The organism is Leisingera sp. (assembly GCF_982940295.1).
This window is the reverse complement of sequence record NZ_CEYXRG010000001.1, coordinates 55,809-277,186: the sequence shown is the minus strand read 5'-3', so window position 1 is coordinate 277,186 and position 221,378 is coordinate 55,809. Positions and strand designations below refer to the sequence as shown.

214 protein-coding genes and 4 tRNA genes (2 of these 218 cut by a window edge) are annotated in these 221,378 nt (G+C 62.9%); 107 read left to right on the top strand and 111 right to left on the bottom strand.

The genetic code is table 11. The annotated features are described in order from the left end of the window. A protein-coding gene (locus AC4HIX_RS01350) for an NAD(P)H-hydrate dehydratase (protein ID WP_490397570.1) crosses the window boundary here: on the top strand, positions 1–368 show its 3' portion. It extends 1,069 nt beyond the left edge of the window; the window shows 368 of its 1,437 coding nt (coding positions 1,070–1,437); the start codon falls outside the window, past its left edge; its stop codon occupies positions 366–368. Positions 369–374: 6 nt separating this feature from the next. Here the strand turns inward: AC4HIX_RS01350 and AC4HIX_RS01345 are convergent, their stop codons facing one another. Beyond that, positions 375–902, bottom strand: coding sequence for a Hint domain-containing protein (locus AC4HIX_RS01345; RefSeq protein ID WP_490397569.1), 528 nt, complete (start codon positions 900–902; stop codon positions 375–377). 220 nt (positions 903–1,122) lie between these two features. Here AC4HIX_RS01345 and AC4HIX_RS01340 point away from each other — a divergent pair. From AC4HIX_RS01340 to tig, 4 genes are all read left to right on the top strand, one after another. Then, positions 1,123–1,207: transfer RNA gene (locus tag AC4HIX_RS01340), tRNA-Leu, on the top strand. Between the two features lie 175 nt (positions 1,208–1,382). Then, positions 1,383–2,498 (top strand): porin, encoded by a 1,116-nt coding sequence (locus AC4HIX_RS01335; RefSeq protein WP_490397568.1) that lies wholly within the window; start codon positions 1,383–1,385, stop codon positions 2,496–2,498. A gap of 364 nt (positions 2,499–2,862) precedes the next feature. Further along, on the top strand, positions 2,863–3,981 hold the full coding sequence (locus AC4HIX_RS01330; RefSeq protein ID WP_490397567.1) for a porin: 1,119 nt from the start codon (positions 2,863–2,865) through the stop codon (positions 3,979–3,981). A 196-nt stretch (positions 3,982–4,177) separates the two neighbouring features. After that, positions 4,178–5,509, top strand: a complete 1,332-nt coding sequence (gene tig / locus AC4HIX_RS01325) for a trigger factor (protein ID WP_490397566.1) — start codon at positions 4,178–4,180, stop codon at positions 5,507–5,509. 66 nt (positions 5,510–5,575) lie between these two features. Here the strand turns inward: tig and AC4HIX_RS01320 are convergent, their stop codons facing one another. The 7 genes from AC4HIX_RS01320 to rpsF form a co-directional block, all read right to left on the bottom strand. After that, complete coding sequence (locus AC4HIX_RS01320; protein WP_490397565.1) at positions 5,576–6,259, bottom strand: HTTM domain-containing protein; 684 nt, start codon at positions 6,257–6,259, stop codon at positions 5,576–5,578. After that, the gene (locus tag AC4HIX_RS01315; protein ID WP_490397564.1) at positions 6,256–6,720 is read right to left on the bottom strand and encodes a hypothetical protein; all 465 of its coding nucleotides are present in this window, start codon (positions 6,718–6,720) and stop codon (positions 6,256–6,258) included. The genes AC4HIX_RS01320 and AC4HIX_RS01315 overlap by 4 nt, the downstream gene beginning before the upstream one ends. 162 nt (positions 6,721–6,882) lie before the next feature. Next, entirely contained in the window at positions 6,883–7,353 is a 471-nt protein-coding gene (locus AC4HIX_RS01310) for a transglycosylase SLT domain-containing protein (RefSeq protein WP_475051759.1), read from the bottom strand. 505 nt (positions 7,354–7,858) lie between these two features. Then, positions 7,859–8,050, bottom strand: coding sequence for a hypothetical protein (locus AC4HIX_RS01305; RefSeq protein WP_475051761.1), 192 nt, complete (start codon positions 8,048–8,050; stop codon positions 7,859–7,861). Between the two features lie 176 nt (positions 8,051–8,226). Further along, positions 8,227–8,841, bottom strand: a complete 615-nt coding sequence (rplI, locus tag AC4HIX_RS01300) for a 50S ribosomal protein L9 (RefSeq protein WP_475051762.1) — start codon at positions 8,839–8,841, stop codon at positions 8,227–8,229. A 12-nt stretch (positions 8,842–8,853) separates the two neighbouring features. Next, positions 8,854–9,081: a 30S ribosomal protein S18 gene (gene rpsR, locus AC4HIX_RS01295; protein ID WP_005982441.1), complete on the bottom strand. Its 228-nt coding sequence runs from the start codon at positions 9,079–9,081 to the stop codon at positions 8,854–8,856. A 28-nt stretch (positions 9,082–9,109) separates the two neighbouring features. Further along, a complete protein-coding gene (rpsF, locus tag AC4HIX_RS01290) occupies positions 9,110–9,463 on the bottom strand; it encodes a 30S ribosomal protein S6 (RefSeq protein ID WP_027237802.1) in 354 nt (117 codons plus the stop codon). Between the two features lie 306 nt (positions 9,464–9,769). Between rpsF and AC4HIX_RS01285 the strand changes: the two genes are divergently transcribed. The 3 genes from AC4HIX_RS01285 (at position 9,770) to AC4HIX_RS01275 (ending at position 11,549) form a co-directional block, all read left to right on the top strand. Further along, complete coding sequence (locus AC4HIX_RS01285; RefSeq protein WP_490397563.1) at positions 9,770–10,303, top strand: hypothetical protein; 534 nt, start codon at positions 9,770–9,772, stop codon at positions 10,301–10,303. Positions 10,304–10,458: 155 nt separating this feature from the next. Then, complete coding sequence (locus tag AC4HIX_RS01280) at positions 10,459–11,037, top strand: YceI family protein (protein ID WP_490397562.1); 579 nt, start codon at positions 10,459–10,461, stop codon at positions 11,035–11,037. A 173-nt stretch (positions 11,038–11,210) separates the two neighbouring features. Next, entirely contained in the window at positions 11,211–11,549 is a 339-nt protein-coding gene (locus tag AC4HIX_RS01275; protein WP_490397561.1) for a hypothetical protein, read from the top strand. Positions 11,550–11,746: 197 nt separating this feature from the next. Here AC4HIX_RS01275 and AC4HIX_RS01270 read toward each other — a convergent pair whose 3' ends face one another. Continuing rightward, positions 11,747–12,988 carry a cytochrome b/b6 domain-containing protein gene (locus tag AC4HIX_RS01270; RefSeq protein WP_490397560.1) on the bottom strand — a complete coding sequence of 414 codons (1,242 nt, stop codon included), beginning with the start codon at positions 12,986–12,988 and terminating at the stop codon, positions 11,747–11,749. Positions 12,989–13,166: 178 nt separating this feature from the next. Between AC4HIX_RS01270 and fabD the strand changes: the two genes are divergently transcribed. The 4 genes from fabD (at position 13,167) to AC4HIX_RS01250 (ending at position 16,542) form a co-directional block, all read left to right on the top strand. Beyond that, positions 13,167–14,099: an ACP S-malonyltransferase gene (gene fabD, locus AC4HIX_RS01265; RefSeq protein WP_490397559.1), complete on the top strand. Its 933-nt coding sequence runs from the start codon at positions 13,167–13,169 to the stop codon at positions 14,097–14,099. A 56-nt stretch (positions 14,100–14,155) separates the two neighbouring features. Continuing rightward, positions 14,156–14,893: a 3-oxoacyl-ACP reductase FabG gene (gene fabG, locus AC4HIX_RS01260; protein WP_490397558.1), complete on the top strand. Its 738-nt coding sequence runs from the start codon at positions 14,156–14,158 to the stop codon at positions 14,891–14,893. A gap of 417 nt (positions 14,894–15,310) precedes the next feature. Then, positions 15,311–15,544 carry an acyl carrier protein gene (locus AC4HIX_RS01255; RefSeq protein ID WP_005982462.1) on the top strand — a complete coding sequence of 78 codons (234 nt, stop codon included), beginning with the start codon at positions 15,311–15,313 and terminating at the stop codon, positions 15,542–15,544. Between the two features lie 254 nt (positions 15,545–15,798). Continuing rightward, the gene (locus AC4HIX_RS01250) at positions 15,799–16,542 is read left to right on the top strand and encodes a 1-(5-phosphoribosyl)-5-[(5-phosphoribosylamino)methylideneamino]imidazole-4-carboxamide isomerase (protein WP_490397557.1); all 744 of its coding nucleotides are present in this window, start codon (positions 15,799–15,801) and stop codon (positions 16,540–16,542) included. A 109-nt stretch (positions 16,543–16,651) separates the two neighbouring features. On the opposite strand, the gene AC4HIX_RS01245 is transcribed toward AC4HIX_RS01250, so the two are convergent. Beyond that, complete coding sequence (locus tag AC4HIX_RS01245) at positions 16,652–17,434, bottom strand: PilZ domain-containing protein (RefSeq protein WP_490397556.1); 783 nt, start codon at positions 17,432–17,434, stop codon at positions 16,652–16,654. A 363-nt stretch (positions 17,435–17,797) separates the two neighbouring features. Continuing rightward, the gene (locus AC4HIX_RS01240; protein WP_490397555.1) at positions 17,798–18,685 is read right to left on the bottom strand and encodes a PilZ domain-containing protein; all 888 of its coding nucleotides are present in this window, start codon (positions 18,683–18,685) and stop codon (positions 17,798–17,800) included. Positions 18,686–19,169: 484 nt separating this feature from the next. Here AC4HIX_RS01240 and fabF point away from each other — a divergent pair, with 484 nt between their 5' ends. The 22 genes from fabF (at position 19,170) to AC4HIX_RS01130 (ending at position 38,660) form a co-directional block, all read left to right on the top strand. Next, a complete protein-coding gene (gene fabF, locus AC4HIX_RS01235) occupies positions 19,170–20,435 on the top strand; it encodes a beta-ketoacyl-ACP synthase II (RefSeq protein ID WP_475051784.1) in 1,266 nt (421 codons plus the stop codon). Continuing rightward, entirely contained in the window at positions 20,435–21,592 is a 1,158-nt protein-coding gene (gene mltG, locus AC4HIX_RS01230; RefSeq protein WP_490397554.1) for an endolytic transglycosylase MltG, read from the top strand. Before fabF ends, mltG begins: the two co-directional genes overlap by 1 nt. Before the next feature lie 364 nt (positions 21,593–21,956). After that, positions 21,957–23,039, top strand: a complete 1,083-nt coding sequence (gene rsgA, locus AC4HIX_RS01225; protein WP_490397553.1) for a ribosome small subunit-dependent GTPase A — start codon at positions 21,957–21,959, stop codon at positions 23,037–23,039. Positions 23,040–23,043: 4 nt separating this feature from the next. Continuing rightward, entirely contained in the window at positions 23,044–23,820 is a 777-nt protein-coding gene (locus AC4HIX_RS01220; RefSeq protein WP_490397552.1) for a VOC family protein, read from the top strand. Positions 23,821–24,061: 241 nt separating this feature from the next. Beyond that, complete coding sequence (locus AC4HIX_RS01215; RefSeq protein WP_490397551.1) at positions 24,062–24,430, top strand: recombinase; 369 nt, start codon at positions 24,062–24,064, stop codon at positions 24,428–24,430. After that, entirely contained in the window at positions 24,423–25,709 is a 1,287-nt protein-coding gene (locus tag AC4HIX_RS01210) for a DNA-packaging protein (RefSeq protein ID WP_490397550.1), read from the top strand. Before AC4HIX_RS01215 ends, AC4HIX_RS01210 begins: the two co-directional genes overlap by 8 nt. 282 nt (positions 25,710–25,991) lie before the next feature. Next, positions 25,992–27,221, top strand: a complete 1,230-nt coding sequence (locus tag AC4HIX_RS01205) for a phage portal protein (RefSeq protein WP_490397549.1) — start codon at positions 25,992–25,994, stop codon at positions 27,219–27,221. Continuing rightward, complete coding sequence (locus AC4HIX_RS01200) at positions 27,214–27,438, top strand: GTA head formation protein, RCAP_rcc01685 family (RefSeq protein ID WP_475051796.1); 225 nt, start codon at positions 27,214–27,216, stop codon at positions 27,436–27,438. Before AC4HIX_RS01205 ends, AC4HIX_RS01200 begins: the two co-directional genes overlap by 8 nt. A 26-nt stretch (positions 27,439–27,464) precedes the next feature. Continuing rightward, positions 27,465–28,034: an HK97 family phage prohead protease gene (locus AC4HIX_RS01195; RefSeq protein ID WP_490397548.1), complete on the top strand. Its 570-nt coding sequence runs from the start codon at positions 27,465–27,467 to the stop codon at positions 28,032–28,034. Next, on the top strand, positions 28,031–29,212 hold the full coding sequence (locus AC4HIX_RS01190) for a phage major capsid protein (RefSeq protein ID WP_490397547.1): 1,182 nt from the start codon (positions 28,031–28,033) through the stop codon (positions 29,210–29,212). Before AC4HIX_RS01195 ends, AC4HIX_RS01190 begins: the two co-directional genes overlap by 4 nt. Before the next feature lie 179 nt (positions 29,213–29,391). After that, a complete protein-coding gene (locus AC4HIX_RS01185; protein WP_490397546.1) occupies positions 29,392–29,991 on the top strand; it encodes a head-tail connector protein in 600 nt (199 codons plus the stop codon). Then, positions 29,988–30,320: a head-tail adaptor protein gene (locus AC4HIX_RS01180; RefSeq protein WP_490397545.1), complete on the top strand. Its 333-nt coding sequence runs from the start codon at positions 29,988–29,990 to the stop codon at positions 30,318–30,320. The genes AC4HIX_RS01185 and AC4HIX_RS01180 overlap by 4 nt, the downstream gene beginning before the upstream one ends. Then, positions 30,317–30,724, top strand: a complete 408-nt coding sequence (locus AC4HIX_RS01175) for a DUF3168 domain-containing protein (protein WP_490397544.1) — start codon at positions 30,317–30,319, stop codon at positions 30,722–30,724. The genes AC4HIX_RS01180 and AC4HIX_RS01175 overlap by 4 nt, the downstream gene beginning before the upstream one ends. Positions 30,725–30,770: 46 nt before the next feature. After that, positions 30,771–31,184, top strand: coding sequence for a phage major tail protein, TP901-1 family (locus AC4HIX_RS01170; protein ID WP_490397543.1), 414 nt, complete (start codon positions 30,771–30,773; stop codon positions 31,182–31,184). 2 nt (positions 31,185–31,186) lie between these two features. Beyond that, on the top strand, positions 31,187–31,507 hold the full coding sequence (locus AC4HIX_RS01165) for a gene transfer agent family protein (RefSeq protein WP_490397667.1): 321 nt from the start codon (positions 31,187–31,189) through the stop codon (positions 31,505–31,507). Further along, positions 31,504–31,719 (top strand): rcc01693 family protein, encoded by a 216-nt coding sequence (locus AC4HIX_RS01160; protein WP_490397542.1) that lies wholly within the window; start codon positions 31,504–31,506, stop codon positions 31,717–31,719. The genes AC4HIX_RS01165 and AC4HIX_RS01160 overlap by 4 nt, the downstream gene beginning before the upstream one ends. Continuing rightward, complete coding sequence (locus AC4HIX_RS01155; RefSeq protein WP_490397541.1) at positions 31,712–32,371, top strand: phage tail tape measure protein; 660 nt, start codon at positions 31,712–31,714, stop codon at positions 32,369–32,371. The genes AC4HIX_RS01160 and AC4HIX_RS01155 overlap by 8 nt, the downstream gene beginning before the upstream one ends. 17 nt (positions 32,372–32,388) lie before the next feature. Further along, positions 32,389–33,021: a phage distal tail protein, Rcc01695 family gene (locus tag AC4HIX_RS01150; RefSeq protein WP_490397540.1), complete on the top strand. Its 633-nt coding sequence runs from the start codon at positions 32,389–32,391 to the stop codon at positions 33,019–33,021. Continuing rightward, positions 33,018–33,905 (top strand): DUF2163 domain-containing protein, encoded by an 888-nt coding sequence (locus tag AC4HIX_RS01145; protein WP_490397539.1) that lies wholly within the window; start codon positions 33,018–33,020, stop codon positions 33,903–33,905. The genes AC4HIX_RS01150 and AC4HIX_RS01145 overlap by 4 nt, the downstream gene beginning before the upstream one ends. Next, a complete protein-coding gene (locus AC4HIX_RS01140; protein WP_490397538.1) occupies positions 33,902–34,441 on the top strand; it encodes an NlpC/P60 family protein in 540 nt (179 codons plus the stop codon). Before AC4HIX_RS01145 ends, AC4HIX_RS01140 begins: the two co-directional genes overlap by 4 nt. Further along, the gene (locus tag AC4HIX_RS01135; protein WP_490397537.1) at positions 34,441–38,355 is read left to right on the top strand and encodes a baseplate multidomain protein megatron; all 3,915 of its coding nucleotides are present in this window, start codon (positions 34,441–34,443) and stop codon (positions 38,353–38,355) included. Before AC4HIX_RS01140 ends, AC4HIX_RS01135 begins: the two co-directional genes overlap by 1 nt. Then, complete coding sequence (locus tag AC4HIX_RS01130; RefSeq protein WP_490397536.1) at positions 38,352–38,660, top strand: DUF7742 family protein; 309 nt, start codon at positions 38,352–38,354, stop codon at positions 38,658–38,660. Before AC4HIX_RS01135 ends, AC4HIX_RS01130 begins: the two co-directional genes overlap by 4 nt. 366 nt (positions 38,661–39,026) lie before the next feature. Here AC4HIX_RS01130 and AC4HIX_RS01125 read toward each other — a convergent pair whose 3' ends face one another. After that, entirely contained in the window at positions 39,027–39,341 is a 315-nt protein-coding gene (locus AC4HIX_RS01125; RefSeq protein ID WP_490397535.1) for a TraR/DksA family transcriptional regulator, read from the bottom strand. Positions 39,342–39,448: 107 nt separating this feature from the next. On the opposite strand from AC4HIX_RS01125, the gene cysE reads away from it, so the two are divergent. Next, entirely contained in the window at positions 39,449–40,270 is an 822-nt protein-coding gene (gene cysE, locus AC4HIX_RS01120) for a serine O-acetyltransferase (protein WP_475051826.1), read from the top strand. A 297-nt stretch (positions 40,271–40,567) separates the two neighbouring features. Then, positions 40,568–41,632 (top strand): PLP-dependent cysteine synthase family protein, encoded by a 1,065-nt coding sequence (locus tag AC4HIX_RS01115; protein ID WP_490397534.1) that lies wholly within the window; start codon positions 40,568–40,570, stop codon positions 41,630–41,632. A 168-nt stretch (positions 41,633–41,800) separates the two neighbouring features. Here AC4HIX_RS01115 and AC4HIX_RS01110 read toward each other — a convergent pair whose 3' ends face one another. The 7 genes from AC4HIX_RS01110 to AC4HIX_RS01080 form a co-directional block, all read right to left on the bottom strand. Next, entirely contained in the window at positions 41,801–43,120 is a 1,320-nt protein-coding gene (locus AC4HIX_RS01110) for a pyruvate dehydrogenase complex dihydrolipoamide acetyltransferase (protein WP_490397533.1), read from the bottom strand. Position 43,121: 1 nt separating this feature from the next. Then, on the bottom strand, positions 43,122–43,382 hold the full coding sequence (locus AC4HIX_RS01105) for a hypothetical protein (protein WP_475051831.1): 261 nt from the start codon (positions 43,380–43,382) through the stop codon (positions 43,122–43,124). An 8-nt stretch (positions 43,383–43,390) separates the two neighbouring features. After that, on the bottom strand, positions 43,391–44,764 hold the full coding sequence (locus tag AC4HIX_RS01100; RefSeq protein ID WP_490397532.1) for a pyruvate dehydrogenase complex E1 component subunit beta: 1,374 nt from the start codon (positions 44,762–44,764) through the stop codon (positions 43,391–43,393). 16 nt (positions 44,765–44,780) lie between these two features. Then, the gene (gene pdhA / locus AC4HIX_RS01095; protein WP_475051836.1) at positions 44,781–45,794 is read right to left on the bottom strand and encodes a pyruvate dehydrogenase (acetyl-transferring) E1 component subunit alpha; all 1,014 of its coding nucleotides are present in this window, start codon (positions 45,792–45,794) and stop codon (positions 44,781–44,783) included. 299 nt (positions 45,795–46,093) lie between these two features. After that, complete coding sequence (locus AC4HIX_RS01090; RefSeq protein WP_475051837.1) at positions 46,094–46,393, bottom strand: FtsB family cell division protein; 300 nt, start codon at positions 46,391–46,393, stop codon at positions 46,094–46,096. A 163-nt stretch (positions 46,394–46,556) separates the two neighbouring features. Further along, positions 46,557–47,198: a hypothetical protein gene (locus AC4HIX_RS01085; protein WP_490397531.1), complete on the bottom strand. Its 642-nt coding sequence runs from the start codon at positions 47,196–47,198 to the stop codon at positions 46,557–46,559. A 168-nt stretch (positions 47,199–47,366) separates the two neighbouring features. Next, the gene (locus AC4HIX_RS01080; protein WP_490397530.1) at positions 47,367–48,560 is read right to left on the bottom strand and encodes a phosphoglycerate kinase; all 1,194 of its coding nucleotides are present in this window, start codon (positions 48,558–48,560) and stop codon (positions 47,367–47,369) included. 139 nt (positions 48,561–48,699) lie between these two features. Here AC4HIX_RS01080 and AC4HIX_RS01075 point away from each other — a divergent pair, with 139 nt between their 5' ends. From AC4HIX_RS01075 to AC4HIX_RS01065, 3 genes are all read left to right on the top strand, one after another. Next, positions 48,700–49,206 carry a peptidylprolyl isomerase gene (locus tag AC4HIX_RS01075; protein WP_475043031.1) on the top strand — a complete coding sequence of 169 codons (507 nt, stop codon included), beginning with the start codon at positions 48,700–48,702 and terminating at the stop codon, positions 49,204–49,206. Next, on the top strand, positions 49,199–49,747 hold the full coding sequence (locus tag AC4HIX_RS01070) for a peptidylprolyl isomerase (protein WP_490397529.1): 549 nt from the start codon (positions 49,199–49,201) through the stop codon (positions 49,745–49,747). Before AC4HIX_RS01075 ends, AC4HIX_RS01070 begins: the two co-directional genes overlap by 8 nt. A gap of 164 nt (positions 49,748–49,911) precedes the next feature. After that, on the top strand, positions 49,912–50,874 hold the full coding sequence (locus AC4HIX_RS01065; RefSeq protein WP_490397528.1) for a DUF3179 domain-containing protein: 963 nt from the start codon (positions 49,912–49,914) through the stop codon (positions 50,872–50,874). Positions 50,875–50,925: 51 nt separating this feature from the next. Here the strand turns inward: AC4HIX_RS01065 and AC4HIX_RS01060 are convergent, their stop codons facing one another. From AC4HIX_RS01060 to AC4HIX_RS01035, 6 genes are all read right to left on the bottom strand, one after another. Then, entirely contained in the window at positions 50,926–52,296 is a 1,371-nt protein-coding gene (locus AC4HIX_RS01060; RefSeq protein ID WP_490397527.1) for a calcium-binding protein, read from the bottom strand. A 245-nt stretch (positions 52,297–52,541) separates the two neighbouring features. Continuing rightward, entirely contained in the window at positions 52,542–53,090 is a 549-nt protein-coding gene (locus AC4HIX_RS01055) for a bactofilin family protein (RefSeq protein ID WP_490397526.1), read from the bottom strand. Beyond that, positions 53,080–54,411, bottom strand: a complete 1,332-nt coding sequence (locus tag AC4HIX_RS01050; RefSeq protein WP_475051855.1) for a DUF5930 domain-containing protein — start codon at positions 54,409–54,411, stop codon at positions 53,080–53,082. The genes AC4HIX_RS01055 and AC4HIX_RS01050 overlap by 11 nt, the downstream gene beginning before the upstream one ends. Before the next feature lie 238 nt (positions 54,412–54,649). Beyond that, the gene (locus AC4HIX_RS01045; protein ID WP_475051857.1) at positions 54,650–55,186 is read right to left on the bottom strand and encodes a ribosome modulation factor; all 537 of its coding nucleotides are present in this window, start codon (positions 55,184–55,186) and stop codon (positions 54,650–54,652) included. A gap of 90 nt (positions 55,187–55,276) precedes the next feature. Continuing rightward, positions 55,277–56,119 (bottom strand): ferritin-like domain-containing protein, encoded by an 843-nt coding sequence (locus AC4HIX_RS01040; RefSeq protein WP_490397525.1) that lies wholly within the window; start codon positions 56,117–56,119, stop codon positions 55,277–55,279. Positions 56,120–56,377: 258 nt separating this feature from the next. Next, positions 56,378–56,839, bottom strand: a complete 462-nt coding sequence (locus AC4HIX_RS01035; protein ID WP_490397524.1) for a peroxiredoxin — start codon at positions 56,837–56,839, stop codon at positions 56,378–56,380. 49 nt (positions 56,840–56,888) lie between these two features. Here AC4HIX_RS01035 and AC4HIX_RS01030 point away from each other — a divergent pair, with 49 nt between their 5' ends. From AC4HIX_RS01030 to AC4HIX_RS01010, 5 genes are all read left to right on the top strand, one after another. Then, positions 56,889–60,356, top strand: coding sequence for a YhdP family protein (locus AC4HIX_RS01030; RefSeq protein ID WP_490397523.1), 3,468 nt, complete (start codon positions 56,889–56,891; stop codon positions 60,354–60,356). A 60-nt stretch (positions 60,357–60,416) separates the two neighbouring features. Beyond that, positions 60,417–61,502 (top strand): tRNA preQ1(34) S-adenosylmethionine ribosyltransferase-isomerase QueA, encoded by a 1,086-nt coding sequence (gene queA, locus AC4HIX_RS01025; RefSeq protein ID WP_490397522.1) that lies wholly within the window; start codon positions 60,417–60,419, stop codon positions 61,500–61,502. 167 nt (positions 61,503–61,669) lie between these two features. After that, positions 61,670–62,944, top strand: coding sequence for an MFS transporter (locus tag AC4HIX_RS01020; RefSeq protein ID WP_490397521.1), 1,275 nt, complete (start codon positions 61,670–61,672; stop codon positions 62,942–62,944). 138 nt (positions 62,945–63,082) lie between these two features. Then, entirely contained in the window at positions 63,083–63,661 is a 579-nt protein-coding gene (locus AC4HIX_RS01015) for a DUF924 family protein (protein ID WP_490397520.1), read from the top strand. A 139-nt stretch (positions 63,662–63,800) separates the two neighbouring features. Then, entirely contained in the window at positions 63,801–64,256 is a 456-nt protein-coding gene (locus tag AC4HIX_RS01010) for a GFA family protein (protein ID WP_490397519.1), read from the top strand. A gap of 7 nt (positions 64,257–64,263) precedes the next feature. Here AC4HIX_RS01010 and AC4HIX_RS01005 read toward each other — a convergent pair whose 3' ends face one another. After that, positions 64,264–64,698, bottom strand: a complete 435-nt coding sequence (locus AC4HIX_RS01005) for a hypothetical protein (protein ID WP_490397518.1) — start codon at positions 64,696–64,698, stop codon at positions 64,264–64,266. A 194-nt stretch (positions 64,699–64,892) separates the two neighbouring features. Here AC4HIX_RS01005 and lpdA point away from each other — a divergent pair, with 194 nt between their 5' ends. The 3 genes from lpdA to uvrA all read left to right on the top strand — a co-directional run bounded on the left by lpdA (position 64,893) and on the right by uvrA (position 70,677). After that, positions 64,893–66,287, top strand: coding sequence for a dihydrolipoyl dehydrogenase (gene lpdA, locus AC4HIX_RS01000; RefSeq protein WP_490397517.1), 1,395 nt, complete (start codon positions 64,893–64,895; stop codon positions 66,285–66,287). Positions 66,288–66,391: 104 nt separating this feature from the next. Further along, positions 66,392–67,561: an MFS transporter gene (locus AC4HIX_RS00995; RefSeq protein ID WP_490397516.1), complete on the top strand. Its 1,170-nt coding sequence runs from the start codon at positions 66,392–66,394 to the stop codon at positions 67,559–67,561. A gap of 257 nt (positions 67,562–67,818) precedes the next feature. After that, positions 67,819–70,677 (top strand): excinuclease ABC subunit UvrA, encoded by a 2,859-nt coding sequence (uvrA, locus tag AC4HIX_RS00990; protein WP_490397515.1) that lies wholly within the window; start codon positions 67,819–67,821, stop codon positions 70,675–70,677. 115 nt (positions 70,678–70,792) lie between these two features. Here the strand turns inward: uvrA and AC4HIX_RS00985 are convergent, their stop codons facing one another. Then, a complete protein-coding gene (locus tag AC4HIX_RS00985) occupies positions 70,793–71,227 on the bottom strand; it encodes an excinuclease ABC subunit A (RefSeq protein WP_490397514.1) in 435 nt (144 codons plus the stop codon). Between the two features lie 122 nt (positions 71,228–71,349). Between AC4HIX_RS00985 and AC4HIX_RS00980 the strand changes: the two genes are divergently transcribed. Continuing rightward, a complete protein-coding gene (locus tag AC4HIX_RS00980) occupies positions 71,350–72,138 on the top strand; it encodes a helix-turn-helix domain-containing protein (protein ID WP_490397513.1) in 789 nt (262 codons plus the stop codon). Here AC4HIX_RS00980 and AC4HIX_RS00975 read toward each other — a convergent pair. From AC4HIX_RS00975 to AC4HIX_RS00955, 5 genes are all read right to left on the bottom strand, one after another. Continuing rightward, complete coding sequence (locus AC4HIX_RS00975) at positions 72,135–72,482, bottom strand: excinuclease ABC subunit A (RefSeq protein ID WP_490397512.1); 348 nt, start codon at positions 72,480–72,482, stop codon at positions 72,135–72,137. The genes AC4HIX_RS00980 and AC4HIX_RS00975 overlap by 4 nt on opposite strands. Positions 72,483–72,580: 98 nt before the next feature. Continuing rightward, complete coding sequence (locus AC4HIX_RS00970) at positions 72,581–74,155, bottom strand: choice-of-anchor L domain-containing protein (protein ID WP_490397511.1); 1,575 nt, start codon at positions 74,153–74,155, stop codon at positions 72,581–72,583. 218 nt (positions 74,156–74,373) lie between these two features. Next, entirely contained in the window at positions 74,374–75,249 is an 876-nt protein-coding gene (gene mmsB / locus AC4HIX_RS00965; RefSeq protein WP_490397510.1) for a 3-hydroxyisobutyrate dehydrogenase, read from the bottom strand. Then, a complete protein-coding gene (locus AC4HIX_RS00960) occupies positions 75,246–76,292 on the bottom strand; it encodes an enoyl-CoA hydratase/isomerase family protein (RefSeq protein ID WP_490397509.1) in 1,047 nt (348 codons plus the stop codon). Before AC4HIX_RS00960 ends, mmsB begins: the two co-directional genes overlap by 4 nt. Before the next feature lie 51 nt (positions 76,293–76,343). Then, on the bottom strand, positions 76,344–77,483 hold the full coding sequence (locus AC4HIX_RS00955) for an acyl-CoA dehydrogenase family protein (RefSeq protein ID WP_490397508.1): 1,140 nt from the start codon (positions 77,481–77,483) through the stop codon (positions 76,344–76,346). Positions 77,484–77,704: 221 nt separating this feature from the next. Between AC4HIX_RS00955 and AC4HIX_RS00950 the strand changes: the two genes are divergently transcribed. Then, positions 77,705–79,543: an O-linked N-acetylglucosamine transferase, SPINDLY family protein gene (locus AC4HIX_RS00950; RefSeq protein WP_490397507.1), complete on the top strand. Its 1,839-nt coding sequence runs from the start codon at positions 77,705–77,707 to the stop codon at positions 79,541–79,543. Positions 79,544–79,626: 83 nt separating this feature from the next. Here the strand turns inward: AC4HIX_RS00950 and AC4HIX_RS00945 are convergent, their stop codons facing one another. From AC4HIX_RS00945 to AC4HIX_RS00935, 3 genes are all read right to left on the bottom strand, one after another. After that, entirely contained in the window at positions 79,627–80,229 is a 603-nt protein-coding gene (locus AC4HIX_RS00945) for a L,D-transpeptidase (RefSeq protein ID WP_475051898.1), read from the bottom strand. A 147-nt stretch (positions 80,230–80,376) separates the two neighbouring features. Further along, a complete protein-coding gene (locus AC4HIX_RS00940) occupies positions 80,377–81,411 on the bottom strand; it encodes a fatty acid desaturase (protein WP_490397506.1) in 1,035 nt (344 codons plus the stop codon). A gap of 203 nt (positions 81,412–81,614) precedes the next feature. Next, the gene (locus AC4HIX_RS00935; protein ID WP_490397505.1) at positions 81,615–83,114 is read right to left on the bottom strand and encodes a CoA-acylating methylmalonate-semialdehyde dehydrogenase; all 1,500 of its coding nucleotides are present in this window, start codon (positions 83,112–83,114) and stop codon (positions 81,615–81,617) included. 136 nt (positions 83,115–83,250) lie between these two features. Here AC4HIX_RS00935 and AC4HIX_RS00930 point away from each other — a divergent pair, with 136 nt between their 5' ends. The 3 genes from AC4HIX_RS00930 to coaD all read left to right on the top strand — a co-directional run bounded on the left by AC4HIX_RS00930 (position 83,251) and on the right by coaD (position 85,233). Then, positions 83,251–84,147: a LysR family transcriptional regulator gene (locus AC4HIX_RS00930; protein ID WP_490397504.1), complete on the top strand. Its 897-nt coding sequence runs from the start codon at positions 83,251–83,253 to the stop codon at positions 84,145–84,147. A gap of 55 nt (positions 84,148–84,202) precedes the next feature. After that, positions 84,203–84,637, top strand: a complete 435-nt coding sequence (locus tag AC4HIX_RS00925) for a CBS domain-containing protein (protein WP_490397503.1) — start codon at positions 84,203–84,205, stop codon at positions 84,635–84,637. A 95-nt stretch (positions 84,638–84,732) separates the two neighbouring features. After that, positions 84,733–85,233: a pantetheine-phosphate adenylyltransferase gene (gene coaD, locus AC4HIX_RS00920; RefSeq protein ID WP_475051909.1), complete on the top strand. Its 501-nt coding sequence runs from the start codon at positions 84,733–84,735 to the stop codon at positions 85,231–85,233. Positions 85,234–85,550: 317 nt separating this feature from the next. Here the strand turns inward: coaD and AC4HIX_RS00915 are convergent, their stop codons facing one another. Together AC4HIX_RS00915 and gap are read right to left on the bottom strand one after the other, a co-directional pair. Next, the gene (locus AC4HIX_RS00915; RefSeq protein ID WP_490397502.1) at positions 85,551–85,694 is read right to left on the bottom strand and encodes a hypothetical protein; all 144 of its coding nucleotides are present in this window, start codon (positions 85,692–85,694) and stop codon (positions 85,551–85,553) included. A 75-nt stretch (positions 85,695–85,769) separates the two neighbouring features. Then, a complete protein-coding gene (gene gap, locus AC4HIX_RS00910; protein WP_490397501.1) occupies positions 85,770–86,771 on the bottom strand; it encodes a type I glyceraldehyde-3-phosphate dehydrogenase in 1,002 nt (333 codons plus the stop codon). Between the two features lie 245 nt (positions 86,772–87,016). Between gap and AC4HIX_RS00905 the strand changes: the two genes are divergently transcribed. Together AC4HIX_RS00905 and AC4HIX_RS00900 are read left to right on the top strand one after the other, a co-directional pair. After that, a complete protein-coding gene (locus AC4HIX_RS00905) occupies positions 87,017–87,988 on the top strand; it encodes a DUF808 domain-containing protein (RefSeq protein WP_490397500.1) in 972 nt (323 codons plus the stop codon). A gap of 131 nt (positions 87,989–88,119) precedes the next feature. Continuing rightward, positions 88,120–88,650, top strand: coding sequence for a hypothetical protein (locus AC4HIX_RS00900; protein ID WP_490397499.1), 531 nt, complete (start codon positions 88,120–88,122; stop codon positions 88,648–88,650). A 174-nt stretch (positions 88,651–88,824) separates the two neighbouring features. Here the strand turns inward: AC4HIX_RS00900 and tkt are convergent, their stop codons facing one another. Beyond that, positions 88,825–90,846, bottom strand: coding sequence for a transketolase (gene tkt, locus AC4HIX_RS00895; RefSeq protein WP_490397498.1), 2,022 nt, complete (start codon positions 90,844–90,846; stop codon positions 88,825–88,827). A 243-nt stretch (positions 90,847–91,089) separates the two neighbouring features. On the opposite strand from tkt, the gene AC4HIX_RS00890 reads away from it, so the two are divergent. Together AC4HIX_RS00890 and AC4HIX_RS00885 are read left to right on the top strand one after the other, a co-directional pair. Then, the gene (locus AC4HIX_RS00890) at positions 91,090–91,926 is read left to right on the top strand and encodes a coiled-coil domain-containing protein (protein WP_490397497.1); all 837 of its coding nucleotides are present in this window, start codon (positions 91,090–91,092) and stop codon (positions 91,924–91,926) included. Then, positions 91,926–92,321 (top strand): cell division protein ZapA, encoded by a 396-nt coding sequence (locus AC4HIX_RS00885; protein WP_475051922.1) that lies wholly within the window; start codon positions 91,926–91,928, stop codon positions 92,319–92,321. Before AC4HIX_RS00890 ends, AC4HIX_RS00885 begins: the two co-directional genes overlap by 1 nt. An 83-nt stretch (positions 92,322–92,404) precedes the next feature. On the opposite strand, the gene grxD is transcribed toward AC4HIX_RS00885, so the two are convergent. From grxD to AC4HIX_RS00855, 6 genes are all read right to left on the bottom strand, one after another. Then, positions 92,405–92,767 (bottom strand): Grx4 family monothiol glutaredoxin, encoded by a 363-nt coding sequence (gene grxD, locus AC4HIX_RS00880; protein WP_490397496.1) that lies wholly within the window; start codon positions 92,765–92,767, stop codon positions 92,405–92,407. Positions 92,768–92,874: 107 nt separating this feature from the next. Continuing rightward, a complete protein-coding gene (locus AC4HIX_RS00875) occupies positions 92,875–93,108 on the bottom strand; it encodes a hypothetical protein (RefSeq protein WP_490397495.1) in 234 nt (77 codons plus the stop codon). A gap of 5 nt (positions 93,109–93,113) precedes the next feature. Then, entirely contained in the window at positions 93,114–93,350 is a 237-nt protein-coding gene (locus AC4HIX_RS00870) for a BolA family protein (RefSeq protein WP_027237713.1), read from the bottom strand. A 65-nt stretch (positions 93,351–93,415) separates the two neighbouring features. After that, positions 93,416–93,934: a hypothetical protein gene (locus tag AC4HIX_RS00865; protein ID WP_490397494.1), complete on the bottom strand. Its 519-nt coding sequence runs from the start codon at positions 93,932–93,934 to the stop codon at positions 93,416–93,418. An 89-nt stretch (positions 93,935–94,023) separates the two neighbouring features. Next, positions 94,024–96,189 (bottom strand): phosphoribosylformylglycinamidine synthase subunit PurL, encoded by a 2,166-nt coding sequence (gene purL, locus AC4HIX_RS00860; RefSeq protein ID WP_490397493.1) that lies wholly within the window; start codon positions 96,187–96,189, stop codon positions 94,024–94,026. 642 nt (positions 96,190–96,831) lie between these two features. Continuing rightward, positions 96,832–97,737: a LysR family transcriptional regulator gene (locus AC4HIX_RS00855; RefSeq protein WP_475051932.1), complete on the bottom strand. Its 906-nt coding sequence runs from the start codon at positions 97,735–97,737 to the stop codon at positions 96,832–96,834. A 169-nt stretch (positions 97,738–97,906) separates the two neighbouring features. Here AC4HIX_RS00855 and AC4HIX_RS00850 point away from each other — a divergent pair, with 169 nt between their 5' ends. From AC4HIX_RS00850 to AC4HIX_RS00805, 10 genes are all read left to right on the top strand, one after another. Beyond that, the gene (locus AC4HIX_RS00850) at positions 97,907–101,326 is read left to right on the top strand and encodes an indolepyruvate ferredoxin oxidoreductase family protein (RefSeq protein WP_490397492.1); all 3,420 of its coding nucleotides are present in this window, start codon (positions 97,907–97,909) and stop codon (positions 101,324–101,326) included. Positions 101,327–101,591: 265 nt separating this feature from the next. Then, positions 101,592–102,470, top strand: a complete 879-nt coding sequence (locus AC4HIX_RS00845) for a lysophospholipid acyltransferase family protein (protein WP_490397491.1) — start codon at positions 101,592–101,594, stop codon at positions 102,468–102,470. 9 nt (positions 102,471–102,479) lie between these two features. Further along, the gene (locus tag AC4HIX_RS00840; RefSeq protein ID WP_475051936.1) at positions 102,480–103,289 is read left to right on the top strand and encodes a glutamate racemase; all 810 of its coding nucleotides are present in this window, start codon (positions 102,480–102,482) and stop codon (positions 103,287–103,289) included. 114 nt (positions 103,290–103,403) lie between these two features. Then, a complete protein-coding gene (gene argC / locus AC4HIX_RS00835) occupies positions 103,404–104,432 on the top strand; it encodes an N-acetyl-gamma-glutamyl-phosphate reductase (protein ID WP_490397490.1) in 1,029 nt (342 codons plus the stop codon). Between the two features lie 39 nt (positions 104,433–104,471). Next, positions 104,472–104,915, top strand: a complete 444-nt coding sequence (ccmE, locus tag AC4HIX_RS00830) for a cytochrome c maturation protein CcmE (protein WP_475051941.1) — start codon at positions 104,472–104,474, stop codon at positions 104,913–104,915. Between the two features lie 172 nt (positions 104,916–105,087). Further along, positions 105,088–105,699 carry a holin-associated N-acetylmuramidase gene (locus AC4HIX_RS00825; protein WP_490397489.1) on the top strand — a complete coding sequence of 204 codons (612 nt, stop codon included), beginning with the start codon at positions 105,088–105,090 and terminating at the stop codon, positions 105,697–105,699. Further along, complete coding sequence (locus tag AC4HIX_RS00820) at positions 105,690–106,265, top strand: holin family protein (protein WP_490397488.1); 576 nt, start codon at positions 105,690–105,692, stop codon at positions 106,263–106,265. Before AC4HIX_RS00825 ends, AC4HIX_RS00820 begins: the two co-directional genes overlap by 10 nt. A 78-nt stretch (positions 106,266–106,343) precedes the next feature. Next, entirely contained in the window at positions 106,344–108,308 is a 1,965-nt protein-coding gene (locus AC4HIX_RS00815; RefSeq protein ID WP_490397487.1) for a heme lyase CcmF/NrfE family subunit, read from the top strand. Positions 108,309–108,313: 5 nt separating this feature from the next. Further along, the gene (locus tag AC4HIX_RS00810; RefSeq protein ID WP_490397666.1) at positions 108,314–108,787 is read left to right on the top strand and encodes a cytochrome c-type biogenesis protein; all 474 of its coding nucleotides are present in this window, start codon (positions 108,314–108,316) and stop codon (positions 108,785–108,787) included. Between the two features lie 102 nt (positions 108,788–108,889). Next, positions 108,890–109,666: an enoyl-CoA hydratase-related protein gene (locus AC4HIX_RS00805; RefSeq protein ID WP_490397486.1), complete on the top strand. Its 777-nt coding sequence runs from the start codon at positions 108,890–108,892 to the stop codon at positions 109,664–109,666. Between the two features lie 28 nt (positions 109,667–109,694). On the opposite strand, the gene AC4HIX_RS00800 is transcribed toward AC4HIX_RS00805, so the two are convergent. From AC4HIX_RS00800 to gltX, 3 genes are all read right to left on the bottom strand, one after another. Further along, a complete protein-coding gene (locus AC4HIX_RS00800) occupies positions 109,695–110,516 on the bottom strand; it encodes a calcium-binding protein (protein ID WP_490397485.1) in 822 nt (273 codons plus the stop codon). A gap of 358 nt (positions 110,517–110,874) precedes the next feature. After that, entirely contained in the window at positions 110,875–112,170 is a 1,296-nt protein-coding gene (locus tag AC4HIX_RS00795; protein WP_027237699.1) for a citrate synthase, read from the bottom strand. A 126-nt stretch (positions 112,171–112,296) separates the two neighbouring features. Beyond that, entirely contained in the window at positions 112,297–113,697 is a 1,401-nt protein-coding gene (gene gltX, locus AC4HIX_RS00790; protein WP_490397484.1) for a glutamate--tRNA ligase, read from the bottom strand. 79 nt (positions 113,698–113,776) lie between these two features. Here gltX and AC4HIX_RS00785 point away from each other — a divergent pair, with 79 nt between their 5' ends. After that, entirely contained in the window at positions 113,777–115,849 is a 2,073-nt protein-coding gene (locus AC4HIX_RS00785) for a ComEC/Rec2 family competence protein (protein WP_490397483.1), read from the top strand. Here AC4HIX_RS00785 and lexA read toward each other — a convergent pair. The 7 genes from lexA to AC4HIX_RS00750 form a co-directional block, all read right to left on the bottom strand. Beyond that, positions 115,843–116,550: a transcriptional repressor LexA gene (lexA, locus tag AC4HIX_RS00780; RefSeq protein ID WP_490397482.1), complete on the bottom strand. Its 708-nt coding sequence runs from the start codon at positions 116,548–116,550 to the stop codon at positions 115,843–115,845. The two genes, AC4HIX_RS00785 and lexA, sit on opposite strands and share 7 nt — an antisense overlap. Before the next feature lie 153 nt (positions 116,551–116,703). Then, positions 116,704–117,876 carry a molybdopterin molybdotransferase MoeA gene (locus AC4HIX_RS00775; RefSeq protein WP_490397481.1) on the bottom strand — a complete coding sequence of 391 codons (1,173 nt, stop codon included), beginning with the start codon at positions 117,874–117,876 and terminating at the stop codon, positions 116,704–116,706. After that, on the bottom strand, positions 117,877–118,347 hold the full coding sequence (moaC, locus tag AC4HIX_RS00770) for a cyclic pyranopterin monophosphate synthase MoaC (protein WP_490397480.1): 471 nt from the start codon (positions 118,345–118,347) through the stop codon (positions 117,877–117,879). Between the two features lie 12 nt (positions 118,348–118,359). Continuing rightward, complete coding sequence (gene trpC / locus AC4HIX_RS00765) at positions 118,360–119,172, bottom strand: indole-3-glycerol phosphate synthase TrpC (RefSeq protein WP_490397479.1); 813 nt, start codon at positions 119,170–119,172, stop codon at positions 118,360–118,362. Positions 119,173–119,186: 14 nt separating this feature from the next. Continuing rightward, a complete protein-coding gene (locus AC4HIX_RS00760) occupies positions 119,187–119,840 on the bottom strand; it encodes a uracil-DNA glycosylase (protein ID WP_490397478.1) in 654 nt (217 codons plus the stop codon). Continuing rightward, entirely contained in the window at positions 119,837–120,856 is a 1,020-nt protein-coding gene (trpD, locus tag AC4HIX_RS00755) for an anthranilate phosphoribosyltransferase (RefSeq protein WP_490397477.1), read from the bottom strand. The genes AC4HIX_RS00760 and trpD overlap by 4 nt, the downstream gene beginning before the upstream one ends. Continuing rightward, the gene (locus AC4HIX_RS00750) at positions 120,853–121,434 is read right to left on the bottom strand and encodes an anthranilate synthase component II (protein ID WP_490397476.1); all 582 of its coding nucleotides are present in this window, start codon (positions 121,432–121,434) and stop codon (positions 120,853–120,855) included. The genes trpD and AC4HIX_RS00750 overlap by 4 nt, the downstream gene beginning before the upstream one ends. Positions 121,435–121,625: 191 nt before the next feature. Here AC4HIX_RS00750 and AC4HIX_RS00745 point away from each other — a divergent pair, with 191 nt between their 5' ends. Continuing rightward, positions 121,626–123,200, top strand: coding sequence for a divergent polysaccharide deacetylase family protein (locus AC4HIX_RS00745; protein WP_490397475.1), 1,575 nt, complete (start codon positions 121,626–121,628; stop codon positions 123,198–123,200). Positions 123,201–123,280: 80 nt separating this feature from the next. On the opposite strand, the gene trpE is transcribed toward AC4HIX_RS00745, so the two are convergent. From trpE to fabI, 5 genes are all read right to left on the bottom strand, one after another. Next, a complete protein-coding gene (gene trpE / locus AC4HIX_RS00740) occupies positions 123,281–124,792 on the bottom strand; it encodes an anthranilate synthase component I (RefSeq protein WP_490397474.1) in 1,512 nt (503 codons plus the stop codon). Between the two features lie 15 nt (positions 124,793–124,807). Continuing rightward, positions 124,808–126,649, bottom strand: coding sequence for a peptidyl-prolyl cis-trans isomerase (locus AC4HIX_RS00735; RefSeq protein ID WP_490397473.1), 1,842 nt, complete (start codon positions 126,647–126,649; stop codon positions 124,808–124,810). 118 nt (positions 126,650–126,767) lie between these two features. Further along, complete coding sequence (locus AC4HIX_RS00730; RefSeq protein ID WP_490397472.1) at positions 126,768–127,943, bottom strand: aminotransferase; 1,176 nt, start codon at positions 127,941–127,943, stop codon at positions 126,768–126,770. 149 nt (positions 127,944–128,092) lie between these two features. Further along, entirely contained in the window at positions 128,093–128,596 is a 504-nt protein-coding gene (gene gpt, locus AC4HIX_RS00725; RefSeq protein ID WP_490397471.1) for a xanthine phosphoribosyltransferase, read from the bottom strand. Positions 128,597–128,667: 71 nt separating this feature from the next. Further along, positions 128,668–129,471 (bottom strand): enoyl-ACP reductase FabI, encoded by an 804-nt coding sequence (gene fabI / locus AC4HIX_RS00720; RefSeq protein WP_421055384.1) that lies wholly within the window; start codon positions 129,469–129,471, stop codon positions 128,668–128,670. 134 nt (positions 129,472–129,605) lie between these two features. On the opposite strand from fabI, the gene pdxH reads away from it, so the two are divergent. The 5 genes from pdxH to AC4HIX_RS00695 all read left to right on the top strand — a co-directional run bounded on the left by pdxH (position 129,606) and on the right by AC4HIX_RS00695 (position 135,854). Continuing rightward, on the top strand, positions 129,606–130,211 hold the full coding sequence (gene pdxH, locus AC4HIX_RS00715; protein WP_475051979.1) for a pyridoxamine 5'-phosphate oxidase: 606 nt from the start codon (positions 129,606–129,608) through the stop codon (positions 130,209–130,211). A 133-nt stretch (positions 130,212–130,344) separates the two neighbouring features. Next, the gene (locus tag AC4HIX_RS00710) at positions 130,345–130,884 is read left to right on the top strand and encodes a cold-shock protein (RefSeq protein WP_475051980.1); all 540 of its coding nucleotides are present in this window, start codon (positions 130,345–130,347) and stop codon (positions 130,882–130,884) included. Between the two features lie 4 nt (positions 130,885–130,888). Continuing rightward, a complete protein-coding gene (locus AC4HIX_RS00705) occupies positions 130,889–131,365 on the top strand; it encodes a DUF192 domain-containing protein (protein ID WP_490397470.1) in 477 nt (158 codons plus the stop codon). A gap of 43 nt (positions 131,366–131,408) precedes the next feature. Continuing rightward, positions 131,409–131,485 (top strand) — tRNA-Pro (locus AC4HIX_RS00700). A 724-nt stretch (positions 131,486–132,209) separates the two neighbouring features. Then, positions 132,210–135,854: a vitamin B12-dependent ribonucleotide reductase gene (locus tag AC4HIX_RS00695; protein ID WP_490397469.1), complete on the top strand. Its 3,645-nt coding sequence runs from the start codon at positions 132,210–132,212 to the stop codon at positions 135,852–135,854. A 331-nt stretch (positions 135,855–136,185) separates the two neighbouring features. Here AC4HIX_RS00695 and AC4HIX_RS00690 read toward each other — a convergent pair whose 3' ends face one another. Both AC4HIX_RS00690 and AC4HIX_RS00685 read right to left on the bottom strand, forming a co-directional pair. Further along, positions 136,186–137,049, bottom strand: coding sequence for an acyl-CoA thioesterase (locus AC4HIX_RS00690; RefSeq protein ID WP_490397468.1), 864 nt, complete (start codon positions 137,047–137,049; stop codon positions 136,186–136,188). 68 nt (positions 137,050–137,117) lie between these two features. Next, a complete protein-coding gene (locus AC4HIX_RS00685) occupies positions 137,118–138,329 on the bottom strand; it encodes a serine hydrolase domain-containing protein (RefSeq protein ID WP_490397467.1) in 1,212 nt (403 codons plus the stop codon). Positions 138,330–138,603: 274 nt separating this feature from the next. Between AC4HIX_RS00685 and aroQ the strand changes: the two genes are divergently transcribed. Continuing rightward, on the top strand, positions 138,604–139,053 hold the full coding sequence (aroQ, locus tag AC4HIX_RS00680; protein ID WP_490397466.1) for a type II 3-dehydroquinate dehydratase: 450 nt from the start codon (positions 138,604–138,606) through the stop codon (positions 139,051–139,053). Beyond that, entirely contained in the window at positions 139,050–139,805 is a 756-nt protein-coding gene (locus AC4HIX_RS00675; RefSeq protein WP_490397465.1) for an autoinducer binding domain-containing protein, read from the top strand. Before aroQ ends, AC4HIX_RS00675 begins: the two co-directional genes overlap by 4 nt. 500 nt (positions 139,806–140,305) lie before the next feature. On the opposite strand, the gene tsf is transcribed toward AC4HIX_RS00675, so the two are convergent. The 5 genes from tsf to AC4HIX_RS00650 form a co-directional block, all read right to left on the bottom strand. Next, positions 140,306–141,181 (bottom strand): translation elongation factor Ts, encoded by an 876-nt coding sequence (gene tsf, locus AC4HIX_RS00670; RefSeq protein WP_490397464.1) that lies wholly within the window; start codon positions 141,179–141,181, stop codon positions 140,306–140,308. A 79-nt stretch (positions 141,182–141,260) separates the two neighbouring features. Continuing rightward, positions 141,261–142,034 (bottom strand): 30S ribosomal protein S2, encoded by a 774-nt coding sequence (gene rpsB, locus AC4HIX_RS00665; protein WP_475052000.1) that lies wholly within the window; start codon positions 142,032–142,034, stop codon positions 141,261–141,263. 191 nt (positions 142,035–142,225) lie between these two features. Next, positions 142,226–143,056, bottom strand: a complete 831-nt coding sequence (gene olsA / locus AC4HIX_RS00660) for a lyso-ornithine lipid O-acyltransferase (protein ID WP_490397463.1) — start codon at positions 143,054–143,056, stop codon at positions 142,226–142,228. After that, a complete protein-coding gene (gene olsB, locus AC4HIX_RS00655) occupies positions 143,053–143,814 on the bottom strand; it encodes an L-ornithine N(alpha)-acyltransferase (RefSeq protein ID WP_490397462.1) in 762 nt (253 codons plus the stop codon). The genes olsA and olsB overlap by 4 nt, the downstream gene beginning before the upstream one ends. A gap of 105 nt (positions 143,815–143,919) precedes the next feature. After that, entirely contained in the window at positions 143,920–144,102 is a 183-nt protein-coding gene (locus AC4HIX_RS00650) for a DUF3553 domain-containing protein (RefSeq protein ID WP_475052007.1), read from the bottom strand. A 34-nt stretch (positions 144,103–144,136) separates the two neighbouring features. Between AC4HIX_RS00650 and AC4HIX_RS00645 the strand changes: the two genes are divergently transcribed. Beyond that, the gene (locus AC4HIX_RS00645) at positions 144,137–144,733 is read left to right on the top strand and encodes a histidine phosphotransferase family protein (protein ID WP_490397461.1); all 597 of its coding nucleotides are present in this window, start codon (positions 144,137–144,139) and stop codon (positions 144,731–144,733) included. Positions 144,734–144,795: 62 nt separating this feature from the next. Here AC4HIX_RS00645 and AC4HIX_RS00640 read toward each other — a convergent pair whose 3' ends face one another. From AC4HIX_RS00640 to AC4HIX_RS00610, 7 genes are all read right to left on the bottom strand, one after another. Continuing rightward, a complete protein-coding gene (locus tag AC4HIX_RS00640) occupies positions 144,796–146,061 on the bottom strand; it encodes a glutamate-5-semialdehyde dehydrogenase (RefSeq protein ID WP_490397460.1) in 1,266 nt (421 codons plus the stop codon). A 75-nt stretch (positions 146,062–146,136) separates the two neighbouring features. Then, entirely contained in the window at positions 146,137–147,243 is a 1,107-nt protein-coding gene (proB, locus tag AC4HIX_RS00635) for a glutamate 5-kinase (RefSeq protein ID WP_490397459.1), read from the bottom strand. Further along, the gene (obgE, locus tag AC4HIX_RS00630) at positions 147,231–148,265 is read right to left on the bottom strand and encodes a GTPase ObgE (protein ID WP_490397458.1); all 1,035 of its coding nucleotides are present in this window, start codon (positions 148,263–148,265) and stop codon (positions 147,231–147,233) included. The genes proB and obgE overlap by 13 nt, the downstream gene beginning before the upstream one ends. 121 nt (positions 148,266–148,386) lie before the next feature. Beyond that, positions 148,387–148,923: a GNAT family N-acetyltransferase gene (locus AC4HIX_RS00625; RefSeq protein WP_490397457.1), complete on the bottom strand. Its 537-nt coding sequence runs from the start codon at positions 148,921–148,923 to the stop codon at positions 148,387–148,389. Between the two features lie 283 nt (positions 148,924–149,206). Then, the gene (gene rpmA / locus AC4HIX_RS00620) at positions 149,207–149,476 is read right to left on the bottom strand and encodes a 50S ribosomal protein L27 (protein WP_222475790.1); all 270 of its coding nucleotides are present in this window, start codon (positions 149,474–149,476) and stop codon (positions 149,207–149,209) included. Between the two features lie 11 nt (positions 149,477–149,487). Continuing rightward, positions 149,488–150,042, bottom strand: coding sequence for a 50S ribosomal protein L21 (gene rplU, locus AC4HIX_RS00615; RefSeq protein ID WP_475052022.1), 555 nt, complete (start codon positions 150,040–150,042; stop codon positions 149,488–149,490). 201 nt (positions 150,043–150,243) lie between these two features. Continuing rightward, positions 150,244–151,095, bottom strand: a complete 852-nt coding sequence (locus tag AC4HIX_RS00610; protein WP_490397456.1) for a DUF2059 domain-containing protein — start codon at positions 151,093–151,095, stop codon at positions 150,244–150,246. A gap of 119 nt (positions 151,096–151,214) precedes the next feature. Between AC4HIX_RS00610 and AC4HIX_RS00605 the strand changes: the two genes are divergently transcribed. Next, positions 151,215–151,304: transfer RNA gene (locus tag AC4HIX_RS00605), tRNA-Ser, on the top strand. A 205-nt stretch (positions 151,305–151,509) separates the two neighbouring features. On the opposite strand, the gene AC4HIX_RS00600 is transcribed toward AC4HIX_RS00605, so the two are convergent. Genes AC4HIX_RS00600 through AC4HIX_RS00590 form a run of 3 tightly spaced genes read right to left on the bottom strand, consistent with a single transcriptional unit; the run spans position 151,510 to position 153,831 of the window. Then, the gene (locus AC4HIX_RS00600) at positions 151,510–152,571 is read right to left on the bottom strand and encodes a methyltetrahydrofolate cobalamin methyltransferase (RefSeq protein ID WP_490397455.1); all 1,062 of its coding nucleotides are present in this window, start codon (positions 152,569–152,571) and stop codon (positions 151,510–151,512) included. 9 nt (positions 152,572–152,580) lie between these two features. Beyond that, positions 152,581–153,507 (bottom strand): methylenetetrahydrofolate reductase, encoded by a 927-nt coding sequence (locus AC4HIX_RS00595; RefSeq protein ID WP_490397454.1) that lies wholly within the window; start codon positions 153,505–153,507, stop codon positions 152,581–152,583. Positions 153,508–153,534: 27 nt separating this feature from the next. Further along, positions 153,535–153,831 (bottom strand): virulence factor, encoded by a 297-nt coding sequence (locus AC4HIX_RS00590; RefSeq protein ID WP_019297813.1) that lies wholly within the window; start codon positions 153,829–153,831, stop codon positions 153,535–153,537. A gap of 284 nt (positions 153,832–154,115) precedes the next feature. Between AC4HIX_RS00590 and AC4HIX_RS00585 the strand changes: the two genes are divergently transcribed. Together AC4HIX_RS00585 and AC4HIX_RS00580 are read left to right on the top strand one after the other, a co-directional pair. Beyond that, positions 154,116–155,228 (top strand): Ppx/GppA phosphatase family protein, encoded by a 1,113-nt coding sequence (locus tag AC4HIX_RS00585; RefSeq protein ID WP_475052031.1) that lies wholly within the window; start codon positions 154,116–154,118, stop codon positions 155,226–155,228. 77 nt (positions 155,229–155,305) lie between these two features. After that, positions 155,306–156,022 carry an RlmE family RNA methyltransferase gene (locus AC4HIX_RS00580; RefSeq protein ID WP_490397453.1) on the top strand — a complete coding sequence of 239 codons (717 nt, stop codon included), beginning with the start codon at positions 155,306–155,308 and terminating at the stop codon, positions 156,020–156,022. 6 nt (positions 156,023–156,028) lie between these two features. Here the strand turns inward: AC4HIX_RS00580 and AC4HIX_RS00575 are convergent, their stop codons facing one another. Both AC4HIX_RS00575 and AC4HIX_RS00570 read right to left on the bottom strand, forming a co-directional pair. Beyond that, on the bottom strand, positions 156,029–156,217 hold the full coding sequence (locus tag AC4HIX_RS00575) for a hypothetical protein (RefSeq protein ID WP_490397452.1): 189 nt from the start codon (positions 156,215–156,217) through the stop codon (positions 156,029–156,031). Between the two features lie 129 nt (positions 156,218–156,346). After that, a complete protein-coding gene (locus AC4HIX_RS00570; protein ID WP_475052034.1) occupies positions 156,347–157,213 on the bottom strand; it encodes a YihY/virulence factor BrkB family protein in 867 nt (288 codons plus the stop codon). Positions 157,214–157,358: 145 nt separating this feature from the next. Between AC4HIX_RS00570 and cls the strand changes: the two genes are divergently transcribed. After that, entirely contained in the window at positions 157,359–158,774 is a 1,416-nt protein-coding gene (gene cls / locus AC4HIX_RS00565) for a cardiolipin synthase (RefSeq protein ID WP_490397665.1), read from the top strand. On the opposite strand, the gene AC4HIX_RS00560 is transcribed toward cls, so the two are convergent. Then, complete coding sequence (locus AC4HIX_RS00560) at positions 158,771–159,220, bottom strand: ion channel (RefSeq protein WP_475052038.1); 450 nt, start codon at positions 159,218–159,220, stop codon at positions 158,771–158,773. The two genes, cls and AC4HIX_RS00560, sit on opposite strands and share 4 nt — an antisense overlap. A 193-nt stretch (positions 159,221–159,413) precedes the next feature. Here AC4HIX_RS00560 and AC4HIX_RS00555 point away from each other — a divergent pair, with 193 nt between their 5' ends. The 3 genes from AC4HIX_RS00555 to AC4HIX_RS00545 are packed head-to-tail and all read left to right on the top strand — an operon-like array spanning position 159,414 to position 163,523. Continuing rightward, positions 159,414–160,070, top strand: a complete 657-nt coding sequence (locus tag AC4HIX_RS00555; RefSeq protein WP_490397451.1) for an ABC transporter ATP-binding protein — start codon at positions 159,414–159,416, stop codon at positions 160,068–160,070. Further along, the gene (locus tag AC4HIX_RS00550; RefSeq protein WP_490397450.1) at positions 160,067–162,484 is read left to right on the top strand and encodes an FtsX-like permease family protein; all 2,418 of its coding nucleotides are present in this window, start codon (positions 160,067–160,069) and stop codon (positions 162,482–162,484) included. The genes AC4HIX_RS00555 and AC4HIX_RS00550 overlap by 4 nt, the downstream gene beginning before the upstream one ends. Next, positions 162,474–163,523 carry a lipocalin-like domain-containing protein gene (locus AC4HIX_RS00545; RefSeq protein ID WP_490397449.1) on the top strand — a complete coding sequence of 350 codons (1,050 nt, stop codon included), beginning with the start codon at positions 162,474–162,476 and terminating at the stop codon, positions 163,521–163,523. Before AC4HIX_RS00550 ends, AC4HIX_RS00545 begins: the two co-directional genes overlap by 11 nt. A gap of 27 nt (positions 163,524–163,550) precedes the next feature. Here the strand turns inward: AC4HIX_RS00545 and AC4HIX_RS00540 are convergent, their stop codons facing one another. From AC4HIX_RS00540 to AC4HIX_RS00530, 3 genes are all read right to left on the bottom strand, one after another. Continuing rightward, positions 163,551–163,982, bottom strand: a complete 432-nt coding sequence (locus AC4HIX_RS00540) for a universal stress protein (RefSeq protein ID WP_490397448.1) — start codon at positions 163,980–163,982, stop codon at positions 163,551–163,553. Next, positions 163,979–166,588: a TRAP transporter permease gene (locus AC4HIX_RS00535; protein ID WP_490397447.1), complete on the bottom strand. Its 2,610-nt coding sequence runs from the start codon at positions 166,586–166,588 to the stop codon at positions 163,979–163,981. Before AC4HIX_RS00535 ends, AC4HIX_RS00540 begins: the two co-directional genes overlap by 4 nt. A 109-nt stretch (positions 166,589–166,697) precedes the next feature. Then, positions 166,698–167,663, bottom strand: coding sequence for a TAXI family TRAP transporter solute-binding subunit (locus AC4HIX_RS00530; RefSeq protein WP_490397446.1), 966 nt, complete (start codon positions 167,661–167,663; stop codon positions 166,698–166,700). Between the two features lie 505 nt (positions 167,664–168,168). On the opposite strand from AC4HIX_RS00530, the gene AC4HIX_RS00525 reads away from it, so the two are divergent. Further along, positions 168,169–168,381, top strand: a complete 213-nt coding sequence (locus tag AC4HIX_RS00525; protein ID WP_490397445.1) for a hypothetical protein — start codon at positions 168,169–168,171, stop codon at positions 168,379–168,381. 68 nt (positions 168,382–168,449) lie between these two features. Here AC4HIX_RS00525 and AC4HIX_RS00520 read toward each other — a convergent pair whose 3' ends face one another. After that, positions 168,450–171,575, bottom strand: a complete 3,126-nt coding sequence (locus tag AC4HIX_RS00520; protein ID WP_490397444.1) for an efflux RND transporter permease subunit — start codon at positions 171,573–171,575, stop codon at positions 168,450–168,452. Between the two features lie 3 nt (positions 171,576–171,578). Continuing rightward, positions 171,579–172,727 (bottom strand): efflux RND transporter periplasmic adaptor subunit, encoded by a 1,149-nt coding sequence (locus tag AC4HIX_RS00515; protein WP_490397443.1) that lies wholly within the window; start codon positions 172,725–172,727, stop codon positions 171,579–171,581. A gap of 361 nt (positions 172,728–173,088) precedes the next feature. Here AC4HIX_RS00515 and ypfJ point away from each other — a divergent pair, with 361 nt between their 5' ends. The 3 genes from ypfJ to AC4HIX_RS00500 all read left to right on the top strand — a co-directional run bounded on the left by ypfJ (position 173,089) and on the right by AC4HIX_RS00500 (position 175,855). Further along, entirely contained in the window at positions 173,089–173,934 is an 846-nt protein-coding gene (gene ypfJ, locus AC4HIX_RS00510) for a KPN_02809 family neutral zinc metallopeptidase (protein ID WP_490397442.1), read from the top strand. 134 nt (positions 173,935–174,068) lie between these two features. After that, entirely contained in the window at positions 174,069–175,175 is a 1,107-nt protein-coding gene (mtnA, locus tag AC4HIX_RS00505; RefSeq protein ID WP_490397441.1) for an S-methyl-5-thioribose-1-phosphate isomerase, read from the top strand. Positions 175,176–175,189: 14 nt separating this feature from the next. After that, entirely contained in the window at positions 175,190–175,855 is a 666-nt protein-coding gene (locus AC4HIX_RS00500) for a class II aldolase/adducin family protein (protein ID WP_490397440.1), read from the top strand. Between the two features lie 116 nt (positions 175,856–175,971). Here the strand turns inward: AC4HIX_RS00500 and AC4HIX_RS00495 are convergent. Further along, positions 175,972–176,057, bottom strand: a tRNA-Leu gene (locus AC4HIX_RS00495). A 164-nt stretch (positions 176,058–176,221) separates the two neighbouring features. Here AC4HIX_RS00495 and AC4HIX_RS00490 point away from each other — a divergent pair. Then, entirely contained in the window at positions 176,222–176,800 is a 579-nt protein-coding gene (locus AC4HIX_RS00490) for a YqaA family protein (RefSeq protein ID WP_475053138.1), read from the top strand. A 2-nt stretch (positions 176,801–176,802) separates the two neighbouring features. Beyond that, a complete protein-coding gene (locus tag AC4HIX_RS00485) occupies positions 176,803–177,270 on the top strand; it encodes a disulfide bond formation protein B (protein ID WP_490397439.1) in 468 nt (155 codons plus the stop codon). A 58-nt stretch (positions 177,271–177,328) separates the two neighbouring features. On the opposite strand, the gene AC4HIX_RS00480 is transcribed toward AC4HIX_RS00485, so the two are convergent. After that, positions 177,329–177,754 (bottom strand): Lrp/AsnC family transcriptional regulator, encoded by a 426-nt coding sequence (locus tag AC4HIX_RS00480; protein WP_490397438.1) that lies wholly within the window; start codon positions 177,752–177,754, stop codon positions 177,329–177,331. Between the two features lie 112 nt (positions 177,755–177,866). Here AC4HIX_RS00480 and rocF point away from each other — a divergent pair, with 112 nt between their 5' ends. Genes rocF through ocd form a run of 3 tightly spaced genes read left to right on the top strand, consistent with a single transcriptional unit; the run spans position 177,867 to position 180,762 of the window. Then, positions 177,867–178,793, top strand: coding sequence for an arginase (rocF, locus tag AC4HIX_RS00475; protein ID WP_490397437.1), 927 nt, complete (start codon positions 177,867–177,869; stop codon positions 178,791–178,793). Beyond that, the gene (gene ctlX, locus AC4HIX_RS00470) at positions 178,790–179,719 is read left to right on the top strand and encodes a citrulline utilization hydrolase CtlX (RefSeq protein WP_490397436.1); all 930 of its coding nucleotides are present in this window, start codon (positions 178,790–178,792) and stop codon (positions 179,717–179,719) included. The genes rocF and ctlX overlap by 4 nt, the downstream gene beginning before the upstream one ends. Next, positions 179,716–180,762 (top strand): ornithine cyclodeaminase, encoded by a 1,047-nt coding sequence (gene ocd / locus AC4HIX_RS00465; protein ID WP_490397435.1) that lies wholly within the window; start codon positions 179,716–179,718, stop codon positions 180,760–180,762. Before ctlX ends, ocd begins: the two co-directional genes overlap by 4 nt. A 197-nt stretch (positions 180,763–180,959) precedes the next feature. Here ocd and AC4HIX_RS00460 read toward each other — a convergent pair whose 3' ends face one another. Beyond that, positions 180,960–181,544, bottom strand: coding sequence for an HNH endonuclease (locus tag AC4HIX_RS00460; RefSeq protein WP_027237634.1), 585 nt, complete (start codon positions 181,542–181,544; stop codon positions 180,960–180,962). 239 nt (positions 181,545–181,783) lie between these two features. Here AC4HIX_RS00460 and AC4HIX_RS00455 point away from each other — a divergent pair, with 239 nt between their 5' ends. Further along, complete coding sequence (locus AC4HIX_RS00455) at positions 181,784–182,437, top strand: pseudouridine synthase (RefSeq protein WP_490397434.1); 654 nt, start codon at positions 181,784–181,786, stop codon at positions 182,435–182,437. A gap of 13 nt (positions 182,438–182,450) precedes the next feature. Then, positions 182,451–182,873 carry a VOC family protein gene (locus tag AC4HIX_RS00450; protein ID WP_490397433.1) on the top strand — a complete coding sequence of 141 codons (423 nt, stop codon included), beginning with the start codon at positions 182,451–182,453 and terminating at the stop codon, positions 182,871–182,873. Positions 182,874–182,910: 37 nt separating this feature from the next. On the opposite strand, the gene AC4HIX_RS00445 is transcribed toward AC4HIX_RS00450, so the two are convergent. Beyond that, positions 182,911–183,576: an alpha/beta hydrolase gene (locus AC4HIX_RS00445; RefSeq protein ID WP_475052080.1), complete on the bottom strand. Its 666-nt coding sequence runs from the start codon at positions 183,574–183,576 to the stop codon at positions 182,911–182,913. After that, positions 183,573–184,220: a DNA-3-methyladenine glycosylase family protein gene (locus AC4HIX_RS00440; protein WP_475052082.1), complete on the bottom strand. Its 648-nt coding sequence runs from the start codon at positions 184,218–184,220 to the stop codon at positions 183,573–183,575. Before AC4HIX_RS00440 ends, AC4HIX_RS00445 begins: the two co-directional genes overlap by 4 nt. Positions 184,221–184,327: 107 nt before the next feature. Here AC4HIX_RS00440 and AC4HIX_RS00435 point away from each other — a divergent pair, with 107 nt between their 5' ends. After that, positions 184,328–185,545, top strand: coding sequence for an MFS transporter (locus tag AC4HIX_RS00435; RefSeq protein ID WP_490397432.1), 1,218 nt, complete (start codon positions 184,328–184,330; stop codon positions 185,543–185,545). Between the two features lie 60 nt (positions 185,546–185,605). Here the strand turns inward: AC4HIX_RS00435 and AC4HIX_RS00430 are convergent, their stop codons facing one another. The 5 genes from AC4HIX_RS00430 to AC4HIX_RS00410 all read right to left on the bottom strand — a co-directional run bounded on the left by AC4HIX_RS00430 (position 185,606) and on the right by AC4HIX_RS00410 (position 191,062). Next, positions 185,606–186,382 carry a squalene/phytoene synthase family protein gene (locus AC4HIX_RS00430; RefSeq protein ID WP_490397664.1) on the bottom strand — a complete coding sequence of 259 codons (777 nt, stop codon included), beginning with the start codon at positions 186,380–186,382 and terminating at the stop codon, positions 185,606–185,608. Further along, positions 186,372–188,006, bottom strand: coding sequence for a citramalate synthase (gene cimA / locus AC4HIX_RS00425; protein WP_490397431.1), 1,635 nt, complete (start codon positions 188,004–188,006; stop codon positions 186,372–186,374). Before cimA ends, AC4HIX_RS00430 begins: the two co-directional genes overlap by 11 nt. After that, positions 188,006–189,388, bottom strand: coding sequence for a cysteine--tRNA ligase (gene cysS, locus AC4HIX_RS00420; protein ID WP_490397430.1), 1,383 nt, complete (start codon positions 189,386–189,388; stop codon positions 188,006–188,008). The genes cimA and cysS overlap by 1 nt, the downstream gene beginning before the upstream one ends. 301 nt (positions 189,389–189,689) lie before the next feature. Beyond that, a complete protein-coding gene (locus AC4HIX_RS00415; protein ID WP_490397429.1) occupies positions 189,690–190,271 on the bottom strand; it encodes an outer membrane protein in 582 nt (193 codons plus the stop codon). Positions 190,272–190,546: 275 nt separating this feature from the next. Next, positions 190,547–191,062 (bottom strand): hypothetical protein, encoded by a 516-nt coding sequence (locus AC4HIX_RS00410; RefSeq protein WP_490397428.1) that lies wholly within the window; start codon positions 191,060–191,062, stop codon positions 190,547–190,549. Positions 191,063–191,502: 440 nt separating this feature from the next. Between AC4HIX_RS00410 and AC4HIX_RS00405 the strand changes: the two genes are divergently transcribed. After that, positions 191,503–193,053, top strand: coding sequence for a trimethylamine methyltransferase family protein (locus AC4HIX_RS00405; protein ID WP_490397427.1), 1,551 nt, complete (start codon positions 191,503–191,505; stop codon positions 193,051–193,053). A 675-nt stretch (positions 193,054–193,728) separates the two neighbouring features. Here the strand turns inward: AC4HIX_RS00405 and AC4HIX_RS00400 are convergent. Continuing rightward, a complete protein-coding gene (locus AC4HIX_RS00400; protein ID WP_490397426.1) occupies positions 193,729–194,949 on the bottom strand; it encodes an acyl-CoA dehydrogenase in 1,221 nt (406 codons plus the stop codon). A 99-nt stretch (positions 194,950–195,048) separates the two neighbouring features. On the opposite strand from AC4HIX_RS00400, the gene AC4HIX_RS00395 reads away from it, so the two are divergent. Continuing rightward, complete coding sequence (locus tag AC4HIX_RS00395) at positions 195,049–195,960, top strand: LysR family transcriptional regulator (RefSeq protein WP_490397425.1); 912 nt, start codon at positions 195,049–195,051, stop codon at positions 195,958–195,960. Between the two features lie 72 nt (positions 195,961–196,032). Here AC4HIX_RS00395 and phoB read toward each other — a convergent pair whose 3' ends face one another. The 10 genes from phoB to AC4HIX_RS00345 all read right to left on the bottom strand — a co-directional run bounded on the left by phoB (position 196,033) and on the right by AC4HIX_RS00345 (position 205,674). Then, positions 196,033–196,722 carry a phosphate regulon transcriptional regulator PhoB gene (phoB, locus tag AC4HIX_RS00390; protein WP_058286894.1) on the bottom strand — a complete coding sequence of 230 codons (690 nt, stop codon included), beginning with the start codon at positions 196,720–196,722 and terminating at the stop codon, positions 196,033–196,035. Positions 196,723–196,725: 3 nt separating this feature from the next. After that, positions 196,726–197,436 (bottom strand): phosphate signaling complex protein PhoU, encoded by a 711-nt coding sequence (gene phoU, locus AC4HIX_RS00385; RefSeq protein ID WP_475052103.1) that lies wholly within the window; start codon positions 197,434–197,436, stop codon positions 196,726–196,728. 17 nt (positions 197,437–197,453) lie between these two features. Then, positions 197,454–198,251, bottom strand: a complete 798-nt coding sequence (pstB, locus tag AC4HIX_RS00380) for a phosphate ABC transporter ATP-binding protein PstB (RefSeq protein ID WP_475052105.1) — start codon at positions 198,249–198,251, stop codon at positions 197,454–197,456. A 14-nt stretch (positions 198,252–198,265) separates the two neighbouring features. Next, a complete protein-coding gene (pstA, locus tag AC4HIX_RS00375) occupies positions 198,266–199,624 on the bottom strand; it encodes a phosphate ABC transporter permease PstA (RefSeq protein ID WP_490397424.1) in 1,359 nt (452 codons plus the stop codon). Next, on the bottom strand, positions 199,624–201,096 hold the full coding sequence (gene pstC / locus AC4HIX_RS00370; protein ID WP_490397423.1) for a phosphate ABC transporter permease subunit PstC: 1,473 nt from the start codon (positions 201,094–201,096) through the stop codon (positions 199,624–199,626). Before pstC ends, pstA begins: the two co-directional genes overlap by 1 nt. Before the next feature lie 109 nt (positions 201,097–201,205). After that, positions 201,206–202,252: a substrate-binding domain-containing protein gene (locus AC4HIX_RS00365; protein ID WP_490397422.1), complete on the bottom strand. Its 1,047-nt coding sequence runs from the start codon at positions 202,250–202,252 to the stop codon at positions 201,206–201,208. Positions 202,253–202,459: 207 nt separating this feature from the next. Continuing rightward, positions 202,460–203,500: a sensor histidine kinase gene (locus tag AC4HIX_RS00360; RefSeq protein WP_490397421.1), complete on the bottom strand. Its 1,041-nt coding sequence runs from the start codon at positions 203,498–203,500 to the stop codon at positions 202,460–202,462. A gap of 101 nt (positions 203,501–203,601) precedes the next feature. Beyond that, positions 203,602–204,123 carry a gamma carbonic anhydrase family protein gene (locus tag AC4HIX_RS00355; RefSeq protein ID WP_490397420.1) on the bottom strand — a complete coding sequence of 174 codons (522 nt, stop codon included), beginning with the start codon at positions 204,121–204,123 and terminating at the stop codon, positions 203,602–203,604. Further along, a complete protein-coding gene (gene gmk, locus AC4HIX_RS00350; RefSeq protein ID WP_475052119.1) occupies positions 204,120–204,761 on the bottom strand; it encodes a guanylate kinase in 642 nt (213 codons plus the stop codon). Before gmk ends, AC4HIX_RS00355 begins: the two co-directional genes overlap by 4 nt. Before the next feature lie 16 nt (positions 204,762–204,777). After that, positions 204,778–205,674: a YicC/YloC family endoribonuclease gene (locus tag AC4HIX_RS00345; RefSeq protein ID WP_490397419.1), complete on the bottom strand. Its 897-nt coding sequence runs from the start codon at positions 205,672–205,674 to the stop codon at positions 204,778–204,780. Between the two features lie 238 nt (positions 205,675–205,912). Here AC4HIX_RS00345 and AC4HIX_RS00340 point away from each other — a divergent pair, with 238 nt between their 5' ends. Further along, positions 205,913–206,761 carry a PAS domain-containing protein gene (locus tag AC4HIX_RS00340; protein ID WP_475052125.1) on the top strand — a complete coding sequence of 283 codons (849 nt, stop codon included), beginning with the start codon at positions 205,913–205,915 and terminating at the stop codon, positions 206,759–206,761. A 140-nt stretch (positions 206,762–206,901) separates the two neighbouring features. On the opposite strand, the gene AC4HIX_RS00335 is transcribed toward AC4HIX_RS00340, so the two are convergent. After that, on the bottom strand, positions 206,902–208,272 hold the full coding sequence (locus AC4HIX_RS00335) for a class II 3-deoxy-7-phosphoheptulonate synthase (RefSeq protein ID WP_490397418.1): 1,371 nt from the start codon (positions 208,270–208,272) through the stop codon (positions 206,902–206,904). A 181-nt stretch (positions 208,273–208,453) separates the two neighbouring features. On the opposite strand from AC4HIX_RS00335, the gene AC4HIX_RS00330 reads away from it, so the two are divergent. Further along, positions 208,454–209,458 (top strand): GlxA family transcriptional regulator, encoded by a 1,005-nt coding sequence (locus tag AC4HIX_RS00330; RefSeq protein WP_475052129.1) that lies wholly within the window; start codon positions 208,454–208,456, stop codon positions 209,456–209,458. A 21-nt stretch (positions 209,459–209,479) separates the two neighbouring features. Here AC4HIX_RS00330 and AC4HIX_RS00325 read toward each other — a convergent pair whose 3' ends face one another. Then, positions 209,480–210,583: a PQQ-dependent sugar dehydrogenase gene (locus AC4HIX_RS00325; protein ID WP_490397417.1), complete on the bottom strand. Its 1,104-nt coding sequence runs from the start codon at positions 210,581–210,583 to the stop codon at positions 209,480–209,482. A gap of 189 nt (positions 210,584–210,772) precedes the next feature. Here AC4HIX_RS00325 and AC4HIX_RS00320 point away from each other — a divergent pair, with 189 nt between their 5' ends. The 7 genes from AC4HIX_RS00320 (at position 210,773) to AC4HIX_RS00290 (ending at position 216,888) form a co-directional block, all read left to right on the top strand. Continuing rightward, the gene (locus AC4HIX_RS00320) at positions 210,773–211,966 is read left to right on the top strand and encodes an ABC transporter substrate-binding protein (RefSeq protein ID WP_490397416.1); all 1,194 of its coding nucleotides are present in this window, start codon (positions 210,773–210,775) and stop codon (positions 211,964–211,966) included. A gap of 99 nt (positions 211,967–212,065) precedes the next feature. After that, positions 212,066–212,854, top strand: a complete 789-nt coding sequence (locus AC4HIX_RS00315) for an ABC transporter ATP-binding protein (protein WP_058286880.1) — start codon at positions 212,066–212,068, stop codon at positions 212,852–212,854. Then, on the top strand, positions 212,851–213,681 hold the full coding sequence (locus tag AC4HIX_RS00310; protein WP_490397415.1) for an ABC transporter ATP-binding protein: 831 nt from the start codon (positions 212,851–212,853) through the stop codon (positions 213,679–213,681). The genes AC4HIX_RS00315 and AC4HIX_RS00310 overlap by 4 nt, the downstream gene beginning before the upstream one ends. Positions 213,682–213,686: 5 nt before the next feature. Then, entirely contained in the window at positions 213,687–214,106 is a 420-nt protein-coding gene (locus AC4HIX_RS00305) for a hypothetical protein (RefSeq protein WP_490397414.1), read from the top strand. Next, positions 214,106–215,116 carry a branched-chain amino acid ABC transporter permease gene (locus AC4HIX_RS00300; RefSeq protein ID WP_490397413.1) on the top strand — a complete coding sequence of 337 codons (1,011 nt, stop codon included), beginning with the start codon at positions 214,106–214,108 and terminating at the stop codon, positions 215,114–215,116. The genes AC4HIX_RS00305 and AC4HIX_RS00300 overlap by 1 nt, the downstream gene beginning before the upstream one ends. Next, positions 215,113–216,435, top strand: a complete 1,323-nt coding sequence (locus tag AC4HIX_RS00295) for a branched-chain amino acid ABC transporter permease (RefSeq protein ID WP_490397412.1) — start codon at positions 215,113–215,115, stop codon at positions 216,433–216,435. Before AC4HIX_RS00300 ends, AC4HIX_RS00295 begins: the two co-directional genes overlap by 4 nt. A 204-nt stretch (positions 216,436–216,639) precedes the next feature. Then, complete coding sequence (locus AC4HIX_RS00290; protein WP_490397411.1) at positions 216,640–216,888, top strand: hypothetical protein; 249 nt, start codon at positions 216,640–216,642, stop codon at positions 216,886–216,888. 29 nt (positions 216,889–216,917) lie between these two features. On the opposite strand, the gene AC4HIX_RS00285 is transcribed toward AC4HIX_RS00290, so the two are convergent. Next, a complete protein-coding gene (locus AC4HIX_RS00285) occupies positions 216,918–218,462 on the bottom strand; it encodes a helicase HerA-like domain-containing protein (protein ID WP_490397410.1) in 1,545 nt (514 codons plus the stop codon). Between the two features lie 498 nt (positions 218,463–218,960). Between AC4HIX_RS00285 and AC4HIX_RS00280 the strand changes: the two genes are divergently transcribed. After that, complete coding sequence (locus AC4HIX_RS00280; RefSeq protein WP_490397409.1) at positions 218,961–219,629, top strand: invasion associated locus B family protein; 669 nt, start codon at positions 218,961–218,963, stop codon at positions 219,627–219,629. Positions 219,630–219,700: 71 nt separating this feature from the next. Here AC4HIX_RS00280 and AC4HIX_RS00275 read toward each other — a convergent pair whose 3' ends face one another. The 3 genes in view from AC4HIX_RS00275 to lpxD are tightly spaced (at most 48 nt apart) and all read right to left on the bottom strand, a layout consistent with a single transcriptional unit that may run on beyond the window. Next, entirely contained in the window at positions 219,701–220,909 is a 1,209-nt protein-coding gene (locus AC4HIX_RS00275) for a beta-ketoacyl-[acyl-carrier-protein] synthase family protein (protein ID WP_490397408.1), read from the bottom strand. Between the two features lie 8 nt (positions 220,910–220,917). Next, positions 220,918–221,175 (bottom strand): acyl carrier protein, encoded by a 258-nt coding sequence (locus tag AC4HIX_RS00270; protein ID WP_490397407.1) that lies wholly within the window; start codon positions 221,173–221,175, stop codon positions 220,918–220,920. 48 nt (positions 221,176–221,223) lie between these two features. Next, positions 221,224–221,378, bottom strand: partial view of a UDP-3-O-(3-hydroxymyristoyl)glucosamine N-acyltransferase gene (lpxD, locus tag AC4HIX_RS00265; protein WP_490397406.1) — the final stretch only. Its footprint extends 919 nt past the window's final position; 155 of the gene's 1,074 nt are visible here — the last part of the coding sequence; its start codon lies beyond the right edge, outside the window — the gene reads right to left on this strand; it ends in the stop codon at positions 221,224–221,226.

Genomic DNA, 221,378 nt, shown 5'->3' with positions numbered 1-221,378 from the left:
AGCTGAACTCGCCCGCCACCTCAGGCCCGGCCTATTCCAAGGTCGACGCCACCCGCGAGGCGGCGAAGCGCGCGGGCTGCGCGGTGCTGTTCAAGGGGCCGGATACGGTAATCGCCGCGCCGGACGGGCGCTGCTCAGTCAATTCCGCCCATTACGAGCGCTCCGCGCCCTGGCTTGCCACAGCCGGATCTGGAGACGTGCTGGCGGGGTTCATCACCGGATTGATGGCGCGCGGGTTCGATCCGATGCAGGCAGCGGAAACCGCCGCCTATCTCCACGTCGAATGCGCGCTGGAATTCGGCCCCGGCCTGATTGCCGAGGACCTGCCGGAGCAGATCCCCGCGGTGTTCCGCAAGCTTGGGATGTAAGCAGGCTCAAGCCGCCGGGCGCAGGTTCTCTTGCGGCGCGGCGGCTGCCGCCAGCTCAAGGCCGCCTGCATAGATCACATGCGGACGGGAGAACTCCAGCACCGTCAGCTCCATCATCTGCAGGCCCAGGTCGCGGATGAATTCGCCGTCCACCAGCTCATAAGCCGGCACCACCGCCTGCGGCTGGCCGAACATCGCCTTGGCGCGCCAGTCGCGGATCAGAATGCGCTGGTCCCAGGGCACGGTCAGATCATCTTCACACCGGGTGTCGCCCAATGACCCTGCGGCGATGCAAACAGCCTGCAGCATGGCACGGCGGGTTCGCACGGCTTCGACCTGGGCCATGCCTTGGGTTCGGGTGATCAGGCTGTCGCCTGCTTTGATGTCCTCTGCGGGACGCTCGCCCTCCCGGGTCAGCACGATGGTTCCGCGCAGCAGGCTGATGTTCTGGCTGCCTTGAAACAGGCGCCGGGGCTGCGTCTGGCCGCGCGCCGCCAGTTGCGCGCGCAGGGCCGCATTTCCAAACGGTTTCATATTATTGCTCGCTTTGTCTGCCTCAGACTTTTTTGCCAAACTACGGCAGAACCGGATTCCAGGCCCAGCCTTCCGCGGCAAAAATCCGCTCATTGTTGCAATTATGCGGACGGATTGTTGCCGATCTGCACATCGGCATCCGGGCCGCGTTTTCCGCTCGCATCCCCCGCCAAGCTTTGCTATTCAGCGCGTCACGCGGCGGGCCTGTCCCGGCGCACGTGCGGGTGTGGCGGAATTGGTAGACGCACCAGATTTAGGTTCTGGCGCCGCAAGGCGTGGGGGTTCAAGTCCCTTCACCCGCACCATCTCTCTAAAGAATGCAGATTTTGTTTTCTTCGCCGCGGTGGCAAGGCTGGTCGCGGATGGCGCGCGGGCAGGGGCGTTCGCGGCCTTGAGGCCATTGACAGATCCTTGCCCGGAATGATCAGCGGGCTACCTGCCGGGTGAGATTTTCCGAATATTCTGCTGAGGGAGATAGCCATGCCACGTCTTCATCATTTTCTCGGCGCGGCGGCGGGGTTTTTTGTCCTAGGGCAGCCTGCGGCAGCTGAACTGAAATACACCAACAATTCCGGCGGCTACGTCGAGATCTACGGTCAGTTTAACCCGGCCATCATCTCGGTCGATGACGGGCAGCATACAGAGACGAATGTGCTGGACAATGACCTGTCCCGCTCCCGGGTGGGGCTGCGGCTGATCCAGCCGTTTGGCAGCAACACCTTCGGTTTCCGCTTCGAAACCGGGCTGGGCTTTCCGAATTCGACCGAAGTCAATCAGTTCGGGTCGACCTACAGCGGCTGGACGCGTGCGGATCTGCGTCATGTGGACTTCTGGCTGGAAGGGAGCTGGGGCAAATTCTCAGCGGGGCAGGGCAGCATGGCGGCGGATGGCGCGGCTGAGACGGATCTCTCCTATGTGGGCGCTGCGCTTTATTCCTATACCGTGGATTCCAGCGCCGGATTTCTGTTCCGCGACACCACGGGGGCGCTGACCGGGCCTGCACTGGTCAATGCTTTCGACAATCTCGATGGCTCCCGGCGCGGCCGCATCCGCTATGACACGCCGGATTTCAACGGGTTTTCCGCTGGGATCGCCTGGGGGCAGAACGTGCTCTCCTCTTCGGATGATGCCGACTATTATGACATCGGCCTGTTTTACGGGCAGGAGCTGGGCTCTGCCGAATTCAGCGCATCCCTGGCCTATCAGGTGCGTGAAGATGCCGGCACCGACCGGTCGGACGTGCTGGGGGCGGCCTCGGTGCTGCTGGACAACGGCATCAGCTTCACGGTTGCGGGCGGCACCCGGGACAACGACGCGGCAGGCGCCAGCGACCCGAGCTATTACTATGCCAAGATCGCGTATGAGGACGAATGGCTGGCCTGGGGCAAAACCGGCATTGGGGTGCACTACTATGACGGTGAGGATTTCAATGTCACCGGTTCGACTGCCAAAGGCTGGGGGATTGGCGCGGTGCAGAAGGTCGAGACCCTCAATACCGACATCTACCTGACCTATCAGGAGTATGAATACGAGGATGCCGCGGCGACCTACCAGGATCTGACGACCTGGATTCTGGGCGCGCGCTGGAAATTCTGACGGCGCCGGAGTCAGACCTCGAAAACGCCCTGGATCTCCCGGGCGTTTTTTTGTGCCCGGCGGCGTATTGGGCTGTGCAGGAATGAATGGGTTTCTGCGCGCCGGCGCAGGGTTGCGTAAACCGCATGGCACCTCTGACGAAACAAGCCGGGTGAATGTGAAACGCTTCACTCAAAGCGTTGAAAGAAGGCGGTTTATCGTCTGGGCAGGATCTTGATGAGCGGATTTCCGCCTATATGATTTGCTGGGCAACAACCCGGTTTTTCAACCCTGAAGCTGCCGAAATCTGCATGATACCCAGTCCCCCGGCAGCGGTCTCAGGGATGGAGAGGCACGCCGCCGACGGAACAGGAGACTCAGAATAATGAGCACAAAATTTGCAGCACGTGCCGGCGCGGCGTCGCTGGCAGCGGCCCTGGCAGCCCCGGCATTTGCAGGCCCCACGTACACCAACGACACCGGCGGCAGCTTCCGCTGGTACGGACAGTTCAATCCAGCCTACCAGTCGTTTGACGACGGCCAGCAGGACTTCAACCGTCTGGTCGATAGCGAAGCTTCCAACTCGCGCATCGGCTTTGAGCTGGAGCAGGAATACGGCGAAAACACCCTGCGGTTCCGGTTTGAAACCGCGTTTGGCTTCCGCGGCTCGGACGGGGTGAGCCAGCTTTCGACCGGCGACAACCTCAGCTGGGACCGGACCAATATCCGCCATGTCGACTTCCAGTTCGATACCGCGAGCTATGGCCGCTTCTCTGCCGGTCAGGGGTCGATGGCCACTGACGGCATCACCGGCGCGGATTTCTCGGGCACCGGTCTCGGCGCCTCCAACTCGGTGGCCGACTCCGCGGGCGGCTATGCCTTCCGCACCGGCGCGGGCGCACTCAGCTCCGTCGATATCGGCGATGCCTTCACCGACCTCGACGGCAGCCGCCTGGGCCGCATCCGCTACGACTCCCCGGAATTCGGGGGCTTCACCCTGTCGACTTCCTGGGGCACCGACGTGCTGAAGGACGCAAACGACCGGGAAAGCTATGACGTGGCGGTGCGTTGGGCCAACGACGATGCCGCAGGCTTTGCCATCGACACCGGCATCGGCGCCTCCTGGACCGAAGAAGCCGGCGAGGAAGACACTCGCGACATCTCCGGCTCCTTTGCGGTTCTGCACAAGGCCACCGGCCTGTCGCTGAACGTGGCCGCAGGCGAGCGCGACATTGCGGGCAGCTATGCCTACGCCAAGCTGGGCTATTCGGCGGATCTGATCGCGGCCGGTTCCACCTCCTTCTCGGTGGACTACTATGACGGTTCCGACATGGTCACCGCCGGCGACAGCGCCGAGTCCTGGGGCGTGGCTGCGGTCCAGAAGATCGACGCCTACAACGTCGAAACCTACCTGGCCTACCGCGACTACTCCTACGCCGACACCAGCGCCACCAGCTACCAGGACGCAAACGTCATCCTGGCCGGTGCCCGCTGGAAGTTCTGAACCGCGACTCCCTCGGTTTCTGGAACGGAAACACGCCCCTTTGCGGGCGTGTTTTTCGTTTGCGGCCCCGGAAATCCGCGGGATTACGCAGGAAAGGGGCAATCCCCCTTGCGCCGCCGCGCCGGGGGAAATAGAAGACCGCAAATTGTCTGGGGGCGCCTGCGCGCACGCGCCCCGAATCTCTATGGGGAATAGGATGCAGGTCACCGAGACGCTGAACGAAGGTCTGAAACGCGGCTACGCCATTACCGTCACCGCTGCTGAGCTGGACGAGAAGGTCAACGAAAAGCTGGTCGAAGCGCAGCCGGAAATCGAAATGAAGGGTTTCCGCAAGGGCAAGGTCCCGATGGCGCTGCTGAAAAAGCAGTTCGGCCAGCGCCTGATGGGCGAAGCCATGCAGGAAGCCGTCGACGGCGCCATGAACAAGCATTTCGAGGACAGCGGCGACCGTCCGGCGCTGCAGCCCGACGTCAAGATGACCAACGAAGACTGGAAAGAAGGCGACGACGTCAACGTCGAGATGTCCTATGAGGCACTGCCGGAAATCCCCGAAGTCGACTTCTCCGGCGTCGAGCTGGAAAAGCTGGTTGTGAAGGCTGAAGACGAAGCCGTCACCGAAGCACTGAACAACCTGGCGGAAACTGCCAAGGAATTCGAAGCCCGTGAAGAGGGCGCAGCAGCCGAAGACGGCGACCAGGTCGTGATCGACTTCGTCGGCAAGATCGACGGCGAAGCCTTTGACGGCGGCGCAGGCGACGACTACCCGCTGGTGCTGGGCTCCAACTCCTTCATCCCCGGCTTCGAAGAGCAGCTGGTCGGCACCAAAGCCGGTGAAGAAAAAGACGTGACCGTCTCCTTCCCGGAAGAGTACCAGGCCGAGCACCTGGCCGGTAAGGAAGCCGTGTTCTCCTGCACCGTCAAGGAAGTGAAAGCTCCGAAAGCGGCTGAGATCGACGACGAGCTGGCCAAGAAATTCGGCGCCGAAGACCTGGATGGTCTGAAGGCGCAGATCTCTGAGCGTCTGGAAGCCGAATACGCCGGCGCCGCCCGCGCCGTGATGAAGCGCGCGCTGCTGGACAAGCTGGACGGCCTGGTCTCCTTCGACCTGCCGCCGTCGCTGGTCGACGCCGAAGCCAAGCAGATCGCGCATCAGCTGTGGCACGAGGACAACCCGGAAGTGCAGGGCCACGACCACGGCGAGATCGAGCCGACCGAAGAGCACGTCAAGCTGGCCGAGCGCCGCGTGCGCCTGGGCCTGCTGCTGGCCGAGCTGGGCCAGAAAGCCGAGGTCGAAGTGACCGACGCCGAGATGACCCAGGCGATCATGCAGCAAGCACGCCAGTACCCCGGCCAGGAACGCCAGTTCTTCGAGTTCATCCAGCAGAACGCCCAGATGCAGCAGCAGCTGCGCGCGCCCATCTTCGAAGACAAGGTTGTCGACCACATCGTCGAGCAAGCCAAAGTCGAGGAGAAGGAAGTCTCCAAGGGCGAGCTGCAGAAGGCGGTTGAGGAGCTGGAAGAGGAGTAATCCTCTCCCTCTAGCTAGATTACGGAAAGGCCGCCCCCTGGGCGGCCTTTTTCGTGCTTGGCCCGGTCACAGAACGACGCGTTCCTGCAGCCACAGCAGCGACGGGTAGGCCGCCAGCCAGATCCAGAAAAACCGGTTCAGTCCGAACAGGCAGGCATTGGCGAGATGGAACAGCGCCGCGGTGAACAGCGCCACCACCAGCGCCTCTTGGCTGAACAGGGCCAGCGGGAACAGAACCTCGAACAGCATCACCGCCCAGCCCATCATCCACAGCAGCCTGGGGCGGTCTGCAAGGCTGCGGAGGCCCTCGCTAACGGGGTAGGCTGAAAAACGGAACACGTCCTGCAGCGCGCGTCCAGAGCGCCACTCCGGGTTCACAATCTTCACCTGGCCGGAAATGAAGTAGCAGATCACCAGCTGCCCGGCGAGATAGGCAAAGGCATACTCCTGCCATTGCTCTGACGGCAGCCAGCGGGCCGCAGTCAGGCAGCAGAGGATCAGCAGGCTCATCTTGTCGCTGCCGCCATTATACGGCCCCTGAAACCGCTGCAGCAGCAACAGCCCCAGGATCACCAGTCCCAGCAGCACCCAGGGCGTGGCGATCCCGAACAGCAGCAGCCCGGCCAGCAGCAGGCGGGGGCCGTGCAGGATCTGCTCATCGCGGAAGCCCGCCAGATGTTCAGCGCTTTGCTGCAGGAAGGCGAGCGCCAGCAGGACTTCGGTCGCGCGCAGGGCCAGCTCCAGGCTCATGCGGCGGCCGGTGCGGCTTGGGCGGAGAGGTCGGCCATCAGATGCGGTTCGGACTGATAGGTGACTGCCTTGACCAGCCGGCCGTCCTCACCGCGATCCAGAAAGACGAGGCGGAACTGCAGATAGGGCAGGAGCGCGCCGGGCGGCAGCGCACGCTGCAGGTCAGCCGCAATCCGCCGCAGGATTTCCTGCTGGCTGTGTTCGGTTGGCGCCAGCGTCAGCCGTTCGGCACAGCTGACCAGGAACAGGCTTTCGTTCCAGCGCGCATTCCAAAGCATCCGCCCGGTCACCGCCAGCAGGCTCAGCCGCTGCGGGCGCGGCCGGAATTCGCGCCATGGCTGGGGAGCGCTGGACGCGCTGTCCAGCAGCCGCCATTCGACCCGGGGCGAGGGGTCCACCGATTTGAAAAAGCGCCAGGAGGGGATCAGCGCTGGCAGCAGCAGTTTGAACAGGGTCAGCATCACGCCAGTAAAGCTGGCGCTGGTTAGAATTTTGCTAAAATGCCACCAGATCGAAAGCGAAGTGCTCCCGCCCGTTCTTGACGCCTTCCTGCGGAAGCCGCCGGCGTCCCGTTGGGCCGCGCAGCGCCCCTGCGGGGCGCTGCGGGCTTCGGCTCAACTGTCTCAGGGGCGCAGGCCGGTTTCCTTGAGCATGCCGCGCCGTTTGGCCTCAAAATAATAGCCGCGGGAGTAATGCTTGACGGCCATGTCCTGGCTGCCATCGGCGAGCAGCCAGGCGCCGCGCAGGTATTTGACGGAAAACTGCAGGTTGGTGTCCGCGTCCAGCAGTTCCTTGGGCTGGCCCTCGAAACCCATCGAGCGGGCCGTGGCGGGAAGGATCTGCAGCAGCCCGTAATATGGCCGGTTCACCGCGTGCGGGCGGTGGGTGCTTTCGCGCACCGCCAGCCGGTGCACCAGGCTGCGCGGGACCTCGTAGTGGTCTGCCCAATAGTTGATCTGCTGCCGCAGTTCAGGCGTTTCATTGGGATGGAGCGGCGGATTGTATCTCGTGACCTCGGGCGTTGAGGCGGTACTTCCGCAGGCAGCCAGAACTGCGGCTGCAAAAAATAAGATCAGTGTGGTCCGGCGCGACATGCGGCCTCCGCATATTGTTACACGCGGCCAGCCTAGCCGCACGGCCCCGGGCTGCAAGACGGGCTGTGGCATAGCCCGGCGCAACCGGCGGGGAATCGCCAGATCAGGAGGGGGTTTCCGCCGGCTTCTGACGGTTTTTGCGAATTTCGGCCGGGTTCATCAAACTTTAAATATTAGACATTTGTTAAATATGGTTATCCACTACATATTGGGTATGCGCACTGAGGCAACACGACCCTCAGGCAGATCGCCCCTCACGCCTGTGGGGCATCTGACCGCATCGGGCAGAAGGGACCGCGGCTGTTTCCCAATTTTCCGCGGTCCCGATAACCCCCGGCAAGCGCAGGCCGGCCTGTCTTTGAAAGCAAGAAACCGACCTATGTTTGGCGCGGCGCAAGGCATGTGGATCTCACCTCCGTCCACCCCGGCAGCAGCGGTTTCGGCGGGGACCTGGCAGGGGGCAGTTCAGGCTTCGCAGCTTAGCCCGCCTCCGGTTTCCGCGAAATCAGCCGGACGCGCGGCTGGGCTTGTTCAACGCCTCAAACAGGCCGCTGCCCGGCGCAATCAGGCCCTTGGGCACGATCTCCGCTATCGCCTCGGTTCTGAAGTCCGGCCGGTCGAACCGGTGCCCGCGCAGCAGCCGGAACAGCAGCCGCCGGCGCAGCGCCAGCTCCTCACGCTCCAGGTCGTCATCCACGTCTGTCCCCTCCATTCTGATCCCGTTGCCATGCTGGCAAGGAACGGCAAACGGGAGGTTTATGGCGGTTGTGCATATCCATAAAACTTAGCGCGGCTTTTAGGCGTGGCCGCCTGAAACAGAAAAGGCCGCCCCGAAGGACGGCCTTTCCCGATTTCCTCTGACCCGAGAAGGGATCAGTTGGTTTCTTCGTCGCCAGCGGCTTCGGCTGCCGGTGCTTCGTCCTCGTCGGACGCCGCGGAGCCGATGTCGTCGAACAGCTCGGAGATCTCGAATTCAGCAGCGGCTTCCTCTTCGGCGGCCAGCTCCTGGATCGATTTGCCCGATGCCTGCAGCTCGGCTTCCTCTTGGGAGCGGGCCACGTTCAGCTTGATTTCGACTTCCACTTCCGGGTGCAGTTTCACGGCGACGGAATGCAGGCCCAGTTCCTTGATCGGGTGGATCAGGGCGACCTGTTTCTTGTCGACCGAGAAGCCGTCCGCAGTTGCAGCGTCAGCCGCGTCGCGCGGGGTGACCGAGCCGTACAGCGCGCCCGCGTCCGATGCGGAGCGAATCACGATGAACTGCTGGCCGTCCAGCTTCTCTGCCAGAGCCTCGGCTTCTTTCTTGGTCTCCAGGTTGCGCGCTTCCAGCTGCGCTTTCTGGGCTTCGAAGGAAGCGATGTTGGCTTCGGATGCGGTCTTTGCCTTGCCCTGCGGCAGCAGGAAGTTGCGGGCGTAACCGGGCTTCACGTCGACGACGTCGCCCATCTGGCCCAGTTTTGCAACGCGCTCAAGAAGGATAACTTGCATCTGCTTATCTCCTTACTTCACGGCGTAGGGCAGCAGGGCGAGGAAGCGGGCGCGCTTGATTGCACGGGCCAGCTCACGCTGCTTCTTGGCCGAAACGGCGGTGATGCGCGAAGGCACGATCTTGCCGCGCTCAGAGATGTAGCGCTGCAGCAGACGGGTGTCTTTGTAGTCGATCTTCGGCGCGTTGTCGCCCGAGAACGGGCAAACCTTGCGGCGGCGGAAAAACGGTTTGGCTGCCATGATTTAGCGTCCTTTTCTCAAGCGTTGATCAGCGGCGCTCGCGACGGCCGTCGCGTTCGTCGCGCTTCTGCATCTGGACCGAGGGGCCCTCGGCGTGCTCGTCGACCTTGATGGTCAGGACGCGCATCACGTCATCATGCAGACGCATCAGGCGCTCCATTTCCTGAACGGCAGACGCGGGTGCGTCGGTGCGCAGGAAGGCATAGTGGCCCTTGCGGTTCTTGTTGATCTTGTAGGCCATGGTCTTGACGCCCCAGTACTCCTGGTCGACCAGCTTGCCGCCGTTGTCGGACAGAACAGCACCGAAGTGTTCGATGAGGCCTTCTGCTTGCGAGTTGGACAGGTCCTGACGCGCAATCATGACATGCTCATAGAGTGGCATGCGAACTCCTGTTTGTGTCTAGGCGCATTTCATAGACGGGGCATCTGATGCTTCCGCTGCCCGGTCACGAGAGGCTGCGCGGATCGAAAGTGTCGCGGAAGCAGGCCCCCTATACAGGCTGAGGCGCAAAGAGCAAGGCAAAAGCGGCCTCTGCCGCCGCCAGTGCCGGGCCGCCTCTGCAAAACCGCAAGCGCGCCGCATTGCGGCCTCAATGCCGGTCTTCTCTGATTAACGAAGTCTTAACGCGGCGGGGAGCCGTGATGCCGGCTCCGCGCCGGCAGGGGCAGCTTGAGAAAGGGCAGTCGGATGGCAGTAACAGATCAAACTCCGCCGGAAGTTTCCAGGGCTTCTGGCGGCACGGCGTTTGGTGCCGCAGTCAGAGCGGTGCCGCTGAGCCTGCGGCTGGAGGCAAACTGGAAACTGCGTGTGGTTCTGTTCCGGCTGTTGGGGGGCGCGATGATCCTCGGCTCCACCGGCCTGTGGCTGGTGCCCGGGGCCGGGGCGGACCCGGAGATGAACCTGATCCGGATGGGGATCTCCGTGGCCTTTCTGCTTGCCGGGCTGGTGCTGATGACCGCGCATGAACCCGGCAACCGGCCCGAGGCGTGCTTTGATCCGGTGCGCCGTGAGTTGCGGGTGCTGCAGCGTGACAGCCAGGGCCGCCCCTGCACTGTGCTGCGCCGCAGCTACGAGAGCCTGGGCGGGGTCCGGCTGACAGCGGCTTCGGTGCAGATGTACGAGGTGGACGGCAGCCTGCTGATCGAACTGCCGGTCGGGTCCGCTGCGATGCGCAGCCAGCTGCGCGACCAGTTCAGCGGAGCGGTGCGGTTCCTGACCTGACAGCCCATCACGTTTTCGCGAGACAGGCCCGGCTGCACCGCAGCCGGGTTTTGTGTTCGCCCGCTCACAGCTAGTGTTGGTTTTTGCCGGCTTCCTTTTCAGGAGACTTTCGCCGCATCTGTTGCCACAAGATTTGTTCAGACGGAGCCTTTCCCATGAAGAAGACCCTGCTTGCCGCCGCCCTGGCCGCTGCCACTGCAACCGGCGCTGCCGCCGCCCCCGAAAAATACGTCCTGGATCCCGGCCACAGCCAGATTCTGTTCGATTACAACCACCTGGGCTACTCGACCACCTATGGCCTGTTCTCCGGCTTCGAGGGCGAAATCATGTTCGACCAGGAAGACCCGGCGGCCTCCAGCGTGTCCGTGACCATGCCGCTCAGCATGATGTTCACCGGCTGGCAGGCGCGGTTCGACCACTTCATGACCAAGGATTTCTTCGACGCCACCGAGGATGAAACCGTCAGCTTCACCTCCACCGCCATCGAAGTGACCGGCGAGGACACCGCCAAGATCACCGGCGATCTGACCCTCAACGGCGTGACCAAGTCGGTTGTGCTGGATGCCAAGCTGAACCAGAAAGGTGAGCACCCGATGGCCAAGAAGCCCTGGGCCGGTTTTGACGCAACAACCCAGGTCCTGCGCTCTGACTACAACCTGGGCCAGTTCGCCCCCTTCGTGAGCGACGAGGTCAACATCAAGATTTCGATCGAGGCAATGAAGGCCGACAGCTGACCCTGATCCGCTGACCTGAGACCTTTTGGCCGCCAGCTCCCTCCGGGCTGGCGGTTTTTTCGTGCCTGCTGCTGCGGGCCTCCCCAAAGCGTGACCGGAGTTCACTGGCGTTTTCCACCGCCCTGCGGCAGTCTGGTGCCGGCCTCTCCGGCCACATCGGAAAGGAGGCACCCATGTTCCGCTTAGGCTATATCGCTTCAGCCGGTGCGGCATTGGCCCTCGCTGCCAACCTGGCATTTACAGCGCCCGCCGCCGCCCATGATTCAGGCCATGATGCGGCCCGCGCCATTGCCGGGCTGATTGCCTTGGGCCTTATCGTCAAAAGCCTGGACGACCGGAAGCACCGCCATCACGGGTATAACTACAGCTACCAGCCGCGTACGCATTACTACCCGCGCACCTACTACAAGCCCCGCGGCGGCCGCCATCATGTCAAACGGCACCGGCATCACAACCGCGGCATCCACCGCCACCGCACCCGCCACGGCGGCTATTACCGGCACAGCCACTAGGCTGACGCCCCTGCAACTGCAATTGACGGTCCTGCAAAAGCTGGACCTCTCCAGTAGCTGCGCTTGATACCTCGCAGGCAGAGCGGCGCCCGGAACGGCAAAGCGCCGCGCGTCAGCGCGGCGCCGGGTCCAAGGCTGTCAGGGGGGGGCGGCGCAGCCGGGGCACCCGCAGGCGCGGGAGGGCGCCGCTTCCTGTGTCACTGCACCCTTTGGGCTTCCAGCGACACAGACACGTCCACCGCAAACCCCAGCGAGCTTTCGTCCGGCAGGCTCTTGCCGATACCAAAGTCCAGCCGGTTCAGGGTCAGGGCACCGGTCATTCTTGCGGTGTCTCCCTCCAGATCCAGATCGAAGGGCAGGGTGGCAGGAACCGTCTGATCCTTGATTGTCAGGGTGCCTTCGGCCTGGTAGCCCTCCTCCAGCTTTTCGATCTCCGCCTGGAACACAGCGGTGGGGAAATTGGCGCTGTCAAAGTAATCGGCGCCCATCGCCTGACCGGTCACCGAGCCCAATTCCAGCGAGGGGATGGCGATGGTGACCTCCACATCGCCCGCCGGTCCTGGGGCGGCCGGCTCCTCGAAATTGATCACCGCATTCCACTCGCCAAAGCTGCCGGTGACCGCGCTGCCCATCTGGACGACAGAGATACCCAGTGTGCCCGACTGCACCGCCCAGCTGCCTGCGGCACCGCTGCCCGGTTCCGAAGCCACAACCGGCGCAGCCGTCCCTGTGGTCTGCTTGCCGCCAAAGACGCCGATTGCTGCACCGCCGCCCAGCGCGCCGGCCCAGACCAGCAGTGCGGCCAGCAGCGGCAGCAAGCTGTGGCTCTGCGCGGGCGGCTGCGGCAGGCTGGCGCGGCCCGGCAGCATCCGGCGCAGGGTGGCGTCCCGGTCGATCACATGATGCTTCAGCGCACCGGCAATATGCAGGCCCAGCGCGCCCGCCAGGGTCCAGACCAGCACCCAGTGCAGCCCCGCCGTCAGCTCTGCCAGCGGCTCGGACTGCGGCACAAACGGCAGTGTCTGCCCGAACGGCCACCAGATCGGGGCAAAACCGGTGGTCGCGGCATGGTGGATCCAGCCGGTCAGCGGCACCGCCACCAGCGAGCCGTACAGCAGCCAGTGCACCATCTCCGCTGCCAGCGCCTCGGCCTTGCGGTCCGGATGCAGCAGCCCCGGCTTGGGCTGGCTCAGCGCCCACAGGATGCGCAGCAGCGCGGTGAAGAACACCGCCACCCCAACGGTCTTGTGCAGCGAGAACAGCAGCGTGGCGCGCTCGATCACCTCCTGGCTGCCGTCAAACGCCGGGCCCTGGATTTCATGCGCCAGTTCATTGGCGAAATAGCCAAGCGGGAAGGCGGAGAAGATCAGCAGGGCCGTCAGCCAGTGAAAGGTCTTGGCAACGCTGCCATAGCTTTGAAAGGTGTTTTGGCCGGACATGGGGCTTGGGGTCCTTTTTTAGTCGGGGCTGCCTTCAAGGTAGCAACACCGCAGCCCCGCGCAACATCCGCGCCCCCTTCATCCGCGCACAGGGCCGGTGCGCAGACTGCAGCTTTGCTTGTGCGTTGCGTCAAGGGCCGTTACATCAGGCCAAACGCTAAAACAGACGAGGTCTTCAATGACGATCGCATTCGTGTTTCCCGGGCAGGGTGCCCAGACCATTGGGATGGGCAAGGCATTGGCCGATGCTTATCCGGCGGCCAAGGCCATCTTTGACGAGGTCGATGAAGCGCTGGGGGAAAGCCTGAGCCAGCTGATCTGGGAGGGCGACATTGAAACACTGACCCTCACCCAGAACGCGCAGCCCGCGCTGATGGCCACTTCGATGGCCGCCATGCGCGCGCTCGAAGCCGAAGGCGTGACGATTGAGAAGGCCGCTTTTGTGGCCGGCCACAGCTTGGGTGAATACTCCGCTCTGGCCGCCGCCGGTGCGATCTCGGTCACCGACACCGCCCGCCTGCTGCGCACCCGCGGCCAGGCAATGCAAAGCGCCGTGCCGGTGGGTGAGGGCGCCATGGCCGCGATCCTCGGCCTCGACCTCGACGCCGTGCGCGCGGTGGCCGAGGAAGCCGCGCAGGGTGAAGTCTGTCAGGCTGCCAATGACAACGACCCTACCCAGGTGGTGGTCTCCGGCGCCAAGGCCGCGGTTGAACGCGCCGCCGTGATCGCCAAGGAAAAGGGCGCCAAACGCGCGGTGATGCTGCCGGTGTCCGCCCCCTTCCATTGCGCGCTGATGCAGCCCGCAGCTGACGCCATGGCCGAGGCGCTGGCCGGCGTTGAAATCAAATCCCCCGCGGTGCCGCTGATCGCCAATGTGCGCGCCGATGCAGTGACCAGCCCGGATGAGATCCGCCAGCTTCTGGTTGAACAGGTGACCGGTTCTGTGCGCTGGCGCGAAAGCGTGCAGGCGATGGCCGCAAAGGGCGTGACCGAGTTCTGGGAGATCGGCGCGGGCAAGGCGCTGTCCGGCATGATCCGCAAGATCGACCGCGCGCTCTCGAGCCGCCAGATCGGCACCCCCGAGGAAGCCAAGGCCGCAGCTGAAGCGTAACAATATATCCCGGCGCGCCCATGCAGCGCCGGGGACCGCATACAAAGGACACAAACATGTTTGATCTGACTGGCAAGAATGCCCTCGTCACCGGCGCCTCCGGCGGCATCGGCGGCGACATCGCCCGCGCGCTGCACGCGGCTGGCGCAACCGTGGCGCTGTCGGGCACCCGCGAAGAGCCGCTCAAGGCGCTGGCCGAAGAGCTGGGCGAGCGCGCCCACGTGCTGCCCTGCAACCTGTCCGACGCCGAAGCGGTCGAGGCGCTGCCGAAACAGGCCGCCGAGGCAATGGGCGCGGTCGATATCCTGGTCAACAACGCGGGCATCACCCGCGACAACCTGTTCATGCGGATGAAAGACGAGGAATGGGAAAGCGTGCTGAACGTGAACCTGACCTCGACCATGCGGCTGTGCCGCGGCGTTCTTCGCGGCATGATGAAGGCGCGCTGGGGCCGCATCATCAACATCTCCTCGGTCGTGGGCGCCACCGGCAACCCGGGCCAGGGCAACTATGCCGCCTCCAAGGCAGGCATGGTCGGCATGTCCAAATCGCTGGCCTATGAAGTCGCCAACCGCGGCATTACCGTGAATGCGGTCGCCCCGGGCTTTATCGCCACGGCGATGACCGACAAGCTGAACGACTCGCAGAAAGACGCGATTCTGAGCCAGATTCCGGCGGGCCGCATGGGGGATTCGAAAGAAATCGCCTCTGCCGTTCTCTACCTGGCCAGCCAGGAAGCCGGCTATGTCACCGGCACAACCCTGCATGTGAATGGCGGCATGGCGATGATCTGAGCCCCGTGCCGGCCGCTGAATTGCCAAGCCCCGCAGCCCGTCTGCGGGGCTTTTTCATGCCGTATCGCGCCAAGCCGGCGGCGCAGCCAGTCCTGCCGTTGCCGTCAAGCGGTTGAAAAACGGCGGAATTGCCAAAAAAACCCGTTAACACTCTTGCAACCACTTGATTGCGGGGCCATCTGCACGGCTTCATACCCGCACGATACCGGCTGCCGCGGGAATCGTTACCAAGCGAAACCGTTTGCCTTGGCCGCGGTCTATGCTATAGGCGGCCCATATCCGCAGGTATTTCCTAAGGGAAACGCCGCACTGTCCCCGTCCCGCGGGGATCACACCGCCCGCTCCGGGCAATAACCACGCCGCCCGCACGGGCAAGGGCAGAACCGGGCAGAGTGCCCTGAATTACGAGGAAGAGACATGAGCGACGTCGCAGATCGCGTAAAGAAGATCGTTGTTGAGCACCTGGGTGTTGAAGAGGACAAGGTCACCGAAAACGCCTCCTTCATCGACGATCTGGGCGCAGACAGCCTGGACACCGTGGAACTGGTGATGGCGTTTGAAGAAGAGTTCGGCATCGAGATCCCGGACGACGCAGCCGAAACCATCCAGACCTTCGGCGACGCGGTCAAGTTCATCTCCGAAGCGTCCTAAGCCACGCTTCCGGATGACCGGATTGAACGGCGCTCTCCCGTGCGGAGGGCGCCGTTTTCTTTTGTCTTTCCGGTGCCGTCCAGCGCTTGCCGAATCTGCGCCTGCGGCAATCCGGCCCCATTCCTGTTGGCGCTATCACGCAGCCGGGCGCGGGTGCCGCAATTGTTCCACAAAAGGTCAGGATACGGCGTATCTCAGGGAGCGATCCGTGCTAATATTTCCGCGACAGGCAGAGCACAGAGGAGACTGGCACTATGATGATTTACCCCACGATGGAGATTCAGAACGGCCGCTGCGTGAGCCTGGAAAAAGGCCGCCTGGACGAGCCGCAGATCTGGCACGTGGACCCGGTGGAAACCGCCAAGGGCTTTGCCGCCGCAGGGGCGGAATGGATGCACCTGACCGACTTCAGCGCCATTGAGGGCGATTACAGCAACGAGGACCTGGTCACCGACATCATCCGCGGCGCCGGCATTCCGGTGCAGCTGGGCGGCGGCATCCGCTCGCGCGAGCAGGTCGAGAGCTGGATCGACAAGGGTGCAGGCCGCATCGTGATCGGCACCCTGGCTGCCCGCGACCCGCATCTGGTGCGCGAGCTGGCGGAACACCATCCGGACCAGATCGTGCTTGCCGTTGATATCTGGCAAGGCCAGGTGATGACCGACGGCTGGCGCAAGTCCGGCGCATTTACCCCCGAAGCCTATCTGGAGGCGTTTGAGGGCGCGCCATTTGCCGGCATCATCATCACCGACATCGACTCTGATGTTGCCGACACGGAAGCGCAGATGGGGCTGATGTCGCACCTGGCGTCCACGGTGAAGCTGCCGGTGATTGCCAATGGCGTGGTGCGCAATGCCGATGATATCTCGCGGCTGAAGTACATTCACAATATCGCCGGCGCGATGGTGGGCCGGGCGCTGTTCCGCAAGACACTGTCGGTCGAGGATGCGCTGGCCGTTGCGCGGCCGGAGCCGGAACCGGTGGCGGAATTCCAGTAACCCCAAGCAATCGGGCTGCTGCCTGCGGCTAACATCCGCAGGCAGCCTGCAGCCGCGCGGCGGCTTGCTTATCGCGGCCGGCGCGCAGATCCAGCCAAACGGGGCGCGGTCAGGCTGAGTTGGCGGCTGTCTCCGGCTCGTTGACCTGCGCGGCATTGAGTTTGAGTAGCTTCTTAAGGTGCCCGCGGGACAGCCGTTTGCTGAACTTTATCCCGACATAGTCGTTGTTCTGCCAGGTCGCTTGGGCCTCTATCAGCAGGAGGCCGGCCGCCTCGGCCGCAACTTCGCCTTCGATGAGAGGCGCGGGCTGGCCGTCCTCCAGCCCGACACGCACCTTGGCCCCCAGCCGGCTGATATCGACAATCCGTGCCTCAAAGCGGAAATCTCCGCTTTTAAGGATACAAGGCAGCGCGCAGGGGTGGCGGCGGGACAGCCGCAGGCGCCGCCGGGCCAGGCGCTCCAGCAGGACCGCCGCTGCCGCACCGAGAATCAGCGTCAGCAGGGAACCTGCGATGACCGCCTCCTGCGGCAGCTGCTTCAGTTTCCCGATGCCGCTCAGCGAAACGCCTTCGGTGTCCTGCGGCGGCACATAGTTGCAGGGCAGGGGAACGATGCGCGCGGCATAGGTTTCCAGCAGCGCAGCGGTGCGGCGGCGCTTGGCATTTGCCGCCGCCGCTTCGGCGCCGTGCCTGCGGTGGATTTCCAATAGGCCCTTGTAACGGGTGATCAGGTTCAGAGTGAGCCGCTCATAGCGATGCATCCCGGCCCGGCGCAGCCGGATGCGAAGATCCACTTGCGGATGGTCAGCCAGCCAATTGCGCAGTCTTTGCGCCTCGCCGCTGCCCTTTCCGGTCCGAAGCACCTGGTGATACTCGCGCATCTGATGCTGCATGAACACAAGGTCCGACAAAAGCTCGCATGTGGCGCGGGAAGGCGACGGTGTTGCGGCTGCCGCCGGTCCGGCTGCGGCAAGGGTCAGGGCTGCGGCGGCGGAAAGAGCAAAAGGCTTGAAAACCATGCCGGGGGACTCGCGAAGCTGTGCACAGATCACCCCAAGTTCTAAATAGGCCGCCTTAACGCACTGCAAGCGGACGCAGCAAATCTCCGTTAAATCTCAGCAGCGCTTCGCAGGTCTGGCAGACGGGGGCGGACGTGCGGCCGGACCGCCGTGTGTCTGCGGGGCGGCCAGAAAGGCCAGGGACAGCGGAAGTGGCTATCCGGCGGAGCTTAAGGCGCTGCCGCGGGGAACCATAAGCTAGATTCCGAGGCCGGGCGGCATGCGCGCCGCCCGTGGTCTGCCGTCCTCATCCTCCATCGGGAAGGCTTCCAGCAGCCGGTGCAGCTGGAGGAAATTGAAATCCTTGGAGAACTTCACACCGAAGTAATCAGCCGTCTGCCAGCGCACATTCGAGTCCACCGTATAGCCGCCGAAGGCGAGGGTCACCCGGCCCGGAATCTCGCAAGCCGCGTCAGGGCGCACTTTGGCGCCGGCCCGGCTGAGGTCGACCAGATGGGCAGGCACCGTTCGCCCGCCCGCCTGCAGAACGCAAGGCACCGAGCAGGGGTAACGCTTGGTGCGGCGGATCTTGCGGATGCCGATCCGGTCGAGAAAATACAGAACGCTGCCGCCCAGCACCAGGAAGGACACCCAGGCAATGGCGGCATTGATGATCTGCTGGCGCTGGCGCGCGTCCGCTGCATTCACCGCAACCAGCTTACTGCCGTAACCGTCGTCCTTGACCTGATCGCAGGGCAGAGCCTCGACTTGCGTGCCGAATTCCGCCGCCAGATCCTGGAGACCCATGTGGCGGGCGGTTTCAAAGGCGGCAGCGCGGCCCTGGGTCGCAAGAATCTGCAGGACGACGGTTTGCTGCTTCAACAGCTCCATCGTTCCGGCCTCAACGGTTTGAATTCCCACGGCCCTCATCCGCTGCCGCAGCGGAGCCGGCGGATTTGCGCTGATCCAGCTGCGCAGATGCTGCACGCTGTAGACGCCCTGGCCGGTACTGAGATAAGACAGAAATCCCTTGCTGGCCCGGTGCAGATCCGACAGGTCGCGGTGCACGGCACAACTGGCGCTTGCATGCCCGGGGAGCAGGCCGATCACCAGCAGGGTAGCAGCTATGGAGAGCCATTGGCGCATGGCGGGGTCGTTCCTCAAATCCTTCGAGAACAGAAGAATGCCCTAAAGAAGCGAATGCCCGGTTAACGCAGCGGCCGCAGCGGAAGAAAACCTTGCAGCAGCCGCAGCCAAGGCGCGCACCGCCGTGCGGTACAGCAGCCAAGCGCGTGAAGACGAACAAGGGGGAGGACTGTTTTCCCGCTTCGCCCAAGGCCGCTTGCCGCGAAAACGGGGGGCTGCAAGCACCGGAAAAAAATGCGGGCTGGAGACAAAAAGGCCCAGAGCTCCAGCCCGCTGTGGCAATCCTTGAGGACGGATGCCAAGTTCTATTGATCGGTATACGAGCAACCTATGAGAGAATAGTTAATCGGCCATTCCCGTTTCGGCATCTCTGCATAAAAATCGGACTTCCGCAAGGGAATCCGCGGCCGCACCCGCTCTTGCACCTGCCGGGCATTCCAAGCTATTTGGACAGACGGATTGCCGAGGCAAAGGAGAGCAAGGAATGCGTCGAGTAGTTGTCACCGGTCTGGGCCTGGTTACCCCTCTGGCCAGCGGAGTCGAGGAAAGCTGGACCCGGTTGCTGGACGGCCAGTCGGGCGCGGGCCCCATCACCCAGTTTGACGCCGAAGCAAGCGGCGTGACCACGACCTATGCCTGCGAGGTTCCGCGCGGCGATGGCAGCGGCGGCACGTTCAACCCGGATGACTGGGTTGCCAAGAAAGACCAGAAGAAAATTGATGATTTCATCCTCTATGGCATCGCCGCCGCCGACATGGCCGTGCGCGACGCCGGCTGGACGCCCGAGGACGAGGAAAGCCGCCTGCGCACCGGCGTGATGATCGGCTCCGGCATCGGCGGCCTGTCGTCGATTGCCGACACCGCGGTGATGATCAAGGAAAAAGGCCCCCGCCGGGTGTCGCCGTTCTTTATCCCCGGCGCGCTGATCAACCTGATCTCCGGCCAGGTCTCGATCCGCTTCGGCTTCAAGGGGCCGAACCACTCTGTCGTGACCGCCTGCTCGACCGGCGCCCACGCCATCGGCGACGCAGCCCGGCTGATCAAATCGGGCGACGCCGACGTGATGATCGCAGGCGGCGCCGAGGCGGCAATCTGCGAAATCGGCATCGCGGGCTTCAACGCCTGCAAGGCGCTGTCGACCAAATACGCCGACGACCCCAAGAAAGCCTCGCGTCCCTATGACGCCGACCGCGACGGCTTTGTCATGGGCGAGGGTGCCGGCATCGTGGTTCTGGAAGACTACGAGCACGCCAAGGCCCGCGGCGCCAAGATCTATGCCGAGGTGCTGGGGTATGGCCTGTCCGGCGACGCCTATCACATCACCGCACCGTCCGAGGATGGCGAAGGCGGCGAGCGCTCCATGCGCGCGGCCCTGAACAATGCGGGCCTGGAGCCGTCGGCGGTTGACTATATCAACGCGCATGGCACCTCCACCATGGCCGACACCATTGAACTGGGCGCGGTGGAACGGCTGCTGGGCAATCATGCTGCCAATGTCACCATGTCGTCGACCAAATCCGCCACCGGCCACCTCTTGGGCGCGGCCGGCGCGATCGAGGCGATCTTCTCGATCCTGGCGATCCGCGACCAGGTGGCACCGCCGACCATCAACCTGGACAACCCCGCGGTTGAAACCCCGGTCGACCTGGCCCCCAACGCCAAGCGTGAGCGGGAAATCAAAGTGGCGCTGTCGAACTCCTTTGGCTTCGGCGGCACCAACGCATCGGTGATCTTCGGGAAACCTGACTGATGTGGCGCAGCCTCGCCTCTAATATGCTGACGGTCCTGATCGCCGCCCTGTTCCTGCTGGGCGGCCTCATCCTGTGGGGCCAGTCGCAGTACACGGCTGAAGGTCCATTGGACACCGCCATCTGCCTTCGGGTGGAGCGCGGCTCCAACATGGCCCGCGTCAGCCGCGACCTGGAAGAGCAGGGCGCAGTCTCCTCCGGCACCATCTTCCGCCTTGGCGCGAAGTACAGCGAGAAGACCGGCCAGCTGAAGGCCGGCAGCTTCCTGGTGGAGCCGGGGTCGTCTATGGAACGCATCGTCGATGAGATCACCCATTCCGGCGCCTCCACCTGCGGCACAGAGATCGTCTACCGCATCGGCGTGACCCGCACCCAGGCTGAGGTGCGCGAGCTGGATCCGGCGACCAACAAATTCGAGGAAAAGGCGGAATTCGTCCTTGGCGTCGATGAGGTGCCTGCGGAATACACCGAGACCCGCCAGGACGCTGACACCCGCTACCGCATCGCGCTGGCCGAAGGCGTGACCAGCTGGCAGGTGGTCGAGGCGCTGAAGGCGATGGATGTGCTGGACGGCGACCCGGGCGAGCGTCCGGCCGAGGGCCTGCTGGCGCCCGACAGCTATGAGGTCACACCAGGCACTCAACGCGCCGCTGTGCTGGCCGAGATGCAGGAGCGCCAGACGCTGCGCATCAACGCCGCTTGGGAAAGCGGCGCAGACGACGCTGCGGTCAAGACGCCCGAGGAGATGCTGATCCTCGCCTCGATCATCGAGAAGGAAACCGGCGTCGCCTCCGAGCGCGGTGTGGTCGCCTCGGTCTTCACCAACCGCCTGAACCGCGGCATGCGCCTGCAGACCGACCCGACCGTGATCTACGGCGTCACCAAGGGCGAAGGCATCCTGGGCCGCGGCCTGCGCCAAAGCGAGCTGCGCAAGCCCACCCCCTGGAACACCTATGTGATCGAGGGCCTGCCGCCCACACCCATCGCTAACCCGGGGCTTGCGAGCCTTGAGGCGGCGGTGAACCCGGAGACCACGGACTATGTGTTCTTCGTCGCCGACGGCACCGGCGGCCACGCCTTTGCCGAGACGCTGGACGAGCACAACAGGAACGTCGCCAAATGGCGCGAGATCGAAGCCCAGCAGCAGCAGAACAATTGAGTGCTGCGAGGCTGGATCGGGTAGGAAAGGGCGCTGGACGGCGCCCTTTTTTGTTGAACCCATACGCAACAGCGCGGCCAGGCGCGGCCGTTCCGGTGCCGAACCAGCCAGCTCCATTGCCGCCATCGCAAATCACGCTTTCGCTCGTTTGCAGTTGCATCCGCCCAGGCGTCCTCCTAAATGATGTTCAGGATAAATGGAGATTTCATGTCCCGGTAAGGAGGGGAGGCAGCAAGCCTCCCAGCGCAAGACCCGTCACGGAAAACATCACCGCTAAGTTCGGCCGGTGAATGACGCCTTGTATCTTTTCCTTACTTTTCCGGCCGGGCCCCGCCCGCAGCCCAGACATGAAAGTTTACCCGCAATGGTACGGGACTACTCCCAATTTCTTCCGAACAGCCGCCGTGACGGCGGATCAAACGACCGCATGACGCCGCTTCAGGCCTTAGGCTGGCAGCCGTTCTTTTCCCAGCAGATCAGCGTTGAAGACCTGCGCGCAACACCGCCGGTCCGCGTCGTCCAGGTGCATCGCAATGCGCTGCATGTTCTCGGTGACAGCATCGAAACCACCCTTCCGCCCCGGCAGGATGTTACGGTCGGCGACTGGCTGTTGCTGGATCGCGAACGGCCGCAGTCCAGCCAGGTTCTGGATCGCATCAGCCTGATCAAGCGGCGCGCGGCCGGCACCGGCCGGTTCGAGCAGCTCATCGCCGCAAACATCGACACGGCCTTTATCGTTTCGTCCTGCAACCAGGATTTCAACGTGCCGCGGCTCGAACGTTACATCGCCCTGGCATTTGAGGCGCAGATCACGCCGGTCATAGTTTTGACCAAGGCCGACCTGCTTGCGGACCCGCAGGACTACACAGATGCGGCCCGGGCCATTTCGCAAACGGTTGAAGTCGTAACGCTCGACGCTCGCGGATCCGAGCCCCGAAGCGCGCTGGCGCCCTGGTGCAAGCCGGGGAAGACGGTTGCGTTCCTGGGGTCATCGGGCGTCGGCAAGTCCACGCTTGCCAACGCGCTGTTGAACAGCCAGTCGATTGAAACGCAAGGGATCCGTGAAGACGACTCCAAGGGCCGGCACACCACGACGCGCCGCGAGCTCCATTCCATGCCGAATGGCTGCATGATCCTCGATACTCCCGGTATGCGGGAACTGCAGCTTACCGATGCGGATACAGGGATTGATGACGTGTTCGCTGATATCCAGCAGGTGTCGCTTGGATGCCGGTTCAAGGACTGCAAGCACGACACGGAACCGGGCTGCGCGGTGGCGCAAGCCATTGAACAGGGCGATATCGACGCCTCCCGGCTTGCCCGTTGGCGCAAGCTCAAGGCCGAAAACGCCTTCAATTCAGCCAGCCTTGCCGAACGCAGGTCCAAGGACAAGGCTTTTGGAAAGATGGTGCGCGGCGTTAAGAAACTGAAAGAGAGCTGGAGGTGAACCGATGAGCAAGTCAAAAACCGGCCAGGTCGTCTGGCACGACCTGTTTACGCAAGACACGGACCGCGCAATGGCGTTCTACAAAAGCGTCGCGGGCTGGAGCTATGTGACCGAACACGCCACGGACTTCGCGTGGGGCGGCGGCGAAAAGGATTTCATTCTCGCCCTATCCGGCGATGAGGCTGGCGCTGGTATTCTACCGGCGCCGCGCGGTCTGGCAGAGGGCTGGCTCGCCTATGTCGAAGTCCCCGATGTGGACGCCGCGCTGGACAAGGCGGAGGTGCATGGCGGCGCTGTCGTCAGGCACCCCTTCGAAGTTCCAGGCGTCGGGCGCAACGCGGTCATCCGTGACCCGCAGGGCGCGCTGATCGGGGTCTCTCTTTCGCGCCACAGCTTTCCTGTTCCGCGCCGGCAGTTCGGACCTGAAGTCTACCTGTCGGACACCGGAGTCTTTCCCGGGGCATTCTACAGGGAGGTTCTGGGGTGGCAGGCTGCCGGCCCCCGGACACAAGGGCAAGGCGGCCTTGCCATCACCGGGCCCACGGGCGGCCTGACCGCAGTCCTGCAACCGGCGGACTTGGCGACAGGCGCGCAAGCAATCTGGGTGCCAAGCATCCGGATCGCCGCGCTGGCGGATGCGCAGCGCGTTGCAGAGGCCAATGGGGCGTGCCTCTGGGACCGCGGCGCAGTGGGCAGCGGCGCGGCGCACAGCTTAATCCTGCGCGATCCAGGCGGTGCGCTGGCCATGCTGCGCGAAGAGCCGGCCAGCCCGTCCACGTGACCCCAGGGCTGCCGCTATTCTGTGGCAGCCTGCCGCTGCGGCGCGCCTCCGTCGGTTCCTTGCGGGCGGGGCGTTGCGGACCCGCCGTACGCACCCCGCCTCATAACCCTTGACTTTTACGATATAATCGCGTATAGGTTGTGGTGCAGCTGGAAGAAACATGGACGGCCCCGGATCCCTCCACCGGTGGCCGTCCTGTCTTTCTCTCGTGCGGACAATAACGCATGAGGCAGAGCAACCCATGACAGACAACACACCAGACCAGGACGGCGCTGCCGTTCTGACCCGGCAGGTGCATTACACCGCCGATCTCCTGCGTTCGCTGCAGGACAGCATTCACCGTCTGCGGAACGAGGCGGAAGAGCTCCGGGAGCAGCTCGAAACCGCCGGCGCCGATGAAGTTACCGGCGCCAAGGCGCAGATCAGCAAGCTTGAGGGCCTGATCCGGGATTGCCAGAAAGTGGAGAAAGTCATTGCAGAACAAAGCACCGAATTCACCCGTATGCTCAAATCCGAGCACGAGCTCGATCTCGTCGCGGCGCGCGCAGCTGTCGAGCGCGGACTTGCTTGCCTGCGTGCCGCCATCGCTCCTGAGCTTCTTCTTGGATGAGCTGGACCGCAAAACGCTCTGCGCACTGCCGCATCTCTTTGATATCTGGGCGCTGGACCACCAGCGCCCGCCTCCGGGGGACTGGCGTGCCTGGGTGATCCTGGGCGGCCGCGGCGCGGGCAAGACGCGGGCAGGGGCCGAATGGGTCCGCTCGCTGGCCGAGGGCCCATGCCCGCATGACCCCGGAACCGCCCGGCGCATCGCGCTGGTGGCAGAGACCTATGACCAGGTGCGCGACGTGATGATCCACGGCGACAGCGGCATCCTGGCCTGTTCGCCACCCGACCGGCGGCCCAAGTGGAAAGCCTCGGAGCGCAAGCTCACTTGGCCCAACGGTGCCGAAGCGCAGGCGTTCTCCGCCCACGACCCCGAAGCCCTGCGCGGCCCCCAGTTCGACGCCGCCTGGGCGGATGAACTGGCCAAGTGGCGCAAGGGCCAGGAGGGCTGGGACATGCTGCAATTCGCGCTCAGGCTGGGCCAGGACCCGCGCGTCTGCGTCACCACCACGCCCCGCAACGCGCCCGTGCTGAAACGGCTCTTGGCCTCACCCAGCACCGTCACCACCCATGCACCGACAGAGGCCAACCGCGCCAACCTCGCGCCCTCCTTTCTGGCGGAGGTGCGGGCGCGCTATGCAGGCACCCGGCTGGGGCGGCAGGAGCTGGACGGGGTGATGCTGTCGGACATCCAGGGCGCGCTCTGGACCACAGCGGCGCTGGTGGACGCGCAGGTGTCTGAGGCACCGCCATTAGACCGGGTTGTGGTCGCCGTCGACCCGGCGGTGAGCGCCGGCAAGGACTCCGACGCCTGCGGCATCGTGGTGGCGGGCGCGATCACCCACGGCCCGCCGCAGGAGTGGCAGGCCTATGTGCTGGCCGATTGCACCGTGCAGGGGGCTGGCCCCCTGGCCTGGGCACAGGCGGTGATTGCCGCCCGCGACAGGTTTGGCGCTGAACGGGTGGTGGCAGAGGTCAACCAGGGCGGCGCCCTGGTGGAAACCGTCCTGCGCCAGGCCGACCCGCTGGTGCCGTTCCGGGCCTTGCACGCGCGCAAGGGCAAATCCGCCCGCGCCGAACCCGTCGCGGCGCTCTATGAGCAGGGCCGGGTGTTTCACAAGCCCGGCCTTGGGGAACTCGAGGACCAGATGTGCCAGATGACCCCGCAGGGCTACCGCGGCAGCGGCTCTCCCGACCGGGTCGATGCGCTGGTCTGGGCCTTGCATGAGCTGATCATCCAGCCCGCCGCAAACCTGCGCAGGCCGCAAGTGCGAGTGTTGTAAGCTACAGCCTGGCCGCAGGCCGGGCAGCGCCCGTCCGCGCCCGCGGGCGGGTGCTTCCCGCCCGCCCGCGAACCGGCGCGGCCCTTCGTGACCTCCGCAAGCCGCCCTCTGCGCAACGGGCGGTTTTTGTTTTTAATCAGACGGTTGAGGTATGGTGTTGCGCCCCCTGCGTACGCACCGCTTCCGGGATCTTCAGCTCTTTCTGCCACTAATGATCCTCAGCAAAGGCGCACCAGCCCCAAGGGGTCCAGCGCCGGACAGGAACAAGCTGAGGAGCGGACCATGGTCTTTGACCTGCTGCGGCGCAAAACGCCGGACCCCCGGAAACCCGGCCCCAAAAATCCGGGCCTGGAACAGAAGGCCAGCCAGACCGCCCGCGTGGTCTCCTGGCACAACTCGGGGCGCATCGCCTGGAGCCCGCGCGACACCGTCTCCCTGACCCGCAGCGGCTTTGCCGGCAATCCGGTCACGCACAGGGTGATCCGCCTGATCGCCGAGGCTGCCGCCGCCGTGCCGCTGGTGCTTCAGGACAGCCGCCAGCGCTATGACACCCACCCCTGGCTGGCGCTGCTGGCGCGTCCCAACCCGGTCCAGACCCAGGCGGAGCTCTTGGAGGCGCTCTACGGCCACCTTCTGCTGTCCGGCAACGCCTATATCGAGATGGTCGCGGCTGAGGACGCAAACCCCGCAGAGCTGCATGTGCTGCGCTCCGACCGGATGAACGTGGTGCCCGGTCCGGATGGCTGGCCGGCAGCCTTCGACTATGTTGCCGGCGGGCGCAAGCGCCGCTTCGCCAACGAGCCCGGCCAGCCGCCGGTCTGCCATATCAAGAGCTTCCACCCGCAGGATGACCACTATGGCCTGTCAGCCCTGCAATCGGCGGCGATGGCGATAGACGTCCACAACGCCGCCTCCCGCTGGTCCAAGGCGCTTTTGGACAACGCAGCCCGCCCCTCCGGTGCGCTGGTCTGGACCGGCTCCGACGGCCAGGGCCAGATGTCGGAAGATCAATTCCGCCATCTAAGTGAAGAGATTCAATCAAATTTCCAGGGCGCCCAGAATGCCGGCCGCCCGATGGTGCTGGAGGGCGGATTGGACTGGAAGCCGATGGGCTTTTCGCCCTCCGACATGGAGTTCCAGAAGACCAAGGACACCGCCGCCCGCGAAATCGCGCTGGCCTTCGGGGTGCCGCCAATGCTGATCGGCATCCCCGGCGATGCGACCTATGCCAACTATCAGGAGGCCAACCGCGCCTTCTACCGGCTGACCGTGCTGCCTCTGGCGGCCAAGGTGACCGCCGCGCTGTCCGGCTGGCTTGCAGGCTGGACCGGTGAAGAACTGACCCTGAAGCCCGATCTCGACCAGCTGCCCGCACTGGCGGCAGAGCGCGAGGCGCAATGGCGGCGGGTCGCTTCCGCGGATTTCCTCACACCCGCGGAAAAGCGGCAGCTGCTGGGGTTGCCCGCAGAAGCCCCGGCCGCGCCGCAGGCGGAGGGCGGACAGGATGACTGAGCACCCGATACACGCATTCGATTGTTCACCGGGATTGCGCCTGTCCGCCCATGAGCGGGTTGCCCAGATCCAGAACGAGGCCGTGAACCGCCGCCTCGACCGGATCGAGCAGATGATGGAGCGGCTGGAGAAACGCCTCTGGCTCACCGTCTACGGCGTCGCCGCGGTGATCCTGGCGCAGGCCTTCCAATCCTTTCTGGCGGTGCAATTGCCGTAACACCAATAACTTGCGAGGCAGATATCATGCAGGGAACGCCCCAGCTTGAACATAAATTCGCGCGCTTCGGCGAGGATCTCTCGCTGAAGGACGCAACAGAAATCAAGGGCTACGCCAGTCTGTTCGGCCAGACCGACCAGGGCGGCGATGTGGTTATGCGCGGCGCTTATGCGGCCTCGCTCAAGGCGCTCCGGGATCAGGGCCGCACGGTCAAGATGCTCTGGCAGCACGATCCGGCCCAGCCCATCGGCGTCTGGGATGACGTGCGCGAGGACAAGCGCGGTCTGTACGTCAAAGGCCGAATCCTCACCGCCACGCCCAAGGGCGCCGAGGCGGCCGCGCTGATTGAGGCGGGCGCGATTGACGGCCTCTCCATCGGCTACCGCACCCAGAAAGCCACCCGTGCCCAGGACGGTACCCGCCGCCTGACCCAGGTGGAGCTTTGGGAGGTGTCGCTGGTCACTTTCCCGATGCTGCCCGCGGCGCGGGTGGCGGGGAAATCTTCCGCCTTGGACGCCGAGGCAGAGTCCCTCCGCGCGTTGGCCGCCGGCCTGCGCCAGATCACCCGCGACCTCAAAACAGGACACCCATCATGAGCAACCAAGACCTCCCGGCCCAAACCGGGGATGCAGCGCCCCTGGCGCATGAAGTGAAACAGGCCATCACGGGCTTTCTTCATGAATTCAAGGGGTTTCAGGACGACGTGCAATCAAGGCTGAAACAGGCAGAAGAGCGAGTGAACATGCTGGACCGTAAGACAATCTCTCAGAACCGACCCCATCTGGCAGCCAGTCAGGACGCGGGCGCGCCGCACCAGAAGGCGTTCAACGCCTACCTGCGCAGCGGCGACGACGATGGCCTGCGGGGCCTCGAACTGGAAGGGAAATCCATGTCCACCGCCGTGGGCAGCGACGGCGGCTATCTGGTCGACCCGCAGACCTCCGACACCGTCAAGGCGGTGCTGAACGCCTCCGCCTCGATCCGCGCCGTGGCCTCTGTGGTGCATGTGGAGGCAACGTCCTATGACGTGCTGATCGACCACAGCGAAATGGGCGCCGGCTGGGCCAATGAAACCGGCCCGTCGGCGGAAACCTCCACCGGCAGCATCGACCGCATCTCGATCCCGCTGCATGAGCTGAGCGCATTGCCCAAGGCGTCGCAGCGGCTGCTCGATGACAGCGCCTTTGATATCGAGGGCTGGCTGGCCGGCCGCATTGCCGGCAAATTCGCGCGGTCCGAGGCCGATGCCTTCATCAACGGCGACGGCATCGACAAGCCCACCGGCTTTCTCAACTACCCGGTCACGGACAACGACAGCTGGACCTGGGGCAACATCGGCTACAAGGCAACCGGCGTGGATGGTGAGGTCGGCAATGGCGACGCGATCATCGACCTGGTCTATGCGCTGGGGGCGGAATACCGCGCCAATGCGACCTTCATCATGAACTCCAAAACCGCGGGAATGCTCAGGAAGTTGAAGGACGCCGACGGCCGCTTCCTGTGGTCTGACGGCCTCGCCGCGGGTGAGCCCGCGCGCCTTATGGGCTACCCGGTGCTGATTGCAGAGGACATGCCGGACCCGACTTCCAACAGCTACCCGATTGCCTTTGGCGACTTCCGCGCCGGCTACACCATCGCCGAACGCCCGGACCTGCGCGTCCTGCGCGACCCCTTCAGCGCCAAACCGCATGTGCTGTTCTACGCGACCAAGCGCGTCGGCGGCGACGTCAGCGACTTTGCCGCCATCAAGCTGATGAAATTCGGCGCGAGCTAACGCTCCGCGCTGATGGCGGACCGGCAGCCCGGTCCGCCGGCTGGCACGCACCCCATATTTCCCTGCCGTCTAGCTGCTCCCCCTCCGTCCGAGCGGCAGGGACCGGTGCGTGCCGGCCGAACCTTGGAAACGGACAGCAGATCAGGGCCGGCAAGGGGGAGGCCCGCAGGAGTGAGATGATGATGCTGAGCGAAGTGACCCCCGTGCCCGAGGCCGCCCTGCCGCTGGCCCCCTTCAAGGCGCATCTGCGCCTGGGCACCGGCTTTGGCGAGGACAGCCTGCAGGACGAGGTGCTGTTTGGCTTCCTGCGCGCCGCCCTGGCCGCGATAGAAGGAAGGACCGGCAAGGCACTGATTACCCGGGATTTTGAGCTGGAAGTCCGCCACTGGCGCGACCGTACCCGCATGGTGCTGCCGATCGCCCCGGTGCAGGCCGTGACAGAGGTTGCGATCCGCGATGCGAGCGGCGCGGAGACGGTTCTGAACGCAGCGCTTTACCGCCTGGAACGCGACAGCCAGCGCCCGCGCTTGCGCCCAACCGGCAGCCTGCTGCCCGCGATTCCCACGGGCGGTCTGGCACGGATCACCTTGCAGGCCGGCATGGCCGCGGATTGGGGCGGCTTGCCCGCGGATCTGGCCCAGGCGGTGATGCTCCTGGCCGCGCATTACTACGAATACCGGGCCGACACCGGCCTGCACGGCGGCTGCATGCCCTTTGGCGTCACCAGCCTGATCGAACGCTACCGCAGCCTGCGGCTGACACTGGGAGGCCTGGCATGAAACAGCCCCCGAAACTCACCCGCAAGCTGGTGCTGGAAGATCCCCAGCGCGCCCCCGACGGCGCCGGCGGCTATACCGAAACCTGGGTGGCGCTTGGCACCCTTTGGGCCGAGGTGAAGTCTCTCTCAGGCCGCTTGGCCGGCGGCAACCTGTCTTTGCAAAAATACCGGATTACCTTGCGTGCATCCCCTGATGGCTTTGCATCTCGACCGCGCCCCGACCAGCGCTTCCGTGACAATAGTCGCCTCTACCGCATTGATGCGGTTGCGGAAAGCGGCCCGGACGCCCGCTACCTCACCTGTTTCGCGGTAGAGGAGGTGAGCGGATGACTTATGCCATCGCAGGCGGGCTGCAATCCGCCGTTTATACCTATCTGACCGGGGACGCAGGACTAACTGCACTGGTCGGCAATGCGATCTATGACGCCATCCCCGCAGGCCCCTTGCCGCAGACCTATGTGGCGCTTGGCAGCGAAGAGGTACTGGACCGCTCCGACAAGACCGCGGGCGGGGCTGAGCACCGGTTTTTTGTCACCGTTACCACCGACACCGCCGGTTTCGCCACCGCTAAATCCGCCGCCGCCGCGGTCTGCGACGCCTTGGTCGGCGCCGCGGTGCCGCTGCCGCGCGGCCAGCTCACCGGCCTGTGGTTCGACCGGGCCAAAGCTGAACGGCTGACGACCGGCGGCAGGCAGATCACCCTGCGTTTCCGGGCGCGGGTGGATGACGTTTGAACCTCGGAACTTTCGTGAAACCAGTTGAAATACATGGAGAATCCCCATGACAGTTCAAAACGGCAAGGACCTCTTGGTCAAAGTGGACATGAACGGCGCAGGCCTGTTTGAAACCATCGCCGGCCTGCGTGCCACCCGCATCAGCTTCAACGCCGAAAGCGTCGATGTGACCAGCCTCGAAAGCCAGGGCGGCTGGCGTGAATTGCTGGCGGGGGCCGGCGTGCGCTCCGCCAGCATTTCCGGCTCCGGCATCTTCCGGGACGAGGCGACGGACGAACGCGCCCGGCAACTGTTCTTTGACGGGCTGACGCCGGCGTTTCAGGTGATCATCCCCGACTTCGGCATCGTGCAGGGGCCGTTCCAGGTGACAGCACTTGAATACGCGGGCAGCCACAATGGCGAGGCCACCTATGAGCTGTCGCTCGCCAGCGCCGGCGAGCTTAGCTTTTCGGCGGTCTGATGATGGTGAACCCGCACGCAGGCGAGGCGGAATTGCTCGTGAATGGAACCCCTTACGCGCTGAAGTTGACGCTCGGCGCGCTGGCGGGGCTGGAGGCGGCGTTGGAAGAAGGCACTCTGGTGGACCTGGTGCAGCGGTTCGAACAGGGCCGGTTTTCCGCCCGCGACGTGCTGGCGCTGCTGGCGGCCGGGCTGCAGGGCGGCGGTCATGATCTGAGCCGCGAGGACCTGGCGTCTGCCACCATCACCGGCGGCCCGATGCAGGCCGCCAAGGTAGCAGCGGAGCTTTTGGTGCGCAGCTTTGCTGTCCCGGACAGTCCATGACCGGGCTCGACTGGCCCGCCCTGATGCGCGCCGGGATGGCGGGGCTGAAACTGCTGCCGCGTGATTTCTGGGAGCTGACGCCGGCAGAGCTGCGGCTGATGCTGGGCGAGGCCGCCGCACCGCAGCCGATGCAGCGCGACCGGTTGGCGGCGCTCATGCGGGACTTCCCGGACTTCGCGCCGCCGAAGAACAAGGAGACAACAGATGACTGACTCATCCGCGATGGCCGAACTGGAACTGCAGGGCGAGGCTTTGGGCGAAGCGCTGGACGGTGCCTCTGGAATGGCTGCTGCCTTTGCAGACGTGCTGGGGCGGGTCAAAGAGGGGTTTTCCGAAACCGGCCGCGATGCTCAGATCCTTGATCGCAGTCTTTCCAAAGGCTTACGTCGCGCTTTTGAGGGGCTGACCTTTGACGGGGACAGCCTGTCGGAAGCGATGGACACGCTGGCGCGAAGCATGGTCCGCACCACTTACAATGCGGCGATGAAACCGGTGACCAATCACATCAGCGGGATGATGACCGACGGGTTCACCTCGCTGATCGGCAGCATCCTGCCCTTTGCCGACGGCGCCTCCTTCAGCCAGGGCAAAGTGATGCCTTTTGCCAAGGGCGGGATCGTGACCGGGCCGGTGACGTTTCCGATGCGCGGCGCCACCGGCCTTATGGGCGAGGCCGGGCCGGAGGCGATCCTGCCGCTCACCCGCGGCGCGGATGGCGCGCTTGGCGTGCGCAGCCAGGGCGGCGGCGCGGTCAATGTGGTGATGAATGTCTCCACACCGGACAGCAAAGGCTTTGAACGCAGCCGCAGCCAGATTGCGGCGCAGCTGTCCCGCGCGCTGTCCCGCGGCGGGCGCAACCGTTAAGGACGGAGGATAACATCATGAATTTCCACGAAGTCCGCTTTCCCGCCTCGCTCAGCTTCGGCTCCGTCGGCGGCCCTGAGCGGCGCACCGATGTGGTGACGCTCGCCAACGGGTTCGAGGAGCGCAACACGCCCTGGGCGCACTCCCGCCGCCGCTATGACGCCGGGCTCGGCCTGCGCGCGCTGGAGGATATCGAGACGCTGATTGCCTTCTTCGAGGCCCGCCAGGGGCAGCTTTACGGCTTCCGCTGGAAGGACTGGAGCGATTACAAATCCGCCCGGCCCAGCGCTGACCCCGATTTCCGCGATCAGGTGATCGCCACCGGCGATGGCAGCACGGTGACATTTCAGCTGGCCAAGACCTACCGTTCAGGCGAATTCACCTATCAGCGCCCGATTGCCAAACCGGTGGCGGGCACGGTGCGGGTCGGTATCGAACAGGATGAGCTGCGCGAGAGTGTCGATTATGAACTGGACACCGCCACCGGCCTTATCACTCTGGCACATCCGCCCGAAGCGGGCCTCAGCATCAATGCGGGGTTCGAGTTCGACGTGCCGGTGCGCTTTGACACTGGCAGCATCCAGACCAGCGTCGCCTCCTTTCAGGCGGGTGAAGCGCCGGCTGTGCCGGTGGTGGAGGTGCGGGTATGAGCGGGCTGTCCGAAGCATTCCGCGCCCATGTGCAAAGCGGCATCACCACCCTGTGCCGCTGCTGGGCGCTGACGCGGGGCGACGGCGTGGTGCTGGGTTTCACCGACCATGACTGTGTGCTGCGGTTCGACGAGCTGGCGTTTCAGCCCGGCAGCGGGTTGACGGCGCGGGCGGTGCAGCAGGCCACGGGACTCTCGGTCGACAATACCGAGGCGCTCGGGGTGCTGAGCGACGCTGCCGTGCGCGAGGAGGACATCGAGGCAGGCCGGTTCGACGGCGCCGAGGTGCGCTGCTGGCTGGTCAACTGGCAGGATGTCTCAATGCGCTGGCTGCAGTTCCGCGGCTCCATCGGCGAGATCCGCCGCGCCGCCGGCGCCTTTGAGGCGGAACTGCGCGGGCTGACCGAGGCGCTGAACAGGCCGCTTGGGCGGATCTACCAGAAGCCTTGCACCGCAGTTCTGGGCGATGCCGCTTGCGGGTTTGAACTGTCAACACCAGGCTATGCCGTGGAGCTGGCCGCCGCAGACGTGGAGCGAAACGAGGAGTTCCGCTGGGATGCCTTGCCGGGGTTTGAGCCCGACTGGTTCACCGGCGGGCGGCTGACGGTCCTGAGCGGCGCGGCTGAGGGCCTGTGGGCGCCGGTGAAGGCCGATCAGAGCAAGGCTGACGGCCGCAGGATTACGCTGTGGGAGCCGGTCCGGGCCGATGTACAGCCGGGTGACATGCTGCGGCTGGAGGCGGGTTGTGACAAGCGGATGGAGACCTGCCGGCTGAAGTTCAACAACCTGCTGAACTTCCAGGGCTTCCCGGACATTCCGGGCGAAGACTGGGTGATGGCGGTGCCGCGCCAGTCTGGCGTGAACACAGGGGGCAGCCGGCGATGAGCCGGGTGGTGCAGGCCGCGCGCGGCTGGATCGGCACGCCTTATGTGCATCAGGCCTCGCGCAAGGGCGCGGGCTGCGATTGCCTTGGCCTGATCCGGGGCCTGTGGCGGGAGCTGTATGGGGCTGAGCCGGAGCTGCCGCCCGCCTATACGATGGACTGGTCCGAGCCGCAGGGAGCCGAGGCACTGTGGCAAGCGGCTGCGCGGCATCTGGCGGCAAAGCCGCTGAGCGATGCCGCCCCCGGCGATGTAATCCTGTTCCGGATGCGCGAGGGATCGGTGGCCAAGCATTTGGGGGTGCAGGCGTCTTTATCAGAACTGAGGGCAGCGCCCGGCCCGGCGGGGAGGGTGCGAAGCGCCCGCCCCGTGGGGGGCGGGACGGGCGCTGCCCGGCCTGCCGGCCGGGCGGTTGCTGGTCGCAGCACACCGTCCTTCATCCACGCCTATGCGGGCCACGGGGTGGTGGAAAGCCCGCTGAGCCCGCCCTGGCAGCGCCGCATCGTGGCGCGGTTTCACTTCCCGAAGGAGCTGATCTGATGGCAACTATTCTTCTCTCGGCCGCGGGCGCGGCGGTTGGCGGCGCAATCGGCGGCACTGTCGCGGGCCTCTCATCCGCGGTGATCGGCCGGGCGGTGGGCGCCACGCTGGGCGGCATGATCGACGACCGCCTGCTGGGTTCAGGCTCGGCCCCGGTGGAAACCGGCAAGGTGGACCGCTTCCGCCTGACCCAGTCCAGCGAGGGCAGCCCCGTGGGGCAGGTCTATGGCCGGATGCGGCTGGGCGGGCAGGTGATCTGGTCGTCGCGGTTCCTGGAAACCTCCACTACCTCCGGCGGTGGCGGCAAGGGCCGTCCCAGCCAGCCGCAGGTCACCAGCTACAGCTATTCCGTGTCGCTGGCGATTGCGCTGTGCGAGGGGGAGATTGGCCATGTCTCCCGCGTCTGGGCCGATGGCGAGGAAGTGGCGCCCAAAGACCTGGACATGACCGTTTACCGCGGCACACAGGACCAGCTGCCTGACCCGGTGATCGAGGCGATCGAGGGCGCAGGCCAGGTGCCTGCCTACCGCGGCACGGCTTACGTGGTGATCGAGAACCTGGAGCTGTCCCGGTTCGGCAACCGGGTGCCGCAGTTCTCCTTTGATGTGCTGCGGCCGGAGCAGCCGGACAGCAGCACATATGCGCAGGATCTGGGCCAGCTGGTGCAGGGCGTCGCGCTGATGCCCGGCACTGGCGAGTACGCGCTGGCCGCCGAGACGGTGCAGTATTCCGGCGGGCCAGGTGATGCCAAGCCGGCCAATGAGCATACGCCCTCGGGGCTGTCGGACCTCAAGACCTCTCTGAACGCGCTGGAGGCGGAGCTGCCGTCCTGCGGCGCGGCCTCGCTGATCGTCTCCTGGTTCGGGGATGACCTGCGTTGCGGAGAGTGCAGTCTGAAACCCAAGGTGGAACACAAAGACGCCGAGGGCAGTATGCCCTGGAGCGTCAGCGGGCTGACCCGGGCATCAGCGGAGCAGGTACTGACCCAGGAGGCAACGCCGCTTTACGGCGGCACCCCGGCCGATGCCTCGGTGATCCAGTCGATCCGGGAGATGCAGAGCCGGGGTTTGAGGGTGATGTTTTACCCCTTCATCCTGATGGACCAGGCCGAGGGCAACGAACTGCCCGATCCCTGGACCGGCGGCGCCAGCCAGCCGCATCTGCCGTGGCGTGGCAGGATAACGCTTTCGGCCGCGCCGGGGCAGCCCGGCTCGCCCGATGGCACGGCTGCCGCAGACGCGGAGGTGGCGTCGTTCTTTGGCACCGTCACGGCGGCGGATTTCACCGTTGGCGACGGTACTGTCACCTACAGCGGGCCGGATGAATGGAGCCTCAGCCGGTTTATCCTGCACAACGCGGCGCTCTGTGCGGCGGCAGGCGGGGTGGAGGCGTTCTGCATCAGCTCGGAGATGCGGGCGCTGACACAGATCCGCGGCGCCGCTGGGTTTCCCGCGGTGGCAGCCCTGCGGGCCTTGGCGGCTGAGGTGCGCCTGCTGCTGGGGGCGGAGGCCAGGATCGGCTATGCCGCAGACTGGTCCGAATACTGGGGATACCAGTCGCCGGAGGGCGACCGGTATTTCCACCTTGACCCGCTTTGGGCGGACCCTGAGATCGACTTTATCGGCATCGACAACTACATGCCGCTCAGCGACTGGCGCGAGGGGGAGGATCACCTGGACGCGCGCTCAGGCGTGCCCGCGATCTATGATCTGGACTACCTGCGCAGCAATGTGGAGGGCGGTGAGGGGTTTGACTGGTATTACCACTCGCCCGAGGCCGAGGCGGCGCAGATCCGTACCCCGATCACCGACGGCGCGCATGATGAACCTTGGATCTGGCGTTACAAGGATATTCGCTCTTGGTGGCTCAATGAGCATCATGAGCGGATCGGCGGGGTGCGCCAGGCGGCGCCGACCGGCTGGGTGCCGCAGAGCAAACCGATCTGGTTCACCGAACTGGGCTGCGCCGCTATCGACAAGGGCACCAACCAGCCGAACAAGTTCCTGGACCCGAAAAGCTCGGAATCCAAACTCCCGAAGTATTCCAGCAGCTTGCGCGACGATCTGATCCAGATCCACTATCTGCGCGCTATTCTGGGCTATTGGGGGGAGGAGGGGAACAACCCGGTCTCGGACGAATACGGCGGACCGATGCTGGATATGTCCAACGCCTATGTCTGGGCCTGGGACGCGCGGCCGTTTCCGGCCTTCCCCAGCCGCCTGGAGATCTGGAACGACGGTGAAAACTACCTGCGCGGCCATTGGCTGAACGGGCGGGCCGGGCAGCGCACGCTGGCCTCGGTGGTGGCAGAGGTGTGCGAGCGCGCGGGGCTGGAAGATTTCGATGTCTCGCGGCTTTACGGCGTGGTGCATGGCTATGTGAACCCGGATGTGAGCGACGCGCGTGCGGTGCTGCAGCCCTTGATGCTGCGGCATGGGTTTGATGCGGTGGAACGCGACGGGCTGCTGCAATTCCGGATGCGCAAGGGCACCGGGGCCGAGGCGCTGGCGCTGGAGCATCTGGCCGAAAGCGAGGAGCTGGAGGGCACGACGGAACTGAGCCGCGCCAGCGAGGCGGAGCTGGCGGGCCGGGTGCGGCTGCGGTTCACCGAATGGGGCGGCGACCATGCTGCCGGATCAGTGGAGGCGGTGCTGCCTGATGAGACCACCCATTCCGTCAGCCAGAATGAGCTCCCGCTGGCGCTCACCGCTGCCGAGGCGCGCCAGGTTGTCAGCCGCTGGCTGGCGGAGGCTCGGATCTCGCGCGATATGCTGCGGTTCCAGCTGCCGCCCTCGATGCTGCATCTGGGGGCAGGGGATGTGGTGTCGCTGCCGCTGGCGGGCGGCGATCAGCTCTATCGCATCGACCGAGTGGAACAGGCCGAAGCGCAGATGGTGGAGGCGGTTCGGATCGAGCCCGGAACCTATGACCTGGCCGCGGTGGCGGAAGAGCTGCCGGGGGTCAACGCCTTTGCCGCCCCCGGACCGGTGCTGCCGTTGTTTATGGACCTGCCATTGATTCGGGGTGATGAGGTGCCGCACGCACCGCATCTGGCGCTGACGGCGCAGTCCTGGCCCGGCAGCGTGGCGGTCTATGGCTCCGAGGCGGATGAGAATTACGCGCTGGAGCAGGTGATCGCCGCGCGGCAGGTGGTGGGCGTCACCGAAACGCCGCTGTTTGCTGCAGGCGCGGGACGCTGGGATCTGGGTGCGGATCTGCAGGTGAAGCTGATCTCCGGCACACTGGAAAGCCGCACCGTTGAGGCGGTGCTGAACGGGGCCAATGCGGCGGCTATCGGCGACGGCACATCCGGTAATTGGGAGCTGTTCCAGTTCCGCGAGGCGGAGCTGATCGCGCCGCAGACCTATCTGCTGCGCGGCCGTTTGCGCGGTCAGCAGGGGACGGATGCGCTGATGCCGGAGGTCTGGCCTGCGGACTCATACGTGGTGCTGCTGGACGGCACCCCGGTACAGATGGAGCTGGCGCCGGAACAGCGCCGCCGGGTGCGGCACTACCGGATCGGGCCTGCCCGCCGCGCGCTGTATGACCCGTCCTATGTGCACCGGCAGGAGAGCTTCGACGGCAATGGCCTGAGGCCCTATGCGCCGGTGCATCTGCGGCTGAGCGGCGCGCTGGGCGATGACTTCGCGGCGGCCTGGATCCGCCGGACCCGGATCGAGGGCGACAGCTGGGACCTGGACGAGGTGCCGCTGGGCGAGGAGGTTGAGGCCTACCGCATCAGGGTGATGCGCGGCGGCACGGTGCTGCGGGAGGAGACGTCCGGCACGCCTGCGTGGAGTTATCCAGCGGCGGCCCAGGCTGCGGATGGCGTCGAGGCCGGAGACGTGCTGGAGGTGGCGCAAAGGTCGGCCCGGTTCGGCGCCGGGCCTGCGGCGCGGATTGTGCTGGGATGAGGCGGCCGGTGCTGCCCGGCGACGTCTCCGCCGCGGCGCGGGCGCTGCTGGCGGTGCCGGACCGCGAACGGTTGCGCCTGTGCCGCAGGATCTTTGGCGGCGCGGCGGAGGCTGCGGCCTATGCGGGTTTGTTCGGCCGGCTGCATGGGCGGTGGGGCGATGGCTCGTTGAGTGCTGCTGCACGGCGTTATTCGCTGGCGGATGAACCGTTCGTGGATGATCCGGAATACCTGCGCTGCACCCGGCTGGTGCTGGAAGAGCTGGAAGCCGTGCTTGACGCCGCCGGGAAGGCTCCCGCCCGCTGATCCGGGCAGGAAACCTGCCCGGCCAGCCGTTGGGCCGGGCGCCGCCTGGCGGCGGCGCGGTTGCGCGCCCTGGCAGCCTCGTGGGGTCAAGGAGGACCGCAGGTCCCCGCGCCCCGGCGCGGCTTGTCCTTGAGGCTGTCAGGCTGGCTCACATGTTTGGGCGGGCGTCTTGAGGAAGCAGAATGCGCCCTCAAGCGCTTCTCAGCAAAGTAAAACTTCTTGGAGGCTCCAGGTTCCAGGGCCGCTGGTTGATCCCAGAGATTTGGGACCGTTTCCCCGCGCCGCGCCGCAGGCGCGCGGCGCGGGTCGTTCCGGGCGCAGCCCGGAGCGAAATGCCTCTTTGCCGGTCTACCCCGATTTGCGGGGCTACCCCGACGCGCAAGAAATGCACTTGAGCGCTGCCGGGTTCAGTTCAAGGCGCCTCAGGGCGATGTCCTCGCCGCAGTCCTCGCAATACCCGTATTCGCCCTCTTCCATCCGGGCAAGAGCCGTTTGCAGGCGCTGGGTTTCCAGTTGGCGGCGGGCAGCTTGCGCCTTGGCCATGGCCTGCATCTGCAAGGCGTCCATGCGTGACAGGCGGCCGACCATCTGCTGGTCCAGTTCCACCACTCCCTGGGAGGCTTCGCCAAGGGCATCCTCTGCCGCCAGCTCCTCCAGCCGGGCGTCAATCCGGTGCTTCAACTTCTGTTGATCCGATTCATTCATTCCCGGAATATACCCCATCAAGGGTTTGCGTTTGCGGAAAACCCCCTTAGATGGGTAGTCTGAGCGGAGAAAGGGAGAGATCCATGGCCAAAACCCAGCAAGCCCTCACCCCGGTGGACCCCGTATGGGACCGGATCACCCGCGAAGCGGAGGAGGCTGTTGCCACCCAGCCGCTGATGGGTGGGCTGATTCACGCCTGCATCCTGCATCACAAGACGCTGGAGAAGGCGCTGTCCTACCGGATCGCTGCCAAGCTCTGCTCCAACGAGATGTCGATGATGGTCCTGCGCGAGATCGTTGACGAGGCCTATGACAGCTGCCCCGAACTGATTGAGGCGGCGCGGGCCGATCTGATGGCGATCAACGAGCGCGACCCGGCCAGTCACCGGCTGCTGCAGCCGATCCTCTATTTCAAGGGGTTCCAGGCGGTGCAGGCCTACCGGGTCAGCCACTACCTGTGGAAGCAGGGGCAGAAGGATCTGGCCTATTTCTTCCAGATGCGCACGTCTGAGATCTTCGGGATCGACATCCACCCCGGCGCCCGCATCGGCAAGGGGATCATGATCGACCATGCGCATTCCATCGTGATCGGTGAAACAGCGGTGGTGGGCGACAATGTCTCAATGCTGCATTCGGTGACGCTGGGCGGCACCGGCAAGGAGGAGCAGGACCGGCATCCCAAGATCGGCGATGGCGTGCTGATCGGGGCGGGCGCCAAGGTTCTGGGCAACATCAAGGTCGGCCACTGCAGCCGGATTGCTGCCGGGTCGGTGGTGCTGTCGGAGGTTCCGCCCTGCACCACGGTGGCGGGCGTGCCTGCGAAGATCGTCGGCGAGGCTGGCTGCGACCAGCCGTCGGTCAACATGGACCAGGTGGTGCCGGCGGGCTCTTCCGCAGCGGAGTGAGCCGGGCGGCGCAGGGGCCGGACCTTGAGTATTTGGAGAAAGATGAAGGGGCGGTTACCGCCCCTTTCTTGTGTCCGGATTTCCCGGGAAAGCCGTTTCTTATGAAAGCGTTGAAGGCGGTTTGTGATCCATCTGGAGAGGGAACCTGAGCCTTTGGTTCCGCTTTGGCGCTTTTTTGGCGAAGGCTGGTCTTAATCCGGGCGGCTGCGGGCCTCGCGGCTTGCGGCGGCGCAGCAGCGGGCGCATATTTCCCCCGGAACGCGATAGTTAACTGCACTTGGGAGACGGGGACAGAAGATGATTTACACAACCGATGGCCGCGGGCGGCTTTATGGCTCGATCCTGGAGACCGTGGGCAACACGCCTGCGATCCGGCTGAACCGCATCGCGCCGGATCATGTCACCATGTATGTGAAGTTCGAGGCCTTCAATCCGGCAGGCTCGGTCAAGGACCGGCTGGCGCTGAACATCATCGAGGCCGCCGAACGCGAGGGGCGCTTGAAACCCGGGCAGACCGTGGTGGAGGCGACCAGCGGCAATACAGGGATTGGCCTGGCGATGGTTTGCGCCGCCAAGGGCTATCCGCTGGTGATCACCATGCATGACGGGTTCTCGGTCGAGCGGCGCAAGCTGATGCGGATGCTGGGCGCCAAGGTGGTGCTGACCCGCAAGGAGGACAAGGCGGTCGGTATGGTGGTGAAGGCCAAGGAGCTGGCAGAAGCGAACGGCTGGTTCCTGGCGCATCAGTTTGAGACCAAGGATAACGCCGATATCCACGAGAGCACGACCGCACGGGAAATCCTGGGTGATTTCAATGGCGAGCGTCTGGATCATGTGGTGCTGGGCTATGGCACCGGCGGCACGGTGAGCGGCCTGGGCCGGGTGCTGAAGGGCGCGCGGCCGGATCTGAAGATCACCCTCAGCGAGCCGTCCAATGCGGCGCTGGTGCAATCCGGTGAAGCGCAGGAGCGCAATGATGAGGGCGAGCCTGCGGCGACGCATCCGGCCTTCAACCCGCACCCGATTCAGGGCTGGACTCCGGACTTCATTCCGCTGGTGCTGCAGGAGGCGCTGGACGAGGGGTATTTCGATGCGCTGGAGCCGGTGAGCGGAGACGAGAGCATTGCCTGGTCCAAGCGGCTGGCGGCGGAAGAAGGCATCCTGACCGGCGTTTCTGGCGGTGGCAGCCTGGCGGCGGCCATCAAGGTGGCGGAAACCGCGCCGGAGGGCTCGGTGCTGCTGGCGATGCTGCCGGATACCGGCGAACGCTATCTGTCGACGCCGCTGTTTGACGGTATTGCGGCGGAGATGGATGAGGGTGAGGCCGCGCTGTCGGCCTCGACCCCCGGGTATCAGTACTGACCGGCGCGCCGCCGCTGGCGTTTCGCAGGCGGCGGCTGTGGTGAAGGTGAGTATTTTTGGAAAGATGAAGGGGGCGGCTGCGCTCCCTTTTTCTGTCGCCGCCCGCGGGCAGGCAAAGAAAAAGCCCCGGTGTTTGCCGGGGCTTTTGATGTTCGCGGTGGCGGCCTGTCAGGCCAGCATCACCATCGGGTTTTCCAGGTTGTCCTTGATCGCGTTCAGGAGCTCTGCCCCCAGCGCGCCGTCGATCACCCGGTGGTCGACCGAGAGGGTGACGGACATCATGGTGGCCACCGCCAGCTCGCCATCCTTGCCGACCACCGGTTTCTTGACGCCGGCGCCGACGGCCAGGATTGCGCCATGCGGCGGGTTGATCACCGCGTCGAAATTGTCGATGCCGAACATGCCGAGGTTGGAGATCGCGAAGCTGCCGCCCTGGTATTCATGCGGTGCCAGCTTGCGGTCGCGGGCGCGGGCGGCGAGGTCCTTCATCTCCGCCGACAGGGCCGACAGGGATTTGGTGTCGCTGTCCTGCAGGACCGGGGTGAACAACCCGCCCTCGATGGCGACGGCAACGGCCACGTCGGAGGCTTTCATCTTCAAGACCCGGTCACCGGCCCAGACCGCGTTGGCGTCCGGCACCGATTGCAGCGCCAGGGCGCAGGCCTTGATGATGAAGTCGTTGACCGAGAGCTTGACGCCGCGGGCGTCGAGCTGCTTGTTCAGCTCGCCGCGGAATTTCAGCAGCGCGTCCAGCTGGATGTCGCGGCGCAGGTAGAAATGCGGCACCTGCTGCTTGGCCTCGGTGAGGCGGGCGGCAATGGTCTTGCGCATCCCGTCCAGCTTGACCTCTTCGTACTCGCGGCCCTCGTACATGCGGGCGACCTGATCGGCAGAGGGGCCGGCCGCGGGCGCGGCGGCAGCAGCCGGTGCGCTGGCGGCGGCTTTCGGAGCCTCGCCCTTGGCGGCCTGCGGCTTGGCGTCGATCACGTCGGCCTTGACGATGCGGCCCTTGGGGCCGGAGCCTTTGATTTGGCTCAGGTCCAGGCCCTTGTCGGCGGCGATGCGGCGCGCGAGGGGGGAGGCGAAGATGCGGCTGCCGTCGGCGCCCTGAGGGGCAGCGGGGGCGGCTTTGGCTTCTTCCTTGGGCGCGGCTGCGGGGGCCTCAGATTTGACCGCGGGGGCCTCTTCCTTGGCCGGGGCGCCACCGCTGGAGGTGCCGGAGGACTGGATGTCGTCGGCGCTTTCGCCGTCTTCCAGCAGCACCGCGATGGGGGTGTTGACCTTCACGCCCTCGGAGCCTTCGGCGATCAGGATCTTGCCGACGGTGCCTTCGTCCACGGCTTCAAATTCCATGGTGGCCTTGTCGGTTTCGATCTCGGCGATCAGGTCGCCGGAGGAGACGGTGTCGCCCTCCTTGACCAGCCATTTGGCAAGGGTGCCTTCCTCCATGGTGGGAGAAAGCGCGGGCATCAGGATTTCGGTGGGCATGTCAGCGCTCCTCAATCAGAACAATTTGGTCATAGGGCGCCTTGGGGCGCCTGGTGCCGCGGGCCAGCTGGGTGATCGCGGCTTCGATCTTGTCTTTGTATTCGGCCATCCAGACGTAGGCCTCCTGATGGGAGGGCCGCGAACCGATCAGCCGTGTGTCTGCTGCAAGCCGTTCGGGAACCAGTGCGGTGACTGTGCGCCCGTCGACGGTCAGCGTGACGCGGTAGCATTCGGTTTCGGGATCGCGGCCCCTGATCTCCATCGGTGCCTCTAGCGGTAGGACACTTGTTTCACGGCCTCGACCACCTCATCCGTGGTGATCAGCGCGTGGCGTTCCAGGTTGGCGGCATAGGGCATCGGGACGTCCTTGCCGGTGCAGGTGACAACCGGCGCGTCCAGATAGTCGAACGCTTCGCGCTGGACTTCCGAGGCGATGTAGCTGCCGACGGAGCCCTGCGGCCAGCCTTCCTCGACGGTGACCAGGCGGTTGGTCTTCTTGACCGATTCAATTACCGTGGGCAGGTCCATCGGGCGGATGGTGCGCAGGTCGATGACCTCGGCCGAGATGCCCTCCTGGGCCAGTTTGTCGGCGGCTTCCAGCGCGTATTGCATGCCGATGCCGAAGGAGACGATGGTGGCGTCAGAGCCTTCGCGCCAGATCCGGGCCTTGCCGAAGGGAATGGTGAAATCGTCCATTTTCGGCACGTCGAAGGCGCGGCCGTAGAGGATTTCGTTCTCCAGGAAAATCACCGGGTTGTTGTCGCGGATCGCGGTCTTCATCAGGCCTTTGGCGTCGGCGGCGGAGTAGGGCATCACCACCTTGAGGCCGGGGATCTGCATATACCAGGCGGCGTAGTCCTGAGAGTGCTGAGCGGCGACGCGGGCGGCGGCGCCGTTGGGGCCGCGGAACACGATCGGGCAGCCGAGCTGGCCGCCGGACATGTACAGCGTCTTGGCCGCCGAGTTGATGATGTGGTCAATCGCCTGCATGGCGAAGTTGAAGGTCATGAACTCGACAACCGGGCGCAGGCCGCCAAAGGCCGCGCCGGTGGCGATGCCGGCAAAGCCGTGCTCGGTGATCGGGGTGTCGATCACCCGCTTGGAGCCGAATTCATCCAGCAGGCCCTGGGACACCTTGTAGGCGCCCTGGTACTCGGCGACTTCCTCGCCCATCAGGAACACGTCCTCGTCGCGGCGCATTTCCTCGGCCATGGCGTCGCGCAGGGCTTCGCGCACGGTGGTCTGCACCATTTCGGTGCCTTCCGGGTAGTCGGGCTCCAGAACCTTGGCCGGCATGGCGGGTTCCTTCTGCGGCGCGGCGGCAGCGGGTTCGTCGCTGGGCGCTTCCTCGGCCGGGGCTTCTTCCTTGGCGCTGGAGGCCTCGTAGTCATCGGCGCTTTCGCCGTCTTCGACCAGCACCGCGATAGGGGTGTTCACTTTGACGCCTTCGGTGCCTTCACCGATCAGGATCTTGCCGACGGTGCCTTCGTCGACGGCTTCGAACTCCATCGTTGCCTTGTCGGTTTCGATTTCGGCCAGAATATCGCCGGAGTTCACGGTATCGCCTTCCTTGACCAGCCATTTGGCCAGGGTGCCTTCCTCCATGGTCGGCGACAGGGCGGGCATCAGAATTTCAGTTGCCATGTCTATGTCTTCCCTCTCAGGCGTTTTCCTGCGGCACTTCATCCGCATAGATGTCGGTCCAGAGCTCTTCCAGGGCGGGCTCGGGGCTTTCCTTGGCGAAGTCGGCGGACTTGGAAACGATTTCCTTGATTTCCTTGTCGATCGCCTTGAGATCCTCTTCGGTGGCGTGCTTGCCGGTCAGCAGCATGTCGCGGACCTGCTCGATCGGGTCGCGCTCCTCGCGCATCTTCTGGACCTCTTCGCGGGTGCGGTACTTGGCCGGGTCCGACATCGAGTGGCCGCGGTAGCGGTAGGTCTTGACCTCGAGGATGTAGGGGCCGTCGCCGCTGCGGCAGTGGGCCACGGCGCGCTCGCCCGCTTCCTTGACGGAGAGGACGTTCATGCCGTCCACCGCTTCGCCCGGAATGCCGAACGCCTTGCCGCGTTCCCAGATCTCTGCGCTGGAGGTGGAGCGCTGCTGCGAGGTGCCCATGGCGTACTGGTTGTTTTCGATCACGAAGACCACCGGCAGCTTCCACAGGGCGGCCATGTTGAAGGTCTCGTAGACCTGGCCCTGGTTGGCGGCACCGTCACCGAAATAGGTGAAGGTGACGCGGCCGTTGCCCTTGTACTTGTCGGCGAAGGCGAGGCCTGCACCGAGCGGCACCTGGGCGCCGACGATGCCGTGGCCGCCGTAGAAATGCTTCTCTTTCGAGAACATGTGCATCGAGCCGCCCTTGCCCTTGGAGTAGCCGCCTTCGCGGCCCGTGAGCTCGGCCATGACGCCATCGGGGTCCATGCCGCAGGCCAGCATATGGCCGTGGTCGCGGTAGGAGGTGATGCGCTTGTCGCCTTCCTCGGCGGCGGCCTCCAGGCCCACGACAACGGCTTCCTGGCCGATGTACAGGTGGCAGAAGCCCCCGATCAGCCCCATGCCGTAGAGCTGGCCCGATTTCTCTTCGAATCGGCGGATCAGCAGCATCTCGCGGTAGTAGTGGGTAAGTTCTTCGGCAGAAACGTTTGGTTTCTTTGTGGTTTTTCTAGCGGCCATGGTGGTCGGCTCCCCCTGCAGGCTAGATAGTTTAGCATTAAACAAATTCATAACCGGTTTTGACGCGGCTGAATAGTGTTATTCTGCCGCGGGGTTTCCGCCGCGTAAAAAACCGCCGAGGGCGCGCAAAAATGCCACGCTGCCCGGAGGCGCACACGGCGGGCGGCTGCATCATGTCTGTTTGCGTGAAGAAGGGAAAGCCTGTTTCCGGTTTGGCTGGCGGCAGGCCGTTCCCTTGGAGGAAAACCGCAGCGGGTTTCAGCGCTCGGCCAAATGCCGAGGCGGGAGGAGAACCGCGGTTAGCGGATCACGATCTCGTCGGCACGGACCAGGCCCAGGACCGAGCGGGCCTGTTCATCCAGCAGGTCGAGGTCGAGGTAGTCGTCGGAGAGGCGGCGGGTCAGGTTTTCCATGTCGCCGATCTGGGACTGGAGGCGGCCGAGATCCAGCCGCAGGTCTTCTGCCTCAGCTTGGATCTCGACCCTCCGGAACAGCCCGAAGTCGCCTTGCACCGCCGCGAAGGTGAAGTACGCGCTGAGCGCGAAGGCGATGGCAAAGAAGGCGATGGCGCCAAAAGACGGCCGGGTGCTTCGGGTCACGTTGGGAGTGCCTGTATGTTACTGCTCAAGTTGTATTAGCGCCGTTTGCCGGCGTCTGGTGTCAGAATGCCACAAGCGAATCTGCTTGTGAATCCCAAATCGGCCCGCCGCGGGGAAATTTGGAAAAAATGCGTGATAGAGCGGGCCTGGGAAACTGCGGTTGCTAGCAAACCCGCAGATGTTTCTGCACGACTTCCCGGAAGTGATCTGGAAAGCTGCGTTCGGCCGGGTTGAGGTCGAGAGCGGCCTCGGTGATGCGTTCAAGGCCCATGCATTCGTACTTCTCTTCGAGCTGATAGATTTCCCCGGCATCACTTGCCTCGTCTATTGATTGGAACTTTGCCGCAAGAATTCGACGCTCGTCGGTGTTGAGGCTGAGGCAGGACCAGAGGCGGTATTTCGCCTGCCACGACGCGAAGGCGCCGGCGAGTTGCTCGGTTTTGCCGGTGCCGTCCACTGACAACGATTCATACAGGGTGAAAAATGAAAGGATGAACTCTCTCAGCGCTAGAGTGGAGGCAGCGTGCTTGTTCCACGCCTCAAAGCTTTCGGTGTCCGGTGCATCGTTTTCAACCGGGAGCAAATTGCTGGCGGAGTCCAACTTGTTTTCACCTGACGAGAGCCGCCATTGGGCTTTGCCGGCATCCGGGAGGGCATGCCATTGCGGCGCGCAATAGCGGTTGGCGATCGCTGTCATGCGGGCGGGTTCTTCCAGTGCTACTGATCTTCCAAGAGACGTGACATGAGCAAGCGCGGCTGCGCAAAAGAGCAAAAGAATGGCCAACAAAAATCTAAAACGTTTCATAAACTAATTCTCCGGTGCTGGCGCCTGACTGACAGTGGAATGGGGCAAAAATGCGGGTGCGGTTAATGCACGGGCAGTAAATTTCCGAAAATGATCCGCTCAAATGAAAACCGCCGCAGGTACTCTGCGGCGGTCCGGTGCTGGTTTCTATGATGCGGCTTTGCCGCTTCAGGCGCTTTCCAGCGCCGCGACGCCGGGCAGGGTTTTGCCTTCCATCCACTCCAGGAAAGCGCCGCCGGCGGTGGAGATGTAGCTGAAGTCGCCGGCCGCGCCGGAAGCATTCAGGGCCGCGACAGTGTCGCCGCCGCCGGCCACCGAGATCAGCTGGCCGGAACGGGTCATCGCTGCGGCTTTGAGAGCTGCGGCGTTGGTGGCGGCGTCAAACGGCTCCAGCTCAAAGGCGCCGAGGGGGCCGTTCCAGATCAGCGTCTTGCTGTTTGCAAAGACCTCGATGATGCGGGCGACGCTGTCCGGGCCTGCGTCCAGGATCATCCCGCCCTCGGGGCACTGGTCGGCGGCCAGGATCTGGTGCTCGGCGTGGGCCTCGAACTTTTTGGCGACCACGATGTCCGAGGGCAGGATGATCTCGCAGCCTGCGGCCTCGGCCTTGGCCAGGATCTCGGCTGCGGTATCCTTCATGATGCGCTCGGCCAGCGAGACGCCCACCGGCAGGCCCTTGGCGACCAGGAAGGTGTTGGCCATGCCGCCGCCGATCACCAGGTGATCGACCTTCTCGATCAGGTTGCCCAGCAGCTCCAGCTTGGTGGAGACCTTGGCGCCGCCGACAACCGCGGTCACCGGGCGCTGGGGCTGGCCCAGGGCGCTTTCCAGCGCTTCCAGTTCTGCCTGCATCAGACGGCCGGCGCAGGCGGGCAGCAGGCGGGCCAGCGCCTCGGTCGAGGAGTGCGCGCGGTGGGCGGCGGAGAAGGCATCGTTGCAGTAGACCTCGCCCAGGCGCGCCATGCCGGCGGCCAGGTCCGGGTCGTTCTTGGTTTCTGCCGCGTGGAAGCGGGTGTTTTCCAGCAGGAGCACTTCGCCCGGCTGCAGCGCGTCTGCGGCGGCTTCCGCACCTGCGCCAACGCAGTCGGCGGCAAACAGCACGCGTGTTTCAAAGGCGCGCTCCAGCGTCGGCACCAGCTGGTTCAGCGACAGGTTCTCGCGGCGCTCGCCGCCGGGGCGGCCGAAGTGGGCCAGCAGAATCGGCTTGCCGCCGGCCGCCAGAATGTCGCGAACGGTGGGGGCGATGCGGCGGATGCGGGTGGAGTCGGTCACCACGCCGTCGACGATCGGCACGTTGATATCCACACGCACCAGCACGCGCTTGCCGTTCAGATCCATGTCGTCGAGAGTTTTCCAGCCCATCTGCGAGACCCCTTATGGTGAAAGTGCAGTCAAATCCGCGGGCTGTTTCGGGGGTTTTTGCGTATCAGTCAATGCTCCCTTGGCATTTGCGAGCGCTACCCTTAACTATCGTTGCAAATTTCGACGACAGGAGGGCCAGATGGCCGAGATTAAAGATCCCGAAAACACCGTCATCATCGAGCTGAAAGACGGCAATGTTGTTATCGAACTGCTGCCCGACGTGGCGCCGAAGCATTCCGAGCGGATGAAGGAACTGGCCCGTGCCGGCGAATATGACAACGTGTGCTTCCACCGCGTGATCGACGGCTTTATGGCGCAGACCGGCGACGTGGCCAATGGCGACATGGAAGACGGCTTCAACATCCGCATGGCGGGCACTGGCGGCTCCTCCCTGCCGAACCTGCCGGCCGAATTTTCCAAGCTGCCGCATGACCGCGGCACCCTGGGCGCGGCGCGTTCCGCTAACCCGGACTCGGCAAACTCGCAGTTCTTCATCAACTTCAAGGACAACCACTTCCTGAACGGCCAGTACACCGTGTACGGCCGTGTCATCGAGGGCATGGAGCACGTGGACGCTATCACCCGCGGCGAGCCGCCTGCGAACCCGGACCGGATGATCTCTGTCAAGGTGGCTGCGGATGCGTAAGGCGCTTTCGCTGGTGGCCCTGCTGGCGGCAGGGCCTGCCTTTGCCACCGGTCTGGAAATCCAGGTCGAAGGCGAAGCCAACGGCACCATTCAGATCGACCTGTTCGAGGATGTGGCGCCCAAGCATGTCGAGCAGATCACCGCGCTGGCCGCCGAAGGCGCCTATGACGGCGTGGTGTTCCACCGCGTGATCGAGGGCTTCATGGCGCAGACCGGCGATGTCGAGTTCGGCAAGGCCGGCGGCGACATGCGCCGGGCCGGGCAGGGCGGTTCTGCCCGCCCCGACCTGGCGGCTGAGTTCTCGGACATCACCTATGACCGCGGCGTGGTGGGCATGGCCCGCTCCCAGAACCCGGACAGCGCCAACTCGCAGTTCTTCATCATGTTCGCGCCGGGCCCGTTCCTGGACGGCCAGTACACGGTTGTCGGCAAGGTGACCGAGGGCATGGATGTGGTCGACGCGATCAAGCGCGGCGATGGCCCCAATGGCGCGGTGATCGGCCAGCCCGACACCATGTCCAAGGTGAGCGTGACCGACTAAGGCCGCGAGCCTGAACAGCTTTGGCGAGGCCCGTTTCCCGCGAGGGAAGCGGGCCTTTGCTTTGGCGCGGGGGCACCACATGTTGAACTGCCGTCACAAGCGCGTGTCTGCCCCTGTCCCGGTCGCATCAGCCCCCTTATGACTGATGGCAAGGGAGATGTGCGATGCTGAAACGCTTGTTGCTGAGTGCAGCGTTGGTGTTTCCGTGGATGGCCCTGGCCGGGCCTGCTGAGTGGAAACGGGAGTGGCCGAAAACCGACTTCAGCCAATCGCTGGTGAAGGACTGGGAGCAGATCCGCTCTGGCGGGGTGCCCAAGGACGGTATCCCGGCGCTGGATGTGCCGCAGTTCGTGGAGGCCGCCAAGGACCGCCGGATCAAGCCGCGCGAGCCGGTGATCACGCTGGAACTGGCAGGCGCCCGGCCGCGGGCCTATCCGCTGCGCTACCTGACCTGGCATGAGATCGTGAACGACGTGGTGGCGGGGGTGCCGGTGGCGGTGACTTATTGCCCGCTGTGCAACTCCGCGATGACCTTTGACCGGCGCACGCCTGCCGGGGTGCTGAGTTTCGGGGTCACCGGCAAGCTGCGGTATTCCGATCTTGTGATGTACGACCGCGAGACCCAAAGCTGGTGGCAGCAGGCGGTCGGCACCGCCATTGTCGGCAGGATGAGCGGCCAGCGGCTGGCCAGCCTGCCCAGCTGGGTGGAAAGCTGGCAGGAATTCACCGCCCGCAACCCGGACGGGCTGGTGATGGCGCAGCCGGGCTGGAACCGGCGCTATGGTCAGAACCCTTATGTGAATTACGACAGGTCGGACTGGCCGTTCCTGTATGACGGCACGCCGCCGCCGCACGGGCTGGCACCGATGGCGCGGGTGGTGCGCGTGGGCAGCCGCGCGTGGCCGCTGACGCGGCTGGCGCGCGAAGGCGAGATCCGCGAGTCCGGTGTAGTGCTGAGCTGGCGGGCCGGGCAGGCCTCGGCGCTGGATGCGGGCACAATTGCCAAGGGGCGCGACATCGGCTCCGTCCGGGTGCGGGACAGGCAGGGGCGCGACGTGGCGCATGACGTGATGTTTGCCTTTGCCTTCCATGCCTTCTGGCCGGACGGCACGTGGATGCTGAAATAGCGAAAGGCGCGCCGGGCAGGGCGCGCCTTTGCAATTTTGGAAAAAGTCACCTTAGAACAGGAAGTTGTCCGCATCCTGCAGCTGCGCCACGCTGATGTCCTCCACCAGGATGGTGACATCGGCAAAGGAGACGAGCACATCGTCGCCTTGCTGCTCAAACTCCAGCTGGCTCAGGCGGGATGCACCGCGGCCGATCCCGATGAGGTCCTCGCCTGCGGTGAAATCGGTGATCGTGTCGTTACCGTGTCCTTTGTGGAATACGAAGGTGTCGGCGTGACTGCCGCCGGTAAGATGATCGTCGCCCTTCTTGCCCAGCAGAACGTCGCGCCCAGTGCCGCCGGACAGGGTGTCATTGCCGCCGCCGCCGGAGAGGCGGTCGCCGCCTTTGCCGCCCTCGACCAGATCCTTGCCGCTGCCGCCCTTGATCACATCTTTGCCGCCGCCGCCGTGCAGCCGGTCGCTGCCCCGGCCGCCATCCAGCAGGTCGGCTCCGCTTTGGCCGCCGAGAACGTCGTTGCCGGCGTCGCCGTTCAGCCTGTCGTCGCCGGTCTCTCCGTGCAGGGTGTCCCGCGCCTCGCCGCCAGCCATGCTGTCGTTGCCGCTGCCGCCGAGCAGGCGGTCGGCGTCGAAGCCGCCGTTCAGCGTGTCGTTGCCAAAGCCGCCGCGCAGAGTGTCATTGCCGCTGTGGCCGGTGATCTTGTCGTTGCCGTCTTCCCCCAGAAGCAGGTCGTGGCCGGAGAGGCCGTTGAGGCTGTCGTTGCCGCCACCGCCGAGCAGGACATCGTGGGATGTCGCCGTCCTGGTGTCGCCGCTGAGAGAGTTGGAATATGAGGTCCCGGCCTTCAGGCTGACAGTGCGGTCCGTGAACTGAACAAACTCGATGGAGCTCAGGGTGTCGCGGCCGTCCGGTCCGTCTAGGATTGTGCGGTTGAAGCTGGAGGAGAAGCTGGCGCCGGAGAATGCGCCATCGACGATCAGCCGGTCGGTTCCGCTGCCGCCATAGATGTAGTCCCAGCCGCTTCCCGCATTGATGGTGTCATTGCCATCACCCAGTTCCCAACTGCTGCCGAGGGTCGACTCGATGGTGAAGAGGTCGTTGCCTTTGGTGGCATCCTCCTCGAAGGCGGAGGGGTTATAGGTATTGGAGTATTTGGTGAAGGACACGTCCAGACCGCTGGCCGTGAAGACGGTTGATCCGTCGATCTGGAATGTGATGCTGGTGATCGTTCCATAAACGGATGAGCCAAATGAACTGAAACTGCCCGTGAACCTGCCGAAGAAACTGGCGCCGCTGTATGTGGTGCCGTTGATTTCCAGGAGGTTGCTGTTGACGGTTCCCGCGGTCGGGTTAAGGACCCGGAAGGTTTGAAGATCGCCCACATCCCAGCTGTTGCTGGAATCATTCACGGTAAACGTAGCCATTGGGAACAGCTCCTTGGTTCTGGCAAAGCTTTAGTTGAAACCAGGTTGGTCAACGCAATTTTAAGGTCTGTTGCCCGAGCAAGGAGGAATGTTCAAGGCAAGGAAATCCGTTCCGCCAGGTTACTGTAGCTTTTTTGCAGCTTTTACGAGTGTTCCCCGCAAGAAAAAACGCCGCAAGGTTTCCCCTGCAGCGTTTCTTTTTCCCTGTCAGACCCGGCCGTGCTGAACGCCAGCCGTTCGCCTGTTCAGTTATCGGCCTTGTGCGCGGCGGTTGCGGCCTGAACCGCTGCCGAGGGGGCAGGCGCTGCGGCCGGAGCCGGTGCCGGGGACGCCTTGCGGCCGCCCGGGTTCAGCGGGTCGTCCTGGCGCTGCACGGAGCCTTCGAAATGGGCGCCGCTTTCGATGGCGATGGTTTTGTGGATGATGTCGCCTTCGACGCGGGCGGTGGCGGTCAGGCGCACCTTGAGGCCGCGCACGCGGCCGACGATGCGGCCGTTGATCACCACGTCATCGGCGGTGACTTCGCCCTTGATGGTGGCGGTCTCGCCAACGGTCAGCAGGTGCGCGCGGATGTCGCCCTCGACGGTGCCTTCGACCTGGATGTCGCCGGTGGTTTTGACGTTGCCGGTGATGTGCAGATCCGAGCTCAGCAGCGACGCGGCGGGCTTGGCCTTGGGCGCGCTGGCCTTGTACTCGCTGGCGGCCGGCGCAGCCGGAGCGGCAGAGGCAGGGGCAGCCGGGGTTGCGTCGGCCTGCTTCGGCCCGGGCTCGTTGATTTTGCTCTTAGAAAACATTTCTCGCAGCCTTGATATAGATCATGGGGTTTACAGGTTGCCCGTTGACCCGCACCTCATAGTGGAGGTGGGTCCCGGTGGACCGTCCGGTGTTACCCATATCAGCAATGTGATCCCCGCGCGAGACCCTTTGGCCGGCCTTAACGCGGAGTTTCGAATTATGGGCGTATCTTGTTTCGATGCCGAATGCATGGCGGATCGTCACCAGGCGGCCGTAGCCGGATTGCCAGCCCGCGTGGGTCACGACGCCATCCGCGGTGGCAAAGATATCGGTGCCGGTGCGGCCTGCAAAATCGAAGCCTTTGTGCAGGCGGCGGCCGCCGGTCTTGGGGTCGCGCCGGTAGCCGAAGCCGGAGCTTTGGCGCACCTGGCCCAGGTTGACAGGGGTTGCGAAGGGCGCCTTCTGGGCCGCCAGCCGGTACAGGTTCAGCTGGTCCAGCCGGGCAAGGATCTTGTTGGCGCGCAGTTCCTCCGGCGCGGGTTCCTCACCCCGGGTCGACATCGCCAAAGGGCTGAGCGGACCGCCCTGGCCGTTGTAGCCGCGCCGCACCTGCTCGAGGATCCGGTCGGGCGGCATGCCGGCATTGCGGAACATCTTGTCCAGCGGGGTGATGGAGACCGCGACCGCTTCTTCCAGCTGGCGGAAGATCTGGCCGTTGCGCTCCTCCATCAGCTGCAATTCCAGCTCCAGCTCCTGGCGCTGCCCGATGGCGTCCCGGGCGTCGGCCATGATCCGGTCGCGTTCCGCCGCGGTGTCGGTCAGGGCGCCGGCCAGCATGTCCATCTGCTCCACGGCGCTGGCCATGACTGCCGGGGCGGCGTTTTCGTCCTGGGTTTCTTCCTTGAGCTGCGCCAGGGCTTTGCGGGCGCCGTCGCGGTCGCTCATGGTGTCGCGCAAGGTGGTCTGGATCACTTCGATCCCGGTTTCCAGCTCGCGGCGGCGGGTTTCCGAGGCCAGCAGCTCAGATTGCATCATCGAGATCTGGGCCAGCGCGGCGTTGAACCGCTCCTGTGCTGCCAGGGCTTCTTCGGCGCGGGCGTCGCGCTCCGCCGAGATCGCGTTCAGCCGCTCCCGGTAGGTCTGCTGATCGCGTTTGGCCAGCTCGCGGAAGTTGCCGGCGCCGATGCTGTCCATCAGCACGATGGCAGTGGCGACAATGGCCCAGGCGACGAACAGGGTGATGCCGGCCACCGCGGCCAGCTGGGTTTCCGAGCGCAGCCGGATGAAACGCGTGTCAGTGTCGGATTTCAGGAACACCCGCCGCTCGGGAAAGCGGCGTTCCAGAAAGGCGTGTATTTTGATCGCGAGCCGTGTGCGCAAAGTCCGTTCCCTGTTCCGTCCCTGTCCCGTTCCGCACCGCGGCCGCAGGGCGGATCCGGTGCCTTGGGCGAAGTGAATAGACAGGGCGGGCGGATTGGGCAAGCCTGTTGACCCGCTGGACGGGGATCGTGCCGGCAGGGCGGGCGGATAGGCGGAAACCTGCCGAAGTTTCAGAGTGTAAGGTCAGCGTGTAAGGTCCGGCCCGGTCAGCGGGCGCGCCGTGCCTGAGGCGGGCTGGTCAGCCGGGCTGGCCTTTCCGCCGTTCCTCCTGCGCTTCTGTCCAGCCGCTTTCCCAGGCCTGGTGGTCGGCGGTGTCGAAGGCGTAGGGGTTGCCGGTGAAGGGCTGACCGTCCATGCAGGCGCGGAAGCCCTCGTCATAGCTGTGCGCGCGCGGGTCCATGCCGCAGGGTTTGTGGGCGGTGTCGCGCAAGTGGGCGGCAAACTCCGGGTATTTGGCGAGGTCGGTCTGGTCGAGCCCTTCTGGATGCCGGGCCAGGGCCTGATGGCCGCGGCTGGTCAGGCGCCAGCTGGACGCCTCGCCCGGCAGCGCCTCTCCCGGAACCAGGATTCCGGCGATTTCCAGGTCCGACAGATGGCCGGCCAGCCGTTCGCGCAAATCGTCAGGAGGCAGGCCGGGTGTTTCATTGGCCTGGCGGAACAGGCCGTTCAGCGCCTTTTCGCAGCTGTCCAGCGTCACCGGGCCGGATCGTGCCGTGTGCAGGATCAGGGCCACGAGGCTTGCTGTGCTCAGCAATGGGAAATCGTTTTCGAACATGGGATCACCCGGTTGTCCAGATGTCCCAGTCTAGGCGGCTGCGGCAGTCCGGTAAAGGCGGCTGCGGCCGGCAAGGCGCGCCGCCGGGGCTCAGCGGCCCGGCAGGTCCCGCGCCTGATCGGCCAGCGGCCAGTAGAAATCCGGCGGCAGCCCGGCATCGGCGCGCTTTTCCTCGTTGAAGGGCGGTTTCAGGGCGCCGTGGAAGTATTTGCGCACCAGCGCATGAAACACCTCCTTAGGGTCCAGGTTGTCCCGGCCGCAAAGGAAGTTGAACCATTTGGAGCCATAGGCGACATGGCCGACCTCCTCGGCATAGATCACCTCCAGCGCTTCGACGGCTTGGGTGAGCTGCGCCTTGCGGAAGATTTCGATCATGCCGGGGGTCACATCCAGCCCGCGCGCCTCCAGCACCATTGGCACCACCGCCAGGCGGCCCATGAGGTCCTCCGCCGTGTCCTCTGCCGCGCGCCACATGCCGGCGTGGGCCGGGAGGGCGCCGTAGTCGCTGCCCAGCGCTTCAAGGCAGTCGCACATCAGGTTGAAATGCTTGGATTCCTCATCCGCCGCCTTCACCCAGTCATCAAAGAAGCCCATCGGCATCGGCACATGGGAAAAGCGGGCAATGATGTCCCAGTGCAGGTCGACGGCGTTCAGTTCGATATGGGCCACGGAGTGCAGCAGCGCGATGCGGCCCGCCTCTGACCCCGGCTTGCGCTTGGGCACGTCGCGGGGATGCAGCAGCTCAGGCTTATCGGGCCGGGCCGGGTGCATGGGCGGTGACGCGGTGCCGATTGCGATGTCCGGCCCGGTGCCATTGCGGAAGGCGAACCACTCGGCTGCATGGCGGCGCGACAGGGCTGTCTTCTGCCGGCCGTCCGCGGTGTTCAGCACCTCGGCGGCGCGTTCTGCGAGCGTTAGGGGCTGATCGGTCATGCGGGTCTCCTGTTGCAGCGGCTGGCCCGGGTTCACCTGATTCAGGCGGCGGAGTCCAGAGCGGAAACGGAAGCGCTCCCGCGCCCGCGGAGGATCAGCGGGCTGATCCCCCTGGCGGCCTTGGGCCTGGCACCGCGCGTTTCGCGCGGTGCGCGCCGCCCGCTTGGGCGGCGCCGGGCCCAACAGCGAGGGCTGCGCCCGTCAGGGCGCGGGCCGAACTGGCGGGAGTACCCCGCCAGGCCTGAGAGCGGAAGCGCCTCAAAGCGCCTGGACGGCTGCCAGCACCTCATCCACGTGGCCGTCGACCTTGACCTTGCGCCAGGCCTGGGCGATCCGGCCATCGGCATCTATCAGGAAGGTCGAGCGTTCGATCCCCCAGAACTTCTGGCCGTACATGTTCTTCTCTTTCCAGACGCCGTAATCCTCGCACACTGTGCCCTCTGCATCGGACAAGAGCGGCGCGGTCAGCCCGTGTTTGGCAGTGAACTTATCGTGTTTGGCTACCGTGTCCTTGGAGATCCCGAACACGTGAGCCCCGGCATCGGCAAATGACTGCAAAGCCTCTGAAAAGCCGATGGATTCTTTGGTGCAGCCGGGAGTATCATCGCGGGGGTAGAAAAACAGCACCACGGGCGCGCCCTTGAGGCTGGACAATGTGACCTCTCCGCCGCCGCTGCGGGGCAGGGTAAAGGAAGGGGCGGGATCTGAAACGTCGGGCATCGGCCTGTCTCCGTAATTTGCGCAAATCACTGCGCCGCAACCATAACCCATGAGCAGCGAAGGGAAAGCTGAGATCAAACCCGCCGGCGAGAATAACGGCACTGCGGCTGAGGCCGTGCCTGTGCGCGGCCCGGAGCCGGGCCCGGACGCGGGCCTCGCGGCGCCCGCGCAGAGGCGCTTGCGCTGGCGGCTGCTGCGCGGTGCCGTCTGGCTGCTGGCGCTGCTGAGCTTCCTAAGCGCCGGCGCCATCTATTTCGGTCTTGGCACCCGGCTGGACGCGCCGGAGTGGGTGCGTCAGCGGGTTGAAACCCGGATCGAGCGGCACCTGAACGGGTTGCAGATCGAATTCGGCGCCATCCATGTGGTCGTGAACAAGGGCTGGCGGCCGCGGGTCAGCCTCAAGGACGTGGTGCTGCGCCATCCGGACGGCGCGGTGTTTGCCCAGCTGGCGGATGCCCAGGCGAGCCTGGCGATGCGGCCGCTGCTGCGCGGCCAGGTCCAGCCCAAACAGATCTCGCTCAGCGGCCTTTTCGCGGTCTTGCGGCGCAATCCGGACGGCACCCTGGCGCTGAGCTTTGCCAGCGGCGGGCTGCCAACGCGGCAGGCGGGCAATTTGGTGGAGCTGATCAAGCAGTGGGACAGCCAGCTGGACAAGCCCGTTCTGGCGGCGCTGCGGGGCGTGGAGACCAGCGAACTGACGCTGTCCTACACCGATGACCGCCTGGGCCGCGCCTGGACCCTGGACGGCGGCCAGATCCGGCTGCAGAAAAGCGGCAGTTCGCTGTCGGCCTCGGCAGTGTTCTCTGTATTGAGCGGGCGCGGCGATGTGGGCTCTGTCGAAGCCAGCTATACCTCGGAGATCGGCAGCCCGGAGGCCAAATTCGGGGTTCTTGTCTCAGAGATCGCCAGCGAGGACATCGCCTTGCAAAGCCCGGCGCTTGGCTGGCTAGGGGTGCTGCGGGCGCCGATTTCCGGCTCCTTGCGCGGCGGGGTCCGCAGCGATGGCGCGCTTGAGCCGGTGCAGGCCAGCCTGCGGATCGGCGAGGGGGTGATCCAGCCGGAAGCCCAGACCCGCCCGGTGCCGATCACCGGCGCGCGCAGCTATTTCACTTATGATCCGGCACGCGAGGTTCTGGAGTTCGCCGAACTCAGCGTGCAAAGCGGCTGGGGCTCCGGTGTGATGCAGGGGCAGGCCAGCCTTGCCGGTATCCGGAACGGCCAGCTTACCGGGCTGACCGGCCAGCTGCGCTTTACCGATCTGGAACTGAACCCGCGGCGGCTGTTCGAGGCGCCCGTTAAGTTTCCGGGGGTGGATGCGGATTTCGACCTCAGGCTCAAACCCTTCCGGCTGCGGCTGGGCGAGATGCTGGTGCGCGACGGCGGCAGCCTGATCCATTTTGACGGTGAGATCGGCGCCGGGCCTGAGGGCTGGGATTACGACCTGAACGGGCGGGTCGATCAGGTCGGCGTAGCACGTGTCAAGGAGCTGTGGCCCGAGGCGCTGGCGTCCAAACCGCGCGAATGGGTGCGCGACAACCTGCATGCGGGGCTGGTGCGCGATGTGGGCTTTCACATGCGCGGGCGCGGCAGCGGCAAGCCCTTCGTCAGCCTGGACCTGGCCTTTGAAGAGGCCGAGGTGCTGTTTCAGAAGTTCATGCCGCCGGTGCGGGACGCAGCAGGCCAGCTCAGCCTTTACGGCAACCGCTTTGTCGTCACCGCGTCCAAGGGGGTGGTCACTGCGGATCAGGGCGGTGATGTGGATGTGACCGGAACGTCCTTCATCATCCCGGACACGACTGTGCGCGACGGCACGCCCGGTATTGCCCGGATTGCTGCGCGGGGCTCAGTGACTGCGGCGCTGTCGCTGCTGAACCGCGAGCCCCTGAGAGTAATGGACAAGGCTTCGCTGCCGGTCGATCTGGCGGAGGGGCAGGTGGAGGCCACGGGCACGCTGTCGCTGCCGCTGCGCAAAGGCGTTCAGCCGGAGGAAATCCTGTACCATTACCGCGGCGAGGCGCGGGCGGTGGAGACCAGCAAGCTGGTGCCGGGCCATACCGCAGCAGCCCCCTTGCTGAAGATCGAAGGAAACCAGGGTGAGGTGCGCATCAGCGGCAGCGGCAGCCTGTCGGGCGTGCCGCTGACCGCCAGCTGGGGGCAGAAGGTTGGCAAGGACGCCCCTCAGGACAGCCGGGTTGAGGGGACTATCGAACTGTCGCCGGAAACGGTTTCGGCTTTCAACATCGGCCTGCCGCGAGGCTCTGTTTCCGGTACGGGGCAGGGCCGCTATGAAGTTGACCTGAAACCCGGGGCACCGCCGCAGCTGCAGCTGGAGTCGGATCTGGCCGGCGTTGGCCTCAGGATCGCGGACATAGGCTGGCGCAAGAATGAAGCGGCGACGGGGAAGCTGTCGATGTCGGCGGAACTGGGCGGGACCGCAACCGTCGAGCGGCTGGAACTGCAGGCGCCCGGCCTATCGGCCACTGGCCGGGTGACTACCCGCGAGGGCGGCGGGCTGAACGAGGCGGTGTTTTCCTCGGCGCGGGTGGGCAACTGGTTTCAGGGCGCGGTGACCTTCCGCGGCCGCGGCAGCGCGGCACCGGCGATTGAAGTCACCGGCGGCAGGCTGGATCTGAACCGCTCACCGTTTTCGGCAAGCTCCGGCAGCGGCGGCGGTGGCGCCAGCAGCGGAGCGCCGGTTCCCATCAGCCTGCGTCTGCAGAATCTGCAGGTCACGGACAGCATCGGGCTGCAAAGCTTTCAGGGCCGGTTTTCCACCGGCGGCGGCATGAACGGGGAGTTCACCGCCCGGCTGAATGGTCAGACACCGGTGGCCGGCACCGTGGTGCCGCAGAACAACGGCACCGCGGCGCGTATCCGGGCCAATGATGCCGGCGGCGTGTTCCGCTCTGCCGGCGTGTTCGAGCATGGCCGCGGCGGCAGTTTCGACATGACGCTGGTCCCGGCGGAGCGGCCCGGCGAATATGACGGGCGGGTCAGCGTCCGCAATATCCGGGTGCGCAACGCGCCGTCGATGGCGGCAATTCTGAACGCGATCAGCCTGGTCGGGCTGCTTGATGAGATGACGGGGCAGGGCATTCTGTTCACCAGCATGGACGGGCGGTTCCGGCTCGGCGGCTCCCATCTGATCCTGCATCAAAGCAGCGCTGTGGGGCCGTCTATGGGGCTGTCGCTTGACGGCAACTTTGATCTGAACAGCAGCCGTCTGAACATGCGCGGGGTGATCTCGCCGGTCTATCTGCTCAATGCCATCGGGCGGGTGCTGTCGCCCAGGGACGGCGAGGGGCTGTTCGGCTTTACTTTCACCTTGCGGGGCACCGCTGACGATCCTTCCGTCTCGGTCAACCCATTGGCGGGGCTGGCGCCGGGGTTCCTGCGCGAGATATTCCGAGGACCGCCGCCGAAAGTGCCCGGCGACAACAGAGCGTTTTCCGTCGACGGGGAACTTCTGGAGGAGGGAGAAGAGCAAGTCCAAACCCCGCCGGGGGCCAACAAGTAAACTGGCTGGGGGTGAAAATCGCCATAGATTTTCCCTGCAGCACATCCTATAGCGCGCGCCATGAAACTCAGCGATTTCGACTTTGACCTGCCCGACGATCTGATTGCCACCCGGCCTGCCAATCCGCGCAGCTCGGCCCGGCTGCTGGTGGCCGAGGGCGGAAACCTGCACGACGGGCAGGTGACCGATCTGGTGCAGTGGCTGCAGCCCGGCGACCGGCTGGTGCTGAACGACACCAAGGTGATCCCGGCGCGCCTCAGCGGGATGCGCCACCGCGACAGCGCGCAAGGTCCGGTGGCGGCCAGGATCGAGGCGACCCTGCTGGAGCCGCGGGCTGATGGCACTTGGGCGGCGCTGCTGAAACCCCTGAAGAAGATCAAGGCGGGTGAGGAAATCATCTTCTCCGATGACCTGAGCGCCAGGCTGGAGGAGATTGCCGAGGGCCAGGGGCACCTGCGATTTAACCTCAGCGGTACGGATTTCGACGCCGCACTGGCCGAGGCCGGTGCGATGCCGCTGCCGCCCTATATCGCGGCGAAGCGCGCCGCCGATGATCAGGACAAGACGGATTACCAAACCGTCTGGGCCCGCAACTCAGGCGCGGTGGCGGCGCCGACCGCCTCGCTGCACTTCGACGAGCCGCTGCTGGAAGCGCTGAAGGCGCGCGGGGTGGAGATCAGCTATGTCACCCTGCATGTGGGCGCGGGCACATTCCTGCCGGTCAAGGTAGAGGATGTGACCACCCACCGGATGCACGCGGAATGGGGCAAGGTCAGCGAAGAAGCGGCGTCGGAGATCGCTGCCACCAAAGCGGCGGGCGGCCGGGTCATCCCGGTCGGCACCACAGCGCTGCGGCTGATCGAAAGCGCGGCGAAGGACGGCCAGATCCACGCTTGGGAAGGCGACACCGATATCTTTATCTACCCCGGGTTCGCGTTTCAGGTGGCCGATGCGCTGATGACAAATTTCCATCTGCCGAAATCGACCCTGCTGATGCTTGTCTCCGCCCTGATGGGACAAGAGGAGATCCGGCGCATCTACGAACATGCGGTCAGCAGCGGCTACCGGTTCTTTTCTTATGGCGATGCGTCGCTTTTGATCCCGGCGAAGGCGGAACCGCATCAGAAAAGCGGCGCGAATCCATAGACAAGCGCCGCGGATATGATCCGTGAACGCGCGCGCCGGGTCATGAAACTGAAATCAGAATCAGCGATAGCGGCCACGCGAGCCTTGATCGCCCGGACATAACATTCAAATGTGGAGGCAGCCCGTCCCTTGTGGAGGGCTGCTTTGCTTTCAAAGGAGGCGTCGGAATGCTTCAGGTACTGTCGAGCGCTTGGGCGCTGCTGTTGGGCGTTTGCCTGCTGATGGTGGGCAACGGCCTGCAGGGCACCATGCTGGGTGTGCGCGGCGAGCTTGAGGGCTTTTCGACCTTCCAGATGTCCATCGTGATGGCGGCCTATTTCGTCGGCTTCCTCGGCGGCTCCCGGCTGGCGCCGGAAATGATCCGCCGCGTCGGCCATGTGCGCGTCTTTGCGGCTCTGGCCTCCTTCATTTCTGCGGTGATGATCCTCTATCCGCTGCTGCCCAACACGGTTGCTTGGGCGCTGGGGCGGATTATCATCGGGTTCTGCTTCTCGGGCGTGTATGTGACCGCCGAAAGCTGGCTGAACAACGCCGCCGACAATACCAACCGCGGCAAAGCGCTGTCGCTTTACATGATCGTTCAGACCATTGGCATCATTACGGCGCAGGGGCTGATCCAGGTCGGCGACCCGGCGGGCTATGAAGCCTTCATCATCGCGTCGATCCTGGTTTCGGTCTCCTTCGGCCCGATCCTGCTGTCGATTTCGCCGACACCGGCCTTTGACACCACCAAGCCGATGACGCTGCGCAAGCTGTTCGAAACCTCGCCGCTGGGCTGCGTCGGCATGTTCCTTCTGGGCGGTGTGTTCTCCGCCCAGTTCGGCATGAGCGCGGTCTACGGCTCGGCCGCCGGTCTGACACTGACGCAGCTGTCGATCTTTGTCTCCACCTTCTATGTGGGGGCGATGATCCTGCAATACCCGCTGGGCTGGCTGTCGGACCGTATGGACCGCCGGGTGCTGATCCTGGCCGCCGCGGTGGCCGGGGGCAGCGGCGCGGTTATCGGCTTTTTGTTCGGCGTCGAGTTCAAGATGCTGCTGGTGGCGGCCTTCTTCATCGGCGGGCTGTCGAACCCGCTCTATTCGCTGCTGATCGCCTATACCAATGACTACCTGGAGCATGACGATATGGCCGCGGCTTCCGGCGGGCTGATCTTCATCAACGGGCTGGGCGCCATCGCCGGGCCGCTGATCACCGGCTGGCTGATGGAAGACGCGGTGTTCGGGCCTGCGGGCTTCTTCACCTTCATCGGCGCGCTGATGTTCGTGATGGCAGCCTATGCGCTCTACCGCGCGACCCAGCGCGCGTCGATCCCGGTCGAGGAGACCGGCAGCTATGCCGCGATGTCGCCGACCGCCTCCCCGGTGGCGGTGGAGTTCGCCCAGGAATACGCCATTGAGACCGAACTGGAGGAGCAGGAATCCGCCGCCGCGGAGAATTGATTGCGCTAACCAGCCGTTTTCGTGAGGATTATTTCACGTCCAGGTCTTGCCTGTCGCAATTTGTGACCCAAGGTTACTTGTAATGGCAACGTAAAATGGCCTGAAATCAGGGTCAGGAAAAACTTGGAGTTAAGACCGATGGCTGGTCCCGAAGAGATACTTGAATTCTGGCTCGACGAGGTCGGGGAGAAGGGATGGTATCTGCAGGATGACGCGCTGGATCAGGAGATCCGCAAGAAGTTCCAGAAAACCTGGCAGGAGGCCTGCGAGGGCAAATTCTCCTTCTGGCTAACCTACCCCAGCGGGACGCTGGCCTACATCATTCTGATGGACCAGTTCCCGCGCAACATGTTCCGTGGCGAGGGCAAGGCGTTTGCCTCCGACCAGGCGTCGCTGTCAGCGGCCAAGGTCGCGATCAACAAGAAGTGGGACATGAAGATCCACGAGCCGGCACGGCAGTTCTTCTATCTGCCGCTGATGCATTCGGAGAACCTGTGCGATCAGGAACGCTGCATCCGGCTGATGATGGAGCGGATGCCTGAGAGCGGCGGCAGCAACCTGCTGCATGCCCGCGCGCACCGCGAAGTGATCCGCCAGTTCGGCCGCTTTCCCTACCGCAATGAGGCGCTGCACCGCGCCAGCACCGGGCCCGAGCTCGACTATGTCATGGCGGGCGGCTACGGCGAGACCGTGCGGCAGGTGCAAGCGGCTGGCTGACGCCGGCTCCGGCAGAAATTTGCAGCGCCGTGCCCGGGTCCGGGCGCGGCGTTTTTTTTTTGGCCGGTCCCTTGTGCCATTGGGCGGCCTGCGGCAGGGAGAGGCCTTGTTTTCCAGATAAGCAATTGAGGACCGCCCCGTGACCACAGCAGACTTTCAGATGACCGGCAGCTGCCGCTGCGGCGCTACCGTGATTGAGGTTTCCGCCGCGCCGGTGCTGACCGCTGCCTGCCACTGCCGCGGCTGCCAGAAGATGAGCGCCAGCGCGTTTTCCCTGACCGCGATGTTTCCGGCGGAGGCCTTCGAGGTGGTGCAGGGCACGCCGGCCGTTGGCGGCGCCAAGGGCGAAGACCTGGCGCACTACTGCTGCCCGGAGTGCATGACATGGATGTTCACCCGCATCACAGGCGTAGAGACGTTCGTGAACGTGCGTCCGGTGATGTTCGAAGACACCAGCTGGTTCCGGCCGTTCATTGAAACCTGGACCGCTGCACGGCTTCCTTTCGTCCAAGTCGCGGCCGACCACAGCTTTGAGCAATTCCCCGCAATGGAGGAGTTCGGCGCGCTGCTGGACGCATACGCCGCCAAGGGCTGAGGCAGGATCAGCCTTCGGTCGGCTGGCAGGCACGGCCGTCCCGCAGCATCGGCGCGGCGCGGATAACCCGGCCGGCAAGCTCTGCCGCGCCGGCGCGGGCGGCCTGTTCGGCCGCCTGCAGCGGCAGCTGCCGGATCCCGGCAAGATTCGCTTGCAGCTGGTTCAGGCGCTCCTCCACCCGCTCCAGCCGGGCCGCTGAGAGCCTTTCGGCGCCATCCCGGCCGGGCGGGTCCTGCAGGGCGGCGCGCAGGCTGGCCAATTCCTCCTGCAGCCCGGTTGCGGCGGTCTGCAGCGGGGCAACGCGGCTGGTAATCTCCGACGCATTGGCGGTGACGGCCTCAGCCGCCGCCATCAGCTTCCATCCCAGGAACAGGCAGAGCGCCAGCAGGATCAGGGTGGCGTTCACTAGGGCCTTGGCAAGATCCGCAACAGTTCGTGTCATCGTCTTCCGCTCCCGGCAGTGGATTGCAGCACATGTTTCGGCTTATGCTGGCCCGGAACCAGCCTCGCTGCCAAGCGGAAGTCTGCCATAAAACGCATGACCGCTATGCCGCAGCAGAGGGTGATTGCAGTGCAGAAGGAAATAGTTTAACGGTAAACTAGTTTTATTGATCCTGTTCAAGGCGAGGGGACAGCATGGCCGCACAATCCTATGACGTGATCGTAATCGGCGCCGGGCCGGGGGGCTATGTTGCCGCCATCCGCGCAGCACAGCTGGGGCTGAAGACCTGCGTGGTCGAGCGCGAGCATCTGGGCGGCATCTGCCTGAACTGGGGCTGCATCCCGACCAAAGCGCTGCTGCGCTCGTCGGAAGTGTTCCACCTGATGGAACGCGCCAAGGATTTCGGTCTGAAGGCGGAAAAGGTTGGATATGACCTGGACGCGGTGGTGAAACGCTCGCGCGGGGTGGCCAAACAGCTGTCCTCCGGCATCGGCCACCTGATGAAGAAGAACAAGATCGACGTGGTCATGGGCGAGGCAACGATCCCCGCCAAGGGCAAAGTGTCGGTCAAGACCGACAAAGGCACCCAGGATCTGATTGCCAAGAACATCGTGCTGGCCACCGGCGCGCGGGCGCGGGAGCTGCCGGGCCTGGAAGCGGACGGCGATCTGGTCTGGACTTACAAGCACGCGCTGGACCCCGTCCGCATGCCGAAGAAGCTGCTGGTGATCGGATCCGGCGCGATCGGTATCGAATTTGCCAGCTTCTACAACACCCTTGGCGCTGAAACGACGGTGGTCGAGGTGATGGACCGGGTGCTGCCGGTTGAAGATGCGGAGATTTCCGCCTTTGCCAAGAAGGCCTTTGTCAAGCAGGGCATGAAGATCATGGAGAAAGCCATGGTCAAGCAGCTGGACCGCGGCAAGGGCAAGGTGACCGCCCATATCGAAGTCGGCGGCAAGGTCGAGAAGCAGGAATTCGACACCGTGATCTCTGCCGTTGGCATCGTCGGCAACGTCGAGGGCCTGGGCCTGGAAGAGCTGGGCGTCAAGGTCGACCGCACCCATGTGGTGACTGACGAGTACTGCCGCACGGGTGTTGATGGCCTCTATGCCATCGGCGACATCGCCGGTGCGCCCTGGCTGGCGCATAAGGCGTCCCATGAGGGCGTGATGGTGGCCGAACTGATCGCGGGCAAACACGCGCATCCGGTGAAGCCCGAGAGCATCGCGGGCTGCACCTACTGCCAGCCGCAGGTGGCCTCCGTCGGTTATACTGAGGCGAAGGCCAAGGAGCTGGGCTATGACATCAAGGTCGGCCGCTTCCCCTTCATCGGCAACGGCAAGGCGATTGCGCTGGGTGAGGCCGAGGGCATGGTGAAAACCATCTTTGACGCCAAGACCGGCGAACTGCTGGGCGCCCATATGGTCGGCGCCGAGGTGACCGAGATGATCCAGGGCTATGTGGTGGGCCGCCAGCTGGAAACCACTGAGGAAGACCTCATGAACACCGTGTTCCCGCATCCGACGCTGAGCGAGATGATGCATGAATCGGTGCTCGATGCCTTTGACCGCGTCATCCATATGTGACGCAGCATTCCCGCACCGCGGCCCTTGCCGCGGGCGGCGATAGCAGGCAGGACAGGGAAAGCAGGCGCGGTGCGTGCCTGCTTTTTCTATTTGAGGGCGGATATTTGACGGATGGCGGAAACTCCCGCTGGGGGCTGATCCTGGCGATTTGGGCCGCGGGGCTGGGGGCCGCGGCGCAATACGGCAAGATCTCGGTGATATTCGGCCGCATGGGCGAGCTGTATCCGCAGGCGGGCACGGCGCTCAGCTTTTCCGTGTCGCTGGTGGGCACGCTGGGCATTTTGCTGGGGGCGGTGGCGGGGCTGTATGCCGCTGCCTTTGGCTACCGGCGCACACTGGTCTGGGCGTTGTGGGCCGGGGCGGCGGTGTCTGCCTTGCAGGCGCTGCATCTGCCGTTCGGGCTGTTCCTGGCCACCCGTGTGGTCGAGGGGCTGTCGCACCTTGGCATCGTGGTGGCCGGGCCGGTGCTGATTGCTCAGCTGAGTTCGGACCGGGGCCGGGGGCTGGCGATGACCCTGTGGAGCACGTTCTTTGCCGTGGCCTTTACTTTGCTGGCCTGGGCCGGCCTGCCGCTGGTTAGCGCCTGGGGGCTGCTGGCGCTGTTCGGCGCTCATGCGGCGGTGATGGCAGGGCTGGCGGTTCTGCTCGGCCTGGCCTTGCGCGCAGTTCCCGTGCCGGAGCGGACGCCGCTGCCGCGGCTGGCGGAACTGCCGGGATTGCATCTGCCGGTTTACCGCTCGCCCTGGATTTCGGCGCCTGCTGCGGGCTGGCTGTTCTACACCTGCTGCTTTGTCGCGGTGCTGACGGTGATCCCGCCGTATATCGCAGAGGGGGCGCGCAGTTTCGTGCTGGGGATGATGCCGCTGGCGAGCATTGCGGTGTCGATGACTATTGGAGTTTTCCTGCTGCGGTACCTGCCCGGGGTACGGCTGGCGCAATTGGGGTTTCTGGCCTGTGCGGCGGCGGCCTTGTGGCTGTGGGCGGTGCCCGGTGCGCCGCTGGCCTGTATCGCCATGGCCGGTGCAATGGGGCTGGTGCAGGGCGGCTCCTTTGCCGCGGTGCCGCAGCTGAATGAAACCGCCGCGTCGCGGGCGCAGGCCAGCGGCGCGATGGCGCAGATGGGCAACCTAGGCAACACGATCGGCACGCCGCTGATGGTTCTGTCGCTGTCGGCGGCGGGATTCGGCGGCATGATGGCGGCGGTTCTGGTGCTGTTTCTTTGCGGCGCGGCGGTGCATGTGCTGCTGTCCGCCCGGCGGCGCGCATTGGCTTAGAGGTACTCCCGCCCGTCACCGGCCCCCGTGGGGGACCGCTTCCCGTTGGGGGGGGCGCCGCGCGATGCGCGGCGCGCCGGATTTCAGGGAAATCCGGACCGGGCAGACACTGCGTTCCGGCTGCTGCCAGCTGCTGTCAGCAAACTTCCTCTTGTTCGTGATATGTTCTTTATGGGGGCTTGGCGTTTCCGATCGCATTCCCTATCTGTAGGGCGTTCGTCCGCCAAGGGTACGGCGGGCGCGGGTACGGGGGCATTATGGCTGAGCTGAAATCCATCGAAGTGCGCGGCGCGCGCGAGCACAATTTGAAAAGCATCGACGTGGATATTCCGCGCGATGAGCTGGTGGTGATCACCGGCCTGTCCGGCTCGGGCAAGTCGTCCTTGGCGTTCGACACCATCTATGCCGAGGGCCAGCGCCGCTATGTGGAATCGCTGAGCGCCTATGCCCGCCAGTTCCTCGACATGATGGAAAAGCCGGATGTGGACCACATCAGCGGGCTGAGCCCGGCGATTTCGATTGAGCAGAAGACGACGTCGAAGAACCCGCGTTCGACCGTTGGCACGGTGACGGAGATTTACGATTATCTGCGCCTTCTGTTTGCCCGCGCGGGCACGCCCTACAGCCCGGCCACCGGGCTGCCGATCGAGGCGCAGCAGGTGCAGGACATGGTCGACCGGATCATGGAGATGGAGGAAGGCACCCGCGGCTATCTGCTGGCGCCGATCGTCCGCGACCGCAAGGGCGAGTACAAGAAGGAATTCCTGGAGCTGCGCAAGCAGGGCTTCCAGCGGGTTAAGGTGGACGGGGAGTTCTATGAACTCGACGAGCCGCCCGTGCTGGACAAGAAATTCCGCCATGACATCGACGTGGTGGTCGACCGGCTGGTGGTGCGCGAAGGCATGGAGACGCGGCTGGCGGATTCGCTTCGCACCGCTCTGGATCTGGCGGACGGCATTGCCATTCTGGAAACCGCCCCGCGCGAGGGCGATCCGGAACGGATTACGTTCAGCGAGAATTTCGCCTGCCCGGTCAGTGGTTTCACCATCCCCGAGATTGAGCCGCGGCTGTTCTCCTTCAACGCGCCCTTCGGGGCCTGTCCGCAGTGCGACGGTCTGGGCGTCGAGCTGTTCTTTGACGAGCGGCTGGTGGTGCCGGATCAGTCGCTGAAGGTCTATGACGGTGCGCTGGCGCCCTGGCGCAAGGGCAAGTCGCCCTACTTCCTGCAGACCATCGAGGCCATCGCGAAGCATTACCAGTTCGACAAGAATACCGCATGGAAGGATCTGCCCGAGAAGGTGCAGAAGGTGTTCCTTTATGGCTCCGGCGAGGAAGAGATCCTGTTCCGCTATGACGAGGGCGGCCGGGTTTACCAGGTGGAACGCACCTTTGAGGGTGTGATCCCGAACATGGAGCGGCGCTACCGCGAGACCGATTCCAACTGGATCCGCGAGGAATTCGAGCGGTACCAGAACAACCGTCCCTGCCACCACTGCGAGGGCTACCGGCTGCGGGATGAAGCGCTGGCGGTCAAGATCGCCGGGGTGCATGTGGGGCAGGTGGTGCAGAAGTCGATCCGCGAAGCACTGGCCTGGATCGAGGATGTGCCGAACCATCTGAGCCAGCAGAAGCAGGAGATCGCCCGCGCCATCGTCAAGGAAATCCGCGAGCGGCTGGGCTTCCTGAACAACGTGGGGCTGGAGTATCTGACCCTGAGCCGCAATTCCGGCACGCTGTCCGGCGGCGAGAGCCAGCGGATCCGGCTGGCCTCGCAGATCGGTTCCGGCCTGACCGGGGTTCTTTATGTGCTGGACGAGCCCTCTATCGGTTTGCACCAGCGCGATAATGACCGTCTGATCGGCACGCTCAAGAACCTGCGCGATCAGGGCAACACGGTGATCGTGGTGGAACATGACGAGGACATGATCCGGCAGGCGGACTACGTCTTTGACATTGGCCCCGGCGCCGGGGTGCATGGCGGCGAGGTGGTGAGCCACGGCACGCCGCAGGCGATTGCCTCGGACGCAGGCTCGATCACCGGCCAGTATCTGGCGGGGACGCGGGAAATTGCGGTGCCGGGCAAGCGGCGCAAGGGCAACAAGAAGAAGATCAAGGTGGTGAAGGCCACCGGCAACAACCTGAAAGAGGTGACGGCGGAGTTCCCGCTGGGCAAGTTCGTCTGCGTGACCGGCGTGTCGGGCGGCGGCAAGTCGACACTGACCATCGAGACGCTGTTCAAGACCGCCTCGATGCGCCTGAACGGCGCGCGCCAGACGCCCGCGCCCTGCGAAAGCATCAAGGGGCTGGAGCATCTGGACAAGGTGATCGACATCGACCAGCGCCCGATCGGCCGCACGCCGCGGTCGAACCCGGCGACCTACACCGGGGCCTTTACCCCGATCCGCGACTGGTTTGCCGGCCTGCCGGAGGCAAAGGCGCGGGGGTATAAACCGGGGCGGTTCTCCTTCAACGTCAAGGGCGGGCGCTGCGAAGCGTGTCAGGGCGATGGTGTGATCAAGATCGAGATGCACTTTTTGCCGGACGTCTATGTGACCTGCGAGACCTGCAAGGGCGCGCGCTATAACCGTGAGACGCTGGAGATCAAGTTCAAGGGCAAGAGCATTGCCGATGTGCTGGATATGACGGTCGAGGATGCGCAGGAGTTTTTCCAGGCGGTGCCGGCGATCCGCGACAAAATGGATGCGCTCATGCGAGTCGGGCTTGGTTATATCAAGGTGGGCCAGCAGGCGACGACGCTGTCGGGCGGTGAGGCGCAGCGGGTGAAACTGTCGAAGGAGCTGTCAAAACGCTCGACCGGGCGGACGCTGTACATTCTCGACGAGCCGACCACCGGCTTGCACTTTGAGGATGTGAAGAAGCTCTTGGAAGTGCTGCACGAGCTGGTGGAGCAGGGCAACTCGGTTGTGGTGATCGAGCACAATCTGGATGTGATCAAGACCGCGGACTGGATCATCGACATCGGCCCGGAGGGCGGCGATGGCGGTGGCGAGATCGTGGCGGCGGGCACACCGGAAGCGGTGGCGGATGAGCCGCGCAGCCATACCGGGCGCTATCTGAAGGACATTCTGGCGGCGCGGAAGGTGGCGGCGGAATAAGGGCGGGGCGCTGCGCCGCTTTAGAGGGCAGGGGGGCGCTGCCCCTCTTGGCCTTTGGCCAATTCACCCCGGAGTATTTCAGGAAAGATGAAAGGGGGCTGAAACGCCCCTTTTCTTATGCGGGTTGCGCTGCTGACGGGCGGGCCAGCAGCAGCGGCACCAGGAACAGGGCGAGGAAGGCCGAGTTCATCACCACGTTGAACCAGGCGCCGGCGGCGAGGGAGCCGAGGCTGTCGGGAATGTACCAGGCCAACAGGGCCGGGATAAGGAGACGGCGGCCCAGGGGCGGGTTGGCGGAGTAGACATGCTCTGTCACCAGGTAAATCAGCGCGCAGAAGCCGCACAGCAGGCCGCCGCTGATGGCGGTCATAAGCGACGCGGGGCCGGGTTCCAGCCTCTGCCCGCCATCCAAGGGCAGTAAGGCCAGGTCCAGAAAGAAACCGAGGGCCTGTGAGAGCGGTGTGGCCAGTGCCAGCACCATGGCGAGGCCGAAGGCGGCGGAGAGCACTGCGGCGGTTTTGAGCCAGCGCACGGAAGCGGAGCGGGTCATTGGGACCTCCTGTATTGAACTGGCCTTAGCCTGCGGAAAGAGGGGGAGTGAATTCAATTACCTTGGAGGTAAGTGTTTCCGGCAGCTCTTGCTGTAGAGTGGATCAAAGGCAGGAGGCAGCGATGGCGGCAGCATTTGGCGGGGCTTTGAAGAAATGGCGGCAGGTCCGGCGCTTGAGCCAGATGGAACTGGCGCTGAGCGCCGGAGTGTCGCCGCGGCATCTGTCGTTTCTGGAAACCGGGCGGGCGCAGCCCAGCCGGGGCATGGTGCTGCGGCTGAGCGATGAGCTGCAGGTGCCTGCCGCGGCCCGCAATCAGCTGCTGACAGCGGCAGGCCTGGCGCCGGCCTATGTGCAGCGGCCGCTGGAGGATGAGGAGCTGGCACCGCTGTGGCAGGCTGCGGAACAGATGCTGGCGGGCCATGAGCCGTTTCCGGCGATGGTTCTTGGCCGCCATTGGCAGCTGCTGCGCCTGAACCTGGCAGCGGCGATGATGCTGGACGCAACCGGGCTGAAACCCGGTGACAGTCTGATCAAAGCGCTGCTGGAGAACGCAGCGCTGCGGGCGGCGCTGGACAATCTGGAAGACGTCGAACGGCACAGCCTGGCGCGGCTTCGGACCGAACTGGCCCACTTTGGGGCCGATCCGGTATTGGAACAGGCGATAGAACAGCTGCAGCGGAATGTGACGGCGGCAGCGCTGTGCGAAGGCGTGCTGCCCGCGGTGATCCCGGCCCGCTACCGTCTGGGCAGGCAGGTGCTCTCGTTCTTTTCCACCATCACCCAGTTTGGCGGCACTGGCGATCTGGCGATGACGGAACTGCGTATCGAGATGCTGTTCCCGGCCGATGAGGGCACGCGGACGGCAATGCAAATGATGGCCGGGCAGCGGGCCGCCCGCTCTGCCACTTAGTTTTTCAGCTCAGACTCAGCGCCGATCAGCCGCAGCACTTTATGCGTTTCCCGGTTGACCTGGTACACGTAGCCGCCTGCCTGAACATAGCTGCCGTAGGGGTCGGGCGCCCAGCCGCCGGGCTTGCCGATAAAGGTATAGTTGTCCAGGATGTGGTCGCCGCGCCGGTAGAATTTCTTGGCCTGGCCCGGCGGCACGCAATAGCCGGACTTCTTGGCCATGACATGCGGGCACTGGAAGCTTGCCTGCACCGGGGTGTCAAAACTATTGCCGGCCGCCAGCGGAATCGCCACCGCACAGGCGGCGGCAAGAACGGTGAGGGGAACAAGGTGACGGCGTACCATTTACAGCGGATCCTTTCTTCGCTGCCCTCCAAATAACCGCCCGTGCGGCAATTCCAAGAGCACACGCAAAGGGGTGGCGGCAGGCTGCCGGTTGCCGCTTACGCGGCGGCAATAACCCGCGCTTCGAAGCTGCGCAGCGACAGCCGGGCCGCGGCGCCGCAGCCGCGGCCGGTTTTTGCGCACAGATCCGGGAACAACTCGCGGATTTCCGCCTGCGTTTCCGCATCAAAGCCCTCGGCCGTTTCCGGACCGGGCTGATAGCTCTCGCTGAGGGCGCCGTTGGCCCAGAGAATCTGGTGGCTGCCGAACAGCAAGTGGAAATACTCCGCCTGCGCCAGATCCAGCGCCGGGCGGATGGTCTTGTCGTTGACCAGGTCCTTGGCCTTTACCAGCACTTCGTTTTCGCCGAACAGCAGCTCCGCCAGCGGTCCGGACACCACCATCCGGTGCTGGGGCGAGACATAGAGGTCGCGGGTGTTGCCAAAGCTGCCCGCGGCAAAGCGGATAGGGGCGGTGCCGGGTGTGCAATCAGCGCGGCGGCTGCCGATCCATTGCAACGTCTGTGGGCCATTGTCGTAGGTCAGAACTTCCATGCCGGGGCGCAGGTCCTCGACCGCGATCTCGCCGCCTGGAACCCGGATCATGGTGCCGCGCAGGAAACAGGGTACCGTCTGGTTGATCTCCACCAGACCGGTGTCAGAATTGCCCTGGCCGTTGTCCGCCGTGTAGTTGAAATAAACGGTTTCCAGGTCGCCGTCGGTGACAACTGTCAGGGTGCCGTCGTCATTCAGGGTGATTTCCTGGCCGGTTGTCAGGGTGACCGTATCACCGGCGGAAACCGCCTGATCGTTGATATGGGTGATGGTCAGAGTGCCGCCGGCAGCGGTGCTGTCGTTTTCCAGGACATCAATAACCCTGGTTTTGTTGACCGCGATGTCTTCCTGGTCATCCTGTGCGACCACGGCGGTCTGCACTGAGCCGCCGGCAATCAGCAGGTTGGAGTCGTAGCTGCTGTCGGAGGTGTCGGCGACACCGATCTTGAGGGTATTGGTCTCGCCTGCATTCACCGGGGCGACGAAGGTCAGGGTGATGGTGAAGCCGTCCATTTCAGTGTTGAACTGGTCACCGGTATTGTCGACGTAGATGTTTTCAGTGCCGCCGTTGATATTGCCGATCGAGGCGGTGCCGTCGCCGATGGACACTTGGGCTTCAACCCCGTTCACCCAGACTCCGACGACGTCGTTGTACTGGGAGTTGATGAACTCGGGGTATTCCTCCGAGGAGAGCACGAAGTCGATGGTCAGCGTGTCGCCGTCCGGGATGAACTCGATCTCCATGAAGGAGGCGTCGCGGGTGGCGGCACCGGCCAGGGCATCAAAGTCAGCGTCCCGGTCTACGCCGGAGGTGTTGGTGCTGGTGTTGGCGCGGACATTGGTATTGGCGGAACCGTCACTGTTGGTGAAGTCGCGGGCATAGCCGGTCGACAGGATCACCCCCGAGTCCGCGGGCGCAACGCCGGGCGTGCTGGTGTCGGCGCCCGAATAGATGCCCGATGACAGATCATCGCCGCTGTAGCTGGCGCTGGTGACGGTGACGCCGTCGCCAAAGATCTCCTCCGCCATCTGGGTGGCGGTGGCGGAAGTGTTGATGTTCAATTCCGTTGCCGTGGCCATATCGGGCTGCCTGCCTCCGGGTGTGCAAGGATTTGCGGTTGCTTACCGGAATGGTGCCGAACTTGGACAGAACTGTGGCAGGCTGGTGCCCGAAATCTGGAGTTTACTCGAATTTTAAGGGCATTGTCGAAGACCAGAAGAAAAAGGCAGCCTGTTCCGGGCTGCCTTTCAAAGCGTCGTGCCGGCTGCCAGAGGGCTGCCGGTGCGGTCAAGTCCCCTCAGCTCTCCCGGCTGCGCTTTTCAAAGCGGGGCAGCATGGCGGAGAAGTCCATGCCCTTGCCGTCTTCTTCCTCGACGAATTTCTTGTAGAGCGCCATGGCCAGTTCGCCCATCGGGGTGTCGGCGTCGGCGCTCGCGGCTGCCTGCTGGCTGAGGCCCAGATCCTTGAGCATCAGCTCGGCCGCGAAACCCGGCTGGTAGTTGTTGTCGGCCGGCGATTGAGGGCCGACACCGGGGGCCGGGCAATAGGCGTTCATGGTCCAGCTGTAGCCCGAGGAGGTGGAAACCACATCGAACATCTTCTGCCGGTCCAGTCCCAGCTTGTCGGCCAGCGCAAAGGCCTCGCAGGTGGCGATCATGGTGACGCCGAGGATCATGTTGTTGCAGATCTTGGCGGCCTGGCCAGCGCCGGCCTCGCCGCAATGAACCGCCTTCTGGCCCATGATATCGAACAGCGGCTCCGCTGCGGCAAACGCCTCTGCCGAGCCGCCGGCCATGAAGGTCAGGGTGCCGCCCGCCGCGCCGCCGATGCCGCCGGAGACCGGCGCGTCCACGAACATGAGCCCTGCGTCCGCGGCCTGTCCGGCCACCGCGCGGGCGGATTCCACGTCGACGGTGGAGCAGTCGATGAAATTGGCGCCCTTGGCCATCGCTGGGATCACCTCATCGGCAACCGAGCGCAGGATAGCGCCGTTGGGCAGCATGGTGATCACGGCATCGGCGCCGGCTGCGGCCTCGGCACCGGAGGCGGCCATCGTCACGCCCTCGATGCTGACATCGGCCATGTCAAAGCCGGTCACCTCGTGGCCTGCCTTGGCCAGGTTTGCGGCCATCGGGCCGCCCATGTTGCCAAGTCCGATAAATCCGATCTTCATGCGAGTTCCTCCTCAAATGTCAGCGCATCCGCGCCGAGCGGCGCCAGCATGTCCTCCACCGCTGATGCGGGCACTGCCTGGCCGGCGTATTGCCACTGCGGATTGCGGTCCTTGTCAATGATCTGGGCGCGGATGCCTTCCAGAAAATCGCCCTTTTCCATCGCGCGGTAGGTATAGCGGTATTCCAAGTCCAGTGCGCGGCGGATGGCGGGGCCATCGGCGCGCAGGCGGCGCAGCATCGCCAGGGTGCAGGCCATCGACAGCGGAGAATTGCGGTTCAGGGATTTCAGCGCAGCAGCAGCAAATTCGCTGCCGTCTGCCTCAAGACCCTGCAGGATGTCTTCCAGGCTGTCCTTGCCGAAATGCTTGGCGGTATCCTCCCGGACCCCGCGCAGCTTGCCTTCGGGGGCGGGTTTGGCCGCGTCCTCTACCAGTTTGGCGGAGCCGGTCTCTTCCAGCCCGGCAATCAGTTCAGGCCATTGATCCTGCGGGATGAAATAATCGGCAAAGCCTGCGAGAATGGCGTCATCCGCGCCCATCCGCGCCGCCGTCATGCCGAGGTATTCGCCCAGGTGATCCGGTGCCAGCGCCAGCATCAGCGAGCCGCCCACATCCGGCACCAGCCCGATGCCGACCTCGGGCATGGCAATCTGGCTGCTTTCGCCGACCACCCGGTGGGTGCCGTGGCAGCCGATGCCGACGCCGCCGCCCATGGTGAAGCCCTGCATGAAGCTGATCACCGGCTTCTTGTATTCAAAGATCCGCGCGTTCAGACGGTATTCATCGCGCCAGAAGGTGCGGCCATAGGAATAGTCGCCCTTGGTGCCGGTGTCATAAAGCTCGGCAATATCGCCGCCCGCGCAAAAGGCCTTGTCGCCCTCGGCGTCAATCACCACCAGCTTGACGGTGTCATCGCTGGCCCAGTCGCGTATGGCGGCGTCGATGGCCATGCACATGTCATAGCTCATCGCGTTCAGCGCCTTGGGGCGGGTAAAGGTGATGCGGCCGGCCTGGCCGGATTTGCGGATATGGATATCACTCATCGGGCGTGCTCCGTCAGTATGTGTTGCCGCGGGCAGTGTGCTGATTGCAGGTTACTCTGCAATCAGCTGGCGCGCGACGATCAGGCGCATGATCTCGTTGGTGCCTTCCAGGATCTGGTGCACCCGCAGGTCGCGCACGATCTTCTCGACGCCGTAGTCGGCCAGGTAGCCGTATCCGCCGTGCAGTTGCAGGCAGCCGTTGGCGACGTCAAAGGCGGTGTCGGTGACCATCAGTTTTGCCATGGCGCAGAACTTGGTGGCGTCATGCGCACCGGTGTCCAGTTTCCACGCCGCCTGGCGCAGGAAGGTGCGGGCGGCCTGCAAGCGGGTTTCATATTCCGCCAGCCGGAACTGCAGCGCCTGGAACTGGTTGATGGATTTGCCGAAGGCCTTGCGCTCGGACATGTATTGAACGGTCTGGTTCAGCGCCGCCTGTGCACCGCCCAGAGCGCCGGCCGAGATGTTCAGGCGGCCGCCGTCGAGACCCGCCATGGCGTAGGAGAAGCCCTTGCCTTCCTCGCCGATCAGGTTGTCCGCGGGGATCGCGCAATCATCGAACTGCACCTGCGAGGTGGGCTGCGCCTTCCAGCCCATCTTGTCCTCCAGCGCGCCGAAGGAGAGGCCCGGGTTGCCGTCCTCGACCACCACGGTGGAGATCCCCTTGGGACCGTCTTCGCCGGTGCGGCACATCACGACATAGGCGTCGGAGTAGGAGCCGCCGGAGATGAACGCCTTGGTGCCGTTCAGCGTGTAGCCTTCATTGGTGCGCTCGGCGCGGGTTTTCAGCGCCGCAGCGTCAGAGCCCGAGCCGGGCTCAGTCAGGCAATAGGAGAAGATCTTCTCCATCGAGCACAGGCTGGGCAGCCATTTCTGCTTGGTCTCTTCCGAGCCGAACTTGTCGATCATGCCGCCGCACATGTTGTGGATCGACAGGAAGGAGCCAACCGCCGGATCAGCCATTGCCAGCGCTTCGAACACCAGGGTGGCGTCGAGGCGCGAGAGACCGGATCCGCCGTATTCCTCGGACACGTACAGGCCGCCAAAGCCAAGCTCTGCCAGTTGCGGCCACAGGGATTTGGGGATGGTGCCAGCCTTTTCCCACTCACGGGAATGCGGCGCGATGTTCTCTTGGCCAAAGGCTTGGGCCATGTCGAAGATGGCCTGCTGTTCCTCTGTGAGTGCGAAATCCATGTTCAGCTCCTCCCGTCGCGCAATGAATTGAACAGTTGTTTATTTAATAGCGCCGGCGGGACGTTGAGGCAAGCTGCGCAAATGCAAAGCCGCCGTGCAGCAATGCCGCAGGGCGGCGCGCGCTTGATGAGGAGAATGTTAAGAAACTTCGGCGAAACTCTGTCTCAAACCGATCACTCGCAGGTGAATCCTGCCGGGGCATTCCAAAAGGAGTAAACGCAGTGTCGAATTCAGGGGCGCAGCATTTTCTGGCTTCAGAGCAAAACGGGGCTGCCCGCAGCCCCACCGGTGAGCCGGACTTCGCCAATGCGGTGACCAGCAATTTGCGGGCCAATTTCGCGATGGATATTCGGCATGGCATGATGGGCGTCCGGGACGCCTCGCCCCAGGAGCATGCAGAACAGCTGCGAAAGCTCGCCACCCGGTTGGCGTTGGAAGGCAAGCGCACGGATGCGGTCTACCTGCTCAAACAGGCGCTGGAACTGGACCCCAAGAACCGACTGGTCCACACCACACTCGGGGAAGTTCTGGAACTGATGGGGCTGCCTGAAAAAGCAATCCTGCATCACGTCGACGCGCTTCGCCTTGAGCCGAACAATCCGGAATGCCTGGCCTATATCGGAAGTTATCTGATGCGGGTTTCGCAAGACGAAGAAGCAATCAACTACTTCCAGGATACGCTGAAATTCGATCCGTCCAACGACGTTGTCTTTGCCCGCCTGATGTATCTGAAGCGGCGCCAGTGCGATTGGACGGATGTAGGCAAGGCGCTGAAAAGGGTCAAGAACCACTCCAAGAGCACCACCTCTGTCGACCCGTTCTCATTTCTGAGCATCGTGGACGATCCTGAAATTCAGATGAACCACTCGATCAAGGCGGCCAGCGCGCAAAAGTTGCGCAACTTCGACTCTGGCGCTTTCACCGCGCCTTTGGCCAAGTCCGGCAAGATCAAGATCGGGTATTTCTCCTGCGACTTCCTGGATCACGCCACCATGTACCTGATTGGCCGGATGCTGGAGATGCACGACCGCAGCCGGTTCGAAATCTACATCTACGACTACGGCGCAATGACCGACCAGGACGGCCGCCAGCGGGCCGAAGACGCGGCGGATGTCTACCGGCAGATTTCGGGGATGCCCAGCGAAACGATTACCGCTATGGCGCGCGAAGACGGCCTTGATATCGCGGTCGACTTGAAGGGGCATACAAACGGAAACCGGATCAATCTGTTTGATCACCGCCTGGCGCCCATTCAGGTCTCTTACCTCGGTTACCCGGGAACCAGCGGCGTTGAGGCGATGGATTACATGGTTGCCGACCCGATTGTCGTGCCGCCGAAGTACCGCAGGTTCTATACCGAAAAAGTGCTGTATATGCCCGATTGCTACCAGTCCAACGACGACCGGCGGAAGGCGTCCGAATTCAAGCCCACACGGGCAGACATGGGCTTGCCGGAAAACGGTGTCGTGTTCTGCTCCTTCAATAGCCCCTACAAGGTTTCGCCGGACGAGTTCGGCATCTGGATGAAACTTCTGAAGCTTGTACCGGGCAGCGTTCTCTGGTTTTACGCGGCTAACGGTGCGGTGCAGAAGAATATCCGCGCCGAAGCCAAGAAGCGCGGCGTCAATCCGGAGCGCGTTGTCTTTGCCGGTCATGCAGAGCAGGAAGACCACCTGGCCCGCCTGCCGCTGGCGGACATCTTCCTTGATACGTTCAATGTGAATGCCCACACCACGGCAAGTGACGCACTTTGGGCCGGCGTGCCGGTGGTGACCAAGATCGGCAAGCAGTTTGCCGCACGTGTTGCTGCCAGCCTGCTGCACTCAACCGGTCTGGATGAACTGACGGCGGCGACGCCGAACCAGTATCAGGCACTGGCCCTGAAACTTGCACGCGATCCGGAATATCTGGCGGATGTGAAGGCCCGCGTGAAGGAGGGCATCCGTAATGGCCCGTTGTATGACACTGAGACCTTCACACGGAACTACGAGGCGCTGATGGAAAAAGCCGTGGCGCGCTTTGATGCCGGGTTGAAGCCTGACCACATAAGCCTGGGCTAAGACCGGGCGGTAACAAAGAAGGGGCGCGGATATCTCCGCGCCCCTTCTTTCTGCAGGCAGCTTAGCTCTTGCGAAGCTCCGGTTCAGAGCAGCCGGACCTGGGTGCCGACTTGCACCAGTTCATACAGTTCTTCGACGTGCTGATTATAAAGACCGATGCATCCGGAGGAGCTTTGGCGGCCGATCTTGCGGGTGTCGTGGGTGCCGTGCACCAGGTAGGCGGGCCAGTCCAGGTACATTGCCCGGGTGCCCAGCGGGTTGCCCGGGGCGCCGCCTTCGATGCGGACCGGCAGCGTGGGGTCGCGCTCGCGCATCGACTGGGTCGGGGTCCAGCTGGGGTTTTCCGCCTTGCGCACGATTTTGGAGTAGCCGCGCTTGGTCAGATCTTCTGTCATCGGTACTGAGGAAGGGAACAGGCGGTAGGTCTCCCCGTCCGGGCCCCAGTAATGCAGGGCGCGGGAGCTTATGTCGGCCAGCAGGCAACCGGCGCCGAGCTGGTCAAAATGATCCTGCCAGTCCTGCTGTGAGAACGCGGAGACATTGCGCTGAACCGGAACCTCCTCACGGATGGCCGGTTCGTTCTGCGGGAAGGCGTCTGTCGACTGCGCGCGCAGGATGGCCGGGGTGGCCAGGGTCGCGCCCAGGCCCATCAGGGTGGCGCGGCGGGTGATGCGGAGTTTTGTCATTTTTCATCTACCGTGCTGCTCAAAAACTCCGGGCAAGATAATCACCCGCGCGGGAATTTCCAGAGGTGCCAAAGAGCTGCGGCAGCGCTTCACGTGTTTGTGTAGGGCCGGGCGGCAAGATCTTGCCGCCCGGCGCCGGTCAGGGGGTCAGGCGTAAAGCTTGCGGGCCTGGGCAAAGGACAGCAGGCGGCAGCTGTCTTCATCCCAAAGGTGCAGACGCGCATTGGCCAGGCTTTCGCGGATGGTCATGCGGTTGCCCTCCGCCAGCTCTGCGTGGTCGCGCAGCACTTCGGTCAGGCGGTAGAACGGGATACGGCTGTAAAGATGGTGCACGTGGTGAATGCCGATATTGGCGCTGAGCCATTGCAGAACCGGCGGCAGCACGTAGTGCGAGCTGCCGTGCAGGGCGGCGTCATGCAGCTGCCAGTCCTCATCCTGCGTCCACTGGGTGGTCTCGAACTGGTGCTGCACATAGAACAGCCACAGGCCGGCAGTGGCGGCGATCAGGGTGGCGGGGAGGAAAATCAGCAGCAGCGGCATCAGGCCGCCGAAATACCAGATCAGCCCCAGCGCCGCGAGGATCGACGCATTGGTGCCCATGGCGCTGATCCAATAGCGCGCCTGCCCGGTCAGGCCGTAGGGAATGCGGTTCTGCAGGAAGAACAGGTATCCGGGGCCGATACCGAACAGGGTCACCGGGTGGCGGTAAAGCCGGTAGACCAGCCGCTCCCAGCGGCTGGCGGCGCGGTATTCGGCGACGGTCATCGTGTGAATGTCGCCCATGCCGCGCTTGCCGAGGTTGCCGTGGGTGCTGTGGTGGATCGAATGGGTTCGGCGCCAGACGTCGTAGGGTGTCAGCGTCAGCACCCCGATGATGCGGCCCACCCAGTCGCTGACATGGCGGTTGGTGAAGAAGGAGCCGTGGCCGCAGTCGTGCTGGATGGTGAACAGGCGCAGCAGGAAGGCTGCGATACAGACGGATAGCGCGAGGGTCAGCCAGTAGCTGATCGAGAGCGACCACCAGGCCAAGGCCCAGAGCAGCAGGAAGGGGACCACCGTCACCGCCAGTTCGAAAGCACTGCGCAGGTGGCTGGGTTCGCGGTATTGGGCCAGGATCTTGACCCAGTCGCGGGCGGTTCTTGCAGCCGTCTTCGGCTGGTTCGGGTCGGGTGTCTTGCTCATGCGCCTGCCGTCTGTTTGTCCGTTGCTGACCGGATAGACGAGTTACGCGGCGGAACAAGGGAAATTTGGCAGAAACCCTTATTTTTAACCCGGACCGTGCCGGTAAAAGCGCCGCCGGTCGTGGTGGCGGGTCTGCACGAGGCTGCCCCAACAGAAAAAGGCCCCGGAAAATCCGGGGCCTTTCCTCATTTGCAGGCAGTGGGTTAGTCCATTGCCTTGAAGTTGAACTCGCCGCCTTCCTTGATGCCGGAGGGCCAGCGGGAGGTCACGGTTTTGGTGCGGGTATAGAACTTGAAGCTGTCCGGGCCGTGCTGGTTCAGGTCGCCGAACATCGACTTTTTCCAGCCGCCGAAGGTGTGGTAGGCCAGCGGCACCGGGATCGGCACGTTGATGCCCACCATGCCAATGTTCACACGGCTGGCGAAGTCACGCGCGGTGTCGCCGTCACGGGTGAAGATCGCGGTGCCGTTGCCGTACTCGTGGTCCATCGCCAGCTTCAACGCTTCCTCGTAAGTGCCTGCACGCACAGTGGAAAGCACCGGGCCGAAGATCTCCTGCTTGTAGATGTCCATGTCCGGGGTTACCCGGTCGAACAGGTGCGCACCGACAAAAAAGCCGTCTTCATAGCCTTGCAGTTTGAAGTCGCGGTTGTCGACAACCAGTTCCGCGCCCTGGTCGACGCCGGACTGGATCAGGCCCAGGATACGTTCCTTGGCGGCCGCGGTCACAACCGGGCCCAGGTCGACGTCGTCGCCTGCGGTGTAGGGGCCGACTTTCAGTTTCTCGATGCGCGGGATCAGCTTTTCGATCAGCTTGTCGGCGGTTTCCTCGCCAACCGGAACCGCAACCGAGATCGCCATGCAGCGTTCGCCGGCCGCGCCGAAACCTGCACCGACCAGCGCGTCAGCGGCCTGGTCCAGATCGGCGTCGGGCATCACGATCATGTGGTTCTTGGCGCCGCCGAAGCACTGGGCGCGCTTGCCGTTGGCGGTGGCGCGGGAATAGATGTACTGCGCAATCGGGGTGGAGCCCACAAAGGACACGCCCTGGATGATTTCGCTGTCCAGGATGGTGTCAACCGCCTCGCGGTCGCCGTTCACAACTTGGAAAACGCCTTCGGGCAGGCCTGCTTCGACGAACAGCTCGGCCAGCATCAGCGGCACGGAGGGGTCGCGCTCGGACGGTTTCAGCACCACGGCGTTGCCGCAGGCCAGCGCCGGGCCGACATGCCACAGCGGCATCATGGCCGGGAAGTTGAACGGCATGATCGAGCCGACAACGCCCAGCGGCTGGCGCATGGAATACATGTCGATGCCGGGGCCTGCGCTGTCGGTGAATTCACCCTTCAGCATCTGCGGCGCGCCGACGCAGTATTCGATCACTTCCAGGCCGCGCTGCAGGTCGCCCTTGGCGTCCGGGATGGTCTTGCCGTGCTCGCGGGAGAGCGCCTCGGCCAGCTTGTCCATGTCGCGGTTCATCAGGCCAACCATCGCCATCATCACACGGGCGCGCTTCTGCGGGTTGGTGGCGCCCCAGGCGGGCTGCGCCGCCGCGGCCTTTTCGATGGCGTCGGTGGTTTCAGCAACGCTTGCCATCGGGCATTTGTACTGCACTTCGCCGGTTGCCGGGTTGAAGACATCGTCAAAACGGCCCGAGGTGCCGGAGACAATCTTGCCGTTGATAAAGTGGCCGAGTTCTTTCATCGGATCCTCCTCTGTTCATCTTGCCTTAATCCTAGGCTTGCAAAAAACATCGGAAAAGAGGAAAGATTTCAAAGAGGCTTTGCAGGAACGCAAAAGGTTAACACGGCGTTAGCAGGAACACGGAGGAACCGGGCCGATGGATCCCCAGTGGGATGATATGAAAGTGTTTTTGGCGGTGGCACGGGAGGCGAGCCTGTCCGGCGCCGGCCGCGTCCTCAAGATGGACCCGGCGACAGTCGGGCGCAGGGTGGCCCGGTTCGAGGCGGCACTGGAGACGCCGCTGTTCGTGAAATCCCCGCAAGGCTATGCGCTCAGTGCCGCCGGAGACCGGCTGCTGGTTCATGCGGAGGCGGCGGAACAGGCGATGCGGGCGGGAACGGAAGCGCTGACCGGTCCCAATGATACCCTTTCCGGGCAGATCCGCATCGGCGCGCCGGACGGCGCCGCCAATTACATCCTGCCGCAGGTCTGCGCGCAGATTTCTGAGGAGAACCCGGATCTGGACATTCAGATTGTGGCGCTGCCGCGGGTCATCAACCTCAGCCGCCGCGAAGCGGATATGGCAGTGACTGTCAGCGCGCCGACGGCCGGCAAGCTGCTGGTGCAGAAAATCTGTGACTATCAGCTGCATCTGGTGGCCTCGCGCCACTACCTGAAGGAGCACCAGCCGATCACCAAACTGGAGGATCTGAAGGGCCACAAGATGATCGGCTATATTCCGGACATGATCTTCGACAAGGAACTCGACTATCTGAACGACATCGGCGTGGAGCGGGTGGCGCTGGCTTCCAATTCCGTCTCGGTCCAGATCAAGATGGCGGCGCAAGGAACCGCGGTCTGCGTGGCGCATGACTTCAGCCTGCCGGCGCACCGGATGCTGCGCAAGATCCTGACGGACAAGGTGAGCCTGACCCGCAGCTTCCACCTGGTGCGCCATCAGGGCGACCAGCGCAGCGAGCGGCTGAACCGCTTTGCCCAGGCGCTGTCCAAGGGGATCCGCGACGAGGTGGCCCGGCTGGAATCCTTGACTTGAAGCTGCGTTGCGGCAAACCTTGCTGTAACGCAATAATATTTCGGAGGTTTGCCGTATGCTTGTTCAGGTCATTTTGAAATCCAAAGCCAGCACCGGTGTCGTGACAGTGAAGCCGGATGCAAGCGTGGCTGAGGCAGCAAAAGTGATGTCGGACAACCGTTTCGGCACCGTGGTGGTTTCCGCGGATGGCGAGACGCCGGTTGGCATCCTGTCAGAACGCGACATCGTCCGGGAACTGTCCAAAGAGGGTGCCGGCTGCCTGGATCAGCCGGTCAGCGGCTATATGACGCGCGAGCTGGTGACCTGCACCACCCAGTCCAACGTGGGTGAGCTGCTGAAGCAGATGACAGAGGGCCGGTTCCGCCACATGCCCGTGGTCGAGGACGGAAAACTTGTGGGAATTGTGACCCTTGGCGATGCGGTGAAGGCGCAGCTGGCGCAGGTGGCGATGGAGAAGGACGCGCTCCAGGACATGATCATGGGGCACTGAGCCGCAGGGGCGGAGTCCGTATTTCTGCCCCCTTGCATTGCCAGCCGCAAATGTGTTTGCGTGCGCAGAAATTCTGACAAGGCAGGAGGCCGCCCATGCGTGTGGGTCTGTATCCCGGCACCTTCGACCCGATCACCATCGGGCACATCGACATCATCCGCCGCGCCAGCGCCCTGGTGGACAAGCTGGTGATCGGCGTGGCGATCAACCGTGACAAGGGGCCGCTGTTCGATCTGGAAGAGCGGGTCGGCATGATTGAAGCGGAATGCGCCAAGCTGAGCGATGAGACCGGCACCGAGATCGTCGCGCATCCGTTTGAAAATCTCTTGATTGACTGCGCCCGCGACGTGGGGGCCCAGATCATCGTGCGCGGCCTGCGGGCGGTTGCTGATTTCGAGTATGAATTCCAGATGGTCGGCATGAACCGGGCGCTCGACAGTTCGATCGAGACCGTGTTCCTGATGGCCGAGGCGCGGCATCAGGCGATTGCCTCCAAGCTGGTCAAGGAGATCGCCCGGCTGGACGGCGATGTATCAAAATTCGTCTCTCCGCTGGTCAAGGACAAGCTGCTGGCGCGTTTGGGCAAGACCGCCTGACCCTGTTTGCAGCATAGAACACAGGCAAAGCCGGGCTGACGCCCGGCTTTGTGCTTTCGGCGGCGCGCTGCGCGCGAGCGGCGGCTGGCGCCGCCAAGTCAAAGGAAGGGGGCTTGGAGCTCTCCAAAGCAGCAGCTTCAGATCCCTCCGCGCCCTAGGCCTGCCTGCCGCACCGGCCCGGCGCGCCGCCAGCAGAATGGCCGTCTCCCCGCCGGGGGCGGGGGCCCTCGGCAATTCAGCTGGCCCCGCTTAGGCCGCCGCGGCGGACGGCTGGCAGGCGCGGACGGCTCCGAAGCAGCGGCAGCGGTGACAGCGGCTCAGCGCCAGAAGGCGACCCAGTCGATCAGGGCGAACAGTTTCTTGCCCAGGAAGATCAAGTGCGTGTCGCCGAACAGGGCGATGTCAATGATAGCGGCGGCGATCAGGAGCAGTCCCAGGGAAATGGCAATCCGGTTGGTCATGAAAGCTCCGCCGCAAAGGAAAACGCCCGCCCAGATAACCTGAGCGGGCGTGAATTCTCAAGGGGTTGAGGGCGTTTAGCCCAGTTTGCCCATCGCCACGGCCACGTCGGCCATGCGGACCGAGAAGCCCCACTCGTTGTCGTACCAGGCCAGAACGCGGACCATGCGGTCCTCGACCACGCGGGTCTGGTCGGGTGCAAAGATCGAGCTTTCCGGGGTGTGGTTGAAGTCGGTGGAGACCAGCGGCGCCGGCTCAAAGCCCAGAACGCCCTTCATCGGGCCCTCAGCCGCTTCCTTGACGGCGGCGTTGATCTGCTCGGCGGTCACGTCGCGGCCTGCGCGGAAGGTCAGGTCGACAGCGGATACATTCGGGGTCGGCACGCGGATGGCGGAACCGTCCAGGCGGCCCTTCAAGTTCGGCAGCACCTCGCCCAGGGCCTTGGCGGCGCCGGTCGAGGTCGGGATCATCGACATGGCTGCAGCGCGGGCGCGGTACAGGTCCTTGTGGCGGCGGTCCAGGGTCGGCTGGTCGCCGGTGTAGGCGTGGATGGTGGTCATGATGCCGTGCTCGATGCCGAACGCCTCGTCCAGCACCTTGGCCAGCGGCGCCAGGCAGTTGGTGGTGCAGGAGCCGTTGGAGATCATGGTGTCGCCGGCTTCCAGCTGGTCGTCGTTGACGCCAAAGACGATGGTCTTGTCGACGTTCTTGCCGGGGGCGGACAGCAGCACTTTCTTCGCGCCGCGCTCCAGGTGGGCCTTCGCCTTCTCACCGTCGTTGAACTTGCCGGTGCATTCCAGAACGACGTCGCAGCCGTCCCAGTCCAGCTCGTTCATGTCGTAGGTGGAGAACATCTGCATGTCGCCGCGGCCCAGGTTCATGGTGCCGTCGCCGATGGTCACTTCGCCCGGGAAACGGCCATGTACAGAGTCGTATTTGATCAGGTGCGCTGCGGTCTCCAGCGGGCCGGTGGCGTTCACCTTGATCACTTCGATGTCGTCGCGGCCCGAGGCGGCGATGTGCGACAGGGTGCAGCGGCCGATGCGGCCAAAACCGTTGATCCCGACTTTGATGGTCATGAGTTACGTCTCCAAGCGAGCAAAAACCTTTGGCCGCCATATAGACCGGGGCGGATGTGGTCTAAAGGGGTAAAAGCGTCATTAAATGAAACTGTTAGCGCAAAATCATGATGTTGGCGGTAACGGTTTGCGGCGGTGGCGTTAACGGAAATCCGCGGTTCCGGCGCGGTGGCGCTAACGCTTGTGCTGCGCCGCGGAAGCGGGCAGATTGCCTGTTAAAGCGGATAGATTTTGAGGATATTGGCATGAGCGGATTGCTGGCGCTTCTGGATGACGTGGCGGGGATCGCCAAGGTGGCGGCGGCCTCGGTCGATGATGTGGCGGCAGCAGCGGGCAAGGCCGGGGCCAAGACCGCCGGGGTGATCATCGACGATGCTGCGGTGACGCCGAAATACCTGCAGGGCTTCGCGCCGGCGCGCGAGCTGCCGATCATCTGGCGCATCACCCGCGGCTCTCTGTTCAACAAGCTGATCCTGCTGCTGCCGGTGGCGATGCTGCTCGCGAATTTCGCGCCTTGGCTGATCACGCCCTTGCTGATGCTGGGCGGGTCCTACCTGTGTTTCGAGGGGGCAGAGAAGATTTTTCACGTGCTGTTTCCCCATGCCAGCCACGCCATTGACGAGGACATGAGCATCAAGGACCCGGGCCATCTGGAGGAGCAGAAGATCAAGGGCGCGATCAAGACCGACTTCATCCTGTCGGCGGAGATCATGACCATCGCGCTGGCCGCCATTGAGGCACCGAGCGTCTGGATGCAGGCGGCAACGCTGGCGGTGGTGGCCATCGGCGTGACGCTGGCGGTCTACGGTTCTGTCGCGCTGATCGTGAAGATGGATGACGTGGGGCTGTACCTGGCGCAGAATGCGCTTACGTCTCCGGGCCGGGGCCTGGGGCGCGGGCTGGTGAAATTCATGCCGGTGCTGATGAAGATCCTGTCGGTGGTCGGCACTGCGGCGATGTTGTGGGTGGGCGGTTCCATCATCATCCACGGGCTGGAGGTGCTGGGCTTTGGCTGGCTGGGCCATCATATTCACGACTGGGCCTATGCCGTCGGCCACGCGGTGCCAGCGGGCTGGACCGGCGCTGTGGAATGGGCTGCCAAGGCGGCGATGGACGGGGTGTTTGGCCTCGCTTGGGGACTGGTGCTGATCCCGCTGGCGACCAAGGTGATCGGGCCGGTTCTAGGGATGTTTGAGAGCGCGAAGAAGGGCCATTGAGAATGAGAAGGTCATTTCTGGAATATGACCAAAACTCCTGCGCTTAAGACTTTCAGATTATTGCATAACCTGCCAGTTCAAGCAAAGACACTTGACCTAGATTGCAAGATATTACGTAGGAATATCAAACTATGACCCGTGATAGGTGGATAGATGACCCTAAAGCTCTGGAAGAAGCCGAAAAGGTTTACGCGTTCATTGGGATGTATGTAATTTGTTTTCAGTGGTTTGAGGACAAGTTCGATGAGATTTTCACTTTAGGAAAAGGCATCAAAAACTCAAAGGAGACACAAAGCTGGCTCGTCAAGAAGACCTTTAGCGACAAGTTGAAGACCTTCCGGAAGTTTGCGCGTGATGAATCTATCTTTCACCCCAGCCCACAAAAAGGTTGGTACGAAAACTTTGACCTCATAATGAATGAAATTGACGAAGAGCGAGAACGACGAAACAGCCTAGTTCACTCCAGTTTTCTCTTTGATTTTCTAGCTATAGATCAACCTGTAATTTCGACAGAAAAGAAGAAGGTGAATGGCGAGGCTCAGTTTGTTCACAATGAGTTATCGAGCGAAAATCGGGATAGGGTTCTCAAAGAGATTGCGGACTTATCATTCAGATTCAGCGTGGCGTGTGTGCAGTTGAGGAATCTTGCTAAGAACCCTTGAATGCCATCGTTAACCGGCATCGTGTGTCTGGGTACTACCAGTCTGCGAATTCTGGGCTTGTGGTGCCGCTTAGACTTTATCTACGGAACCGAACAATTTGCCCCACGCCATGACTGGTCAAAAAGAAAAGGGCACCCGATTGGGGTGCCCTTGCTGTGTGGAGTTGAACAAACTTCACCCCAGCAGCTCTTTCACCTTCGCCACTGTGCCCTCAGCTGTAATGCCGAAGCGTTCAAACAGCTCGCCTGCCGGTGCGGAGGCGCCGAAGCGGTCCATGCCGACGAAACCGGCTTTCTTCTCCTGGCCGCGCTCGCCCAGCAGCCAGCGGTCCCAGCCGCCGGCGCGGACAGCCGCTTCGATGCCGACGCGGACCGGGCCTGCGGGCAGGACCTTGCGGCGGTAGGCTTCGTCCTGCTCGGCAAACAGCTCCATGCAGGGCATGGAGACCACGCGGGTGCCGATGCCTTCGGCCTCCAGCTTGGCCTTGGCTTCCATCGCGACGGAGACCTCGGAGCCGGTGGCGATCAGGATCACCTGGCGCTTGTTCTCGGCCTCGGCCAGAACATAGGCGCCTTTTTCCACCATGTTGGTCAGCTTGTGCTCGGTCCGCACGGTGGGCAGGTTCTGACGGGTCAGGGCCAGCACCGAGGGGGTTTCCTTGGCGGTGATGGCGATTTCCCAGGCTTCGGCGGTCTCAACAGTGTCGGCCGGGCGGAACACATAGGTGTTCGGGGTCGCGCGGCAAATGGCCAGATGCTCGACCGGCTGGTGGGTCGGACCGTCTTCGCCGACGCCGATCGAGTCGTGGGTCATCACGAACACGGTCGGGATCTTGGAGAGCGCGGCCAGGCGCATCGCCGGGCGGGCATAGTCGGTGAAGCAGAAGAAGGTGCCGCCGTAGGGGCGCATGCCGCCGTGCAGGGCCATACCGTTCATCGCTGCGGCCATGCCGTGCTCACGGATGCCCCAGTAGACATAGCGGCCCTTGCGGTTGTCGGTGTCAAAGACGCCCAGATCGCCGGTCTTGGTGTTGTTGGAGCCGGTGAGATCGGCAGAGCCGCCCACGGTTTCCGGCATCAAGGGGTTGATGACGGCCAGCGCCATCTCGGAGGATTTGCGGGTGGCAACCTTGGGCTGCTCTTCGCTCACCTGCTTTTTCAGCGCCTTGATGGCGGCAGACAGTTTCTTGGGCGCGTCCAGCGCATAGGCGCGGTTGAAGCGGTCCTGCTTCTGCTGCGAGAGCTCGGCAAAACGGGCTTCCCAGGCTTCACGCTCGGACTTGCCGCGGGCGCCGATTTCTTCCCACTGGGACTTGATGTCCGCGGGAACCTCGAACGGGCCACCGGTCCAGCCGTAGGCGTCCTTGGCTGCTTGCAGCTGCTCGGGATCGGTCAGCGCGCCGTGGCCTTTGGAGGTGTCCTGCGCGGCGTGGCCCAGGGCGATGTGGGTCTTGCAAGCGATCATCGAAGGCTTCTTGGACTTCTTGGCTGCCTCGATGGCCTGGTCGATGGCCTTGGGGTCGTGGCCGTCGATTTCCAGCACCTGCCAGCCCGACGCCTTGAAGCGCTGCACCTGGTTGGTGCGGTCGGACAGGTCAACGGTGCCGTCGATGGTGATGTTGTTGTTGTCCCAGAACACGATCAGCTTGCCCAGCTGGTGGCGGCCGGCCAGGCCGATGGCTTCCTGGCTGATGCCTTCCATCAGGCAGCCGTCGCCGGCGATCACATAGGTGTGGTGATCCACGACCTTGCGGCCGTAATGGGCACGCTGCATTTCCTCTGCCATGGCAAAGCCGACAGCGTTGGAGATGCCTTGGCCCAGCGGGCCGGTGGTCACTTCGACGGCATCGACCAGGAAGTTCTCCGGGTGGCCCGCGGTGATCGCGCCCATCTGGCGGAAGTTCTTGATCTGATCCAGGGTGACCTGCTTGTCGCCGGCCAGGTAGAGCAGCGAATAAATCAGCATCGAGCCGTGGCCCGCCGACAGGATGAACCGGTCGCGGTCCGGCCAGGACGGGTTGGATGCATCAAATTTGAGGTGCTTTTCGAACAGCACGGTCGCCACATCGGCCATGCCGATGGGCATACCGGTGTGGCCGGAGTTGGCGGCGGCGACGGCGTCCAGAGCCAGCGCGCGGATTGCGGCGGCCTTGTTCCAATGCTCGGGATTGGCGGTGCGCAGGGCTGTCAGGTCCACTGGGATTGTTCCTTTGGCGTTACAGGCAATTGCTGCGCTCAATAACAGCGATGAGCCAAAGATCAAGCATGGTTGCGCGCATGTCTGCTGGCTTGCGCGAAGTTGGCGCGGCAAGTGGTTGAAAGACAAGGGGGGGTGTTTTATCCCTGAAGGGGAATAACTGGCCCCATGTCAGCGGCGCGTGCGCGATTCGCGCAGGTGCCGGAAAAAGAGTGAACTGATGTGGACGGGTGAGGGACAGGCATGAACCAGATCGAAGAATTGCAAGGCCGCATCCAGGCCGCGCTGGCGCGCATCAGTGCGGGCACCTCAGCGCTGCAGGAAGCTCGCGAGGCGGACAAGGTCAAGGCGGCTGAAGCCATAGCCGAAGCTGCCCAGGCAGCGGAAGCGGCTGCGGCAAGTGCTGCAAATGAGGCGCTGGAGCAGGCGCTGGACGAAGAAAAAACCGCCAACGCCCAGCTGGAAGAGCGGGTGAAGGTGCTGCACGCCCGTCTGCAGGAGGCCGAAAGCAAGACACCTGCCGATGGCGGTGATGTTGCGGCCATGGAGGCGGAGCTGCAGCTGCTGCGCAATGAGGCGGGCGACCCGGCGGAGAAGGAAGCGTTGCGGGCTGAGGTTGAGCGTCTCAGGGGCCAACTGGAAGCCGCCGCCAATACGGCGGCGAGCGAGAAAGAGAATCTGGAGGATCAGCTCACCGAGATTCAGGCTGCAAACGACAGCCTGAAAGCCCGCTTGGAAGAGGCTGAAGAGAATGGCGGGCAAGCCGCGGCAGAGCCGGCCGCAGACTCCGGCATGAGTGCAGAGATTGAACGCCAGAACGAAGCCCTGCTGCGGCTGGACACCGAACTGCAGCAGCTGCGCCAGGCCAACGAGGAGCTGCGCGCCTCCAACGCGGCGCTGCGCGAGGCCAACGCCCAGGGCTTGGGCGATGCCGGGCTGATCAATGCTTCGATGGAAGCCGAAATTGAGGGGCTGCGCGCAGCCCAGGCCAGCGACCAGGCCCAAGTGAACGCGGTTCTGGCCAAGCTGGAACCGCTGCTGGCCAATGCCCGCAACCTGCCCGAAGGAGAGGAAGTCTGATGCCCGAAGTGACCATTCATATCGGCGGCCGCGGCTTTGAGGTCTCCTGCCAGGAGGGCGAGGAAAGCTATCTGCACTCTGCCGCCAAGATGCTGGACGACGAGGCGCAAGTGCTGTCGGATCAGATCGGCCGCATGCCCGAGGCGCGGATGCTGTTGATGGCCGGGCTGATGCTGGCGGACAAGACCGCTGCCGTCGAAGACCGGATCAAGGAAGTGGAGGCTGAACTGGCCGAACGCGTGCAGGAACTGGAGGCGCTGAAGAACGCGCCAGCGCCGGAACCGGAGCGTGTTGAAGTGCCGGTAGTGCCGCCGATGGTCACCGAGGCGCTGGCCGAGATCGCGGCCCGAAGCGAGGCGCTGGCCCAGGAGATCGAAGAAAAATCCGCAGGCTGAGGGCACAGTTCCCTTGAGTCTTTCCGAAACGAAAAAAGGCGCCCCGCAGGGCGCCTTTTTCCTTTTTACAGCAGAAGCCGCGATCAGCCGTTGGCTTCGCGGATCTTGTCGGCGGCGTCCTTGTTGAAGGCGATGCCGTTGTCCTCGAACATGCCGTCCAGCTCGCCCGACAGTGTCATCTCGGTGATGATGTCGCAGCCGCCGACGAACTCGCCTTTGACGTAAAGCTGCGGAATGGTCGGCCAGTCGGAGTAGTCCTTGATGCCCGCGCGGATCTCTTCATCCGCCAGAACGTTCACGTCGGTGTAGTCCACGCCGATATAGTTCAGCACCGCCGCCACACGCGAGGAGAAGCCGCACTGCGGCATTTCCTTGGTGCCTTTCATGTAGAGCACCACGTCATTGGCTTTGACGGTTTCGTCGATGCGGGTCTTTGCGTCGGTCATAAGTCAGTATCCTTTCGGCTGCTGCGCCGTTTGCGTTGGCCGTCATATAGGCAGTTTCGCGGGTTTTGCCAATCCGCCCCGCAGGCGATGCAGGGCTCAGTGCAACGCTATTTCGCCTTGTTCTTGGGAACGAAAAATCGTGCGTATTCCTGCGGGTCTTTCGGGACTTTCCACGTGCGGACGGAGCCGCCGCCCATTCCCGACTGATAGTCTGAGCGCAGGGTGTGGTAATCCGGGTCCTCATCGTCCTCCTCCAGCGGGCGGCGGCGCTGGGACACGGCCGCAACAACGGCGGTCATCACCACAATGCCGAGCACCAGGATGGAGGAGAACAGAGACACGAATCCTACTCCGGCGCCTTGGTGGTCAGCGCCAGGGCGTGCAACTCTCCGTCAGGCCCGTCCATCTTGCCTTTCAGCGCGGCATACACGGCGCGCTGCTGCTGGACGCGGTTTTTGCCGCGGAAGCTTTCGTCGACGACCATCGCCGACATGTGAACGCCATCGGTGCCGCCGACCTGGATTTCGGCGTCCGGGAAGGCTTCGCGCAGCAGTTCTTCGATTTCATGGGCTTGCATGGGCATCCGGGGAAGTCCTTTGTCTTGTTCGGTAAAAATGTAGGGGGGCGCCGGGGGCTGTGCAAGCAGGATTAGCAGCCGTTCTGGGCGAAGGGCGCGAGGCTTTCGACGAAGTCCGGAAGACTGGCCAGGGCCTCTTGCACGCTGTCATCCTCGAAATCCCAGACCGAAGCCGGGTTTTCCGGGCAAAGCGCACGGGTCAGCTCAGAACAGCGGGCCTGCAGGTCTTCCGGCAGGGGCAGGGCGGCGGCCTCCTGCAGCACCAGCAGCGCCTCGTGGATCGGGCGCAGCACCCGCAGGGCGCGGGTCATATGGGTCAGCAGGTCCGGGTCATCCCGCCAGGTTTCGCCGTCAAACAGGTCTTGTGTCACCCGCTGGCCGGCACCGGCGCAGGAATAGGCCACGCAGCCGCCAAAACCGCAGGCTTCCAGATCCTCGTGGATGGTGCAGCGGAAGTCCGGAGCGAGATTGGGACAGGGGGTGTCCGCGTCCTTCAGGAGGCCGAAATCCTCATGCGCTTCAAACGGATAGGCCACGCAGCAAAGGCCCGCGCAGCGGCTGCAATCCTCTTTCAGGTCGGGAAGGGTCATGGGCAGGTCCCCGGTCAAAGGAAAAGGCGGGACGGCTATGCCATCCCGCCCTTTGTATTGTAACGAGCGCTGCCCGGCGGTGCGAGCGGTCAGGCTACAGCAGCGGCAAAGCTGGAGCGGAAGATCTCCTTCAGCTCGGTCAGCGGCGCCTCAGAGCCGCCGATCTTCACCATGTCGCCGCCGAACTTGCCGACGGTGGTGACGGTGACCCCCGCCTGGCCCGCGGCCAGCATCAGCGCTTCGGCCTGGTCGAAGTTGCAGGCGATCAGATAACGCGCCTGGTCCTCGCCGAACACGGTTTGGGTGTCGCCCGCGTCGATCTGCACGCCGACGCCGGCTTCCTCCGCCATTTCGAACGCCGCCAGCGCCAGGCCGCCGTCGCCGAGGTCGGTGCAGGCCTTGATCAGCTCGCGATTGGCGCGGATGAACTCGCCGTTGCGCTTCTCGGCTTCCAGGTCCACCGCCGGGGCGTCGCCGTCCTCGCGGTTGAAAACTTCCGCCAGCAGTGCCGACTGGCCCAGATGGCCGACGGTTTCACCCACCAGCAGGGCAACATGGCCGTCGCGGGCCTCTCCGATGATCGGCTCTTCGCCCGCGGCAATCAGGCCCACGGCGCCGATGGTCGGGGTCGGCAGGATGCCCTTGCCGTCGGTTTCATTGTAGAGCGACACGTTGCCGGAGACGATCGGCATGTCTAGCGCGGCAACCGCCTCGCCGATGCCCTTGATGGCACCGACGAACTGGCCCATGATCTCAGGCTTTTCCGGGTTGCCGAAGTTCAGGTTGTCGGTGGTTGCCAGCGGCTTGGCGCCAACAGCAGTCAGGTTGCGGTAGGCCTCGGCCACCGCCTGCTTGCCGCCCTCGAACGGGTTTGCCTTGACGTAGCGCGGGGTCACGTCGGAGGTGAAGGCCAGCTTCTTGTCAGTGCCATGCACACGCACGATACCGGAACCGGCACCCGGACGGCGCTGGGTGTCGCCCATCACGGTGGTGTCGTACTGCTCGTAAACCCACTGCTTGCCTGCGTAGTTCGGCGAGGACAGCAGCGCCTTGAGCCCGTCAATCGGGTCAATGGTCGGCACATCCGCGTCGGTCAGCGGCTCGGCTGCCGGGGTTTCCACCCACGGGCGGTCGTATTCCGGCGCGGTGGACGACAGTTTCGACAGTACAAGATCGGCTTTCACTTCGCCGTTGTGCATGATCAGGAAGCGGTCTTCGGCAATGGTCTCGCCGACGATGGCAAAGTCCAGATCCCACTTCTCGAACACCGCGCGCGCCTCGGCTTCCAGCTCCGGCTTCAGAACCATCAGCATCCGCTCCTGGGATTCCGACAGCATCATCTCGTAGGCGGTCATGTTCTCTTCGCGCTGCGGCACCTTTTCCAGGTCCAGGCGCACGCCCAGTTTGCCCTTGTCGCCCATTTCCACGGCCGAACAGGTGAGGCCCGCGGCGCCCATGTCCTGGATCGAGATCACCGCGCCGGTCTGCATCAGCTCCAGCGTGGCTTCCATCAGGCGCTTTTCAGTGAAGGGGTCGCCGACCTGAACGGTGGGGCGCTTTTCCTCGATGGTGTCGTCGAATTCCGCCGATGCCATGGTGGCGCCGCCGACGCCGTCACGGCCGGTCTTTGCGCCGAGGTACACAACCGGCATGCCAACGCCCGAGGCGGCGGAGTAGAAAATGCCGTCCGTCTTGGCGAGGCCTGCAGCAAATGCGTTTACCAGGCAGTTGCCGTTGTAGGCGGGGTGAAAGCGGACTTCGCCGCCAACGCAAGGAACGCCAAAGCAGTTGCCGTAGCCGCCGATGCCCTCAACCACGCCGTTGACCAGCTGGCGGGTCTTGTGGTGGGCGGGCTCGCCGAAGGACAGCGAATTCATCGAGGCGATGGGCCGCGCGCCCATGGTGAAAACGTCGCGCAGAATGCCGCCAACTCCGGTTGCCGCGCCCTGGTAGGGCTCTATGTAGGAGGGGTGGTTGTGGCTTTCCATCTTGAAAACAACGGCATCGCCGTCGCCAATGTCCACGATGCCCGCGTTTTCACCGGGGCCGCAGATCACCTGCGGACCGTCGGTCGGCAGGGTGCGCAGCCATTTCTTGGAGGACTTATAGGAGCAGTGCTCGTTCCACATCGCCGAGAAAATGCCCAGCTCGGTGAAGGTCGGCTCCCGCCCGATGATTTCGAGGATCAGATCGTATTCCTCGGGCTTCAGCCCGTGATTGGCAATCAATTCAGGCGTGATGGCGGGTTCCTGCATCCGTAAACGTCCCCAATGGCTGCGATTGCGCGCCTTTTAGGGCAAGGCGGGGCGCGGGGGAAGTGGAATTAAACGAATCCACTGCAGATGCCGCCGGAGGCGCCTTTGCGCCGCAGCATGCCCGCCTCCGTATCGTTGGGCAGCAGATGGCATTGCAGGGTTGTCAAATCGGCGGAAATTGCGGCTCGGGCCAAGCAAGCTGCTGAAAATACAAGCATTGCGAATGTAGACGGTAAGAAACGTCAAATGTTTTCGGGCATGTTTTTTTAATCTGATGCTATCCAGCAGTGGCAGTCTATGGCCGGAGACAGACATGCACACTGTTAGCCCAATACCAGAGGCCGATGTTTGCAGCGCCTTAAGAGCTGTTACAGGCCAATGGGTTACAGCCAAAAAAAAGGCCGAGCACTAAGCTCGGCCGAAGTCCAACAGGGAGGTATGAAGGGGGGCGTTGCCGCCGCCTTCATGAGGTTCATTTAGGGCTCCGGGCCTGCCCCTTCAAGGGGATTAACAACAAATGAGCGTCAATGCTGCTATGCGGTTTTTGCATGGCTGGGGCGGCGCTCTGTTTGCAAGGCAGTCCGGATGCCGGTCCGCTTGCCGCAACGCAGCAGGAGCGGACTGATCCGGAGGCGGGCGGGATCACAGCTTGCCCAGCGCTTTCATATGCTTGCGGTGTTCCATGATCTCGGACTGGACGAAGTCGCGGAAGGCACCGACCCGCTGCGAATGACGCAGCTCTTCCGGGTAGGCCAGGTATACGGGAACCTCGTTCTGGTCCTCGTGCGGCAGCACCTCGACAAGTTGCGGGAACTCTTCTGTTACATAGTCTGGCAGAATGCCGATGCCCAGATTGTGCAGGACACCCTGCAGAACGCCGAAGTAGTTGTTCACGGTCAGCAGCGATGCCGGATCCAGCGCCATCAGTTTCTTGCCCAGCACGGCGGCAGAACCGACCTGCGCTGAACTCTGGTTCTGGCAGATCAGGCGGTGCTGGGAAATGTCTGCAGAGGTTTCCAGGTTGCCGTGCTTCTCCAGATACTCCGGTGTCGCATATAGCCCCATGCGCACCGTCATCAGCCGCTTGCGCACCAAGTCGGCCTGGCTGGGCTCCTTCATGCGGATAGCCACATCGGCCTCGCGCATCGGCAGGTCCAGCACACGTTCCTCCAGCATCAGGTCGATTTTGAGGTTGGGGTACTGCTCATAAAGCTTGGTCAGCCGCGGAGCCAGCCACAGGGTGCCAAAACCGACGGTGGTGGTCACCCGCAGCTCACCGAACACTTCCTCTTCGCTGTCACGGATACGCGCGGCGGCAGCGTCCAGGCGGCTGGTCATGGATTGGGTAGCGTCGAACAGAAGCTCACCCTGTTCGGTGAGAATCAGCCCGCGTGCATGCCGGTGGAACAGAGTGGCGTTCAGGCTTTCCTCCAGCGCACGGATCTGGCGGCTGACCGCCGATTGCGACAGGTTCAGCTTGTCGCCGGCATGGGTCAGGCTGCCCGCGTCCGCCACCGCGTGAAATATTCTGAGCTTGTCCCAATCCATATCCGTTACTTTCCGTGCGTTTGGGGCCGACTATATGAAATCTTAGTTATGTATCAGTTTTCGATGCGCAAGCGAGCGAAAACGAAAAAAAAGCGGCTATTCAGGTCAGCAATTATGACCTATTCTGCGCGCCAGAATGTGCAAGCTAATCCCGGTTGAGGAGGCCACGATGAGCACGCAAAAGATCTCACTCAATGATAAATACGATCTGACCAAATCGCCGGTTCTGCTGAATGGCACCCAGGCGCTGGTGCGGCTGATGCTGATGCAGAAGCAGCGCGACACGGCAGCAGGCCTGAACACGGCCGGCCTGGTCACCGGCTACCGCGGATCGCCGCTGGGTGCGGTGGACCTGCAGATGAGCCGCGCTGAAAAGCACTTGAAAGCGGCGGATGTCACCTTTCAGTACGGTCTGAACGAGGATCTGGCGGTCACCGCCCTGTGGGGCGCGCAGCAGGCTGAGGTGCGCGGCGAAGGCAAGTATGACGGCGTCTTTGGCCTGTGGTACGGCAAGGGCCCTGGCGTCGACCGCTCTGGCGACGCGCTGCGTCATGCCAACATGGCCGGCACCTCCAAGCACGGCGGCGTGCTCTTGGCGATGGGCGACGACCACACCGGTGAAAGCTCCACCGTGCTGCACCAGTCTGAATGGTCGCTGCTGGACTGCTACCTGCCGATCGTCAGCCCCGCGGGGGTGCAGGAGATCCTGGACTACGGCATCTACGGCTATGCGCTCAGCCGCTTCTCGGGCCTGTGGGTCGGTCTCAAGACCATGAAGGACACCATCGAGGTGACCTCGGTCGTGGACGCCCGCCCGGACCGGATGCAGATGGTGACGCCGGAGTTCGACATGCCGGCGGATGGGCTGAACATCCGCCTGGATGACGACCGGTTCCGTCAGGAAGACCGCATCATCGACTACAAGCGCTTTGCGGCAGAGGCGTTCAGCCATGCCAACAAGATGGACAAGCGCGTGTGGGGCAAGCCCGGCGCCAAGATCGGTTTTGTCGCGGCAGGCAAGAACTGGCTTGACCTGGTGCATGCGCTCAAGCTGTTGAACATCGACGAAAACATGGCTGAGCGGCTGGGCATCACCACCTACAAGGTGGGCCAGACCTGGCCGATGGACATGAAAGGCTTCAACGACTGGGCCGAAGACCTGGACCTGATCGTCGTGGTCGAGGAAAAGCGCAAGCTGATCGAGATCCAGATCAAGGAAGCGATCTTTGACACCCGCCAGGGCCGCCGCGTCTATGGCTGGTACAAGGGCGGCGCCGGCTCCATGCACCGGGACGAGCTGTTCCCGACACGCTATGCGCTCGACCCGATCATGATCGCCGAGAAGCTCGGCAACATCCTGATCGAGGAAGGCCGCGACACCGAGGCTCTGCGCGCCGGGCTGGAGAGCCTGGCAGAGGCCCGCCGCGCTGACAACGCCGAGGAAATCGCGACCCGGCTGCCCTATTTCTGCTCCGGCTGCCCGCACAACAGCTCGACCAAGCTGCCGGACGGCTCCCGCGCCTATGCGGGCATCGGCTGCCATTTCATGGTGCAGTGGATGGACCGGGAAACCACCGGGTTCACCCATATGGGCGGCGAAGGCGTCAACTGGGTGGGCGAGGCGCCGTTCTCCAAGCGCAAGCATGTGTTCCAGAACCTGGGCGACGGCACCTACAACCACTCCGGCGTGCAGGCGATCCGTGCGGCGCTCGCCGAAGGCACCAACATCACCTACAAGATCCTCTACAACGACGCGGTGGCGATGACCGGCGGCCAGCAGGCCGAGGGCGGCCTGACCGCGCAGCAGATCGCGCATGAGCTGAAGGCGATGGGCGTCAAGACCATCGCGGTGGTCTACGACGAGAAGGAGGACGTGGAGGCCTCCCTGTTCCCGGCCGGGATGCGGATGCACGAACGCGCCGAGATGATGAAGATCCAGCGCGAGTTCGAACAGATCGAGGGCGTCTCTGCCATCATCTACATTCAGACCTGCGCCGCCGAGAAACGCCGCCGCCGCAAGCGGGGCCAGTTCCCGGATCCGGACCAGCGGGTGTTTATCAACTCCGATGTTTGCGAAGGCTGCGGCGATTGCGGGGTGCAGTCGAACTGCGTCTCCATCGTGCCCAAGGACACCGAACAGGGCCGCAAGCGGGCGATTGACCAGTCGTCCTGCAACAAGGACTTCTCCTGCCTCAACGGCTTCTGCCCGTCCTTCGTGACGGTGGAAGGCGCCAAGATCCGCAAGGAAGCAACCGCTGACATCGACCTGCCGCATCTGGCGAAACCGGAGCTGCCGGAGATCAGCGGCACCCATAACGTGGTGATCACCGGCGTCGGCGGCACCGGGGTTGTGACCATCGGTGCGGTGCTGGCGCAGGCAGCGCAGATCGATGGGCTGGGCGCCGGGCTGATGGAAATGGCCGGTCTCGCCCAGAAGGGCGGCGCGGTGCACATCCACTGCCGGATTGCCAATAAGCCGGAAGACATCTCAGCCATCCGCGTCGCCACCGGCGAAGCGCATGCGCTGATCGGCGGCGATCTGGTGGTGAGCGCGGGCGCCAAGACCCTGGGCCTGACCACCTCCGGCCAGACCGGCGCGGTGGTGAACAGCCACGAGATCATCACCGGCGATTTCACCCGCAACACTGAGTTCGCGATCCCCACCGACCGGCTGGAAGTGGCCCTGCAAGCGCGCCTGCGCGAGCGGCTGGACCTGTTCGACGCATCCGAGCTGGCGCGCGCGACCATGGGCGACTCGATCTTCTCGAACATGATGGTGTTCGGCGGAGCCTGGCAGAAGGGCCTGATCCCGGTCAGCCATGAAGCCATCGAACAGGCGATCGAGATGAACGGCGCCGCGGTGGAGCGCAACAAGCGCGCCTTCGACATCGGCCGCTGGGCGGTGCTGCACCCTGAAGAAGCGGCTCGTCTGATCCAGCCCAAGGTGGTGGAAAAGCCCAAGTCGCTGGACGAAAAAATCGCCTTCCGCGCCGATCACCTGGTGGCCTACCAGGGCAAGGGTCTGGCCAAGCGCTATGCGAAACTGCTGGACGGCATCAGCGATCCCGCGCTGAAAGAGGCGGTGGCAAAGGGTTACCACAAGCTGTTGTCCTACAAGGACGAATACGAGGTGGCCCGCCTGCTGCTGGACAGCCGTGCCAAGGCGGAAGCGGAGTTCGAGGGCGACCTCAAGCTGTCCTACCACCTGGCGCCGCCGATGCTGGGCGGCACGGACCCGAACGGGCGCCCGCAAAAGCGCAAGTTCGGTGCTGGGATGGAGCGCTGGTTCCGGGTGCTCGCCAAGCTGAAGTCCCTGCGCGGCACCCCGCTCGACATCTTTGGCTACACCGAAGAGCGCAAAATGGAGCGGGCGCTGATCAAGCAGTATGAGGCCGACATGCAGGAATGGCTGCCCAAAGCCCGTGCGGAGATCATGGAGCCGCTGGTGGCGCTGGCCGAGCTGCCGCTGCAGATCCGCGGCTTCGGACCGGTGAAACTGGCAAACGAACAGAAGGCCGCGAAGCGCCGCGAAGAGCTGCTGGCTGCCCTGCGCCAGGGCGGCACGGCTGTAAAACAGGCGGCCGAGTAACGCTGAACGGCATTGGGGCAGGGCGGGGCACTCCCGCCCGCTCCGGACCATCCTTGGGATGGCCCCTCCCGGTTGGGCCCGGCGCCGCGCTGACGCGCGGCGTTTGCCGTTCCACGGCGCCGTTTGCGCATCTGGACACCCCGGGGCACTGGGCAGGACCCCGGCCAAGTCTTGCAGCAAAACGTCACACCCATGTTACGCATCCATTGCAGAATGCGCTTCCGGCCTTATCTGGCCGCTGACACCAGACGGAGACCCGCCACAGATGCAGGCGCAACGCCATATTGCCCGTGATATTTCCTATGCCCATTCGGCCTCCACCCGCGCGGGACGCGCGGTGATCCGGCTGATGGAGAACTCCACCGGGCGCCTCGGCCTGATCCGGCGTGCGGCTGGATATGAACGAGATGTAGCCGCAGGCCGCAGCTTCTGGAGCGTGATGGCGGAGCGCTACGGTCTGTCGCTGGAGGTGGCCAGAGGATCGCTGGAGAACATTCCGCGGGACAAGCCGGTGATCCTGATTGCCAATCACCCCTATGGGATCCTCGACGGGCTGATGATGGGGCATATCCTGTCCCAGACGCGGGGAGACTTCCGCATTCTGGCAAATCAGGTGTTCCGCAAGGCGGAGGATCTGAGCAAGGTGATCCTGCCAGTGGACTTCGCCGGGACACGGCAGGCCATGCAGACCAACCTGCAGACCCGCAAGGCCGCGCTCAGCTTTCTGGGGCAGGGCGGTGCCATCGGCATCTTCCCTGGCGGCACTGTGTCCACCGCGGCCCGGCCCTTTGACCACCCGATGGACCCGGGCTGGCGCGGCTTTACCGCGCGGATGGTGGCCAAATCGGATGCGGTGGTGGTTCCGGTCTTCTTCGACGGCCACACCTCGCGCCTGTTCCAGATTGCCAGCCATTTGCATGTCACACTGCGGATGGGGCTGCTGATCAAGGAGTTCCGCAAACGTGTCGATACCCCGGTGAGGGTCGTTATCGGCGAGCCGATTGGCCGCGACGTATTGGACCCGCTGGCCAAAGACACAAAAGCAATGATGGATTTCCTGCGCAAAGCGACGTATGACCTGTCTCCGGTACCGCTCAAATCCTATGCGCATGGGTTTGAGTTCGAGGAGAAACACCGCGCGTGAGAGAGCTTTATGGCTGTTGGCATCTTTGATTCAGGCCTGGGCGGGCTGACCGTCCTTGACGCAGCGCAAAAGCGGCTGCCGGATGTGAATTTCCTGTACTACGGCGACAACGCCCGCGCGCCCTATGGTGTGCGCGATGCCGAGGATGTCTATCAGCTGACCAAGACGGCCGTGGCCGGTATGTGGGACAAGGGCTGCGATCTGGTGATCCTCGCCTGCAACACCGCTTCTGCTGCCGCGCTGCGCCGGATGCAGGAGGGCGGCCTGCCCAAGGGCAAGCGGGTGCTGGGGGTGTTTGTGCCGCTGATCGAAGCGCTGACTGAGCGCCAGTGGGGCGACAACTCGCCCCCGCGTGAGGTCGCGGTGCAGCATGTGGCGCTGTTCGCCACCCCGGCGACCGTCGCCAGCCGCGCCTTCCAGCGCGAACTGGCGTTCCGCGCCATTGGCGTAGACGTCGAGGCACAGGCCTGCGGCGGCGTCGTGGATGCCATCGAAGACGGCGACATGATCCTGGCGGAGGCGCTGGTGCGTTCCCACGTTGATGCGCTGAAACGCAAGATGCCGCATCCGGAGGCCGCGATTCTGGGCTGCACCCACTACCCGCTGATGGAACAGACGTTCCAGGAGGCGCTGGGGCCGGAGGTCAAGGTGTTCAGCCAGGGCAATCTGGTCGCGGACAGCCTGGCAGACTATCTGACCCGCCATCCTGACATGTACGGCAACGGTGGAGGCGGCTTTTTCACCACCGGGAACCCGGGCCGTGTAAGCGACCGCGCGACCCAGTTTCTCCGACGGGAAATCACCTTTCAGGCGGCCTGAACACCGACCGTCCGGAACCTTGTTCCAGGTCAAAGTGTGCGGGCGCCTTTCCCCGTATTTCTCTCCGCAGATGGCTGCGGAACCGGCATATCATATTGAAAGACGAGGTCTGACATGACCCATAAAGTGGCTATCCTTGGCGCTTCCGGCTACACCGGCGCCGAACTGGTGCGGCTGATCGCGCAGCACCCGAACATCGAGATCGCGGCGCTGTCCGCCGACCGTAAGGCCGGCATGACCATGGCCGAAGTGTTCCCGCACCTGCGCCATATGGAGCTGCCGGTGCTGTGCAAGATCGACGAGATCGACTTTGCCGGCATCGACCTTTGCTTCTGCGCGCTGCCGCACAAGACCAGCCAGGAAGTGATCGCGGCCCTGCCCAAGGACCTCAAGATCGTTGACCTGTCGGCGGACTTCCGGCTGCGCGACCCGGCGGAATACGAGAAGTGGTACGGCAATCCGCACACTGCGCTGGAGCAGCAGGAAGAGGCTGTTTACGGCCTGACAGAGTTCTACCGGAATGAGATCAAATCCGCGCGCCTGGTGGCCGGCACGGGCTGCAACGCCGCAACCGGCCAGTTTGCCCTGCGGCCGCTTATCGAAGCCGGTGTTATCGACCTGGACGAGATCATTCTGGATCTGAAATGCGCCGTCTCCGGCGCCGGGCGGTCGCTCAAGGAAAACCTGCTGCATGCCGAGCTGAGCGAGGGCTACAACGCCTATGCTATCGGCGGCACCCACCGGCACCTGGGCGAATTCGACCAGGAGTTCAGCAAGATCGCAGGCCGCCCGGTCAAGGTGCAGTTCACCCCGCATCTGCTGCCGGTGAACCGCGGCATCCTGGCGACCGTCTATGTAAAGGGCGACGCGCAGGCGATTCATGATACCTTTGCCAAGGCCTATGCTGATGAGCCGTTCATTGAGCTGCTGCCCTTGGGTGAGGCGCCCTCTACCCATCACGTGCGCGGCTCCAACTTCTGCCATATCGGCGTGGCGCAGGACCGGATCGAAGGCCGTACCATCGTCTTTGCGGCACTGGATAACCTGACAAAAGGAAGCAGCGGCCAGGCCTTGCAGAACGCAAACCTGATGTTAGGTGAGGAAGAAACCCAAGGTCTGATGATGGCGCCGCTGTTCCCCTGATCAGGGGCCGGCGCTGTTGGGGCCTGAATAGAGGACACCATGAAGAACCTGAAGAAACAGCGCCGGATCCAGGTCATCGCGGTTGCCGCGGTGGCCCTGATCGTGGCAACCGCCCTGATCGGCTATGCCATGCGGGACGGGATCAACTACTTCCGCTCGCCCAGCCAGGTGATGGAAGAGCCGCCGAAGCCATCCGAGGTGTTCCGCATCGGCGGGCTGGTGGCGGAAGGCTCCTTGCAGCGCGGCCAGGGAGAAACCGTGCGCTTTGCGGTGACGGACGGCGGCGCGACTGTAAACGTCGCCTATACCGGGGTTCTGCCTGACCTGTTCGAGGAGAACCAGGGCATGGTTGGCACAGGTCGATACGTGAACGGTGTCTTTGAAGCCACTGAAATCCTGGCAAAACATGATGAGACTTACATGCCCAAGGAAGTCATGGACGCGCTGAAGGAGCAGGGGGTTTATCAGGAACCCGGAACCTGAGCCCTGGCAGGTTTTCAAACAATGGCCCCGCAGGACTGCTGTCCTGCGGGGCTTTTTCTTTCCGGGCCCACCAGCAAACAGAACCCGGGTGTTGCGCTGGCAGCGCGCGGTGGCCTCAGCCGATGTTAGCGCCTCTGCGGCATCCTGTTCCGGTTGGAAGTGGTGAGGTGACATGCAGAGCGTTCAGGAAATTGCAGAACAGATCGTGGCGCGCGAAGGCGGGTTTGTGAATGATCCCGATGATCCCGGCGGGGCCACCAAACACGGCGTGACCATCGGCACGCTGCGGCGGCTGGGGCTGGATCTGACCGTCGATGGCGCCGTGGATGTTCAGGACGTGAAGGCAGTGAGCCGGGCGCAGGCGGTGGACATCTTCATCCGCCATTATTTCGAGGCGCCGCGGATCGCCAGCCTGCCGCCCTGCCTGCAGGCGACAGTCTTCGACATGTATGTGAACGCGGGCAGCAACGCGGTGCGCATCCTTCAGCGGCTGCTGCGCGACATGGGCTATGCCGTAGCGGTTGATGGCGCCATAGGCCCCCAGACCGCAGGCGCTGCGGCGCAGGCGGCGGAGGTCGGCGCGGAGGCCTTGCGCGATGCCTATGGGGTGGCGCGCCGAAATTATTACTTCCGCCTGGCGGACCGGCGCCCGGCCAGCCGCAAATATGCGCGCACCCGCACAGGCGGCAAGGGCGGCTGGATCAAGCGGGCCGAAGAGTTCATTTCACCAGTCTACCACCTGAGCCGCGGCGACTTTCAGCGGAGGACCGCGGCATGGGGCTGATTGCAGATATTTTCGGATTGATTTTTGGAAGCCATCGTAACGCCTTGCGGGAAACTGTTGAAGTCTTTCGCGAAAACGCGGAGGCAGGCGCTGCACGCGCGCACGATTTGCAGAACGCTGCGCTGAGCCAGCTGGCGGCGGAGTTTCAGTATGGCGGCAAAAGCCGCTTTGACCGGTTCATGGACGGGGTGAACCGTCTGCCGCGCCCCCTGCTGGCGCTTGGGACCCTTGCACTGCTAGGCGCATCTCTCAGCGATCCGGTCTGGTTCGCTGCAAGAATGCAAGGGCTCGCGTTGGTGCCAGAGCCGCTGTGGTGGCTGCTGGGCGTCATCGTCTCCTTCTACTTCGGCGCCCGCCATCAGGTGAAGAGCCAGGAATTTCAGCAGGGCCTGGCTGCCAGCATGGCGCGGGTGCCGCAGGTGGCGCAAAACATCGCCGCGCTGGAGCGGCTCAGGGCGGATGCGCCTGACGCCGCCGCCACCCGCACGGATGCCGCGACCCGGCTGGACGCCACCGCGGCGGAGAACAATCCAGCGCTGGAAGCCTGGAAAGCGCGCCGCGGCTGATCACATTTTGCCCTCTGCGGCGGCATGGCGCGGCGTTTGCCATTGGCCCCCCCGGCAGACAGGCGTATAGGAAAAAACATGATTACAGAGCTCGGCCACTTCGCCCTTATCCTCGCCTTCATGATCGCTATCGTGCAGGCCGTGATCCCCTTGATCGGCGCGCAGAAACGCTGGCCCGGCTGGATGGCCGTGGCAGAGCCTGCGGCGCAGGCGCAATTCCTGTTCACCGCGTTTTCCTTTGGCGCGCTGATGTGGGCCTTCATCACCTCCGACTTCTCGCTGAAGCTGGTGACGCTGAACAGCCATTCGGCCAAGCCGATGCTGTACAAGATCTCCGGCACCTGGGGGAACCACGAGGGCTCGATGCTGTTGTGGGTGCTGATTGTCAGCCTGTTCGGCGCGCTGGCCTCGGTCTTTGGCGGCGGGCTGCCGCCCACGCTCAAGGCTCGGGTGCTGGCGGTGCAGGCGGCGATCGGGGTGGCGTTTTTTGCCTTCATCCTGTTCACCTCCAACCCGTTCCTGCGCCTGACGGTGCCGCCGTTTGACGGGCAGGACCTGAACCCGCTGCTGCAGGACCCGGGCCTCGCGTTCCACCCGCCGTTCCTCTACCTCGGCTATGTGGGCCTCAGCATGGCGTTTTCCTTCGCCGTCGCAGCCCTGATCGAGGGCCGGGTGGATGCCGCATGGGGGCGCTGGGTGCGGCCCTGGACGCTGGCCGCCTGGATCTTTCTGACCATCGGCATCGCGCTGGGGTCCTGGTGGGCCTATTACGAACTGGGCTGGGGCGGTTTCTGGTTCTGGGACCCGGTGGAGAACGCTTCCTTCATGCCCTGGCTGCTGGCCGCAGCGCTGCTGCACTCCGCCATCGTGGTGGAAAAGCGCGAGGCGCTGAAAAGCTGGACCATCCTGCTGGCGATCCTGGCCTTCGGCTTCTCGCTGATCGGTACGTTCATTGTGCGTTCGGGCGTGATCACCAGCGTCCATGCCTTTGCCAACGACCCGGAGCGGGGCGTGTTTATCCTGATCATCCTGGCCTTCTTCACCGGCGGCGCGCTGACCTTGTTTGCGGCGCGTGCGCAGGCGATGGAGGCCAAGGGCGTTTTTGGCATGATCAGCCGTGAAAGCGCGCTGGTGGCCAACAATATCCTGCTGGCGGTCAGCTGCTTCGTGGTGTTCTTCGGCACCATCTGGCCGATTGTGGCCGAGATGCTGCTGGACCGGAAGCTGAGCGTCGGCCCGCCGTTCTTCAATTCGGCCTTCACCCCCTTCATGGTGGTGCTGGGCTTGCTGCTGCCGGTCGGCGCCATGCTGCCGTGGAAGCGCGGCCGGATCGGGCGCACCGCCTGGCAACTGCGCTATGTGTTTGTGCTGGCGGTGTCACTGGGCGTTCTGGCCTGGTCGATGCAGACCGGGCGGTCTGCGCTGGGGCCGGTCGGGCTGTTTCTGGGGTCCTGGGTGGTGTTCGGTGCGCTGACGGATCTGTGGATGCGCAGCGGCAAATCCGGCCGCTTGCAGCGGGTGCTGCGGCTGCCGCGGGCGGACTGGGGCAAGGCCACGGCCCACGCGGGCCTTGGCGTCACCATCTTTGCCGTTGCCGGGCTGACCGCCTGGGAGCAGGAGGATATCCGCGTGGCCCGTATTGGCGAGCCGTTTGAGGTTGGTGCCTTCACGCTGGTGCTGCAGGATGTCAGCCGTGAGCAAGGGCCGAACTACTTCACCACCAAGGGACGCGTCGAAGTGACCCGAAACGGCCGGCCCGAAGCGGTGATGTTCCCGGAGAAACGCGATTATCCGGTGGCCAAGATGCCGACCACGGAGGCGGCGATTGACTACCGGGTGACCCGGGATCTGTATGTGGTGCTGGGCGACCAGCAGGCCGACGGCAGCTGGACCATGCGCACCTATATCAAACCCTTTGCCAACTGGATCTGGGCCGGCTCCATCCTGATGGCGCTTGGCGGGCTGCTGAGCCTAAGCGACCGGCGCTTCCGCGTGGCTGCGGGCGCGCGCAAGACACCGGCAAGCGGAGTGCCTGCGGAATGAAACGGATGCGTTTTCTGATCGTCGCCCTGGCGGGTTTTATGGCGGCAGCTGCCGTCACCCCGTCGCCCGCTCTGGCGGTGGAGCCGGATGAGATCCTGGCGGACCCGGCGCTGGAGGCGCGTGCGCGGGAGCTGTCCAAGGACCTGCGCTGCCTGGTTTGCCGCAATGAAAGCATTGATGAATCCAACGCCGAACTGGCCCGCGACCTGCGGGTGCTGGTGCGGGAGCGGCTGGTGGCCGGCGACAGCGACCGTGAGGCGATGGATTTCATCGTCGCCCGCTATGGCGAATACGTGCTGCTGCGGCCTACCACCAGCGGTGCCAACTGGCTGCTGTGGGCGGCGGGCCCGCTGATGCTGCTGGCGGCGCTGGTGATTGCGGTACTCTATGTTCGCGGCCGGGCCCGGGCGCCGAAAGCCGCAGAGCAGAGCCTGAGTGCGGAAGAACAGGAACGGCTGCGCAAAATCCTGAAGGATTGACGCCGGGTCTGCCTTTCCGGCGGGCGGGCTTTACGTCACCATAGCGTCAAACGGGCCCGCTGCGCACGGCTGGGCGGGACGCAAGCTTTATGAGGCAACCCTATGGACTACAAGGAAATCCTGTTCACGCTGGAGGGCGGGCTGGCGGTCATCACCCTGAACCGTGCCAGCCGCAAGAACGCGCTGACCAGCCTGATGCGCTCGGAAATCACCCATGCGGTGCGGATGGCGTCGGCAGAAGCGCGTGCGGTGGTGCTGACGGGGGCGGGCGATGCGTTCTGCTCCGGCCAGGACCTGAGCGATGCCTCCAGCAGCGGCGACCTGGATCTGGAGCGCACGCTGCGCGACGAATACCTGCCGATGGTTGAGGCGATCTACAATTGCCCGGTGCCTGTCGTGGCCGCAGTCAACGGAGCTGCCGCCGGCGCCGGCGCCAGCCTGGCCCTGGCGGCGGATGTGGTGATCGCCAGTGAAAGCGCGTTTTTCATGCAGGCGTTCAGCAAGATTGGCCTGATGCCCGATGCCGGCGGCACCTGGTTCCTGCCGCGCCAGATCGGTATGGCCAAGGCGATGGGTGCGGCGCTGTTTGCCGACCGTATCAGCGCGCAGCAGGCCAGCGATTGGGGCATGATCTGGGAAGCGGTGCCGGATGCGGAGTTCGACGCCCGCTGGCGCGAGCGTGCCGCCTATCTGGCGCAAGGACCCAGCAAGGCCTTTGCCGCCACCAAATCCGCCCTTCGCGAAAGCACGGGCCGCAGCTTGATGGAACAGCTGTCGGAAGAGGCGCATCTGCAAGGGGAATGCGGCAAGACCCGCGACTTCCTGGAAGGTGTAACAGCCTTCATGGAAAAGCGCCCCGCGAAGTTCGAGGGGCGCTGACAGGCACTCAGGGGACGGGGCCGATCGGTTAGGAGAAAAACGACCCGCCGGAAGAACGGTCGTCGATGGAAACATCGCTGACCGTCAGCAACCCGCCGGCGCCTTGGATCCGTGCGACGAATACATTGTCTGCAAAGAGCAGGGCAGAGCCTTGCCCTTCGTCGCCGCTGCCGTCGCCGACGGTCTGAACCGACAGCCTGGGCGGCAGCCCGTCGCCGTTGCAGGAGTAGACCAGCAGGTCTTCGGCGGGGTCAAAATCTGTCACGATAACGGGGTCATCGTTGGACGCGACCCAATCACCAACCACCAGAGTGTCGCGTCCTTCGCCAAGAGAGATGGTGTCGCCATCCCCCGCGATCACGGTATCATCGCCATAGCCGGCTGAGACGCTGTCTGCATCGCCGTCAAGATCCGTATCCGGATTCACAAACCCGGAGAGACCACTGATATCCGTGATGGACCCGTCGGCCACCCCACGCGAAAAGCCGACAATTCCTTCGCCGTCGATACCGCTGGTTGAGATGATCCTGTCATCGCCGGCATCCCCGTGCAGAGTGTCCGATCCGTCGTTGTCGATAAGATAGTCATCGCCGGCGCCGCCCCGCACAAAGTCGTCGCCGGTGCCGCCAACCAGAATGTCGGTGCCGTCCATTCCAAACAGGCGGTCATCGCCGCCGCGGCCTTCGACGATATCGTCTCCGCCCCTGGCAAAAATGGTTTCGTCCTGGTCAGTGGCAGTCAAGTCATCTGCAGCATCAGACGTGGTGATGGTACTTACGGGCTCTTCGGTGTGAGGCGGTTCCGTGGCGTCGGGTTCACTGGCGCCGTCATCATCATCGTCCGCTGCCATAGCCACACCGCCTATGGTCAGGCCGATACCGAGCAAAATCAAAAATTCCATCTATTCAATCCTGTAGCCGCCCGGCGGGTGACGTTCTGTAACGACGCGCGCGGGGCGCGCGCACCACCGGATTGGAGTAAACTAAGTAGTTTGGTATTGAGTTGAGTGATTTTAGTCAAATACTCGTAAATATTGAAATTCGCAACGAAACGGTCAGCTGAAACCGCCGGGATTGTTTCGCGTTCTGGCCAGCCGCAGCAGATGCGGATTAGGGGTGCAGGCGGGACGAAGGCCGGTGTTTGCATCGGCGGCTAATAAAAAACGCCCCGCAAAGTGCGGGGCGTTTGTCTGATTGTCTGCGCAGCTATCAGCGCTTTTCGATGTCGACGTAGTCGCGCAGGGTCTCGCCCAGGTACAGCTGGCGCGGGCGGCCGATCTTGTTCTGCGGATCGGCGATCATCTCTTTCCACTGCGAGATCCAGCCGACGGTGCGCGACAGCGCAAAGATCGGGGTGAACATCGAGGTCGGGAAGCCCATCGCCTCCAGGATGATGCCGGAGTAGAAGTCGACGTTCGGGAACAGCTTCTTCTCGATGAAGTAGTCATCGTGCAGCGCGGTGCGCTCCAGCTCCTTGGCGACCTGCAGCAGCGGGTTGTCTTCGACGCCCAGCAGCTCCAGCACCTCATCCGCGGATTGCTTCAGCACCTTGGCGCGCGGGTCGGTGTTCTTGTACACACGGTGGCCAAAGCCCATCAGGCGGAACGGGTCGTTCTTGTCCTTGGCGCGTTCGATGAACTCCGGAATGCGGTCAACGGAGCCGATTTCCTTGAGCATTTCCAGGCAGGCCTGGTTGGCGCCGCCGTGTGCCGGGCCCCAGAGACATGCGATGCCCGCAGCGATACAGGCAAACGGGTTGGCACCGGAGGAGGACGCCAGGCGCACGGTCGAGGTCGAAGCGTTCTGCTCGTGGTCGGCGTGCAGGATGAAGATCCGGTCCATCGCGCGGCTCAGGATCGGGTTCACGTGATATTCCTCGGCCGGAACCGAGAAGCACATGTGCAGGAAGTTGGCCGAGTAATCCAGGTCGTTCTTTGGGTACACGAAGGGCTGGCCGATGGAGTACTTATAGGCCATCGCCGCGATGGTCGGCAGCTTGGCGATCAGACGGATCGCAGCAACTTCGCGCTGCCACGGGTCGGTCACGTCCAGCGAGTCGTGATAGAAGGCCGACATCGCGCCGACCACGCCCACCAGGGTCGCCATCGGGTGCGCGTCGCGGCGGAACCCGCGGAAGAAGTTGTGCATCTGCTCATGCACCATGGTGTGACGGGTCACACGGGTCTCGAAGTCTTCCAGCTGAGCGGCGGTCGGCAGTTCGCCGTACAGCAGCAGGTAGCAGACTTCCAGATAATGCGACTTGGACGCCAGCTGGTCGATCGGGTAGCCGCGGTGCAGCAGTTCGCCCTTGCCGCCATCGATATAGGTGATGGTGCTGTCGCAGCTGGCGGTGGAGGTGAAGCCCGGGTCATAGGTGAACACACCTGCCTGCGCATAGAGCTTACGGATGTCGAGGACATCGGGCCCGGCCGTTGGCGAGAAAATGGGCAGCTCGTAATTTTCGCCATTCAGGCTGAGCGTGGCAGATTTCTGTGTCTCGGTCATGGATGTCCCTTCCTGTTACAGGCACGAAAGCTGCCGCTCGGGCGTCTTCATGCGGGGCAGCGCCTGCGCGATTTCGCGCAGGGGTTGTCTTATCAAAACAGGCTTACCCGGGCGTAAAGACCGAAGTCAGCCTGTCGCGTCTTTGAGCCGGGCGATGGTTTCATCGCGGCCCAGAATCAGCATCATATCGAACACCGAAGGCGTTACCGCCCGGCCCGCAAGCGCAGCCCGCAACGGGCCTGCCAGTTTGCCGAACTTGGTATCATGTGCTTCTGCAAATGCGTTCAGAAGCGCCTCCAGATCGTCACGGACCCAGCTAGCATTTTGCAACTGCGGCGTCAATTCTTCCAGTATACCATCGGATACAGAAGACAGCGCTTTTTCTGCCTTCGCATCCCGTTCAAGAGGCCGAGACGCAAGGATAAAATGCGCTTTTTCAAGCAGTTCCGGGAAGGTGCGGGCCCGGTCCTTGAGGCAATACATCGCAGCTTCCAGCCCTTGTGACTGTGCGTCAGTCAGGGCCGGTTCTCCAGCAGCCGCCAGATATGCGCAGATTTCCTGCCGCAGTGCGGCATCATCGCTAACGGCAATATGCTGGCCGCAGAGGTTCTCCAGCTTTTTGGTGTCGAACCGGGCCGGGCTTTTGCCGATACCGTCAAAGTTAAACCACTCTTTGGCCTGGCTGTCTGTAAAAAATTCGTCATCGCCGTGCGACCAGCCAAGACGCGCCAGATAGTTGCGCATGCCAGCAGCCGGGTAGCCCATCGCCTGATACTCCTGCGCGCCAAGCGCGCCGTGGCGTTTGGAGAGCTTCTTGCCGTCCGGCCCGTGGATCAGCGGGATATGCGCCCAGACCGGCACGTCCCAGCCCATCGCCTCGTAAATCATCATCTGGCGGGCGGCGTTGTTGAGGTGGTCATCGCCGCGGATCACATGGGTGACGCCCATGTCATGGTCATCCACCACTACAGCCAGCATGTAGACAGGGGTGCCGTCCGAGCGCAGCAGGATCATGTCGTCCAGCTGGTCGTTGCGGATGGTCACATCGCCCTGCACCTGATCCTTAATCACAGTGACGCCATCCTGCGGCGCCTTGATGCGGATCACATAGGGCGCGTCCGGGTGGCTGGCCTCATCAGCGTCGCGCCAGGGCGAGCGGTAGAGGGTGGACTTGCCCTCGGCCTTGGCCTGCTCGCGGAAGGCAGCAATTTCCTCCTGGGTGGCAAAGCACTTGTAGGCCTTGCCTTCCGCCAGCAGCTGTTTGGCGACCTCGGCGTGGCGGTCTGCGCGCTCGAACTGGCTGATCACCTCGCCGTCGTGGTCCAGCCCGAGCCATTCCATGCCCTGAAGGATGGCCGCAGTGGCCTCCGGCGTGGAGCGTTCGCGGTCGGTGTCCTCGATCCGCAGCAGGAACTTGCCGCCGCGGCCGCGGGCATAAAGCCAGTTGAACAGCGCGGTGCGGGCGCCGCCAATGTGCAGAAAGCCGGTGGGAGAGGGCGCGAAACGGGTGACAACCGGTTGGGTCATGAGCGGGATTTACCTTTTGGAAACCATGGGAGGCATAGAGTTTCCGCCTGTCTACCGGGCCAGAAGGCGGGGGGCAAGCATGCGGCTGAGCGCAGCCATCGCAGACCTGCTGCAGGCGCAGCGGGGACATTTGTTCCCCTGGGTTCCAGTATTTCTGGGCGCCGGGATCGGGGCCTATTTCAATTTGAAAAGCGAACCTGGCTGGGCGGTTTATGCGTCTTTCGCGGCGGTTTCGATGCTGCTGGCTTGGTTTGCGATGCAACGGCGGCCGCTGGCGTTCCTGTGGTGGGCACCAGCCTTTGCGGCCGCGGGCCTGTGCCTGGCGGGTGCCCGCGCCAATTGGGTTGCGGGTCCGGTTCTTGATTTCCGCTATTATGGCCCGGTGGAGGGGCGTGTGGTGTCGGTGGACCGCTCCCCGACCGATGCGCTGCGGCTGACCCTGGACCAGGTACGGCTGGACCGTGTGTCTCCCGCGAAAACGCCGGTCCGTGTCAGGATTTCGCTGAAGGGGCAGGACACTGTTCCGCCGCCCGGCGCCATTGTGATGACAACCGCGCATCTGCTGCCGCCGCAGGGGCCGGCCGAGCCGGGCGGGTTCGACTTCCGCCGCCATGCCTGGTTCAAACAACTGGGCGCCCTCGGCTATACCAGAGTACCGGTTCTGCTGGCGGAGGCACCGGGAGATGGTGTCCCGGTGGAGCGCCTGCGCCGCGCAATGGCAGGGTACCTGCAGCAGCGGATCCCAGGCGAAACCGGCGGTTTCGCCGCGGCCATCACCGCAGGCGACCGCAGCGGTGTCGGCGAGCAGACCCTGACGGCCCTGCGGCAAAGCAACCTGGCGCATTTGCTGGCAATCTCCGGTCTGCATATGGGCTTGCTCACGGGCTTTGTCTTTGCAGCCGTTCGGGTTCTGTTTTGCTTGGTGCCACCGGTTGCCCTGCGCTGGCCGGTCAAGAAGCTGGCGGCGCTGGCCGCCTTGGCTGCCGGGACAGGATATCTGATGTTGTCAGGTGGCAATGTGGCGACGGAGCGGGCCTTTGTCATGGTCGCCGTGATGCTGGGCGCGGTGCTGCTGAACCGGCGCGCGATCACGTTGCGGGCGGTGGCAGTGGCGGCATTGATCGTATTGCTGCGGCGTCCCGAAAGCCTGCTGAGCCCGGGTTTCCAGATGAGCTTTGCCGCGACGGCCGCGCTGGTCGCGGTTTTTGCCGCGCTGCGCGATGGGGAGGTTCCGTTGGGCCCGCGCTGGCTGCGGCCGGTTCTGGCGCTGGTGATTTCCTCCGCCGTGGCAGGTGCCGCAACCGCGCCCTTTGCAGCCGCGCATTTCAACACCCTTCCTCACTACGGTCTTCTTGCAAATGTGCTGGCAGTTCCGGTTATGGGCACTGTGGTCATTCCGGCGGCTGTACTGGCGCTGTGCCTGGTGCCCATCGGGCTGGAAGGGATTGCGCTGACGGTGATGCGCTGGGGCATGGACTGGATCCTGGGCGTCGCGCAAACCGTGTCGGGGTTTGAGGGGGCCGTGTCCCATGTGGCGGCCCCGGGCGGCGCGGTGCTGCCGCTGTTTGCGTCGGGCATGGTATTCGCGGTGATCTGGCAGGGGAGGCTCCGGCTCGCTGGCCTGTTGCCAGCGGCTGCGGCGCTGTGGGTTTGGAGCGGGGCGGAGCGGCCCGCGGTCATCATCGCCGGATCCGGCGGGCTGATTGGAGTAATGGAAACCGAGGGCCGTGCGTTGTCGCGGGCCAAGGGGCAGGCGTTCACGGCAAAGATCTGGCTGGAAAACGATGGCGATGCGGCCAGCCAGCCCGAGGCCGCTGCGCGGTGGCGAGCGGCGGACATGGGATTGCCGGTTTGGAAAGCTGCGGGGTACCGCTTGGTTCACGCACCGGGAAAGCGTAAGCTTCTGCAGGCAAGTCCCTGTAAGAAAGGAGATATTATCGTCTCCAACGTCGCCGGCGTGCCGCTTGGCGACTGCTTGCTGCTGACGCCCGAGGATTTGCGGCAGACCGGCAGCATCGCGGTCCAGTCCGACGGGCGGCTGCTGACTGCCCGCGAAGCGACCGGAGCGCGTCTGTGGAGCGGGTGGAAGCCGGAGGGGCCGGAGATCCGGCGCCTGCGGCGGCTGCTCGCGGTGACAGCGCAGGGTCAGTAAGTGCGGATCAGTCCGACGAGGCGGCCCTGAACCTGCACCTGGTCCTCGGGGTAGCGCCGGGTTTCATAGACCGGGTTCGCGGCCTCCAGCGCAATCATTCCGCCCTGGCGGTGATAATACTTCAAAGTGGCTTCCTGGCCTTCGACCAGTGCCACCACGATGTCTCCGTTGTCGGCAGAACTGGTCTCGCGGATAACCACGATGTCGCCATTGTTGATGCCGGCCTCGATCATCGAGTCGCCCTTGACCTCCAGCGCAAAGTGCTGGCCGTTGGGGGCAATCATGCCGCCCGGCACCGCCACATGGTGCGAGACCTGGCTGATCGCTTCAATCGGAACACCGGCCGCGATGCGGCCCATGACCGGCAGCTCGACCGCGGCCTGACGCATGGGGTCGGGGGCCGCAGCTGCGGCAGTACGCTGGCCGCTCTGGCCGCCGTCGATTACAGCGGGAGCAAAGCCCTGCGGCTCTGGCGTGCCACCAAGGCTTTCGGGCAGCCGCAGGATCTCAATGGCGCGGGCGCGGTGGGCGAGGCGGCGGATGAAGCCGCGTTCTTCCAGGGCAGTAATCAACCGGTGGATGCCGGATTTGGAGCGCAGATCCAGCGCCTCCTTCATCTCGTCAAAACTGGGCGGAACACCGTCCCGCTGCAGGCGTTTGTGAATGAATTCCAGCAAATCCAGCTGCTTTTTCGTGAGCATCGCCGCTCCCTCCGCGCCTCTTGTAGATGTTTTCTTTTGTTCTACGCATGTTCACGTTTTGTGTCAACATGGCGGCTTGCGGTTGTGGCGGATATTGGACGCGCGGGAGTCGCGTTCATTTAGCTGGAGTATTTTTGCAAAGATGAAGGGGTGTCAGATCGGCAAATATTGCACGGTTTCGCCTGCGTCGCGTGAGCCGTCACCCGGCCTACGGATCAGCAAGGCGTTGGCCCCGGCCAGGACAGTAAGCAATGAGCTGTCCTGATTGGCAAAAGCGCTGATCTTCCCGTCCTCAATCCGGGCGCGCATGTAATGCTCGCGCGGACCGTTCGCAGAAAGAGGCTCCGCCAAGGCGGCAGTTTGAAGCGACTGGCCGCTGTCCGGCAGGCCAAGCATCGCCTGGATCATCGGTGCGAGGAACACATGGCCGCAGACCATCGCTGACACTGGGTTGCCGGGCAGACCCACCATGGCGGCAGAGTTCATCCGGCCTGCCATCAGCGGTTTCCCGGGGCGCATGGCGACTTTGTAGAAGCTGCGCTCCATCCCCAGATCTTGCGCCACCTTGCCGACCAGATCGTGGTCGCCAACGGAGGCGCCGCCGATGGTCACCACCAGGTCGGCGCCCTCAGCCAGCTCAAAGGCGGTGCGCAGGGAGCTTTCGGTGTCGCGGGCAATCGGCAGGATGCGGGCGCGCGCGCCGAGGCTCTCCAGCATCGCCTTCAACCCGAAGGTGTTGGAGGCGATGATCTGGTCCGGGCCGGGCGTGCCGCCCGGCATCACCAGCTCATCCCCGGTGGAGATCAGGGCGACCTCGGGGCGGCGAATGACCGGAACGGAGGGGATGTTCATCGCGGCCAGAAGGGCGACGTCCGCAGGTGTCAGCAGCCGGGGTGCGGAGACGGTCTGACCATCGGTGAAATCACCGCCGCGGGGGCGGATGTTGTCGTTCCTTCCAGGCTCATCCCTGATGGTGATGAGGTCTCCGGTCCGGCTGATATCCTCTTGAATAACAACGAAACTTGCGCCTTCCGGCACTGGCGCGCCTGTGAAGATCCGCACCGCCTGGCCCGCGCCCACGCGGCCGTCAAAGGCATGGCCCGCAGCAGCCTCGCCGATCACCTTGAACATGGCGTGCAGCTCGACTTCGGCAGCATTCACCGCGTAGCCATCCATGGCGGAAGCGGAAAAGGGCGGCTGGTCGCGGCGCGCGTGCATATCCTCTGCCAGTACCCGGCCCGCGGCCTCTGCCAAGGGAACTTCTCCGGTCTCCAGCTTGGAGACAAGCGCCAGAAGATGCGCGCGGGCTTCGCTGACGGAGATCATCTATGCCTCGTACCTGCCTGATTTTCCGCCATCTTTCAGCGTGACGCGGATGCCGCCTATCTGCATCGCCCTGTCCACGGCCTTGGCCATGTCATAGACGGTGAGCGCAGCGGTGGAGACGGCGGTGAGTGCTTCCATTTCAACGCCGGTCTGGCCGGTGGTCTTGACGGTTGCCTTGATGCGCACGCCGGGCAGGCCCGGATCCAGCGTCAGCTCCACCGCAACCTTGGTCACCGGCAGCGGGTGGCAGAGCGGGATCAGGTCCGGTGTCTTCTTGGCGCCCATGATCCCGGCCAAGCGGGCAACGGAGAGAACATCACCCTTCTTGGCACGGCCTTCTGAAATGATTTCAAAGGTTTCCGGCGCCATGGCAATGTGACCCTCGGCAGTCGCAATGCGCGAAGTGACGTCCTTGTCCGAGACATCGACCATATGGGCGTCGCCCTTGGTATCGAAATGGGTGAGGCTCATGGGCTGCCTCCTTTACATCATGCCGGGAGTCAGAGGGTTGGCAAGCAGAGCACGGGTGGCCGCGGCCACGTCCTCCTGGCGCATCAGGCTTTCGCCGATCAGGAACGTCCGGGCGCCGTAACGGGCCATGTCCGCCAGATCCTCAGGTGTGGTCAGGCCGCTTTCGCAAACGATGGTCCGGTCAGCAGGCACCAGGCGCGACAGCTCGCGGGTGGTGTCCAGCGTGGTCTCAAACGTCTTGAGATTGCGGTTGTTGATACCCATCAGCGGCGATTTCAGATTGCAGGCGCGCTCCAGCTCTTCGGCGTCATGCACCTCGAGCAGCACATCCATGCCCCATTCAAACGCACTTTCCTCCAGCTCCTGCGCTTGTTCGTCGGAGACGGAAGCCAGGATGATCAGAATGCAGTCGGCGCCCAGCGCACGGGCTTCGGCCACCTGATAGGTGTCATACATGAAATCCTTGCGCAGTGCCGGCAGCGAGCAGGCTGCGCGCGCCTGGGTGAGGAAGTCTTTGGCACCCTGAAAGCTGGGCGTATCGGTGAGCACCGACAGGCAGGTGGCGCCGCCGGCCTCATAGGCTTTGGCCAGTTCAGCGGGTTCAAAATCCGGGCGGATCAGCCCCTTGGACGGGCTGGCTTTCTTAATCTCCGCGATGAGGCCGTACCCTTGGCGGCTGGCCTGAAACAGGCTGTCGGCAAAGCCGCGCACCGGGGAGGCTTCGCGCGCCTCGGCCTCAACCGCCTCAAGCGGTTTCGCGGCTTTGTCGGCGGCCACTTCCTCAAGCTTATAGGCCTTGATCTTGTCCAGCACGTTTTGGGTCATGCCAGTGCCTCCGTTCATGTGTTCCAGTCTATGCCGGCTTCACCGCGTGCGGCGAGCCAATTGTTCACTTTTGAGAAGGGCCGGGACCCAAAGAAGCCGCGCCGCGCCGACAGGGGCGAGGGATGCGCGGTTTTCAGGATCAGGTGATCGCCCGGTTTGATATGTTTTTCAAGCTTTTGCGCCGCATTACCCCAGAGAATGTAAGCGGTGGGGCGTTCTGACGTCATCTCAAGCACCTGATGCACCAGATGGTGCCAGCCGAGGTGCTTGTGGCCGTTTGCCTCACCCGCGGGGACCGACAGGGCGGTGTTCAGCAGCAGCACCCCCTGGCGGGCCCAGCCGCGCAGGTCGCCGTTCGGACGGGTTGCACCAAGATCCGCCTCCAGCTCCTTGTAAATATTGGATAAGGAGCGGGGAAGCGGCTGCACGTCCGGTTCTGCCGAGAACGCAAGCCCGTGGGCGTGGCCGGGCGTTGGATAGGGGTCCTGGCCCAGGATCACCACGCGGGTGTCCTCCGGCTGGGTCAGCTCCAGCGCGGCAAACCGCTGCAGCGCGGGCGGCAGGACCTCACGCGGGTCCGCCTGCAGCGCGGTTGCGATACCGGGCCATTGATCTGTGAAGAAGGGCAGGCCGGCCCAGCGGCCCAGCCCTGGCGGAAGAGCGGTCATGCGGCTGAGGTGATGCGGGCCAGCGCCTCTACCTTGGCTTTGGCAGCACCGCTGTCGATCGACTCGGCGGCGCGGGCGACGCCCTCCTTGAGGTCCGCAGCCTTACCGGCCACCACCAGCGCAGCGGCTGCGTTCAGCAGCACTGCATCGCGGTACGCTGAGGGCGTGCCCTGCAACAGCACACGGAAGGCCATCGCGTTTTCTTCCGGTGTGCCGCCGACAATCATGTCAAAGGGATGCACAGGCAGGCCGGCGTCTTCGGGGTGCAGCTCCACCTCTCGGATCTCGCCATCCTCCTCCAGCGCCGAAACCCAGCTGATGCCGGTGATGGTCAGCTCATCAGTGCCGTCGGAGCCGTGCACCAGCCAGGCGCGTTCGGACCCGAGCGCCTTGAGGGTTTCCGCCATCGGACGGATCATCGCGCGGCTGAAGGCGCCGGTCAGCTGGCGTTTGACGCCGGCCGGGTTGGTAAGGGGGCCGAGGATGTTGAAGATAGTGCGGGTTCCCAGCTCCTGCCGGGTGGGCATCACATGCGCCACCGCCGGATGGTGCATGGGCGCCATCATGAAACCGATCCCCGCCTCATTGATAGCCTTTTCAACAACTTGCGGGCCGACCATCACGTTGATGCCCATCTGGGACTGCAAGTCCGCGGTGCCGGATTTGGAGCTGAGGTTCCGGTTGCCGTGTTTGGCGACCACAACATCGGCGCCCGCCACGACAAACGCGGTGGCGGTGGAGATGTTCAGGGTGTTCTTGCCGTCACCGCCGGTGCCGACAATGTCCATCGCGCCGGCGGGCGCCTTCACCGGGTTGCACTTGGCGCGCATCACGGCGGCGGCGGCGGCGTATTCATCGACGCTTTCGCCGCGGGTGCGCATCGCCATCAGCAGGCCGCCGATCTGACTGGGCGTGGCCTCGCCTTCGAACAGCAGGGTAAAGGCGGTTTCCGCCTCTTCGCGGGTCAGAGAGCGTTCGGCAGCTGCTCCGATGAGCGGCTTCAGGCGGTCACTCATGCGGGCACCTTCATAACGTCGAGAAAGTTTTTCAGCAGCGCGTGGCCGTGTTCGGAGGCGATGGATTCGGGGTGGAACTGGACCCCGTGAATCGGCAGCTCCTTGTGCTGCAGGCCCATGATGGTGCCGTCTTCCAGCTCCGCTGTGATCTCCAGGCAGTCCGGCAGGCTGTCGCGCTCCACCACCAGGGAGTGGTAGCGCGTCGCTTCAAAGGGCGAGGGCAAGCCTTTGAAAACACCCTTATCTTTGTGGTGCATCTTGCCCATCTTGCCGTGCACGATCTCGTGGCAGCGCACCACCTTGCCGCCAAAGGCCTGGCCGATGGTCTGATGGCCCAGGCAGACGCCCAGCAGCGGTGTTCCGGTCTCAGCCGCCGCTTCGGTCAGCGCCAGGCAGATACCGGCCTGATCGGGATCGCAGGGCCCGGGCGACAGCAGGATGCCGGACGGCTTCATCGCCATCGCTTCCTGCACGTTGATGGCGTCGTTGCGGTGCACTTCCATTTCCGCGCCCAGCTCGCCCAGATAGTGCACGAGGTTGTAGGTAAAGGAATCGTAGTTGTCGATCAGCAGCAGCATCGTAGCGGGCTCTTTTAAGGGTGGCGGGCCGGGGGCGCGCCGCAGTATAGTGGTCGAAACATACATGTTCAGGGATACGGGGCAGCGTCAAGGGCAGGAAAGGCGATTGCGGGACAGGGCCGGTAACAGGGTTCGTCCAGGCAGGCCGGATTGACGCAGCACGGAAAGACGGATTGAGAGGCAAAACAGGCATGCGTGGATTTCTGGGCGGCGTGAGTGTTGGGGCTTTGCTGGCCGCTGGCGGGCTGGCGATGCTGTCATTATCGGTGCCGCTGCCGGTTTCGGAACCGGAGAAACAGGCCGGTGAAGACCAGACGGTTGCCGTGCCGCAACCTTCGGAACAATCAGATGAAGATAAGGCCGGCACCGCGACGGAGCCGGCGCCGCATGAGCCTGGCGATGCCCCGCAAATGCCTGATGGCGGCGGCAAGGTTGCGGAAATCCCCGGCAATGGCCAGGGGCGCGATGCAGACCTGGTAGAAGCACAGCCTGCAAGTCCGGCCGCAACTGGTGCAGCCGATGATCTGAGTGCCTTGACTGGAGTTGATACGGCACCTGCGGGCAAGCCGGAGGTCGGCCTTGCCGCATCTGCGGTTGACGGAACCAGTCCCGCACCGGCCCCAGCGCCGGGTGTGGAGCAGACGAGACCTGAAGGCCAGCCGCAGGCCGCCCAGCCGGAGGCCCCGCAAGCGCCCGGCAGCGAGACCGCAGTCATAGCCGCAACGGAGCCGGCGCCAGAACCCGAACAGCCGGCCGAAGAAGAGACTGCCTCCGTCGCGGCGCCTCAGGCAACACCACCATTGCCCGCCGTGCAGCAAGACCCTGCCTCGCAAGCGACGGCGTCGGTGCTGGCCCCCGATATCGGTGCAGCGCCGCAAGCGACCACATTGCCGGTGATCGGCGCGGCGCCGGCTGTCCCTGAGACCAGCGCCGGGGATGAAGCTGTGAAGACTGAGGACGAGGCCGGCGTTGCCCAAGAGCCGGAGCAGGAGGTCCTGGCTCCGCGCATCGGCACGCCAGTGGTTCCCCTGACCGAACGGGACAAAACGCAGGAGTTTGCGCAGGCCGGCCCCCAGCCGCAGGACAAGCCGCCGTTTCTGGCTTTCGCGGAACCGTTCGCCAACCCGGAAGACCGGCCGCTGATGTCGATCGTGCTGATTGATGACGCCGGTGCCGTGGGCGCAGAAGCGTTGGCAGAGTTTCCGTACCCCTTGAGCTTTGCCATTGACCCTGACGACCCTGAGGCCGCGGCGAAGATGGCGGCGCGCCGGGCGGCGGGGTTCGAGGTTCTGATGCTGGCGGACCTGCCGCGTGCCGCCACGCCGCAGGACGCCGAGACGGCGCTGGAAGTCTGGCGCGGGAACTTGCCGGAAGCGGTGGCCATACTGGAAGGGGTGGACACCGGAGTGCAAGGCAACCGGCCGCTGGCTGACCAGGTGGCGGCGATGGCGGCCTCTGCCGGCTATGGCCTGGTGACACAGAACAGCGGCCTCAACACGGTGCAGAAACTGGCGCTGCGGGATGGTGTGCCTGCCGGTGTGGTGTTCCGCGACTTTGACGGGGCGGGCCAGAATCCGCGGGCGATCCGCCGGTTTCTGGATCAGGCGGCGTTCCGGGCCGGACAGGAGGGCGCGGTGATCATGCTGGGCCGTCTGCGGCCCGACACGATTTCGGCGCTGCTGCTTTGGGGTTTGCAGGACCGGGCCGCCCGGGTGGCCCTGTCGCCGGTATCTGCCAGCCTTGAGGCGCAGCTGCCGTCAAAGTGAAACGGCGCCCTGGGCGGGCGCCGTTGCCTCCGGCGGGAGTACTTCGGGAAAGGTGAAGCTTCGGCGGCGTCTCTTCGGCGTTACCGGTTGCCGTTGCCGGTGAAGCGGGCGGCATCTGCAGCGGCGCGGCGGATGGCGTTGGATTTATGGACTGTCTCCATATACTCCGCCTCCGGGTCGCTGTCGTAGACAACGCCGCCGCCTGCCTGGATGTAGAGGTTCTGGTCCTTGACGATGGCGGTGCGCAGAGCAATGCACATGTCCATGTCGCCACCGGCCGAGAAATAGCCGACGCCGCCGCCGTAGATACCGCGCTTTTCCGGTTCCAGCTCGTCGATGATCTCCATCGCACGCACCTTGGGCGCGCCGGAGACGGTGCCTGCGGGCATGCCGGCAAAGAAGGCATCCAGCGCATCCTTGTCCTCTGCCAGCTCCCCCACGACGTTGGAGACGATGTGCATCACGTGGCTGTAGCGTTCGATGATGAATTTCTCAGTCGGGCGCACGGTGCCGATTTTAGAAACCCGGCCAGTGTCGTTGCGGCCAAGGTCCAGCAGCATCAAGTGCTCGGCCAGTTCCTTCTTGTCGGCGAGCAGATCCAGTTCCAGCGCCTTGTCTTCCTCAGGCGTGGCGCCGCGGGGACGGGTGCCTGCGATCGGGCGGATGGTAACTTCCTGGCCGAAGACGCGGACCAGGATTTCAGGGCTCGCGCCCACCACCTGGAAGCCGCCGAAGTTGAAGTAGAACATAAAGGGCGACGGGTTGGTGCGCCGCAGGGAGCGGTAAAGGGCGAAGGGCGGCTGGCGGAACTCCTGGGTCCACCGCTGTGCCGGCACCACCTGGAAGATGTCGCCTGCGCGGATGTAGTCCTTGGCCTTCTCCACCGCGGCCATGTAGCCCTCTTTGGTGAAGTTTGAGACCGGCGGCGCGACCTCATCAGCATCGCCGAGATCGCGGCTTTCCGCGGGCATGGCGCGTTCCAGATCGCGGACCGCGTCCATCACCCGTTCCGCAGCCTGGGCATAGGCGGCCTTTGCGGTCTGGCCGTCGCTGGCCCATGCGGGGGAGACCACGGTGACCTCGCCCTTGACCCCGTCCAGCACGGCAATCACCGAAGGCCGCAGCATCAGCGCATCGGGCAGGCCGAGCGGGTCGGGGTTCACGTCCGGCAGGTGCTCCACCAGCCGGATCATGTCATAGCCGAGATAGCCGAAGAGACCGGCGGCAGCCTGGGGCAGATCGTCGGGAAGGTCGATTTTGCTCTCGGCAATAAGCGCCCGCAAGTTGTCCATCGGGTTGCCGTCCTGCGGCGTGAAGTCATCCGCATCAAACCGCGCTGAGCGGTTGAGCGCGGACTGCTCGCCGTGGCAGCGCCAGACCAGATCCGGTTTCATGCCGATGATCGAATAGCGCCCGCGCACTTCGCCGCCGGTCACCGATTCCAGCATGAAGGCGTCTTTTTGGGCGCCGGTGAGCTTGAGCATCAGCGACACCGGCGTGTCGAGGTCGGCGGCAAGGCGGGTGTAGACGACCTGGTTTTCACCGGCCTCATAGGCCTTGGCGAAACTGTCGAAATCGGGGGTCAGGGCCATGGGTGCTTGCCTTGATTACTGGAAGTTTGCCTGCGCTGCATTCAGCGCCTGCTGGTCGACACGGGGTTCGGCGCGGGCTTGGACGTCCTGCACATAGGCCTGGAACAGCTCCTCGGCCAGCGACTGGTCCAGTTGCGCCTGCAGGGCCTGGGTGAGCAGGGTCATGTCGTCGCTCTGCTCCGGCGGCAGGATGGCATCGAGACGGACCACAACGGCCGAGTTCGCATCTTGCACCAGGCGGAACTCTCCGAGCTCCATATCGAATACCCCGGTAACCAGCTCCGCCGGCACGGTGTCGATGTAGGCAGTGCGGGTCAGGCCGGTTTCGGTTTTGACCTCGGCGCCTTCCGCAAAGTTATCCTGGGCCTCTGCCTGAGCCAGCAGCTCCTCACCCTGTGCTTTCAGGGCGTTTGCCAGGCGGTCAGCCTGCCAGGCAGCCAGGACCTTATCCTTGGCCTCTGCAAAGGGTTCGGGGCGTTCGGGCAGAACCTCGTCAAGGCGCAGGGCGAACAGGCTGCCATCGTCCAGGAAATTCACTTCCGGAAAGTCATCTGCGGTGACCGCAGCAGCGGCGGTGCGGAACCCTTCATATGCGGCGATGCCCTCGCTGGACTCTTCGGTCCAGTTGATCTGGACCAGTTCCAGCCCGCTCTCGGTCGCCAGCTCCTCCAGGGTCGCGCCGCCGGCAAGCATGTCGTCGATATCTTCGGCCTGCGCCTCTACCAGACGGCGCGCCCGGCCGGAGGCGAGTTCCTCGCGCAGTTCCGGCTCTGCCTGATCAAAGGTGGTGATCTGGGCTTCCAGGCGGCCGTTCACGCGGTAAAGCGCCGGACCGAGATCGGAGGGCAGGGGTCCTGCCACGGTGCCAACCTCAACAGCAAACACGTCTGTGCCTGCCGCGCCGAGATCGCCCATGGTCACGTCGCCCATGTCAACGTCCTGCAGAGTCAGCCCGCGGGCCTCGACAACGCTTTCAAAGGTGGCTCCGCCGGTTTCCAGCTGCGCCTTGGCGCTGGCCGCAGCTTCCTGATCGGCAAAGACCAGGCGCTCGACCAGGCGGCGTTCGGGCACCTGATACTGTTCGCTGCGGTCTTCAAACAGCTGCTGCAGGGCAGTCTCGTCGATCTCAACCTCATCCATCAGCATGGAAGGGCGCAGGGCGGCGTAGGTAATGACCTTGGTTTCCGGCAGCATGAACTGGTCCTGATTGGCCTCGTAGAAGGCTTGCAGGTCCTCATCTGACGGAACCTCGGCGGTCAGGGCGATGTCAGCAGCATTGAGCTGAACGTAAGAGAAGCTGCGGCGGGCACCGATGAAACCGGTCAGGGTTTCGGTCAGCGTTTCCGGCATTTTGGTGCCGGACAGAACTGCACCCTGCACCATGGTGCGGGCGGCTTCGCGGCGCAGATCCTCTTCGAATTCTTTCTCGGTCAGGCCGGCGTTGCGCAGGGCAAAGCGGTAGGCATCGCGGTCGAATTCGCCGCTGACGCTTTGGAAGGCATCAATCGAAGAGAGTTCTTCGATCAGGTTTTCATCGCCGATCGACAGGCCCAGCTGCTTGGCTTCGTGGTCCAGTGCCGCCAGAGAGATCAGCCGCCCGAGAACCATCCGGTCCATCCCAAAGGCAGTCATCTGCGACATCGACACCGCCTGTCCGGTCTGAGCCTGCAGGGCGCGCTGTTCGCGCTGAAGCTCGCGGACATAGTTTCCGATGCTGACTTCCTCATCGCCGACCTGGGCAACGGAGGAGGAGGAACTGGTGAAATTCACCGCGCCAAATCCGGCGAGGCCGACTATCAGCATCCCCATCAGGATCCAGACAAAGGTTTTGGATAGGTGTTTCATGCCTGCGGCCATGATGCCCTCTTTATTGTTCTGCTGCGCAAGGGTTTGCCTGGCAGCGGGAAATGCCGCTGACTGAATACGCGGCTGCCCGCAGAGGGGCAAGACGGTTGCGGATCAAACTGCTGGATGATCAGGGATTAAAGGCCGCCAGACGGTCGAACAGCGTCCGGATGCCTGCCCGGTCCACATTTGCAAAGGCAATGCGGAACTGGCGGTCGCCGTCCGGGTCGCCTGCGGGCATGAACATCGAGCCCGGCAGCATCAGGATCGAGGCTTCAGACACCAGCCGCTTTGCGATCTCCTCGGATGGCGCGTCAAAGGGGTGTTCGACATAGGCAAAATAGGCGCCGCAGCCGAGCAGTTTCCAGCCTTTGGCTGCCAGTACCGGGAACCCTTCCTCAATCGCGGCGCGGCGGTCCAGGATTTCCTGGCGTTCGCCCGCCAGCCAATCCTGCAGGTTTTCAATTCCCCATAGGGCGCCGGCCTGCCCCAGCTGCGAGGGGCAGATTGTGACAGTATCCAGAAACTTCTCCATTTCGAACATCCGGTCCTCAGATGCCACAATGGCGCCGACCCGGTGGCCGGTCAGCCGGTAAGCCTTGGAAAAGGAGTAGAGGTGGATCAGGGTCCTGTCCCACTCCGGCATCTGAAACAGCCCGTGCGGCGCGCCATCACGGCTGTCGAAATCGCGGTAGGTCTCGTCTACGATGAGCGCCAGGCCGCGGTCGCGGGCGAGGCTGAAGAAGGCCTGCACCAGCCCGGCGGGGTATTCGACGCCGCAAGGGTTGTTGGGTGTCACCAGAACGATGGCGCGGGTGCGCTCCGTGATCAGGGATTCTGCAAGCGCGAGATCCGGCAGCATGCCATCGCCGACGTGCAGCGGAACAGCCGTGACACCGGCCATGTCCAGCCACATTTTGTGATTGAAGTACCAGGGGACCGGGATGATCACCTCATCGCCTTCAGCGCAAAGTGCGGCGATGGCGGCGGCAAAGGCCTGGTTGCAGCCGGAAGTGATGGCGACCTGCCCAGCCCGCACGCCGGCTTGGTAATGCGTGGAGATCTGCCTCGCGAGCGCCTGGCGCAGCGGCTCATTTCCCAGCACCGGGCCATAGAGGTGGGCTGAAACGTCGGTCAGCGCAGCGTCGGCCAGCGCCTGGCGCAGCCTCTGGGGCGGGGCTTCGGCCGGGGCAGCTTGGCTCACGTTCAGCAGAGGGCGTTCCGGGGGAAACGCGGCCCCGGCCACCCAGCGGCGCGATTCGACGATAGGCGAGACAAAAGTGGCTTGGGTGCGGGGCAGGGGCATGAGCGGCTCCGGGCTGCGGCTTGTTTTCCGGCGCGTCCGATTGCGCCCGGCATATGTCTGGCACGGTGCCGGTCGCGGCTCAAGCAGGAAGGCCCAAAAGAAAAGGCGCGCTGTAACGCGCGCCTCTGAAACCTTGAAACAGAGTCGGGTCAGTCTTTGCCGCGGTAGGGCTCCACGTACTGCAACGCCATGTCCCAGGGAAAGAAGATCCAGGTGTCCTGGCTTACTTCGGTGATGAAGGTGTCCACCATCGGGCGCCCCTTGGGCTTGGCATAGACAGTGGCAAAATGCGCCTTGGGGTACATCTCGCGGACCAGTTCCAGGGTTTTGCCGCTGTCGACCAGGTCGTCGATGATCAGCACGCCCTCGCCGTCGCCCATCAGATCAGCGTCCGGGGCTTTCAGCACCTCTGCTTCGCCTTGGGCTTGGTGGTGGTAGGACCGCACCGAAATCGTATCGACGGTACGGATGTCCAGTTCGCGGCTGACGATCATGGCCGGCGCCATGCCGCCGCGGGTAATCGCCACTACAGCCCGCCAAGCGCCATTATCGGGGCCTCGCCCGTCCAGGCGCCAGGCCAGCGCGCGCGAGTCGCGATGGATCTGGTCCCAGCTGATGTGAAAGCCTTTTTCGTGCGGCAGACGGTCGGTCATGTTTCTTGCTCCCCGCGAAATCGCGTCAGCTTGCCGGATCCGGGGCTGCAGCCCGGGCCCGGTATCAGATTTTACTTCGAAATATCCGGTGCATCCACCGCCTTCATGCCCACTACATGATAGCCTGCATCCACATGCAGGTTCTCGCCGGTCACGCCGGAGCTGAGATCGGACAGCAGGTAAAGTGCGGAATTGCCGACGTCGCCGATGGTCACATTGCGTCGCAGCGGCGAGTTGTACTCGTTCCACTTCATGATGTAGCGGAAGTCGCCAATGCCGGAGGCGGCCAGGGTCTTAATCGGGCCAGCCGAGATCGCGTTGACGCGGATGCCGTCCTTGCCCAGATCCTCGGCCAGGTATTTGACCGAAGCCTCGAGCGCGGCCTTGGCCACACCCATGACATTGTAATGAGGCATCACCTGTTCGGCACCGTAGTAGGTGAGGGTCAGCAGCGAGCCGCCTTCGGTCATCAGCTTCTCGGCGCGTTTTGCAACCGCAGTGAAGGAAAAGACCGAGATGTCCATGGTCATCTGGAAATTGCTGCGGCTGGTGTCGACATAGCGGCCGCGCAGCTCGTTCTTGTCGGAAAAACCGATGGCGTGAACCACAAAGTCCAGCTTGCCCCACTTGGCTTCCAGCTCGGCGAACAGGCCGTCGATCGAGGCTTCGTCCGAAACATCGCAGGGCAGGACGATATCGCTGCCCAGCTGCTCGGCCAGCGGTCCGACCCGCTTTTTCAGTGCTTCACCCTGATAGGAAAAGGCAAGCTCGGCGCCGGCATCGGCGCAAGCCTTGGCAATCCCCCAAGCAATGGATTTGTCGTTGGCCAGGCCCATGATGAGGCCGCGCTTACCGGCCATCAGTTGACTAGACATGCAGGTTCTCCGCCTGTGATCTCTTGAATTAGACGGTGTTTAGTATGCCGCGCGGGCCGCTTCAAGGGTGCACGCCCTTGCCGCCGGGCAGGAAGCTGCATAGGTTGCAGCGAAACCCCACGATGAGGTGCACAATGTCCGACCGTTCCGGAATTTTTGCAGGCGACGATCCGTTTGCAATCGCCCGCGCCTGGCTGGCGGAGGCGGAGCAGTCAGAACCCAATGATCCCAACGCCATTGCACTGGCCACGGTGGACGAAAGCGGACTGCCCAATTCCCGGATGGTGCTGCTCAAGGAAATCGAAGACGGTGCCTTTGTGTTTTACACGAACTACGAAAGTGCAAAGGCGCAGGAGTTGGATCAAGCAGGCAAGGCCGCCTTTGTGATGCACTGGAAATCTCTGCGCCGCCAGATCCGGGTGCGCGGAACAATCAGCCGCGAGGACGGGCCGCAGGCTGACGAATACTACAGGTCCCGTTCGCTCAAAAGCCGCCTTGGCGCCTGGGCTTCGAAACAATCGCAGCCCCTGGACAGCCGCGGCACGCTGATGGCTGAGGTAGCCAAGGTGACGGCTTTGAAGGGGCCGAACCCGGAGAGGCCGCCATTCTGGGGCGGCTACAGGCTGGCGCCTGTGGAGATCGAATTTTGGGCTGATGGCGCATTCCGGCTGCATGACCGGTTTCGCTGGCGTCGCAAAGAGGGCACCGCAGAATGGGAAATTCTGCGGCTAAACCCGTGATGGAAATAGTTAACGTTTACCTAGGGTCAATAGCAGTTTCATGACAATTTCAAGACTTTTTAGCTTGAAATCCAAGGTCAGAATCGCGCATCAGAGCTTCATCAAAAATAATAAAACGTGGTGGGAAAAGTAAGTGGCAGAAGATCTCAGCAGCTTGCATCAGATTCAGGGGCTGGTGAAGTGGTTCGACCCGGCCAAAGGTTACGGGTTTGTCGTATCTGACGAGGGCGGTCCGGACATTCTTCTCCACGTTAATGTGCTGCGCAATTTCGGCCAAAGCTCTGTCGCGGACGGGGCAAGGATCGAAATTGTAACGCATCAGACCGGCCGCGGTGTTCAGGCGGTTGAGGTTCTTTCTATCATGCCGCCGGAACGCGACGACACTCCGGTGCTGAGCGATTTCGCTGAACTGGACATGGACAGTCTTCAAAGCGAACCGCTGGAGCCGGCGCGGGTCAAATGGTTCGACAAGGGCAAGGGCTTCGGCTTTGCCAATGTCTTTGGCCGCGGCGAGGATGTTTTCCTGCATGTCGAGGTTCTGCGCCAGTCCGGGCTTGCCGATCTGCAGCCGGGCGAAGCGCTGGCGATGCGGGTGATCGACGGCAAGCGCGGCCGCATGGCGGTGGAGGTTCTGGCGTGGGAAGCCGCGCTTCAGCCCGGCGCGTCGGACTGACACCATGAGACGGCGCCTGGTTCAGCTGAGCTTGTGCGCCGCCCTGACTCTTGTTGCTGCCCCGGCGCTGGCAGCGGACTGCGCGCCGGGGCGGGTCGATTTACGCGGCGCCTGGGGACAGGCAGCCTTTGACGTCGAGATCGCCGACAGCGAGGCCGAACGGGCAAAGGGGCTGATGTTCCGGGAAGATCTGCCGCGCGGGACAGGGATGCTGTTTGTTTATGAACAGCCGCAACCGGCCGCTTTCTGGATGAAGAACACGCTGATCCCCCTGGACATCATCTTTCTGGATGAACGGGGACAGGTGACGTCTGTTCACGAAAACGCAGTGCCCGGCGATCTGACACCGATCCCCGGCGGCGACCAGGTGTTTGCGGTCCTTGAAATTAACGGCGGGCTCGCCCGCAGTTATGGCATCTCAGCCGGCAGCCAGATGCGGCACGAAATTTTTTCCGGTAGCGGCGCACTTTGGCCCTGTTAGGGGTTTTCAAATCAATCCGCCGGAGATAGGAAGGCGCACGGTCCGGGGCGTGGCGCAGTCTGGTAGCGCACCTGTTTTGGGTACAGGGGGTCGTGAGTTCGAATCTCGCCGCCCCGACCACTCCACATCATAAACCTCAGCGAATCTTTCGCGGCAGCGCGGCCTGCAGGGAATCGTTTCGCGCACATGGAGAGTCGTTAGGCGATAGCGCAACCTAGGGCGTTAATACTTCCTTAATCCCTTGTTGAGGCTTCCTTAATCAATTGGCGCGAAGGCGCATCAGATTGTTAATTGCGGGTCGGGTGCCGTAAGGGGAAGGCCATTAAGTCACGGTAAGGTCACCGTTAACTCACTTAGGCGGCTGCAGTCTCCTGTACTGGCCGAAGAATCCTGTGGCGGGCGTTCTTCCGGTGCCGGCGTCATCAGCAGCCAAGGAGGCAAGTCACTCGCCTGACAATAGAAATTCGAGGTCACTGCCTAGTGTACTGAATGAGTTGAAACAGTGACCGCCTGTGGATGAATCAAATCGTACTGGCGGACCCTGCAAAGCGTAGAAAGCGTCAACAGCAAAGATCCTTTCTAAGACGTAAATTTAACGTTGACCCCTTGTGTCAGAATACGCCAAATTGTGTTCACCGGTTGCGGTGGCACTAGATCTGGTGGGTTTTGGAGCCGCAGCAACAACGCTGAAAACAGCACACAGTCCTGGGAAGAACGGCCGGCGAGGGCCTCGGGTACGCCAAATGCGGCGTGCACAGGAATGTTCGTGTGTTCTGCAGCCGGGGCAGATTGGTGCGGGGGCACCGCGACACATGAACGATGAGTGCTTGAGAAGGGGCAAAGCATGAAGATCGAACGGAAATTCACCAAACCCGGACAGGATGCCTACGCCGATCTGGCCTTTGTCTCGGCCACTTCGGAAATCCGCAACCCGGACGGGACCATCGTTTTCCGTCTCGACAATATCGAAATTCCCGCGTCCTGGAGCCAGGTTGCCAGCGACGTCATCGCCCAGAAGTATTTCCGCAAGGCCGGCGTGCCGTCCCGCCTGAAGAAGGTCCGCGAAAAGGGCGTGCCGGAGTTCCTGTGGCGCTCTGTGCCCGACGATGGCGCCGTCCTCGGCGGCGAGACCTCCTCCAAGCAGGTGTTTGACCGTCTGGCAGGCGCTTGGGCCTATTGGGGCTGGAAGGGCGGTTATTTCTCCTCCGAGGAGGACGCGCGCGCCTATTACGACGAGATGCGCTATATGCTGGCGACCCAGCGTTCGGCGCCGAACTCGCCCCAGTGGTTCAACACCGGCCTGCACTGGGCCTATGGCATCGACGGTCCGGCGCAGGGCCATCATTATGTCGATTATAAGACCGGCAAGCTGACCAAATCGGACAGCGCCTATGAGCACCCGCAGCCGCACGCCTGCTTTATCCAGTCGGTGTCCGATGACCTGGTCAAGGACGGCGGCATCATGGACTTGTGGGTGCGCGAGGCGCGCCTGTTCAAGTATGGCTCCGGCACCGGCACCAATTTCTCCCATCTGCGCGCCGAGGGCGAGCCGCTGTCCGGCGGCGGCAAATCCTCCGGCCTGATGGGGTTCCTTAAAATCGGCGACCGCGCGGCGGGCGCCATCAAATCAGGCGGCACAACCCGTCGGGCAGCAAAAATGGTGATCGTCGACGCGGATCACCCGGATATCGAACAGTTCATTGAATGGAAGGTTCTGGAAGAGCAGAAGGTCGCGTCGATCGTTGCCGGCTCCAAGATGCACGAGAAGATGCTAAACGGCATTTTCGAAGCGATCCGCAGCTGGGACGGGGCCGAAGCGGATGCCTATGACCCGGCGGTCAACGGCGGGCTGAAGTCGGCGATCCGCGAAGCCAAAAAGGTGGCGATCCCGGAAACCTACATCAAGCGCGTGCTGGACTACGCCAAGCAGGGCCACACCTCGATCGAGTTTCCGACCTATGACACCGATTGGGACTCGGAGGCCTACAGCTCTGTCTCCGGGCAGAACTCCAACAACTCGATCCGGGTGACCAACGCCTTCCTGCACGCAGTCGAAAAGAACGCGGACTGGGAGCTGGTCAACCGCACCGACGGCAACGTTGCCAAAGTGGTCAAGGCCCGAGACTTGTGGGAAAAAGTCGGCCACGCGGCCTGGGCCTGCGCCGATCCGGGCATCCAGTTCCACGACACTGTGAACGAGTGGCACACCTGCCCGGAAGACGGTGAGATCCGCGGCTCAAACCCTTGTTCGGAATACATGTTCCTGGACGACACCGCCTGCAACCTGGCGTCGCTGAACCTGCTGAGCTTCCTGAAGGACGGGCTGTTCCAGGCGGATGATTTCATGCATTCCTGCCGCCTGTGGACGCTGACGCTGGAAATCTCGGTGATGATGGCGCAGTTCCCGTCCAAGGAAATCGCACAGCGTTCCTATGACTTCCGCACCCTGGGCCTGGGCTATGCCAATATCGGCGGTCTCTTGATGAACATGGGCTACGGCTATGACTCGGACGAGGGCAGGGCGCTGTGCGGCGCGCTGACCGCGCTGATGACCGGTGTCGCCTATGCCACTTCGGCCGAGATCGCCTCGGAGCTGGGGGCCTTCCCGGGCTATGCGAAAAACGCAGACCACATGCTGCGAGTGATCCGCAACCACCGAAATGCTGCAAAGGGTAACGCAGACGGCTATGAATCGCTGTCCGTGAAACCGGTGCCGCTGGACATCGCCAGCTGCCCGGATGCGCTGCTGACCGATCTGGCGGCCAGCGCCTGGGATGAGGCGCTGGAGCTCGGCGAAAAGCACGGCTACCGTAACGCGCAGACCACGGTGATTGCGCCCACCGGCACCATCGGGCTGGTAATGGATTGCGACACCACGGGGATCGAGCCGGACTTTGCGCTGGTGAAGTTCAAGAAGCTGGCTGGCGGCGGCTACTTCAAAATCATTAACCGCTCGGTGCCGTCGGCGCTGGAGGGGCTGGGCTACAGCTCTGCCCAGATCGAGGAGATCGTGTCCTATGCGGTGGGCCACGGCTCCATCGGCAATGCGCCGGGCATCAACCACACCTCGCTGGCCGGTCACGGCTTTGGTCCAAATGAGCTGGCCAAGGTGGACGCGGCGCTGGAATCGGCCTTTGACATCCGGTTCGTGTTCAACCAGTGGACCCTGGGCGAGGATTTCTGCACCGGCGTGCTGGGCATTCCGGCGCCCAAGCTGAACGATCCGACCTTTGATCTGCTGCGCCACCTGGGCTTCACCAAGGCGGACATCGACGCAGCCAACGACCACGTCTGCGGCACCATGACCCTGGAGGGCGCGCCGCACCTGAAGGAAGAGCATTATTCGATCTTTGACTGCGCCAACCCGTGCGGCAAAAAAGGCAAGCGTTTCCTGAGTGTTGACAGCCATATCTACATGATGGCGGCAGCCCAGAGCTTTATCTCCGGTGCGATCTCCAAGACCATCAACATGCCGAACTCGGCCACCATCGAGGACTGCCAGAAAGCCTATGAGCTGAGCTGGAGCCTGGGTGTGAAAGCCAACGCGCTGTACCGCGACGGCTCCAAGCTGAGCCAGCCGCTGGCGGCCGCGCTGGTGGAGGATGACGACGACGCGGCGGAGGTGCTGGAGAGCGGCTCGACCCAGGAAAAGGCCGCGGTTCTGGCGGAGAAGATCGTCGAGAAAGTGGTCATCAAGGAGGTGCTGAAATCGCACCGCACCAAGATGCCGCAGCGGCGCAAGGGTTACACCCAAAAGGCGGTTGTCGGCGGCCACAAGGTGTACCTGCGCACCGGCGAATATGAGGACGGCAACCTCGGTGAGATCTTCATCGACATGCATAAGGAAGGCGCAGGCTTCCGGGCGATGATGAACAATTTCGCCATCGCGGTGTCGGTCGGCCTGCAGTACGGCGTGCCGCTGGAGGAATTTGTCGACGCCTTCACCTTCACCAAGTTCGAACCCGCAGGCATGGTTCAGGGCAACGACTCGATCAAGAATGCGACCTCAATCCTCGACTACGTGTTCCGCGAACTTGCAGTCAGCTATCTGGACCGCACTGACCTGGCGCATGTGAAACCCGAGGGCGCAACTTTCGACGACCTGGGCCGCGGCGAGGAAGAAGGCGTGTCGAACGTCTCCGAGCTGAGCGAAAGCGCGGCAACACGGTCGCTGGAAGTGCTGAAGCAAATCTCCTCGACCGGCTATCTGCGCAAGCGTCTGCCGCAGGAGCTGGTTGTGCTGCAAGGCGGCCAGACAGATGCGGGGATCCTGGGAACCGGCACCGATCCGGTTGCAGCGTTGCAGTCGCTGGTACCGGAAACCACTGAGGCACCGGCGCAAAACACTGGCGGAATGGACGCCCGCACCAAGGCAAAAATGCAAGGATACGAGGGCGAAGCCTGCGGCGAATGCGGCAACTACACGCTGGTGCGCAACGGCACCTGCATGAAATGCAACACCTGCGGGGGCACCTCCGGCTGCAGCTGAGGACCTCTGCCTGCGGCGCCGGCATACCCCCGACGGCGCCGCAAACAAGTAAACTGGAGCAGGACGAACCTGCTTTGCACGAGATCCGGAATGGGTGCGCCTGTTCTGAACACCGGGATGGCCCAGGTAAGAAAATACTTTCGGGCAGTCAATGAAGGAGCCTGACCGGTGATAACTGGCTTCCTCTGTCGCAGAGGAAGCCATTTTCTTTGGTTATTTTGGGCTGCTTGGGTGGGTAATCGGGCAGTCTTATAATCAGAATTATGTTATATAATAGCTGCTTCAGACGGCATTGCACCCACACGGCCATCCGAATATTTTAGATTAGCAATCAGGACCTTAAAGGCCGAAGTAAACCTTCTTGCGCGACGCTGGCGACCAGTTGCCCGTCCTCCGTATAGATAGCACCACGGTTAAAACCTCGGCCACTGCCGGTGAATGGCGCATCCATTGTGTACAGATGCCAGTTCTCGAAATGCACCGGCGCGTGGAACCACATGGCATGATCCAGGCTGGCAGTCATGGCGGCGGGTTTGTGGAACGTCAGCCCATGCGGCCTCATCGATGAACCTAGCAAACCGAAATCCGATGCATAGGCCATAAGGATATGCTGCAGTTCCGGCCCGGCGCCCTTGGCTGCTTCCATTCTGATCCACATATGATTGACGTCACTGGTTTCCTCGGGCGCCAGAGGATCGCGCGGCTCAACCTCGCGGATCTCAAACGGCCGCGGTCGTGTGAACTCGCCTCGCTTGGCCGGATCCACCCGGAAGGCATTGCGCAGCAGGATTTCATGGCGCGGCTCCAGGCCTTCAGGCCCTGCAACCGGCGGCATCGGATGCTGATGCTGCCAGCCGTCTTCCTGGGCATGGAACGATGCTGCCAGGTTCAGGATCTGCTTGCCGTTCTGCATGGCGACAACCCGGCGCGTTGTGAAGCTGCCGCCGTCGCGGGCTGGATCAACCTCGTAAATGACGGGCCTGGACGGATCGCCCGGACGGATGAAATATGCATGAAGAGAATGGCATAAGCGCCCGGAAACAGAAGCATAAGCCGCGGCCAATGCCTGTGCGATAACCTGACCGCCGTAAATGCGCGTCGGCGTTTCACCGCCGGAGCCTGAGCCGCGGTAAAGGTTGGTGTCCAATAGCTCCAGATCCAGCAGATCGAGCAGCACCTTTGCGGTATCTGTCATTTGCAGCGCTTTCTATAGTCGGGTCATCTCAGGCTGCTCATCATAGCCGGAAACGCGGCGCTTGGAAGTCATGCCGTGATTGCGCTTTGCACCAACGCTTTGAGTTCCGGCCGCGACGGGTAAGAGCTGGACGGCGCCAGTTGGGTCAGAAACACCACCGACAGATCCAGCTGCCGGTCGATCCAGAAAAACGTCGAGGCTATGCCGCCCCAGCTGAAATCACCAACCGAACCGGGGCAGCGGGCCCGGGCCGGATTTAGCACTACGGCACCGCCAAGGCCAAAGCCCATGCCTTCCATCGGCTGCTCCGCAAAGCTTTGCGGTCCCATTGATGCGATCTCACCCGGCAAATGGTTTTGCATCATGAAATCAGCGGCTTGCGGGCTGACAATAAAGCCGTCGCCGCATCTTCCCCGGAGCCGGAGCATTTCTGCAAATCTCATGTAGTCGTCAAGCGTTCCGACCAGACCGCCGCCGCCGGAGTGCATCGTTGCCGTCTGAAACGGCGACTTTTCCCAGCTGTCCGTCAGCCGCAAGCTTTCGGTTCCAGTCTCCGCTGAGTTCAGCGTCATGGCGTCACCGGCCAGCGGTGTGTAGAGAGAGGCGAACCGGTTCCCTGCCCCGGCTGGCACCTGGAAGCCGGTCTCGCACATGCCGAGCGGTTCAAATATCTCCTCTGAAAAGAACTGGCCCAGGGTTTTTCCGGAGACCACTTCGACAATACGCCCCAGCACATCGGTTGCCACCGAGTATTCCCACCGGGTCCCTGGCTGAAACGCCAACGGCAGTTCCGCTAGGCGAGACACCATCGAGGCCAGGCTGCCTTGGTCCGGCTTGAACATAAGATCCGCGCGCTCCATTGCCTCTGGAAGAAGCCCGGGATTGAAGGAATAGCTGAGCCCGCTGGTATGGGTCAGCAGCTGATGCAGCGTAGGCACCGGGCAGCGTTCCGTCTGGCTGATGCTGCCAGCACCTAGTGTCAACGCCTGCATGTCACTGAATTCGGGCAGAAAATCACTAATGGGCGCATCCAGATGGAACAATCCCCGTTCCAGCAGGATCATCAGCGCCACCGACGTCACCGGTTTGGTCATCGAATAGAGCCGCACCAGGGTGTCGCGGGTGAACGGCAGCTCGTCCTCAACGTTCCGCAGGCCGGTTGAATGACTGAAAACCTCGTGGCCGCCGCTCTTGATCAGAAGAGCGCTTCCAGGATATTTCCGTTCATCCACATAGCGTTGCTGCCAGGACTTGATCCGTTCGAACCGGTCAGTTTGCATCACCGCTCTCCAGTATTGAGCCATTGTCCGACCGGTTGGAAACACAAGGCGTGCAGCCTTGACCGCCCGGCCGGGTGAAAGTCGCGCAAGGCGTCATGTGTTGGCAAGAGGTGAAATGCTTTTTCACATTGCCAGCAAACCGCGCAATCAGGAGCGTGATGCGCACAATTAATTCCCGCAGCGTTTTTTCATATTCGCATCCTTTTGTGTATTCGCATTTCGCGGAAAATTGTCTTAGTAGTTCAAGGAGAAGGACAGCAAGGAATTTCATCTGATGAAGAGTATTCTGGTATTGAACGGCCCGAATTTGAACCTGCTCGGCACCCGGCAGCCGGACGTTTACGGGTCCGTCACTTTGCCAATGGTCGAACAGGGTTGTCAGGCACACGGCAAGACGCTTGGGTTTGATGTAGCCTGCCTGCAGTCCAACCATGAGGGCGCGCTGATCGACGCCATTCATGCCGCCAAAGGCGTGCACCAAGGGATTGTTTTGAATGCCGGGGCCTATACGCACACGTCCATTGCGTTGATGGACGCGCTGATTTCCGTGGAAATTCCGGCAGTTGAAGTCCACCTTTCAAACATTCACGCACGTGAGCCATTCCGGCACACGTCCTATATCGCCAAGGCAGCGTTGGGTCAGATCTGCGGCTTCGGTGCCAAAGGTTATCTCTTGGCGCTCGATGCCTTGGCCGAACATCTGAACGCGGCTGGGCCGGCATGACGTTCAAGGACTACCTGAACTTCGTTTGCGGGGCTCAGAGCCTGGAGGTGCTGTGGCACCAGCATGTGAGGCAGATGGCCTCGTTCGGTTTTGACCGGCTGATTTACGGACACACGCGGTTCAAGACGGAGACCTCTCTGGGAGATCCCGAGGACTTTGTCATCTTGTCCAATCACCAAAACGAGTATCTGAACGGCTTTCTGCACAAGGGGCTGTATTTGTCGGCACCTATGCTTCGCTGGGCGCTGGACAATGAGGGCGCCGGCAGCTGGCGCATTGTCCAGGACATGGCAGCAACCGGGACGTTGACGCCGGAGGCCAGAAAGGTGCACGAGTTTAACCAGAGGCTCGACATGACAGCCGGGTACACGATCAGCTTCCATTCGGCCTCGAACCGCTACAAGGGCGCAATCTCACTTGCGGCTAAGCCCGGCATGACCCAGGATGAGGTTGACGCGGTATGGGCGGACTGCGGTGAGGACATTGTCCTGATGAACAACGTCGCGCATCTGAAGATCCTTACCCTGCCCTATGCCGCACCAAACCGCAGCCTGACCAAACGGCAACGGGAAGTCTTGCAATGGGTGGGCGACGGTAAGACCACACAAGATATTGCGCTTTTAATGGGATTAACACCCGCTACGATTGAAAAACATCTACGTCTTGCGCGCGCATCTTTGTCGGTTGAGACGACTGCACAGGCCGTTTTGAAGGCCGCCTTGCACAATCAGATGTACGTTGTCGACGCATAATTGCACGTCTGGGCTGTTTGTGGCGGCTGAAGCAGCTTTATGAAATTATTCGCCTTTTTCTGGATAGCTCTGACCCTGTAGCACGGGCCGGAGAAATACCTGATGCGCTAAAGCGCTAGACGCCAATTAGCATCAAAAAGTAAGGAATTCTGTACTACCGTTAAAGGGTAATTCACTGCATGTTGCACATGTTCCGTGAGTGGTGGCTTTGGCCAAGGAACTTTGGGTATCGACCCTTGCGATTACAAGGCTCTCCTACCTGGTCGGGTATAGGCGCGTATTGGTCCGCGTCTATCCCGGATATCAGAGGGGCTCCATCCATCCCCATCAGTGGGGCCCCTCACCTGCAGCACAGCTTGTTTTCGACGTAACCTGGCAATCCGGCCGCAATCCGGCGCCAGTCCTGGATCTTCCGCAGCCTGAGCTATACGCGATAAAAAGAAACCGGCGGATGGAAGCCACCCGCCGGTCAAAACAATAAAAGGTGTCAGCAGTGCTGATCAGCCCTGAGCGGCTTTGGCCACTTCTGCTGCGAAGTCTTCTTTTTCGACTTCGATGCCTTCCCCGACTTCCACACGGACGAAGCCGGTGATGGTGGCGCCAGCTTCCTTGGCCGCGGCTTCCACGGTCAGGTCCGGGTTCACCACGAACTGCTGGTTCAGCAGGGTCGATTCAGCCACGAATTTCTTCATGCGGCCTTCGATCATCTTCTCGATCACCTGCTCCGGCTTGCCGGACTCGCGGGCGATGTCCATCTGGACCTGCTTTTCCTTCTCGACAACGGACGCATCCAGGTCGGCTTCGGACAGAGCGGCCGGATTCACGGCGGCAATGTGCATTGCAACCTGCTTGCCGATCGCTTCGTCGCCGCCGTTCATGGCAACCAGAACGCCGATCTTGCCCATGCCGGCGGTGGCCGCGTTGTGCACGTAGGACACAACGGTTTCGCCTTCCAGCTTCTCCATGCGGCGCAGCGACATGTTCTCGCCGATGGTGGCGATCTTGTCGGTCAGGGTTGCTTCGACGGACTTGCCGCCCAGGTCGGCTGCTTTCAGCGCTTCGACGTCGTCTGCGGACAGAGCGGCCTTGGCGATGCCTGCGACCATTTCCTGGAATTCGCCGTTCTTGGCAACGAAGTCGGTTTCGGAGTTCACTTCAACCGCAACGCCTTTGCCGCCTTCGACGACCACGGCCACCAGGCCTTCAGCAGCGGTACGGCCGGATTTCTTGGCGGCTTTCGCCAGGCCTTTGGTGCGCAGCCAGTCAACGGCGGCTTCCATGTTGCCGTCGTTTTCGACCAGTGCTTTCTTCGCATCCATCATGCCTGCGCCGGTGGATTCGCGCAGTTCTTTCACCATTGCTGCAGTGATTGCCATCTTAGGCTCTCCTCAATTCAAAAACGGATTTGGGGCAGGTGATACCCTGCCCCGCATGTCAGTTCCGTGACAGGACGGATCAGGCTTCGGCGGCTGCTTCTTCAGCAACGGCTTCTTCTGCCGGTGCTTCTTCCAGCGCGCCCAGGTCAACGCCTGCTGCGCCCAGCTGAGCCGACATGCCGTCCAGAGCCGCACGGGCCACCAGATCGCAGTACAGCGAGATGGCGCGCGATGCGTCGTCGTTGCCCGGGATGATGAAGTCCACGCCGTCGGGGGAGCAGTTGGTGTCGACAACAGCCACAACCGGGATCCCCAGTTTCTTGGCTTCGGCGATTGCCAGTGCTTCTTTTTTCACGTCGATGACGAACAGCAGGTCCGGCACGCCGCCCATTTCGCGGATGCCGCCCAGGGAGGCCTGCAGCTTCTCCTGGTCGCGTTCCATGCCCAGACGCTCTTTCTTGGTCAGGCCTTCGGCGCCGGAGGACATCTTCTCGTCGATTTCCTTCAGGCGGTTGATCGACTGGGAAACGGTTTTCCAGTTGGTCAGGGTGCCGCCCAGCCAGCGGTGGTTCATGTAGTACTGAGCGGATTTCTCAGCGGCTTCGGCGATCGGGCCGGCTGCCTGGCGCTTGGTGCCGACGAACAGGACGCGGCCGCCTTTGGCGACGGTGTCACGGACAACCTGCAGCGCCTGGTCCAGCATCGGAACAGTCTGGGTGAGGTCCATGATGTGGATGCCGTTGCGCGAGCCGTAGATGAACGGCGACATGCGCGGGTTCCAGCGCTGAGTCTGGTGGCCGAAGTGAACGCCAGCTTCCAGCAGCTGACGCATGGTGAACTCGGGAAGAGCCATGCTATTCTTTCCTTTCCGGTTTCTATCCTCGGCGGGGGTTCAGAGCAGATGCTCCAACCGGGGGTCCGTCAGGGATGTCTCCCCTGATCAGGCCAAACCCCGCCTGCGGGTTCGTATGCGCGCCTATAGAGCAGTTATTGTCAGCTGACAAGAGTTGTACCGCAAAAAATCGGCACCATGCCCCCCTGATTTCAGGCATTCAAGGCGTCTTGATGGCCGCTGCGCACCAATTCCTCAGCCTGGGCAGCCAGCGCCTTGCGGTCGGGGAAGTCCGCCACTTTCAGCGGCGGATGATAGATCAGCTCTACTGCTCCCTGGCGCGGGGCGGCCAGAACTTTGAGAAGGTGAGGGCCGAAGTCCATATCCCCCCACCAGCCATAAAACCGGGCGGGCGCTCCTTTGGGCGCATGATACACCACGGAAACCGGCTGAACGTGCAGGCCTTCGCGCAGGTGGTCTGTGAAGAATGCAGCAAAGAGTGTTGTTTTGAAACGCAGAACACGCAACCCGTCGGTTGACGTGCCTTCCGGGAAAAACAGCAGCTTGTGCCCGGCGCGCAGGCGCAGCTCAAACTGGTCTGCCTGCTCCCTGGCTTTCTTGGGATTGCGCTCGATGAACACGGTGCCGGTCGCGCGCGCCAGCCAGCCGATGCCAGGCCATTTGGCGACTTCGGCCTTGGACACGAAATAGATCCGCTTGCGTGCGTTCAAGGCAAAAATGTCCAGCCAGGAGGAATGGTTGGCGACGACCGGGCCGCGCTCGCGCATCAGGGTGCCGCGGGTTTTGTAGCGGATCCCCATGAGGCGGAACGCATTGCGGCAGACAAACTGGGTGATGAACGGCGTGACCGGCCGCTGGAGACCGAATAGCGGCCGTTCTGCCAGCCGCACGGCCAGCAGCAGCAGGAGGCCGCCAAACACCAGCAGCGCCAGCGGCACACCGCGCAGCAGCACCAGGCACCAGCCCAAGGCGGTGATGCGGACCGGATCCGGAGCCTCCTCGCTTTGCCAGCTGACGCTCATTCCCTTCCCCGCCCCCCAGCATAAATCTTGCGCTGCCGTTCGTTCATCCGCGCGGTGTCCAGGATCAGGCAGACATCGGTAGTGTTGAACGCATGGTCGATAAATGCGCCCTCGCCGACAAAGCCGCCCAGCCTCAGGTAGGCCTTGATCAGCGCGGGCGTGTCCAGCATCGCGCGTTTGCGGTCCAGGTCAGCTTTGGGAACCAAGTTCATAGGCTGAAAGGATTTCGCCCGCACGCGCAACTCGGGTGGCGCCAGGTGGTTGTGGTGCAGCATCGCCAGCGGATTGGCCAGCTGCTGCGGATCGGTTCCGTGAAAGCTCGCCACACCGAACAGCACCTCGATCCCGTGCGCCTCGACATACTCCGCCAACCCGGACCAGAGGTGGAACATCGCCATCCCGCCGCGGTAATCAGGATGCAGGCAGGACCTCCCAAGTTCCAGCAGCCTGCGGCCGGAGGCTTTCAAAACACTCAGATCGTATTCATCCTCGGAATAGAACTGCCCGGCCTTGGCCGCCTGATCGTCCCGCAGCAAACGGTAGACGCCGACAACCATGTCCGTGGAGGTATCGGTCACCAGCATGTGGTCAAAGAAGGGGTCGAACCGGTCCTGCTCTAGTCCCGCCTCGTGATCCACCAACGCACCACCGCCGCCCAGTTCGCGGACGAACACTTCATACCGCAAAGCCTGCGCGGCGCGCAGCTCTTCCTCCGTGCCGGCGATTTTCACGGAAAACTCCGGGGCGCGGTCTTGCATACGGCTTCCTTGCATGTTTCGGCTTGAGCGCAGCCTGCCCTTGGGGCAAAGAGTGCGCGGCATTTAAGGCTAATTCGAGGGGGTTCGTTAACCCTTCATAAACCGTTATGGCTCAAAGACGGGGATAAGGGAGATGCGCGCTCCGTCAATCACGAGCTTTCCTTGGTCGGGAAAATTCACGGTGATCTTGCCGCCCGCGTTCGACTGAACCTGACCGACGCCCCATTCGGGGTGATCCGGGTGCCGGACGAACATTCCGGGAGCTAAAATTGCGTTGAGGTCATTCATTTGCGGGTGGCCCAGTTCGGAGGAAGTAGAAGTTATGGGTGTAGATAACGCCAATCTGGCGGCATTGGTAGGGTCCCGGATCTGCCATGATCTGATCAGCCCGGTCGGCGCCATCAACAACGGTCTGGAGCTGCTTGGCATGGCAGGCAGCATGTCGGGCCCGGAATTGGAGCTGATCTCCGACAGCGTCGCCAACGCAAATGCCCGCATCCGGTTTTTCCGGATTGCCTTTGGCGCGGCGGGGGATCAGCAAATGGCGCGGGCCGAGATCGTTTCGGTTCTGGAGGACATCAGCAAGGGCGGCCGCATCAAGTATCAATGGTCGCCGCTGGAAGGCTGCACCCGCAGCGAGGCGCGTCTGGCGCTGCTGTCCGCGCTGTGCCTGGAATCGGCGCTGCCCTATGGCGGCACGGTCAAGATCTTCTGTGCTGACGGCAAATGGACGGTTATGGGCGAAGGCCGCAAGGTCACCGTCGATGATGAGCTGTGGGCGCGGGTCAGCGGCGGCAATTCTAACGCTGAAATCACCCCTGCACTGGTCCAGTTCGCATTGCTGCCCGAAGCCGCCAAAGAGGCCGGCCGCACCGTGCGGCTGGAGCTGAACCTGGAAAAGATCACGTTACAGTTCTGAACTGCGCGGATACTCACAAAGAAACGCCGGGCAATTTGCCCGGCGTTTTGCATTTCTGAGGGTCAGGCGCGAGTGGTGCCGTTGCCGCGCACCAGGTACTTGAAGCTGGTGAGCTGGGTGGCACCCACGGGCCCGCGGGCATGCATCTTGCCGGTGGCAATGCCGATCTCAGCCCCCATCCCGAATTCGCCGCCATCGGCGAATTGAGTCGAGGCATTGTGCATCAGGATGGCGCTGTCGAGTTCGGCAAAGAATTTCTGAACCGCGGCCTCGTCCTCGGTGAGGATGCAATCGGTATGCTGCGAGTGATAGGTGCGAATGTGCTGGATCGCTTCGTCAATGTCCGCGACCTGTTTCGCCGCGATGATCGAATCCAGGTATTCCTTGCCCCAATCCTCTTCGCTGGCCGCAGCCATGCCGCCCGGGCCCGGCAGGCCTGCCTCGGCGCGGATCTCCACGCCAGCGCCGGACAGCGCCTCCAGCACGGCCCTGCCGAGAGTGTCCGCAATATCCTGATGGATCAGCAGGCACTCGGCTGCGCCGCAGATGCCGGTGCGCCGGGTCTTGGCGTTCAGCACCACGTCCAGCGCTTTTTGCGGATCGGCCGCTTTGTCGAGGTAGATATGCACGATGCCTTCAAGATGGGCAAAGACCGGCACCCGCGCCTCGCGCTGGACCAGCCCGACCAGACCTTTGCCGCCGCGGGGAACAATAACGTCGACATACTGCGTCATGGTCAGCAGCTCCTGCACCGCCGCACGGTCGCGGGTCGGTACCAGCTGGACTGCGTCTTCGGGCAAACCTGCGGACGTCAGGCCTTCGGCCAGGCATGCATGAATGGCTTGCGAGGAATGGAAGCTTTCCGAACCGCCGCGCAGGATCACCGCATTGCCCGATTTCAAGCAAAGAGCACCGGCATCGGCGGTGACGTTGGGGCGGCTTTCGTAGATCACGCCGATCACGCCCAACGGGGTGCGGACGCGCTGGATTTTCAGACCAGTGGGTTGTTCCCACTCTTCCATCACTTCGCCGACCGGATCGCGCTGGTCCGCCACCGCGCGCAAGCCGGAGACGATGCCCTGAACGCGGGCTTCGTCCAGCATCAGCCGATCCATCATCGCGTCCGACAGACCCTTGCCGCGGCCGAACTCAAGATCCTTGGCATTAGCGGCGATGATCTCCACCCGCCGGCGCCAGACCGCGTCTGCGGCGGCGATCAATGCCGAGGTTTTGCGCTCAGCGCTGGCTGTGGCCAGGATCTGCGCTGCTTGCTTTGCACGCTTGCCAAGCTCCGCCATCACGGCGGGAATATTCTCATTGTCTTTCATTTGTCTCGCGCCCTTGCCGGTCCCTGTCTGGCATTTAATTGCTTGCCGGCTGGAATAAACTATCAGGTGGTCTGATCAAAGCGCCATATCATCGCGGTGGATCAGGGCTGCGCGGGCGGGATAACCCAGCGTGGCCTCGATATCATGCGAGCGGCGCCCCTGGATGGCGCGGGCTTCATCGGCGGTATAGCGCGACAGACCCTGCCCCAGCTTGCGCCCGTCTGGGCCAAGGATGGCCAGCGGATCGCCGCGGCCAAAGTCACCCTCCACATGACGGACGCCTGCAGGCAGCAGGCTTTTGCCGGACATCAGCGCACGTGCGGCGCCTTCGTCGATCGTCAGGACGCCGCGTGTTTTCATCGCCGCGATCCAATGCTTGCGCGCGGCTTGCGGATCACCCTGCCCTGCAAACCAGGTGCAGGGCGCACCTTCCTCAAGCGTTTTCAAAGGGTTCAATGGAGAACCTTCAGTGATCGCCATGGCACAGCCTGCGGCGGTTGCCATCTTGGCGGCCAGCAGTTTGGTGATCATGCCGCCTTTGGACAGGCCGGAGACGCCATCGCCGGCCATCGCCTCAATCTCGGGCGTGATCGCCTCAATCCGGTCGAAGCGCTTAGCGTCCGGGTCGAGCGCGGGATTGGCGCTGTAGAAGCCATCGACATCGGACAACAGGATCAGGCAGTCGGCGCCGACCGTCACCGCGACTTGCGCCGCCAGACGGTCGTTGTCGCCATAGCGGATTTCATCGGTGGCGATAGTGTCATTCTCGTTGACGATCGGCACGGCGCCCATCGCCAGAAGCGTCTCGAGAGTCGCGCGGGAGTTCAGGTAGCGGCGACGGTTTTCGCTGTCCTCCAGCGTCACCAGCACCTGCGCAGTGGTGATCCGGTGCGGCGCCAGCGCCTCTTCATAGGCGCGGGCCAGGCGGATCTGGCCGACAGCGGCAGCTGCTTGGGATTTTTCCAGCGGCAGATCTGCGCGGGGCAGCCCCAGCACGCCGCGGCCCAGGGCGATGGAGCCCGATGAGACCAGCACCACATCGGTTCCGCGTGACTTCAGCCAGGCGACGTCATTAGCCAGCGAGTGCAGCCAGCCGGCCCGCAGCTCGCCGGTGTCCCGATCGACCAGCAGCGCCGAGCCGATCTTGACGACGATCCGTTTTGTCGAAGTCAGGGCTGCCAAGGCTTTTCCTCCTCGGCGGGTTTCATCCGGACGCGGTCATCGTCGATTTCAGCACGCACAGCGCGCAGCACCTCGTTCAGCCCTTCGCGGCTGACGCCAGACATCATCATCACCGGCCCGCCAACCGCAGTTTCCAACGCGGCACGCTTCTCGTCGCGCTCCTCCGGATCCAAGGCATCGACCTTGTTCAGCGCGGTGATGCGGGGTTTGGTGGCAAGCTCGCCGCCATAGGCTTCAAGCTCGCTGATTATGGTCTCATAATCCTCGACCACGGTCTCCGAAGTGCCGTCCACCAGATGCAGCAGCACGGCGCAGCGTTCGACGTGGCCCAGGAAGCGGTCGCCGATGCCGCGGCCCTCATGCGCGCCTTCGATCAGGCCGGGAATGTCGGCCACAACAAATTCGGTGTTGTCGATCCCCACCACACCCAGGTTCGGGTGCAGGGTGGTAAAGGGGTAGTCGGCGATCTTGGGGCGCGCGTTGGAGGTTGCCGCCAGGAATGTGGACTTGCCCGCGTTCGGCAAACCCAGAAGACCAGCGTCGGCAATCAGCTTGAGCCGCAACCAGATGGTGCGGTCGACGCCCTCCTGTCCAGGATTGGCGCGCCGCGGTGCCTGGTTGGTGGCGGATTTGAAATGCAGGTTGCCAAAGCCGCCGTTGCCGCCCTTGGCCAGCAGCACCCGCTGGCCGGGTTCGGTCAGGTCGGCCAGTACGGTTTCCTGATCCTCGTCCAGGATTTCGGTCCCGACCGGAACCCGGAGAACGATATCGTCACCGTCCTTGCCGGTGCGCTGGCGGCCCATGCCGGACTGGCCGTTTTTGGCAAAGAAATGCTGCTGATAGCGGAAGTCGATCAAGGTATTCAGCCCCTCGGTCACCTCGGCCCAGACCGAGCCGCCCTTGCCGCCGTCGCCGCCGTCGGGGCCGCCGAATTCGATGTACTTTTCACGCCGGAAGCTGACGCAGCCGTTCCCGCCGGCGCCCGAACGGATATAGACCTTTGCCAGATCGAGGAATTTCATGACAGCTCCTTAATGCGGCAGGATCTAGCGGCCTGCCCGCGCAGTACAAGTGTCCCGCCAAGGCGCGGGGCTTTGGCGGGAACGTTTCGTTTGCCTTACCGCAAAGCGCGCGCCGCGCCAATCACAGTTTTCGGCTATAGGTCCAGGTTGGAACGGTGGTGCCGCGCGCGACAGCAAAGCTCTCGGCGTCGCCCAGATAGTCAAAACCGCAATGGATCAGCACCCGCGCAGAGGCCGGGTTGTCCTGGAACACGCAGGCAAACATCGCCGCGTTATTTTGCGGGTTTGCATCCACCAGTGCCTTGAGCGCCGCAGAGGCAAGCCCGGTATTCCAAAACGGCGGTGCGGTCCAGTAAGACACCTCTGACTGGTTGCGGTCCATCCGTTTCAGGCCGATCACACCCTTCAACTCGGCATCGCCATCGGCAGTGCCGTCAATCACCCAGACATCCTCGTCGCGTTCATCCGCCATGGCGCGCGCCACGAACGCCTCTGCCGCGCCGGGCGGCAGCGGGTGCGGAATGGAGCGGGTCATGCGGGCAACACGCTCGTCGCTGACATAGTGCTCAATCAGCCCGGCATCAGATTTCCGCAACGGCCGCAGAATGAAACGTTCAGTTTCAATGACCTGCTGGCACACGATTTGATCCAAATTCATGGATGTGCTCCTCCTCTGCCGTGTTTTTCCGGGCGGACAAAGCCCTGATTATTGTGACGGCCAAATTCAGATGTGCACGCCCTGCCCTGACGGCAAGGCACGCGCTGTTCAAATTGCGCAAAACTTCCCGTAGGCCGGGCGTGAACACCCGGGAGCCGCGGCGCTGCGCTTGGGGGCTTGGCCTGTACTGGGAAAATCATCATTCACTCGCATACTCAAAACAGAAAGGGGGACCGGCCTTGTAGCCGATCCCCCTAAAGATTTCTTTACCCTTCGGGTCGGCTTACTCAGCGGCCTCCGCCACTGGGAGAACCGATACAAAGGTGCGGCCTTTCAGGCCTTTGCGGAAGCTTACAGCACCGTCAGCAGTGGCGAACAGAGTGTGATCCTTGCCAATGCCCACGCCTTCGCCCGGCCAAAACTTGGTGCCGCGCTGACGCACGATGATGTTGCCTGCGATGGCCGCCTGGCCACCGTAGAGTTTCACGCCAAGGCGGCGACCGGCAGAGTCGCGGCCGTTACGGGAGGAACCGCCAGCTTTTTTATGTGCCATTCTCTCTCTCCTTAGCCTTTGGCCAGCTCTTTGGCCTGCTCAACCCACTCGGGCTTCACTTTGATTGCTTCGATACCAGCAATGTCGTCTTCGGACAAGGCTGCGATCTGGGCAAAGCTGGTGAGGCCTGCTTCTGCCAGTTTCTTGGCAGCTGCGGGGCCGACGCCGGTCAGCTGGGTCAGGTCGTCCGATGCAGCAGCGTCAGCAGCAGGAGCGGCTTTGGCAGCAGCTTTCGGAGCGGATTTGGTTGCACCCGATGCCAGGATCTCAGTGATCCGGACCAGGGTCAGTTTCTGACGGTGGCCTTTGGTGCGCTTGGAGGAGTGCTTCCGGCGGCGCTTCACAAAGTTGATCAGCTTTTCGCCTTTGATCTGGTCGATCACTTCTGCCTTCACGGCAGCGCCTTCCACCAGCGGAGCGCCCACAACGGGTGCGTCGCCGCCAAGCATCAGAACTTCGTCGAACTGGATGGTGTCGCCAGCATCTGCAGCAAGTTTTTCAACGCGGAGCACGTCGCCCGCCTGAACCTTGTACTGCTTGCCGCCAGTCTTGAGGACCGCAAACATGTGCGTCTTTCCTTTTCTTACCGCGTCCTACGGCCCCCTCACGGGCGTTCCGGCTGATGCCGCCTCGAACAGCGCGCCCCTGTGCAGGGCGGATTACAAGTGAATCCCGGCGCGCGGATTCCGGGCCGGGATGCGGGCTTATGGTTCGGAATGCCGGGGCTGTCAACCGTTTTCCACAGGTTGTATCAGCGGCTTGCCGGGTCAGATATCCTGCCCCGGTGTCAGCTCAGCCATGCGGTGCGCCAGTTCCTCAAAGCGGTTGGCGGTGATTTCATACTGCACCGCATTCAACAGCTCGTAAACCCGCTGCATCGGCGCCTCCTCCAGCGCCTCGACGTAAGCCTCGACCTCCGCGTCGGTGAATTCCTGATAGGTATAGGCAGAGGCCGCTAGGCTGGAGGCCTGCAGGCTGAGGCGCAAGTCGCTCTCCTGCTCCTTCATCAGCGCCCGCAAGCCATCGGCGTCCAGCTCCAGTTCAATCACGCCGGCCGCAGCGGCCGCCATCAGAAAGCGGAACTGGATCTGCTGAAGCGCCCGCACGCCGGTGCCGGCCGAATCAATGGCCGATCCCATCCGCTGGTACATGGCGACGCGCTCGCTGCCCTCCTTGACCAGACCGGAGATGATCCGGTTGCCGGCCAGCTGCTTTACCTCGTCATCCTCCACCATATGTGAGGCGTTCTCCGCCCGCACCAGCCGCTTGCCTAGATCGCTGGCGTAAAAGGCCGCAGCGTGATCCAGCGCCTCGTCATCCAGTGTGTTTTCCAAGATTTCCACGGCCTGTCCGCGCATTTCCCGGGTGTCAAACACGTCCTCGGACAATTTGGTCCACTGGCTGCCGAAGGCTCCTGTGTCGACACCCAGCATTTCCGGCGCGCTGGAGGCGGACAGTGCGATGCTGTCGAGCGCCACATCAAATCCGGTCACTTCCAGAAACGCCTCAACCCGCTCCCGGTCGGCTGCCAGCGCCGGCAGCGGAACGGCGGCAATGGCGAAACACAGCACGGCAAGAAAACGCATAAGCACGGCGGGGGTCGGAGCGATCATCTGCATAGGGCAAATCTAGGCAAAAACCGTTGGCTGGCAACGGATTTCCGGCTTTTTTTGTCAAAGGCGCATTTCGCCCCTTGCGCCGGTCCGGAATCAACATTAAACCGCGCCTCACCCCCCGCGGAGAGGTGCCGGAGTGGTCGAACGGGGCGGTCTCGAAAACCGTTGTGGGTGCAAGCCCACCCAGGGTTCGAATCCCTGTCTCTCCGCCACTTTCCCTTACAGACCGCTTCCCACAAATGCCGCACGGCCTACGTCAGACTGACGAGCCGCCTATTGGGATAGCCGTTTGGGATCCTTTCCAGTTACTTGAACGGTACGAAGTCATTCCCGGAAAGAAACCCGCGCAAACTCCTGATTTGAAACGAAAAAGGCCGGACACTACTGCCCGGCCCCTTGCATTTCAGTTTGCGCCGATCAGGCGCGGCGGCGGCGTCCGCCGGCGCGGCCGCCACGGCCGCGGCCTTCTTCGCCTTCGGCTGCCGGCGGCTTGTTGAACTTGATCCACTCACCACCATGCGGGTCGTTGTTGGTCAGGAAGTTGGCAGCGCGGATCGCTTCCATCTCCTTGCCAGCGCGCGGCTTGGTCGAGCCCAGGCCGAACATGGTGACGAATGCCTCATCGTCCATGCCTTCCGGCAGGATGATGCCCGCGGCTTCGACCGCAGCTTTCTTCTCGGCAATCGCCTTCTGGGTCACCGGCAGCGCCACCGGGTTCATGATCGCAGAGGTCATGCCCGCGCCCATTGCCATCGGCAGGAAGGCGTTGTTGATGCCGTGGCGGTTCGGCAGGCCGAAGGAGATGTTGGACGCACCGCAGGTGGTGTTCACGCCCAGCTCTTCACGCAGGCGGCGGACCAGTGCGAACACCTGCAGGCCAGCGGTTGCCATAGCGCCAACCGGCATCACCAGCGGGTCAACCACGATGTCATGCGCCGGAATGCCGAAATCGGCTGCGCGCTCAACGATCTTCTTGGCAACGGCAAAACGCACATCGGGGTCTTCCGAAATGCCGGTGTCGTCGTTGGAAATCGCCACGACCGGCACGTTGTACTTTTTGACCAGCGGCAGGATCTGCTCCAGGCGCTCTTCTTCGCCGGTGACAGAGTTCAGCAGCGGGCGTCCTTCGCAAACTTCCAGGCCGGCTTCCAGAGCGCCGGGAACCGAAGAGTCGATGCACAGCGGCACATCGACCAGCCCCTGCACCAGCTCGACGATTTTCTTCATCAGCGGCGGTTCGGTCTCGTTCGGGTTCGGGTTGGAGTTGTAGACCACGCCCGCATTGATATCGAGAACAGTTGCACCGGCCAGAACCTGTGCCACGGCGTCCTTCTCGACAGTGGAGAAATCGCCGGCTTCCAGCTCGGCCGCCAGCTTCTTGCGGCCGGTCGGGTTGATGCGCTCACCGATCACGCAGAACGGCTCATCAAAGCCCAGGACCGCGGTTTTTGTTTTTGATTCTACGACTGTACGGGTCATGGTTGATCCTTAGGAGTTGACCGGCTTCGCCGAGGCGCCGCCGTTGTTGATGGCCCAGGTGGCATTGGTCTTGATGCCGCCCAGCGGGAAGAAGTGGACGTTAGTGATGTTGAAGTCCGGGTTTTCCGCCTTGTAAGCGGCCAGTTCGGCAACGACATCGGTCGGCTCGTAGGGCAGCAGCAGCTTGGACACGTCCATCGCGCGTTTCTGCAGCACCTTCAGCGACGGGCCAACGCCGCAAGCGATGGCGAATTTGATCAGCGTCTGCAGCTTGGCCGGACCGGCGATGCCGATGTGGATCGGCAGATCGACGCCTGCGGCCTTGAGACCGTTTGCCCATTCGATGATCGGCTTGGCCTCGAAAGCGAATTGTGTGGCCAGCGCCATCTTGGCATCGGTGCGCTCGGAGAATTTCTGTTTCCACTGAAGCGCATCGGAGACGTTCTTGGTAGAACCGTCCGGGTCGATATCCTTGTTGCCTTCCGGGTGGCCGGCAACGTGCAGGTTGGTGAAGCCCGCCTTGTCGAACAGGCCTGTCTCCAGCAGCTGCATGGAGCTGTGGAAGTCGCCGTGCGGCTTGGCTACGCCGCCTGCCAGCATCAGCGCCTGCTTGACGTCTGCCTCGCCCTGGTAGCGGGCGATCCAGTCGGCCAGAGTGGCCTCATCCTTGATGATCCGCGCCGGGAAGTGCGGCATCACCGGGTAACCTTCGGCATTCAGACGCTTCGCAGTGGCGACCATGTCCTCGATCGGGGTGCCTTCGATATGCGCGATGTAGACGCGGGTGCCGGCCGGCAGCAGGTCGCGGAAATCGGCGACCTTTTCAGCCGTGCGCGGCATGACTTCGATCGAGTAGTCCTGCAGGAAGGCCTCGACCTGCGGGTTGACGGTCTGGGCGGCGCCCGTGTCACGTTTTTTAAAGTTCAGCAAAGCCATCACGGCCTCCCAAGAGTGGTCTGCGGGTCATGCCCATCCGTCATTTGCAATCAGGGCCTTCAGGCGGTCCTGATCATACTCAGTCTCCAAGCGTTTGGCCTCGGCTTCGGCAACCTCGGCTGCCTCGCCTTCGGCTGAAAACGGGGCTGCCTTGCGCCACTCGGCGAGATAGGCGTCCGCGTCCTTGGCGTTCACCTTCATGGCCGCACGGTCAATGGCCTGCTCGAACCGCTCTTCGAGCTGGCGTTTGGCGCCGCGGCGGCCTTTGCCAACGATGACCTGCGCGGGGATATCGCGCCAGTATACGATCGTAACGTCGGGCATGCCCTGATTTCCTCCTAGCCTGGATAGACCACGTTCTAGAGCGGCGGCGCTCGGCAAGTTGGTCGAATTTCGACAACACGATGGGATTGAGCGACGTTTTACTGCCGCGACCCTAGCTTTGTGCACTTTCGAATGCCACAGGCGGTTTTCGCCAAAATATTCATGTGGATTATGAAGAACCCGCTAGACGCCGGAAATTGCTCTGCTTCTGGCGGCCAGAGCTTGCACCGCCGCGGCTGCGCACCTATTGTCATTCTTAACACGATAATCGGAGGGCGTGAATCATGGCGCCCAGGCGCTCGAAAGGTGCGGGCGCGTTTCCCAAGGCGGTTGAAACCCCTGCACCGGCCCGTCCCGATCCTGATGCGCTTTATGCCGCTTTGGATTTGGGAACAAATAGTTGCCGCATGCTGATCGCCCAGCCCAAGGGCAGCGGTATCCATGTGGTGGACAGCTTCTCCAAGTCGGTGCAATTGGGCGCCGGGCTGGAGCGGACTGGACGGCTGTCGCGATCTTCCATGGCGCGCACCATACAGGCGCTCCGGATTTGTCAGCAAAAACTCAAGCGCAACAGAGTCCGGCGGATGCGGCTGGTCGCGACTGAGGCCTGCCGCCGGGCGAAGAACGCCCGCGACTTTATCCGCCAGGTCAAGCGCGAGACCGGGCTGACGCTGGAAATCATCCAGCCGGAGGAAGAGGCACGGCTCGCTGTGATTTCCTGTGCGCCGCTGGTCTCCACGAAGACGGAGCAGCTGCTGGTGGTCGATATCGGCGGCGGCTCGACCGAACTGGTGTGGATCGACATCTCCTCAGTGCCGCGGCGCGACCGGCCCTCTGCTATCATGCGGCTGCACAACGGGTTCCACTCGACCGAGAGTCCCTTCCCCGCAGCCAAGGTTGTTGACTGGATTTCGGTGCCGCTGGGCGTCGCCACTTTGCGCGATCAGTTCAACGATGTGGAGGATGACGCCGCCCGCTTTGCGCTGATGAGCTGGTTCTTCGAGGAGAACCTGGCCGACTTTGCCCCCTACAAGGATGAGCAAGCGCGCGAGGGTTTCCAGATCGTCGGTACATCTGGGACAGTCACAACCGTTGCTGCGTCGCATTTGGGGCTCAAGCGGTATGACCGCACAAAGGTCGACGGATTGCGGATGACCAGCGATCAGATTGACAAGGTGATCCGGGGTTATCTAGAACTCGGCCCTCAGGGCCGCCGACGCGACCCCCGCATTGGCGAGGACCGGCAGGCGCTGATCATGTCCGGATCCGCAATCCTGCAGGCGCTGCTGCGCTGCTGGCCGACCGACCGGCTGTCGGTTGCGGACCGCGGCCTGCGCGAGGGCCTGCTCTATGCGCAGATGAGTGCGGATGGCGTTCTGGAGGACGGCCCCTACTAGTCGGGGCCGGAAAAATTGGATTTTTCCGGGCCGGAATTTTTGTAAAATTCCGGGCTCCGGCGCAGATGGTGGCGGAAATGGCTAAGACACCGACAGGTAAAAACACATCCGGTCGCGGACAGCGCGACCTGAAGGTCAAGGTAAAGTCGGCACGCGGCCGCAAGCTCAGTTCCACCCGCTGGCTGCAGCGGCAGTTGAACGACCCTTATGTGAAACGCGCCCAGGCTGAGGGCTATCGCGGTCGAGCCGCCTATAAGATCATGGAGCTGGACGACAAATTCCGGTTCCTTGTCAATGGTGCCCGTGTTGTCGACCTGGGCTGCGCGCCCGGAGGCTGGGCGCAGGTTGCGGTGAAGCGCATCAATGCGCTGGGGGAAAAGCCGGGTAAGGCGGTCGGGCGTATCATCGGCATCGACTTGCAGGAAGTGGAGCCGCTGGCCGGGGCCGAGTTCTACCAGCTCGACTTCATGGACGACGGCGCCGACGACAAGGTCAAGGAATGGCTGGGCGGCAAGGCGGATGTGGTGATGTCGGACATGGCGGCAGCCAGTTCCGGCCACAAGCAGACCGACCACTTACGGATCATTTCGCTGTGCGAAACCGCGGCCTATTTCGCCTTTGACGTATTGGAAGAGGGCGGCACCTTTGTTGCCAAGGTTCTGGCCGGCGGCGCCGAAGGGGAGCTTCAGAAGCTGCTGAAGCAGAAGTTTACCAAGGTGATGAATATGAAGCCGCCCTCCTCCCGTTCGGACAGCTCCGAGAAATTTGTGGTCGCCACAGGTTTCCGCGGCTGAGCGGCCTCAGACTGGCCGGTTGTGCGGAGTTGTAAGCGACCGGCTTGCGAGGGTGCGCAACAGGATTACCTCCTCGCCGTCGTCATCGGTCAGCCGCGAAACACGCAGCTTGCGGGTGACATGGCTGGCCATTTCCCGCTGGCGCATCAGTTCGAACAAGCGCATGCGGCGCAGTTTGTTTTGCAGTTTTGTCATAGTGCCCCCTTCTGGCCGCGCTTCATACTTGCAAGGTTAAAGGGGTTCTAAGCCGCAATCTGGGCTCAATTGTGGCAAAGGCGCCTTATTGTTGCGAAGCCGGAAACAGTTGCAGAAAAACCGCAACGATCAGATCCGCCCCATCCCGTTGGCCATATCGATCAGCGCTCCATTGAACTCTGCTCCCAAAATCAAAATCACGGAGTTCAGATAGAGAAAGATCATTGCCGCCATCGCCCCGGCGAGGCCAGCGTAGGTGGCGGAGTATTGAGCAAACGAGCTGACATAGATTGCAAAGCCGCTGCCGCAGGCCAGCCACAGCAACAATGTCAGTACCGCGCCTGGCAGGATCCGCCGCAGCCGGTGCACCCGGCCCGGCAGCAGAATGTGAAAGGCCAGCACCGCGCCGACCGGCAGCGCCAGGGCCAGAATACCGCTCAGTCCCTGTTCCCAGCCTTGCGGCACGCTGGCAAAGGGGAGCAATTTGGTGATGTGGCGAACATACAGCGGCAGGAATACCTCGAAAAATGCCACCGCGAGGATGCCCACTCCGCCCATGATCACCAGCCCGATGCACAATGCGCGCGCGCGCCAGAACGGCCTGGTATCAGTGTCATGATAGGCCTGCACCATGGCCACCCTCACCGCATCGACTCCATTGGACGCAAAATAGAGCGCGAACAGCCCGCCCAGGGTGACCAGCTGGGTGTTTGAGGTGCTCAGAACAGCTTTCAGTTCGGTCAGGATCGGCCGGGCCACGGCGTCCGGCCAGACGCTGAAAACCTGTTCGGTCATCAGGTCCATTTCCACCTCTTGCGACAGCATCTCAGCGACAGTGCCCGCCAGCGCAACCGTGAACAGAACAAATGGAAACAGCGCCAGCATCATCGACATCGCGATATGGCTGCTCATGACCCAGCCGTTCTTCCGGTCGAACCGGCGGGCGGCGGTCAATAACGCTGCGGGCCAGCGGCTCAGAGGGGGCAGGATGGGCATGGTTGCAAGGTTCCACAGCCGTTGGCAAATATCCAGTAGCAATGGCCCTTTATGCGGTTTTACCGTTGCGTGTAGCATAACCGCCTATGGTGTGCAGACAGTGCGCATACTAGGTAGAAACAAAGGGCCAAAGCAGGGCTGCAGAATGTTCTGGTTTATTTTCAGCACGGGAGCGATTGCCGCAACTTGGACGGCGGCCGGACTGGCCGCTTTGAGCGCGGCCCGGACGGCCCGCACCCCGCAGGGGGCGATCGGCTGGGTAGTGTTCCTGCTGGCTGCGCCCGTTATCGCCCTGCCCGCTTACATGATCTTCGGCCATCACAGGTTCAAAAGCTACTGGAACGCCCGCCGCCGCGCGGAGCAGGCAGTGATTGCCACCCGGAACTACACCACCGCCCATTCAGAGGACGCGCAGGAACTGCCGGTCAACACCAGCCCGTTCGAAGCGATTGCTGGCATGAATGTATGCCGCGGCAACGGCATGACACTGCTGATCGACGGCCAGGAAACGTTCAACGCCATCTTTGAAGCGATTGAAAATGCCCAGGAATACATCCTTGTTCAATATTACATCCTGCACGCGGACGACCTTGGGCTCGCGCTGCAAAGACAGCTGATCGCCGCGGCAGAGCGCGGAGTGACCATTTGGCTGATGACTGACAGCATCGGCAGCCGCAAGCTGCCGCGCGCATACACAAGCGCGCTCGAGGATGCCGGCGTCAATCTGATTGACCCGGCAGTGCAGCGGGGGCCTTGGCACCGGCTGCGGATCAATTTCCGCAATCACCGGAAAACCGTCATCGTGGACGGGCGCATCGGTTTCACCGGCGGTTTGAACGTCGGCGACGAGTACATGGGGCTGGACCCCGCCTTTGGTCCGTGGCGTGACACGCATGTGCGCCTCACCGGTCCCGTGGTTCAGCAGCTTCAGCTTTCGTTTGCTGAGGATTGGCACTGGCGCACCCAAGAGCCGGTTCTCGACTTGCTGAACTGGGAGGCTGCCGCTTCACCACAGGACCGCCCGGCCCTGATTGCCTCCACCGGGCCTGGCGACACCACTGGCAACGGCTCCATGCTGTATTTCTCTGCCATTTCTGCGGCGAAGGAGAAGGTGTGGCTGGCCTCGCCCTATTTCGTTCCGGATCAGGATGTCTTTGCTGCCTTGAAACACGCGGCCTTGCGCGGGCTTGATGTCCGGATCCTGCTGCCGGAAACCGCTGACCACGTGCTGCCGTGGCTTGCAGCCTTCGCCTATTTTGACGAGCTGCGCGACGCTGGCGTTCGCATATTGCGTTATCATGGCGGTTTCATGCATCAGAAGTGTTTTGTCATAGATGACACGATCTCCGGCGTCGGAACGGCCAACCTCGACAACCGCTCTTTCCGGCTGAACTTTGAAACCATGGCGCTGTTCTTTGATCACCAGTCTGCCGAGGAAGTCTCGGACATGCTGAGCAAAGATTTCAGGCGCGCAACCGAACTCAGCCTGTCGCTGGACCAGCAAAAGCTTAGCATCCGGCTGCTGGCCCCGGTGGCGCGGCTGCTGGCTCCGGTGCTTTAATCTCTGCCGTCATATGACTGGCCGTTCAGAGAAAAAAGCCGACCCATGGCACTGACCAGAAAGGCGGTACTGATGCCGAAACCGAACAGCCCCGTCACGGCAGCAAAGGCAGCAAAGATCCGCAGTGCCGGCCCTAGCACCACATCGCCATAGCCCAGCGTGGTATAGGTCGCGAGCGAGAAATAAACCGAGGTGTTCCAATCCTCGATTGCACCAACCAGGACAAATGCTGAGGACCAGATCCAAACCTGCGCTGTGTGGCCGCCGAGAATGATGAAGATCGCCGCCACGAGCATCAGGCCGATCTGCCACCGCCGGTAGGGTTTGGAAAACCGGGACGACAGCTTGTTCAGCACCGACGCGCACCAGACCAGAACCAAAATTTCCAGGATCAGGCAGACGCTCAGATAGATCGAGCCCCAAAGCAACTGGTTCCACAGTGTCATTCCGGCCCTCGTATCCGTTGGTTGCTCAGCCTTTCCTGGCGGCCTGACTGGCTTCTGTTCCTAAACACTTGCATCAGCAACCGCTAGTGCCTGGGCCGCAGCCCTGCCTTTGTGCCGCACTGGACTTCCAAGGGCCAGAGGTATTGAGTGCATTGGCAGCAATGGACGGCCAAACGCCGGAGGATGCCACAGGATGGTTCTGAAATTCCGCAACGTGACCAAGGCTTATCCCGGCCAAACCGCGGAAACCGCGGTACTGCGCGGTGTCTCCCTGGATCTGCCGGCGGGAACCAGCCTGGCCCTGACAGGCGACAGCGGTTCCGGCAAAAGCACCCTGCTGCACCTGGCCGGGGCTCTGGACCATTTCGACAGCGGCGAGATCGAGATTGGCGCAACGCGTCTTTCCGGCCTCGGAGATTACCAGCGCGCGGCACTACGAAGGCAAGATGTTTCTCTGGTTTTTCAACAATTTAACTTGATCCCTTCACTCACCGTCCGGCAGAACATCTCGTTGCACGCGCGGCTTGGCGGGCGCTGGGACGCGATTTGGGGCCAGCAGCTGGCAGATCGCCTCGGCCTGTCCACGCTGCTGAACCGCTATCCGGAGCAGCTCTCCGGCGGGCAGCAGCAACGTGTCGCAATCGGGCGTGCTCTTGCCTTGCGTCCTAAGCTGCTGCTGGCGGACGAGCCGACCGGAAACTTGGATGAGACCGCTAGCGCCGCGGTAATGGAGCTGATGCTGGAGCTGGTCCAGGAAAGCGGTGCCGCGCTGTTTCTCGTCACTCATTCCGCGGCCATCGCACAGATGCTGGACCGACAGCTGCACCTTAAGCACGGCAAGGCCGCATGATCCGCGCCGCGCTGGCAGCGATCCTGTCCCACTGGCGGCGCCACCCGCTGCAGCTGGCGACACTGATAATCGGGCTGGCTCTGGCCACAGGTCTGTGGTCGGCGGTTCAGGCGATCAATGGCAAAGCGCGGGCCAGTTATGCACGGGCAGCGGAGCAGCTGGGCACCGCCGGGGCAGACCGGCTGGTGCCAGACAGCGGCAGCATTGCGCTGCGCCAGTATGCTGATCTGCGCCGCGCGGGTTGGAGCCTCGCGCCGGTGCTGGAGGGAACTGTCAGGTTCGGGCGGCAAAGCTTTGATATCATGGGTATTGATCTGCTTAGTCATCCGCTGGTCGCGAACCTGGCAACGGCTGCAGAACAGGACGGCGCGCTGCCATTGGACGCATTGCTTCCGCCGGGCCGGTTCTTTGCGCACCCTGTTACCGCGGCGGAACTCGCAGCCGCACAACAGAAACACCCGGTCACCCCGACGGACGCGCTGCCGCGCGGTTTATTGGTCGCCGACCTGAGCCTTGCCAGCCGCCTGCTGAAGCAACCGGATACTTTGAGTTACCTGCTGGTGCTGCCGAACCAGGTTCCGGGCTTGATTCCGCTGACTGAGCTCGCCCGGAACCTGTCCCGCGTTACCGCCCAAACCGCAGCGTCTGATACGGCACGGCTGACAGACAGTTTTCACCTCAACCTGACTGCCTTCGGCTTGCTGTCCTTTGCGGTCGGTCTGTTCATAGTTCAGGGCACCATCACGCTCAGCCTGGAGCAGCGCCGGGGGTTGATCAGGACGCTGCGAGGGCTGGGTGTACCGATGCAGGTGCTGGCCGGACTTTTTGCCGCGGAACTGGCGGTTGTTGCTTTGATCGCGGGCGCAGCGGGACTTGCTGGCGGCTATCTCGTTGCGGCGGCGCTGCTGCCGGACGTCAATGCCACGCTGGCCGGGCTGTACGGCGCACCAGTCGACGGCAGCCTGTCCTTGCGGCCGGGCTGGGTTCTGTCCGGGCTCGCCATGGCGCTTGGCGGCACATTCCTCGCGGGGGCCAAGGCGCTTTTTGATATGTGGCGAATGCCGCTTCTGGCGGCACCAGCAACCCGCGCCCGCGGACAGCAGGCCGCCCGGTCGCATTTGCTGTCTGCCGGCGGAGGCGCTGCCTGCATTTTGGCTGGGTTCGCCACTCTTGCGACCTTCCAAGGACTTGTTGCCGGTTTCTTCTTCCTCGGTGGCTTGATGCTGGGCGCTGCGCTTGTTCTGCCGTTGCTGATTGCCGCCGGGCTCCGGCTGGGCGCGCGGCTGGCCCGGCGCCCCTATGCGGAATGGCTTTGGGCCGACACGCGTGCGCAACTGCCGGGCATGTCGCTCGCCCTGATGGCGCTTCTGCTGGCGCTGGCTACGAATATCGGCGTCGGAACAATGGTTTCCAGCTTCAGGCTCACTTTCTTGGGCTGGCTGGACCAACGCCTGTCTGCTGAAGTCTACGTGACCGCTGCAACAGACGCTCAAGGCGCGGAGCTTGCCCGCTGGCTTGAGGAGCAAGGCATCACTGTCCTGCCCATTCGCCGCAACGATCTTCGTTTCAAGGGGGCGCCGCTGCGGATCTATGGCGTGGTGGACGATGCGACCTACCGGGAGAACTGGCCGCTGCTGGAGGCGCTGCCGCAAGTTTGGGACCGGCTGGCTGCCGGAGAGGCAGTACTGGTGAATGAGCAGCTTGCCCGCCGTCATGACCTGGCACCTGGCGGGAGGATCAAGCTGGAGACCGGATGGGAGCTAACCATCGCCGGGGTCTATTCCGACTACGGCAACCCTAACGGCCAAGCCATTGTCGCACTGGACCAGCTGCTTGCCCGCACGCCCGGTGTTCCGAACCGGCAATTTGGCCTGCGTCTTCCGCCTGCGGAGGTTCCACAGCTCATCAGAAAAGTCCGGAAACAGTTTGAAATACCAAGGGAAAACATAATTGATCAGGCGAATCTCAAGGCGCGGTCGCTGGCAGTGTTCGACCGTACATTCGTCATAACCGCAGCGCTCAACCTGCTGACACTCGGGGTTGCCGCCTTTGCCATGCTGACCAGCCTGCTGACCTTGTGGAGCCAGCGCCTGCCGCAGCTTGCGCCGGTCTGGGCGATGGGGCTCAGCCGCCGGCAGCTGGCCGCAACCGAGGTTCTGCGCAGCCTCCTGCTTGCCGCGATCACCGCGGTGCTGGCGCTGCCACTGGGGCTGATCCTGGCCTGGGCATTGCTTTCGGTGATCAACGTCGAAGCTTTTGGCTGGAAGCTGCCCATGCATGTTTTCCCGGGTGACTGGCTGCGGCTGTTCCTGCTGGCGCTGCTGGCTGCCGTGGTAGCCGCCGCCCTGCCCGCGCGACGCCTCAGCCGCCTGGATCCGGCCGAATTGCTCAAGGTGTTTGCCAATGAACGCTAAAATTGTCCTCACGCTTATCATTACCGGTTGGGGCTCAGCGGTTCAGCCGCAAGGTTACGCCGGATTGGGCACTGAGGCTGAAGGATTTGCTATTCCACAGCGTGGCCACCGGCTGACTTTTCCTGAGGATCACGGCCCGCACCCTGATTTTCGAATTGAGTGGTGGTACTTGACCGCAAATCTTGAAGGCGCAGATGGCCGGGATTACGGCATCCAGTGGACGCTGTTCCGCTCGGCGCTCGCACCCGGCGAAGGCAGCGGCTGGCAGAGCCCGCAGATTTGGATGGCCCATGCGGCGGTAACAGCGCCGGATCAGCACCTGTTTGCCGAACGCATTGCCCGCGGCGGTATCGGCCAGGCAGGGGTTACATCGCAGCCCTTCACGGCCTGGATCGACAGCTGGCAAATGTCATCCACCGGAAAATCTCTTGATAACCTGACGCTTACGGCCTCGGGTGAAACCTTCTCCTATGACCTTAAGCTCACCGCGGACGGTCCTCTGGTGCTGCATGGGGAGAATGGGTATTCCGTTAAATCCGCCAGCGGCCAGGCCAGCTATTACTACTCGCAGCCGCATTACCAGGTCACCGGCGCATTGGCGCTTCCGGACGGTGCGGTTGAGGTCACGGGCCATGGGTGGCTCGACAGGGAATGGTCCAGCCAGCCGCTGGCCGAGGATCAAAGCGGCTGGGACTGGTTTTCGCTCAGCTTTGAGAGCGGTGCCAAATTGATGGGGTTTGTCCTGCGGGGAGAAAGCGGCGACTTTACCTCCGGCACCTGGATTTCTGCTGATGGAACGGCTGAGCCGCTGGAACCGGGCGCCTTCCAGGCCGAGGCGCTGGAATCCAGCGACGTGCAGGGGCGCAGCATCCCGACGCGCTGGAGCGCGCGCCTGCCGGAGAAGGGTGTATCCGTGGAAGTCCAGGCCCTTAATCCGCAAAGCTGGATGGGCACTTCGTTTTCGTATTGGGAGGGGCCGGTTTCTGTCACCGGCAGCCACACAGGCAAGGGCTACCTGGAGATGACCGGCTACGAATAAGGGCGCCCGAAGGCGCCCTTAAACTGATCAGCGAACCACAAAGACCGAACAATCAGAGTGCCGGATCACCCGGGCCGCATTTGGCCCGAGCAGGTAGTCCTTCAAGTCCGGCTTATGCGCGCCGATCACGATCAGCCCGCTGCCGGCGGTTTCCGCCACTTTCAGGATCTCCTGATAGGCAGTGCCGGTGGCGACCAGGTGGCGCACCTTGGCATTGCGCTCTTCGCCCAGCACTTTGCTGCACAGCTCCTGCAACCGCTTTGTGGCGTCCTCTACGGCCTTCTCGTGGTGGTGCTCTTCGAAAAAGCCGGACACCCAGGTTTCGCCAAAGTTCGGCAGGACGTTGACGACATCAAGCTGGGCGCCATCAAGATCCGCCAGCCGGGCGGCCTCGGTCAGGACCTTCTCGTCCAGGTCGCGATCGCTCAGTTCCAGGGCACAAAGAACGGGTTTGCTCATGCCGGTACTCCTTCCTGTTCACCTGCACGTCCGCGCTGCAGAAACGCAATCAGCGCCACCAGCAGCAGCGCCGGGATGAAGATCAGCTCCTTGGGCAACTGACTGGCCGGGGCCTGGATGGCGACAATCTGCACTGGTTCGTCGGCGTAGAAGTCAAAGCTCTCCAGATTCGGAGCAGCCGGAGTGCCGAACATCGGTTCCTCCAGTTTCACAGCGCCGTCCTCTTCCAGCAGCAGCAGCCCGTAGGCATCCACCGCCTGCTGGCCGCCGGTGCCGTCCGCCGTCACGATCATCGTAGTGCTCTTGATTTCGGACGTATCGAAATCAGGGCCTTCCACAGTGATCCGCAGCTCAGCACCCGGCTCCGCTTCATCCAGTGCCTGTACCAGCTGCGCTGGCGGGACTTGGGCAAAGGGCGGCATAACGCGGTCCATGAAGAAGTCCGGCCGGAACAGCGCAAAGGCTGCAAAGATCAGCAGGATGCTTTCATAGATCCGGTTGCGGCTGACGAAGTAGCCCATGGTGCCCGCGGTGAACACCAAGATGGCGATGGTGGCTGATATGGCGACAAGGATCCCTTGTATCCAGTTCACATCGATCAGCAGGAGATCGGTGTTGAAGATGAACACGAACGGCAGCGCCACAGTCCGAAGGCTGTAGAAGAATGCGGTGAACCCGGTGCGGATTGCATCGCCGCCCGAAACAGCCGCCGCCGCAAAGCTGGCAAGCCCCACCGGCGGCGTCACATCGGCCATGATCCCGAAGTAGAACACGAACAGATGCACGGCGATCAGCGGCACGATCAGGCCGGACTGAGCGCCCAGCTCGACCACGACACCGGCCATCAGCGAGCTGACGACGATGTAATTTGCCGTGGTCGGCAGCCCCATGCCCAGAACCAGGGACAAAAGGCCAACCATCACAAGCATCAGGATCAGGTTGCCGCCCGAGATGAACTCAACCAGCTCAGACATCACCTGCCCTACGCCGGTCAGGGTCACGGTGCCGACGATCACGCCCGCGGTCGCCGTCGCCAGCGCGATCCCGATCATGTTGCGCGCTCCGTCGATCAGCCCGTTCCAAAGATCTCCGACACCTTCCATGAAAGCATTGGCCATATCACTTTGACCCCGGAAAATCGCTTTTAGCGGTTTCTGGGTCAGCAGGATCACAAACAGCAGTGCCGTAGCCCAGAAGGCGGACAGGCCGGGCGACTTCTGCTCGATCATCAGGAAGTAGACCAGCACGATGATCGGCAGCAGGTAATGCAAGCCAGCCTTGTAGATCTCTGCCACCACCGGCAGCTCGACCTCTTCGGCGTTGGGATCATCCGGTACCAGGTCCTCAACGCCAGCGGCCAGCCACAGCAGTGCGATATATGCTACCACTACCAGTGCTGACAGCGTTAGCCCGGAGGCACCCGGCATTGCCGCGACGATCCACTTCACTGGATACTGCACGCCATAGCAAAGGGCTGCAAAGCCGGCAAAGAACAGCGCCATGCCGCCAATGGTGCGGCCCATGGACACCACGCGGTTGCCCAGCGTCGGCATGTTCCGCTTCACCGCCTCCAGATGCACGATGTAGACCAGCGCGATGTAGGAAATCGCGGCGGGCAGGAAGGCGTGGGTGATCACCTCGACATAGGAGATGCCGACGTATTCCACCATCAGGAAGGCCGCAGCCCCCATCACCGGCGGCATGATCTGCCCATTCACGGAGGAGGCCACTTCGACCGAACCGGCCTGCTCAGATGTAAAGCCCACACGCTTCATCAGCGGGATGGTGAAAGTGCCGGTGGTAACCACGTTGGCGATGGAGGAGCCGGAGATCAGACCGGTTGCCGCAGAGCCGACAACCGCCGCCTTTGCAGGTCCGCCGCGCAGGTGGCCGAGCGCGCCAAACGCCATCTTGATAAAGTAGTTGCCGGCGCCCGCCTTATCCAGCAGCGCACCAAACAGCACAAAGAGGAAGACAAACTTGGTGGAGACACCCAGAGCAATGCCGAACACGCCCTCAGACGTGATCCACATGTGGCTCATCGCTTTTTTCAGACTTGCGCCCTTCCACCGGATGACTTCGGGCACCCATTCAGAGGAGCCGAAGAAGACATAGAGCAGGAAAATAGTCGCAATGATTGCCATCGCCGGACCCAGCGCACGGCGGGCGGCCTCAAACAGCAAAAGCAGGCCCGCGAGCGCGAACCATTTGTCTATATCATCGGCAAGTCCGCCGGAGTCGACGATTTTCTGATAAAAGATATAGCCATACAGCGCGATGCCGGTGCCCGCGATGGCAAAGATCCAGTCCTGGACCGGAACATAACCGCGGGGGCTGGATTTCAATGCAGGATAAGCGGCGTAGGCCAGGAAGATGGCAAACGCCAGATGGATTTGCCGCGAATTATTGATCACGCTGCCAGGCAGCAGCTGATTGGCCAGTGGCGAGGCCAGAATGACTTGAAAAACCGACCAGATGACTGCGACAATCGCCAGGAATAGCCCCACGCTTCCCACCGGGTTGCGGGCGCCTGCGTCGGAGGACGCGACAAGTTCCTGCAGCTCTTCTTCGCTGAGCGGTCGATTTCCCTGAGCATCGGACGTCATGGATAATCTCCCCTAGGGCCGGCGCAGTGCGGCTCGGCCTCAAATTTCCTCCCCCGACCAGGGGGCAGAAACGGGGCGCTGATGCGCCCCGTCCCAATTCTCTGGCTGATTACTCGATCCAGCCTTTTTCCTTGTAGTACTTGGCTGCGCCGGGATGCAGCGGAGCCGACAGGCCGTCCGCGATCATCTCTTCCGGCTTCAGGTTCGCGAATGCCGGGTGCAGCTTCTGGAACGCCTCGAAGTTTTCGAAGACCGAGCTGACGACCGCGTAAACCGCATCTTCAGACACGTCTGCCGAGGTCACGAAGGTCGCGCCCACACCAAAGGTATTCACGTCCTCGTCAGTACCGCGGTACATGCCGCCGGGGATGGTGGCGGTACGGTAGAAAGAGTTGTCGCCAACCAGTTTCTCAACCGCTTCGCCATCGACGGTGACCAGAACCGAGTCACAGGCAGTGGTGGCTTCCTGGATGGAGCCGGACGGGTGGCCGACTGTGTAGATCATCGCGTCGATCTGGTTGTCGCACAGCGCCGCCGACTGCTCTGCCGCCTTCAGCTCGGTCGCCAGGGCGAAATCTTCCATTCCCCAGCCCTTGGCATCCATCAGCACTTCCATGGTGCCGCGCTGGCCGGAGCCCGGGTTGCCAATGTTGACGCGCTTGCCCTTGAGGTCGTCAAAGGTGGAGATGCCGGCATCAGCGCGGGCCACAACGGTGAACGGTTCCGGATGCACCGAGAATACGGCGCGCAGGCCTTCAAACGGGCCCGCTTCCTCAAACTTGGAGGAGCCGTTGTAGGCGTGGTACTGCCAGTCCGACTGGGCCACGCCGAATTGCAGCTCGCCCTCGCGGATGGTGTTGATGTTGTAGACCGAGCCGCCGGTGGATTCGACGGCGCATTTGAAGCCATGCTCCTTGCGGCCCTTGTTCACCAGACGGCAAATGGCACCGCCGGTCGGGTAATACACGCCGGTCACGCCGCCAGTGCCGATGGTGATGAATTCCTGCGCAGATGCTGCCGGAGCCATAAAGGCCGCGGTCACCAAAGCACCGATCGCCAGCTTGGTGTGTTTCATGATCAAGTCTCTCCCACTTGTCTTATGATTTGCAGCCCGGCCCGGAAATTAGCGAAAGCGGTATTATGCTCCACGCACGGCCAGAGAATTTGGCCCCCAAGCTAGGCAAGTGCGGATTTTTTTGCACGTCCACAAAGGTTTCACCGGGACCCGCCCAAGTCAAGGGTGCTATCTATTGACGCACCCCCGAAATCCGCATTTTTTCTCTGTCATGACGACAGTTAGGTAAATTTCCCCGTCCGCTTTCGAAGGTTTCGCGGTACCGGCATGCAAAGAAATTAATTGCAAGGGGAATCTGCAGCCGGGCGATTCTTGCATTGCGGAAAATGTGCTTGGGCTACCGCCTGCGGGGCTGTGCCCAACACAGCTTTTTATGCTGATTTGCGGGCGGCAGAGAATTGCCCTGGTGACAAATGAGGCGGATGGCGCTAACAAGCGTCACACAAAAATTGATCCGCGGTTCAAGAACCGAAACTGCGGGCACAAAGACAGGGAGCTTGCGGCAATGCTGCTGAGCCAGGTGATTCAAGACAACCCGTCATTGACGGATTTCTGGGCATTGGAACGCTGCGTTTCCGCCGAAGCCCGCAAGATCCCGCCGGAGGCCAGCGCGCCCCTGACATGTGATGTGGAGCCGGAGTTTCGCTGCACACCGCGCAAATGGGACATGATCCTTGCGGCGGCCCACAATCGCGGCCTGCGGGCGCGTCAAGCCTGACTTCAATTCAGCCAGCACCCTGGGGGAAATTGACCCCGCCAGCCTGATGGCCCGCGGGGTCAGTACGTTTACTCTGCCGGTCTTGCCTCAGGCGTGCCTTTGACGCGTTCGCGCATGGCCTGCATCATCGCATACAGCACCGGCACAACAATCACCCCGACCACCGTCGCTGCTAGCATCCCGCCAAAGACGGCAATACCGATCGCACGCTGGCTGGCGGCCCCAGCGCCAGAGGCGAGCATCAGCGGCACGACCCCCAGCAAGAAGGACAGCGCCGTCATCATCACGGCGCGGAACCGCTGCTTTGCGGCCTCTTGCGCGGCCTCGCGGATGCTCAGGCCAGCCGCGCGCTGCTCCATCGCAAATTCGACGATGAGGATCGCGTTCTTTGACGCCAGGCCGATCAGCATGATCATCCCGATCTGGGTGTAGAGGTTGATGTCATTGCCTGCGATAGCCACCGCCGCGACAGCGCCGAACAAGGCAACGATAACGGACAGCAGGATTGCCACCGGCATAGTCCAGCTTTCGTACTGCGCCACAAGGAACAGGTAGCCGAACAGCACCGCCATCGCCAGGATCACCGTGACCAGCCCCGCCGAGTCCAGCTGCTGCTGCGCTGTGCCGGTCCACTCAAAGGCGTACCCCGGCGGCAGTGCCGTTGCGGCCTCTTCCTGCATCACCCGGATGGCATCGCCGGTAGACAACCCGGGTGCGGGCACTGCCGTCACAGTGGCAGAACGGAAGATATTGTGCCGCTTGAGAAGCACCGGCCCCAGCACGTTCTCCACGTCGATCAGGGTCGACAGCGGCACCATCTCGCCGGACTGGGCCCGAACATAGAGGCCGCCGATGTCCTCGATCTTGTCACGATAAGTTCCCTCGGCCTGGAGCATCACCTTGTAGACGCGGCCGAACAGGTTGAAGTCGTTGACATAGTAAGAGCCCAGATGCGCCTGCATGGTCTGGAAGACCTCGGCGATCGGCACGTTCAGCGTCTTGGCCTTCTCCCGGTCCAGATCGACAAACACCTGCGGCACGTTGGCCCGGAAGGTGGTGTAGGACTGGGCGATCTCGGGCCGCTGGTTGGCGGAATAGACCAGTGAGCCGATCGACTGCGCCAGATCTTGCGGTGTGCCGCCTGCAGTCTGCTGCACCGCCATTTCAACACCCGCTGACATGCCAAGGCCGGAGATTGGCGGCGGGTTGAACGCGACAATGCTGGCTGCCGCCTCGGCGTTAGCGATTCCGTAGATCTGGCCGAGGATGGCGTTGGGTTGCAGTGCCTCGCTCTGCCGCTCGTCCCAAGGGGCCAGATTGGCAATGATCATCGCGCCATTTGCGCTGGCACCATTCAGCAGGCTGAAACCGTTGACCAGCACGGTGCCCTGAACGCCGGGGATCTGACGGATCTGCTCGTCAATCCGGCTTGTCACCGCCTCCGTGCGCCCCAAGGCGGCCGCATCAGGGAGCTGAACATCGACAAAAAGATAGCCGTTGTCTTCCGACGGCAGGAACCCCTTGGAGGTCGAGTTGAAAATGCCGCCTGCCCCGAGAGCTACAGCCGCGATGATGGCCAAACCGATCACCGGCAGCCGCAGCAGGCGCGTAACGATGCTCAGGTAGCCGCTGCGCACACCGCCGATCATGTTCTCAAACATTGCCAGCAGCCCCTTGGGCGGGCCAGAGCGGGGCTTAAGAACGATGGCGCAAAGCGCTGGCGACAGCGTTAGCGCGTTGATTGAGGAGATCACCACCGCAACCGAAATGGTCACGGCAAACTGGGAATACAGCTTGCCTGTAATCCCGGGCATGAAGGTGACCGGCACAAACACAGCCAGCAGCACCAGTGTGGTCGCGATAACCGGACCGGTGATCTGCCCCATTGCCTTGCGGGTCGCCTCAGCCGGGGGCAGCCCCTCCTCGGCGATGATCCGCTCGACGTTCTCGACCACCACGATGGCGTCATCGACCACGATACCGATCGCCAGCACAAGCGCGAACAGCGAGATAGTGTTGAGCGACATGCCGAGCGCCAGAAGGAAGGCGAATGTGCCGATCAGCGACACCGGAATGGCCACGGCTGGAATGATGGTCGCCCGGAAAGAGCCCAGGAAGACGAACACCACCGAAATCACCAGTACAAAAGTCATCATCAGGGTGGAGATGACGTCATTCAGCGATTGCTCGACAAAATCCGTGGTGTTGAACGGGACTGAGTAGGACACGTCCTCAGGAAAGTCCTGCGACAGCCTCTCCATTTCCTCCAGTACCGCTTCCGACACTGCAAGCGCATTGGCGCCAGGAGCCTGGTAGACGGCCAAGATGGTGGCCGGCACGCCATCGTAAAAGCCCGACGCGCTGTAGTTGGAAGCCCCCAGTTCCACCCGCGCGATATCGCTTAGCCGCACGGTGCTGCCGCCATTGCCGGTTCGTATAACGATTTCCTCGAATTCGCTGACTTCGGTCAGCCGGCCCTTGGACTTGATGGTGTACTGGAACACCTGGTCGCCGGGCACCGGCGGTGCGCCCACCTGCCCCGCCGAGACCTCGATATTCTGCTCGCGCACCGCGTTGATCACGTCGCCGGGTGAAATGCTCAGGCCTGCCATCTTGTTCGGGTCCAGCCAGACACGCATGGCGTATTCGAAGTTGGTCAGGATGTCCGCCTTGCCGACGCCAGCCACCCGCGCCAGCGCATCCTTGATGTTAATTGCGGCGTAGTTCGACAGGAACACGCTGTCATATGACCCGTTCGGCGAGGTGAGCGCGGCCACCAGCAGCATGTTGGACGAGCTTTTTTGTGTCACCACGCCATTGGCGGTAACCTCGGCCGGCAGTGCGGCGACCGCTTGCGCCACACGGTTCTGAACATTGACCGAGGCGATGTCCGGATCAGTGCCCACTTCAAAGGTAACAGACAATGAATAGCTGCCGTTGTCGGCAGAGGTGGAGGACATATAGAGCATCCCGTCCACCCCGTTGACCTGCGCCTCGATTGGCGCGGCGACGCTTTTTTCAACCGTCTCCGCATTGGCGCCAGGATAGCTGGCGGTCACGTTCACCACCGGAGGCGTGATTTCGGGGAACTGTGCCACGGGCAGCGCGAAATAGCCGATGACCCCCATGACGGTCAGCACCAGAGAGATCACGATCGCGAACTTGGGCCGCGAGATAAAGAGTGAGGAAAACATCGCTTACTCTCCAGCCTGCGCGGCTTGCACCGGATCCACCTCAACGCCGGGGCGGATTTTTTGCAGGCCTTGGACCACCACGGTTTCACCTTGGGTCAGCCCGTCCAGAACCACGATGCCGGTCCCCTGCACGTCACCGGTCACGATGTAACGCTGCTGAACCTGGTTCTGATCATCTACGACCAATACAAACGGGCCCTGCTGATCGCGCTGGATCGCCGCCTGACTGATAATGATCCGGTCGATTGCCTCCTGCGACTGCAGGCCAACGGTGAGAAAAGCGCCGTCCAGGATCAAGCGGTGATCGTTTTCGAACTTTGCCCGTACGGTGACAGCCCCGGTGTCAGGGTCAACGCGATTGCCGGCAAAGGCGATCCGGCCCTTTTCCTCCAGCTCCTCTCCATTGGGGAGCACAACGAACACTTCCGGAGCGGTTTCGGTATTTGCACGGTCGCGGCCGCTGGCCTCAAGCTCCTGAAGGATCTCGACAAACTGTTTTTCATTCAGCGAGAAGGAAACATAGACCGGTGCCTCACGCACGATATTGACCAAGGGCGAGCCGCTAGGGCTCACCACATCGCCAATGCTGACCTCGACCCGGCCGAGGCGGCCTGAAAACGGCGCGTTGACCTCAGTGTAGCTCAGGTCCAGCTCCGCTTGCTGAATGGCAGCCTGGGCGGCACGCACCCCAGCCTCCGCCACCAGCTCATTTGCGCGGGCGGTATCGCGGTCCGCTTCAGAGACCGATCCGCGCTCGAACAGTTCCTGTTTCCGGGCCAGATCCAGAGCGGCCAGTTCAAGGTTAGCCTCGGCCTGCGCCAGCTCGGCCCGGCGGCTTTCCAGCACCGCCTCATAGGCGCTGCGCTCGATACGGAACAGCAGATCCCCCTGCTCCACTTCTGCGCCGTCTTCGACCAGCACCTCCTCCAGATAACCGCTGACGCGCGCCATGATGTCGGCCTTGTCAATCGCTTCGCCGCGGCCGATGAAGGTCGCAGTGTCCTTGATCGGCTTGATAGCAGCCTGCGCAACCGAAACTTTCGGCGCCGCGCCCTGCTGGGCGGTTGCAGGCCCCGCCAGCATCAGGCTTGCCGCTGCAATCATCGCAAGACCGGTGCCCCCGGACAGGCCTGCAGTCCTAAATCGTGCCATGCTGTGCCCCTTCGAATTTTGATTGTGAACTAGGATTTGATGCGCCGGCGGCTGTGATGGCCGTCGTTGCGGTAACGAAATTTACTCCATTCAATAATTTGCTAACCTTATCTGCAAGAGCCGTCTTGCACCTCACGCGCTTTCTCTCATCGCGTGGTCCAGCCGCGAGGGCTGCCCAAGCGGTTTCATCTGCGTGGAGCGCCGCACCATCTGCGGGAGTTGGGAACCGCATGCGGCGGCGAAGTGTTATCTAATCGGATGCCTGACCAGAAACCCGCCGGGGCGGGTCCGCTTGATAGCGGAGGACCAACCGCTATTTGGTTCCACGAGCGCAGGCAAGCCAGGATGCCAGGAGGAAAGAATGCGTTGGAGAGGCCGCCGGGGAAGCAGCAATATCGAGGACCGCCGTGGCCGGAGGCTGTCGGGAAGAACCGCCGGGATCGGAGGCGCCGGTGCCATCCTGATCGTGGTCGTAGGGGCATTTCTGGGCGTCGACCTCACACCGCTCTTGCAAGGCACCGCACCGCAAAGCCGCCAATCCGCGCCGGTCACCGAAGCGGATCAGGCCGCCGCAGAGTTTGTCAGCGTGGCGCTGGCCGACACTGAAGACGTCTGGGCCGCGATCTTTGAACAGCAGCTTGGCCGTGCTTACGATCCAGCCGTGCTGGTTCTCTATAAGGGGGTGACGCAATCGCCCTGCGGCGGGGCCTCTGGTGCGACCGGCCCTTTCTACTGCCCGCTGGACGAGAAGGTCTATCTCGACACCGCTTTTTTCACCACCCTGAGCCAGCGACTCGGCGCGAGCGGCGATTTTGCGGCTGCCTATGTCGTCGCGCATGAGGTTGCGCATCATGTCCAAAATGAGCTTGGCATTCTGAGTCAGACCCAGCGTATCCGCGCCCAGGTCAGCGAGGTCGAATCTAACGCAATCTCCGTGCGCACCGAACTGCAGGCAGATTGCTTCTCCGGAATCTGGGCCCGCTATGCCCGGGATCAGCTGGGCACGCTGGAGCCCGGTGACATCGGCGAAGCGATGAATGCGGCTAAACAGATCGGCGATGACACGCTGCAGCGCAACGCGGGCCGGGTGCCGCAGCCGCATACTTTCTCGCACGGCACCAGCGCCCAGCGGCAGGCTTGGTTTGCGCGGGGATATGAGACCGGGGATATCAGCGCCTGCGATACCTTCTCAGCCAATTCGCTTTGATCCGAAGGTTCCGGTTCATTGAATTCTCCTGGTGTTGGTGGTTGTCTAACCTCACGGGCGGCGCTAGGCCGGAGCCGGAAACCGGATCGATTCCGGCGCCGCGCTTGAGGCCGCCGGATTAGGGAGACAGCCAGATGAAAGTTGACGGTACGCATTACCGGTCCCTGTGGTGGGATCATGACAAGGACGCGCTGCAAATCATTGACCAGCGCTGGCTGCCGCATGACTTCCGCATCCAGCAGGTCAGCACCCTGCAGGAGTTTGCAGACGCAATTGTCGAGATGCGTGTACGCGGCGCGCCGCTGATCGGCGCCACTGCCGCCTACGGCATGGCGCTGGCGATGCGCCTGGACCCGTCCGACTCCGCGATGGATCAGGCTTGGAGCTTCCTCAACGCAACGCGCCCCACTGCCATCAACCTGCGCTGGGCGCTGGACCGCTGCCGCAATTACCTGCGGCCGCTGGCGGAAGGCGAACGGGCAGCAGCGGCCCTGGCGCTGGCCCATGAAATCGCTGACGAAGATGTCGAGATCAATCGCAGTATTGGCGCGCATGGTCTTGATTTGATTGAAAAAATTGCCGAAGGGAAACCGGCAGGCGAGCCTGTGCGGCTGCTGACCCATTGCAACGCCGGCTGGATTGCCACCGTGGACTGGGGCACCGCCACCAGCCCGATGTACCAGGCCCATGACGCCGGCATCCCGATCCACGTCTGGGTGGATGAAACCCGCCCGCGAAATCAGGGGGCACTGACCTCCTGGGAACTAGGCAGCCACGGCATCAGCCACAGCTACATCACCGACAACGCCGGCGGCCACCTGATGCAGCACGGCCAAGTCGATCTGGTGATCACCGGCACCGACCGCACCACACGCCGCGGCGACGTCTGCAACAAGATCGGCACTTACCTTAAGGCGCTGGCGGCCAAGGACAACGGCGTGCCCTTCTATGTTGCCCTGCCCTCGCCGACGATCGACTGGACTGTCTCGGATGGTGTCGCCGAAATTCCGATCGAGGAGCGCAGCGAACAAGAGATCACCCATGTCCAAGGCAAGACGGAAAGCGGTGATATCGGTGTGGTTCAGGTTACACCCGACGGAACGCCCGGCGGCAACCCGGCCTTTGACGTAACCCCCAATCGGCTGGTCACCGGACTGATCACTGAACGCGGCATCTGCGAAGCCTCCGAGGAAGGCCTGGCCGGGCTGTTCCCGGAAATGGCAGCCGCCAAGTCCGCCTGACAGGGGCGCCAGACATGAAGCCTCCCTATCAGGACAGCGCAGAATTGCGGCAGGCGGTGATTGACGCCTGCCTTGAGATGAATGCCTCGGGTACCAATCAGGGCACGTCAGGCAATATCTCCGTTCGGGCGGGTGATCACATGCTGATCACCCCATCTGGCGTGCCTTACGAGAAAATGACACCTGCGGATCTGGTCCGGATGCCGCTGGACGGCAGCGCCCCGCCAGAGGGGCAGCTCAAACCCTCCACCGAGTGGCCGTTTCACCTGGCGATCCTGCAGGCCAAGTCTGCCGTCAACGCGGTTGTCCATGCCCATCCTGTTTATTGCAGCGCGCTGGCTATGAACCGGCAGTCGATCCCCGCCTGTCACTACATGGTTGCGGCCTTTGGCGGTAGCGACGTGCCGGTGGCGGACTACGCCTTGTTCGGCAGCCGCAAATTGTCAGAGAATATAATCCGGTCTCTGCAGCACCGCAGCGCTTGCCTGATGGCCAATCACGGCGCGGTGACAACGGGTGAGAGCCTTCCCCGCGCGCTTTGGCGGATGGTGGAACTTGAAACACTTGCAAAGGGTTATACGACCAGTCTCGCCTTGGGCAAGCCGCATATCCTGAGCGAGGATGAGATGGCGGACGTGATCGCAGCTTTCGCTGATTACGGCCTGAAGGACAGCCGCTGATTTTGCACTGATGCAAAGCGTAACCGGAGTAAGCCGCCAGTCGCAGGCAATCCTTTCCGTGCCAGCTTTTTGGCTCAGATTCGTTTCCGATGTATTTGATAGTTCACGGAAATCTGTGGTGCCCAAGGAGAGACTCGAACTCTCACGATGTTGCCATCGGGGGATTTTGAATCCCCTGCGTCTACCATTCCGCCACTTGGGCCACGCACCGTTCCTAGCCAAGCCTGCCGCCAACGTCCAGAGGCAAAACGGCACCTCTGCGCCGAAATCACATCCCGTTGCAAATTCATCCGCAGCAAAGGTTGACGGAGGCCGGCGCACATGCGACCTCCCTCTGCAAACGCCGTTGAGAACGCAGGGCGCAGCATGCTGAAACCGCTATATGACCGGACGATGGCCTTGGCCGATCACCCCAAGGCGCTTTGGTGCCTGGCTGCCGTCGCCTTTGTGGAAAGCTCTGTTTTTCCAATTCCCCCAGACGTGCTGATGATACCGATGATCCTGGCGCGCCCGTCGCGCGCCTGGCTGGTCGCGCTGGTGGCTTTGGTGGCCTCTGTGGCGGGCGGTATGCTTGGATATGCCATCGGAGCATTCTTTTATGACAGCATCGGGCAACCGGTTCTGGAGGCGATGGGCAAAGGCGATGCCATGGCGGAGTTCAACACCCGCTTCAACGACTTTGGCTTCTGGGCGGTTCTGGGCGCAGGCATCACGCCGTTCCCCTACAAGGTGATCACCATCATGTCGGGCTGGACCGGAATGCCGCTCAGTACTTTCATTGCCACCTCTATCCTTGCCCGTGCACTGCGTTTTTTCATTGTCGCCGCTCTGCTCTGGCAGTTCGGGGCCCCGGTCCGCGACTTCATTGAACGCCGCTTGGGGCTGGTTTTCTCGGCCTTCATGGTGGTGCTGTTCGGCGGCTTCCTGATGGTGAGGTTCATCTGATCATGCACCGGTTTTTGATCGTCATTGCCGCCGCAGGCTCTGCAGCTCTCCTGGTTGGAGCGCTGGCCTTTCAGTACATCGGCGAAATGCCACCCTGCAATCTGTGCTACTGGCAGCGCTACCCTCATGCCGCCGCAGCCGGTATCGGCATTCTGGCGCTGATCATTCCCGGTGCCACTCTGCCATATCTTGGGGCGCTGGCAGCGCTGACCACCGCAGGCGTCGGCGTGTTTCATACCGGGGTTGAACGCGGCTGGTGGGAAGGTCCTTCCACCTGCACCTCCGGCCCGATCGGCGGACTGTCCCCCGATCAGCTGATGGAGCAGATCATGGCCGCACCGCTGGTGCGCTGCGACGACGTGCCATGGGAGCTGTTCTCGCTGTCAATGGCCAGTTGGAATGCAATTGCCTCCCTTGGCCTCGCACTGCTTTGGATTGCCGCCGCCAACTATATCCGCAAGCAGGGTTAACCTGCTGGAAAGCTAAACTGCGGCCGCTAACCCGCTGGCAGCGTTATATGCTTCAGGATCACGTGTCCTTTTTGGTGGCTAGTAGCAGATTGGTTTCACTGCTCACCACCCCTTCGAAGGTTCGGATCTTGGCAAGAGCTGCGTCCAGTGTCTCCAAAGTTTCAGTGCCAAGTTCAACAATCAAATCCCAGCGTCCATTGGTGGTGTGAATCGCCCTCACTTCCGGCAGCCCCTGCAGCTGCCGGGTGATCCGGCTGGTTCCACGGCCCTCGATACCGATCATCATCAGGCCGCGCACCGGATCCCGCAGCACATCTTCCTTTAACACAACAGTGAACCCCAGAATGTCCCCGCGGGCCTGCAGCCGCTCTATCCTGGCCCGTACCGTAGTGCGCGACAGGTTCAGCTCCAGCGCCAAATCCGACAGCGACGCCCTTGCGTTGTGACGCAGCGCAGAGATCAGGCGCTCATCCGTTCTGTCCATACTTCACTCCAAATCGAACAATCAGCAACCAATATGACCAAATTGCTTGCTGGATTCCATCGCATTTCGGAAGTTTATAGATGGAAAGCTGACTTTTTGAGAGAGCAAAACCGTGACTTCACAACATTGCATCCTGATTGGAGCCCCGGTCGACAGCGGCAAGCGCCGTGCCGGCTGTCTGATGGGCCCGGACGCCTACCGCACTGCCGGAATTGCCACCGCCCTGGAAAGTCTCGGGCACACAGTGGAAGATCTCGGCAACTTGTCTCCCGAGACACACGCCGCCGACACCAATGACGGGCTTGTCTACGCCCGCAATGAAACCATCGGCTGGACATCGCGCCTCGCTCAGGCCGCGGAAGATGCGCTTGAGTGCGGCTTGCCGGTTTTTCTCGGCGGCGATCACTCGCTGTCGCTGGGATCGGTGGCTGGCGCCGCCAATTTTGCTGCCAAGGCAGGCCGGCCGCTGTTTGTGCTGTGGCTGGACGCGCATACAGATTTCCACACGCCGGAAACCTCTGACAGCGGCAACCTGCATGGAACGCCAGTCGGATATTTCACCGGACGCAGGGGGTTCGACGATTTTCCTGAAGTCCTGAACCCGGTACCGGAAGAGAATGTCTGCATGATCGGCCTGCGATCAGTGGACACACAGGAGCGGCTCGCGCTGGAAGACAGCGCCATCCGCACCCACGACATGCGCCATATTGATGAAAACGGCATTGCCGGTCCGCTGAACCGGTTCCTCGATCAGGTCGCAGAGGCCAATGGCATGTTGCACGTCTCTCTCGACGTGGACTTCCTCGACCCCTCGGTTGCCCCGGCCGTCGGCACGACCGTCCCCGGCGGCGCGACCGTGCGCGAGGCGCATCTGGTTTGCGAAATCCTGCATGATTCCGGCCTGATGACCTCGCTGGATCTGGTGGAGCTGAATCCGTTCCTGGATGAGCGCGGCCGGACCGCGCATCTGATGGTGGATCTCTGTGCCTCCGCCCTCGGCCGCCGCGTCTTTGACCGCCCGACCCGGAGCTACCAGTGACCAGCCTGCAAGCCCCCTCTGCGGTCGTGATGATCCGGCCGCATCACTTCTGCTCGAACCCTGAAACCAAAGGCGATAACGCCTTCCAGACATTGGCAAACACGTCGGCCGAGGTTACCTCGGCTCAGGCTCTGGCGGAATTCGACGGCGCCGTCAAAGCGCTGCGCGGCGCGGGCGTTGCGGTGCATGTGTTTGATGACACCGGCACCGAAACCCCGGACAGTGTGTTTCCCAACAACTGGTTTTCCACCCACGCAGGCGGCCATGTCGCGGTCTACCCGATGTTTGCCGAAAACCGCCGCAAGGAGCGCCGCTGGGATGTGATCGAACTGCTGAAACGGGAGTACCGGGTTCAGGACGTGATCGACTACTCCGGCTTGGAGCAGGACGGGCTTTCGCTGGAAGGCACCGGCGCGATGGTGCTCGACCATATCGGCCGCATCGCCTACACGGTGAAATCCAACCGCGCCGATCCGGTTCTGCTGGAACGATTCTGCACCCATTTCAACTTTGAACCCATGGTGTTCGAAGCCAAAGATGATGCAGGCCGCGACGTCTATCACACCAATGTTCTGATGGGGATCGGCACTAAATACGCGCTGATCTGCCTGGACATGATTGTGGACCCCGCCCGCCGCGCCGAAGTTGCCGCGCGGCTGGAAGAAACCGGCCGCCGGGTCATCGACCTAACGCCCGGGCAGATCGCCAGTTTTGCCGGCAACGCCCTGGAACTCACTGGACGCAAACGCCTTCTGGCTCTCTCGGCCAAGGCATTGGACGCGCTGCGCCCGGATCAGATTTCGGTCATCGAACAGAGCGCGGAGCCGCTGCCGCTGACCATCCCCACCATCGAAACCGCAGGCGGGTCGGTACGCTGCATGCTGGCAGGCATCCACCTCAGCCCCCGTGAAAGGAAAACCGCATGACACAGCCCTCGGACAAGGCGCTGGTACCTTTTGTCAGCGTCGACAACATGATGCGCCTCATTCATCACGTCGGCATCGAGCAGATGATGCGCGATCTGGCCGAATATGTGGAAGAAGACTTCAAGCGCTGGGAGCTGTTCGACAAAACCCCGCGCGTTGCCAGCCATTCGGACGTTGGCGTGATCGAGCTGATGCCGACCTCGGATGGCGAGGCCTACGGCTTCAAGTACGTGAACGGTCACCCCAAGAACACCTCCGAAGGGCTGCAGACCGTCACCGCCTTTGGCCTCCTGGCGGATGTCTACACTGGCTATCCGGTGCTGCTGACAGAGATGACAATGCTGACCGCGCTGCGGACTGCAGCCACGTCAGCAATGGCCGCCAAGTATCTGGCGCCCAAGGGGTCAACAACGATGGCCATGATCGGCAACGGCGCCCAGTCGGAGTTCCAGACGCTGGCGATGAAGGCAATCATCGGTTTGAAATCCGTGCGTTTATATGACAACGACCCAGCCGCGACCGAAAAATGCGCCCGCAACCTGCAAGGGCTGGGGATGGAAGTTGTCGCCTGCAAAACACCAGAGGAGGCGATCGAAGGCGCGCAGATCCTCACCACCTGCACCGCGGACAAGCAGTATGCGACCATCCTGACCGACAACATGGTCGGCAGCGGCGTTCACATCAATGCAATCGGCGGTGACTGCCCCGGCAAGACCGAACTGGCACCCGGAATCCTCAACCGCTCCGATGTCTTTGTCGAATATCCGCCGCAAACCCGGATTGAGGGCGAAATCCAGCAGATGCCGGAAGACTTCGCCGTGACCGAACTATGGGAAGTGATTGCGGGCAAGAAGCAGGGACGCACCGGAGACCGTCAAATCACCCTGTTCGACAGCGTCGGTTTTGCGATCGAGGACTTCTCGGCGCTGCGCTACATCCGCGACCGTATAAAGGGCACCGATTACTTCATCGACCTGGACATGCTGGCCGACCCGGACGATCCGCGCGATCTGTTCGGTATGCTTCAGCGCGCCAAGCCCTGACACGCCACCCCCTTACACCATGCAAAGGCGGCCCGCTGAACTGAGGCCGCCGGCACCTCCGGCCTCCTTGTCCGTTTGCAGCACCCAGCGGCTTCGGTAGCACTGTTCATGGGGATCTGAGCAGTTGCCCCACGGGGAGCAGACGATCCGACAAAGAGGCCGGAACCCTTATTTTCCAACATATTGGATAGCTTACTTTAAGCGTCCAGCTCAGTATCCCAGTACAGAAAGTCCATCCAGCTTTCATGCAGGTGGTTAGGCGGAAACTTGCGCCCGGTATTGCGCAACTCCTCCGCGCCAGGCCGCCGCGGCGGCTTGCGCAGGGACATGCCGGCCCGGTGCAGCGACTTGGACCCTTTTTTCAAATTGCAGGGGCTGCAGGCCGCGACGACGTTCTCCCAACTTGTCACACCGCCCGCCGCACGCGGCACCACATGGTCGAAAGTCAGTTCTCCCTTGCTGCCGCAGTACTGGCAGCGGAATTCATCCCGCAAAAACAAATTAAAGCGCGTGAAGGCCACGCGCTTTTGAGGTTTTACATAATCTTTCAGAACCACCACAGACGGTATTCGGATCTCGGTGCTCGGACTGTGCACCACCTCGTCGTATTCGGCCACGATGGCCACCCGGTCCAGCCAGGCCGCTTTGACGGCATCCTGCCAGGTCCACAAAGACAAAGGATAATAGGAGAGTGGCCGGTAATCCGCGTTCAGTACCAGCGCCGGGTGCTGCTTGAGCGCGCCCGGAGATCTGACAAACTCTGCTCTGAAATCGCCATCCATTTTTGAACGTCTTCCTCGCCCTGATCTTCCGTGTTGCGGAACCAGAGCGGGGAACCCGCCCCAGCCTGACTTTGACTATATATCGTGGTTAGCGCCTGACAAGCCCTGATGATCCACAATATGTCGGGAGTAACCTGCGCTGATTCCGTGACAGCACGGTGACACTTATCCACAGGCGCCCAACACCCACGGCTTCTTCGCCTCTTGCCCTGCGGCCACCGCCCGCATATTGCCGTGCCATGACCCGTCTCATTCGTTTCAACAAACCTTACGATGTGCTGCCTCAGTTCACCGACCGCGGCAGCCAGGACAGCCCGCGCGCGACACTGAGCAAATATATCGACTGCCCGGGTGTCTACGCAGCCGGCCGCCTGGACCGCGACAGCGAAGGACTGATGCTGCTGACAGACAACGGCCGTTTGCAAGCCTGGATTACCGACCCCAAGCACAAGATGGACAAGACCTATTGGGTGCAGGTGGAGGGTATCCCGGATCAGCAGGCCCTGAAGAACCTGGCAGAAGGTGTTGAACTCAAAGACGGAATAACCCTGCCGGCCAAGGCTCGGATGATCCCGGAACCGCCGGGCCTCTGGGCCCGCACCCCGCCGGTCCGGGAACGCAAGACCGTCCCCGACAGCTGGATCGCGCTAACCATTCGCGAAGGCCGCAACCGGCAGGTGCGCCGGATGACAGCCGCGGTTGGGCATCCCACTCTGCGCCTGATCCGCTACAGTATCGGCGCCTGGACCCTGGACGGGCTGGCGCAGGGCGCTTGGTCGGACCTGGAACCGCCCCGCATTCCCGGCCCGCCGAAACCCTCGCAGAAGCCGCCGCGCAGACCCAAGGCATCGGCCGCGGGGCCTGCAAAAGGTGACAGGCCCCGCCGCCGCTGATAGCCTTAAAGCTATGCTGCCGCACGCCCCTGCCCCTAATGCCATTCTCGAAGCGTCGCTGTACGTGGACGACCTCGACGCAGCCGAAGGTTTCTATGGTGAAATCTTGGGATTGGAGCGTATCCAGCGGGTCGCCAAACGCCATGTTTTCTTCCGCTGCGGCGCCTCAGTCCTGCTGCTGTTCAACGCTGAGGAAACGGGGAAACCACCCGGAAACCCAAGGTTGCCAGTGCCGCCGCATGGCGCCGTCGGGCCGGGTCACGTGTGTTTTTCGCAGCCGAGAGAGGAACTGCTCCTGATGCGCGCCCGGCTGCTGGCGGCAGGCATTGCGATTGAGGCGGAATTCGACTGGCCGAGCGGCGCCCGGTCCATCTACTTCCGCGACCCGGCCGGTAATTCCCTTGAAATTGCCGAACCGCACTTGTGGGCACCCTGACCTCCCGAAGAATTGGAAGGCCAGTTATTTAAAAAAATTAGAGACCAAGCTTGTCGCGCATAAATGCAAGCGCCACGCTCAGCCCGTCCGGCGCGATGCCGTGGGCGGTGCCTTTCTGGATATGAGCAAAAACGTCCTGGAACCCCGCTTCTTGCAGGGCTTCGGCGGCTTCCGGCAAAGACTGCACCGGCACCACGTCATCCTGGTCGCCATGCACCAGCAGCACCGGCATCTTGGAGACCGCTTCGTCCTTCAGTAACTCCGGTGCCAGCAACCGGCCGGAAAAGGCTACTATACCCGACACTGGGTCCTCCCGGCGCGGCGCCACATGCAGGCTCATCATGGTCCCCTGGCTGAACCCGAACAGCACCACCTGCTCCGGCAGCACATCCTCGTCGACCATCAGCGCATCAAGGAAGGCGTTCAGGTCCTCGACCGCCGCCTGCATCCCGCGCATGCTTTCCTCTTCCGAGGAGCCATCGATCCAGGGGATCGGGAACCACTGGAACCCAAAGGGCGCGCCGGCGCAGGCCTCGGGCGCGTCGGGGGCGACAAACAGCGTATCCGGCAGATGTTCGCCCAGCGGATCGGCCAGCCCCAAGAGGTCGGCCCCATTGGCGCCATAGCCATGCAGGAACACCACAATCGAGCGGATTTCGCCAGAGACCGGCTCCTTGCGGCCGGCATTCAGTACACGAGTCATCGGATCCCTTCCCTGTCCTTCGCCACCCGGTAATAGGCCCAGAGGATACGCGCCGCAACCGACCGCCACGGCGACCAGGCTTCGGCCATTTGCCGCATCTCACGCTCCTTTGGGCGGGCTGGCAGATCAAACAGCACCCGTGCCGCCTCCTGTAAGGCCAGATCGCCATGGGCAAACACATCCGCACGGCCCAGCGAGAACATCGCATAAATTTCAGCCGTCCAGACGCCGACCCCTGGAACCTGGACCAGTGTCTCAATCACTTCTGCATCAGGCGCGTCGCGCAAGGCTTTGAAATCAATGCGTGCTTCCGCTAAAGCCCGGGCATAGCGGATCTTCTGGCGGCTAAGACCGGCTGCGCGCAGATCTTCATCCGTTGCCCATAATATCTTGCGCGGTCCGGTGAGCTTTGCGTCTTTCATCCGCTTCCAGATCGCATTGGCGGACGCCACGCTAACCTGCTGGCTGACAATCGCGCTTAGCAGTTCCGCAAAGCCGTCCGGCCTGCGCCTGAGCGGAAGCGCGCCGGTCAGCTCCAGCGCATGGCCAAAACGGCTTTCCTGCGCCGCCAGCCACGCGGCACCTTCGCTCACGCAGGCATCGCACTGGATGATCCGGCCCACGCCTGGGAGAAATGTCTGCACTTCTGACGCCACGTCACCCCCTGATTGGCCGCTGTTGAAAGAAAGCGTGATCGCCAAGCCAATTCCGCTGTCTTGCTCCGCAACATATTCACCGCTACGCATCCCACATGACTATGAGCATGACCACCCCCAGCGACGCCGTCGCCAAGAAAAACGTCGCCATCCTGGTGCTGGCGCAGGCGATCCTCGGCGCGCAGATGCCGATGATCTTTACAATCGGCGGCCTCGCAGGGCAGTCGCTGGCGGCGAACCCCTGTTTTGCAACGCTGCCGATCTCGCTGATTGTCGGCGGCTCGATGCTGGCCGCGACCCCGATCTCTGCCATCATGCAGCGCTGGGGCCGCCGCGCGGGCTTCTTTGTCGGGGCCGCCTTTGGCGCTGTTGGCGGTTTGGTCGGCGCTTACGGGCTGTATCTTGGGTCCTTCCCCATCTTTCTGCTCGGCAGCCTGCTGACCGGTGTCTATATGAGCGCGCATGGGTTCTATCGCTTCGCCGCGGCGGATACCGCCTCCGATGCCTTCCGCCCAAAGGCGATTTCCTACGTCATGGCGGGAGGTCTGGCGGCGGCGATCATCGGCCCGCAGATCGTGAAGGCCACCAGCCAAGCCTTTGTTATTCCATTTCTAGGCACCTATTTGGCGGTGATTGCAGTCAACGTTCTGGGCGCCGCGCTGTTCCTGTTTCTCGACATCCCTAAGCCGCCCGCGCCTACAGAGGACGGCCCCAAGGGCCGCAGCCGGATGGAGCTGCTGAAGACGCCCGTGATCGCAGTTGCAGTGATCTGCGCCATGGTCTCCTATGCGCTGATGAACCTGGTGATGACTTCGACGCCGCTGGCGGTGGTCGGCTGCGGTTTTACAGAGGGCAACGCCGCCGATGTGGTCACCTGGCATGTGCTGGCGATGTATGTACCGTCCTTCTTTACAGGTCACCTGATTGCCCGCTTTGGCGTGGAAAAGATCGTCGCCGCAGGTCTGGTGATCCTCGCAGGCGCCGGCGCCGTTGCCCTGCAAGGGGTCGAGTTGGAGAACTTCTTTATCGCGCTGGTGCTTTTGGGCATCGGCTGGAACTTCGGCTTCATCGGCGCCACGACAATGCTGGCCGGCGCGCATGAAAGCTACGAGCGCGGCCGGATGCAGGGCCTGAACGACCTGCTGGTCTTTGGCGGCGTCACCATGGCCTCGCTGGCGTCGGGCGGGCTGATGAACTGCTCGGGCGGCAACCCAGCGGACGGCTGGAGCGCAGTGAACATGGCCATGGCCCCCTTCCTGGTGCTGGCAGGCGGCGCGCTGATGTGGCTGGTGTTGCGGCCCAAAGAGGCCTGACTACTCTGAAAACCAAAAAAGGCGCCCCGGGAGGCGCCTTTTTCTTTCGATGCGATTTCTTTACCAGCGCCCTGAGGCGGCCCGCCACATCAATCCTGCCCTGCGCCGGAACTCGCTCTGCCCAAGCGAGCCTTGCGCTACCCGTTCAGGCTGGCGAATGGCCTGTTTCAGCAGGCTTTCCGCCTGCCATCCCGCCAGCAGCGCAATACCCGACTGCTTCGAAACCCTCCCGCCGCTTGACCGAGAGTTTTGGATCTTTTCCAAGCCCTTAAGGGCCAAAGCCTGCACACCTTCCAAGGTTCCGTCCAGCAACGGGATCCGTTTCTGGGCCTCCAGCTCCGGAATGGCGCGCAGCCAGTTGGCAACGCCGATGCCATAGGCAAAGTCACGCACGACGGCTTCATCCGCCTGCCCCAAAGACGCCGCCGCCATCCACATCAGCGACCCGCTGGTGCGGTCGATGTAGCTGTCAAAGACAGCTTGATCCTCAAACGGGTCCTTGTAGATGTCCCAGCGCCGCGCCTCCGCCATACCGTCAACGCAGGCCGCCAGTTCCGGATTCAGAAACCGCGCGAGCGGAGTCGCCACGTAGTGCCGCCGGACGGGCTTGCCCTCGGCGATCTCTGCACCTACGTCGCGCCACCATTGCACCCGCATTTCGGCAATCATGCTTTCCTGGCTGGCCCAAGGTGCCCGGGCCAGTTCGACATTGAAGGCATAGAGCGCAAACAGCAGCGGCCGCGCCTGGACCGGTGCGGCCATCGTGGCCAGAAACCGGTCCGGGTCGCTCTTCTGAACCAGCTCCGCGCAGGCTGTCAGGTCGTCGTCAAACTGCATCCGCCTGCCCGGCCCCGCAGTCATGCGCCAATTTCCAGCGGATCGCATCCAGCAGCGCCTCGAACGAGGCGTCGATGATGTTCGGGCTGACCCCAACAGTGGACCACCGGCGGCCCTGACTATCTTCGCTGTCGATGATGACACGGGTCACAGCTTCGGTGCCGCCCTGAGTGATCCGCACCTTGAAGTCGACCAGCCGCATATCCTCCAGCTGGGCGGAGTAGCGCCCCAGATCCTTGATCAGCGCCCGTGCCAACGCGTTCACCGGGCCGCGGTCGCTGCCGGTTTCGTCCAGAGACTCACTGACTGACAAGCGTTTTTCGCCGTCGACCTTCACCACCACAACTGCCTCGGAGAGGCTGACCATCCGATTGTACTTGTTCTTGCGCCGCTCGACCGTGACCTTGTAGCGCTTCACCTCAAAGAAGTCAGGCAATTGGTCCAGCTCATCGCGCGCCAGCAGTTCGAACGAGGCCTGCGCGGTATCGTAGGAATAGCCTTCCGCCTCGCGCTCCTTGATCCGCTCCAGGATCCGCGCCAGCGCCGGGTTGCCAGTTTCTACGCTCAAGCCCGCGTCGGTCAAACGCTTGCGCAGGTTCGACTGCCCGGCCTGATTAGACATCGGGATGACCCGCGCATTGCCGACCTTGCCTGGCTCGATGTGCTCATAGGTCGACGGATCCTTGAGGATCGCGCTGGCATGCAGCCCCGCCTTATGGGCAAAGGCCGAAGCGCCCACATAGGCCGCCTGCCGCACCGGAACCCGGTTCAGGATATCATCCAGCATCCGGCTGATCCGGGTAAGACCCTTAAGCGCCTTTAGGCTCACGCCGGTGTCGAACTGGCTGGCATAGGGCTCCTTCAGCAGCAGAGTCGGGATCAGCGCGGTCAGGTTGGCATTGCCGCAGCGCTCCCCCAGACCGTTCAGTGTGCCCTGGATCTGACGCGCCCCGGCATCCACCGCCGCTAGCGAGCAGGCAACAGCATTTTCCGTGTCGTTATGGGTATGTATCCCCAGTTTCTCACCTGGAATTCCGGCGGCAACAACCTCCGCAACAATGCGGCTCACCTCTGCCGGCAGCGCGCCGCCGTTGGTATCGCACAGCACCACCCAGCGCGCCCCGGCCTCCAGCGCGGCGCGGCAGGCCGCCAGCGCGTACTCCGGATTATCCTTGTAGCCGTCAAAAAAATGCTCGGCGTCAAACAGCGCCTCGCGCCCCTGCGCCACGATATGGGCGACCGAGGCACGGATATTCTCGAGGTTCTCCTCCAGCGTGATCCCCAGCGCATGGGTCACGTGGTAGTCGTGGCTTTTGCCGACCAGACAGACGGCGGGTGTGCCCGCGTTCATGACCGCTGCCAGCACATCGTCATTTTCCGCGGACCGCCCGGCCCGCTTGGTCATGCCAAAGGCGGTCATGGTGGCGCGGGTTTCCGGAGCCTCCCCGAAAAAGGCGCTATCGGTCGGGTTTGCACCCGGCCAGCCGCCTTCGATGTAATCGACCCCCAGGCCGTCCAGCGCCTGGGCGATCTGCTTTTTTTCCGCAGTCGAGAACTGCACGCCCTGGGTCTGCTGCCCGTCCCGCAGGGTCGTGTCGTAAAGGTAGAGCCGTTCCTTGCCCATCAAAGCGCCCCCAGCTTGTCCGGGTCAAACCCCGCACCCGGCACCAGTTCCACGCCGGTCTTGCTCATCCGCACCTCAAGCCCTGCCTCAACAAAGGCCGCCTTAAGCCTGTCAACTTCGGAAAAATCTTTGCTTTCCAAAGCCTTCTGGCGCGTTTCGAACAGTTTTTCTTCAAAGGAGGAAAGATCAATGGGGGGCGCGGAGGCCCAAGCGCCCATCTCATCGGTCAGCAGCCCCAGCAACCGGGCGGAGGCCAGCAGCCCCGCCGCATCGCCATCCGCTGCCAGCTTGTGCAGCTCTGCAATCGCGCCTGCGGAATTAAGGTCATCCGCCAGTGCTTCCAGGACCACGGCAGCAGCGCTGGACGCGGGTTCGATGCCCGCGGTCAGCGCCCGCCACTTGCGCAGCGTCGCCTCGGCCTCCTTGGCCTTCTTGTCGGTCCAGTCCATCGGCTTGCGGTAATGGGTCTGCAGGAACACCAGCCGGATTACCTCGCCTGGATAGCCTTGGTCCAGCAGATCGCGCACAGTGAAAAAGTTACCCAGTGATTTGGACATCTTCTTGCCTTCCACCTGCAGCATCTCGTTGTGCAGCCAGAATCGTGCAAACTCACCCTCCGGATGGGCGCAGCAGCTTTGCGCAATTTCATTCTCGTGATGCGGGAACATCAGGTCGTTGCCGCCGCCGTGGATATCAAACGTCTCGCCCAGCAGCTCATAGGACATCGCCGAGCATTCGATGTGCCAGCCCGGCCGCCCGCGGCCCCAGGGGCTTTCCCAGCCTGGCAGATCGCCGGTGGAGGGTTTCCACAGCACGAAATCCATCGGGTTCTTCTTGTAAGGCGCCACCTCCACACGGGCGCCGGCGATCATGTCATCAACAGACCGGCCTGACAGCTTGCCGTAAAGTTCTTTCCAACTATCGACAGCAAACAGCACATGGCCTTCCGCAGCATAGGCGTGGCCCTTGGTGATCAGCTCCTCGATCATCGCCACCATCTGCGGAATGTACTCAGTCGCCCGCGGCATGTGGTTGGGTTCCAGCGCGCCGAGCTCGCCCATATCGTCCAGGAACCACTGGGTGGTTTCTGCTGTGATATCGCCGATCGCGCGGCCACTTTCGGCGGCACGGGCGTTGATCTTGTCGTCGACGTCGGTGAAGTTCCGGGCATAAGTCACTTGATCCGCGCCATAAACTTCACGTAGCAGCCGGAACAGAACGTCAAAGACCACCACAGGTCGAGCATTGCCCAGATGCGCCCGGTCATACACCGTGGGGCCGCAGACATACATCCGCACGTTGCTGGCGTCGATCGGCTCAAAGACCTCTTTCTTGCGGGTCTTCGTATTGTGCAGCTTGATCACTATGTCCTTGGTTCTCATGCCCGGTTCCTTTCCCATGCCCAGCTCAAATCGGCCGACATCACCCTTTGCGCGCAGCGCGGGCTTAGCAACTTGTCAAGGAAATGAAAACGACAGAAACCAGCCCGCTGATATGTCAGCAGGTAATGCAGCAGATGATGGCGGTGCATTTATGGTTCATGAGGGTTGCTTAGCACGGGCCGGCACCCCCGCCAAGGCTTTTGCTTCAAAAAGCAAAGGCCGCCCCGTCTGCCTTGGGTACAGACCGGGCGGCCAGCGGCGCAGCGGAACAGGTGAGTGCTGCGCCCGCTTTGGCGTCAGCTTAGAATTTGAACGACGCGCGCAGCGATACCGAGGTGGCATCCGCGCCAACGCCGGAGTTGCCGAAGTCGTCGAACTCATGCTCCAGCACTTCGCCGCCGATCTGCCACTGGTCGGTCACCTGATAAGTCAGGCCAACGCCGTAGAACTCACCGGTTTCGCTGCCCAGCGAGCTGTCGGCCTCAGCCACACCGCCGGTGACATAGGCCAGAACGTTGCCGAAGTCGTAACCGGCTTTCACCTTGGCACGAGCAACCGAGTCAACGGTTGCGCCACCGCCCAGGTCCACGTCAGTGGTGTCATAATCCAGTTCGCCGCCCAGCACGAAGCGGCCAAAGTCATGGTTGTAGCCGGCGTGGATACCGTATGCGGCATCATCACCCGACGCACCGTTGGTTGCGTCCACATCCAGCTGGCCGATCTGGCCACCCAGGTAGAAACCAGTCCAGTCGCCGCCATCATTGGCCACCGGTACGGGTGCCGGTGCCGGTGCCGGCTCGACCACCGGTTCACTGATGTTACCGGCAAATGCTGCACTGCCCATTACGGCTGCGATGGCTGTCATAGCTACGAAACGAGTCATTCAGACTTCTCCTTTTGCAGTCCCGGCGCAGGTTGTGCGCCGTTGGAGCTTACAAAAGGTCTCCAAAGCCGAACTTCCAGTCCTATCGGCTCACGTTCCCTTGAACTGGCAATGACTGGCCGAAATTCCCCTGCAACGTGCGCTTTTCCGCCGGACTCCAATATCGGAGATAAGTGCAGCCATTGAAATGGACCCTGCGCGCACCTAGCGCCCTGACACTGCATGGCATCGGTCACCCGCTGCGCGTAACGGCAGTTAGCCAGGGCCAGCGATCGTCAGAAGCGAAATGCAGCGGTTAAGGATAAAGTCTCGCCGCGCGGTCGGCCGCTGCCATCCTTGGGTCCGGCTTCGTGATGCAGCAGCTCACCCCGCAGTTGCAGTGCCCGGTTGAGAGAAACACGCATTCCCAAACCAAACAGTGCCCCATTCCGCTTGCCGGTTGCGGTCTCAGCTTGCAACCCGCCCAGGGTAACAACACCCGTTGCTGGACCAAAGTCGTATCCCGCGTGGAGACGCAGCTGATGCGTTTCATCTGCCCGCACCGCCCGTGTCAGCAGACCGGAACGGCGGGAGGCAACCGTGCCGCCAAGGATAAAACTGCCAAACTCCTGCAGGAAGGCCAGCTGGAAAGCTTGCGGCTCGGTGCTGCCGGCGCCGGATGCGGCTTGAACGCGGTTACTGAAAAGCGGCCTGGCCCACCCTTCTGCAAAACTCGGCTGGGCAAAGGCAAGCCCAACAGAAAGACCCGCGGCAAAGGCATGAGTGAGTGTGGTTTTCCTAACCATCGGCATATCGCTTTGCCTTCTTGAAATGCGCTGTTTCAGCGCGCCATCCCCAGGACCCCAGTTTCGCCATTAATGCTTAATATTCGGTTCCCAAGGCCATCCTGCCAATAACTGCCAGCCGCGCATAGCGTCAAAAATCGAAGATACACCAATAAAAATAAATACATTTACTTAAAGCCACAGTTTTGCGGCGTCCAAACCGCGCCTGGCGCCCCGAATGAAAATCATGTCGCTTTTTTCATCCTGGTCGCAAACGGGCAAGAAACCCCTTCCAGCCGTGTCAAATTACAACAACACAGACAGGAGCCCGCATGCAGGGAGAACGCAGCCTTGTCAGCCTGATCTGCCGCACAATCGGTGCGGCGCGCGGGCGTGCGGCCAGAGGCCGGCCGCACTGAGTTGGAATTCCAGTAATTTCCACTCACCCACCTGAAAGGCTCAATATAATGAACGACCAAGCCTCCTCCTCCCGCGCTGGCCGCAGCGGCGGCCGCAATGCACGACGTGCCGCCCGGGCAGCCGCATTGCCGGATCATCTGCGCCCCGTGCGCCCGGGGATGGAATCCACCGCCCTGAAAATGCTCAGCCAAGCGGACATGGAGCAGATCCACCAGACCGCACTGACCGCACTCGAAGAGATCGGCCTCGCCGATGCCCCCCAAAGCGGCATCGAATACTTGACCGCAGCAGGCTGTACCCTGGGCGATGACGGCCGTATCCGCTTCCCCCGCGCCCTGGTCGAGGACACCATTGCCAAAGCCAACCGGTCCGTCACCCTGTTTAGCCGCGACGGCAAGACCGATCTGCAGCTGTCTGGCGGCCGCGTCCATTACGGAACCGCCGGCGCCGCGGTCAGCATGGTGGACGTGCACGGCAAGACCTACCGCGATTCCACCGTGCAGGATCTGCACGACGCCGCCCGCATCTGCGACCAGCTCGACAATATCCACTTTGTCCAGCGCCCGATGGTATGCCGCGACATCGCCGACAACTGCGAGATGGATCTGAACTCGATTTACGCCACTACCGCCGGCACGACCAAACATGTCGGCGTCTCCTTCACCGAGCCGGGCTTCGTAAAGCCGGGGCTGGAACTTCTGCATATGATTGCGGGCGGCGAAGACAAGTGGCGAGAGCGCCCTTTCGTGTCGAACTCCAACTGCTTTGTGGTTCCGCCGATGAAGTTCGCCACGGAATCCTGCGAGGTGATGGAGGAGTGCATCAAGGGCGGCATGCCGGTGCTCCTGCTGTCGGCTGGCATGGCGGGCGCAACCGCGCCCTCCACCATTGCCGGCGCAATTGCCCAGGCGGTGGCGGAATGCTTGGCCGGGCTGGTTTACGTAAACGCCGTAAAGCCCGGTGCCCCAGCGATTTTCGGTACCTGGCCCTTCGGCCTGGACCTGCGCACCGGCGCGATGTCCGTGGGTTCTGGCGAGCAAGCTTTGCTGACTGCAGGCTGCGCTCAGATGCACAAGTTCTACGACCTGCCCGGCGGTGCCGCTGCAGGCGCCTCGGATTCGAAAATGCCCGACATGCAGGCCGGCTGGGAGCAGATGTGCTCAGCCGTGATGGCGGGGCTATCCGGTCTCAATATGGTTTACGAGGCCGCGGGCATGCATGCTTCGCTGCTGGGCTTCTGCCATGAGTCGCTGATCCTCGACAACGACCTGCTGGGCCAGGCGCAACGCTGTGTGCGCGGCATTGAGGTCAACGAAGAGACTTTGGCCTTGGACCAGATGCGCGCCACCTGCCTTGGCGGGCCCGGCCACTATCTGGGCACCGATCAGACGCTCAGCCGGATGCAGATGGACTATGTCTATCCCGACCTGGGCGACCGCACCTCACCCAAGGAATGGGCGGAGCGCGACAAGCCCGACCTGATCCAAAAGGCAATTGTGAAAAAGGAAAAGATCCTGTCGCAACGCGCCACAGCCAGGTTTGACGCCGCCACCGACATGGCGATCCGGGAGAAGTTCAACATCTATTTGCCTGCGTAACCACCAGTATCGCTTTCAAACGGGCCGGAATTTCCGGCCCGTTTTTTTGCATCAGTGCCAGTGGCCGTCAGTTCTGCAACCGGCCGATATACCAGACTGCCTTCCTGAGTGGTCCATTTGTGCTACACCGGGCCCATCACCAGCAATCCAATAAAACGCGAACTAATGGCTTCCACAGCCGGGAGCTTCATGATAACTATTTGTTAACATGCGCTTCTTTGCAAAGCGCGCTGGCTTTCGGTTGTTTCATGACGCACATTCTTGCAATGCAAAGGTGCAGGCTGGTATTGCATTATTGCATGACGAGACCCGTGTGTATCTCGCTACAGCCTCGCGGCTCCTCAAAAGCGCAAGATGACAGTGCCAGATGGGTGGGAAAACCATCATCCGAAAATTCGCAACGCAAACCTGCGCTTGGGTCGCCGCACCCAACACTGTTGCAAAAGCGGTCCTCGAATATTAACCAGCTGTCTCCCGAGAGACCAAAGTTTCTCAGTAGTTTTTATGCCACCACAGATTTCAGGGTAGGGTTTTCGGATCCGATCCGGCGATAGCTGAGATTGCAAACGAGCCAGAATCCTTTGCGGAACACACCGAACGGTCACATCTTGCAAAACTGCAAAATGACAATGGGAAAATGCAGCGCGAGACGGTATCCCGCGCTGCAATCGGTCTTTAGAAGAAGGCCTGCAAACCAGTCTGAGCACGGCCCAGGATCAGAGCATGAACATCGTGGGTGCCCTCATAGGTGTTCACCGTTTCCAGATTCACCATGTGGCGGATCACGTTGAACTCCAGGCTGATACCATTGCCGCCATGCATGTCGCGAGCCATCCGGGCAATCTCCAGCGCCTTGCCGCAGTTGTTGCGCTTGATGATCGAGATCATCTCCGGTGCCGCGCTGGCCTCATCCATCAGCCGCCCGACCCGCAGAGAGGCCTGCAGGCCAAGGGTGATCTCGGTCTGCATGTTGGCAAGCTTCAGCTGAAACAGCTGCGTATTGGCCAGCGGGCGGCCGAACTGCGTGCGGTCAAGCCCGTACTGGCGCGCTGCGTGCCAGCAAGCCTCCGCCGCGCCCATTGCGCCCCAGCTGATGCCGTAACGGGCGCGGTTCAAACACCCGAAAGGCCCCTTAAGTCCTTGAACATGTGGCAGAAGTGCGTCTTCGCCAACTTCAACGCCGTCCATCACGATTTCGCCGGTGATCGACGCGCGCAGGGAGGCCTTGTTCTGGATCTTCGGCGCGCTCAGGCCTTTCAGGCCCTTGTCGAGCACAAAGCCGCGAATCTTGCCGCCATGCGCCTCGGACTTGGCCCAGACCACAAAAACATCTGCGATCGGCGCGTTGGAGATCCACATCTTGGAGCCGGTAAGTCTATAACCGCCCTCGGTTTTTTCCGCCCGGGTCTTCATGCTGGCGGGGTCGGAACCGGCATCCGGCTCGGTCAGGCCAAAGCAGCCGATCCATTCGCCGGAGGCGAGTTTCGGCAGGTATTTCTGGCGCTGCTCTTCGCTGCCGTATGCGTAGATGGGATACATCACCAGCGAGCTTTGCACCGACATCATCGAGCGGTAGCCGCTGTCGACACGTTCCACCTCGCGCGCCACCAGTCCATAGGATACATAGCCGCCGCCAAGGCCGCCGTATTCTTCCGGGATGGTAGTGCCAAGCAGGCCCATTTCGCCCATCTCGCGGAAGATTTCGGGATCGGTTTCTTCGTCTTCATAGGCACTTAGCACACGCGGCTGAAGTTTTTCCTGGGCATAGGCGCGGGCCGAGGCGGAGATCATCCGCTCATCTTCGGTCAGCTGGTCCTCCAGCCGCAGCGGATCTTCCCAGTTGAAACGGCCCAGGTCCGGAGCATCTTTGGCGCGCAGCGCGGGTTTGTCGGTCATCATGTCACCTCAATGGTTCGCGGTTTGGGCAAACCCTAACGGGAGGTGAAGGGAAAAAACAGCGAGACTTTCGCAAAGATCCATGACAAACACTCATACATGACCGTGCCCCGCAAATTCCTGCCATCCATCTCCTCCCTGCGCGCGCTTGAAGCGCTCGACCGTCTGGGCAGCGCTTCCGCTGCGGCCGAGGAACTCGCACTCACGCAAGGCGCCGTGAGCCGCCAACTGCAAACGCTGGAACGGCAATTGGGGATGGAACTGGTGCAACGGGACCAGAAGCGCCTGATGCTGACCTCTGAAGCGCAGGACTACGCCGCGGAGATCCGCCAAGCGCTGAACCAGATTGTGCAATCAACCCTGCGTTTGCAGGCCGCGCCGCTGGCCGGCACGCTGAATCTGGCGATTTTGCCCGCCTTCGGAATGCGCTGGCTGATGCCGCGGCTGCCGGAGTTTTCCCGGCTGCACCCGGATGTGACAATCAACATGGCCACCCGTCTGGAGCCATTCAACTTCTCCACGGAACCCTTTGATGCGGCTATTCATTTCGGAAACGCAGAATGGCCTGGCACGCGGTCCTTGCTGCTCAAGCACGAACAGCTGCTGCCGGTCTGCGCGCCGGAGCTTTTGGAGGGCCGTTCAGTCACGGACCCCAAGGATATCCTGAAGATGCCGCTGCTGCACATTCAAACCCGGACGACCGCCTGGCGGGACTGGTTCAACCGGCAAGGGATCGCTGCCGATGACGGGCTGAGCGGCACGATCTATGATCAATTCGCAACCATCACCCAAGCTGCTCTGCATGGCCTCGGGGTGGCGCTGATGCCGGATTACCTGGTGGAACAGGATCTGGCCACCGGCCGTCTGGTGGCGCTGCACCCGGAACCGCTGGAGTCAGCCGGTGCCTATTACCTGGTCTGGCCGGAGCGGAAGTCAGGCGCGCCGGCGCTGATGAAATTCAGGGAGTGGCTGGCGGGCCAGGCGCAGCCGGAAGATCCGCTGCCGCGCTGACCGGCAGCAGAAATCAAGGGGGTGATATGCGTGCACCCCCTGTGCACCGCCTGTACACCCCCTGATGCCGTTTCAGCCGAGCGCGTAACCCGCGCCGCGCACCGTGCGCACCGGGTCGCTGCCGCCGTGCTGGGTCAGCGCCTTGCGCAGCCGCCCGATGTGAACATCGACGGTGCGGGTGTCGACATAGATGTCGCGGCCCCAGACCCGGTCCAAGAGCTGCTCGCGGCTCCACACCCGGCCCGGCTTTTCCATGAAGGTGGAGAGCAGGCGGAACTCAGTCGGCCCCAGCTTCAGCGGATTGTCGGCGCGGCTCACTTTGTGGGTCTCCGCGTCCAGCACGATGTCGTCATACTCCAGCCGCACCCCCACGGTCGACGGACGCACCCGGCGCAGTTGAGTGCGCACCCGCGCCATCAGCTCGATCACCGAATAGGGTTTGACCACGTAATCATCGGCGCCGGTCTCCAGGCCGCGCACCTTGTCGACCTCTTCCGAGCGGGCCGACAGCATGATCACCGGAATGTTGCGGGTTTCCGGACGGGTCTTGAGCCGGCGGCACACTTCGATGCCGCTGAGGTTGGGCATCATCCAGTCCAGGATGATGATGTCGGGCATGTCTTCCTCGACCACCAGCAGCGCTTCTTCGCCATGTTCGGCGCGCAGCACGCGGAAGCCGTCGGCTTCGAGGTTATAGGCCAGCACTTCCCGCTGGGCCATTTCGTCTTCAACAACAAGGACGGTGGGCTGATCGGCAGCCATCGGTCAGATCTCCTGAGATGTTGTCGAGGTGGTATCGGCTTTCTTACGGTCTTCCTCCGGTTTTACACCGGTCACCAGATAGATCACCTGCTCAGCGATGGAAGTCACGTGATCACCCATGCGCTCTGTGTTTTTTGCAATGAAATGCAAGTGCATACAGGCCGAAATGTTACGCGGGTCTTCCATCATATGGGTCAGAAATTCGCGGAACAGCGCGTTATACATCTGATCCACATCGCGGTCGCGCTCGATGACATCAGCTGCCAGCTCGGGGTCACGCTGGATGTAGGAATCCAATGCGTCCTTGAGCATCCGCTCCACCTCGCGCGCCATCCGGCGCAACGCCGCTGCGCCTTCGGTGATGTCAGGACCCTGGGCCAGCACTGCGGTGCGCTTGGCCATGTTTTTTGCATAATCGCCAATGCGTTCCAGGTTGCCGGCGATCTTCATCACCGACAGGACCAGTCGCAGGTCGGAGGCCGTGGGCGAGCGCAGCGCGATCAGCCGGGCGGTTTCCTCGTTTATCAGCTCTTCCAGCCCGTCAATCGCCTTGTCGCCCTGGCGCACGGTCAGCGCCAGTTCTTCGTCGCGGGTTTCCAGGGCGCGGGCTGCTTCGCGGATGGCGTCCTCGACCAGGCCGCCCATTTTCATGATCCGGGCCTGGATTGCCTCCAGATCGCGGTCGAATGCCGATGCAATATGCTGTTCTACCATGTTGAAATTCCTATAGATCAGCCGATCCGGCCGGTGATGTAGCTTTCGGTGCGCGGATCTTCGGGGTTGGTAAAGATCTGGCCGGTGGGGCCGAATTCCACCAGGTTCCCAAGGTGGAAGAAGGCGGTTTTCTGACTGACCCGCGCGGCCTGCTGCATCGAGTGGGTGACGATCACCACGGAATACTGGCTGCGCAGTTCGTCAATCAGTTCCTCGACCTGCGCAGTGGCGATCGGGTCAAGCGCTGAACAGGGTTCGTCCATCAGCAGCACTTCGGGTTCGGTCGCGACGGCGCGGGCGATGCACAGGCGCTGCTGCTGGCCGCCGGAAAGGCCGGTGCCGGGGGCGTCCAGCCGGTCCTTCACCTCATCCCAAATCGCGCCGCGGCGCAGGGATTTCTCAACGATTTCATCCAGTTCCGCCTTGTTCTTGGCCAGGCCGTGGATACGCGGGCCATAGGCCACGTTGTCATAGATCGACTTGGGGAACGGGTTCGGCTTCTGGAACACCATGCCGACCTTGGCGCGCAGCTGCACCGGATCGACGCGCTTGTCATAGATGTCCTCGCCATCCAGCAGGATGTCGCCCTTCACGCGGCAGATGTCGATGGTGTCGTTCATCCGGTTGAGGCAGCGCAGGAAGGTCGACTTACCGCAGCCCGACGGGCCGATGAAAGCGGTGACGGTCTTGTCCTCAATCTCGACGTTCACGTCTTTGATCGCGTGGGAGTCGCCGTAGTAGACGTTCACATCCTTGGCGGCGATTTTGATTTGTTGTGTGTCCACGGTGTTATCCATCAAGGTCATGTCGTTCATTGCACTATGCCCCCTTACCAGCGGCGTTCAAAGCGGCGTCGCAGGACCACGGCAAGCGTGTTCATGGTCACCAGGAAGATGAGAAGGATGATGATGCCGCCCCAGGCGCGTTCATAGAACGCCGGGTCGGCGCGTTTGGCCCACTCATAGATCTGCGCGGGCATCGCGGAGTTCGGGGCCAGCAGGCCGTCGGCCAGGGTTTCCGGCGCGTTGGAGGCGATGAAGCCGACCATGCCGATGAGCAGCAGCGGCGCGGTTTCCCCCAGCGCCTGCGCCAGGCCGATGATGGTGCCGGTCAGGATGCCGGGCGCGGCCAGCGGCAGCACGTGGTGGAACACCGCCTGCATCTTGGAGGCGCCGACACCCAGGGCGGCGTCGCGGATCGACGGCGGCACCGATTTCAGCGAGGCACGGGTGGAGATGATGATGGTCGGCAGGGTCATAAGCGTGAGCACCAGGCCGCCCACCAGCGGCGCCGAGGTCGGCAGGTGCATGTAGTTGATAAACACCGCAAGACCCAGGATGCCGAACACGATCGACGGCACCGCGGCGAGGTTGGAGATGTTCACCTCGATCATGTCAGTGAGCCAGTTCTGCGGCGCAAATTCCTCGAGATAGATCGAGGCGGCGACACCGATAGGCAGCGCGAGCGCCAGCACCACAAACATCATGAACAGCGAGCCTAGCATGGAGACGCCGATGCCGGCGGCTTCGGGGCGGGCGTCGGAGGCGTCGGCGCCAGTGATGAAGTCGAGGTTGAAGGTCTTTTCGAGCACTCCGGCTGCGGCCAAAGCATCAACAAGATCAAGCTGTTCGGCCGAGATGTTCTTGTCGTTAACGATGCTGTCGCGACTGACGCGACCCTTCATGTAGCCGTCGACCCGGCCGGAGGCGAGGAAGCGAAACTCCACCGTCTGGCCGATCTGGTCCGGGTTGGCGATAACAAAATCACGCAGCTGCGCGGCGACGTCCTTGGACAGCACGCCCGCCAGTTCCTTGGCCTTCAGGCTGGTCTCAATGCCCAGCTCTTCGACCGCGGACTCCATCGCGCCCTTGATGATCGGGGCATAGCCGAAGGTGGTGACCTTCTTGATGTCCTCGATGTTGCGCTCACCCTTCTTGTCGAGCTTGCTTTCCAGCAGCTCCACCTGAAGCGTCACAAAGGTTTGCTGGAAGGCGCCGGTGCCTTTGCTGACAATGGTGGTCACCAGGATCAGCAGCATGATCAGGCCCGCGGTGATGGCGGCGATGCCATAGCCGCGGAACCGTGCTTCGGCTGCGTTGCGTTTTCTGGTGCGCGGGGTCTGCTCCAGCAGCGAACCGCCGTGCTTGCGGGGCGCGGCGCCTGCGGGGGATTGGCTGAGGTCAGTCATTATTCGTACTGCTCCCGGTATTTGCGCACGATGTAGAGCGCCAGGACGTTCAGGCCGAGGGTCAGGACAAACAGAGTCAGGCCCAGGGCAAAGGCAACGAGGGTTTCGGGGCTGGCAAAGTCGGTGTCCCCGGTCAGCTGGCTGACGATGCGGGTGGTTATTGTGGTCATCGATTCCAGCGGGTTGGCCGAGAACTTGGCAATCGCCCCTGCCCCCATCACCACGATCATCGTTTCGCCAATGGCGCGGGACGCGGCCAGCAGCACCGCGCCGACGATCCCCGGCAATGCCGCCGGCATCACCACCTGGCGCACGGTCTCAGATTTGGTGGCGCCCAGGCCCAGCGAGCCATCGCGCATCGCCTGCGGCACCGCGTTGATGATGTCATCGGACAGCGAGGAAACGAACGGGATCAGCATAATGCCCATCACCAGCCCCGCGGTCAGAACCGAGGTGGCACCGGCCATCCATTCGACGCCCAGCAGCCCGCCCTTGGCGAACAGATTGGCCAGCGCCGGCCCCACGGTCAGCAGCGCGAACAGGCCGTAAACGATGGTCGGGATGCCCGCCAGGATCTCCAGCAGCGGCTTGGCAAAGGCGCGCACGGCGCCGCTGGCGTATTCCGACAGGTAGATGGCGGCAAAGAGGCCCACCGGCACCGCCACCAGCAGCGCGATGAAGGAGATATATAGAGTGCCCCACAACAGAGGCAGGATCGACAGGTCGCTGTCGCCGCGGAAGTTGGGCGCCCAAGTGGAACCAAAGAAGAAGTCGGTCCAGCTGTGCAGGCCAAAGAAGTTCTTGGTCTCGAACAGCATCGACAGGACGATGCCGACCGTTGTCAGGATTGCCAGAGAGGCAGCCAGGATCAGCAGCGCAAGGACACCTCGCTCCACCACGTTGCGGGCGCGGAAATCCTTGTGAGTGCGGCTGTGGGCCCACGCAAAGCCGCCAAGCGCCAGCAGCGCGACTACCACGGTCATTGCGGTTTTGCCGGTATGCGACAGGTTGCGGTATGACTGAGCCGCATTCAGAACCTCGGGCCGCACATCGGCACCTAGGGCAACTCCGACTTCGCCCATCAGGGCGCGCAGGTCCTGCCCGCTGCTGGAGGCATCGCGGGCCTGACGGCGGGTCAGCAGTTCCTGCTCCACCGCGAGATCCAGCCCTTCGGCAACCCGGCGCACGTCGCTCATCACCAAGCCGAGGGTGGAGCTTTCCGGAACCGCCTCAGGCGGGATCATGCCCGAGACACGGTTCTCAATGACCAGCGGCTGGGCCAGCAGCCAAATGGCCAGCACAGCGATGGCAGGCACAAAGGATGCCAGTGCAACATGGTAGCCGTAATAGGACGGCAGAGAATGAAGTTCTCTTGCATCGCCCCCGGCGGATTGGAGCGCGCGGCTGCGCCCCCAGTAAAAACCCGCTGCGGACAGCGCAAGCAGGAGAACAACGAGCCAGAAAGTGGGCATGGAGGGCTCCGTTAGGCGGTGACGGAAAGGGAAACAGCGTCGGGGACCGGGAAAAACTGCGCCGGGGCAGAAAAGTCCGCCCCGGCAAATCTTACGTCAGGACAAAGCCTTAGGAGTTGCCGCCCATGACGGCTTCGTTGGCGACGGTTTCCTGGGTCTCGGCCAGTTCCGGGTCTGCCACCAGGCCGTATTCGGCCAGCGGGCCGTCTTCGCCTGCAACTTCGTCAGCGACGAAGAACTCAGCATATTCCTTGAGGCCGGGGATCACGCCGATGTGGGCTTTCTTCACGTAGAAGAACAGCGGGCGGGAGACCGGGTATTCGCCGGTTGCGATGCTCTCGGTCGAGGGCACAACACCGGACATGGTGGCAACCTGCAGCTTGTCGGTGTTGTTCTCATAGAACGCCAGGCCAAAGACGCCGATGCCGTCCTTGTTGCTTTCGATGCGGGCCAGGGTCTCGGTGTAGTCGCCGTCGATGTCGACCGACTTGCCGTCGGTGCGCAGGGCGATACAGGCTTTCTCGGCTGCTTTCTTGTCGCCGCCGTTGGCTTCCTTGAAGGCTTCAAAGGCGCCGGTTTCCTCGCAGCCTGCCAGGATAACCTTATCTTCAAACACTTCGCGGGTGCCGTGCTTGGTGCCCGGAACGAAGGCCTGGATGTCGACGGCCGGGAAATCGGCGTTCACGTCGGCCCAGGTCTGGTTCGGGTTATCGGCCAGCTGGCCGTCGACCAGGATCTTGTCGGACAGCGCCAGGAACCAGTCGGACGGGGTGAACTCAAAAGCGTTGGCGTTGGCGTTGATGTCGGAGGCAAACACGATGCCGTCATAGCCGATGCGGACTTCGATGATGTCGGTCACGCCGTTTTCGGCACAGGCGGCGACTTCCTTGTCTTTGATCTTGCGCGAGGCGTTGGCGACGTCGATGGTGTTTTCGCCCACACCTTCGCAGAACCGCTTGAGGCCCGCGGAGGAGCCGCCGGATTCCACAACCGGAGTCGGGAAGTCGAAGTTCTCGCCAAAAGCCTCAGCCACGATAGAGGCATAGGGCAGAACGGTCGACGAACCGGCAACCTGCACCTGGTCGCGCGCGGCTGCTGCAGTGGCAGAAACGGCGGAAATTGCCAGGGCGGAAGCGGTCAGTTTCACAAAGGACATTTTTGTCTCCATGAGTTTTCAATGTTCGATCACCCCTCGATGATCTTGGCGCATCACCTAGAGGCCGCTGATGAGGCTTTTGTGACACCAGTGTAACAGCTTCATGACAACCGCCGTTTGGACGGAAAAAAATGTGTCATGAATCGGCAAACCGCCGCCGGGAATTACCGGCGGCGGTTTGTGTGCAGCGTTATTTGCGGCGCCTGGTCATTCCGGCAGGATCACAGTGAAAACAGAGCCCTGCCCCAATTCGCTTTCCACCCGCAGGCGTCCGCGGTGGCGATTGATGATATGTTTTACAATTGCCAGCCCCAGCCCGGTGCCGCCCATCTCGCGGGAGCGGTGGCTGTCGGCGCGGTAAAACCGTTCGGTCAGGCGCGGCAGGTGGACGGGGTCGATTCCCGGCCCGTTGTCGATCACCTGCACGCGGGCGGCCGGGGCACGCACGGATGGGTCGCGATCAGTATGGCTCAGCACCACCCGGACCTCGTCACCGCCGTATTTCACCGCGTTTTCCACCAGGTTGGTGAAGACCTGCTGCAGCTGGTCCGGATCGCCGGTGACTGACACGGCCTCCTCTGGCGCCTCAAGTTTCATCTGGACGCCGCGGGCCTCCGCCACCGGCTGCAGCGTCCTGAGAGTGGAGGCCAGATGGCCGGTCAGATCGACCTTCTGCTTGGGCCGCACCCGTTCTTCGCTTTCCACCCGGTTCAGGGACAAGAGATCGCCTACCAGGCGGTTCATCCGGCTGGCCTCGCCTTCCATGATCGTCAGAAAACGGTCGCGGGCCTGCGCATCCTCGCGGGCCGGACCGCGCAGGGTTTCGATGAAGCCAATCAGCGCGGTCAGCGGCGTGCGCAGCTCGTGGCTGACGTTACCGACGAAATCGCGCCGCATCTGGCCTGCCTGCTCGCGCTCGGTGACATCATCGAAACAGGCCAGCACCGCGCCGCCGCCGACGGCGCCGATGCCGGGCACATAGCGCAGGGTGACGGCAAAGGTCGTGTCCTGGGCACCGTCATTGGCGAGGTGGCGGGCCATGCGGGGGTTGCGGTCGCGCAGGCAGCCTTCGATGGCGGTTGCGACGCTGGGCTGGCGCAGGATGGTGGCGAAATGGCGCCCCTTCACCCCTTGCCCCAGAAGCGTGGCCGCTTCGGTATTCACCGCGATGAACCGCTCGGTCTGGTCCACCAGCACAGCGGGCAGCGGGATGGCCGCCAGAAATCCGTCAATCAGCTCCGTCGTCATCAGATCCCCGTCGTTGAGTGTCCGGCCTGCCTAGCGCTGCTTTGTAAACGCCGTGTGGCACCCGCGTTCAGCCAGCGCAAAAACCGGGGTACGGATGCTGGTTACAGCAGTTTCAGCTCAGCCCGGAAGCGGCGCATGTTGTCCTGATAATGCAATGCGCTTTGGGTGAGCTTCTCTGCCAGCGCGGCATCCACCTCCCGCACGACCTTGCCGGGGCTGCCCATGACCAGCGAGTTATCGGGGATTTCCTTGTTCTCGGTGATCAGGGCGCCGGCGCCGATCAGACAGTTCTTACCGATCTTTGCACCGTTCAGGATGGTGGCGCCCATACCGACCAGGGTGTTTTCGCCGATGATACAGCCGTGCAGCATCGCCTTGTGGCCGATGGTGCAGTTCTTGCCGATGGTCAGCAGGTAGCCCGCATCAATGTGCATCACCACGTTTTCCTGCACATTGGTGCCTTCGCAAATGCGGATCTCCTCGTGGTCGGCGCGGATGGTGACGCCGAACCAGACCGACGACCCCGCCTCCATCACCACCTTGCCGATCAGATTGGCATCGGGGGCGACCCAGGTGTCCTCGTGGATTTGCGGCTGGTGGTCTCCAAGGGTGTAAAGGGTCATGACTGTTCCTCGAATTGGGTTTGCAGGGCGCGCACGTGCTCTTGCAGCTTGGGCTGCTGGATCCGGCGCATCCGCTCGGCCTCGACGATGGTTTTCAGCTTGGCTTCGGTCTGGTCCAGGTCGTCATTGACCAGCACATAATCGTAATAGCCCCAGTGGCTGATCTCATCCCAGCTTTTCTGCATCCGTTTGGCGATCACCTCGTCGCTGTCCTGAGCCCGGGTTTCCAGGCGGCGGCGAAGCTCTGGAATGGAGGGCGGCAGGATAAAGATCGACAGCGCGTGCTTGCCCAGGTCGGAGTTGCGGATCTGGATTTCGCCCTGCCAGTCGACGTCGAACAGCACGTCCTGGCCGGCCTCGATGGTGTCTTTTACCGGGCCTGCCGGGGAGCCGTAGAAGTTGCCGAACACGTGGGCGTGCTCCAGCATTCCCCCTTCGGCCACCTTCTGGCGGAACTCGTCCTCGGACATGAAGAAGTACTCGCGGCCATGCTCCTCGCCCGGGCGCGGGGCGCGGGTGGTGGCGGAGACCGAGAACTTGAGCCCCGGGTCCCATGCCATCAGGCGGCGGGCCAGTGTGGATTTGCCTGCGCCCGAAGGCGATGAGAGGATGATCAAAAGGCCGCGGCGGTCCGCCATCTGGGCACTCCTTTTCTTATTCTATGTTCTGCACCTGCTCGCGCATCTGGTCGATCACGGTTTTCAGCTCAAGCCCCACCGCCGTCAAGGCGCTGTGCTGCGCTTTTGAACAAAGCGTGTTGGCCTCTCGGTTGAATTCCTGCATCAGGAAGTCGAGCCTGCGGCCCACGGCGCCGCCCTTGACCAGCAGGTCGCGCGCGGCTTCGACATGGGCGCCGAGGCGGTCCAGTTCCTCGGTCACGTCTGCCTTGACGGCAATCAGCGCCAGTTCCTGCGCGACGCGGTCCGGATCGGCACCGTCGGCGTTGTCCAGCACCCGGGCCAGGTTGGCCTTGAAGGTTTCCGCCATTTTGACTTTGCGCTCGTCGGCCCGTGCCCCTGCTTGGGCGGTCAGTGAGGCAACCTGCTCCAGCTGGCCGTTAAGGATTACGGCAAGCGCGGCGCCTTCGGCTTCGCGCATCTGCACGAATTCCGCCACAAGGATTTCCAGTTCCTTGCTCAGCGCCTTGACCAGCGGCGCCGGGTCATCGTCCACAGCGGCTTGCTCGAGCACGCCCTTGAATCCCAGCACCTCGGCGGCGGAGGCCGGGCGGATGCCGACCCGGTTCTGCTGCGCAATGGACTGCGCCTCGCCCAGGGCCTTGATGACCGACTGCAAGACTGCCGTGTTGATCTGAACCTGCGCGGCGCTGTCTTCGGTCCGTGACAGCCGCAGCGTCAGCGAGACATTGCCCCGTGCCAGCGCCTTGGACAAAACCGAACGGATATGGTTTTCAAGGCCGTCCAGCCAGTCCGGAACCCGCAACCGGATGTCCAGCCCCTTGGCATTGACCGAGCGGAGTTCCCAGCTCCAGCTGTGCTGCCCGGTGCTGCCCTGCGCCGAGGCAAAGGCGGTCATGCTGCGGATGGTCATGGCAAAGGCCCTCTCGTCGCTGGTGATTGGTCAGCTCTACTGTCTCGAAAGTATAGGGTGCAAGCGCAATCGCAAAAACGCCGCTACCCCTGCACGTTAACCATTGCTTAAAGAAGTAGTCCAAATTTGAATTAGATTGTGTCATCTTAACTTCAGGGTAACCATACCGGCCCTAAGTGTTAACGCAGCCGCTGGCTGACAGAAACTCAAGGCACGCCGGGGCTAAAGGGGATATGAGATGATTTTTGGCAGCCGCAGCGGTACCGAAAAGACCAGCAGTCAGGACAAGGTTGTTTCCATGAACCGGTTCCGCAAAGGCGGACCGCTGTCGCCGCTGCGCCAGGCGGAGGCCTATTGGACGGCCCTGCGGCGCGGCGATGATGTGCCGAGCCGGTCGCAGATCGATCCGCGCGGGCTTGAGAATATCCTGAGCAACACATTCATTCTGGAGCGGATCGCACCGGGCATCGCCCGCTTCCGCCTGGCCGGGTCGATGGTGAATGACATGGCCGGCATGGAAGTGCGCGGTATGCCGGTCACCGCCTTCTTCACCACCGAGGCGCGCAAGCAGCTGAGCTCGGCGATGGAGCATATGTTCGAGACGCCCGCAATTGTGGAGCTGGAGCTGCAGATCGAAGCGCCGCGCCTGCGCACTCCTCGCGAGGCCCGCATGCTGCTGCTGCCTCTGCGCAGCGATCTGGGTGACATCAGCCGGGTGCTGGGCGTGCTGGTGGCGGATGAGGGCGAGACGGTCACCTCGCAGCGGTTCTCGATCTCCTCGATCGAGATGCGCGCGGTCTCCAAGACCCCGGGCACTGCCGGGTTCAAGGCCAAGCCGCGTCCCGATACCACGCCTCCCGCCACGCCAGCAGCCAAGGAAGAGCGCCGCGACGTGAACCAGCCGAACCCGGGCTTTGCCGAGACCCAGGCGCGGTTCAAGCCGGAGCGCTCCATTTTGGATGAGGCCAAGGCGCTGCTGGAGCGCAGCCGCGCGGCCAGACCCGCAGCACCGGCAGAGACACCCGCGGCGGCACCGGCCAAGCCCAAGGGCGCGCCGCACCTGCGCCTGGTGGTCAGCCGCGACTAACAGGCCGCGCCGCACAGATCTTATCATTCAAGTACAAGGTCATAGCACTTGAATTGACTGCGCCCCGAGGGAGAACCCCCGGGGCGCCTTTTCTTTTGCAAGAACCGTGGAAAGGCCGCGCAGCCGCGGCCCCACTGGTGTCAGCCTGCCTGACGGGCTTTTTGCGCGGCGCGCAGGGCGGACAGTTCCTCGGCCACCAGGAAGGCAAGTTCCAGCGACTGGCTGGCGTTCAGGCGCGGATCGCAGGCGGTGTGGTAACGGTCGCTCAGGTCCTCTTCGGTCACCGCACGGACGCCGCCGGTGCATTCGGTCACGTCCTGGCCGGTCATCTCGAAGTGCACGCCGCCGGGGATCGTGCCCTCGGCCTTGTGGACGCCGAAGAAGTCGCGCACCTCGCGCAGCACGCTGTCGAAGGGGCGGGTCTTGTAGCCGGTGGAGGATTTGATGGTGTTGCCATGCATCGGGTCGCAGACCCAGGTAACATTGGCCCCCTCTTCCTTCACGGCCTTGACCAGCCGCGGCAGATGCTCGCCTGCCTTACCCGCACCGAAGCGCGCGATCAGGGTCAGTTTGCCCTCTTCGTTCTCCGGGTTCAGGCGCGCCATCAGCACCTTCAGGTCCTCGGCGGTGGTGGACGGGCCGCACTTGAGGCCGATCGGGTTCAGCACACCACGGCAGAATTCCACATGGGCACCGTCGGGCTGGCGGGTGCGATCGCCGATCCAAATCATGTGGCCGGAGCCGGCCAGCCATTTACCGGAGGTCGAGTCCAGACGGGTCAGCGCTTCCTCATATTCCAGCAGCAGGCCTTCGTGGCTGGTATAGAATTCGACGGTCGAGAACTCATGGGTGGTGTCGGCGGTGATGCCCGCAGCGCCCATAAAGTCGATGGTGTCCTGAATGCGGGTGGCAATCTCGCTGTATTTTTGGACTTCCTGCTCGTCGGTGAAGCCCAGGGTCCAGGAGTGCACCCGGCTCATGTCGGCAAAGCCGCCGGTGGAGAAGGCACGCAGCAGGTTCAGCGTGGCCGCGGCCTGGGTGTAGGCCTGCAGCATCTTGCTGGGATCGGGAATGCGGGCTGCCGGTGTGAAGGCAAGCTCGTTGATGATGTCGCCGCGGTAGCTGGGCAGTTCGACGCCATCAATGGTTTCGGTCGGCGCGCTGCGCGGCTTGGCAAACTGGCCGGCCATGCGGCCCACCTTCACAACCGGCACCTTGGCGCCATAGGTCAGCACCATCGCCATTTGCAGCATCACCTTGAATGTGTCGCGGATCGCATCGGCGCTGAACTGGTCAAAGCTTTCGGCGCAATCGCCGCCCTGCAGCAAAAACGCCTCGCCGCGGCCCGCAGCGCCCAGATGCTGCTTGAGGCGGCGCGCCTCACCGGCAAAGACCAGCGGAGGATACTTGGAAAGCTGAGCCTCGACAGCGTTCAGCGCTGCCGCATCGGTGTAGTCCGGCATCTGAACCCGCGGCTTGCTGCGCCAGTCCGATTTTTGCCATTCGCTCATGACTTTTTCTCCGCATCAGAGGACTTTAGAATTTGTAGGGTGCTCTATACAAAATCCGCTCCTTGGAGGCCAGTTTAGAATTGCGCCTACTTGACCCGGCGTCCATCCTGTGAACACGGTTTTCCGACCTGCCGCGGAGCGTGCTCCCGCGGCCCGACTTGTTTCTTGAAGGACCCCCGCCATGCAGACGTCACGCAAGCCTGCTGATTCTGGAACAGAAGCCGGCCAGCCGAAGAGGTTCGTGTTTGTGCTGCTCGACAAATTTACGATGCTGTCCTTTGCATCGGCTGTTGAGTGCCTGCGGATCGCCAACCGGATGTATGGCGAGGATATGTATTCCTGGACCCTGGTGGGCGAAGGCGGCGAGAATGTAACCTGTTCCGCCGGAACCACTTTTCATCTGGACGACGATCTGATCGAGCTGCGCCGCGACGACGTGGTGATGCTGTGCTCCGGTATCGACGTGCAGGAGGCCACCACCAAGAAGCTGCTGGCCTGGCTGCGCCGCGAGGCGCGCAAGGGGCTGACCGTGGGCGGGCTGTGCACCGCGTCTTACACCATGGCCAAGGCCGGACTGCTGGACGGCAAACGGGCCACCATCCATTGGGAAAACGCCGACAGCTTTGCCGAGGAATTCGACGAGGTCGACCTGACCAAATCGGTTTTCGTGATCGACGGCAACCGGGTTTCAACCGCAGGCGGCACATCGTCTATCGACCTGATGCTCAAGCTGATTGCCAATGACCACGGCGAAGAGCTGGCAAACGCGGTGGCGGATCAGCTGATCTATTCCTCGATCCGCACCGACCAGGACACCCAGCGGCTGTCGATCCCGACCCGTATCGGCGTGCGCCACCCCAAGCTGTCGATGGTGATCCAGATGATGGAAGCCAATATCGAAGAACCGATCAGCCCGTCGGTGCTGGCGCAGGATGTCGGCATGTCGACCCGTCAGCTGGAGCGGCTGTTCCGCCGCTACCTGAACCGCTCGCCCAAGCGCTATTACATGGAGCTGCGGCTGCAGAAGGCGCGCAACCTCCTGATGCAGACCGACATGAGCGTGATTAACGTGGCGCTGGCCTGCGGCTTTGCCTCGCCGTCGCATTTCTCCAAATGCTACCGGGCGCATTACGACACGACGCCGTACCGCGAGCGCGGCAGCAAGGCGGCGCACTACAAGGCCTGACCGGCGCTTGGCTGTTCCGTTTCAGCGGGACAGCCTGAATACGGCTCCTTCAGTTTCCGAGGCGAACCATATGCTGCCATCGGGCGCTTCCTGCACATCGCGGATACGGCCCGTCTCATCGCTGCGCAGCTGTTCGACCTCTTTAAGCGGTGCTCCGGAAAGGCGGGAGATGTAGCCGAATTTCAGTGAGCCCACGAAAATATCGCCGCGCCACTCCGGCCACATCCGGCCGGAATAGATCATCATTCCGGAAGGCGCGATGGACGGGTCCCAGTACCACTGCGGCTGTTCCATCCCGGGCTTTGCGGTGCCCTCGCCGATCCGCGCGCCGGAGTAATGGCGGCCGTAGGAGATCACCGGCCAGCCGTAATTGGCACCCTTGCGGACCCGGTTGACCTCGTCACCGCCCTTGGCGCCATGTTCAGCGACCCAGAGATTGCCTTGCAGATCCAGCGCCATCCCCTGCGGGTTGCGGTGCCCGTAGGACCAGATCTCCAGCTGGGCGCCTTCGGTCCTAATGAACGGATTGCTGGCGGGCACTGTGCCGTCGCGGTTGATCCGCACCACCGACCCCTGGTGCAGCCGCAGGTTCTGGGCGCTGGGCCGGTCACCGCGCTCCCCCAGCGAAACAAACAGCGTGCCGTCCCCCGCTTCCACCACGCGGGCGCCGAAATGCCGCCCGCCGCGGGAACCGGGCGCAGCCTCAAACAGCCGCCTGACGCCTGTCAGCCGGCTATTGTCCCGGCTGAGCTTGCCAACGGCCAAGGCGGTGCCTGCCCCGCGCCCCTGGCGCTTGGCGTAGGTCAGGAAAACCTCGCGGCTGCTGGCAAAGTCCCGCGGCACCATCACGTCCAGCAGCCCGCCCTGCCCCTCGGCTACAACCGCAGGCGTGCCGCTGATGGGCTGCTTTTGCCCGTTTCGAATATAAAAAAGCTGGCCGTCCCGCTCAGTCACCAGGAGGCCGCCGTCCGGCAGAAACGCAAAGGCCCAGGGCACATCAAACCCCGCAGCCATCCGGGTCAGGCGCAGTGTGCCCTGGCTGCTGGAGAGAGTTTCTGCCCATGCGGCCGTGAAAACCGTCATCAGCGCCAGGGCAAGCGTCACGGGGCGGAGCAGCTGCAACATTGAGGTCTTTTCCTTCTGCTGATTCCACGGTAAATCCACGCCGGCGCTGCATCCGGGGATCAAGAGGAGGAGCAGCGCAAGACAGGCGGCCCGAGGAAAATTGTTCCGGTTCAATAAGACTTTTCTTTTTCAACCGGCTTGCCTAGGGTCCGATGTGAACATTTTTGTTCCAACAATGGGAGTTCTCAAATGAAAAAACTGCTGATGGCCACCGCGGCTGTTGCGCTGACCGCTGGCACCGCATTTGCCGGCGGCCACGCGAAGGAAGTGAAACTGGGCGTGCTGTTCGGCTTCACCGGCCCGATTGAATCGCTGGCCCCGGCTATGGGCGACGGTGCTGAGCTGGCCATGGAAGAGGTTACCAAGTCGGGCAAGCTGCTGGACAGCGCCACCGTGACCCCGGTCCGCGCGGACACCGGCTGTATCGACAACGGCCTGGCAGTGGCAAACGGCGAAAAGCTGGTGGCTGAGGGCGTGAACGGCATCATCGGCGGCGACTGTTCCGGCGTGACCGGTGCCATCCTGCAGAACGTGGCGATTCCGAACGGCATGGTGATGATTTCTCCGTCGGCAACCTCGCCGGGCCTGTCGACCATGGAAGACAACGGCCTGTTCTTCCGCACCTCGCCGTCCGACGCCCGCGAAGGCCAGGTCATGGCCGAGATCCTGAAAGAGCGCGGCATCAACTCGATCGCCCTGACCTACACCAACAACGACTATGGCAAGGGCCTGGCAGACGCCATCAAGACCTCCTTTGAGGAAGTTGGCGGCGAAGTTACCATCGTGACCGCGCATGAAGACGGCAAAGGCGACTACTCCGCAGAAGTCGGCGCGCTGGCGTCTGCCGGCGGCGACGTGCTGGTTGTGGCCGGTTACCTGGACCAGGGCGGCCTGGGCATCATCCAGGGTGCGCTGGATTCCGGTGCGTTTGACACCTTCGGCCTTCCCGGCGGCATGATCGGCGACAGCCTGCCCGCCAACGTTGGTGCGGACCTGGACGGCTCTTTCGGCCAGATCGCGGGCTCTGACAGTAAGGGCGCGGAAATCTTTGCCGAAATGGCAAAAGAGCGCGGCTTTGACGGCACTTCGGCCTATGCGTCCGAATCCTATGACGCAGCGGCGTTGTTCCTGCTGGCGATGCAGGCGGCCAACTCCACCAGCCCGGCGGACTACGTCGGCAAGATCCTGGACGTGGCCAACGCTCCGGGCGAGCCGATCAACCCGGGTGAGCTGGGCAAGGCGCTGGAAATCCTCGCCGCTGGCGGTGACATTGACTATCAGGGCGCAACCGGCGTTGAGCTGATCGGCCCGGGTGAGAGCGCAGGCTCCTACCGCGAGATCGAAGTGAAGGACGGCAAGAACGAAACCCTTCGCTTCCGCTGATAACCTTCGGAAACGCAACCGATAAAGAGCAGCCCGGGCCCCGCCCGGGCTGTTCCAAATTAAAAACGCCGCAAAAACTGCGGCAGGGGATGAAATGTCATGATCGTCGTCGAGGACTTGCATAAGCACTTCGGCGGGTTCCACGCGGTGGACGGCGCCTCGCTGGAAATCGCCAAGGGGTCCATAACCGGTTTGATCGGCCCGAACGGTGCCGGAAAAACCACTCTTTTCAACGTAATCGCAGGTGTTCTGGAACCGACCTCAGGCCGGGTCACCATGGACGGTGAGGATATCACCGGCCTGCCGCCGCATGAGCTGTTCCACAAGGGCCTGCTGCGCACCTTTCAGATCGCGCATGAGTTCTCCTCGATGACCTGCCGGGAAAACCTGATGATGGTGCCCGGCGCGCAGTCGGGGGAGAGCCTGTGGAACACCTGGTTCGGCCGCAAGCGGATTGCTGACGAGGAACGCGCGCTGCGGGCCAAGGCCGACGAGGTGCTGGAGTTCTTGACCATCAGCCATATCGCGGACCTGAAGGCAGGCCAGGTCTCCGGCGGCCAGAAGAAGCTGCTGGAACTGGGCCGCACCATGATGGTGGACGCCAAGATCGTCTTCCTCGACGAGGTCGGCGCCGGTGTGAACCGCACCCTGCTCTATACCATCGCCGATGCGATCAAGCGCCTGAACGAGGAGCGCGGATATACCTTCGTGGTGATCGAGCACGACATGGAATTCATCGGCCGCCTGTGCGACCCGGTGATCTGCATGGCCGAAGGTAAAAAGCTTGCCGAAGGCACCCTGGACGAGATCAAGGCGAACGAGCATGTGATCGAGGCCTATCTGGGTACCGGTCTGAAAAACAAGGATAAGCTGGAGGCGGACGCATGAGCGATAACCCCTACCAGGACGATCACGGCAACAAGGACGCCTCGATCACCAACCTGAAGGGCATGGGCACAATGCAGCCGGCCCATCTGAAAAGCGGCCCCACGCACAAGGTCGAGGGCGGCCCGTTCCTGATCGGCGACACGATGACCGGCGGTTATGGCAAGGGTCCGGACATCCTGCATGACTGCACCATCGCCGTCGACAAGGGCGAAATCGCGGTGATCGTCGGCCCCAACGGCGCCGGTAAGTCGACCGCAATGAAAGCGGTGTTCGGGATGCTGAACGTGCGCTCCGGCGCGGTGCGGCTGGACGGCGAGGACATCACCCAGCTCACCCCGCAGGACCGGGTAATCAAGGGCATGGGGTTCGTGCCCCAGACCAGCAACATCTTCACCTCGATGACGGTGGAGGAAAACCTGGAGATGGGCGCGTTTATTCGCACCGATGATTTCCGGGATACTATGGAGCAAGTCTATGACCTGTTCCCGATCCTGCGCGACAAGCGCAACCAGCCGGCCGGTGAGCTGTCTGGCGGCCAGCGCCAGCAGGTTGCAGTAGGCCGCGCGCTTATGACGAAACCGAAGGTTCTTATGCTGGACGAACCGACGGCGGGTGTGTCCCCCATCGTGATGGATGAGCTGTTCGACCGCATCATCGAGGTTGCCCGCACCGGGCTGCCGATCCTGATGGTGGAGCAGAACGCCAAGCAAGCGCTTGAGATCGCGGACAAAGGCTATGTCCTGGTACAGGGGCGCAATGCCTATACCGGCACCGGCAAGGAGCTGCTGGCCGATCCCGAAGTGCGTAAGTCGTTCTTGGGGGGGTGAGGTTAATGACTGGAAATTTCTGCCAAGCCGTCGGCTCCACTTCGCTGGCAACTGCCGCAATTTGCGCTTCGGCTCAAACCGGCTGGGCGTTTTTCGATCCGACGTATGCGTGTGAAGTCAAAGCGCCACAGGTAATTGCGACTGAAGGCGGTGAAATTCTTGAACTCCAGGCTAGAGACAGTGTCACTGTTCAATACTTTCACTTCTGTGATGACGATTACTGTCCTGCTCACGTCCGGGCTCCGAAAGGCACTGGCTTTTCTGCTTGGAGCAGCGCTTTTACTTCCGACACCTCTCGGCTGCCAACAGACAAGGTAGAAGGCCGCCGGGGTGGGAACGTAACTTGGCATCACGCAAATAACGGAGACCGTAGCGATATGGTCAAAATCCAATTGGATTGCCAGTCGGAAGCGGGGCTTTACTGATGGATCTTCTCAACGCCCTCGTGGCGCTTACCAACTTTGTTATTGTCCCCGGGCTGGCTTATGGCAGCCAGCTGGCGCTTGGCGCGCTGGGGGTGACGCTGATCTACGGGATCCTGCGGTTCTCGAATTTTGCCCATGGCGACACCATGGCGTTCGGCGCGATGGTCACAATCCTGATCACCTGGGCTTTCCAGTCCATGGGGATCAGCGCAGGCCCGCTGCCGACGGCGCTGCTGGCGCTGCCCTTTGGCATTCTGGGCACCATCGGCCTGGCGCTGCTGACCGATAAGACCGTCTACCGGTTCTACCGCCAGCAAAAGGCAAAGCCTGTGATCTTCGTGATGGTCTCGCTTGGTGTGATGTTCATGATGAACGGCATCGTGCGCTTTATCATCGGCCCCGGCGACCAGCGGTTTGCCGATGGCGAGCGTTTCATCATCAAGGCGCGCACCTTCAAACAGATGACCGGCCTGGATGAAGGCCTGGCAATCAAGACCACCCAGGGCATCACCGTGATCACCGCAATCATCGTGGTGGCGGTGCTGTTCTGGTTCCTGAACAAGACCCGCACGGGCAAATCCATGCGGGCCTACTCGGACAACGAGGATCTGGCGCTGTTGTCGGGCATCAACCCGGAGCGCGTGGTGATGTACACCTGGATGATCGTGGCGGCGCTGGCGACCATTGCCGGGGTTCTCTATGGCCTCGACAAGTCGTTCAAACCCTTCACCTATTTCCAGCTGCTGCTGCCGATCTTTGCCTCTGCCATCGTTGGCGGCCTCGGCAACCCGATCGGGGCGATTGCCGGCGGGTTCATCATCGCGTTTTCCGAAGTGACGATCACCTATGCCTGGAAGAAGGTTCTGACCTATGGCCTGCCGGAGAGCCTGGCGCCTGACGGGCTGGTTCAGCTCCTCAGCACCGACTACAAGTTCGCGGTTTCCTTCGCGATCCTGATTGTCGTCCTCCTGTTCAAGCCCACCGGCCTTTTCAAAGGGAAAGCGGTATGACCGATACTATGAAACATACCCTTCTTTTCGTCTTTGTCGGCGTGATGATCCTGCTGGAAGGCATGACCGACTTCCTGTTCTTCTCCGGCTCCTGGAACTCGGCGCTGGTGATCCTGAACATGGGGCTGATCTCGGCCATCATGGCGATTGGCGTGAACATCCAGTGGGGCTTTGCCGGGCTGTTCAACGTCGGCATCATGGGCTTTACCGCGCTTGGCGGGCTGGCCGTGGTGCTGACTTCCACACCGGTGATCCCTGCGGCCTGGTCTTCGGGCGGCGTCAGCATCGTAATGGCCTTGGTCATGGGTGCGATGACAATCGTGGCCGCGGTGATGATCACCAAGAACATGCCAGCGGGTAAATTCAGAACGCTGGTCCTGCTGGCTGTTCTGGTCACCGGCTTCTTTGTTTACCGCGCGATCTTCGACCCGGCGGTCAGCTCGGTCGAGGCGATCAACCCGGCGCTGCAGGGCAATATCGGCGGCCTGGGCCTGCCGGTTCTGCTGGCCTGGCCCGCGGGCGGTCTGCTGGCGGCCGGCGCGGCCTGGCTGATCGGCAAGACGGCCCTGGGCCTGCGCTCGGACTATCTGGCCATTGCCACTTTGGGCATCGCCGAGATCATCATCGCGGTCTTGAAGAACGAGGACTGGCTGTCGCGCGGCGTGAAGAACGTGGTCGGCCTGCCCCGCCCGCTGCCCTATGAGGTCGATCTGCAGAACGATCCGTCCTTTGTGGAGCGTGCGGCAAGCTGGGGCATGGACCCGGTCACCGCCTCGACCGTCTACGTCAAGGCGGGTTATGCGGTGATGTTCGCGGTGGTTCTGCTGGCGCTTTTGTGGATGGCGCAGATGGCGCTGAAAAGCCCCTGGGGCCGGATGATGCGCGCGATCCGCGATAATGAGACCGCGGCCGAAGCCATGGGCAAGGACGTCACCCGCCGCCACCTGCAGATCTTTGTGCTGGGTTCCGCAATCTGCGGCATTGCCGGCGCGATGATGACCACACTGGACAGCCAGCTGACGCCGGGCACCTACAACCCGCTGCGGTTCACCTTCCTCATCTGGGTGATGGTGATCGTGGGCGGTTCCGGCAACAACTTTGGCGCGGTGCTGGGCGGCATGCTGATCTGGTTCTTCTGGATCAAGGTGGAACCGATGGGCATCCTGCTGATGGAGCTGGTGACCGCAGGCATGGCCGACGGCAGCGCGCTGAAGGCGCATCTGATGGAAAGCGCCTCGCACATGCGGCTGTTCACCATGGGGCTGATCCTGCTCCTGGTGCTGAGGTTCAGCCCGCGCGGCCTGATCCCCGAAAAGTAAGAACGCACGGGCCCTGTCTGGATGATCCCAGGCAGGGCCCTGCACTTTTTCAAGACGGTCGCAGTTTATTCGATTGATTGCCGTCAGACCGAAGCCCCGATGAAGCCCACGCCTCAGGTTTTCCTTAAAATTGGAAAATACCTGCCTCATTTTCTTAACTATCAGGTGCTAAGCAGTTCACTAATAACAAAGAGGCACGGTTCCATGCGCAATACTCTGACTCTCTTTCTGATATCCGCGGCGGCGGCCGCATTGTCCGGCTGCGTTTCGCCAGAGCAGTTTGAAACCACTCCGGTGCAGCTCCAGACAAGCAAAGGCATCGTGACTTGTCAGCTTTATACCAAGGACCGGGTTCTTTGGGACCGCTCGATCGACCGCCCCGCGGCCATGTCGGTGCAGGAGGCTGACGCGATCTGCAAGCAGGAAGGGCAGCGGCAAAAGGACGGCGTCTGATCCGCACTTTTGCAAAATTTGGCTAACCCCTAACGGCCCTTGAACAGGCTGCCGAGGATGCCGCGGACAATGCGGCGTCCTGTCGTGCCTTTCAGCTCCTTGATCACCGCTTCCGACATCGCAGAGGCAAAGCTGTCCTTCTGGCGGTAAGAGCGGGACGAGGACCGGCTGACCCGTGTTCCGGAATAGCGGCGGCCAGCGTTGAACTCACGCGCCGCCGGTTTCGGCGACTCTTCTGCTGCGGTTTCGGCCGCTTCAGCTTCCTGGGCCGCGGCCTGCGCCCGTTGGGCAAGGATCTCATGTGCTGACCGCCGGTCCAGAGTCGTCTCATATTTTCCGGCCATATCGGACGCTTTGAGCATGGCCGCCCGCTCCTGCGCGGTGATTGGCCCCAGCTGGGAACTTGGCGGGCGGATCAAGGTCCGTTCCACCACGCCAGGCACGCCCTTCTTTTGCAGCATCGAAGTGACCGCCTCGCCGACACCGACCTCGCGGATCGCCTCTTCGGTCGAAAACCGCGGGTTCTCGCGGTAGGTTTCCGCGGCCAGCCGCAGGTTCTTGCGGTCCTTGGCGGTGAAAGCACGCAACGCATGCTGGATGCGGTTGCCGAGCTGGCCCAGGATATCCTCGGGCACATCGGCAGGGTTCTGGGTGATGAAATACACCCCCACGCCCTTTGACCGGATCAGCCGGGCCACTTGCTCCACTTTGTCGATCAATGCCTTGGGGGCATCCTCAAACAGCAAATGCGCTTCGTCAAAGAAGAAGACCAGGCGCGGCTTGTCTGGATCGCCAACCTCAGGCAGTTCCTCGAACAGCTCGCTGAGGAGCCAGAGCAAGAATGTTGCGTAGAGGCCCGGTGCGGCCATCAGTTTATCCGCGGCCAAGATGTTGACCATACCCCCGCCATTTGAATCGCAGCGCATCAGGTCGCTGAGCTCTAGCGCCGGCTCCCCGAACAGACCGGCACCGCCCTGGTTCTCCAGCACCAGAAGGCGGCGCTGGATCGCGCCGATCGACGCGGGTGAGACGTTTCCGTAGCGCAGGGACAGCTGGCTGCGGTTTTCGCCGATCCAGACCAGCAGCGCCTGCAGGTCCTTGAGGTCCAGGAGCGGCAGCCCTTCTTCGTCGGCAAGCCGGAAAGCGATGTTCAGAATGCCCTCCTGCGCCTCGCTGAGTTCCAGCAGCCGCGACAGCAGCAATGGGCCCATTTCGGCAACCGTTGTGCGTACGGGATGGCCCTGCTCCCCGTAGAGATCCCAGAAGGTGACTGGACAAGCGTGGTAGCTGTAGTCAGCAAACCCGATCTTTTCCGCCCGGGAGGTGAAGGCGCCATGCAGTTTGTGGCTGTCCGTACCTGGTTTTGCCAGGCCTGACAGGTCTCCTTTCACGTCCGACAGGATCACCGGCACGCCGGCATTGGAGAACCCTTCGGCCAGGATTTGCAGTGTCACCGTCTTGCCTGTGCCGGTTGCGCCGGCAATCAGCCCGTGGCGGTTGGCATAACTCAGCGCCAGCCCCTGCGGTGTGCCGTAACCCTCTCCGCCGCCACCCAGAAAAACCCATTCTTCCATGCCTGCCCCCTGCTTGTGCTTTGCGCCTGTGGATAACAATACAAAGTTAACTTTTCAGTGCGATAGTCAATCTTGCCCGCCCCTGCACATGCGGTTGCCGCGGCGGACATTTCCTCCCTGTCAGACTGGGCCGTGCCTCGTGCACGGCCTTCTTTTTGGCGAAACTGCCTGCAAATCGGGCAGCTGGCACCGCAACCTCTCGCGATTTCCGGCAATTTTCGCCAAATCGTGGCTGTGCTGTATTTTTTTGAACTTGCATGTTGACCGATGGCCAGCCCTTTCGTAACGTCCTACGCAATAACTAAGTCGGCCAGTCCGACGGGGAGACGCAAACACGAAAAAGGGGGCCATCGGGTTCCCTTTTTTGTTCTTATTCAGCACCTTCCACGATTGAGGCGGTTTGAGCGGAATTCCCCGCTGATCGTCTGATATTGACCTGACACTGTCCGGACAGCGTGTTACACGCGAGAGCAGCGTCTGTAGAAAAATGAGGCATTCATGTTGAAGTCCCTGACCCCGATTACGCTGGCCGCAATGCTGGCAATGGCCGCGCCGCTGGCGGCGCAGGAAACGGCAGCGGAAGAGGAAGCCGCCGGGGCGGAAACCGCAGAACAGGCTGAGCAAACCGAACAGGCGGAGCAAGGCGAGCAGGCGGAATCAACCGCGGATCAGCTCCTTGACCTGGGGGAGCCGGTCAGCAACGGCCCGCAGCTTGGTCAGCGTTATTCCAAGGAAAAGCACGGCGACTGGGATCTGGCCTGCATCAAGACCGAGGGCGAAAGCGACCCCTGTTCGCTGCTTCAGATTCTGTCGGGACCGCAAGGCAACCCGATTGCCGAGGTTTCGTTGTTCCGGATCGAGCAGCAGGGCGGCCAGGCGGTTGCCGGTGCAACCGTGATTGTTCCGCTCGAAACCCTGCTGCCGGCTGCGCTGACCATCTCGATCGATGGCGCGCCGGCCAAGCGCTATAACTATTCCTTCTGCAACCAGCTGGGCTGTGTGGCGCAGATCGGCCTGACCCAAGGCGACATCGACGCCTTCAAGAAAGGCAAGGAAGCCACCCTGTCGCTGCGCCCCGCACCGGCGCCGGATCAGGTGGTGGAGATGAAACTGTCGCTGAGCGGGTTTACCGCAGGCTACGACGTAGTGGACGTGGTCAAGCAGTAACGCCAGCCACCCGCCATAACCCAGAAACGCCGCGTCCCCCCTGGGCCGCGGCGTTTCCATTTTCTAGGTCTTCAGACCTTGCGCAGGGCCAGCACCGCGTTCAGCCCGCCAAAGGCAAAGGCATTAGACAGTGCAACCTCGACCGAGGCCTCGCGCGCCTCGTTCGGGACCACATCCAGGTTGCATTCCGGATCCGGCTCCTCATAGCCGATGGTCGGCGCAATCACCCCGTCTCGCAGCGCCATGATGCAGGCCAGCAGTTCCACCGCTCCGGTGCCGCCGATCAGGTGGCCGTGCATGGATTTGGTGGAGGAGATCATCAGGCTGTCCGCGTGCGGGCCGAAGACATCCGCCACCGCAGCGCATTCGGTCTTGTCATTGGCGGCCGTTCCGGTGCCATGCGCGTTGATATAGCCGACCTCTGAAGCGCTGACGCGGGCATCCTGCAGCGCGCCGGCAATGGCCCGCGCGGCGCCCTGCTTGCTGGGCATGACGATATCGGCGGCATCCGAGGACATCGCAAAACCGATGACTTCGCACAGGATTTCTGCGCCGCGTTCCTTGGCGTGATCATATTCCTCGAACACGAAGACGCCGGCGCCTTCGCCCTGCACCATACCGTTGCGGTTGGCGCTGAAGGGGCGGCAGGCGTCCTTGGACATCACCCGCAGGCCTTCCCAGGCTTTTACGCCGCCAAAGCACAGCATCGATTCCGAGCCGCCGGTGATCATCACCGGGCTCATCCCCGTGCGCACCATTTGGAACGCCTGCGCCATCGCATGGTTGGAGGACGCGCAAGCGGTGGAAACGGTAAAACTCGGCCCCTTGAGGTTGAACTGCATCGACACATGGCCGGCCGCGGCATTGTTCATCAGCTTGGGCACCACAAAAGGATGCACCCGGTTTTTGCCGTCCTCGTAGACGCTGCGGTAGTTCTCATCCAGCGTCTGCATACCGCCGCCGGAGTTGCCCAGAACGACACCGGCCTTGGCCGACAGCTCGCCATGAAACTCCAGGCCGGATTGTTCGATAGCTTCCTTGGCTGCGGTCAGGGTGAACTGGGTGAAGCGGTCATAAAGGCTCATCTGCTGCCGGTTGAAGCGGCCTTCGGCCTCGAACCCGCGGACCTGGCCGCCGATGCGGATCACCAGCCGGTCCACATCGCGGAACTCCAATTCTCCGATGCCGCAGCGGCCTTCCCGCATGGCCTCCAGCGTGGCCGGCACCGAATGGCCCAAAGCATTGATAGTCCCGGCCCCGGTAATGACAACGCGCTTCATGAGTGGGCTTACGCCTTTTCCGTGATCAGCTTGTCGATGCCTTCGACGATGGCCGCGACATTGGAGATGTCAAAGTCGCTCTTCTCGGGCTCATTGGCATTGAAGGGAATCGAAATGTCGAACTCCTCTTCAATGGCAAAGATGCTTTCGACCAGCCCCAGGCTGTCGATGCCAAGCTCCGCCAAGGTACTGTCGAGGGTCACATCCGACGGTTCCAGAACCGCCTGTTCGGCAATGATTGCAATGACCTTGTCCTGCGTGCTCATGAAAGGATCCCCGATTTTCTGCCTGAAGCTGATGTAAGTATGCGGCCGCTACTTGAAAACAGCCTTTTTTAACAATTCGATGTCACGCATCAGCCGCGGCAGCCGGCGCTGTGCCTTATACATCTCAGTGTGCGTCTCCATCTTGACGCCCGGGTAGCCCATGATCACGCGGCCCGCAGGCACGTTCGACAGGATCTTGGTTC

What these genes read in the sequence shown, in the direction of transcription:
- AC4HIX_RS00855 (WP_475051932.1), bottom strand. Translation starts at nt 97,737, where the DNA reads ATGGATTGGGACAAGCTCAGAATATTTCACGCGGTGGCGGACGCGGGC.
- AC4HIX_RS01335 (WP_490397568.1), top strand. Translation starts at nt 1,383, where the DNA reads ATGCCACGTCTTCATCATTTTCTCGGCGCGGCGGCGGGGTTTTTTGTC.
- coaD (WP_475051909.1), top strand. Translation starts at nt 84,733, where the DNA reads ATGCGTGTGGGTCTGTATCCCGGCACCTTCGACCCGATCACCATCGGG.
- AC4HIX_RS00745 (WP_490397475.1), top strand. Translation starts at nt 121,626, where the DNA reads ATGCGTGGATTTCTGGGCGGCGTGAGTGTTGGGGCTTTGCTGGCCGCT.
- AC4HIX_RS00905 (WP_490397500.1), top strand. Translation starts at nt 87,017, where the DNA reads ATGAGCGGATTGCTGGCGCTTCTGGATGACGTGGCGGGGATCGCCAAG.
- pstC (WP_490397423.1), bottom strand. Translation starts at nt 201,096, where the DNA reads ATGCCCACTTTCTGGCTCGTTGTTCTCCTGCTTGCGCTGTCCGCAGCG.
- moaC (WP_490397480.1), bottom strand. Translation starts at nt 118,347, where the DNA reads ATGAGCCTCACCCATTTCGATACCAAGGGCGACGCCCATATGGTCGAT.
- AC4HIX_RS01155 (WP_490397541.1), top strand. Translation starts at nt 31,712, where the DNA reads ATGACTGACTCATCCGCGATGGCCGAACTGGAACTGCAGGGCGAGGCT.
- AC4HIX_RS00315 (WP_058286880.1), top strand. Translation starts at nt 212,066, where the DNA reads ATGATCGTCGTCGAGGACTTGCATAAGCACTTCGGCGGGTTCCACGCG.
- mmsB (WP_490397510.1), bottom strand. Translation starts at nt 75,249, where the DNA reads ATGAAGATCGGATTTATCGGACTTGGCAACATGGGCGGCCCGATGGCC.
- AC4HIX_RS00270 (WP_490397407.1), bottom strand. Translation starts at nt 221,175, where the DNA reads ATGAGCACGCAGGACAAGGTCATTGCAATCATTGCCGAACAGGCGGTT.
- AC4HIX_RS00330 (WP_475052129.1), top strand. Translation starts at nt 208,454, where the DNA reads ATGCAGACGTCACGCAAGCCTGCTGATTCTGGAACAGAAGCCGGCCAG.
- AC4HIX_RS01165 (WP_490397667.1), top strand. Translation starts at nt 31,187, where the DNA reads ATGGTGAACCCGCACGCAGGCGAGGCGGAATTGCTCGTGAATGGAACC.
- AC4HIX_RS00310 (WP_490397415.1), top strand. Translation starts at nt 212,851, where the DNA reads ATGAGCGATAACCCCTACCAGGACGATCACGGCAACAAGGACGCCTCG.
- AC4HIX_RS01180 (WP_490397545.1), top strand. Translation starts at nt 29,988, where the DNA reads ATGAAACAGCCCCCGAAACTCACCCGCAAGCTGGTGCTGGAAGATCCC.
- AC4HIX_RS00580 (WP_490397453.1), top strand. Translation starts at nt 155,306, where the DNA reads ATGGCTAAGACACCGACAGGTAAAAACACATCCGGTCGCGGACAGCGC.
- cysS (WP_490397430.1), bottom strand. Translation starts at nt 189,388, where the DNA reads ATGAGAACCAAGGACATAGTGATCAAGCTGCACAATACGAAGACCCGC.
- AC4HIX_RS00975 (WP_490397512.1), bottom strand. Translation starts at nt 72,482, where the DNA reads ATGGTACGCCGTCACCTTGTTCCCCTCACCGTTCTTGCCGCCGCCTGT.
- AC4HIX_RS01020 (WP_490397521.1), top strand. Translation starts at nt 61,670, where the DNA reads ATGCTTCAGGTACTGTCGAGCGCTTGGGCGCTGCTGTTGGGCGTTTGC.
- AC4HIX_RS01170 (WP_490397543.1), top strand. Translation starts at nt 30,771, where the DNA reads ATGACAGTTCAAAACGGCAAGGACCTCTTGGTCAAAGTGGACATGAAC.
- grxD (WP_490397496.1), bottom strand. Translation starts at nt 92,767, where the DNA reads ATGACCGACGCAAAGACCCGCATCGACGAAACCGTCAAAGCCAATGAC.
- AC4HIX_RS01070 (WP_490397529.1), top strand. Translation starts at nt 49,199, where the DNA reads ATGCGTAAGGCGCTTTCGCTGGTGGCCCTGCTGGCGGCAGGGCCTGCC.
- AC4HIX_RS00525 (WP_490397445.1), top strand. Translation starts at nt 168,169, where the DNA reads ATGCTGCTGAGCCAGGTGATTCAAGACAACCCGTCATTGACGGATTTC.
- AC4HIX_RS00480 (WP_490397438.1), bottom strand. Translation starts at nt 177,754, where the DNA reads ATGGACAGAACGGATGAGCGCCTGATCTCTGCGCTGCGTCACAACGCA.
- olsA (WP_490397463.1), bottom strand. Translation starts at nt 143,056, where the DNA reads ATGAGCGTCAGCTGGCAAAGCGAGGAGGCTCCGGATCCGGTCCGCATC.
- AC4HIX_RS00940 (WP_490397506.1), bottom strand. Translation starts at nt 81,411, where the DNA reads ATGAGCAAGACACCCGACCCGAACCAGCCGAAGACGGCTGCAAGAACC.
- phoB (WP_058286894.1), bottom strand. Translation starts at nt 196,722, where the DNA reads ATGGCTGCCGATCAGCCCACCGTCCTTGTTGTTGAAGACGAAATGGCC.
- purL (WP_490397493.1), bottom strand. Translation starts at nt 96,189, where the DNA reads ATGCAGGAACCCGCCATCACGCCTGAATTGATTGCCAATCACGGGCTG.
- AC4HIX_RS00430 (WP_490397664.1), bottom strand. Translation starts at nt 186,382, where the DNA reads ATGCAGTTTGACGACGACCTGACAGCCTGCGCGGAGCTGGTTCAGAAG.
- rpmA (WP_222475790.1), bottom strand. Translation starts at nt 149,476, where the DNA reads ATGGCACATAAAAAAGCTGGCGGTTCCTCCCGTAACGGCCGCGACTCT.
- AC4HIX_RS00650 (WP_475052007.1), bottom strand. Translation starts at nt 144,102, where the DNA reads ATGAATGACCTCAACGCAATTTTAGCTCCCGGAATGTTCGTCCGGCAC.
- cimA (WP_490397431.1), bottom strand. Translation starts at nt 188,006, where the DNA reads ATGGGCAAGGAACGGCTCTACCTTTACGACACGACCCTGCGGGACGGG.
- AC4HIX_RS01160 (WP_490397542.1), top strand. Translation starts at nt 31,504, where the DNA reads ATGACCGGGCTCGACTGGCCCGCCCTGATGCGCGCCGGGATGGCGGGG.
- ccmE (WP_475051941.1), top strand. Translation starts at nt 104,472, where the DNA reads ATGAAGAACCTGAAGAAACAGCGCCGGATCCAGGTCATCGCGGTTGCC.
- AC4HIX_RS01075 (WP_475043031.1), top strand. Translation starts at nt 48,700, where the DNA reads ATGGCCGAGATTAAAGATCCCGAAAACACCGTCATCATCGAGCTGAAA.
- AC4HIX_RS00695 (WP_490397469.1), top strand. Translation starts at nt 132,210, where the DNA reads ATGAAGATCGAACGGAAATTCACCAAACCCGGACAGGATGCCTACGCC.
- rplU (WP_475052022.1), bottom strand. Translation starts at nt 150,042, where the DNA reads ATGTTTGCGGTCCTCAAGACTGGCGGCAAGCAGTACAAGGTTCAGGCG.
- lpdA (WP_490397517.1), top strand. Translation starts at nt 64,893, where the DNA reads ATGGCCGCACAATCCTATGACGTGATCGTAATCGGCGCCGGGCCGGGG.
- AC4HIX_RS01035 (WP_490397524.1), bottom strand. Translation starts at nt 56,839, where the DNA reads ATGCCCGACGTTTCAGATCCCGCCCCTTCCTTTACCCTGCCCCGCAGC.
- AC4HIX_RS00595 (WP_490397454.1), bottom strand. Translation starts at nt 153,507, where the DNA reads ATGGCTTTGCTGAACTTTAAAAAACGTGACACGGGCGCCGCCCAGACC.
- AC4HIX_RS01105 (WP_475051831.1), bottom strand. Translation starts at nt 43,382, where the DNA reads ATGGAGATCAGGGGCCGCGATCCCGAAACCGAATGCTACCGCGTCACG.
- gap (WP_490397501.1), bottom strand. Translation starts at nt 86,771, where the DNA reads ATGACCATCAAAGTCGGGATCAACGGTTTTGGCCGCATCGGCCGCTGC.
- AC4HIX_RS00395 (WP_490397425.1), top strand. Translation starts at nt 195,049, where the DNA reads ATGACCGTGCCCCGCAAATTCCTGCCATCCATCTCCTCCCTGCGCGCG.
- mltG (WP_490397554.1), top strand. Translation starts at nt 20,435, where the DNA reads ATGTGGCGCAGCCTCGCCTCTAATATGCTGACGGTCCTGATCGCCGCC.
- AC4HIX_RS00300 (WP_490397413.1), top strand. Translation starts at nt 214,106, where the DNA reads ATGGATCTTCTCAACGCCCTCGTGGCGCTTACCAACTTTGTTATTGTC.
- AC4HIX_RS01030 (WP_490397523.1), top strand. Translation starts at nt 56,889, where the DNA reads ATGAGCAGCGAAGGGAAAGCTGAGATCAAACCCGCCGGCGAGAATAAC.
- AC4HIX_RS00545 (WP_490397449.1), top strand. Translation starts at nt 162,474, where the DNA reads ATGAACGCTAAAATTGTCCTCACGCTTATCATTACCGGTTGGGGCTCA.
- AC4HIX_RS01085 (WP_490397531.1), bottom strand. Translation starts at nt 47,198, where the DNA reads ATGAAACGTTTTAGATTTTTGTTGGCCATTCTTTTGCTCTTTTGCGCA.
- AC4HIX_RS00585 (WP_475052031.1), top strand. Translation starts at nt 154,116, where the DNA reads ATGGCGCCCAGGCGCTCGAAAGGTGCGGGCGCGTTTCCCAAGGCGGTT.
- obgE (WP_490397458.1), bottom strand. Translation starts at nt 148,265, where the DNA reads ATGAAATTCCTCGATCTGGCAAAGGTCTATATCCGTTCGGGCGCCGGC.
- AC4HIX_RS00485 (WP_490397439.1), top strand. Translation starts at nt 176,803, where the DNA reads ATGCACCGGTTTTTGATCGTCATTGCCGCCGCAGGCTCTGCAGCTCTC.
- AC4HIX_RS01315 (WP_490397564.1), bottom strand. Translation starts at nt 6,720, where the DNA reads ATGCTGACCCTGTTCAAACTGCTGCTGCCAGCGCTGATCCCCTCCTGG.
- AC4HIX_RS00415 (WP_490397429.1), bottom strand. Translation starts at nt 190,271, where the DNA reads ATGACTCGTTTCGTAGCTATGACAGCCATCGCAGCCGTAATGGGCAGT.
- AC4HIX_RS00610 (WP_490397456.1), bottom strand. Translation starts at nt 151,095, where the DNA reads ATGCAGATGATCGCTCCGACCCCCGCCGTGCTTATGCGTTTTCTTGCC.
- AC4HIX_RS00690 (WP_490397468.1), bottom strand. Translation starts at nt 137,049, where the DNA reads ATGACAGATACCGCAAAGGTGCTGCTCGATCTGCTGGATCTGGAGCTA.
- rsgA (WP_490397553.1), top strand. Translation starts at nt 21,957, where the DNA reads ATGGTACGGGACTACTCCCAATTTCTTCCGAACAGCCGCCGTGACGGC.
- ypfJ (WP_490397442.1), top strand. Translation starts at nt 173,089, where the DNA reads ATGCGTTGGAGAGGCCGCCGGGGAAGCAGCAATATCGAGGACCGCCGT.
- AC4HIX_RS00935 (WP_490397505.1), bottom strand. Translation starts at nt 83,114, where the DNA reads ATGAAAGAACTCGGCCACTTTATCAACGGCAAGATTGTCTCCGGCACC.
- AC4HIX_RS00410 (WP_490397428.1), bottom strand. Translation starts at nt 191,062, where the DNA reads ATGCCGATGGTTAGGAAAACCACACTCACTCATGCCTTTGCCGCGGGT.
- AC4HIX_RS01015 (WP_490397520.1), top strand. Translation starts at nt 63,083, where the DNA reads ATGGCTGGTCCCGAAGAGATACTTGAATTCTGGCTCGACGAGGTCGGG.
- AC4HIX_RS01005 (WP_490397518.1), bottom strand. Translation starts at nt 64,698, where the DNA reads ATGACACGAACTGTTGCGGATCTTGCCAAGGCCCTAGTGAACGCCACC.
- rpsF (WP_027237802.1), bottom strand. Translation starts at nt 9,463, where the DNA reads ATGCCACTCTATGAGCATGTCATGATTGCGCGTCAGGACCTGTCCAAC.
- argC (WP_490397490.1), top strand. Translation starts at nt 103,404, where the DNA reads ATGACCCATAAAGTGGCTATCCTTGGCGCTTCCGGCTACACCGGCGCC.
- AC4HIX_RS00405 (WP_490397427.1), top strand. Translation starts at nt 191,503, where the DNA reads ATGAACGACCAAGCCTCCTCCTCCCGCGCTGGCCGCAGCGGCGGCCGC.
- AC4HIX_RS00640 (WP_490397460.1), bottom strand. Translation starts at nt 146,061, where the DNA reads ATGAAAGACAATGAGAATATTCCCGCCGTGATGGCGGAGCTTGGCAAG.
- AC4HIX_RS00850 (WP_490397492.1), top strand. Translation starts at nt 97,907, where the DNA reads ATGAGCACGCAAAAGATCTCACTCAATGATAAATACGATCTGACCAAA.
- AC4HIX_RS00890 (WP_490397497.1), top strand. Translation starts at nt 91,090, where the DNA reads ATGAACCAGATCGAAGAATTGCAAGGCCGCATCCAGGCCGCGCTGGCG.
- AC4HIX_RS01150 (WP_490397540.1), top strand. Translation starts at nt 32,389, where the DNA reads ATGAATTTCCACGAAGTCCGCTTTCCCGCCTCGCTCAGCTTCGGCTCC.
- AC4HIX_RS01080 (WP_490397530.1), bottom strand. Translation starts at nt 48,560, where the DNA reads ATGGGCTGGAAAACTCTCGACGACATGGATCTGAACGGCAAGCGCGTG.
- AC4HIX_RS00865 (WP_490397494.1), bottom strand. Translation starts at nt 93,934, where the DNA reads ATGACCCTTCCCGACCTGAAAGAGGATTGCAGCCGCTGCGCGGGCCTT.
- mtnA (WP_490397441.1), top strand. Translation starts at nt 174,069, where the DNA reads ATGAAAGTTGACGGTACGCATTACCGGTCCCTGTGGTGGGATCATGAC.
- AC4HIX_RS00555 (WP_490397451.1), top strand. Translation starts at nt 159,414, where the DNA reads ATGGTTCTGAAATTCCGCAACGTGACCAAGGCTTATCCCGGCCAAACC.
- AC4HIX_RS00340 (WP_475052125.1), top strand. Translation starts at nt 205,913, where the DNA reads ATGATTTTTGGCAGCCGCAGCGGTACCGAAAAGACCAGCAGTCAGGAC.
- AC4HIX_RS00870 (WP_027237713.1), bottom strand. Translation starts at nt 93,350, where the DNA reads ATGCCCATGCAAGCCCATGAAATCGAAGAACTGCTGCGCGAAGCCTTC.
- AC4HIX_RS01310 (WP_475051759.1), bottom strand. Translation starts at nt 7,353, where the DNA reads ATGTCGCGCCGGACCACACTGATCTTATTTTTTGCAGCCGCAGTTCTG.
- AC4HIX_RS00685 (WP_490397467.1), bottom strand. Translation starts at nt 138,329, where the DNA reads ATGCAAACTGACCGGTTCGAACGGATCAAGTCCTGGCAGCAACGCTAT.
- AC4HIX_RS00455 (WP_490397434.1), top strand. Translation starts at nt 181,784, where the DNA reads ATGACCCGTCTCATTCGTTTCAACAAACCTTACGATGTGCTGCCTCAG.
- AC4HIX_RS01200 (WP_475051796.1), top strand. Translation starts at nt 27,214, where the DNA reads ATGACTGAGCACCCGATACACGCATTCGATTGTTCACCGGGATTGCGC.
- AC4HIX_RS01275 (WP_490397561.1), top strand. Translation starts at nt 11,211, where the DNA reads ATGTTCCGCTTAGGCTATATCGCTTCAGCCGGTGCGGCATTGGCCCTC.
- AC4HIX_RS00675 (WP_490397465.1), top strand. Translation starts at nt 139,050, where the DNA reads ATGACGTTCAAGGACTACCTGAACTTCGTTTGCGGGGCTCAGAGCCTG.
- AC4HIX_RS00450 (WP_490397433.1), top strand. Translation starts at nt 182,451, where the DNA reads ATGCTGCCGCACGCCCCTGCCCCTAATGCCATTCTCGAAGCGTCGCTG.
- AC4HIX_RS00360 (WP_490397421.1), bottom strand. Translation starts at nt 203,500, where the DNA reads ATGACGACGGAGCTGATTGACGGATTTCTGGCGGCCATCCCGCTGCCC.
- AC4HIX_RS01320 (WP_490397565.1), bottom strand. Translation starts at nt 6,259, where the DNA reads ATGAGCCTGGAGCTGGCCCTGCGCGCGACCGAAGTCCTGCTGGCGCTC.
- uvrA (WP_490397515.1), top strand. Translation starts at nt 67,819, where the DNA reads ATGGCTGAGCTGAAATCCATCGAAGTGCGCGGCGCGCGCGAGCACAAT.
- AC4HIX_RS01135 (WP_490397537.1), top strand. Translation starts at nt 34,441, where the DNA reads ATGGCAACTATTCTTCTCTCGGCCGCGGGCGCGGCGGTTGGCGGCGCA.
- AC4HIX_RS00460 (WP_027237634.1), bottom strand. Translation starts at nt 181,544, where the DNA reads ATGGATGGCGATTTCAGAGCAGAGTTTGTCAGATCTCCGGGCGCGCTC.
- AC4HIX_RS00800 (WP_490397485.1), bottom strand. Translation starts at nt 110,516, where the DNA reads ATGGCAGCGGACGATGATGATGACGGCGCCAGTGAACCCGACGCCACG.
- AC4HIX_RS00320 (WP_490397416.1), top strand. Translation starts at nt 210,773, where the DNA reads ATGAAAAAACTGCTGATGGCCACCGCGGCTGTTGCGCTGACCGCTGGC.
- AC4HIX_RS00750 (WP_490397476.1), bottom strand. Translation starts at nt 121,434, where the DNA reads ATGCTGCTGCTGATCGACAACTACGATTCCTTTACCTACAACCTCGTG.
- AC4HIX_RS00535 (WP_490397447.1), bottom strand. Translation starts at nt 166,588, where the DNA reads ATGACGTCCGATGCTCAGGGAAATCGACCGCTCAGCGAAGAAGAGCTG.
- AC4HIX_RS01255 (WP_005982462.1), top strand. Translation starts at nt 15,311, where the DNA reads ATGAGCGACGTCGCAGATCGCGTAAAGAAGATCGTTGTTGAGCACCTG.
- AC4HIX_RS01040 (WP_490397525.1), bottom strand. Translation starts at nt 56,119, where the DNA reads ATGACCGATCAGCCCCTAACGCTCGCAGAACGCGCCGCCGAGGTGCTG.
- AC4HIX_RS00275 (WP_490397408.1), bottom strand. Translation starts at nt 220,909, where the DNA reads ATGAAGCGCGTTGTCATTACCGGGGCCGGGACTATCAATGCTTTGGGC.
- AC4HIX_RS01060 (WP_490397527.1), bottom strand. Translation starts at nt 52,296, where the DNA reads ATGGCTACGTTTACCGTGAATGATTCCAGCAACAGCTGGGATGTGGGC.
- AC4HIX_RS00885 (WP_475051922.1), top strand. Translation starts at nt 91,926, where the DNA reads ATGCCCGAAGTGACCATTCATATCGGCGGCCGCGGCTTTGAGGTCTCC.
- AC4HIX_RS00840 (WP_475051936.1), top strand. Translation starts at nt 102,480, where the DNA reads ATGGCTGTTGGCATCTTTGATTCAGGCCTGGGCGGGCTGACCGTCCTT.
- fabD (WP_490397559.1), top strand. Translation starts at nt 13,167, where the DNA reads ATGACGATCGCATTCGTGTTTCCCGGGCAGGGTGCCCAGACCATTGGG.
- AC4HIX_RS00955 (WP_490397508.1), bottom strand. Translation starts at nt 77,483, where the DNA reads ATGGATTTCGCACTCACAGAGGAACAGCAGGCCATCTTCGACATGGCC.
- AC4HIX_RS00325 (WP_490397417.1), bottom strand. Translation starts at nt 210,583, where the DNA reads ATGTTGCAGCTGCTCCGCCCCGTGACGCTTGCCCTGGCGCTGATGACG.
- AC4HIX_RS01345 (WP_490397569.1), bottom strand. Translation starts at nt 902, where the DNA reads ATGAAACCGTTTGGAAATGCGGCCCTGCGCGCGCAACTGGCGGCGCGC.
- AC4HIX_RS00550 (WP_490397450.1), top strand. Translation starts at nt 160,067, where the DNA reads ATGATCCGCGCCGCGCTGGCAGCGATCCTGTCCCACTGGCGGCGCCAC.
- AC4HIX_RS01215 (WP_490397551.1), top strand. Translation starts at nt 24,062, where the DNA reads ATGACAGACAACACACCAGACCAGGACGGCGCTGCCGTTCTGACCCGG.
- AC4HIX_RS01110 (WP_490397533.1), bottom strand. Translation starts at nt 43,120, where the DNA reads ATGCCCACCGAAATCCTGATGCCCGCGCTTTCTCCCACCATGGAGGAA.
- AC4HIX_RS00490 (WP_475053138.1), top strand. Translation starts at nt 176,222, where the DNA reads ATGCTGAAACCGCTATATGACCGGACGATGGCCTTGGCCGATCACCCC.
- AC4HIX_RS01100 (WP_490397532.1), bottom strand. Translation starts at nt 44,764, where the DNA reads ATGGCAACTGAAATTCTGATGCCCGCCCTGTCGCCGACCATGGAGGAA.
- AC4HIX_RS00705 (WP_490397470.1), top strand. Translation starts at nt 130,889, where the DNA reads ATGAGACGGCGCCTGGTTCAGCTGAGCTTGTGCGCCGCCCTGACTCTT.
- cysE (WP_475051826.1), top strand. Translation starts at nt 39,449, where the DNA reads ATGGCCAAAACCCAGCAAGCCCTCACCCCGGTGGACCCCGTATGGGAC.
- AC4HIX_RS01245 (WP_490397556.1), bottom strand. Translation starts at nt 17,434, where the DNA reads ATGCAGCATCAGATGCGCGAGTATCACCAGGTGCTTCGGACCGGAAAG.
- AC4HIX_RS00785 (WP_490397483.1), top strand. Translation starts at nt 113,777, where the DNA reads ATGCGGCTGAGCGCAGCCATCGCAGACCTGCTGCAGGCGCAGCGGGGA.
- AC4HIX_RS00915 (WP_490397502.1), bottom strand. Translation starts at nt 85,694, where the DNA reads ATGACCAACCGGATTGCCATTTCCCTGGGACTGCTCCTGATCGCCGCC.
- AC4HIX_RS00925 (WP_490397503.1), top strand. Translation starts at nt 84,203, where the DNA reads ATGCTTGTTCAGGTCATTTTGAAATCCAAAGCCAGCACCGGTGTCGTG.
- AC4HIX_RS00970 (WP_490397511.1), bottom strand. Translation starts at nt 74,155, where the DNA reads ATGGCCACGGCAACGGAATTGAACATCAACACTTCCGCCACCGCCACC.
- AC4HIX_RS00365 (WP_490397422.1), bottom strand. Translation starts at nt 202,252, where the DNA reads ATGTCCTTTGTGAAACTGACCGCTTCCGCCCTGGCAATTTCCGCCGTT.
- AC4HIX_RS01190 (WP_490397547.1), top strand. Translation starts at nt 28,031, where the DNA reads ATGAGCAACCAAGACCTCCCGGCCCAAACCGGGGATGCAGCGCCCCTG.
- AC4HIX_RS01270 (WP_490397560.1), bottom strand. Translation starts at nt 12,988, where the DNA reads ATGTCCGGCCAAAACACCTTTCAAAGCTATGGCAGCGTTGCCAAGACC.
- AC4HIX_RS00560 (WP_475052038.1), bottom strand. Translation starts at nt 159,220, where the DNA reads ATGACACTGTGGAACCAGTTGCTTTGGGGCTCGATCTATCTGAGCGTC.
- tsf (WP_490397464.1), bottom strand. Translation starts at nt 141,181, where the DNA reads ATGGCAATCACTGCAGCAATGGTGAAAGAACTGCGCGAATCCACCGGC.
- AC4HIX_RS00730 (WP_490397472.1), bottom strand. Translation starts at nt 127,943, where the DNA reads ATGCCCCTGCCCCGCACCCAAGCCACTTTTGTCTCGCCTATCGTCGAA.
- AC4HIX_RS00445 (WP_475052080.1), bottom strand. Translation starts at nt 183,576, where the DNA reads ATGACTCGTGTACTGAATGCCGGCCGCAAGGAGCCGGTCTCTGGCGAA.
- AC4HIX_RS00805 (WP_490397486.1), top strand. Translation starts at nt 108,890, where the DNA reads ATGGACTACAAGGAAATCCTGTTCACGCTGGAGGGCGGGCTGGCGGTC.
- pstA (WP_490397424.1), bottom strand. Translation starts at nt 199,624, where the DNA reads ATGACTGACCTCAGCCAATCCCCCGCAGGCGCCGCGCCCCGCAAGCAC.
- tig (WP_490397566.1), top strand. Translation starts at nt 4,178, where the DNA reads ATGCAGGTCACCGAGACGCTGAACGAAGGTCTGAAACGCGGCTACGCC.
- trpE (WP_490397474.1), bottom strand. Translation starts at nt 124,792, where the DNA reads ATGGCCCTGACCCCCGATTTCGACAGTTTCGCCAAGGCCTATGAGGCC.
- AC4HIX_RS01240 (WP_490397555.1), bottom strand. Translation starts at nt 18,685, where the DNA reads ATGCGCCAATGGCTCTCCATAGCTGCTACCCTGCTGGTGATCGGCCTG.
- AC4HIX_RS01055 (WP_490397526.1), bottom strand. Translation starts at nt 53,090, where the DNA reads ATGTTTTCTAAGAGCAAAATCAACGAGCCCGGGCCGAAGCAGGCCGAC.
- AC4HIX_RS00280 (WP_490397409.1), top strand. Translation starts at nt 218,961, where the DNA reads ATGTTGAAGTCCCTGACCCCGATTACGCTGGCCGCAATGCTGGCAATG.
- aroQ (WP_490397466.1), top strand. Translation starts at nt 138,604, where the DNA reads ATGAAGAGTATTCTGGTATTGAACGGCCCGAATTTGAACCTGCTCGGC.
- AC4HIX_RS00900 (WP_490397499.1), top strand. Translation starts at nt 88,120, where the DNA reads ATGACCCGTGATAGGTGGATAGATGACCCTAAAGCTCTGGAAGAAGCC.
- AC4HIX_RS01130 (WP_490397536.1), top strand. Translation starts at nt 38,352, where the DNA reads ATGAGGCGGCCGGTGCTGCCCGGCGACGTCTCCGCCGCGGCGCGGGCG.
- AC4HIX_RS00960 (WP_490397509.1), bottom strand. Translation starts at nt 76,292, where the DNA reads ATGAGTGATATCCATATCCGCAAATCCGGCCAGGCCGGCCGCATCACC.
- rplI (WP_475051762.1), bottom strand. Translation starts at nt 8,841, where the DNA reads ATGCAAGTTATCCTTCTTGAGCGCGTTGCAAAACTGGGCCAGATGGGC.
- AC4HIX_RS00335 (WP_490397418.1), bottom strand. Translation starts at nt 208,272, where the DNA reads ATGAGCGAATGGCAAAAATCGGACTGGCGCAGCAAGCCGCGGGTTCAG.
- fabI (WP_421055384.1), bottom strand. Translation starts at nt 129,471, where the DNA reads ATGTCTAGTCAACTGATGGCCGGTAAGCGCGGCCTCATCATGGGCCTG.
- AC4HIX_RS00760 (WP_490397478.1), bottom strand. Translation starts at nt 119,840, where the DNA reads ATGACCGCTCTTCCGCCAGGGCTGGGCCGCTGGGCCGGCCTGCCCTTC.
- AC4HIX_RS00845 (WP_490397491.1), top strand. Translation starts at nt 101,592, where the DNA reads ATGCAGGCGCAACGCCATATTGCCCGTGATATTTCCTATGCCCATTCG.
- AC4HIX_RS01250 (WP_490397557.1), top strand. Translation starts at nt 15,799, where the DNA reads ATGATGATTTACCCCACGATGGAGATTCAGAACGGCCGCTGCGTGAGC.
- fabG (WP_490397558.1), top strand. Translation starts at nt 14,156, where the DNA reads ATGTTTGATCTGACTGGCAAGAATGCCCTCGTCACCGGCGCCTCCGGC.
- AC4HIX_RS00540 (WP_490397448.1), bottom strand. Translation starts at nt 163,982, where the DNA reads ATGAGCAAACCCGTTCTTTGTGCCCTGGAACTGAGCGATCGCGACCTG.
- AC4HIX_RS00645 (WP_490397461.1), top strand. Translation starts at nt 144,137, where the DNA reads ATGGGTGTAGATAACGCCAATCTGGCGGCATTGGTAGGGTCCCGGATC.
- AC4HIX_RS01140 (WP_490397538.1), top strand. Translation starts at nt 33,902, where the DNA reads ATGAGCCGGGTGGTGCAGGCCGCGCGCGGCTGGATCGGCACGCCTTAT.
- AC4HIX_RS00305 (WP_490397414.1), top strand. Translation starts at nt 213,687, where the DNA reads ATGACTGGAAATTTCTGCCAAGCCGTCGGCTCCACTTCGCTGGCAACT.
- gpt (WP_490397471.1), bottom strand. Translation starts at nt 128,596, where the DNA reads ATGACCGACCGTCTGCCGCACGAAAAAGGCTTTCACATCAGCTGGGAC.
- phoU (WP_475052103.1), bottom strand. Translation starts at nt 197,436, where the DNA reads ATGGTAGAACAGCATATTGCATCGGCATTCGACCGCGATCTGGAGGCA.
- AC4HIX_RS00590 (WP_019297813.1), bottom strand. Translation starts at nt 153,831, where the DNA reads ATGCCCGACGTTACGATCGTATACTGGCGCGATATCCCCGCGCAGGTC.
- AC4HIX_RS00600 (WP_490397455.1), bottom strand. Translation starts at nt 152,571, where the DNA reads ATGACCCGTACAGTCGTAGAATCAAAAACAAAAACCGCGGTCCTGGGC.
- olsB (WP_490397462.1), bottom strand. Translation starts at nt 143,814, where the DNA reads ATGCAAGACCGCGCCCCGGAGTTTTCCGTGAAAATCGCCGGCACGGAG.
- queA (WP_490397522.1), top strand. Translation starts at nt 60,417, where the DNA reads ATGAAACTCAGCGATTTCGACTTTGACCTGCCCGACGATCTGATTGCC.
- lexA (WP_490397482.1), bottom strand. Translation starts at nt 116,550, where the DNA reads ATGCTCACGAAAAAGCAGCTGGATTTGCTGGAATTCATTCACAAACGC.
- AC4HIX_RS00825 (WP_490397489.1), top strand. Translation starts at nt 105,088, where the DNA reads ATGCAGAGCGTTCAGGAAATTGCAGAACAGATCGTGGCGCGCGAAGGC.
- AC4HIX_RS00435 (WP_490397432.1), top strand. Translation starts at nt 184,328, where the DNA reads ATGACTATGAGCATGACCACCCCCAGCGACGCCGTCGCCAAGAAAAAC.
- AC4HIX_RS00980 (WP_490397513.1), top strand. Translation starts at nt 71,350, where the DNA reads ATGGCGGCAGCATTTGGCGGGGCTTTGAAGAAATGGCGGCAGGTCCGG.
- AC4HIX_RS01285 (WP_490397563.1), top strand. Translation starts at nt 9,770, where the DNA reads ATGGCAGTAACAGATCAAACTCCGCCGGAAGTTTCCAGGGCTTCTGGC.
- AC4HIX_RS00400 (WP_490397426.1), bottom strand. Translation starts at nt 194,949, where the DNA reads ATGACCGACAAACCCGCGCTGCGCGCCAAAGATGCTCCGGACCTGGGC.
- AC4HIX_RS01205 (WP_490397549.1), top strand. Translation starts at nt 25,992, where the DNA reads ATGGTCTTTGACCTGCTGCGGCGCAAAACGCCGGACCCCCGGAAACCC.
- AC4HIX_RS01145 (WP_490397539.1), top strand. Translation starts at nt 33,018, where the DNA reads ATGAGCGGGCTGTCCGAAGCATTCCGCGCCCATGTGCAAAGCGGCATC.
- AC4HIX_RS00295 (WP_490397412.1), top strand. Translation starts at nt 215,113, where the DNA reads ATGACCGATACTATGAAACATACCCTTCTTTTCGTCTTTGTCGGCGTG.
- AC4HIX_RS00290 (WP_490397411.1), top strand. Translation starts at nt 216,640, where the DNA reads ATGCGCAATACTCTGACTCTCTTTCTGATATCCGCGGCGGCGGCCGCA.
- AC4HIX_RS00810 (WP_490397666.1), top strand. Translation starts at nt 108,314, where the DNA reads ATGCGTTTTCTGATCGTCGCCCTGGCGGGTTTTATGGCGGCAGCTGCC.
- AC4HIX_RS01065 (WP_490397528.1), top strand. Translation starts at nt 49,912, where the DNA reads ATGCTGAAACGCTTGTTGCTGAGTGCAGCGTTGGTGTTTCCGTGGATG.
- AC4HIX_RS00735 (WP_490397473.1), bottom strand. Translation starts at nt 126,649, where the DNA reads ATGGCCGCAGGCATGAAACACCTATCCAAAACCTTTGTCTGGATCCTG.
- AC4HIX_RS00575 (WP_490397452.1), bottom strand. Translation starts at nt 156,217, where the DNA reads ATGACAAAACTGCAAAACAAACTGCGCCGCATGCGCTTGTTCGAACTG.
- AC4HIX_RS01175 (WP_490397544.1), top strand. Translation starts at nt 30,317, where the DNA reads ATGACTTATGCCATCGCAGGCGGGCTGCAATCCGCCGTTTATACCTAT.
- pstB (WP_475052105.1), bottom strand. Translation starts at nt 198,251, where the DNA reads ATGAACGACATGACCTTGATGGATAACACCGTGGACACACAACAAATC.
- AC4HIX_RS00285 (WP_490397410.1), bottom strand. Translation starts at nt 218,462, where the DNA reads ATGGAAGAATGGGTTTTTCTGGGTGGCGGCGGAGAGGGTTACGGCACA.
- fabF (WP_475051784.1), top strand. Translation starts at nt 19,170, where the DNA reads ATGCGTCGAGTAGTTGTCACCGGTCTGGGCCTGGTTACCCCTCTGGCC.
- AC4HIX_RS00515 (WP_490397443.1), bottom strand. Translation starts at nt 172,727, where the DNA reads ATGGCACGATTTAGGACTGCAGGCCTGTCCGGGGGCACCGGTCTTGCG.
- AC4HIX_RS01220 (WP_490397552.1), top strand. Translation starts at nt 23,044, where the DNA reads ATGAGCAAGTCAAAAACCGGCCAGGTCGTCTGGCACGACCTGTTTACG.
- trpD (WP_490397477.1), bottom strand. Translation starts at nt 120,856, where the DNA reads ATGAGTGACCGCCTGAAGCCGCTCATCGGAGCAGCTGCCGAACGCTCT.
- rpsR (WP_005982441.1), bottom strand. Translation starts at nt 9,081, where the DNA reads ATGGCAGCCAAACCGTTTTTCCGCCGCCGCAAGGTTTGCCCGTTCTCG.
- pdxH (WP_475051979.1), top strand. Translation starts at nt 129,606, where the DNA reads ATGTCCGACCGTTCCGGAATTTTTGCAGGCGACGATCCGTTTGCAATC.
- AC4HIX_RS00930 (WP_490397504.1), top strand. Translation starts at nt 83,251, where the DNA reads ATGGATCCCCAGTGGGATGATATGAAAGTGTTTTTGGCGGTGGCACGG.
- AC4HIX_RS00775 (WP_490397481.1), bottom strand. Translation starts at nt 117,876, where the DNA reads ATGATCTCCGTCAGCGAAGCCCGCGCGCATCTTCTGGCGCTTGTCTCC.
- AC4HIX_RS00945 (WP_475051898.1), bottom strand. Translation starts at nt 80,229, where the DNA reads ATGACAAAACTCCGCATCACCCGCCGCGCCACCCTGATGGGCCTGGGC.
- AC4HIX_RS00625 (WP_490397457.1), bottom strand. Translation starts at nt 148,923, where the DNA reads ATGAATTTGGATCAAATCGTGTGCCAGCAGGTCATTGAAACTGAACGT.
- AC4HIX_RS01195 (WP_490397548.1), top strand. Translation starts at nt 27,465, where the DNA reads ATGCAGGGAACGCCCCAGCTTGAACATAAATTCGCGCGCTTCGGCGAG.
- AC4HIX_RS00530 (WP_490397446.1), bottom strand. Translation starts at nt 167,663, where the DNA reads ATGAAACACACCAAGCTGGCGATCGGTGCTTTGGTGACCGCGGCCTTT.
- trpC (WP_490397479.1), bottom strand. Translation starts at nt 119,172, where the DNA reads ATGACCCAAAACGTGCTGGACAAGATCAAGGCCTATAAGCTTGAGGAA.
- AC4HIX_RS01330 (WP_490397567.1), top strand. Translation starts at nt 2,863, where the DNA reads ATGAGCACAAAATTTGCAGCACGTGCCGGCGCGGCGTCGCTGGCAGCG.
- AC4HIX_RS00795 (WP_027237699.1), bottom strand. Translation starts at nt 112,170, where the DNA reads ATGACCGAGACACAGAAATCTGCCACGCTCAGCCTGAATGGCGAAAAT.
- AC4HIX_RS01185 (WP_490397546.1), top strand. Translation starts at nt 29,392, where the DNA reads ATGATGCTGAGCGAAGTGACCCCCGTGCCCGAGGCCGCCCTGCCGCTG.
- gltX (WP_490397484.1), bottom strand. Translation starts at nt 113,697, where the DNA reads ATGACCCAACCGGTTGTCACCCGTTTCGCGCCCTCTCCCACCGGCTTT.
- AC4HIX_RS00520 (WP_490397444.1), bottom strand. Translation starts at nt 171,575, where the DNA reads ATGTTTTCCTCACTCTTTATCTCGCGGCCCAAGTTCGCGATCGTGATC.
- cls (WP_490397665.1), top strand. Translation starts at nt 157,359, where the DNA reads ATGTTCTGGTTTATTTTCAGCACGGGAGCGATTGCCGCAACTTGGACG.
- ocd (WP_490397435.1), top strand. Translation starts at nt 179,716, where the DNA reads ATGACACAGCCCTCGGACAAGGCGCTGGTACCTTTTGTCAGCGTCGAC.
- AC4HIX_RS00345 (WP_490397419.1), bottom strand. Translation starts at nt 205,674, where the DNA reads ATGACCATCCGCAGCATGACCGCCTTTGCCTCGGCGCAGGGCAGCACC.
- AC4HIX_RS00815 (WP_490397487.1), top strand. Translation starts at nt 106,344, where the DNA reads ATGATTACAGAGCTCGGCCACTTCGCCCTTATCCTCGCCTTCATGATC.
- AC4HIX_RS00570 (WP_475052034.1), bottom strand. Translation starts at nt 157,213, where the DNA reads ATGCCCATCCTGCCCCCTCTGAGCCGCTGGCCCGCAGCGTTATTGACC.
- gmk (WP_475052119.1), bottom strand. Translation starts at nt 204,761, where the DNA reads ATGGCGGACCGCCGCGGCCTTTTGATCATCCTCTCATCGCCTTCGGGC.
- rpsB (WP_475052000.1), bottom strand. Translation starts at nt 142,034, where the DNA reads ATGGCTCTTCCCGAGTTCACCATGCGTCAGCTGCTGGAAGCTGGCGTT.
- AC4HIX_RS01045 (WP_475051857.1), bottom strand. Translation starts at nt 55,186, where the DNA reads ATGTTCGAAAACGATTTCCCATTGCTGAGCACAGCAAGCCTCGTGGCC.
- AC4HIX_RS00820 (WP_490397488.1), top strand. Translation starts at nt 105,690, where the DNA reads ATGGGGCTGATTGCAGATATTTTCGGATTGATTTTTGGAAGCCATCGT.
- AC4HIX_RS01115 (WP_490397534.1), top strand. Translation starts at nt 40,568, where the DNA reads ATGATTTACACAACCGATGGCCGCGGGCGGCTTTATGGCTCGATCCTG.
- AC4HIX_RS00985 (WP_490397514.1), bottom strand. Translation starts at nt 71,227, where the DNA reads ATGACCCGCTCCGCTTCCGTGCGCTGGCTCAAAACCGCCGCAGTGCTC.
- AC4HIX_RS00500 (WP_490397440.1), top strand. Translation starts at nt 175,190, where the DNA reads ATGAAGCCTCCCTATCAGGACAGCGCAGAATTGCGGCAGGCGGTGATT.
- AC4HIX_RS00355 (WP_490397420.1), bottom strand. Translation starts at nt 204,123, where the DNA reads ATGACCCTTTACACCCTTGGAGACCACCAGCCGCAAATCCACGAGGAC.
- AC4HIX_RS01280 (WP_490397562.1), top strand. Translation starts at nt 10,459, where the DNA reads ATGAAGAAGACCCTGCTTGCCGCCGCCCTGGCCGCTGCCACTGCAACC.
- pdhA (WP_475051836.1), bottom strand. Translation starts at nt 45,794, where the DNA reads ATGGCCGCTAGAAAAACCACAAAGAAACCAAACGTTTCTGCCGAAGAA.